Origin of the sequence: Klebsiella planticola (genome assembly GCF_000783935.2) — a bacterium.
Taxonomy (GTDB): Bacteria; Pseudomonadota; Gammaproteobacteria; order Enterobacterales; family Enterobacteriaceae; genus Klebsiella; species Klebsiella planticola.
Genome location: NZ_CP026047.1, coordinates 57,672 through 288,357 on the forward strand (window position 1 = coordinate 57,672; position 230,686 = coordinate 288,357).

The 230,686-nt window shown below is 56.0% G+C and carries 199 protein-coding genes and 2 tRNA genes (2 of these 201 only partly in view); 73 read left to right on the forward strand and 128 right to left on the reverse strand.

The genetic code is table 11. The annotated features are described in order from the left end of the window. Positions 1-496, forward strand: the 3' portion of a protein-coding gene (locus tag MC50_RS00255) for a helix-turn-helix transcriptional regulator (protein WP_052135767.1). 365 nt of this gene lie to the left of the window's left edge; 496 of the gene's 861 nt are visible here — the last part of the coding sequence; its start codon lies off the left edge, out of view; it ends in the stop codon at positions 494-496. Positions 497-538: 42 nt separating this feature from the next. Here MC50_RS00255 and MC50_RS00260 read toward each other — a convergent pair whose 3' ends face one another. Next, complete coding sequence (locus MC50_RS00260; RefSeq protein ID WP_032686711.1) at positions 539-1,903, reverse strand: carbohydrate porin; 1,365 nt, start codon at positions 1,901-1,903, stop codon at positions 539-541. 353 nt (positions 1,904-2,256) lie between these two features. Then, entirely contained in the window at positions 2,257-3,189 is a 933-nt protein-coding gene (gene dusC, locus MC50_RS00265; RefSeq protein ID WP_047663319.1) for a tRNA dihydrouridine(16) synthase DusC, read from the reverse strand. A 369-nt stretch (positions 3,190-3,558) separates the two neighbouring features. On the opposite strand from dusC, the gene MC50_RS00270 reads away from it, so the two are divergent. The 4 genes from MC50_RS00270 (at position 3,559) to sanA (ending at position 6,503) form a co-directional block, all read left to right on the forward strand. Continuing rightward, positions 3,559-3,966 carry a CidA/LrgA family protein gene (locus MC50_RS00270; RefSeq protein ID WP_004864758.1) on the forward strand — a complete coding sequence of 136 codons (408 nt, stop codon included), beginning with the start codon at positions 3,559-3,561 and terminating at the stop codon, positions 3,964-3,966. After that, the gene (locus MC50_RS00275; RefSeq protein ID WP_047663320.1) at positions 3,956-4,651 is read left to right on the forward strand and encodes a CidB/LrgB family autolysis modulator; all 696 of its coding nucleotides are present in this window, start codon (positions 3,956-3,958) and stop codon (positions 4,649-4,651) included. Before MC50_RS00270 ends, MC50_RS00275 begins: the two co-directional genes overlap by 11 nt. A 127-nt stretch (positions 4,652-4,778) precedes the next feature. After that, positions 4,779-5,663 (forward strand): cytidine deaminase, encoded by an 885-nt coding sequence (gene cdd, locus MC50_RS00280; protein WP_032686709.1) that lies wholly within the window; start codon positions 4,779-4,781, stop codon positions 5,661-5,663. A 126-nt stretch (positions 5,664-5,789) separates the two neighbouring features. Beyond that, positions 5,790-6,503: an outer membrane permeability protein SanA gene (gene sanA, locus MC50_RS00285; RefSeq protein ID WP_004864763.1), complete on the forward strand. Its 714-nt coding sequence runs from the start codon at positions 5,790-5,792 to the stop codon at positions 6,501-6,503. Positions 6,504-6,754: 251 nt separating this feature from the next. Here sanA and mglC read toward each other — a convergent pair whose 3' ends face one another. The 6 genes from mglC to folE form a co-directional block, all read right to left on the reverse strand. Then, entirely contained in the window at positions 6,755-7,765 is a 1,011-nt protein-coding gene (mglC, locus tag MC50_RS00290) for a galactose/methyl galactoside ABC transporter permease MglC (protein WP_004864765.1), read from the reverse strand. Positions 7,766-7,780: 15 nt separating this feature from the next. Continuing rightward, positions 7,781-9,301, reverse strand: a complete 1,521-nt coding sequence (gene mglA / locus MC50_RS00295) for a galactose/methyl galactoside ABC transporter ATP-binding protein MglA (RefSeq protein ID WP_004864767.1) — start codon at positions 9,299-9,301, stop codon at positions 7,781-7,783. 177 nt (positions 9,302-9,478) lie between these two features. Then, positions 9,479-10,477, reverse strand: a complete 999-nt coding sequence (mglB, locus tag MC50_RS00300) for a galactose/glucose ABC transporter substrate-binding protein MglB (RefSeq protein WP_004864769.1) — start codon at positions 10,475-10,477, stop codon at positions 9,479-9,481. 293 nt (positions 10,478-10,770) lie between these two features. After that, on the reverse strand, positions 10,771-11,793 hold the full coding sequence (galS, locus tag MC50_RS00305) for an HTH-type transcriptional regulator GalS (RefSeq protein ID WP_032686708.1): 1,023 nt from the start codon (positions 11,791-11,793) through the stop codon (positions 10,771-10,773). A 155-nt stretch (positions 11,794-11,948) separates the two neighbouring features. Then, positions 11,949-13,106, reverse strand: coding sequence for a DUF418 domain-containing protein YeiB (gene yeiB / locus MC50_RS00310; RefSeq protein ID WP_032686707.1), 1,158 nt, complete (start codon positions 13,104-13,106; stop codon positions 11,949-11,951). An 18-nt stretch (positions 13,107-13,124) separates the two neighbouring features. Then, positions 13,125-13,793 carry a GTP cyclohydrolase I FolE gene (gene folE, locus MC50_RS00315; RefSeq protein WP_004864775.1) on the reverse strand — a complete coding sequence of 223 codons (669 nt, stop codon included), beginning with the start codon at positions 13,791-13,793 and terminating at the stop codon, positions 13,125-13,127. Positions 13,794-14,153: 360 nt separating this feature from the next. Here folE and fghA point away from each other — a divergent pair, with 360 nt between their 5' ends. Continuing rightward, entirely contained in the window at positions 14,154-14,990 is an 837-nt protein-coding gene (gene fghA / locus MC50_RS00320; RefSeq protein ID WP_032686706.1) for an S-formylglutathione hydrolase, read from the forward strand. A gap of 76 nt (positions 14,991-15,066) precedes the next feature. On the opposite strand, the gene MC50_RS00325 is transcribed toward fghA, so the two are convergent. The 4 genes from MC50_RS00325 to yieE form a co-directional block, all read right to left on the reverse strand. Continuing rightward, positions 15,067-16,590 carry an EAL domain-containing protein gene (locus tag MC50_RS00325; RefSeq protein WP_032686705.1) on the reverse strand — a complete coding sequence of 508 codons (1,524 nt, stop codon included), beginning with the start codon at positions 16,588-16,590 and terminating at the stop codon, positions 15,067-15,069. A gap of 425 nt (positions 16,591-17,015) precedes the next feature. Beyond that, the gene (cirA, locus tag MC50_RS00330; RefSeq protein WP_032686703.1) at positions 17,016-18,989 is read right to left on the reverse strand and encodes a catecholate siderophore receptor CirA; all 1,974 of its coding nucleotides are present in this window, start codon (positions 18,987-18,989) and stop codon (positions 17,016-17,018) included. A gap of 305 nt (positions 18,990-19,294) precedes the next feature. Further along, positions 19,295-20,764 carry an amino acid permease gene (locus MC50_RS00335; protein ID WP_047663321.1) on the reverse strand — a complete coding sequence of 490 codons (1,470 nt, stop codon included), beginning with the start codon at positions 20,762-20,764 and terminating at the stop codon, positions 19,295-19,297. Between the two features lie 191 nt (positions 20,765-20,955). After that, positions 20,956-21,822, reverse strand: a complete 867-nt coding sequence (gene yieE / locus MC50_RS00340; protein ID WP_032686701.1) for a DNA-binding transcriptional regulator YeiE — start codon at positions 21,820-21,822, stop codon at positions 20,956-20,958. A gap of 342 nt (positions 21,823-22,164) precedes the next feature. Here yieE and MC50_RS00345 point away from each other — a divergent pair, with 342 nt between their 5' ends. Both MC50_RS00345 and nfo read left to right on the forward strand, forming a co-directional pair. Next, positions 22,165-23,214: a YeiH family protein gene (locus MC50_RS00345; RefSeq protein WP_032695440.1), complete on the forward strand. Its 1,050-nt coding sequence runs from the start codon at positions 22,165-22,167 to the stop codon at positions 23,212-23,214. Positions 23,215-23,307: 93 nt separating this feature from the next. Beyond that, positions 23,308-24,165: a deoxyribonuclease IV gene (gene nfo, locus MC50_RS00350; RefSeq protein ID WP_004864792.1), complete on the forward strand. Its 858-nt coding sequence runs from the start codon at positions 23,308-23,310 to the stop codon at positions 24,163-24,165. Between the two features lie 107 nt (positions 24,166-24,272). On the opposite strand, the gene fruA is transcribed toward nfo, so the two are convergent. Genes fruA through fruB form a run of 3 tightly spaced genes read right to left on the reverse strand, consistent with a single transcriptional unit; the run spans position 24,273 to position 28,050 of the window. Next, the gene (gene fruA / locus MC50_RS00355) at positions 24,273-25,964 is read right to left on the reverse strand and encodes a PTS fructose transporter subunit IIBC (protein WP_032695442.1); all 1,692 of its coding nucleotides are present in this window, start codon (positions 25,962-25,964) and stop codon (positions 24,273-24,275) included. A gap of 16 nt (positions 25,965-25,980) precedes the next feature. Beyond that, entirely contained in the window at positions 25,981-26,919 is a 939-nt protein-coding gene (fruK, locus tag MC50_RS00360) for a 1-phosphofructokinase (RefSeq protein WP_004864796.1), read from the reverse strand. After that, complete coding sequence (fruB, locus tag MC50_RS00365) at positions 26,920-28,050, reverse strand: fused PTS fructose transporter subunit IIA/HPr protein (RefSeq protein WP_015583837.1); 1,131 nt, start codon at positions 28,048-28,050, stop codon at positions 26,920-26,922. It abuts the gene before it with no gap. Positions 28,051-28,381: 331 nt separating this feature from the next. Here fruB and setB point away from each other — a divergent pair, with 331 nt between their 5' ends. Beyond that, positions 28,382-29,563: a sugar efflux transporter SetB gene (setB, locus tag MC50_RS00370; RefSeq protein WP_032686698.1), complete on the forward strand. Its 1,182-nt coding sequence runs from the start codon at positions 28,382-28,384 to the stop codon at positions 29,561-29,563. Here the strand turns inward: setB and MC50_RS00375 are convergent. After that, positions 29,560-29,814, reverse strand: coding sequence for a YkgJ family cysteine cluster protein (locus tag MC50_RS00375; protein ID WP_032699108.1), 255 nt, complete (start codon positions 29,812-29,814; stop codon positions 29,560-29,562). The genes setB and MC50_RS00375 overlap by 4 nt on opposite strands. A gap of 149 nt (positions 29,815-29,963) precedes the next feature. Between MC50_RS00375 and yeiP the strand changes: the two genes are divergently transcribed. Then, a complete protein-coding gene (gene yeiP / locus MC50_RS00380) occupies positions 29,964-30,536 on the forward strand; it encodes an elongation factor P-like protein YeiP (RefSeq protein WP_004864815.1) in 573 nt (190 codons plus the stop codon). A gap of 120 nt (positions 30,537-30,656) precedes the next feature. Here the strand turns inward: yeiP and uxuA are convergent, their stop codons facing one another. Then, positions 30,657-31,847, reverse strand: coding sequence for a mannonate dehydratase (uxuA, locus tag MC50_RS00385; RefSeq protein WP_032686695.1), 1,191 nt, complete (start codon positions 31,845-31,847; stop codon positions 30,657-30,659). A 206-nt stretch (positions 31,848-32,053) separates the two neighbouring features. On the opposite strand from uxuA, the gene MC50_RS00390 reads away from it, so the two are divergent. From MC50_RS00390 to yejF, 9 genes are all read left to right on the forward strand, one after another. Further along, entirely contained in the window at positions 32,054-33,520 is a 1,467-nt protein-coding gene (locus MC50_RS00390; protein WP_032695445.1) for a mannitol dehydrogenase family protein, read from the forward strand. Between the two features lie 121 nt (positions 33,521-33,641). Then, on the forward strand, positions 33,642-34,619 hold the full coding sequence (locus tag MC50_RS00395) for a CobW family GTP-binding protein (protein ID WP_047663322.1): 978 nt from the start codon (positions 33,642-33,644) through the stop codon (positions 34,617-34,619). 42 nt (positions 34,620-34,661) lie between these two features. Further along, entirely contained in the window at positions 34,662-35,369 is a 708-nt protein-coding gene (locus tag MC50_RS00400; protein ID WP_032686692.1) for a phosphatase PAP2 family protein, read from the forward strand. A 425-nt stretch (positions 35,370-35,794) separates the two neighbouring features. Further along, positions 35,795-36,367 (forward strand): bifunctional murein DD-endopeptidase/murein LD-carboxypeptidase, encoded by a 573-nt coding sequence (mepS, locus tag MC50_RS00405; RefSeq protein WP_032686691.1) that lies wholly within the window; start codon positions 35,795-35,797, stop codon positions 36,365-36,367. Between the two features lie 181 nt (positions 36,368-36,548). Then, positions 36,549-38,123 (forward strand): cyclic di-GMP phosphodiesterase, encoded by a 1,575-nt coding sequence (locus MC50_RS00410; protein ID WP_046852031.1) that lies wholly within the window; start codon positions 36,549-36,551, stop codon positions 38,121-38,123. A 30-nt stretch (positions 38,124-38,153) separates the two neighbouring features. Then, complete coding sequence (locus tag MC50_RS00415; protein WP_102990875.1) at positions 38,154-39,965, forward strand: extracellular solute-binding protein; 1,812 nt, start codon at positions 38,154-38,156, stop codon at positions 39,963-39,965. 9 nt (positions 39,966-39,974) lie between these two features. Then, on the forward strand, positions 39,975-41,069 hold the full coding sequence (locus MC50_RS00420; RefSeq protein ID WP_032686688.1) for a microcin C ABC transporter permease YejB: 1,095 nt from the start codon (positions 39,975-39,977) through the stop codon (positions 41,067-41,069). Then, positions 41,069-42,094, forward strand: coding sequence for an ABC transporter permease (locus MC50_RS00425; RefSeq protein ID WP_047663323.1), 1,026 nt, complete (start codon positions 41,069-41,071; stop codon positions 42,092-42,094). Before MC50_RS00420 ends, MC50_RS00425 begins: the two co-directional genes overlap by 1 nt. A 1-nt stretch (position 42,095) precedes the next feature. Then, positions 42,096-43,685, forward strand: coding sequence for a microcin C ABC transporter ATP-binding protein YejF (gene yejF / locus MC50_RS00430; protein WP_047663324.1), 1,590 nt, complete (start codon positions 42,096-42,098; stop codon positions 43,683-43,685). Between the two features lie 3 nt (positions 43,686-43,688). Here the strand turns inward: yejF and MC50_RS00435 are convergent, their stop codons facing one another. The 3 genes from MC50_RS00435 to rsuA all read right to left on the reverse strand — a co-directional run bounded on the left by MC50_RS00435 (position 43,689) and on the right by rsuA (position 46,279). Further along, a complete protein-coding gene (locus tag MC50_RS00435; RefSeq protein ID WP_004864837.1) occupies positions 43,689-44,033 on the reverse strand; it encodes a YejG family protein in 345 nt (114 codons plus the stop codon). Positions 44,034-44,366: 333 nt separating this feature from the next. Continuing rightward, on the reverse strand, positions 44,367-45,563 hold the full coding sequence (locus MC50_RS00445) for a Bcr/CflA family multidrug efflux MFS transporter (RefSeq protein WP_032686684.1): 1,197 nt from the start codon (positions 45,561-45,563) through the stop codon (positions 44,367-44,369). Further along, entirely contained in the window at positions 45,560-46,279 is a 720-nt protein-coding gene (gene rsuA, locus MC50_RS00450) for a 16S rRNA pseudouridine(516) synthase RsuA (RefSeq protein ID WP_004864842.1), read from the reverse strand. Before rsuA ends, MC50_RS00445 begins: the two co-directional genes overlap by 4 nt. A gap of 147 nt (positions 46,280-46,426) precedes the next feature. Between rsuA and MC50_RS00455 the strand changes: the two genes are divergently transcribed. Both MC50_RS00455 and rplY read left to right on the forward strand, forming a co-directional pair. Next, a complete protein-coding gene (locus MC50_RS00455; protein ID WP_032686683.1) occupies positions 46,427-48,184 on the forward strand; it encodes a DEAD/DEAH box helicase in 1,758 nt (585 codons plus the stop codon). 137 nt (positions 48,185-48,321) lie between these two features. Then, positions 48,322-48,606, forward strand: coding sequence for a 50S ribosomal protein L25 (rplY, locus tag MC50_RS00460; RefSeq protein ID WP_004864846.1), 285 nt, complete (start codon positions 48,322-48,324; stop codon positions 48,604-48,606). 56 nt (positions 48,607-48,662) lie between these two features. Here rplY and MC50_RS00465 read toward each other — a convergent pair whose 3' ends face one another. Continuing rightward, complete coding sequence (locus tag MC50_RS00465; RefSeq protein ID WP_032699099.1) at positions 48,663-49,553, reverse strand: LysR family transcriptional regulator; 891 nt, start codon at positions 49,551-49,553, stop codon at positions 48,663-48,665. Positions 49,554-49,658: 105 nt separating this feature from the next. Between MC50_RS00465 and MC50_RS00470 the strand changes: the two genes are divergently transcribed. After that, positions 49,659-50,972, forward strand: coding sequence for a serine hydrolase domain-containing protein (locus tag MC50_RS00470; RefSeq protein WP_032695451.1), 1,314 nt, complete (start codon positions 49,659-49,661; stop codon positions 50,970-50,972). Here MC50_RS00470 and MC50_RS00475 read toward each other — a convergent pair. After that, on the reverse strand, positions 50,969-51,589 hold the full coding sequence (locus MC50_RS00475; protein ID WP_047663325.1) for an NUDIX domain-containing protein: 621 nt from the start codon (positions 51,587-51,589) through the stop codon (positions 50,969-50,971). The two genes, MC50_RS00470 and MC50_RS00475, sit on opposite strands and share 4 nt — an antisense overlap. Before the next feature lie 80 nt (positions 51,590-51,669). Between MC50_RS00475 and MC50_RS00480 the strand changes: the two genes are divergently transcribed. Next, on the forward strand, positions 51,670-52,434 hold the full coding sequence (locus MC50_RS00480; protein ID WP_032686679.1) for a DeoR/GlpR family DNA-binding transcription regulator: 765 nt from the start codon (positions 51,670-51,672) through the stop codon (positions 52,432-52,434). Between the two features lie 63 nt (positions 52,435-52,497). Here the strand turns inward: MC50_RS00480 and yejK are convergent, their stop codons facing one another. Continuing rightward, positions 52,498-53,505, reverse strand: coding sequence for a nucleoid-associated protein YejK (yejK, locus tag MC50_RS00485; RefSeq protein ID WP_032686678.1), 1,008 nt, complete (start codon positions 53,503-53,505; stop codon positions 52,498-52,500). A gap of 189 nt (positions 53,506-53,694) precedes the next feature. On the opposite strand from yejK, the gene MC50_RS00490 reads away from it, so the two are divergent. The 5 genes from MC50_RS00490 (at position 53,695) to eco (ending at position 58,048) form a co-directional block, all read left to right on the forward strand. After that, entirely contained in the window at positions 53,695-53,922 is a 228-nt protein-coding gene (locus tag MC50_RS00490; protein ID WP_032686767.1) for a YejL family protein, read from the forward strand. A 19-nt stretch (positions 53,923-53,941) separates the two neighbouring features. Then, positions 53,942-55,702, forward strand: a complete 1,761-nt coding sequence (gene yejM, locus MC50_RS00495; RefSeq protein ID WP_032686677.1) for an LPS biosynthesis-modulating metalloenzyme YejM — start codon at positions 53,942-53,944, stop codon at positions 55,700-55,702. 77 nt (positions 55,703-55,779) lie between these two features. Beyond that, positions 55,780-55,856 (forward strand) — tRNA-Pro (locus MC50_RS00500). A gap of 233 nt (positions 55,857-56,089) precedes the next feature. Next, positions 56,090-57,199 carry an AI-2E family transporter gene (locus MC50_RS00505; protein ID WP_032686676.1) on the forward strand — a complete coding sequence of 370 codons (1,110 nt, stop codon included), beginning with the start codon at positions 56,090-56,092 and terminating at the stop codon, positions 57,197-57,199. A 357-nt stretch (positions 57,200-57,556) separates the two neighbouring features. After that, positions 57,557-58,048 (forward strand): serine protease inhibitor ecotin, encoded by a 492-nt coding sequence (gene eco, locus MC50_RS00510; RefSeq protein WP_032686675.1) that lies wholly within the window; start codon positions 57,557-57,559, stop codon positions 58,046-58,048. Positions 58,049-58,100: 52 nt separating this feature from the next. Here eco and mqo read toward each other — a convergent pair whose 3' ends face one another. Then, positions 58,101-59,732: a malate dehydrogenase (quinone) gene (gene mqo / locus MC50_RS00515; RefSeq protein WP_015583824.1), complete on the reverse strand. Its 1,632-nt coding sequence runs from the start codon at positions 59,730-59,732 to the stop codon at positions 58,101-58,103. Between the two features lie 272 nt (positions 59,733-60,004). On the opposite strand from mqo, the gene MC50_RS00520 reads away from it, so the two are divergent. Continuing rightward, entirely contained in the window at positions 60,005-61,252 is a 1,248-nt protein-coding gene (locus MC50_RS00520; protein WP_032686674.1) for a SulP family inorganic anion transporter, read from the forward strand. Here MC50_RS00520 and mgtE read toward each other — a convergent pair. From mgtE to MC50_RS00550, 6 genes are all read right to left on the reverse strand, one after another. Then, positions 61,215-62,651, reverse strand: coding sequence for a magnesium transporter (gene mgtE / locus MC50_RS00525; protein ID WP_032686673.1), 1,437 nt, complete (start codon positions 62,649-62,651; stop codon positions 61,215-61,217). The two genes, MC50_RS00520 and mgtE, sit on opposite strands and share 38 nt — an antisense overlap. 143 nt (positions 62,652-62,794) lie before the next feature. Continuing rightward, positions 62,795-64,438, reverse strand: a complete 1,644-nt coding sequence (locus tag MC50_RS00530) for a multidrug ABC transporter permease/ATP-binding protein (RefSeq protein ID WP_047663326.1) — start codon at positions 64,436-64,438, stop codon at positions 62,795-62,797. Positions 64,439-64,507: 69 nt separating this feature from the next. Further along, a complete protein-coding gene (gene alkB / locus MC50_RS00535; protein WP_032686671.1) occupies positions 64,508-65,164 on the reverse strand; it encodes a DNA oxidative demethylase AlkB in 657 nt (218 codons plus the stop codon). Beyond that, positions 65,164-66,228, reverse strand: coding sequence for a bifunctional DNA-binding transcriptional regulator/O6-methylguanine-DNA methyltransferase Ada (ada, locus tag MC50_RS00540; protein ID WP_047663327.1), 1,065 nt, complete (start codon positions 66,226-66,228; stop codon positions 65,164-65,166). The genes alkB and ada overlap by 1 nt, the downstream gene beginning before the upstream one ends. A gap of 72 nt (positions 66,229-66,300) precedes the next feature. After that, entirely contained in the window at positions 66,301-67,353 is a 1,053-nt protein-coding gene (gene apbE / locus MC50_RS00545) for an FAD:protein FMN transferase ApbE (protein ID WP_032699095.1), read from the reverse strand. 103 nt (positions 67,354-67,456) lie between these two features. Then, the gene (locus MC50_RS00550; protein WP_047663328.1) at positions 67,457-68,569 is read right to left on the reverse strand and encodes an OmpK36 porin; all 1,113 of its coding nucleotides are present in this window, start codon (positions 68,567-68,569) and stop codon (positions 67,457-67,459) included. 774 nt (positions 68,570-69,343) lie between these two features. On the opposite strand from MC50_RS00550, the gene rcsD reads away from it, so the two are divergent. Continuing rightward, positions 69,344-72,001 carry a phosphotransferase RcsD gene (rcsD, locus tag MC50_RS00560; RefSeq protein ID WP_047663329.1) on the forward strand — a complete coding sequence of 886 codons (2,658 nt, stop codon included), beginning with the start codon at positions 69,344-69,346 and terminating at the stop codon, positions 71,999-72,001. Positions 72,002-72,017: 16 nt separating this feature from the next. Continuing rightward, on the forward strand, positions 72,018-72,668 hold the full coding sequence (gene rcsB, locus MC50_RS00565; protein ID WP_002913007.1) for a response regulator transcription factor RcsB: 651 nt from the start codon (positions 72,018-72,020) through the stop codon (positions 72,666-72,668). A 63-nt stretch (positions 72,669-72,731) separates the two neighbouring features. Here the strand turns inward: rcsB and rcsC are convergent, their stop codons facing one another. Beyond that, on the reverse strand, positions 72,732-75,587 hold the full coding sequence (gene rcsC, locus MC50_RS00570; RefSeq protein ID WP_047663330.1) for a two-component system sensor histidine kinase RcsC: 2,856 nt from the start codon (positions 75,585-75,587) through the stop codon (positions 72,732-72,734). Positions 75,588-75,753: 166 nt separating this feature from the next. Beyond that, a complete protein-coding gene (gyrA, locus tag MC50_RS00575) occupies positions 75,754-78,393 on the reverse strand; it encodes a DNA topoisomerase (ATP-hydrolyzing) subunit A (RefSeq protein ID WP_032686665.1) in 2,640 nt (879 codons plus the stop codon). Between the two features lie 234 nt (positions 78,394-78,627). Between gyrA and ubiG the strand changes: the two genes are divergently transcribed. The 4 genes from ubiG to yfaE all read left to right on the forward strand — a co-directional run bounded on the left by ubiG (position 78,628) and on the right by yfaE (position 83,486). Next, a complete protein-coding gene (ubiG, locus tag MC50_RS00580; protein WP_032686664.1) occupies positions 78,628-79,356 on the forward strand; it encodes a bifunctional 2-polyprenyl-6-hydroxyphenol methylase/3-demethylubiquinol 3-O-methyltransferase UbiG in 729 nt (242 codons plus the stop codon). A 356-nt stretch (positions 79,357-79,712) separates the two neighbouring features. Beyond that, a complete protein-coding gene (gene nrdA, locus MC50_RS00590) occupies positions 79,713-81,998 on the forward strand; it encodes a class 1a ribonucleoside-diphosphate reductase subunit alpha (RefSeq protein ID WP_032699089.1) in 2,286 nt (761 codons plus the stop codon). Positions 81,999-82,101: 103 nt separating this feature from the next. Further along, on the forward strand, positions 82,102-83,232 hold the full coding sequence (nrdB, locus tag MC50_RS00595) for a class Ia ribonucleoside-diphosphate reductase subunit beta (protein ID WP_032686662.1): 1,131 nt from the start codon (positions 82,102-82,104) through the stop codon (positions 83,230-83,232). Further along, entirely contained in the window at positions 83,232-83,486 is a 255-nt protein-coding gene (yfaE, locus tag MC50_RS00600) for a class I ribonucleotide reductase maintenance protein YfaE (RefSeq protein ID WP_004201692.1), read from the forward strand. The genes nrdB and yfaE overlap by 1 nt, the downstream gene beginning before the upstream one ends. A gap of 83 nt (positions 83,487-83,569) precedes the next feature. Here the strand turns inward: yfaE and glpQ are convergent, their stop codons facing one another. After that, on the reverse strand, positions 83,570-84,640 hold the full coding sequence (gene glpQ, locus MC50_RS00605) for a glycerophosphodiester phosphodiesterase (RefSeq protein ID WP_046852020.1): 1,071 nt from the start codon (positions 84,638-84,640) through the stop codon (positions 83,570-83,572). Between the two features lie 9 nt (positions 84,641-84,649). Further along, positions 84,650-85,996 carry a glycerol-3-phosphate transporter gene (glpT, locus tag MC50_RS00610; protein WP_032686660.1) on the reverse strand — a complete coding sequence of 449 codons (1,347 nt, stop codon included), beginning with the start codon at positions 85,994-85,996 and terminating at the stop codon, positions 84,650-84,652. 270 nt (positions 85,997-86,266) lie between these two features. Between glpT and glpA the strand changes: the two genes are divergently transcribed. From glpA to glpC, 3 genes are read left to right on the forward strand one after another with little or no spacing between them, the layout of a single operon-like run. Next, complete coding sequence (glpA, locus tag MC50_RS00615) at positions 86,267-87,889, forward strand: anaerobic glycerol-3-phosphate dehydrogenase subunit A (RefSeq protein ID WP_047663331.1); 1,623 nt, start codon at positions 86,267-86,269, stop codon at positions 87,887-87,889. Continuing rightward, complete coding sequence (gene glpB / locus MC50_RS00620; protein ID WP_047663332.1) at positions 87,879-89,138, forward strand: glycerol-3-phosphate dehydrogenase subunit GlpB; 1,260 nt, start codon at positions 87,879-87,881, stop codon at positions 89,136-89,138. The genes glpA and glpB overlap by 11 nt, the downstream gene beginning before the upstream one ends. Beyond that, on the forward strand, positions 89,135-90,313 hold the full coding sequence (gene glpC, locus MC50_RS00625; RefSeq protein WP_004864907.1) for an anaerobic glycerol-3-phosphate dehydrogenase subunit GlpC: 1,179 nt from the start codon (positions 89,135-89,137) through the stop codon (positions 90,311-90,313). The genes glpB and glpC overlap by 4 nt, the downstream gene beginning before the upstream one ends. Positions 90,314-90,737: 424 nt before the next feature. Here the strand turns inward: glpC and MC50_RS00630 are convergent, their stop codons facing one another. After that, entirely contained in the window at positions 90,738-91,934 is a 1,197-nt protein-coding gene (locus tag MC50_RS00630; RefSeq protein ID WP_004864909.1) for a nicotinamide mononucleotide deamidase-related protein YfaY, read from the reverse strand. A 102-nt stretch (positions 91,935-92,036) separates the two neighbouring features. Continuing rightward, entirely contained in the window at positions 92,037-92,579 is a 543-nt protein-coding gene (locus MC50_RS00635; RefSeq protein WP_004864911.1) for a YfaZ family outer membrane protein, read from the reverse strand. Between the two features lie 229 nt (positions 92,580-92,808). On the opposite strand from MC50_RS00635, the gene nudI reads away from it, so the two are divergent. Further along, complete coding sequence (nudI, locus tag MC50_RS00640) at positions 92,809-93,234, forward strand: nucleoside triphosphatase NudI (RefSeq protein WP_004864913.1); 426 nt, start codon at positions 92,809-92,811, stop codon at positions 93,232-93,234. Here nudI and MC50_RS00645 read toward each other — a convergent pair. Both MC50_RS00645 and tctD read right to left on the reverse strand, forming a co-directional pair. Beyond that, positions 93,211-94,650 carry a sensor histidine kinase gene (locus MC50_RS00645; protein ID WP_004864915.1) on the reverse strand — a complete coding sequence of 480 codons (1,440 nt, stop codon included), beginning with the start codon at positions 94,648-94,650 and terminating at the stop codon, positions 93,211-93,213. The two genes, nudI and MC50_RS00645, sit on opposite strands and share 24 nt — an antisense overlap. Beyond that, positions 94,637-95,311 carry a transcriptional regulator TctD gene (gene tctD, locus MC50_RS00650; protein WP_004864917.1) on the reverse strand — a complete coding sequence of 225 codons (675 nt, stop codon included), beginning with the start codon at positions 95,309-95,311 and terminating at the stop codon, positions 94,637-94,639. Before tctD ends, MC50_RS00645 begins: the two co-directional genes overlap by 14 nt. Before the next feature lie 15 nt (positions 95,312-95,326). Here tctD and MC50_RS28635 point away from each other — a divergent pair, with 15 nt between their 5' ends. From MC50_RS28635 to MC50_RS00670, 5 genes are all read left to right on the forward strand, one after another. After that, positions 95,327-95,473 (forward strand): hypothetical protein, encoded by a 147-nt coding sequence (locus MC50_RS28635; RefSeq protein WP_190306316.1) that lies wholly within the window; start codon positions 95,327-95,329, stop codon positions 95,471-95,473. Between the two features lie 355 nt (positions 95,474-95,828). Next, complete coding sequence (locus MC50_RS28425; protein WP_139155981.1) at positions 95,829-95,951, forward strand: small membrane protein; 123 nt, start codon at positions 95,829-95,831, stop codon at positions 95,949-95,951. A 331-nt stretch (positions 95,952-96,282) separates the two neighbouring features. Next, the gene (locus MC50_RS00660; protein WP_004865070.1) at positions 96,283-97,263 is read left to right on the forward strand and encodes a Bug family tripartite tricarboxylate transporter substrate binding protein; all 981 of its coding nucleotides are present in this window, start codon (positions 96,283-96,285) and stop codon (positions 97,261-97,263) included. A 15-nt stretch (positions 97,264-97,278) separates the two neighbouring features. Further along, on the forward strand, positions 97,279-97,710 hold the full coding sequence (locus MC50_RS00665) for a tripartite tricarboxylate transporter TctB family protein (RefSeq protein ID WP_032695468.1): 432 nt from the start codon (positions 97,279-97,281) through the stop codon (positions 97,708-97,710). Between the two features lie 11 nt (positions 97,711-97,721). Next, positions 97,722-99,239 (forward strand): tripartite tricarboxylate transporter permease, encoded by a 1,518-nt coding sequence (locus MC50_RS00670; RefSeq protein ID WP_102990874.1) that lies wholly within the window; start codon positions 97,722-97,724, stop codon positions 99,237-99,239. Here MC50_RS00670 and menE read toward each other — a convergent pair. The 7 genes from menE to MC50_RS00705 all read right to left on the reverse strand — a co-directional run bounded on the left by menE (position 99,236) and on the right by MC50_RS00705 (position 106,866). After that, complete coding sequence (gene menE, locus MC50_RS00675; RefSeq protein WP_047663333.1) at positions 99,236-100,612, reverse strand: o-succinylbenzoate--CoA ligase; 1,377 nt, start codon at positions 100,610-100,612, stop codon at positions 99,236-99,238. The genes MC50_RS00670 and menE overlap by 4 nt on opposite strands. After that, positions 100,609-101,574, reverse strand: a complete 966-nt coding sequence (gene menC / locus MC50_RS00680; RefSeq protein WP_047663334.1) for an o-succinylbenzoate synthase — start codon at positions 101,572-101,574, stop codon at positions 100,609-100,611. Before menC ends, menE begins: the two co-directional genes overlap by 4 nt. Beyond that, positions 101,574-102,431 (reverse strand): 1,4-dihydroxy-2-naphthoyl-CoA synthase, encoded by an 858-nt coding sequence (menB, locus tag MC50_RS00685; protein WP_032686654.1) that lies wholly within the window; start codon positions 102,429-102,431, stop codon positions 101,574-101,576. The genes menC and menB overlap by 1 nt, the downstream gene beginning before the upstream one ends. A gap of 14 nt (positions 102,432-102,445) precedes the next feature. Then, positions 102,446-103,204 (reverse strand): 2-succinyl-6-hydroxy-2,4-cyclohexadiene-1-carboxylate synthase, encoded by a 759-nt coding sequence (gene menH / locus MC50_RS00690; protein WP_004865078.1) that lies wholly within the window; start codon positions 103,202-103,204, stop codon positions 102,446-102,448. Beyond that, on the reverse strand, positions 103,201-104,871 hold the full coding sequence (gene menD / locus MC50_RS00695; RefSeq protein ID WP_047663335.1) for a 2-succinyl-5-enolpyruvyl-6-hydroxy-3-cyclohexene-1-carboxylic-acid synthase: 1,671 nt from the start codon (positions 104,869-104,871) through the stop codon (positions 103,201-103,203). The genes menH and menD overlap by 4 nt, the downstream gene beginning before the upstream one ends. Before the next feature lie 76 nt (positions 104,872-104,947). Beyond that, positions 104,948-106,243, reverse strand: coding sequence for an isochorismate synthase MenF (gene menF / locus MC50_RS00700; protein ID WP_102990873.1), 1,296 nt, complete (start codon positions 106,241-106,243; stop codon positions 104,948-104,950). A gap of 161 nt (positions 106,244-106,404) precedes the next feature. Further along, the gene (locus tag MC50_RS00705; RefSeq protein ID WP_004865081.1) at positions 106,405-106,866 is read right to left on the reverse strand and encodes a GNAT family N-acetyltransferase; all 462 of its coding nucleotides are present in this window, start codon (positions 106,864-106,866) and stop codon (positions 106,405-106,407) included. 54 nt (positions 106,867-106,920) lie between these two features. Between MC50_RS00705 and rnz the strand changes: the two genes are divergently transcribed. Next, entirely contained in the window at positions 106,921-107,841 is a 921-nt protein-coding gene (rnz, locus tag MC50_RS00710; protein ID WP_047663336.1) for a ribonuclease Z, read from the forward strand. 109 nt (positions 107,842-107,950) lie between these two features. Here the strand turns inward: rnz and nuoN are convergent, their stop codons facing one another. The 14 genes from nuoN to MC50_RS00790 form a co-directional block, all read right to left on the reverse strand. Then, on the reverse strand, positions 107,951-109,408 hold the full coding sequence (gene nuoN, locus MC50_RS00715) for an NADH-quinone oxidoreductase subunit NuoN (RefSeq protein ID WP_004865083.1): 1,458 nt from the start codon (positions 109,406-109,408) through the stop codon (positions 107,951-107,953). Positions 109,409-109,414: 6 nt separating this feature from the next. Continuing rightward, on the reverse strand, positions 109,415-110,944 hold the full coding sequence (nuoM, locus tag MC50_RS00720) for an NADH-quinone oxidoreductase subunit M (protein WP_004865084.1): 1,530 nt from the start codon (positions 110,942-110,944) through the stop codon (positions 109,415-109,417). Positions 110,945-111,095: 151 nt separating this feature from the next. Continuing rightward, on the reverse strand, positions 111,096-112,937 hold the full coding sequence (gene nuoL, locus MC50_RS00725) for an NADH-quinone oxidoreductase subunit L (RefSeq protein WP_004865085.1): 1,842 nt from the start codon (positions 112,935-112,937) through the stop codon (positions 111,096-111,098). Next, positions 112,934-113,236, reverse strand: coding sequence for an NADH-quinone oxidoreductase subunit NuoK (nuoK, locus tag MC50_RS00730; RefSeq protein ID WP_004865088.1), 303 nt, complete (start codon positions 113,234-113,236; stop codon positions 112,934-112,936). Before nuoK ends, nuoL begins: the two co-directional genes overlap by 4 nt. Further along, entirely contained in the window at positions 113,233-113,787 is a 555-nt protein-coding gene (nuoJ, locus tag MC50_RS00735) for an NADH-quinone oxidoreductase subunit J (protein WP_004865089.1), read from the reverse strand. Before nuoJ ends, nuoK begins: the two co-directional genes overlap by 4 nt. A 10-nt stretch (positions 113,788-113,797) precedes the next feature. Next, positions 113,798-114,340: an NADH-quinone oxidoreductase subunit NuoI gene (nuoI, locus tag MC50_RS00740; RefSeq protein ID WP_004865092.1), complete on the reverse strand. Its 543-nt coding sequence runs from the start codon at positions 114,338-114,340 to the stop codon at positions 113,798-113,800. Between the two features lie 14 nt (positions 114,341-114,354). Next, a complete protein-coding gene (gene nuoH / locus MC50_RS00745) occupies positions 114,355-115,332 on the reverse strand; it encodes an NADH-quinone oxidoreductase subunit NuoH (protein ID WP_004865093.1) in 978 nt (325 codons plus the stop codon). Then, the gene (gene nuoG / locus MC50_RS00750) at positions 115,329-118,055 is read right to left on the reverse strand and encodes an NADH-quinone oxidoreductase subunit NuoG (protein ID WP_047663337.1); all 2,727 of its coding nucleotides are present in this window, start codon (positions 118,053-118,055) and stop codon (positions 115,329-115,331) included. Before nuoG ends, nuoH begins: the two co-directional genes overlap by 4 nt. Positions 118,056-118,140: 85 nt before the next feature. Then, a complete protein-coding gene (gene nuoF, locus MC50_RS00755) occupies positions 118,141-119,478 on the reverse strand; it encodes an NADH-quinone oxidoreductase subunit NuoF (RefSeq protein ID WP_004865097.1) in 1,338 nt (445 codons plus the stop codon). Next, positions 119,475-119,975, reverse strand: coding sequence for an NADH-quinone oxidoreductase subunit NuoE (nuoE, locus tag MC50_RS00760; protein WP_004865099.1), 501 nt, complete (start codon positions 119,973-119,975; stop codon positions 119,475-119,477). The genes nuoF and nuoE overlap by 4 nt, the downstream gene beginning before the upstream one ends. A gap of 2 nt (positions 119,976-119,977) precedes the next feature. Then, complete coding sequence (nuoC, locus tag MC50_RS00765; protein WP_004865102.1) at positions 119,978-121,786, reverse strand: NADH-quinone oxidoreductase subunit C/D; 1,809 nt, start codon at positions 121,784-121,786, stop codon at positions 119,978-119,980. Between the two features lie 89 nt (positions 121,787-121,875). Next, positions 121,876-122,550 (reverse strand): NADH-quinone oxidoreductase subunit NuoB, encoded by a 675-nt coding sequence (gene nuoB / locus MC50_RS00770; RefSeq protein ID WP_002913178.1) that lies wholly within the window; start codon positions 122,548-122,550, stop codon positions 121,876-121,878. Positions 122,551-122,565: 15 nt separating this feature from the next. Continuing rightward, on the reverse strand, positions 122,566-123,012 hold the full coding sequence (gene nuoA, locus MC50_RS00775; protein WP_004865103.1) for an NADH-quinone oxidoreductase subunit NuoA: 447 nt from the start codon (positions 123,010-123,012) through the stop codon (positions 122,566-122,568). 650 nt (positions 123,013-123,662) lie between these two features. Continuing rightward, positions 123,663-124,589, reverse strand: coding sequence for a LysR family transcriptional regulator (locus MC50_RS00790; protein ID WP_032695476.1), 927 nt, complete (start codon positions 124,587-124,589; stop codon positions 123,663-123,665). Between the two features lie 892 nt (positions 124,590-125,481). Between MC50_RS00790 and alaA the strand changes: the two genes are divergently transcribed. Then, complete coding sequence (gene alaA, locus MC50_RS00795) at positions 125,482-126,702, forward strand: alanine transaminase AlaA (protein WP_004865108.1); 1,221 nt, start codon at positions 125,482-125,484, stop codon at positions 126,700-126,702. Positions 126,703-126,786: 84 nt separating this feature from the next. Further along, the gene (yfbR, locus tag MC50_RS00800) at positions 126,787-127,386 is read left to right on the forward strand and encodes a 5'-deoxynucleotidase (RefSeq protein WP_004865109.1); all 600 of its coding nucleotides are present in this window, start codon (positions 126,787-126,789) and stop codon (positions 127,384-127,386) included. Positions 127,387-127,442: 56 nt separating this feature from the next. On the opposite strand, the gene MC50_RS00805 is transcribed toward yfbR, so the two are convergent. The 4 genes from MC50_RS00805 to yfbV all read right to left on the reverse strand — a co-directional run bounded on the left by MC50_RS00805 (position 127,443) and on the right by yfbV (position 131,059). After that, complete coding sequence (locus MC50_RS00805; protein ID WP_004865111.1) at positions 127,443-129,275, reverse strand: SLC13 family permease; 1,833 nt, start codon at positions 129,273-129,275, stop codon at positions 127,443-127,445. A 76-nt stretch (positions 129,276-129,351) separates the two neighbouring features. Then, a complete protein-coding gene (locus tag MC50_RS00810; RefSeq protein ID WP_032695611.1) occupies positions 129,352-130,011 on the reverse strand; it encodes a sugar phosphatase in 660 nt (219 codons plus the stop codon). An 11-nt stretch (positions 130,012-130,022) separates the two neighbouring features. Continuing rightward, the gene (locus tag MC50_RS00815; RefSeq protein WP_004865120.1) at positions 130,023-130,517 is read right to left on the reverse strand and encodes a YfbU family protein; all 495 of its coding nucleotides are present in this window, start codon (positions 130,515-130,517) and stop codon (positions 130,023-130,025) included. A gap of 86 nt (positions 130,518-130,603) precedes the next feature. Beyond that, entirely contained in the window at positions 130,604-131,059 is a 456-nt protein-coding gene (yfbV, locus tag MC50_RS00820; RefSeq protein WP_004865125.1) for a terminus macrodomain insulation protein YfbV, read from the reverse strand. A gap of 337 nt (positions 131,060-131,396) precedes the next feature. Here yfbV and ackA point away from each other — a divergent pair, with 337 nt between their 5' ends. Beyond that, a complete protein-coding gene (ackA, locus tag MC50_RS00825) occupies positions 131,397-132,599 on the forward strand; it encodes an acetate kinase (protein WP_004865128.1) in 1,203 nt (400 codons plus the stop codon). A 200-nt stretch (positions 132,600-132,799) separates the two neighbouring features. After that, the gene (gene pta / locus MC50_RS00830; protein WP_032686765.1) at positions 132,800-134,941 is read left to right on the forward strand and encodes a phosphate acetyltransferase; all 2,142 of its coding nucleotides are present in this window, start codon (positions 132,800-132,802) and stop codon (positions 134,939-134,941) included. Positions 134,942-135,013: 72 nt separating this feature from the next. Here the strand turns inward: pta and MC50_RS00835 are convergent, their stop codons facing one another. The 5 genes from MC50_RS00835 to MC50_RS00855 all read right to left on the reverse strand — a co-directional run bounded on the left by MC50_RS00835 (position 135,014) and on the right by MC50_RS00855 (position 138,997). Next, on the reverse strand, positions 135,014-135,967 hold the full coding sequence (locus MC50_RS00835; protein ID WP_047663338.1) for a transketolase family protein: 954 nt from the start codon (positions 135,965-135,967) through the stop codon (positions 135,014-135,016). Further along, positions 135,960-136,790, reverse strand: coding sequence for a transketolase (locus tag MC50_RS00840; RefSeq protein ID WP_004865137.1), 831 nt, complete (start codon positions 136,788-136,790; stop codon positions 135,960-135,962). Before MC50_RS00840 ends, MC50_RS00835 begins: the two co-directional genes overlap by 8 nt. Then, positions 136,787-138,178, reverse strand: a complete 1,392-nt coding sequence (locus MC50_RS00845) for a PTS ascorbate transporter subunit IIC (protein ID WP_032686648.1) — start codon at positions 138,176-138,178, stop codon at positions 136,787-136,789. The genes MC50_RS00840 and MC50_RS00845 overlap by 4 nt, the downstream gene beginning before the upstream one ends. A 22-nt stretch (positions 138,179-138,200) precedes the next feature. Next, entirely contained in the window at positions 138,201-138,473 is a 273-nt protein-coding gene (locus MC50_RS00850) for a PTS sugar transporter subunit IIB (protein WP_004865143.1), read from the reverse strand. An 80-nt stretch (positions 138,474-138,553) separates the two neighbouring features. Beyond that, positions 138,554-138,997, reverse strand: a complete 444-nt coding sequence (locus MC50_RS00855) for a PTS sugar transporter subunit IIA (protein ID WP_004865146.1) — start codon at positions 138,995-138,997, stop codon at positions 138,554-138,556. A gap of 235 nt (positions 138,998-139,232) precedes the next feature. Between MC50_RS00855 and MC50_RS00860 the strand changes: the two genes are divergently transcribed. Further along, positions 139,233-140,252, forward strand: a complete 1,020-nt coding sequence (locus MC50_RS00860; RefSeq protein WP_004865150.1) for a LacI family DNA-binding transcriptional regulator — start codon at positions 139,233-139,235, stop codon at positions 140,250-140,252. A gap of 3 nt (positions 140,253-140,255) precedes the next feature. Here the strand turns inward: MC50_RS00860 and yfcD are convergent, their stop codons facing one another. The 4 genes from yfcD to MC50_RS00880 all read right to left on the reverse strand — a co-directional run bounded on the left by yfcD (position 140,256) and on the right by MC50_RS00880 (position 143,645). Continuing rightward, on the reverse strand, positions 140,256-140,819 hold the full coding sequence (yfcD, locus tag MC50_RS00865; RefSeq protein WP_046852011.1) for an NUDIX hydrolase YfcD: 564 nt from the start codon (positions 140,817-140,819) through the stop codon (positions 140,256-140,258). 58 nt (positions 140,820-140,877) lie between these two features. Beyond that, positions 140,878-141,429, reverse strand: coding sequence for a phosphodiesterase (yfcE, locus tag MC50_RS00870; protein WP_004865155.1), 552 nt, complete (start codon positions 141,427-141,429; stop codon positions 140,878-140,880). A 56-nt stretch (positions 141,430-141,485) separates the two neighbouring features. Beyond that, a complete protein-coding gene (gene yfcF / locus MC50_RS00875) occupies positions 141,486-142,130 on the reverse strand; it encodes a glutathione transferase (protein ID WP_004865158.1) in 645 nt (214 codons plus the stop codon). 96 nt (positions 142,131-142,226) lie between these two features. After that, positions 142,227-143,645: an aldehyde dehydrogenase family protein gene (locus MC50_RS00880; protein WP_047663339.1), complete on the reverse strand. Its 1,419-nt coding sequence runs from the start codon at positions 143,643-143,645 to the stop codon at positions 142,227-142,229. 103 nt (positions 143,646-143,748) lie between these two features. On the opposite strand from MC50_RS00880, the gene MC50_RS00885 reads away from it, so the two are divergent. The 5 genes from MC50_RS00885 to MC50_RS00905 all read left to right on the forward strand — a co-directional run bounded on the left by MC50_RS00885 (position 143,749) and on the right by MC50_RS00905 (position 147,539). Continuing rightward, positions 143,749-144,663 (forward strand): LysR family transcriptional regulator, encoded by a 915-nt coding sequence (locus tag MC50_RS00885; protein ID WP_047663340.1) that lies wholly within the window; start codon positions 143,749-143,751, stop codon positions 144,661-144,663. A gap of 71 nt (positions 144,664-144,734) precedes the next feature. Continuing rightward, on the forward strand, positions 144,735-145,364 hold the full coding sequence (gene yfcG, locus MC50_RS00890; RefSeq protein ID WP_015583782.1) for a GSH-dependent disulfide bond oxidoreductase: 630 nt from the start codon (positions 144,735-144,737) through the stop codon (positions 145,362-145,364). 66 nt (positions 145,365-145,430) lie between these two features. Next, positions 145,431-145,793, forward strand: coding sequence for a dihydroneopterin triphosphate 2'-epimerase (gene folX / locus MC50_RS00895; protein ID WP_004865171.1), 363 nt, complete (start codon positions 145,431-145,433; stop codon positions 145,791-145,793). Between the two features lie 18 nt (positions 145,794-145,811). After that, positions 145,812-146,705, forward strand: coding sequence for a TIGR01777 family oxidoreductase (locus MC50_RS00900; RefSeq protein ID WP_032686641.1), 894 nt, complete (start codon positions 145,812-145,814; stop codon positions 146,703-146,705). A gap of 336 nt (positions 146,706-147,041) precedes the next feature. Beyond that, positions 147,042-147,539, forward strand: a complete 498-nt coding sequence (locus tag MC50_RS00905) for a GNAT family N-acetyltransferase (protein ID WP_047663341.1) — start codon at positions 147,042-147,044, stop codon at positions 147,537-147,539. Positions 147,540-147,580: 41 nt separating this feature from the next. Here the strand turns inward: MC50_RS00905 and hisP are convergent, their stop codons facing one another. From hisP to pdxB, 15 genes are all read right to left on the reverse strand, one after another. Continuing rightward, positions 147,581-148,354: a histidine ABC transporter ATP-binding protein HisP gene (hisP, locus tag MC50_RS00910; protein ID WP_102990872.1), complete on the reverse strand. Its 774-nt coding sequence runs from the start codon at positions 148,352-148,354 to the stop codon at positions 147,581-147,583. Positions 148,355-148,361: 7 nt separating this feature from the next. Next, a complete protein-coding gene (gene hisM / locus MC50_RS00915) occupies positions 148,362-149,078 on the reverse strand; it encodes a histidine ABC transporter permease HisM (RefSeq protein ID WP_004865184.1) in 717 nt (238 codons plus the stop codon). Beyond that, on the reverse strand, positions 149,075-149,761 hold the full coding sequence (locus tag MC50_RS00920; protein ID WP_004865186.1) for a histidine ABC transporter permease HisQ: 687 nt from the start codon (positions 149,759-149,761) through the stop codon (positions 149,075-149,077). The genes hisM and MC50_RS00920 overlap by 4 nt, the downstream gene beginning before the upstream one ends. 66 nt (positions 149,762-149,827) lie before the next feature. Beyond that, positions 149,828-150,610 (reverse strand): histidine ABC transporter substrate-binding protein HisJ, encoded by a 783-nt coding sequence (gene hisJ / locus MC50_RS00925; protein ID WP_004865189.1) that lies wholly within the window; start codon positions 150,608-150,610, stop codon positions 149,828-149,830. 267 nt (positions 150,611-150,877) lie between these two features. Continuing rightward, positions 150,878-151,660, reverse strand: coding sequence for a lysine/arginine/ornithine ABC transporter substrate-binding protein ArgT (gene argT, locus MC50_RS00930; protein WP_004865192.1), 783 nt, complete (start codon positions 151,658-151,660; stop codon positions 150,878-150,880). 273 nt (positions 151,661-151,933) lie between these two features. Next, complete coding sequence (locus tag MC50_RS00935) at positions 151,934-152,518, reverse strand: UbiX family flavin prenyltransferase (protein ID WP_047665377.1); 585 nt, start codon at positions 152,516-152,518, stop codon at positions 151,934-151,936. A 134-nt stretch (positions 152,519-152,652) separates the two neighbouring features. Further along, a complete protein-coding gene (gene purF / locus MC50_RS00940) occupies positions 152,653-154,170 on the reverse strand; it encodes an amidophosphoribosyltransferase (RefSeq protein WP_032686639.1) in 1,518 nt (505 codons plus the stop codon). 33 nt (positions 154,171-154,203) lie between these two features. After that, entirely contained in the window at positions 154,204-154,692 is a 489-nt protein-coding gene (gene cvpA / locus MC50_RS00945) for a colicin V production protein (RefSeq protein ID WP_004865201.1), read from the reverse strand. A 198-nt stretch (positions 154,693-154,890) separates the two neighbouring features. Then, a complete protein-coding gene (gene dedD / locus MC50_RS00950) occupies positions 154,891-155,589 on the reverse strand; it encodes a cell division protein DedD (RefSeq protein WP_004865204.1) in 699 nt (232 codons plus the stop codon). Beyond that, positions 155,579-156,847 carry a bifunctional tetrahydrofolate synthase/dihydrofolate synthase gene (folC, locus tag MC50_RS00955; RefSeq protein WP_047663342.1) on the reverse strand — a complete coding sequence of 423 codons (1,269 nt, stop codon included), beginning with the start codon at positions 156,845-156,847 and terminating at the stop codon, positions 155,579-155,581. Before folC ends, dedD begins: the two co-directional genes overlap by 11 nt. 189 nt (positions 156,848-157,036) lie before the next feature. Beyond that, positions 157,037-157,951, reverse strand: coding sequence for an acetyl-CoA carboxylase, carboxyltransferase subunit beta (accD, locus tag MC50_RS00960; protein ID WP_015583770.1), 915 nt, complete (start codon positions 157,949-157,951; stop codon positions 157,037-157,039). Positions 157,952-158,151: 200 nt separating this feature from the next. After that, on the reverse strand, positions 158,152-158,811 hold the full coding sequence (locus tag MC50_RS00965) for a DedA family protein (RefSeq protein WP_004865212.1): 660 nt from the start codon (positions 158,809-158,811) through the stop codon (positions 158,152-158,154). 149 nt (positions 158,812-158,960) lie between these two features. Further along, positions 158,961-159,773 (reverse strand): tRNA pseudouridine(38-40) synthase TruA, encoded by an 813-nt coding sequence (truA, locus tag MC50_RS00970; protein WP_004865214.1) that lies wholly within the window; start codon positions 159,771-159,773, stop codon positions 158,961-158,963. Continuing rightward, on the reverse strand, positions 159,773-160,786 hold the full coding sequence (locus tag MC50_RS00975) for an aspartate-semialdehyde dehydrogenase (RefSeq protein ID WP_004865217.1): 1,014 nt from the start codon (positions 160,784-160,786) through the stop codon (positions 159,773-159,775). Before MC50_RS00975 ends, truA begins: the two co-directional genes overlap by 1 nt. A gap of 62 nt (positions 160,787-160,848) precedes the next feature. Continuing rightward, positions 160,849-161,985: a 4-phosphoerythronate dehydrogenase PdxB gene (pdxB, locus tag MC50_RS00980; RefSeq protein ID WP_047663343.1), complete on the reverse strand. Its 1,137-nt coding sequence runs from the start codon at positions 161,983-161,985 to the stop codon at positions 160,849-160,851. A gap of 108 nt (positions 161,986-162,093) precedes the next feature. On the opposite strand from pdxB, the gene flk reads away from it, so the two are divergent. Then, positions 162,094-163,068, forward strand: a complete 975-nt coding sequence (flk, locus tag MC50_RS00985; protein WP_064384691.1) for a flagella biosynthesis regulator Flk — start codon at positions 162,094-162,096, stop codon at positions 163,066-163,068. Between the two features lie 95 nt (positions 163,069-163,163). Here the strand turns inward: flk and MC50_RS00990 are convergent, their stop codons facing one another. The 4 genes from MC50_RS00990 to MC50_RS01005 form a co-directional block, all read right to left on the reverse strand. Beyond that, on the reverse strand, positions 163,164-164,837 hold the full coding sequence (locus tag MC50_RS00990; RefSeq protein ID WP_047663345.1) for a carbohydrate porin: 1,674 nt from the start codon (positions 164,835-164,837) through the stop codon (positions 163,164-163,166). 59 nt (positions 164,838-164,896) lie between these two features. After that, positions 164,897-165,208, reverse strand: a complete 312-nt coding sequence (locus MC50_RS00995; RefSeq protein WP_032686634.1) for a PTS lactose/cellobiose transporter subunit IIA — start codon at positions 165,206-165,208, stop codon at positions 164,897-164,899. Positions 165,209-165,232: 24 nt separating this feature from the next. Beyond that, positions 165,233-166,555: a PTS sugar transporter subunit IIC gene (locus MC50_RS01000; protein ID WP_032695487.1), complete on the reverse strand. Its 1,323-nt coding sequence runs from the start codon at positions 166,553-166,555 to the stop codon at positions 165,233-165,235. 112 nt (positions 166,556-166,667) lie between these two features. Then, the gene (locus MC50_RS01005) at positions 166,668-166,982 is read right to left on the reverse strand and encodes a PTS sugar transporter subunit IIB (RefSeq protein WP_032686631.1); all 315 of its coding nucleotides are present in this window, start codon (positions 166,980-166,982) and stop codon (positions 166,668-166,670) included. 196 nt (positions 166,983-167,178) lie between these two features. Here MC50_RS01005 and MC50_RS01010 point away from each other — a divergent pair, with 196 nt between their 5' ends. Beyond that, positions 167,179-167,898: a GntR family transcriptional regulator gene (locus MC50_RS01010; protein WP_047663346.1), complete on the forward strand. Its 720-nt coding sequence runs from the start codon at positions 167,179-167,181 to the stop codon at positions 167,896-167,898. 15 nt (positions 167,899-167,913) lie between these two features. Here MC50_RS01010 and MC50_RS01015 read toward each other — a convergent pair whose 3' ends face one another. Continuing rightward, positions 167,914-169,089: an MFS transporter gene (locus MC50_RS01015; protein ID WP_032699069.1), complete on the reverse strand. Its 1,176-nt coding sequence runs from the start codon at positions 169,087-169,089 to the stop codon at positions 167,914-167,916. 216 nt (positions 169,090-169,305) lie between these two features. Further along, positions 169,306-170,523, reverse strand: a complete 1,218-nt coding sequence (fabB, locus tag MC50_RS01020) for a beta-ketoacyl-ACP synthase I (RefSeq protein ID WP_032686628.1) — start codon at positions 170,521-170,523, stop codon at positions 169,306-169,308. Positions 170,524-170,681: 158 nt separating this feature from the next. Here fabB and mnmC point away from each other — a divergent pair, with 158 nt between their 5' ends. Further along, a complete protein-coding gene (mnmC, locus tag MC50_RS01025) occupies positions 170,682-172,670 on the forward strand; it encodes a bifunctional tRNA (5-methylaminomethyl-2-thiouridine)(34)-methyltransferase MnmD/FAD-dependent 5-carboxymethylaminomethyl-2-thiouridine(34) oxidoreductase MnmC (RefSeq protein WP_047663347.1) in 1,989 nt (662 codons plus the stop codon). 109 nt (positions 172,671-172,779) lie between these two features. Here the strand turns inward: mnmC and MC50_RS01030 are convergent, their stop codons facing one another. From MC50_RS01030 to prmB, 6 genes are read right to left on the reverse strand one after another with little or no spacing between them, the layout of a single operon-like run. Continuing rightward, the gene (locus tag MC50_RS01030) at positions 172,780-173,055 is read right to left on the reverse strand and encodes a YfcL family protein (protein ID WP_032686625.1); all 276 of its coding nucleotides are present in this window, start codon (positions 173,053-173,055) and stop codon (positions 172,780-172,782) included. Positions 173,056-173,086: 31 nt separating this feature from the next. Continuing rightward, on the reverse strand, positions 173,087-173,635 hold the full coding sequence (locus MC50_RS01035) for an elongation factor P hydroxylase (RefSeq protein WP_004865249.1): 549 nt from the start codon (positions 173,633-173,635) through the stop codon (positions 173,087-173,089). After that, the gene (locus tag MC50_RS01040) at positions 173,635-174,444 is read right to left on the reverse strand and encodes a sulfite exporter TauE/SafE family protein (protein WP_032686624.1); all 810 of its coding nucleotides are present in this window, start codon (positions 174,442-174,444) and stop codon (positions 173,635-173,637) included. The genes MC50_RS01035 and MC50_RS01040 overlap by 1 nt, the downstream gene beginning before the upstream one ends. Further along, entirely contained in the window at positions 174,444-175,268 is an 825-nt protein-coding gene (mepA, locus tag MC50_RS01045) for a penicillin-insensitive murein endopeptidase (protein WP_004865256.1), read from the reverse strand. Before mepA ends, MC50_RS01040 begins: the two co-directional genes overlap by 1 nt. A gap of 3 nt (positions 175,269-175,271) precedes the next feature. Next, positions 175,272-176,357 carry a chorismate synthase gene (gene aroC, locus MC50_RS01050; RefSeq protein WP_032686621.1) on the reverse strand — a complete coding sequence of 362 codons (1,086 nt, stop codon included), beginning with the start codon at positions 176,355-176,357 and terminating at the stop codon, positions 175,272-175,274. A 29-nt stretch (positions 176,358-176,386) separates the two neighbouring features. Then, the gene (gene prmB, locus MC50_RS01055) at positions 176,387-177,319 is read right to left on the reverse strand and encodes a 50S ribosomal protein L3 N(5)-glutamine methyltransferase (protein WP_015583759.1); all 933 of its coding nucleotides are present in this window, start codon (positions 177,317-177,319) and stop codon (positions 176,387-176,389) included. A 166-nt stretch (positions 177,320-177,485) separates the two neighbouring features. Here prmB and smrB point away from each other — a divergent pair, with 166 nt between their 5' ends. Beyond that, positions 177,486-178,037 (forward strand): endonuclease SmrB, encoded by a 552-nt coding sequence (gene smrB / locus MC50_RS01060; RefSeq protein WP_015583758.1) that lies wholly within the window; start codon positions 177,486-177,488, stop codon positions 178,035-178,037. A 19-nt stretch (positions 178,038-178,056) separates the two neighbouring features. Here the strand turns inward: smrB and sixA are convergent, their stop codons facing one another. From sixA to MC50_RS01080, 4 genes are all read right to left on the reverse strand, one after another. After that, the gene (gene sixA, locus MC50_RS01065; RefSeq protein WP_032686620.1) at positions 178,057-178,542 is read right to left on the reverse strand and encodes a phosphohistidine phosphatase SixA; all 486 of its coding nucleotides are present in this window, start codon (positions 178,540-178,542) and stop codon (positions 178,057-178,059) included. Between the two features lie 209 nt (positions 178,543-178,751). Continuing rightward, the gene (gene fadJ / locus MC50_RS01070) at positions 178,752-180,896 is read right to left on the reverse strand and encodes a fatty acid oxidation complex subunit alpha FadJ (RefSeq protein WP_032699065.1); all 2,145 of its coding nucleotides are present in this window, start codon (positions 180,894-180,896) and stop codon (positions 178,752-178,754) included. After that, positions 180,896-182,206: an acetyl-CoA C-acyltransferase FadI gene (gene fadI / locus MC50_RS01075; protein ID WP_032686615.1), complete on the reverse strand. Its 1,311-nt coding sequence runs from the start codon at positions 182,204-182,206 to the stop codon at positions 180,896-180,898. Before fadI ends, fadJ begins: the two co-directional genes overlap by 1 nt. 158 nt (positions 182,207-182,364) lie before the next feature. Beyond that, positions 182,365-182,649: a YfcZ/YiiS family protein gene (locus MC50_RS01080; protein WP_032686614.1), complete on the reverse strand. Its 285-nt coding sequence runs from the start codon at positions 182,647-182,649 to the stop codon at positions 182,365-182,367. Positions 182,650-183,020: 371 nt separating this feature from the next. On the opposite strand from MC50_RS01080, the gene fadL reads away from it, so the two are divergent. Continuing rightward, positions 183,021-184,343 (forward strand): long-chain fatty acid transporter FadL, encoded by a 1,323-nt coding sequence (gene fadL, locus MC50_RS01085; RefSeq protein WP_032686613.1) that lies wholly within the window; start codon positions 183,021-183,023, stop codon positions 184,341-184,343. A 68-nt stretch (positions 184,344-184,411) separates the two neighbouring features. On the opposite strand, the gene mlaA is transcribed toward fadL, so the two are convergent. After that, entirely contained in the window at positions 184,412-185,173 is a 762-nt protein-coding gene (mlaA, locus tag MC50_RS01090; protein ID WP_015583753.1) for a phospholipid-binding lipoprotein MlaA, read from the reverse strand. Between the two features lie 268 nt (positions 185,174-185,441). Here mlaA and MC50_RS01095 point away from each other — a divergent pair, with 268 nt between their 5' ends. Beyond that, complete coding sequence (locus MC50_RS01095) at positions 185,442-186,347, forward strand: formate/nitrite transporter family protein (protein ID WP_032695493.1); 906 nt, start codon at positions 185,442-185,444, stop codon at positions 186,345-186,347. A 74-nt stretch (positions 186,348-186,421) separates the two neighbouring features. Continuing rightward, positions 186,422-186,493: transfer RNA gene (locus MC50_RS01100), tRNA-Arg, on the forward strand. 279 nt (positions 186,494-186,772) lie between these two features. Here MC50_RS01100 and MC50_RS01105 read toward each other — a convergent pair. From MC50_RS01105 to tssB, 19 genes are all read right to left on the reverse strand, one after another. After that, positions 186,773-188,167 (reverse strand): VasL domain-containing protein, encoded by a 1,395-nt coding sequence (locus tag MC50_RS01105; protein ID WP_047663348.1) that lies wholly within the window; start codon positions 188,165-188,167, stop codon positions 186,773-186,775. Between the two features lie 82 nt (positions 188,168-188,249). Beyond that, entirely contained in the window at positions 188,250-188,705 is a 456-nt protein-coding gene (tssE, locus tag MC50_RS01110; RefSeq protein ID WP_032686611.1) for a type VI secretion system baseplate subunit TssE, read from the reverse strand. Continuing rightward, entirely contained in the window at positions 188,705-189,250 is a 546-nt protein-coding gene (gene tssJ / locus MC50_RS01115; protein WP_047663349.1) for a type VI secretion system lipoprotein TssJ, read from the reverse strand. Before tssJ ends, tssE begins: the two co-directional genes overlap by 1 nt. Beyond that, complete coding sequence (gene tssG, locus MC50_RS01120) at positions 189,228-190,313, reverse strand: type VI secretion system baseplate subunit TssG (RefSeq protein ID WP_102990871.1); 1,086 nt, start codon at positions 190,311-190,313, stop codon at positions 189,228-189,230. The genes tssJ and tssG overlap by 23 nt, the downstream gene beginning before the upstream one ends. Then, positions 190,277-192,031 (reverse strand): type VI secretion system baseplate subunit TssF, encoded by a 1,755-nt coding sequence (gene tssF / locus MC50_RS01125; RefSeq protein WP_047663350.1) that lies wholly within the window; start codon positions 192,029-192,031, stop codon positions 190,277-190,279. The genes tssG and tssF overlap by 37 nt, the downstream gene beginning before the upstream one ends. Before the next feature lie 42 nt (positions 192,032-192,073). Further along, positions 192,074-193,675: a type VI secretion system protein TssA gene (tssA, locus tag MC50_RS01130; RefSeq protein WP_047663351.1), complete on the reverse strand. Its 1,602-nt coding sequence runs from the start codon at positions 193,673-193,675 to the stop codon at positions 192,074-192,076. Then, complete coding sequence (locus MC50_RS01135) at positions 193,675-197,094, reverse strand: ImcF-related family protein (protein WP_047663352.1); 3,420 nt, start codon at positions 197,092-197,094, stop codon at positions 193,675-193,677. The genes tssA and MC50_RS01135 overlap by 1 nt, the downstream gene beginning before the upstream one ends. Positions 197,095-197,099: 5 nt before the next feature. Further along, positions 197,100-198,530, reverse strand: coding sequence for a hypothetical protein (locus MC50_RS01140; protein ID WP_047663353.1), 1,431 nt, complete (start codon positions 198,528-198,530; stop codon positions 197,100-197,102). Further along, complete coding sequence (locus tag MC50_RS01145; protein ID WP_047663354.1) at positions 198,530-198,793, reverse strand: PAAR domain-containing protein; 264 nt, start codon at positions 198,791-198,793, stop codon at positions 198,530-198,532. Before MC50_RS01145 ends, MC50_RS01140 begins: the two co-directional genes overlap by 1 nt. A 46-nt stretch (positions 198,794-198,839) precedes the next feature. Further along, complete coding sequence (locus MC50_RS01150; RefSeq protein ID WP_047663355.1) at positions 198,840-200,780, reverse strand: T6SS effector phospholipase Tle3 domain-containing protein; 1,941 nt, start codon at positions 200,778-200,780, stop codon at positions 198,840-198,842. A 13-nt stretch (positions 200,781-200,793) separates the two neighbouring features. Beyond that, positions 200,794-201,540 (reverse strand): T6SS immunity protein Tli3 family protein, encoded by a 747-nt coding sequence (locus MC50_RS01155; RefSeq protein WP_047663356.1) that lies wholly within the window; start codon positions 201,538-201,540, stop codon positions 200,794-200,796. 16 nt (positions 201,541-201,556) lie between these two features. Beyond that, positions 201,557-204,046: a type VI secretion system Vgr family protein gene (gene vgrG, locus MC50_RS01160; protein ID WP_047663357.1), complete on the reverse strand. Its 2,490-nt coding sequence runs from the start codon at positions 204,044-204,046 to the stop codon at positions 201,557-201,559. Beyond that, a complete protein-coding gene (gene tssH, locus MC50_RS01165; protein ID WP_047663358.1) occupies positions 204,043-206,697 on the reverse strand; it encodes a type VI secretion system ATPase TssH in 2,655 nt (884 codons plus the stop codon). The genes vgrG and tssH overlap by 4 nt, the downstream gene beginning before the upstream one ends. A gap of 302 nt (positions 206,698-206,999) precedes the next feature. Continuing rightward, on the reverse strand, positions 207,000-207,491 hold the full coding sequence (hcp, locus tag MC50_RS01170) for a type VI secretion system effector Hcp (RefSeq protein WP_032686595.1): 492 nt from the start codon (positions 207,489-207,491) through the stop codon (positions 207,000-207,002). 4 nt (positions 207,492-207,495) lie between these two features. Next, complete coding sequence (locus MC50_RS01175; RefSeq protein WP_102990870.1) at positions 207,496-209,208, reverse strand: OmpA family protein; 1,713 nt, start codon at positions 209,206-209,208, stop codon at positions 207,496-207,498. Further along, positions 209,205-209,894 carry a type VI secretion system protein TssL, short form gene (tssL, locus tag MC50_RS01180; protein ID WP_047663359.1) on the reverse strand — a complete coding sequence of 230 codons (690 nt, stop codon included), beginning with the start codon at positions 209,892-209,894 and terminating at the stop codon, positions 209,205-209,207. Before tssL ends, MC50_RS01175 begins: the two co-directional genes overlap by 4 nt. Further along, complete coding sequence (gene tssK, locus MC50_RS01185) at positions 209,891-211,231, reverse strand: type VI secretion system baseplate subunit TssK (RefSeq protein ID WP_047663360.1); 1,341 nt, start codon at positions 211,229-211,231, stop codon at positions 209,891-209,893. The genes tssL and tssK overlap by 4 nt, the downstream gene beginning before the upstream one ends. A gap of 17 nt (positions 211,232-211,248) precedes the next feature. Beyond that, positions 211,249-212,799: a type VI secretion system contractile sheath large subunit gene (gene tssC, locus MC50_RS01190; protein WP_032699050.1), complete on the reverse strand. Its 1,551-nt coding sequence runs from the start codon at positions 212,797-212,799 to the stop codon at positions 211,249-211,251. Positions 212,800-212,834: 35 nt separating this feature from the next. After that, positions 212,835-213,332, reverse strand: a complete 498-nt coding sequence (gene tssB / locus MC50_RS01195; RefSeq protein WP_032699049.1) for a type VI secretion system contractile sheath small subunit — start codon at positions 213,330-213,332, stop codon at positions 212,835-212,837. Positions 213,333-213,960: 628 nt separating this feature from the next. Between tssB and MC50_RS01205 the strand changes: the two genes are divergently transcribed. Further along, a complete protein-coding gene (locus tag MC50_RS01205; protein WP_032686587.1) occupies positions 213,961-214,443 on the forward strand; it encodes a WbuC family cupin fold metalloprotein in 483 nt (160 codons plus the stop codon). 210 nt (positions 214,444-214,653) lie between these two features. Further along, positions 214,654-215,451, forward strand: a complete 798-nt coding sequence (locus tag MC50_RS01210; RefSeq protein ID WP_047663361.1) for a MipA/OmpV family protein — start codon at positions 214,654-214,656, stop codon at positions 215,449-215,451. A 10-nt stretch (positions 215,452-215,461) separates the two neighbouring features. On the opposite strand, the gene cynR is transcribed toward MC50_RS01210, so the two are convergent. After that, the gene (gene cynR, locus MC50_RS01215) at positions 215,462-216,361 is read right to left on the reverse strand and encodes a transcriptional regulator CynR (RefSeq protein WP_064794203.1); all 900 of its coding nucleotides are present in this window, start codon (positions 216,359-216,361) and stop codon (positions 215,462-215,464) included. Positions 216,362-216,503: 142 nt separating this feature from the next. Between cynR and MC50_RS01220 the strand changes: the two genes are divergently transcribed. From MC50_RS01220 to ypdK, 3 genes are all read left to right on the forward strand, one after another. Then, a complete protein-coding gene (locus MC50_RS01220; RefSeq protein WP_032686584.1) occupies positions 216,504-216,962 on the forward strand; it encodes a nucleoside deaminase in 459 nt (152 codons plus the stop codon). Further along, positions 216,959-218,155, forward strand: coding sequence for a cyanate transporter (locus tag MC50_RS01225; RefSeq protein WP_047663362.1), 1,197 nt, complete (start codon positions 216,959-216,961; stop codon positions 218,153-218,155). The genes MC50_RS01220 and MC50_RS01225 overlap by 4 nt, the downstream gene beginning before the upstream one ends. Before the next feature lie 377 nt (positions 218,156-218,532). Beyond that, positions 218,533-218,604 (forward strand): membrane protein YpdK, encoded by a 72-nt coding sequence (ypdK, locus tag MC50_RS01230; RefSeq protein WP_099130696.1) that lies wholly within the window; start codon positions 218,533-218,535, stop codon positions 218,602-218,604. A 74-nt stretch (positions 218,605-218,678) separates the two neighbouring features. Here the strand turns inward: ypdK and alaC are convergent, their stop codons facing one another. Then, positions 218,679-219,917 carry an alanine transaminase gene (alaC, locus tag MC50_RS01235; RefSeq protein WP_032686582.1) on the reverse strand — a complete coding sequence of 413 codons (1,239 nt, stop codon included), beginning with the start codon at positions 219,915-219,917 and terminating at the stop codon, positions 218,679-218,681. A gap of 399 nt (positions 219,918-220,316) precedes the next feature. Here alaC and MC50_RS01240 point away from each other — a divergent pair, with 399 nt between their 5' ends. Together MC50_RS01240 and MC50_RS01245 are read left to right on the forward strand one after the other, a co-directional pair. Next, a complete protein-coding gene (locus MC50_RS01240; protein WP_162180075.1) occupies positions 220,317-221,996 on the forward strand; it encodes a sensor histidine kinase in 1,680 nt (559 codons plus the stop codon). An 11-nt stretch (positions 221,997-222,007) separates the two neighbouring features. Then, positions 222,008-222,751, forward strand: a complete 744-nt coding sequence (locus MC50_RS01245) for a LytR/AlgR family response regulator transcription factor (RefSeq protein ID WP_032686764.1) — start codon at positions 222,008-222,010, stop codon at positions 222,749-222,751. A 64-nt stretch (positions 222,752-222,815) separates the two neighbouring features. On the opposite strand, the gene glk is transcribed toward MC50_RS01245, so the two are convergent. Next, entirely contained in the window at positions 222,816-223,781 is a 966-nt protein-coding gene (gene glk / locus MC50_RS01250; RefSeq protein ID WP_032686580.1) for a glucokinase, read from the reverse strand. Positions 223,782-224,045: 264 nt separating this feature from the next. Between glk and MC50_RS01255 the strand changes: the two genes are divergently transcribed. Continuing rightward, complete coding sequence (locus tag MC50_RS01255; protein WP_032686579.1) at positions 224,046-225,281, forward strand: ion channel protein; 1,236 nt, start codon at positions 224,046-224,048, stop codon at positions 225,279-225,281. Here MC50_RS01255 and MC50_RS01260 read toward each other — a convergent pair. Next, entirely contained in the window at positions 225,278-226,939 is a 1,662-nt protein-coding gene (locus tag MC50_RS01260; RefSeq protein ID WP_046851984.1) for an alpha-keto acid decarboxylase family protein, read from the reverse strand. The two genes, MC50_RS01255 and MC50_RS01260, sit on opposite strands and share 4 nt — an antisense overlap. 177 nt (positions 226,940-227,116) lie before the next feature. Here MC50_RS01260 and mgrA point away from each other — a divergent pair, with 177 nt between their 5' ends. Together mgrA and MC50_RS01270 are read left to right on the forward strand one after the other, a co-directional pair. Further along, positions 227,117-228,109, forward strand: coding sequence for an L-glyceraldehyde 3-phosphate reductase (mgrA, locus tag MC50_RS01265; RefSeq protein ID WP_032686577.1), 993 nt, complete (start codon positions 227,117-227,119; stop codon positions 228,107-228,109). Positions 228,110-228,262: 153 nt separating this feature from the next. After that, positions 228,263-228,613 (forward strand): DUF2502 domain-containing protein, encoded by a 351-nt coding sequence (locus MC50_RS01270; RefSeq protein ID WP_032686576.1) that lies wholly within the window; start codon positions 228,263-228,265, stop codon positions 228,611-228,613. Positions 228,614-228,662: 49 nt separating this feature from the next. On the opposite strand, the gene MC50_RS01275 is transcribed toward MC50_RS01270, so the two are convergent. Then, a complete protein-coding gene (locus tag MC50_RS01275) occupies positions 228,663-229,901 on the reverse strand; it encodes an Nramp family divalent metal transporter (RefSeq protein ID WP_032686574.1) in 1,239 nt (412 codons plus the stop codon). Positions 229,902-230,247: 346 nt separating this feature from the next. Here MC50_RS01275 and MC50_RS01280 point away from each other — a divergent pair, with 346 nt between their 5' ends. Beyond that, a protein-coding gene (locus MC50_RS01280; protein WP_032686573.1) for a NupC/NupG family nucleoside CNT transporter crosses the window boundary here: on the forward strand, positions 230,248-230,686 show its 5' end (the start). Its footprint extends 764 nt past the window's final position; 439 of the gene's 1,203 nt are visible here — the first part of the coding sequence; it begins with the start codon at positions 230,248-230,250; its stop codon lies beyond the right edge, outside the window.

The following is a 230,686-nucleotide window of genomic DNA, read 5'->3' on the forward strand; positions in this document are numbered from 1 at the left end:
GACCGGCGGGCAGTTGACGGCACTGTTTGACTGGGCCGTGAGTCTGGGAAAGAAAGCGGATAACCAGGCGGTATTTTTGAAAAGCATCGCTCTGCTGATGGAGTTCGTGTTCTCCCTGGACCACGATGATGAGACGTTCCCCCATGCTCCCGGCAGTGACTTTGTGAGCAGAGTGCGGCAATTAGTGTATGAGATTGAAGAGCATAAAGCCTGGGAGACCACCACGCTGGAGGCGGCGCAGCGGTGCCAGGTATCGAAGTCCTACTTTTCGCGCATGTTTAAGCAGCTGTTTAACATGACGTTCAAAGAGTATATTTTTCTGCGTAAGCTCAAGGTGGCGGTACAACTGCTGACCTCCAGCCAGCTAAAAATCGTTGATGTAGCCCAAACCGCGGGCTTTACCGATAGCGCCTATTTCTGTTTACGCTTCCGCCAGCACCTCGGCTGCACGCCGCTGGAATTTCGCGACCGTCTGGATAACCGACGCGTCGGATAACACCCGCCCGCACGGCGGGCAGATGTCCGTCGGCCTGTCGATTCAGAAAGTCACCACGGTTTTCCACTCGATTACCCAGGCATCCTGAGTCTGAGCGACGCCGCCCGGGCGATGCCAGTACTGCAGGCCTGGCTGCAGCTCAAGCCACGAAACCGGACGCAGGCGGTAGTACAGTTCAGCATTCACCGAATGCCCGGCCACCGGCTGATAGTTCGCCGCGTAGTAGTCCGTAGCTCCGCTGACCTCATTCATATACTGCTGGTTGCGCGCATAATGGTTGCTCATATCCATCCAGGTCAGGCCAAAGCCCAGCCAGTCTTGCGGGCGGGCGTCAAAGAGGCCGCGATAGCGCATTGATGCGGCCACGGAGGTATGGATGTAGTTGCTGCGCTGATCGCTATAGCTGCCGCTCAGCGAGACGCTCATCCCGCGGTCAGGGTCGTCGACATGGCGGGTTATCTGCTGGTTCATCCCGGCATACAGAAACCAGGTGCTATCGTGTTGCGCATATCCTTGTGGGTCAGTGGCTCCGGGGCCGCCGGATTTTCCGGTATACAGATCGCTCTGCGGCGCGTTGGTGTAGAGCACACCGAGGTTATACGCGCCGGAGAGGCCGTTGATTACCGGCCGCGCTTCAATCTCTACCGGCAGCAGAATGCCTTTACTGCCTTTTGTCGACCAGCTCCACGCGTGGCTGCGAGAGGAGGCCTCCGGGTTTTGCTCCATGACACCGCCCTTCAGCGTCAGCGTCGGGGTCAGCTTATATTCCACGGTCGTTCCCCAGGTATGGACGTTCCAGTTGTTCCAGGTCATCGAGTTGGCGGACTTACCGCCGCACTGTGAAAGCAGCTGGAAATCGCAGGGGATAATCTGATCGAAGGTCTGCACCTTATTCATCATGCCGATACGCCACGTCAGACGGCGGTCATCGAAGCTACGGGCAAAGGTCAGCCAGCCAAGACGAGTAATCGACTGACCTCCCCAGCTCTCCTGCGCCAGATCGTTAAAATTAACCCGCGGATCCTGTAACCGCTGGGTGGTCAGGTTGTCATCGTGGTTACGGTTAACGATATTTCCCTCGATGCGTGCATCCGGGATCCCGGTCCAGCGCTCCAGGTCCTGCGTAAAGGTCAGAGCGACCTGATCGATATAAGCCAGCTGTTTGTCATGATTATATCCGCCACCGGCGTTGTAACCCATTTCATTGAGGTAACCGAGATTATAATTAAATCCGTTATCTTCAAGGATTGGACGAATCCCTGACATCTCTCCGAGCAGACCTTTTTGCGGGTTCTCAAAACCTAATACCGTACCGTTCCATTTTTCCGTTTCCGCGGCAAAAGCGCCGGGAGTTAACAGAGAAAATGTCACTATCAACAGGAGGTGATTTATTTTTTTGTTGTGCATAATGATATCCGTTGTGACTGAATAAGGGTAATAGCTGGCCCCAGGCAATAAACCCACCCGTTTTTGGTCTTTATATTTATTTTTTCAATACCTGGCCCGCCAGCCATTCAACTGCTTTGTTGAAGCAACCGGACAGGTCATAACTTATTGTTTTAAATAACCATTTTATTCCTCAAAAATAAAAGGCAAAAAAAAACCTAAGCACTCCAGCCACGAATGGCGGAAGTGCTTAGGTTTTGCCTGTATCAGTAGCAACCCTGAATATATGACTAGCACGATATCACTCAGCGACAGAAATTCCCATCAGCAGATGGTCCCGAAGTAATAAAGTGTGAGCGATTTAACAATCTTTCCTAATAACGGGCAATGGCTACCGCAATGTCCGCCGAGGTTTTCAGCGTGCGTATTTCATTAAACACGACCAGCGCCTCATAATATTCTTTGCGCAAATAACTGAGCCACTGTTTAATTCGCGCAACATGATACAGCCCGGTATCGCCCTGTTTTTCCAGACGCGTATATTTTTTCAGTAGCTCCACGACCTGCGGCCACGGCATGCGCGGTTCATTATATTTGATGACCCGGCTTAAATTTGGCACGTTCAGCGCGCCGCGACCAATCATCAGCGAGTCGCAGCCGGTGACCGCCAGACACTCCTGTGCGCTTTGCCAGTCCCAGATTTCGCCGTTAGCGACAACCGGAATTGACAGCCGCTGGCGGATTTCGCCAATCGCCGCCCAGTTGATCCGCTCCGCTTTATAAGCGTCTTCTTTCGTGCGTCCGTGAACCACGAGCTCCGTCGCGCCGGCCTGCTCTACCGCATCGGCAATTTCGAACTGGCGTGCGCCGCTGTCCCAGCCCAGGCGAATTTTGACCGTCACCGGCAGATGATCCGGTACCGCTTCACGCATCGCTTTTGCGCCACGATAAATAAGCTCCGGATCTTTAAGCAGCGTCGCCCCGCCGCCGCTGCCGTTCACCAGCTTTGACGGACAGCCGCAGTTCAAGTCGACGCCCCAGGAGCCCAGCTCCACCGCCCGCGCGGCATTTTCCGCCAGCCATTGCGGATATTGCCCCAGCAGCTGCACCCGGACGCGGGTGCCGGAAGGCGTGCGGCTTTGATGATGGAGTTCCGGGCACAGTTTATAGAACGATTTTACCGGCAGCAGCTGATCCACCACCCGCAGAAACTCGGTGATGCAGAGATCGTAATCGTTAACCTCGGTCAGCAGCTCGCGCACCAGCGAATCGAGCACGCCTTCCATCGGCGCCAGTAATACACGCATATTGTTACCCGGAAAAAAAAGAGGCGCTATGGTAGCGCCTCTGTGCGTCGGTTGAAAGATCTCAATGTGGCTCGGCTGCGCTTACCGGTCGAAACGTGTGATAAGGCAGGGATAGCGCCATGCGTATCAGGCTTAATTTGCCGCGCAACGAACAGCAGGGTTGTGCCGGAGCGGCGGGGCTAAAGCGCGATCCCCCGCTCTCCCTGAGCCGTTTTCACTATTATTTATCGCAGGATTCATCAACATGCATTCCGCATGCCCGAAGGTTCCATTACTCTATTCAATCTATGCCTGGAATTCATGATGTGATCGGTAGCACATTTCAAGGTTTAATTGTATGATGAATACGGTTCATCAAGGGTTATTACCATGAGTAAATCGCTGAATATTATCTGGCAGTACCTGCGGGCTTTTGTCCTGATCTATGCTTGTTTATACGCCGGGATTTTTATTGCTTCCCTGCTGCCCATTACCATTCCCGGCAGCATCATCGGCATGCTGATTTTGTTCGTTCTTCTGGCGCTACAGATTATGCCACCGAAATGGGTCAACCCCGGCTGCAACATCTTGATTCGCTATATGGCGCTGCTGTTTGTGCCCATCGGCGTTGGCGTCATGCAATACTGGGATCTGCTGCGTGCGCAGCTTGGCCCGGTGGCAATCTCCTGCACGATCAGTACATTAGTGGTCTTCCTGGTGGTGAGCTGGAGCTCACATCTGGTTCACGGCGAGCGTAAAGTGGTCGGTCAAACAGAGGACGTCAAAGATGATGCATGAAATCTGGTGGTCCTTGCCGCTGACGCTGATCGTTTTTTTCCTCGCCCGCAAGCTGGCCGCGCGGTTTAAATTTCCGCTGCTAAATCCTCTGCTGGTGGCGATGGTCGTGATCATCCCCTTTTTGTTACTCAACGGTATCTCCTACGATCGCTATTTTCAGGGCAGTAAAATTCTCAACGATTTACTTCAGCCTGCGGTTGTGGCGCTGGCCTTCCCGTTGTATGAGCAGTTGCACCAGATCCGCGCCCGCTGGAAATCGATCATTACGATCTGCTTTATCGGTAGCGTCGTCGCGATGGTGACCGGCACCACCGTTGCGCTGCTGCTCGGGGCAACACCGCAAATCGCCGCGTCCATTATGCCGAAATCGGTCACCACGCCGATTGCTATGGCGGTCAGCGGGAGCATTGGCGGTATTCCGGCCATCAGCGCGGTGTGCGTTATTTTCGTGGGGATTCTCGGCGCGGTTTTTGGCCACAGCCTGCTTAACCTGATGCGCATTCGCACCAAAGCCTCGCGCGGCCTGTCAATGGGGACCGCATCGCATGCCCTGGGAACCGCCCGCTGCGCGGAGCTGGATTATCAGGAAGGGGCGTTCAGCTCCCTGGCACTGGTGCTGTGCGGGATTATCACGTCGCTGGTGGCCCCCTTTTTGTTCCCGCTGATTCTGGCTATCGTGGGATAAATGTGATTTACATAACATTTATTGGTGCAACATAAACATGTTGCATAAACAATGAGATATTAATCACATATACGGGCTACCCCCGCCCGTACACTAGATTCCCATTACATTGTTATGAGGCAACGCCATGCACCCACGTTTTCAAGCTGCTCTTCCCCTTCTGGCGGCAGACCTGCAAGCGGCCATCGCACCGATGCTGATCGACCCGCACTTCCCGGCTTTGCTGGATGCCGGCCAGGTCGCGACGCTGCGGAACGCAACGGGCCTTGATGAAGACGCGCTGGCCTTTGCGCTGCTGCCGCTCGCGGCGGCCTGTGCGCGCGCCGACCTCTCCCATTTTAACGTTGGCGCCATCGCTCGCGGCATTAGCGGTAGCTGGTATTTTGGCGGCAACATGGAGTTCCTCGGCGCCACGATGCAGCAAACCGTGCACGCCGAGCAAAGCGCCATTAGCCACGCGTGGCTGCGCGGCGAACAGTCGCTGAATGCCATTACCGTCAACTACACCCCCTGCGGTCACTGTCGTCAGTTTATGAATGAGCTGAACAGCAGCCAGGTCCTGCGTATTCATCTGCCGGGTCGCGAAGCGCATTCGCTGCAGCACTATCTGCCGGATGCCTTCGGTCCGAAGGACCTCGAGATTAAAACGCTGCTGATGGATGAACAGGATCATGGTTTCCCGCTGACCGGCGACACTCTGGCGCAGGCGGCTATTCAGGCAGCCAACCGCTGCCATATGCCCTACAGCCACTCACCTTCCGGCGTGGCGCTGGAGTTGAAAGACGGCACCATTTTCGCCGGTAGCTATGCGGAAAACGCGGCGTTTAACCCGACGCTGCCGCCGCTGCAGGGAGCGCTCAACCTGCTGAGCCTCAACGGATATGACTATCCGGATATTCAGCGCGCCATTCTGGCTGAGAAAGCCGATGCGGCGCTGATTCAGTGGGATGCAACCGTCGCAACGCTGAAAGCGTTGGGTTGTCACAATATTGATCGCGTCCTGCTCGGCTAAATGACCCGCCATGCGGGCCCCATCGGCCCGCATTGTTGAAAATCCCCGCAATTAAACGATGGTTTCTTGCTCTTGCCCGGCGGGTAAAGTAGCCTGATAGCTCCATTGTCCACATGAGTCAGGTGAATGTTAAAGCGTGTGTTATACAGCCTGTTAGTCCTGTTCGGCCTGCTGCTGTTGACCGTGCTGGGTCTTGACCGTTGGATGAGCTGGAAAACCGCTCCCTATATCTATGATGAACTCCAGGATCTGCCCTACCGCCAGGTGGGGGTGGTGCTCGGTACCGCCAAGTACTATCGCACCGGAGTGATTAATCAGTATTATCGCTATCGTATTCAGGGGGCGCTGAACGCTTACAATAGCGGCAAGGTGAACTACCTGCTGCTCAGCGGCGATAATGCGCTGCAAAGTTACAACGAACCGATGACCATGCGCCGCGATTTAATCAAAGGCGGCGTCGACCCCGCCGATATCGTGCTCGATTACGCCGGGTTCCGTACCCTCGACTCTATCGTGCGCACCCGCAAGGTTTTCGATACTAACGACTTTATTATCATTACCCAGCGCTTCCACTGCGAACGAGCGCTGTTTATCGCCCTGCATATGGGGATCCAGGCGCAGTGTTACGCCGTACCTTCGCCGAAAGATATGTGGAACGTGCGTTTACGCGAGTTTGGCGCCCGGTTTGGCGCGCTGGCAGATTTATACGTGTTCAAACGCGAACCCCGCTTTTTAGGGCCGCTGATACCGATACCAACTTTGCAGGAAGTGCCTGAGGGAGCGCAGTCCTATCCTGCCGTCACGCCAGAACAGCTGCTGGAACTGCAAAAGAGTAAGTGACGGTCGTTGATGACGGCATGCTTTCCCCCGGCCCGTTCGCCATCCCCTTCTGCAGAATGCCGCCTTGCGCGGTAAGCCGTTTATCGTAGCCTGGTTCAGGTAAACGGTAGTTTGGGCTAAGCGCACTCTACGACATGTCCCCCAACAACCGGACTGAGGCCGCGGCAACAATCTCCCACTTTCGCCCAGGCCGTGATCAAAAGACGAAAAAAAGCCCGCGCCAATGGCGCGGGCAGGATAACAACGGACGATTATTTTTTGCGCGCGTATTTCAACGAATCCAGCGCCACGGCGAAGATAATGATCGCCCCTTTGATGATGTACTGCCAGTAGGGGTTTACGCCGATATAGGTCAGGCCGTAGTTGATAACGGTGAAGATGATCACCCCGGTCACCACACCAAGCACCGTACCCACACCGCCGCTGAACGACACGCCGCCGACGACGCAGGCCGCAATCGCATCCAGTTCATACATAAAGCCGAGGTTGTTGGTGGCCGAACCGATACGCCCGGCCTCCAGCAGACCGCCAAAAGCATAGAACACACCGGACAGGGCATAAATCATCAGCAGGTTCAGCGCCACGTTCACGCCAGAAACCTTCGCTGCTTCCGGGTTACCGCCGATGGCAAAAATATTTTTACCAAAACGGGTTTTATTCCACAGGATCCACACGAAGAACACCGCAATCGCCGCGTAGAACGTAATGTACGACAGGCGGAACGATCCCAGCGCGATAAACCCTTGCGCGAAGTGCGAGAAGTGGCTGTCAAAGCCGGAAATAGGCGATGCGCCGACAAAATCGTAGTACAGGGAGTTGATGCCGTAGACAATGATCATCGTACCGAGGGTGGTGATAAACGGCGTCACGTTCAGATACGCGATAATGATCCCGTTAATCAGCCCGATAACCGCACCGATCGCGCAGACCAGCAGGATCACCAGCGGAATCGGCATGGTCGCCATCTCCGGGAACACCTTGTTGGCATTATCGACCGCCTGGAGCATGGTTGCGGCGATAACCGCCGCCAGCCCGACCTGGCGACCGGCAGAGAGGTCGGTACCCTGGGTCACAATCAGCCCGGCAACGCCGAGCGCGATAATAATACGCACCGAAGACTGAGTCAGGATGTTACTCAAGTTCAGCAAACTTAAGAACGTCGGGTCCTGGAAAATAATAATCGCCAGCAAAACCAAAAGAACAACGTAAATCCCACCGTCTTTCAGGTACGTGAGAAAACTTTTTTTATTTAACGCACTCATGAGAAGCCCCTGCTCTTAAAGATGCAACGACGCAAGACGTAAAATTTCGTTCTGCGTAGTAGTTTTTGTCTCAACAATTCCGGCAACAAGACCGTTGCTCATAACCAGAATACGGTCGGTAATACCCAGCAGCTCCGGCATCTCGGAGGAAATAATGATGATCCCTTTATTTTTCTTCGCCAGCTCAGCAATCAGCTGATAAATTTCGAACTTCGCGCCAACATCAATCCCGCGCGTAGGTTCATCAAGCATCAGAATTTCTGGCTGGGTTAAAAGCCAGCGACCAATAATAACCTTTTGCTGGTTACCACCGGACAACGAACCAATTTGCGTATGCTGGCCGGGGGTTTTCACGCGCATCGAATCAATCACCCACTGGGTATCGCTTTTCATGCGGGAATTGTCCAGCAGACCCACCTTGTTTTTATATTTCTTAATATTAGAGATCAGCGAGTTAAAGCCGATATCCAGATAAGCATATATACCGGTGGAACGGCGTTCTTCGGTGACTAACGCAAAACCATGGTTAATTGCTTCATTCGCGCTATGGTTATTGATCTTCTTGCCGTGCAGCGTAATCGTGCCGCCTGATTTTTCGCGGATCCCGAAAAGTGTTTCGACAATATCGGTACGCTTCGCTCCCACCAGCCCGGCGATACCGAGGATCTCTCCTTTTCGCAGATCGAAGGAGACATCGCGAATCGATGGCTGACGCAGCGAGGTCAGGTTGCGGACTTCCAGAATGGTTTCACCCGGCGTATTGTGCTTCTCCGGGAAGCGCTGGGTTAACGAGCGCCCCACCATCATGGCGATGATCTTATCCATATCCAGGCCTTCCAGCGGCTGGGTGGCAATCCACTGACCATCACGCAAAATCGTTATTTCATCGCACAGCTGGAAGATCTCTTCCATCTTGTGAGAAATATAGACAATACCGCAGCCGCGTTCTTTCAGCTTACGGATAATCTTAAACAGGTGATTAACTTCTTTCTCCGTCAGTGATGACGTAGGCTCATCCATAATGACAATTTTCGCGTCATAAGAAAATGCCTTGGCGATTTCAATCATCTGCATCTGCGATACTGATAACGTGCCGACGCGGGCGCGCGGATCGATATCAATATCCAGTTCATCAAATATCCCCTTGGTATCGCGATACATTTTTTCCTGATCGACAAACACGCCTTTAGTGGGATAACGCCCCAGCCACATGTTGTCCATCACCGAACGTTGCAATACCAGGTTTAACTCCTGGTGAACCATAGAAATACCGTTTTCCAACGCTTCTTTCGCTGAATGGAAATCGATCTCTTTTCCCTGAAAAAGAATACTACCGGAATCTTTTTGATAGATTCCAAAAAGGCATTTTAATAATGTCGACTTACCTGCACCGTTCTCTCCCATTAATGCATGAATAGAATGAGGACGGACTTTCAGATTGACATTATCGAGTGCCTTGACGCCAGGAAACGATTTGTTGATATTGCTCATTTCCAACAAGAATTCGCCTGACCGTTCGCTATTATTGCTGACCATAGTTATACCTGGCTGCGTTCATGCACACCCCTACCGACGCATACGCGTCGCCATCAGGGTCGGGTTCTGTATCAGGAATAATCGGGCGTGAATATCCGGGGTATTTCAGGTTGCCGCCGCCTTCGCTTTTCGGCAACCCGACCTGTTCCGGGAGAGCTCACGCCCGTAACTCAATAATTATTTACCGATAAACTGGCTCAGATTGTCTTTATCTACGCCAACATAAGGTACGCGGACGATCTTATTCTCAATCTTCCAGTTAGTACCCGCTGCCGCTTCTTTACCATCGGCCAGATTTTTCGCCAGATCGAAGGTCGCCTTCGCCTGGTTGTTAGCATCGTTCAGCACCGTACCGGCCATCGCGCCAGATTTTACCAGCGCCAGCGCTTCAGGCAGGGCATCGACGCCGAATACCGGAATGCTGCTCTTATTGTGGGCCTTCAGCGCTTCAACCGCGCCCATTGCCATCGCATCGTTGTTGGCGATAACCACTTCAATTTTGTTAGCGTTCGGACCAGACAGCCAGGCATCCATCTTATCTTTCGCCTGAGCGGTATCCCACATCGCGGTGTCCATCTGCAGCTGCTGAGTCTTCAGACCTTTGTCATTCAGCTCTTTCACCACGTAGGTGGTACGCGCTTCAGCATCCGGGTGGCCCGGCTCGCCTTTCAGCAGGACATACTGAATCTGACCGTCTTTGTTCAGATCCCAGTTCGGATTGGCTTTCCAGTGCTTGGCAATCAGGTCGCCCTGAATAATCCCGGACTCTTTGGAGTCAGTACCGACGTAGAAGGCTTTGTCATAGCTGTCCAGCGCTTTGCGAGACGGCTCTTTGTTAAAGAACACCACCGGTACGTTCTGGCCGCGCGCTTTTTCGATAACGGTGCCAGCCGCTGCCGGGTCCACCAGGTTAATCGCCAGCGCCTTCACCCCTTTTGCCAGCAGGACGTCAATCTGATCGTTTTGTTTGGACTGGTCATTCTGCGAGTCATTCATCAGCAGCTGAACGTCCGGCGCTGATTTGCCGTCTTTCTCAATCGCCTTGCGCACGACCGACATAAAGTTGTCGTCATATTTATAAATGGTTACGCCGATGCGGGTATCCGCTGCGTGTGCCGCGGCGCCAAATAACATGCTAGCCATAACAGCAGACAGGGTTAACACCTTCTTATTCATGGAATCTCCGGTTTTATTATGCAGGGTCGTTGGTGTGAAAATAGCTGGCGGGGACTTGTTACATTAGTGTTACCGCACAACAACATTCACGACTGTAAATTCTGTCTTCCGTGTAGGGTAACGCTCCAGAAATACGACTTAATTAAGCGTTTAGCGCCTTATTCCTACGGTAAAAGTGATTAATCACCGTGACATAGTGGTTCAGACTGGTAAACGAGGCCATCATAATCAGTTGAATGTTAATATACTGTGAATTTACTCACAGATTGAAAGCGGTTACATAAGGCACATCATCAGTTAGTGATCGGCCCCGCAATTTGCCGCGGCATCACCGAATGACGGCGCACCAGCGTTGGCATAAAGCAATGACGCGCTTCATGATCCAGTTTGCCTGCCGCCCCCAGCAGCGCCAGCTCCGTTGCCAGCTTCGCCATTGACATAACAGGATAGCGCACGGTCGTCAGCTGTGGGTCGGTGTAACGAGAAATCGGGATGTCGTCAAAACCGATCAGCGACAAATGCTGCGGTACCGCAATGCCGTTATCTTTGAGCGTCGTCAGCGCCCCGGCCGCCATGCTGTCATTGTAGGCAAAGACCGCGGTCAGGCCTAAATTGCGCCCCAGCAGCTCAACCATAGCCGCTTCTCCGCCCTGCATATCCGGCGTGCCCGAGCCGATCCAGCTGTCTGGCGCGATAATGTTTTGTTCCTGTAACGCCTTAATCCACCCTTCCCGGCGCATATCGTCATCTTCAATGCCATGGTTTGAGGAGAGGTAGCCTATTCGCTGGTGGCCGTGGTTCAGCAGCATCCGTGTGGCCATCAGCGCCCCGCTGACGTTATCCAGCCCCACGCAGCGGTGCGCGTAGCCGGGCACAATGCGGTTAATCAGCACCATCCCCGGGATATGCTCCATAAAGTCGCCAAGCTCTTCATCGCTGAGGGCTTTGGAATGTACGATAAGCGCGGAACAGCGCTGGCGAATCAGTACCTCGATGGCATGACGCTCTTTTTCCGCCTCATGGTAGCTATTGCCGATCAACACATATTTCTGGTGCTGCTGAGCGACCGTATCCACCGCTTTGACCAGCGCGCCGAAAAAGGCATCCGACACATCCATCACCACCACGCCAATGGTGTCGCTGACCTGTGTCGCCAGCGCCTGCGCGTTGGCGTTCGGCCGGTAGCCCAGCTGCGTTACCGCTTTCATTACATTTTCCCGCGTATCCGGGCTCACCAGCGCGCTGTTGTTCAGCACGCGCGAGACGGTCGCCACGGAAACGCCCGCCTGACGGGCGACATCACGAATGGTGATCATGCTTACCGCCCTTAAGAGAATTGCAATACGTCACACCCACCTCCTGTGTTCAGCAAGGTGGCTATTCTGGCAGCGACGTGCTGCACGCTACGTGAGTGATGTCACAAGCCTGGAAACGGTTACATCCGTTTTGTTAATGATTGTGATCGAGATCGTTATCTGGATGTGTTTTTTAGTGATGTCCCCGACGCACGCAGGGTCAACTGACGCCACAGCCATTCCACCGGCCCCTGACGGAAATGGCGTAGCCAAAAGAGAGAGAAGGTCATATTTACCGCCCAGACCGGGACAACGAAAGCCAGCAGCTGCAGGCGGTCAAACTTCATAAACAGGCCAAAACGGTAAAAAATAGTGGTGCAGATCAGCGTTTGCAGCAGATAGTTGGTAAGCGCCATCCGCCCGACGCAGGCGATAGCCCCCACCAGCCGCAGCCTGCACAGCTGCGGCCAGAAGCCCCATGCCAGCGAGGCATAGCCTATTGTCTGCAGCGGCGCCCCCAGCTCGCGAGGAGCCTGTAACAGGAACGCACACCAGCGAGGATTCCACCCCAGATGCCACTGGGCAAAAATAGCCGGCAGATTGACGACCATGCCGGCGACAATCAGCAGTGCGCCGGTGCGGCGGTAGTGGCTGAGGCTAAACTGCCCTTTTAACCAGCCGCTGCGCATCAGCGCCGCGCCCATCAGCATCATCCCCGCCAGCTGCCAGCCGTACTGCGCCCCCAGCGCCAGCAGGTTATCAGAGAGCATATCGGCACGGTTGCTGACCGCCTCCAGCCCACCGTTCAGCTTCCAGTATTGTTCATACTGTAAATTCGCCGCATCGGGCACCCATGAACGGTTTGGCGCATCGCCAGAAATCACACCGAGCAGCACGAGTACCGCAACACCGATGACGTAGAGCACGACGCCGGTGTTAAACAGCGATTTGATGTGATGCGCATCGCGCACCATGCGCCACGCCACCAGCCCCACTAGCGCATAGGCCAGCAGGATATCGCCATCCCAGAAAAACAGACCGTGGATAAAACCCAGCAGCGCCAGGAGCGTGAGGCGCGACTGGATCCAGCGCTTGCCGCGAGGCAGCAGCATCTGTAATCCGGCGCCAAACAGCAAGGCAAACAGCGTCAGGAATTTGACCTGCGCAAACAGATCGAGAATCGCCCAGGTCCAGGCGTCACTGAGGGAAAGGCTCCCGGACCACGCCGGGTTAAGGTAGGCGGCCTTCGGCAAGCCGAAGGCGCTGATATTGAGAAGCAGGATCCCGAGGATGGCGACGCCGCGCACAAAGTCCAGCGTGACATTTCGCTCCATCTGCCCTGCTCCGTATTTTTAGTTGTGGTGACGTACGGCGCGCAGGAACTCCTGGCGAGTATTCTGACTGGATTTAAACAGGCCGCCCAGTGAGGTCGTCGTCGTGGCGCTGGTGGCATCACGGATACCGCGCGCTTTGACGCAGTAATGCACCGCATCAATGGATACCGCAACGTTGCTGGTGCCCAGCAGCGTCTGCAGCGCCGTTAAAATCTGCTGAGTCAGTCGCTCCTGCACCTGCGGGCGCTGAGAGAAGAACTGCACGATACGGTTGATTTTCGACAGGCCGATGACCGAATCTTTCGGGATATAGGCTACCGTCGCTTTCCCATCAATAGTGACAAAGTGGTGTTCACAGGTGCTGGTCAAGGTAATATCGCGCACGGTTACCATTTCATCGACCTGCATCTTGTTTTCGATAACGGTGATTTTTGGGAACCTGGCATAATCCAGCCCGGAAAAAATCTCATCGACGTACATTTTCGCGATGCGTCGTGGCGTTTCCATCAGGCTGTCATCAGTTAGATCAAGATTCAGCAGTTGCATAATCTCGGTCATGTGTCCGGCAATCAAGCTCTTGCGAGTTTCATTATCAATTTCTTGTACTGGCGGACGCAGCGGCGTCTCCAGTCCACGAGCGACCAGCGCTTCATGAACGAGTATGGCTTCTTTACTCAGTGCTGACATTTAGGTTCTCCTGCAGGTGTGGCGCTCTTTGCTCTTCTGCGGGCAAAGTTTGCATTCATTGTGCGTGAGGTGGCGCACATAATCTAGTAGCCGAAACGATAATTATTGAAATTTGCGTGAGCTATTGATCCCTCGCGACGGGCCCCGCCTGCCGCTGATTAAACTCGCCCTGTCCGCCTTTCACTCAGCCGCTTACCGCTACGCGGTATTGCGCCATTTCCGGCGGGCGGGCATGTTGGCTAAAAGTTGCATTAATGATGCAATATGTTCCTCAAGGGAGGAAGTGAAAGTTGCTCACAGGTAGATGAAATATCTGTATTATGGCCTGACACCCGCATTTACCTTCCTGAGGAGCCCTGCATGGAATTGCTTGAAGAGCATCGCTGTTATGAAGGTCGGCAGCAACGCTGGCGGCACGACTCCAGTACCCTGAACTGTGCAATGACGTTCAGTATTTTTTTACCTCCCCTGCGCGATGAGACGCCGCCGCCGGTGCTCTACTGGCTGTCAGGCCTGACCTGCAATGATGAAAACTTCACCACCAAAGCGGGCGCCCAGCGTGTCGCCGCCGAACTCGGCCTTGTGCTGGTGATGCCGGATACCAGCCCTCGCGGCGATGATGTCGCCGACGATACCGGCTGGGATCTGGGCAAAGGCGCAGGTTTTTACCTGAATGCCAGCGAAGCACCGTGGTCTGCGCATTTCCATATGTACGACTACCTGCGTGACGAACTGCCGCAGCTCATCCGTTCGCAGTTTAACGTCAGCGAGCGCTGCGCAATCAGCGGTCACTCGATGGGCGGACACGGCGCTCTGATCATGGCGCTGAAAAACCCGGGCCGTTTTACCAGCGTTTCCGCTTTCGCGCCTATCGTTAACCCTGCGCAGGTTCCCTGGGGGCAAAAAGCCTTCACCGCCTATCTGGGTGCCGATGAGTCGACCTGGCAGGCGTGGGACAGCTGCGCATTAATGCAGGCCAGCCAGCCCGATGACGCCATTCCGACGCTGATAGACCAGGGCGATAGCGACACATTCCTCGCGCTGCAGCTGCAGCCGGCGGTGTTGGCGGAGTGCGCGCGGCAGAAAGCGTGGCCGTTAACCCTGCGAATTCAGCCCGGCTACGATCACAGCTACTATTTCATTGCTTCATTTATCGAAGATCATCTGCGTTTTCATGCCCGCTATCTGCAGGCCTGATTTCCTGCCGGTATGCCGCCGCCTCGGTCGCGGCACACCGTTTCCCGCTCGCCCGGCCGCCGTTGCAAGGCATGAGTTATTCAACAATCACCGTTTCTTTATTTTTCGACAGCAGTATTTTTATCAGCTCAATATAGGGAACCGGTTTAAAAAAATAATAGCCCTGTAACAGGGTGATATTTTTCCGGTTGAGATAATTCAGCTGTTCTACCGTTTCAACGCCTTCAGCCACAATACGTAATGAGAGCTTGCGCGCCATTTCAAGCACGCAGTCCAGCAGCTTCGTCGATTCATCGAGGCCGTTCACCCGACCGACAAAGCTTTTATCGATCTTTATGTAGTCAATTTTCAAATCATGAAGATAAGACAGCCCTGAATACCCGGTACCAAAATCGTCCAGCGCAATCGTAAACCCGCGGGCGTGCAGGGTGTTCAAATTGGCGATCAGCTGCTCATCAACGTGTAGCGGTTCACGTTCGGTGACTTCCAGCACCAGCGTTAAATTTGGCTTGTGGAAACCATCGCGGTATTTCAGACAGTCATCCATAAACTGAGGCGAGCTGATATGTGAAGCGCTGAAGTTGATACCAATATGAAAACCATCGGGCAGTTTGCTGGCGATGTTGTTCATCTGCGCCACCACCTGCGCCATAAGGCTTTGGGTTAAGGGAATAATCAGTCCCGTTCGTTCCGCGAGGGGGATAAATGTTACCGGTGAAATAAGGCCAAGTTGCGGGTGCTTCCATCTGGCCAACACCTCGACGCCATAGATGGCCCCACTGCGACCATTTACCACCGGCTGGTAAAAAGGCACGATCTCCCCGTTCGCAATGGCTTTACGTAAGTTATCCTCGGGGGTCGTGTATTTGTTCGCATACTTCAGCAGGATCCAGGCCAGGATGCATGCCACGAACAGAATAAAGATCAACAAACCAGCCCCTTGATTAATCATTCGTTTAACACTAAAAACCGCCGGCAGATTGTATTCAATATCAAACATAAATTCGGCCGATCGGAAACGGGCGCTGGAACTGCTGGTTAAGTCGGTGTTTCTGACATCACCTGAAGTTCCGATAGTCCGCTCACCCACCACTAAGGCAAATTGCGTATTCTGTATGTTACTGCTTAACGCATCACGAATATGCACATCGCTAATGCTGATGACGGTTTTTCCGAGCGGAAAACGCGTTTGCCAGGCAAGGATCGGCCGATTGTTCACGGTGTTTCTTGCCGGAACCAGCATTAACCGGGAGTCCGACATATCGTTGAAATTCAACAGCAGGACCCGATTTCCCGGCAGTGAAGAACACCAGATTTTATTGTCTTTAATAATCAAAATTGTTCTGAGGTGCGGTTTGAGCGCCGCCTCCGTCCCAAGCTGAAACTGACCTTCCGGCGTGCAGCCCTTGCTCGCCACATCCAGCGCGGTCGTTGTCGCCTGGCGCGCCTCCTCAAGAATGGCGTCGATTCTTTTCGCGGCATGACGTGCGGCATTGGCACTATTGATTCTTGCGGAGTACCACAGCTGCATATTCAAAATAGACACGCCGACGAGGATAAAAAACAGAGCAACGAAAACAGGGAGGATGACATTGCGCATTATTGTTCTCTGCCAATGGAGATGCGATTAATGAATAACCTCGACGTGCTCCCCATCGAGCGCCATGACGCCAGTCATGTTCTCAATCTTTACCCTGCCCTCTGAATGTGTCCCGGACACCCGCGGAAATAAGCGGTGAATTTTACCACTCACCGTCGAATTTCAGTTCTGAACAAACCTGAGGAAGTCATCCATCCTGATAGAGAATGGGAGCGTCTCTCCCTATAGTGTATACGCCATTTCGCGCCGCGCCTGTTTGGGCGATAGCGGCGCCAGTGTATTGAAAAACATCCGCAAAAACAGATAACCGTCGGCATTCAGGTAACACCGACGGCGGCATAAGGTCTGGCCATCATGATGCAAAGTCGGCCAGACGTTTATCCAGGGGCAGACAGGCGTTGCCATCTGCCCTCTTTCTGCGTCGATCAGAAGCGGTAGTCCACGGCCATAAAGTAGCGACGGCCTTCTTCGGTATAGCTATAGTCGTCGCGGCTCAGATCTTTATCCCCCACGTTCAGCACGCCTGAACGCAGCTTCACGCTCTTCGTCACCTGCCAGGCCGCACCGATATCAAACATGGTGTAGCCGCCCGGGGTTTTCGAGGTTGCGCTGACAGCGCGCTGCTCGCCGGTATAATTCGCGGTGACGTAGAAGGACCAGTCATCCAGCGGCTTCCAGTCCAGCGTCCCGTTGGCGGTGTGGAACGGCAGCGATTGCAGCGGTTTATCGCCACCGTTGCTGAGATCGCGGCCATCGTTATAGGTGTAGTTCACCGTCAGCTTCCACTCATCGCCGAACGGCACTTTGACTTCGGTTTCCACCCCTTTGATGCGCGCTTTATTGACGTTGAAGTAGCGGAAGACCGGTACGCGTTTACCGTTTACCGTTTTCCAGCCAACAAAGTTCGGGTAGCCCGGCGCTTCGCTGGCGCTGGAGGTTCGCAGGATATCGATCATATCGTCGACGTTATTCTGGAAGGTGGTCACGCTACCTTCTACGCCATCCAGCAGCCCCTCTTCACCGCGGTAGTAGAGGCCAAGTTCGAAGCTTTCGCTGGTTTCCGGCTTCAGGTCCGGGTTACCAATGATGCTGCACGAGCCACGGCAGGAGTTGGTGGTCCAGTCTGGGTTCAGCTGCAACAACGACGGCGCTTTAAAGGCCGTCGCCCAGCCGCCTTTTACGGTGACCGTATCGGTTGCGTTATAGACGAGGTAAGCACGCGGACTCCAGTGATCGCCGTAGGTTTGATGGTCGTCCATACGAATACCGGTGGTCAGGGCCAGCGGTTCGAAAATCCGCCACTCATCCTCAACAAACAGCGCGTACTGGCTGGCTGAGGTGGATTTCCCGCCGCTACTCAGATTGACCGGATCTTTCAGTTTATCGTGGCGCCATTCCCCACCGAAGGTCAGCAGCTGATTAATCATCCCCAGCGGCAGCACGTACTTGCCGTCAACGGCATTGCTTTCAGAGGTGATCGTGCCGTCCTGGCCCGGGTTTTTGTTATCGACTTTTTCGCCATAAAACTTCAGTTCGCTATTACCCACGTCCCAACGGCCGTTATGACTCAGGGAGTAGTTCTGGCGTTCCAGACGGTTGCGGTCGAGGGAGTCGGAATCGCGATCCTGACGATCGAAGCCATAGCCGGCGGTGATGTCCTGGTTATCGGTCGGCGTCCAGGCAAACTCAACGTTGCCATCGCGGCTGGTAAAGCCTTCAATTCGCGGCGTTTCGCCGGCGGCATTGCTGGAGGACTGCGGGTCGTCTTTCGCGCGTTTTGCGAGGTTGCCGTAGGCTTTCATCCCCAGCACGCCGTCAATCAGCGGGCCGCTGGTAAAGAACTGACCGTTGTAAGTATCACCGCGATCGCGATGTTCCTGAATCGTGGTATCGGCGCTCAGGGTCCCGGTCCACTTCTGGCCGACTTTTTTGGTGATGATGTTCACCACGCCGCCGAGGGCGTCGGAACCATAGAGGGAGGACATCGGGCCGCGGACTACTTCAATGCGTTCAATGGCATCGACCGGGATCCAGTTTAAATCGAAATCGTTATGGCGGAAGACCGCGTTGCGCGAGTTGACGCGTTTGCCGTCGACCAGAATCAGCGTATAGCTGCTGTCGAGGCCGCGAATGCTGACGCCCTTGCGGTTATCGCCTTCGTTGGTGAGCTGCACGCCAGGCACGTCGCGCAGGACATCTTTCAGGTTCTGAACCGGGCGGCGCTGCAGATCTTGCTGAGTAATCACGCTGATACTGGCAGGAGCGTCTTTTACGCTCTGTTCAGTCGCCGCGGCGGTGACAACCAGCGTTTCTTCATTCACTTCGGCTACGGCCGGAAACGCCAGCGATACGACGGATGCGCACAATCCCGCCCGGACAAAAGGGTTTAACCTGAACATTCCATATCTCCATGAGGTCTATAACGAATCAAACAAAAGGTGCAATTAACACGTACTGTCGGCGCACCGCTCATTGGCGGTACGCGCGGTCTTTTTTTACAGTTGACGTGGCTGGTCGCCCCTTGCTGGTTGTTCACGACCGGCAAGACAGGGAGATTGGCTTCATCCTGATTTTGATGAGGATGATAAAGATAATGATTTTGATTATCAATAAAATTATGAAGAACTGTATCAATTTGTAAGAGATACAGATATAAAAAAACCCTCTTTAAAAGAGGGTTTTACGGGAACGATTAAAACAAGCGTCAGCCTTTAAATCGCTGCGGGAACTTCATTTCGCTATAGCGGACGAAACGGGTACCTTTTGCCAGCTTATAACCAAACCAGATCACCAGGAACAGCGGGATACCGATATAGGTTGCGGCCACGCCACCCCAGTCGATGGTGTCTTTCAGGAACGCTTCATAGTTCTGGCCGAGCGTGATAATCAGGCACAGTACGAAGGCAAAAATTGGCCCCAGCGGGAAGAACCCTGAACGGTACGGCAGATTGTTCAGATCGTTGCCCTGCAGCACGTAGCCGCGACGGAAACGATAGTGGCTGATGCCGATCCCCAGCCAGGCGATGAAACCGGTCATCCCGGAGGTGTTCAGTAACCACAGGTAAACGGTCTGGTTACCAAACATTGAGCTCAGGAAGCACAGCGCGGCAATCACCGTCGTGGCATACAGCGCATTACGCGGCACGCCGCCACGGGACAGCTTCGAGAAGATGCGCGGGGCTTTGCCATCGCAGGCCAGGGTATAGAGCATACGCGTTGACGCATACATTCCCGAGTTACCCGCCGACAGCACCGCCGTCAGGATAACCGCGTTCATGATTGCCGCCGCAGACAGCAGACCCGCATGCTGGAACACCAGGGTGAACGGGCTGACGGAAATGTCTTTGACGTCATTACGCAGCAGGCTGGGGTCGGTATACGGAATGATCAGACTGATAATCAAAATCGCGAACACATAGAACAGCAGGATACGCCAGAACACCTGCCGTACCGCGCGCGGAATATTCTTTTCCGGATTTTCGGATTCGCCCGCGGCAATCCCAATAAGCTCGGTGCCCTGGAATGAGAAACCAACGATCATTGCGACGCCTATCATCGCGGAGAAACCACCGGCAAACGGCGCGTCATCGATGGCCCAGTTGCTCCAGCCCGCAGGCTGCGCGCCTTTAAAGATACCGACGATCATCATCACGCCGACAACAATAAAGATGATAACGGTGGCCACTTTGATCAGCGAGAACCAGTATTCCGCTTCGCCAAAGCCTTTAACCGAGATCCAGTTCAGCAGGAACATAATACCGAGGAACAGGGCGCTCCAGATCCAACCCGGCGTATCCGGGAACCAGTAGCTCATTACCAGCTGAGACGCCACGAGGTCAACGGCGATGGTCACCGCCCAGTTATACCAGTAGTTCCAGCCCAGCGCGAAGCCAAAGCCCTCTTCGACATAATTCTGACCATAGGTCGCAAAGGAACCAGATACCGGCATATACGCCGCCAGTTCGCCCAGGCTGGTCATCAGGAAATAGACCATCAGACCGATCAGAATATAGGAAAGCAGTGCGCCGCCGGGGCCTGCCTGAGAAATAGTTGCACCAGATGCAACGAAAAGACCTGTACCGATGGAACCGCCAATAGCGATCATGGTCAAGTGGCGCGCCTTCAGTTCACGGCGTAGGCCGGGCGCTTCTGTGGTTTTAGTATCCGAAACCATGTGAAAATGCTATCCATCCAAAAAACGAGGCGCGATTGTAGCAGACGATCCGGGTTCTATCCGGTACAAATGCGAAGTTATAAGAGAGCTTCATGATCGACAATGGATTATTAGTAAAGCACTAATCCCCGGAAATGCCAGTCATAATATGCTGATCTCTCACGATAATACCCTTGCTAACCGCCAATAATTTACACCTGACAGTAGTGCAGAAAACGTTGTAATGCCTTGGAAATATGCTTTTGCCGATGGTGAATCCGCCACAGGGTGCGGGTCAGATTAGGCAGCGGGACCGGCAGTTCAACCAGCGATCCCACCTCCAGCTGTTCGGCGATAACCCGCCGGGAGAGACAGCTGATGCCCAGACCGTGACGCACGGCGTGTTTGATGGCTTCCGAATTGCCGAGCTCCATGCCCAGATGAAACGCCGGCAGGTGCGACAGCAGCAGGTAGTCAACGATTTCGCGGGTGCCGGAGCCATGTTCACGCAGGATCCATGGCGCTTCCGCCAGCCGTTGCAGCGTCACCTCCCCTTCGAGCAGCGGCGAATCCGGCGCGGCGAACACCACGAGTTCATCTTCCAGCCATGGTTCGGCGATAATGTCTGCCGCATGACACGGCCCTTCGATAAGCCCGATATCCACCCGCAGATCGGCTACCGCATTAATCACGTCCTGGCTATTGCCCACGCTCAGCTCCAGCGGCAGGTCGGGAAAATCACGGCGATAGTGGGCGATAATTTCCGGCAGGATATAGTTGCCGATAGTGCTGCTGGCATACACCCGGATCGCGCCATTATCGCCGCGAAACAGCTGTTCAATCTCCAGCGCGCGCTCCAGTAATGCCAGCGCCCGCGGGTAGAGAAGCCGGCCATGTTCGTTCACTACCAGCCGCTTGCCGACGCGGTCAAACAGCTGCACGCCCAGCTGCCCTTCCAGATCGGTCAGCGCCGCGCTGACCGCTGATTGTGAAAGCGCCAGCATCTGTGACGCCTGGGTCGTTGACCCGCTCTTAAGCACCTCAGCAAACACTTCCAGCTGCCGTAGCGTGATATGCATAACTCATCCTGCCTTCATTTGTATGCCGCGTGATTCTCCGACAACCCGCCGATCGTCGGAATGCCACCCAAAACGCGAAAATTTTCGCATATCCCCTGAATAATTCGAGTTGCAGGACAAAACGGTTAACCGTTTTGCCCAGCGCTGGCGCTGGCCCCAAACAGCGTCATACGGCCAGAGAGCGAGTCCCAGGCGCTTACTGGGGCAAGTGCGCGTAGCCAAGGCTGCATGCAGCTTGAAGTATGCCGGGTATACCACTTATTTCGATTGGTTATAAATATATAATCAATTTTATATTTAAACCAGCACGTCGTAATCTTTACACAGACAAAGGAGAAGGTTATGACAGCACTCACTTTACCGACTAAACATCGCACCCTATGGCATTTTATCCCGGGACTTGCGCTGACCGCCGTTCTGACCGGCGCTGCGCTTTGGGCTGGTAGCTTTTCCGCTATCGCCGGCGCCGGCTTCAGCGCACTGACGCTGGCCATCTTATTCGGTATGGTCATCGGTAACACGCTTTACCCTAAGCTCTGGCAATCCTGTGATGGCGGCGTGATCTTTGCCAAACAGCATCTGTTACGACTCGGCATTATTTTATACGGGTTTCGCCTGACGTTCGCCCAAATCGCCGATGTCGGCGTCAGCGGTATCGCTATTGACGTGCTGACGCTGACCAGCACCTTTTTTATCGCCTGTTACCTCGGGCAGAAGGTCTTTGGCCTCGACAAACATACCAGCTGGCTGATTGGCGCCGGTAGCAGCATCTGCGGCGCCGCCGCGATTCTGGCTACCGAACCGGTCGTCAAGGCGGAAGCCAGTAAAGTGACCGTCGCGGTGGCCACGGTGGTGATTTTTGGTACCCTGGCTATCTTCCTCTATCCGGCGATGTACCCGATGCTCGCGCACTGGTTCACCCCGGAAGCCTATGGCATCTATATGGGCTCCACGATGCATGAGGTGGCGCAGGTGGTGGCCGCAGGACATGCTATCAGCCCGGATGCAGAAAACGCCGCGGTGATTGCGAAAATGCTGCGCGTGATGATGCTGGCTCCGTTCCTGCTGTTTATGGCCGCTCGCGTCAAACAGCTGGCGCCAGAAGGCCAGGGAGAAAAAAGCAAAATCACCATTCCGTGGTTTGCCATCCTGTTCATTCTGGTGGCGGTGTTTAACTCTTTCCACCTGCTGCCAAAACCGGTCGTCGACATGCTGGTGACGCTCGATACCGTCCTGCTGGCGATGGCGATGGCCGCGCTGGGGCTGACCACTCACGTCAGCGCGCTGAAAAAAGCCGGTGCTAAACCGCTGCTGATGGCCCTGGTCCTGTTCGTCTGGCTGATCGTCGGCGGCGGCGCCATCAACCTGGTGATTCACAGCCTGATGGCCTAATCCGCTCGTGTGAACGCCCGCATTCGTTGATGTAACTCTGCAGTTAAGCCGCTATCATTACTCTCCACCCAGCGGCTTAACTGGAGCTTTTTTATGAAATACATTGGAGCGCACGTCAGCGCCTCCGGCGGACTGGCCAATGCAGCCATTCGCGCCGCGGAAATCGACGCCACCGCCTTCGCGCTGTTTACCAAGAACCAGAGGCAATGGCGAGCTGCCCCACTCAGCGACGAAACGATTGCTGAATTCAAAGCCGCCTGCGAAAAATACCGCTTTGGTCCTGGACAAATCCTGCCGCACGACAGCTACCTGATTAACCTCGGCCACCCGGTTGAGGAGGCGCTGGAAAAATCGCGCGATGCCTTTATTGATGAACTGAGCCGCTGCCAGCAGCTCGGACTGACGCTGCTCAATTTCCATCCCGGCAGCCACCTGCAGCAAATACCGGAAGACGAGTGCCTGGCGCGTATTGCCGAGTCCATTAATATTGCGCTGGCTAAAACCGAAGGCGTGACCGCAGTCATTGAAAATACCGCCGGCCAGGGCAGCAACCTCGGCTTTCAGTTTGAACACCTGGCCGCCATTATTGACGGCGTGGAGGACAAATCCCGCGTCGGCGTCTGTATTGATACCTGCCACGCCTTTGCCGCCGGTTATGACCTGCGTAGCGCAGAAGCGTGTGAGAAAACCTTCGCCGACTTCGAACGCATTGTCGGTTTCCGCTATCTGCGCGGCATGCACCTCAACGATGCCAAAAGCGCCTTCGGCAGCCGCGTTGACCGCCACCACAGCCTGGGCGAAGGCAATATCGGCCACGACGCTTTCCGCTGGATCATGCAGGACAGCCGCTTCGATGGTATCCCGCTGATTCTGGAAACCATTAACCCGGATATCTGGGCCGAAGAGATTGCCTGGCTGCGGGCGCAGCAAACGGAAGAGGCCTCAGCCTGACGCCGGCCAGCCGGGTGAAACGTACCGCTATGTAGATACGTAGAATAGAAAAGGGCCGAATATTCGGCCCTTTTGTTGCGTTAAGACGCTCTATTGCGGAGGATAATTCAGGCCGCTTTTTCTGCGATCTGTCCTTCCGGACGTTTCAGCACCGCGTAGGAGAGACCGGCCACCAGGGTACCGGCAACAATCGCCAGCAGATAACCCACCACCGGTGTAATCGCGCCAGGAATCAGCAGCACAAACAGACCGCCGTGCGGCGCCATCAGTTTCGCTCCGATAGCCATAGAGATAGCACCGGTCACCGCGCCGCCTACGATACAGCATGGCAGGACGCGCATCGGGTCACGGGCAGCAAACGGAATCGCCCCTTCGGAGATAAAGCACAGACCCAGAACCAGCGCCGCTTTCCCCCCTTCCCGTTGGCCTTTATCAAACTTATGGCGAGCAACCAGCGTGGCGATACCCATTGCCAGCGGTGGCACCATACCGGCCGCCATAATCGCCGCCATCGGTGCGTAGGTTTGGGTACTCAGCAGACCGACGCCGAAGGCATAGGCTGCTTTGTTCACCGGGCCCCCCATGTCGGTACACATCATCGCGCCGAGAATTGCGCCCAACAGTACGGCGTTCGCCGTTCCCATCGTTTGCAGCCAGTGGGTCAGCCCCGCCAGAATACCGGCAACAGGTTTACCAATCAGATAGATCATGGCCAGGCCGACGATCAGGCTGGAGACCAGTGGAATGATCAGAATCGGTTTCAGCGCTTCCATGCTCGGCGGCAGCTTCAATTTGGTGCTGATCAGTTTAGCAACGTAACCGGCAAGGAAACCAGCGATAATCCCGCCGATAAAGCCGGAACCGCCGCTGACGGCCAGCATCCCGCCGATAAGACCCGGCGTCAGGCCCGGACGGTCGGCAATGGAGAAGGCGATAAAGCCTGCCAGTACCGGAACCATCAACGCAAAGGCTGAACCACCGCCAATCTGCATCAGCGCGGCGGCCAGGGTATCTTTCACTTCAAAGGCTTTGATACCAAAGGCAAAGGAGAGCGCGATACACAGACCGCCGGCAACGACCATCGGCAGCATATAAGAGACGCCGGTCAACAGGTGACGATAGGCACCGCCGCCCTCTTTCTTCGCCGCATCAGCCTGCTGGCCGCTCTGACCGGATGGCTGGTACGGTTTCGCTTCAACCACGGCTTTATCCAGCTCCTGGGCGGTTTTCTTCAGCGCCAGACCGGTGGTAGTGCGATACATCGGTTTACCGGCAAATTTTGCCAGGTCGACTTCAATATCGGCAGCCACAATCACCAAATCCGCCTGCGCGACCTCTTCCGGCGTGATGGCGTTACCTGCGCCGACCGAGCCGCGAGTTTCCACCTTCACCCACCAGCCGCGTTTTTTGGCTTCGGTTTCAATGGCTTCTGCCGCCATAAAGGTATGAGCAACGCCGGTAGGGCAAGCGGTGATCGCCACGATGCGTTTTGCACCACCGGTCGAGGCCGGCAGTGCCGCAGCGGCCGGAGCAGCGTACGGCGCGGCATGGCTTTTCGCTTCGCTCAGGAACAGCTCCGGATGCGCCACGGCGCGATTAATATCGCCGAGGAACACCTGTTTACCGCTCAGCGCGCTATCCGCCGGCAGAGCGGCGCCAAGAACGATCGCCAGTTCAGCGTCGTTCGGATTATCTGTCAGTTCAAGATGCGCTTTATGCGCTGCGGTACCCAGCAGGGTTTTCGCCATATAGGCGCGCGCCTGTCCAAGTCCGGCATCAATAATCAGCAGCGTTTTCATTATGCCTCTCCTGCTGTCAATTAAAGGGTTTTAAGTCGACACGCGCCATCATGGCGGCCAACTGGGTACGATCGGTAATACCTACATTGCTCTGGCTAACCGCCAGCGCGGCGACGGCAGTGGCCAGACGCAGCGTATGCTCGCTGGATTCACGCATCAGCAGGCCGTAGATCAGGCCGCCAACCATCGAATCCCCGGCACCGACGGTGCTGACCACTTCTACTGAAGGCGGTTTCGCAATCCATTCGCCCGAGGCGTTAACCCACAGCGCACCTTCTTCGCCCAGCGAGATAACCACGTGGGCAATTCCCTGCTCGCGCAGCGCATGCGCCGCATCAATCACGTCTTTCATTTCCGGCAGTTTACGGCCCGCCCAAATCTCCAGCTCGCGCCGGTTTGGCTTCACCAGCCACGGTGCGGCTTTCAGACCGGCGACCAGCGCTTCACGGCTGCTATCAAAGATAATGCACGGACACTGGCTACGCAGGCGAACCATCCAGTCAGTGAAGGCTTCCGGGCTAACGCCGGACGGCAGGCTGCCGCTGACGCACACCATGTCGAACTGGCCCAGCCAGCTCAGGGAGTCATTCACAAAGCGTTCCCAGTCGGCCGGGGTCACTTCAAAACCGGAGAAGTTAAAATCGGTCACTTCACCATCTTTTTCCGTCAGCTTGACGTTGATACGCGTCCGCCCCTGCACCACCTGGAAGCGGTTGGCAATCCCCAGCTCGCTGAACAGCTGCTGAAAACCATCCTGGTTATCTTTCCCCAGGAAACCGCCAACGGTGACGTCAATGCCGAGATCTTTCAGCACCTTCGCCACGTTGATACCTTTCCCGGCGGCGTGCAGACCGGTGGTCCGCACAAGGTTGACCTCCCCGCGTTCAATTTCCGGTGTGAAACCCACCAGGTCATACGCCGGGTTTAATGTAATCGTTGCTACACGTCTGCTCATTTATGCGCCCTCCCCAAGGCCTGCGGCGATCGCTTCGCCAATCGCATCCAGCGCTTGTTGCGCATCTTCACCCTGCGCGGTAAAGCGCAGACGGTGACCTTTCTTCACGCCCAGCGCCACGACTTTCATCAGGCTGCGGCCATTTGCCGGCTTGCCGGATCCGTCCAGGTTGGTGACGGTAATGTCGCTGGAAAATTGTTTAATGGTGTTCACCAGCATTGTGCCCGGACGGGCATGCAGCCCGTGCTCATTACGCACCACATACTCGGCGCTCAGCACGTCGTCGGCGATAGCCTCGTCGCTGGTCAGCAGCGCCAGCAACGTCGCGCCATCAGACTTCAGCAGACGGTCAGCTTTTTTATCAATGAGCAGATTGCTCAGGCGATTCAGTACCGCGGTAGGCTGTTCATCTGCCATCGCGACGGTAATCAGCAGCGAGACCGGCTGCTCATCGGCGGTAAATGTACTGGCGGCACGGCTGACCGCAATCGCGCTGCGCAGGTTGCCTTCCGCGCTGTCGTTCAGCCAGATGCCCTGCCCAAGGTTCAGCGGCTTATCATTGATGGTGCGGCTGACGAAGGAGGCGTCAACGGCGCCAGCCTCTTTCAGACGTGCGGCGTTCAGCGCCTGTAAGGTCATCAGGTCGCTGGCAGCGATATCCAGGCTCAGCGTGTCATTATCCAGTTTCAGCGCTTCGCTCTGCTTTTCACCCATCAACAGGGCCCGCAGCTCTTCCGCCGTGGTTGCTGATTTAAGTTGTTCAGCGACTGAATCATCGCTCAGGACGTGGGTCAGCTGACGCAGAAGCCCCAGATGTTCATCCGAGCTGGCGGCGATGCCGATTGCCACGTACGCGGTCTGCCCTTCTCCCCAGGTCACGCCCTGCGGAAACTGATAGACCTGAACGCCGGTTTTCAGCACCTGGTCACGCGTGTCGGTAGTCCCGTGCGGGATGGCAATGCCGTTGCCAAGGAATGTGGAGGTTTGCTGCTCGCGAGCCAGCATCCCGTTAACGTAGCCTTCCGCCACGTTGCCCGCGCTAACCAGCGCGGCGGCAACCTGACGAATCGCCTCTTCTTTATTACCGGCCTGCTGGCCGGGATGAATATCCTGCACAGATAACTGGAACATGGTTCTCCTCTCCTGCTGTATTGAATCGTTTCAGCTATTTTGCGAAAAAAGGCGTCATCTTCCTGATGGAGAAACTCCCGATGACGCTGAAACGTTTCAATGAGTCTGTACCTTTCTTATCCACTGCGCAAGATCTGTTATCAACCTGATAACGGAAATTAGAGGTGCAGCACATTTTTGCTGAAGTCCGACGTTCGCATTCAGCCCGGCTTCAGCTTTTTGCTGAAACCACTAATTTGAAACTGCTTTTTAATTTTCCATACCATACTACTGTTCATTTTCTGAGTGACGGCGTAAACTCCGCTGCTCAGACAATTACAGATAGCCACCCATGCAAAACAGTAGCGCCGCCCTCCCCCGACGCGGGTTCGATTTAACCTCTTCTGCTTTCCTGATCGTTGCCTTCCTGACGGGCATTGCCGGCGCGTTGCAAACGCCGACCCTGAGCCTGTTTTTAACCAATGAAGTGCATGTGCGCCCGGCGATGGTCGGCTTCTTTTTTACCGGTAGCGCGGTGATCGGTATTCTGGTCAGTCAGTTTCTCGCCGGGCGCTCGGACCGCCAGGGCGATCGCAAGCAGCTGATTGTCTTTTGCTGCCTGCTTGGGGTTCTGGCCTGCCTGCTGTTCGCCTGGAACCGCAACTACTTTATTCTGCTCTTCGTCGGGGTCTTCCTCAGCAGCTTCGGCTCCACCGCCAACCCGCAGATGTTCGCCCTGGCGCGCGAGCATGCCGATAAAACCGGCCGCGAAGCGGTGATGTTCAGTTCCATTCTGCGTGCCCAGGTCTCGCTGGCGTGGGTGATCGGCCCGCCGCTGGCCTACGCGCTGGCAATGGGGTTCGGCTTTACCGTGATGTATCTCTGCGCCGCGGTCGCCTTTGTGGTCTGCGGGGCGATGGTGTGGTTCTTTCTGCCCAGTATGCGCAAAGAGAAGCTGGCGGCGGCAGGTCATCTGGAAGCGCCGCGCACTAACCGCCGCGATGCGCTGCTGCTGTTCAGCGTCTGTACATTAATGTGGGGCATCAACAGTCTGTACATCATTAACATGCCGCTCTATATCATTAATGAGCTGCATTTATCAGAGAAGCTGGCCGGGCTGATGATGGGGACCGCCGCCGGGCTGGAAATCCCGACGATGCTGATTGCCGGCTATTATGCCCGACGCTTTGGTAAGCGCTTTTTGATGCGCCTCGCTGCGGCGGCAGGAATACTGTTTTACGTGGGGATGCTGCTGGTGCATACGCCCGCTTTACTGCTGGCTCTGCAGGCGCTGAACGCGATATTCATCGGTATTCTGGCAGGTATTGGCATGCTCTATTTCCAGGATCTGATGCCCGGCCAGGCCGGCGCTGCCACCACGCTGTATACCAATACCACCCGCGTCGGCTGGATTATCGCCGGCTCGCTGGCGGGCGTGGTGGCAGAAATCTGGAGCTATCACGCTGTTTTCTGGATTGCCCTCGGCATGGGCGCGGTGTCATTGCTTTGCCTGTGGCGCATTAAAGACGTTTAAGGCGCGGTGCTCGCTTCCAGCTGGATAAGATAGGTCATGGCCGCTTCGCGATTTGTCGAACACATCTCCAGGACGGGCTGCAGGCTGGCGCAGACTTTTGGTCTGAGCGGCGACGTGAAGATGTTGCACAGATTCTGTTCCGAAAGCTGGACGCAGCGCGTGTTAGCAGGCTTGCCGTCAGGCATTCCGGGGATTGGGCTTGAGATAGAAGGAGCGATACAGCAGGCACCGCAATCGATACGACATTCCATAAATGACTCTCTTGATGTTGCGGTTCACGGCCCAGCCTAAACGTTTTGTCCGGAGATAGCAAAACTCGCGAATTCCGCTTGCCTGAAAGCCCCGGCACGAGTAGTTTTACGCGATATTTTTTGAACCGTTAAGTGACAGGATTACTGCAATGCCAAGAGCGAATGAAATTAAAAAAGGTATGGTGCTGAATTACAACGGCAAGCTGCTGATTGTAAAAAATATTGATATTCAGTCGCCGAGCGCCCGTGGCGCAGCAACGCTGTACAAAATGCGTTTCTCTGATGTACGTACCGGCCTGAAAGTGGAAGAGCGCTTTAAAGGCGACGATATCGTTGATACCGTTACCCTGACCCGCCGTTTCGTTGACTTCTCCTATGTTGACGGCAACGAGTATGTGTTTATGGATAAAGAAGATTACACGCCATACACCTTCACCAAAGAGCAGATTGAAGAAGAGCTGCTGTTCATTCCGGAAGGCGGCATGCCTGACATGCAGGTTCTGACCTGGGATGGCCAGCTGCTGGCGCTGGAGCTGCCGCAGACCGTGGATCTGGAAATCGTGGAAACCGCACCGGGCATTAAAGGCGCCTCGGCAAGCTCGCGCACCAAACCGGCGACCCTGAGCACCGGCCTGGTGATTCAGGTTCCGGAATACCTGACCACCGGCGAGAAAATTCGTATCCATATCGAAGAAAGCCGCTATATGGGTCGCGCGGACTAAGATCGCGTCATGTCGGATAAGGGTGGAAACGCCCTGTCCAGCCCCCCCGTCGCATCGGCCGGGCAGTAAGACCAAAAAGGACAGCCAGAGGCTGTCCTTTGTATTTTTCCGCGGCCAGAATTACAGCAGTTCCGGATACTTCGTCATCTTCAGCGCCAGCTCAACGCCGCGTACTTCCGCCATCCCCTTCAGGCGACCAATCGCCGAATAGCCCGGGTTGGTTTTCTTACGCAGATCGTCCAGCATCTGATGGCCATGGTCCGGACGGAACGGAATCGGACGCAGATCGCCCGCATGCTTGCGGCGCAGCTCTTCGCTCAGAATCGCATCCACCACCGCCACCATATTAACGTCACCGGTTAAATGCGCCGCTTCGTGGAACGTTTTTGGGTTCTCTTCACGGCAGGTCGAACGCAGATGGGTAAAGTGGATCCTGTCGCCGAAGGTTTCGACCATTTTCACCAGATCGTTATCGGCACGCACGCCGTAAGAACCGGTGCACATCGTAAAGCCGTTGTTGATGCTGTCCACGGTCTCTTTCAGCCACTGCATATCTTCGATGGTCGAAACGATACGCGGCAGGCCAAGGATCGGGCGCGGCGGATCGTCCGGGTGAACGGCCAGCCGCACGCCCACCTCTTCACAAACCGGCACGATAGCGCGCAGGAAGACGGCCATATTTTCACGCAGCTGCGCTTTATCAATATGATCGTATTCCGCCAGGCGTGCGCGGAACTGTTCGAGGGTATAGCCCTCTTCCGCTCCCGGCAGGCCGGCAATAATATTGCGGGTCAGCTTTTCAATATCCGCTGCGCTCATCGCCGCAAAACGAGCCTGCGCCTGGCGCTGCTCCTCTTCACTGTAATCTGCCTCGGCGCCAGGGCGCTTCAGGATATGTAACTCAAAAGCGGCAAACGCGATTTGGTCAAAACGCAATGCTTTCGAACCGTCCGGCAGTTGGTACTCAAGGTCAGTGCGCGTCCAGTCGAGAATTGGCATGAAGTTATAGCACACGGTATCAATCCCGCAGGCCGCCAGGTTGCGAATGCTCTGCTGGTAGTTGGCTATCCAGGTCGCACACTGCCCGCTTTGGGTTTTGATCTCTTCGTGTACCGGGATACTTTCCACGACCGACCACGTCAGCCCTTTTTCCGCCAGCAGCGCCTGACGCTGTTTAATTTCGTCAACCGGCCAGACTTGACCATTAGGAATATGGTGCAGCGCAGTGACCACACCCGTCGCGCCAGCCTGCCGTACATCATCAAGCGACACCGGATCGTTCGGTCCATACCAACGCCAGGTTTGTTCCATCGCTATGCCCTCTCAAAGTTGTTATACCAATAACACAAACATCAATGATGACTACCATACAGGCTTCTCGACAGGGATCAATTTATCCCGCTAAATTGATTGATCCAGCTCACACTAAGCGTATAAATACGGCTCACCAATTTAATTTGTTGTCATATAACTTTACACTGGCATTGTTAATCATTGGTTAATCAGGTGTGTAAAGAATGACAACTATTGCTACCGCTACGCTGCCAGAAGGCGTGCAGCTTCCTCAGTACGATCGCAGCCAGCTGCGCTCGCGCATTGTGCACTTCGGCTTCGGGGCGTTTCATCGCGCTCATCAGGCCCTGCTTACCGATCGGGTGCTGAACGCCAGCGGCGGAGACTGGGGGATCTGCGAAATTAGCCTGTTCAGCGGCGACCGACTGATGAGCCAGCTCCGTCAGCAGGACCACCTGTTCACCGTGCTGGAAAAAGGCGCGCACGGCAACCAGCCGATTGTCGTGGGCGCCGTTCATGAATGTCTGAATGCAAAGCTGGACTCTCTGCCCGCGATCATTGAAAAATTCTGCGAACCGCAGGTGGCCATTGTCTCACTCACCATTACGGAGAAAGGCTACTGCATCGATCCCGCCAGCGGCACGCTGGACCTGACGCAGCCGCGCATTATTCACGATCTGGAGCATCCCGCGCTGCCGCAGTCGGTGCCGGGAATACTGGTTGAAGCCCTGTCTCGCCGCCGCGAACGCGGCCTGCCGCCGTTTACGGTACTCTCCTGCGATAATATTCCTGATAACGGTCACGTGGTGAAAAATGCGGTTCTGGGCATGGCGGAAAAGCGCGCCCCCGAACTGGCGCAGTGGATTGCTGAACACGTCAGTTTTCCCGGCACCATGGTTGACCGTATCGTGCCTGCCGCTACCGATGAATCGCTGGCTGAAATCAGCGCCACGCTCGGCGTAGAAGACCCTTGCGCCATCAGCTGTGAGCCATTTATTCAATGGGTCATTGAGGATAACTTCGTGGCGGGCCGCCCGGCGTGGGAAATCGCCGGCGCCCAGATGACCGATAATGTGCTGCCGTGGGAACAGATGAAGCTGCGGATGCTCAACGGCAGCCACTCCTTCCTTGCCTGGCTCGGCTACCTTGCCGGCAATGCGCATATCAGTGACTGCATGCAGGACGAGGTGCTGCGCAGCGCCGCTCGCCGGCTGATGCTTGACGAACAAGCCCCGACTCTTGCTATCGAAGGCGTCAATCTGACGCACTATGCCGACAGCCTGATCGCACGCTTTAGTAATCCAGCGCTTAAACATCGCACCTGGCAGATAGCGATGGACGGTAGTCAGAAGCTTCCGCAACGTATGCTTGACGGTATTCGCGTTCACCTGCAGCGCGGTAGCCGCTGGCCGTTGCTGGCGCTCGGGGTGGCAGGCTGGATGCGCTACGTCAGCGGTATAGATGATGCCGGTCAGGCTATTGATGTTCGCGACCCGCTGAGCGAGAAGATTCAGGCTCTGGTTGCCGGCAGCCGCGACGAGGAACGCGTCAGCGCCCTGCTCTCACTGGAAGAAATCTTTGGTCGCGATCTGCCGCGCAATACGCTGTTTGTGGATCACATCACCGCCGCCTGGCGTCAGCTTTCTGCCGTCGGTGCCCGCCAGGCCATCGCCAACGTGCCCGGGATTTAACAATTGCTGCTCTTTAGCGGACAGAATTCTTTTCTGTCCGCCGTAGCCCTTCTCTTTTCCCCTTTTTTTCGTCAGGATAGTCCCAACTGTTACAACATTACATTTGTATCCTGGAGAAAATGTGACCAAAACCAACTTGATCACGGGGTTTCTCGGCAGCGGTAAAACGACCTCGATTCTTCATCTGCTAGCCCACAAGCCTGCAGATGAAAAATGGGCCGTGCTGGTTAATGAGTTTGGCGAAGTGGGTATCGATGGCGCTTTGCTCGCCGATAGCGGCGCGCTACTCAAAGAAATTCCCGGCGGCTGTATGTGCTGCGTCAACGGCCTGCCGATGCAGGTTGGGTTGAATACCCTGCTGCGCCAGGGGAAACCGGATCGTCTGCTGATTGAGCCTACCGGGCTCGGCCATCCCAAACAAATTCTCGATATTCTGACCGCCGCCGTCTACGAGCCGTGGATCGATCTTCGCGCCACCCTGTGCGTGCTCGATCCCCGCCAGCTGCTGGACAGTAAAGTGATGGCGAACGCCAACTTCCGCGATCAGCTGGCGGCGGCCGATGTCATTATCAGCAATAAAACGGACCGGATGACGGCAGAAAGCGAACGGGCCTTTGACGCCTGGTGGCAGGAGCACGCGGGCGAGCGTCTGCATATTGGCGCCACCCACGGCAATATCGACCCGCAGTTGCTGGATTTACCGCGCCTGAATCTCACACCGCTGCCGGAAAGTGCCGAACATGCGCACAGCCACGGGCAGAAAAAAGGTCTGGCCGCGCTCAGCCTGCCGGCCCACCAGCGCTGGCGCCGGAGCCTCAACAGCGGTCAGGGTTACCAGGCCTGCGGCTGGATTTTTGATGCCGATACAACCTTTGATACGATTGGCCTGCTTGAGTGGGCTCGTCTGGCGCCGGTTGCCCGCGTCAAGGGCGTGATGCGTATTGCGGAAGGTCTGGTACGCATCAACCGTCAGGGACTTGATCTGCATATCGAAACCCAAAACGTTGCGCCGCCGGACAGCCGTATTGAACTGATTACCGAATCCGAGGCCGACTGGAATGCGTTACAAGCCTCTTTGTTGAAACTTCGTTTAAGTTAAGGCGGGTATGTTTCCCGCCGTCTTACACAACTCGCAACTGTTATGATTAAAAACCGAATTCCCCTGATCCTGCTGCTTAACGCCGCGGGCTTTGCCCTCTTTTTTTCGTGGTATTTGCCCGCTAATCATGGTTTCTGGTTACCGCTGGATTCCGCCATTTTCCACTTCTTTAACCAGGGTGTGGGAAAGAGTCAGGCCTATGCCTGGCTGCTGGCTATCATCAATAACCGGGCTTTTGACGCCTGCTCTTTGCTGGCGATGGGCGGCCTGATGCTGAGCTTCTGGTTGAAGGAGCAAAGCGCCGGTCGCCGGCGGATCGTCATTATCGGTCTGGTCATGCTGCTGTTCGCGGTAGTCATTAACCAGCTGGCGCAGCATCTGATGCCGGTTAAACGCGCCAGCCCCTCGCTCACGTTCAGCGAGATTGTAAAAGTAAGCGATGTGGTCGCCTTCCCGACCAAAGATGCGTCGAAAGACAGTTTTCCCGGCGATCACGGCATGATGCTGCTGATTTTCGCCACCTTCATGTGGCGCTATTTTGGCCGTCGGGCCTTGGCTATTGCTTTGACTATTTTTGTCGTTTTCGCTTTTCCGCGGGTCATGATCGGCGCCCACTGGTTTACCGATATTGCCGTTGGTTCATTGACCGCCGTCCTCATTGGCATCCCCTGGGTGCTGATGACACCATTAAGCGACACATTGATCGCCTGGTTTAACCGTTCGCTTCCGGGCGGAGTGGGTAAAAATTAATCTCTTCCTTACATATTATTAACTATATCCATAAGGGATCGTTCTCGGTCCCTTTTTTATTTGTCCATCTTTTTATCGCCCGCGTCATCTTCCTGTCACATTAATCATCTTACAAATGAAGTAATTGCATATTTTTTACCCACGACTGCCGCTATTTTGTGCTTTCCCGATGATTCACTTTTAGATGCACAAATTCTTATAAGAAATCGCGCGAAACCGCTCGCCATCCCACGTTTGATAGGGTAATCTCAATCTCGTTTTGCCTTTCCAGTAACGTCAATCCGGCTCAAAAATAAATTTGTGCGGTATCCCACAAATTTAGGTTTAAGGAATTGTCTCATTGCTGGCAGGTATTTAGGCTCTAACACGTTTGGCATTTTTTATAACGACATTGTCGTTAAGGACAACAAGGGAAAACAAACAGCATGGTCAAATCTCAGCCGATTTTGAGATATATGTTGCGGGTAGTGCCCGCGATAGCAGTGGCAGTTTTGCTCTCTGCCTGTAGTTCGACAAGTAGTACCGCAAAGAATATGCATTCTGAGACGCATGCTGTGGGTAGTGGCGATTTATCATCACTGCAAGCTTCTCAGGATGAATTTGAAAAGATGGTCAGCAATCTGGACGTTAAGTCCCGTTTGATGGACCAGTATGCCAGCTGGAAAGGCGTGCGTTACCGCCTCGGCGGCAGCACCCGGAAAGGCATTGATTGCTCTGCCTTCGTGCAGCGTACTTTCCGTGAACAATTTGGTCTGGAACTGCCCCGCTCCACTTCTGAGCAGCAGGATTCCGGCAAGTCCATTTCACGCTCTCAACTGCGTACCGGCGATTTAGTTCTGTTCCGGGCGGGCTCCACCGGTCGCCACGTCGGTATCTATATCGGCAACGATCAGTTCGTCCATGCTTCCACCAGCAGTGGTGTGACCATCTCCAGCATGAACGAGCCGTACTGGAAGAAGCGCTATAATGAAGCGCGACGAGTTCTGAGCCGCTCGTAATCCTTTCTGTCGTGAGTTATCCCTTGGCTGACCTCAGAACAAAAAACACTGCTGCGGCGGTGTTTTTTTTTGCCTGTTTACCTGTGAATGCCGCAATATAAGCTATCCCTTTAAGTGGCGATAGAGAAAACGTTTTCTACCCATTGGCGCAACTCATTAACATGGACCGACTATAGAGCCTATGCTTACCCGTTACCTGTCACCCCGGCGTAATATCTGGCTGACCAGCATACTCATCGGAGTGATCGTCGCCCTGCTGGCCGGTAGCATTCAGGTTATGGTGATTTACCATAGCCGGTCTGAACGTTTTGACAGTATCATCGACAACGTCAACGTCTACCTGACTGAATACTTTAGCCAGCTCGAGAAGACGATGGTCGGCCTGCAGCCGCTGGTCAATCAAAAATGTGAAAATATTGTGTCAGACCTGACCGCACGGGCAGCCTTTAGCCCAAACGTGCGCGCGTTTTTGCTGGTAAAAGAGGGCGTCGCCTTTTGCTCCTCCGCCACTGGCCCCATGAATACTCCGCTGGTGCAGCTCATCCCCCATCTCGATACCCGTAAAGCGGTCGATATGCGGCTCCTGCCGGGAACACCGATGATGCCTGATAATGCCGCCCTGGCGATGTGGGTACGCAATCCACACGACGATAACGATGGCATTTTCGTCTCAATCAATACCAACCTGACACCCTATATTCTTTATTCGGCCCGCCAGAACGATTTCAGCAGCATCGCGCTGGTTGTCAACGATACCGCCCTCTCCACCCTGACCAACCGCCTTATTGACCCGCAGAATCTGCGCGCTGAGCCGATTCGTCAGGTACAAATCAAAGGGCTGCCGCTGAAAGTCTATCTCTATGCCAACAGCTGGCTATCGGAAAATACGCTATTCTCGCTGCTGCTCGGCGTCGTGTGCGGTCTGCTGGCTGGCCTGGTGAGTTACTACGTGCTGACGTTGAAATCCGATCCGCGTAAAGCCATTCTGCTGGGGATAAAAAATAATCAGTTCTATGTTGTCTATCAGCCGGTAGTCAAAGCCGATACCCTGCGCATCAGCGGTATTGAAGTACTGATGCGCTGGCGCCATCCGGTAGCCGGGGAGATTCCGCCTGATGTGTTTATTAACCTGGCGGAAACGCAGCAAGTGATTGTGCCGCTCACTCATCATTTATTAGCACTGATCGCCCGCGACGCCCCGGCCCTGCAAAAAATTCTGCCCGCCGGTAGCAAGCTGGGGCTGAATATCTCACCGGCCCATCTGCACGCCGACGAATTTCAGGATGACCTGCAGCAGTTCGCTGCATCCATGCCAGCCAACCACTTCAATGTGGTTCTCGAAATTACTGAACGCGCGATGATCGATAAAAACAGGTCGTTGGCCATCTTTGACTGGCTGCATGAGCAGGGGTTTGAGATTGCGATTGACGATTTTGGTACCGGACATAGTGCGCTTATCTACCTTGAGCGTTATAAATTTGACTATCTGAAAATCGATCGCGGCTTCGTGCAGGCGATCGGAACCGAGACCGTCACCTCCCCGGTGCTGGATGCGGTACTGACGCTAAGCCGCCGCCTGCAGCTCATGACCGTTGCAGAAGGGGTCGAAACACCGGAGCAAGCGGAGTGGTTACGCAAACATGGCGTAAACTTCCTGCAGGGCTATTGGCTGAGCCGCCCGCTGCCGCTGGAAGCGCTGATCGCGGCACATGATGAACCGGCTAACTATTTTGCCGCCGGTAATGGCTCTTTATGATGTCTGCTCACAGAGGATATTAATCTGGCTATGTTTGCGCGTGTCTGCCTGATATTACTGACCCTGTTCAGCCTGAATAGTCAGGCGCAAACCATAACCATAAAAGAGGGCAGCACTTTTGCCATCATTGGCGAACCGAAATACGCCGTCGGCTTTGACCATTTTGATTATGCCAATCCCAGTGCCCCGAAAGGGGGAACAATAGTCAACGCCAGCATTGGCACCTTCGATAACTTCAACCGCTATGCGCTGCGCGGCAACCCGGGGGTACGTACCGACGCTCTGTACGACACGCTGTTCACCACCTCCGATGATGAACCGGGCAGCTATTATTCGCTCATTGCCGCACACACGCGCTACGCCGATGATTTCTCGTGGATGGAGATAACCCTCAATCCGCACGCTCGTTTTCATGATGGCAGCCCGATTACCGCCGGAGATGTCGCCTTCACGTTCCACAAATTTATGACCGAAGGGGTGCCGCAGTTCCGCTTGTTCTACAAGGGGACCCGCGTCGAGGCCATTGCGCCGGGCACCGTGCGCATTACGCTGGCGCAGCCCGGCAAGGAGAACATGCTGAGTCTGCTCTCCCTGCCGGTGATGCCTGAGGCATTCTGGCGCAACCATAAGCTCAGCGACCCGCTTTCCACCCCGCCGCTGGCCAGCGGCCCCTATCGAATTACCGACTGGCGGATGGGTCAGTACATCATCTACTCGCGGGTGAAGGACTACTGGGCGGCCGATCTGCCGGTGAACCGCGGGCGCTGGAATTTCGACACGCTGCGCTACGACTACTACCTTGACGATAATGTCGCCTTTGAAGCCTTTAAGGCCGGCGCCGTCGACCGACGCGCAGAGACGATGGCCAAAAACTGGTCGACCCGCTATGTCGGACGCAATTTTACCCACGGCTATATTGTCAAAGATGAGTACCCGAACACCTCGGCGCAGGATACCCAATGGCTGGCGTTTAATATCCAGCGCCCGGTGTTTAACGACCGCCAGGTCCGGGAAGCCATCACCCTCGCCTTTGATTTCGAGTGGATGAACAAGGCGCTGTTTTATGGCGCCTACAGCCGGGCCAGCAGCTACTTTCAGAATACCGAATATGCGGCGCGTCACGCGCCCGATTCCGAAGAGCTCGCCCTGCTGACGCCAATGAAGGCCGATCTGCCGCCGGAGGTTTTCACCTCCGTCTATCAGCCGCCGCGATCCCGCGGCGATGGGTTCGATCGCACAAATTTGCTGCAGGCGGATGCGTTGCTTAAGCAGGCGGGCTGGGTGCTGAAAAACCAACGTCGAATCAACGCCGTCACCGGCAAACCGCTGCGCTTTGAACTGCTGCTGCCTTCCGGGGGCAACGATCGCTGGGTGCTGCCGTTCCAGCATAATCTCCAGCGCCTCGGTATTACGATGGATATTCGCCAGGTCGATAATTCACAGTACAGTAACCGCCGACGCAGTCGTGACTACGATATGATGCCCATCGTCTGGCGCGCGACGCCCTGGCCCGGAACCGACCTGCAAATCTCCTGGGATTCGTCATATATTCACTCCAGCTACAATGCGCCCGGGGTTCAGAGTCCGGTGGTGGACAAACTGATTGCGCAGATCATCCGCTGGCAGGGGAATAAGCAAAAGCTCCTGCCCCTGGGGCGCGCGCTGGACCGGGTGCTGACCTGGAACTATTACATGCTGCCGATGTGGTATATGGCGCAGGACAGGACGGCGTACTGGGATAAATTCTCCTTCCCGCAGACCCGTCCCGTCTACTCATCCGGGTTTGATACCTGGTGGTATGACGTGAACAAAGCGGCAAAACTACCCGCGGACAAACGGTAAGGAATAACGATGGGCGCATACCTGATCCGCCGGCTATTGCTGATAATCCCCACGCTGTGGGCGATCATTACGATCAACTTTTTCATTGTCCAGATAGCCCCGGGCGGCCCGGTCGATCAGGCCATCGCCGCCATTGAGTTCGGCAACCGTGGCGGCTTACCGGGCGCCGGAGAGAGCGGTATGGCTGCCAGCCATGCCCGGACCGGCGTCGGCAACATCAGCGAAGGCCATTATCGCGGCGGGCGCGGTCTCGATCCGGAAGTGATTGCCGAAATCACCCACCGCTACGGCTTTGATAAACCGCTCCACGAACGCTACCTGAAAATGCTCGGCGACTATCTGCGCTTCGATTTTGGCGACAGCCTGTTTCGCAGCGCGTCAGTCTTGCAGCTGATCAAAAACAGCATGCCGGTCTCCATCACCCTGGGGCTGTGGAGCACGCTGATTATCTATCTGGTCTCGATTCCGCTCGGCATCCGCAAAGCCGTCCATAACGGCAGCCAGTTTGATATCTGGAGCAGTACGCTGATCATTATTGGCTACGCCATCCCGGCCTTTCTGTTCGCCATTATTCTGATCGTGCTCTTCGCGGGGGGCAGCTATCTGGACCTGTTTCCGCTGCGCGGGCTGGTGTCAGCTAATTTCGATAGCCTGACGTGGTATCAGAAGGTTCTCGACTATCTCTGGCACATTACGCTGCCGGTGCTGGCGACGGTCATCGGCGGCTTTGCGGCGCTCACCATGCTGACCAAGAACAGCTTTCTTGACGAGATCCGCAAGCAGTATGTCGTGACCGCACGCGCCAAAGGGGTGGGCGAAAAGCATATTTTATGGGGCCATGTTTTTCGCAATGCCATGCTGCTGGTGATCGCCGGTTTCCCGGCGATGTTTATCAGTATGTTTTTCACCGGTTCCTTGCTGATTGAAGTGATGTTTTCCCTCAACGGCCTGGGACTGCTGGGCTATGAGGCGACCGTTTCCCGTGATTACCCGGTGATGTTCGGCACGCTGTATATTTTTACCCTGATCGGCCTGCTGCTGAATATTGTCAGCGATATCTGCTACACGCTGGTCGATCCGCGTATTGATTTTGAGGGCCGCTGATGTCTTTTCTGAGTCCCGTTAATCAGGCCCGCTGGGCGCGTTTTCGTCACAACCGCCGCGGCTATCTGTCGCTGTGGCTGTTCATGATTCTTTTCGTGTTCAGCCTGTGCGCCGAACTGATTGCCAACGACCGCCCGCTGCTGGTGCAGTATCGCGGCAGCCTGTACGTTCCGGCATTGAAAAATTATAGCGAGACGACCTTTGGCGGCCCGTTTGCTACCGCCGCCGACTACCAGGATCCGTGGCTGCAAAAGCAGCTGGATGATAACGGCTGGATACTGTGGGCGCCGATCCGATTTGGCGCCACCACCATCGACTTCGCCACCCAAACGCCCTTCCCTTCTCCCCCCTCGACGAGAAACTGGCTGGGTACCGATGCCAACGGCGGCGACGTGCTGGCCCGTATTTTATACGGCACGCGAATATCGATTCTGTTCGGCCTGCTGCTGACCTTTTTCTCCAGCGTACTGGGGGTACTGGCGGGTGCCATTCAGGGGTACTACGGCGGCAAGATTGACCTGTGGGGTCAGCGATTTATTGAGGTGTGGTCAGGCATGCCAACCCTGTTCCTGATTATTTTACTCTCCAGTGTCGTCCAGCCGGGCTTCTGGTGGCTGCTGGCCATTACGGTACTGTTCGGCTGGATGGCGCTGGTCGGCGTCGTGCGGGCGGAATTCCTGCGCACCCGTAACTATGACTATATTCGCGCGGCGCAGGCGCTGGGGGTCAGCGATCGGCATATTATCCTGCGCCATATGCTGCCCAACGCCATGGTTGCCACTCTGACCTTCCTGCCGTTTATTCTGTGCAGCTCCATCACTACCCTGACTTCCCTCGATTTTCTCGGCTTCGGCCTGCCGCTCGGTTCGCCATCGCTTGGCGAACTGCTGCTGCAGGGGAAAAACAATCTGCAGGCGCCGTGGCTGGGCATCGCCGCCTTTCTGTCGGTCGCGATGCTGTTATCGTTGTTAATTTTCATTGGTGAAGCCGTCCGCGACGCCTTCGACCCCGGTAAGGCGGTATAACATGACGCAGCCTTTGTTAGAGATAGACAACCTCTCCATCGCCTTCCGCCAGCAGGGGAAAACGCATACCGTCGTCAGCGAGCTCTCCCTGAATATTGGCGCCGGGGAAACCCTGGCGCTGGTGGGGGAATCCGGCTCCGGTAAAAGCGTCTCCGCGCTCTCGGTGCTGCGGCTGCTCCCCTCTCCGCCGGTCTGCTACCCCGGCGGAGACATTCGCTTTCACGGTCAGTCGCTGCTTCACGCCGATGAGCGCACGCTGAGTCAGGTGCGCGGTAATCGGATCGCGATGATTTTTCAGGAGCCGATGGTGTCGCTCAATCCCCTGCATACGCTGGAAAAGCAGCTGTATGAAGTGCTGTCTTTGCATCGCGGTATGCGCAAAGAGGCCGCGCGAGGTGAGATCCTTAACTGCCTGGAGCGGGTCGGTATCCGTCATGCCGTACGCCGGCTGGCGGACTACCCGCATCAGTTTTCCGGCGGCGAACGCCAGCGGATCATGATTGCCATGGCGCTGCTCACCCGTCCAGAGCTGCTGATTGCCGACGAACCCACTACCGCCCTGGATGTGACCGTACAGGCACAAATCCTGCAGCTGTTACGCGAGCTGAAAAATGAACTGAATATGGGGCTGCTGTTTATTACCCATAACTTAAGCATTGTCCGCCAGCTCGCTGACCGCGTGGCGGTGATGCAAAACGGTCGCTGCGTCGAACAAAACGCCTGTCGGGCGCTTTTTGCCGCCCCCGAACACCCTTATACCCGTCGTCTGCTGGACAGCGAACCCGCCGGCAGGCCGGTGCCGCTGGCCACCGATGCGCCGCTGCTGCTGAAGGCCGTCGATCTGAGCGTCGCCTTCCCGGTGCGCAAAGGGTTCCTCCGCCGGGTAGTGGATCATAACCGGGTGGTCAACGCGCTCAATTTCCAGCTGCGCGCGGGGGAAACCCTGGGCCTGGTGGGCGAGTCGGGATCGGGCAAAAGCACCACCGGGCTGGCCCTGCTGCGCCTGATTGCCTCGCAAGGGACGATCGCCTTTGAGGGGCAGGCGCTGCAGGGACGTAGCCGTCGGCAAATGCTGCCGCTGCGCCGCCAGATGCAGATAGTCTTCCAGGATCCCAACTCGTCGCTGAATCCCCGGTTGAACGTGCTACAGATTATTGAAGAGGGTCTGCGCGTCCACCAGCCAACGCTAACGTCGGCCGCGCGTGAACAAGCGGTGATACAGGCGATGCAGGAGGTGGGGCTCGATCCGCCAACGCGGCATCGCTATCCGGCTGAGTTTTCCGGTGGCCAGCGTCAGCGTATTGCGATTGCCCGGGCGCTGATCGTGAAACCTCAGCTCATCGTGCTGGATGAGCCCACGTCGTCGCTGGACAAGACAGTGCAGGCGCAAATACTGGCTTTGCTGAAAGCGTTACAGCAAAAATATCAGCTGGCCTATATTTTTATCAGCCATGATTTACGCGTAGTGCGGACGTTGTGTCATCAGGTGATGGTGTTACGACAGGGAGAAGTCGTCGAGCAGGGGGAGTGCGAACGCGTTTTTACCGCTCCACAGCAGGAATATACCCGCCAGCTTCTGGCGCTGGGCTGACGGTCAGAATGGGTTGTGGCCAGAGAACGGTTCGGCAATCGCCACGCCGAAATTTTTCAGTCGACAGGTTGCCGCAAACTCGTCCTGTAAATTCACAAACAGGCACGGCTCCCCTTCACACTCAACGATGGAGCAATCGACTTCGATGTCGCTGAGGGCCTGGCTGAGCTTATGCATCACCGGCCACGCTTTCTCTCCGTCCGGGCTGAGTAGCTTCAGCGCAACGAGGCTGTTTTCACTCTCGGCGCCGTTTTGCGGAATCGGTTCAACTCTTGAACCCGCAAAACCGGCCAGCCAGCGATAGCTCTGCGGCAGACGGTGTACGATAGAGAGTTGCTGTGTATTCACTTAGTTTCCCCGGAAGCAAAATGCTTCACAATAAATTTACATCAATATTAACACATCGTTGACAAATAGTCCTGCATCAGCATAGAAAACGTTTACACCCGCGTCACGCCAGGGTTAACGACTTATAATCCAGAACCTTATAGTTTCGCTGCGGAAACAGATCGGGGCTATATGTACCCGTTTCTGTGATCCAAAACAACTTTTTTATCGCAACAATGCGACTTTTTACACTAATTGATTTTACATAAAAGAAACAAATTACAGAACCGGGAAGCCCATCGCGGTTGATGTGCATCAAAAAAGGGGCGGAAATCGCCCCTTGTGGCAGGTATTTTAGTGCGCGGTTTTACGTCGCCGACTGGCGTAGAGGTAAAAAAGGATGGAACTGCTGGCGCAAAATGCGATCGAAATCAGCATCGGCCAGGCGGTAGTAAAGGTGGCCATGGACAGCAGCGCGCCAATAATCGCCCCGATGCCAAAGCGGAAGGTCCCCGCCAGCGATGAGGCGGTGCCCGCCATATGCGGAAACTCGTCCAGAATGACCGCCATCGCGTTGGAGGAGACCATCGAAACGCAGCCGACAAACGCGGCAACGCCGACCACCAGCGCCCAGAATCCGACATCCAGCAGCGCGCAGACCACCATCCATACCGCCATCACAAACTGAATCCACAGCCCGGCGCGGAACATATTCAGCGCCCCGACCCGTCGGACAAAGCGGCTGTTAATGATGGTCATGATGAACAAGAAGACAATGTTCAGCGCAAAATAGTAACCAAAGTGCTGCGGCGAAACGTGGTTGATATTGATGTAGACAAACGGCCCGGCGCTCAGGAAGGAGAACATCCCGGCAAAGCTGAAGCCACTCGCCAGCATATAGCTCAGCACCCGCTTATGCCGGAACAAGGTCGCAAAGTTACCCAGCGTGGTGCGCAGACTAAATTTTTGTCGCCGTTCAACCGGCAGCGTTTCGCTGATGAAAAAAGCAATCATCGCCGAGGCCAGCAGCGCCGCCAGCGCGAGAATCCAGAAGATCGCATGCCAGCTGAACCACACCAGAACGGCGCCCCCTACCATCGGCGCAACCAGCGGCGCGATAGTGGTGACCAGCATGACGAACGACATCATCCGCGAAAACTCTTCTTTCGGATAGATATCGCGCATCAGGGCATTGATGACCACGCTCGCCGCCGCGGCCGCCAGACCGTGGAAGAAGCGCATGGTAATCAGCATGTCGATAGTCTGCGACAGCGCGCAGGCCACCGCAGCCGCGGCGAAAATCAGCGTTCCTCCGAGGATCACCGGCTTACGGCCGATGCTGTCGGCCATCGGGCCATACAGCAGCTGACCGAAAGCAAAGCCCAGAATATAGGTACTGAGCGTCATCTGCGCACTGCCGTCCGGCACATTAAACTGCGCCGAAATCACCGGCAGCGCCGGGAGATACATATCAATCGACAGTGGCATCAACATGGCCAGCAGGCCAAGAATAAACACAATCCCCAGTGAAGAATTCTGCTTTGCCGTCACGTTTTACTCCGTGCATGCTGGAGGCCAACGCTGGCGATCTCGTCTTCCGTCAGCGGGCGGTACTCGCCAGGCTCCAGAGATTCATCCAGCATGATGTCGCCAATACGTTCACGATGCAGGCCGACGACGTGATTACCCACCGCCGCGAACATGCGTTTCACCTGATGGTAGCGCCCTTCGCTTATCGTTAAGCGCACTTCCGTTGGCGTCAGCACTTCCAGACGCGCAGGTTTCGTCAGATCCTTTTCATTGTGCAGCTGAACGCCTTTCGCAAACTGTTCAGCCGTTTGCTCATCCACCGGGTTTTCCAGCGTCACCAGATAGGTTTTCTCACAGTGATGGCGCGGAGAAGTGATGCGGTGCGACCACTGCCCGTCATCGGTCATCAGCACCAGTCCGGTGGTGTCGATATCCAGTCGACCTGCGGCATGCAGCTTATGCGCGACCGGGACATCCAGGAAATAGAGAATCGTTGGATGATCCGGATCGTCCGTGGAGCAGACGTACCCCTGCGGCTTGTTGAGCATAAAGTAGCGCGGGCCGTTCTGCTGAGTCAGCGTATTGCCGTCATACTCCACGTCGTGCTCTGGCTGGAGCTTAAACGACGCATCTTTGACGATTTCGCCGTCTACGAGAACGCGGCTGCTGCGGATTTCACGCCCGGCAATAGCCCGACTGACGCCAAGTTGCTGAGCGATAAACTTATCAAGTCGCATGAGATTTTTTTAGCCTGTAATAATGCTGGAGCGGGCAAACGCCCGAAAAAGAAGAAGTTCGCTGGCTAGTATAACGGGCTCTTAACGCCACTCAAGGGAAAAGATTCGTGGCATACTATTTGCGAGTTAATTAACGCCAGTATAGCCATGACTTTTACATTACGTCCCTACCAAAAAGAGGCCGTCGACGCCACGCTCGCCTGGTTTCGTCGCCATCATGAACCGGCCGCCATCGTCCTGCCAACCGGCGCAGGTAAAAGCCTGGTCATCGCCGAACTGGCGCGTCTGGCGCGCGGCCGCGTTCTGGTGCTGGCGCACGTCAAGGAGCTGGTCGCGCAAAACCACGCCAAGTATTGTGCGCTTGGGCTGGAGGCGGATATTTTTGCTGCCGGCCTGAAACGCAAAGAGAGCCACGGCAAGGTGGTTTTCGGCAGCGTGCAATCGGTAGCCCGTAACCTTGAACAGTTTCAGGCCGAGTTTTCACTGCTGATCGTCGATGAATGCCACCGCATCAGCGACGATGATGACAGCCAGTACCAGCAAATTATCAGCCATTTGCAACAGGTCAATCCGCAGCTGCGTCTGCTCGGGTTGACCGCCACGCCGTTCCGCCTCGGCAAGGGCTGGATCTACCAGTTTCATTATCATGGTATGGTTCGCGGTGATGAGAAGGCGTTGTTCCGCGACTGTATTTACGAGCTGCCGCTGCGCTATATGATCAAGCACGGGTATCTGACGCCTCCGGAGCGGCTGGATATGCCGGTCGTACAGTACGATTTCAGCCGCCTTCAGCCGCAGAGCAACGGGCTGTTTAGCGAAGCGGACCTGAACCTTGAGCTAAAAAAGCAGCAGCGCATTACGCCGCATATCGTCAGCCAGATCGTCGAATTTGCCCAGACGCGCAAGGGAGTGATGATTTTCGCCTCCACGGTAGAACACGCGCGGGAAATTACCGGCCTGCTGCCCGCCGGCGAGGCGGAGCTGATTACCGGTGACACGCCCGGTCCGCAGCGCGATCGCATCATCGAAGCATTTAAGGCGCAGCAGTATCGTTATCTGGTGAACGTGGCGGTGCTCACCACCGGGTTTGATGCCCCGCATGTCGATCTGATCGCCATCCTGCGCCCCACGGAGTCGGTCAGCCTGTATCAGCAAATTGTCGGCCGCGGCCTGCGTCTGGCGCCGGGGAAAACCGACTGCCTGATTCTCGACTATGCCGGAAATCCTCACGATCTCTATGCGCCAGAGGTGGGCTCGCCGAAGGGCAAGAGCGATAACGTCCCCGTACAGGTATTCTGTCCGGCCTGTGGCTTTGCCAATACCTTCTGGGGAAAGACCACCGCCGACGGTACGCTGATTGAACACTTTGGCCGCCGCTGCCAGGGCTGGTTTGAAGATGACGACGGTCATCGTGAACAGTGCGATTTTCGTTTTCGTTTTAAAAACTGTCCGCAGTGCAATGCGGAAAATGATATTGCCGCCCGCCGCTGCCGCGAGTGCGACACGATTCTGGTCGACCCCGACGATATGCTGAAGGCCGCGCTGAAGCTCAAAGACGCGCTGGTGCTGCGCTGCAGCGGTATGGACCTGCAGCACGGTGGCGACGATAAAGGCCCGTGGCTGAAAATCACCTATTACGATGAGGACGGCGCCGATGTCAGCGAGCGCTTCCGCCTGCAGACGCCGGCCCAGCGGACCGCGTTTGAGCAGCTGTTTATCCGCCCGCATACCCGCACGCCGGGCGTGCCGCTGCGCTGGATAACCCCTGCCGACATTGTTGCCCAACAGCCGCTGTTGCGTCATCCGGACTTTGTCGTCGCGCGCATGAAAGGCCAGTACTGGCAGGTCAGGGAAAAAGTCTTCGACTATCAAGGCCGCTTCCGTCGGGCAAACGAACTGCGTTAATCAGCGCCGCGCCTGAGGTTTTCATTGCCGTCAACGCCATAGGTGGATATAATGCCGCCCGCTTTTGCATTCGCAAAGCAGATCATCTGCCTGCTGCTGGGTCGCCTGTAGCAGGATTTAAATATAGAGAGACATCAATGTTTACTATCAACGCAGAAGTACGTAAAGAGCAGGGTAAGGGTGCGAGCCGCCGCCTGCGTGCAGCTAACAAATTCCCGGCCATCATTTATGGCGGTGAAGCTACTCCGGTAGCAATCGAGCTGGACCAGGACAAACTGTGGAACATTCAGAGCAAAGCTGAGTTCTACGGTGAAGTTCTGACCATCGTTATCGATGGCAAAGAAGAAAAAGTAAAAGTTCAGGCTGTTCAGCGTCACGCGTTCAAGCCAAAACTGACTCACATCGACTTCGTTCGCGCTTAATCGCGATAGCAAGTTGAGTGGCAAACGCCCCGGCCCGCAAGGTCCGGGGCGTTTTGTTATGCGTCTTGTTTCCATAGCAAAGGCGCAAAATCAACCACCTCTCCCAGCGTCGGATGCTTGTTCATTCCCGGCTGCCACAGCATTACCATCGTGACATTCAGCCCCTGGGTACCGACTTCGGTGTCGATCTCCTCCACCCCTTGCCAGTCGACCGCCTGAAAATGGTCAGGTAAGAATCCCCACCCCTGCCCCTGCTGCAGCGCATGGCGCAATAACGCTTTCTCATTCATGTACAGCGTGTGTCCCGAGATTTGCACCCGGCGGGCAATTTGCTCGTCTGCACGGCGATGCATCACCAGCTGTGGCACCAGCGACAGATTGAGCAGAGTCAGCGGACGCGCGCAGTCAGCAAACAGGCGCTCCGTCGCATAAAAGCGCAGATCGACGGTTCCCAACGCTCGCCATTCCATTTCGCTACCGAGAGTCCGGTTATTAGCCTGGCAAATAGCCAGATCGGCCTGCCCGTCGGCCAGCGCCTGCTCCGCCTCGCGACGCGATGCGCTCCAGCAGCTCATTCGCAGCTGACGTCGGGCAAGGTGGTCTGCCAGCGCGCAGAGAAAGGGGCGCGGGACAAACGGATCGTACACCACCCGCAGCTCCTGCCCCGCCGTGCGCGGCAGAGTCTGCGCAAACGACTCAAAGGCCTGCGCCTGGCGCAGGAGTAGATGCGCCTGGCGAAACAGTTGTTCCCCTTCGGCGGTTAACGCCAGGCTCCGCCCTTCGCGCAGGAACAGCGCATATCCCAGCGCATCTTCCAGATAATCCAGCAGATCGCGCAGCGTGGTACGGTCCTTTCCGAGCCGAATCGCCGCCCGGGAGAGACTCCCTGTTTCCGCGATGGTGGCAAAGGCTTCAATCTGGGCAAATGAGTAATGCAGCGTTTTCATCCCGAGGTTTCCTTCGGGGGAAAATCCCCCATCGGCTGATTTTAGCCTGCCGAAGGCGATTTATATACTGCAGGCCTGGTTGTTATGGCTAATAAGGAATCTCTGATGACAAAGATAAAAAAAACCACACCGCTGGCCCTGGCGCTGATGTTCGCGCTTTGCCCTACCGTCAGCATGGCGCAAACCCCGTCACCGCAGGCCTGCGGCGGAGTGATGCTGGATGTCTGCCCGACGCCTTTTGATCCCGTGCTGCCCGCCACAAAAGATATGCTCAACTGGGATCAATCTGCCCGGGTTATCGGCTTTCGCAACGACTACCGTAACTATGCCGGCGATGTCTTCCGTCACGGTAGCGCCACGCCGCTGTCGCCATCAGATAAGCCGCTGACCGACGTCAGCTACACGGTAAACGGCCAGACATGGAACCTGCAGGATTACCTGAAGCGCCAGAACGTTACCGGTTTTCTGGTACTCAAAGAGGGTAAAATTGCCTACAAATATCTCGGCGCAGGCAACACCGACACCACGCTGTGGACCTCCCGTTCGGTAGGTAAAGCGGTGGTCTCCACCTTAGTCGGTATGGCGATTCAGCAAGGTAAAATCCATTCGCTTAATGACCGGGTCACCGATTACGAGCCCGACCTGAAAGGCACCGCCTGGGATGATGTCACCCTTAAGCAGCTGATTCAGCACACCTCCGGCGTCGAGTGGAATGAAGATTACACCAATCCACAATCCCATTTCGCCCGCCTGACCCAGTGTGAGGCCCATCCGGGCGCCTACGCATGCGTGCGCAAGATCGTGGCTTCCCTGAAGCGTACGCATCCCGCCGGCGAGCAGTGGTCCTACTCATCAGGGGGCGCATGGCTATTGGGGGATGTGGTGGAGCGGGCCACCGGAATGCCGCTTGCCGCATGGCTGGAGCAGGCCCTGTGGCAGCCCGCCGGAATGGCGCATGACGGCGTCTGGCACGCTTATCAGCAGGGTAAACATGACGTCGGGGCGCATGGCTTTAACGCCACGCTGGAAGACTGGGGTCGTTTCGGCGAGTTTGTCGCCCGGGATGGACGCCTGGCCAACGGCCAACGACGGGTGCCTGAAGGCTGGTTTGACCAATCCTCCGCCTGGACTCAGGCGCAGAAATCGGTCTCCCCGGCACACCCGGAAGGCATTTACGGCTATCAATGGTGGAATAACGCGATTCCAGCCAACGCGCAGCACGTCGACCCTACCGCTCGCCAGGGGCTGAAAGGTTCGCTGTGGGCGCTGGGTATCTACGGCCAGGTGATTATGGTCAACCGCGCGGAACATCTGGTGATCGTGCAGTGGTCAACCTGGCCGCAGGCCGAACCTTCGTTTAACGCCCAACCGCTGGAAGCCGCGCTGATGTACAGCGCTATCGCTCGCAAGCTGCGCTAAGGGTTATCGCGCCTTGTTTCATCCTGAGCAAGGCGCGATGAAACCGTGAGGGCCAGGTGTTGCAGGAGCATAATGGTTTTGGCATCCACAATTTCCCCTTCGCGTATCGCTTGTAACGCCCGGGCCAGTGGCCACTCCAGCACTTCAATATCCTCCCCTTCCGCCGCCAGCCCGCCGCCTTCGCTGCGGCGATCGTCCGCCGAATATTCGGCAATGAAAAAGTAGAGTTTTTCGGTAACCGACCCCGGACTCATGTAGGCAGTAAAAACCGGTTCAATACCGGTGACACGAAAGCCGGTCTCTTCTTCCGCCTCGGCGATAATGCGCTCTTCCGGCGACGCATTATCCAGCAGTCCGGCAGCCGCCTCGATCAAAAAACCATCATGACCGTTAATCCACACCGGAAAACGAAACTGGCGAATAAGCACGACGGTTTGCTTTACCCGGTTATAGAGCAGAATCACCGCGCCGTTGCCGCGATCGTAGGCCTCACGGCTCTGCTCCTGCCAACGGCCGTCCCGTCGCAGCAATTCAAAAGTGTATTTTTTTAACGTATACCAGTTGTCGGACAGCAGCGTTTCACGCACGTGGCGAACGCGGGATGTATCGCAGGACATATTTTTCTCCTGATAAGATGACAGCGGCCACGATAACATGCAAAATAACGCACAAACAAGATCAAACGTGAAGGAAAAATATGTTTGCCAGCCAACGAAAACAGCAAATACTGCAAATTCTGGCCGTCGAAAAACAGGTAATGTCCGGTGAGCTTAGCCAGCGATTTAACGTCTCTGAAGACTCTATCCGCCGGGATTTACGCGAGCTTGCGGGGGAAGGCAAGCTGCAGCGGGTCCACGGCGGGGCGCTGCCGGTTTCGGCGGCCATCGCGCCGATCGAAACAAGAAAAAACGTGCAAATCGCCTCGAAACAGGCCATTGCCCGCCGGGCGGCGGCCCTGATCCAGCCGGGTCAGGTGGTGATTATCGATGGCGGGACCACCACAGAAGAAATGGTCCGCTGTCTGCCGGCTGATTTAGCCTGCACCATCGTGACCCATAGCCCCGGTATAGCCGTCGCGCTGGTGGAGCGGCCGTTGATTGAGGTCATTCTTATCGGCGGGCGGCTGTTTAAACATTCGGTGGTCACCGTCGGCGCCAGCGCGCTGGAAGGTATTGCTCGGATCAATGCCGATCTGTTTTTTATGGGCGTGACCGGGGTGCATGACCGCGCTGGTTTCACTACCGGCGATTATGAAGAGGCGGCTATCAAGCGGGCGCTCGCCGCGCGGGCAGCGGAAACCATTGTGATGGCGTCGCAGGAAAAACTGAACTCGGCATCGGCGTTTGCCATCGGCGAGTTAAGCCTTGCCAGTACCCTGATTATCGATGGTTTGCTGGATGAGGCCCTGCAGGCGAAGCTGACCCAGCACGGGATCGAGACGATCCGCGCCGATGCAGAGTAAGAACGCCGCGGGCCGACGATGGCCCGGGCAGCAGCCCCGGCCTTCACCGGGGCTGGCGGAGAATCAGCTACCGCCGGAAGTCCGACGCTGCAGCTGATCGCGCAGGTTAGGCGGCGTACCTTTGATGGTCAGCGTATCCGTTGCCGGATCCCAGAACACCCGCTCGCCCAGCAGCATGGCATCAAAGTTGATCGTTAACCCGCCGCCGCTGCCGGCAAACTTGGTCAACTGACGCAGCGTGCTGCGATCCGCCGGGAAGCTCTCTTCCAGCTCATACCCCTGTTCCGCGGTAAATTGCTGGAAGCTCTTCTCGCTGACGCCGGCCAGCTCTTTGGATAAAGATTCCAGCTCAATCTCTTCTCCCGCCTGCAGCTGCTCGTTGCAATAAGCATAGACCTGCTGACGAACGTTCTGCCGTTCGGACTTATCGAGCTGAGCATCGGAGGCGAAATCATCGACCGCCTGGAGCAGGCCACGGTTCTGCGCTTTCGCGTTCAGCCCTTCGCTGGCGCCAAGGAAGTCCATAAAGAAATCAGCCACTTTACGCCCGACACGGCCTTTGAGGAAGGTCAGGTAGCGGGTCGACTCCGGATTGGTTTCCCATTCAGTTAAGTCAATGCGCGCCACAATATCGGCATGATTGATATCCAGATAGTGGGTCGAGCTGATATCCAGATCTTCATTAACGCGCATACTGCTCAGGTTGTTCAGCACCGCCACCAGCAGGTACTCTACCGCCAGATAACGATACTGACAGAACAGCACGATACCGCCTTCTGCGAAAGGGTACTTCGCCAGTTCGTCACGCAGACGGCCGGTTGCCGCCCGGCTGAACGGGAGAAAGTCTTCCTCGCCCTGACGCTGCAGGCGAAGGGCCTGTGCCAGCTCGCTCTCCTGGTTAAACAGACCGTAGGCCTTGTTTTTAGCGCTGTAGACACGATGCAGCTCGGCCATCATTTCCACGACCGTCGCATTCGGCTCCAGTAAGGAATCGCGCAGCACCAGTTCGAGGTTTTGTTCATCACGTTTAATTAACTGATGCAGGGCAATCTGGTCGATATCCAGACTCATGTTAAACTCTCCTTTTAGACCGGCCGGTATTCAACCACCGCCGGGACGGCGACGCAACCGCCGCGTGACTCTTCGACGACCTGAGACTCGCGATCCTGCGCGCTTTTGCGCCGTGGCGAAAAAATGCGGAAAAAAAGCTGCTGCTACGGTAATATGTTGCCCTTTCACGAACAAACAGATTTTGAGTTTATGCCGCAATTATCCCGCTATAGTGATGAACACGTCGAACAGCTGCTTAGCGAGCTGAGCAACGTGCTGGAAACACACAAAGCCCCCGTTGACCTTTCACTGATGGTGCTAGGCAATATGGTGACTAACCTGATCAATAGTAGCGTCGCGCCGGCGCAGCGTCAGGCGATCGCCCGTTCTTTTGCCCAGGCTCTGCAGTCTTCAATCAACGACGACCCGGCGCACTAAGGATAACCAACAACTGTATATGGTGACTCTTCGTCAGCCCTACCGAGAAAAAATCTCCCAGATGGTCAGCTGGGGGCACTGGTTCGCCCTGTTCAACATGTTGTTGGCCATGGTGCTCGGCAGCCGCTATCTTTTTGTCGCCGACTGGCCCACGACTCTGGGCGGACGTATTTTCTCGTATGTCAGCCTCGTGGGTCACTTCAGTTTTCTGGTGTTTACCAGCTATGTCCTGATTCTCTTCCCGCTGACCTTTATCGTCATATCGCAGCGATTGATGCGCTTCCTGTCGGTCATTCTGGCGACCGCGGGCATGACGCTTCTGCTGATCGATAGCGAAGTCTTTACCCGTTTCCACCTGCATCTTAACCCGATTGTCTGGGAACTGGTCATCAACCCTGACCAGAATGAGATGGCGCGCGACTGGCAGCTGATGTTTATCAGCGTGCCGATTATCTTCCTGCTGGAAATGCTGTTTGCGACCTGGAGCTGGCAGAAGCTGCGCAGCCTGACGCGTCGCCGCCACTACGCCCGGCCTGTCGCCTGGTTTTTCTTTCTCTCTTTTATCAGCAGCCACCTGATTTATATCTGGGCGGATGCGAATTTCTATCGCCCAATCACCATGCAACGGGCGAATCTGCCGCTCTCCTATCCGATGACGGCCCGCCGTTTCCTTGAGAAACATGGCCTGCTCGATGCCCAGGATTACCAGCGTCGGCTGGTAGAACAGGGGGCGCCGGAAGCCGTCTCCGTTGAGTATCCGCTGAGCAACCTGCGCTATCGCGATCTGGGGGCTGGCTACAACGTTCTGCTCATTACCGTCGATAACCTGAACTATTCACGGTTTGAGAAAAATATGCCGGAACTGGCCCGTTTCGCACAAGAGAATGTCAACTTTACCCAGCATATGAGCTCCGGCAACACTACCGATAGCGGTATGTTTGGCCTGTTCTACGGGATTTCGCCGGGCTATATGGATGGCGTGCTGTCGGCCCGCATTCCGGCGGCGTTGATTACGGCCTTTAACCAGCAGGGATATCAGCTGGGGCTGTTCTCCTCCGATGGCTTCAGCAGCCCGCTCTATCGCCAGGCGCTGCTGTCCGATTTCTCGCTGCCAAATGAGAAAACGCAAAGCGATGAGCAAACGGCGGACCAGTGGATTGGCTGGCTCAATCGCTATGCGCAGGATGAAAACCGCTGGTTCTCATGGATTTCGTTGAACGGCACCACGCTGGACAACAGTCAGCAGCAAAACTTCGCGCGTCGCTACAGTCGTGCGGCGGGAGATGTTGATAGTCAAATCAGCCGGGTACTGAGCGCCCTGAGCGATGCCGGAAAACTGGATAACACCGTGGTGATTATCACCGCCGCTCACGGTATGCCGTTGAATCCGCAGCGCGGTAAGTTTGACTGGTCCCGGGAGCAGCTGCAGGTGCCGCTGGTTATTCACTGGCCAGGAATTCCGGCGCAGAACATCGCGACGCTGACCAGCAACAAAGATGTGATGACCACGCTGATGCAGCGCCTGCTGCACGTCTCCACGCCTGCCAACGAATATTCACAGGGTGAAGACCTGTTCAGCCCCGCGCGTCGCCGGGCCTGGGTGACGGCAGCCAACGGCGATACGCTGGCGGTCACGTCGCCAGAGGTGACCGTGGTGCTAAACCACAACGGTACCTACAGCACCTGGAACAGCGATGGCAAAAAGATTGATAACCGCAAACCTCAGCTCAGCCTGCTGCTGCAGATCCTGACTGACGAAAAACGCTTTATCGCTAACTGATTGATTAATTATGAATCAATCAGCCGTTCCCCGGCTTGCATTCGGTCGGGGAACGGGTAATATTGTCCTCCATACGTCGGCACGTAGCGCAGCCTGGTAGCGCACCGTCATGGGGTGTCGGGGGTCGGAGGTTCAAATCCTCTCGTGCCGACCAAATCATTCACCGGTAGGTTATCTTAACCACCGGTAACCCCTTAAGAACCCGCATCCTCTCTGAGCCTGCGGGTTTTTTAATGCCCGAATCCGTCCCACCGACACGGTCGCGGTCCGCGCTCGAATCCATCCCCGCTTTCGTGCTGCCGATGAACAAACTCCGACCTTACTGATTGTAAAACGAAGAATAGCTTCTATTATTCGTCGTACTTGCCTGACACCGGAACAATTAATATGAGAGTTAATGGACTTACGAAGGGATTTTTTATCCTGATTTTGCTGATGGTCAGCCTCGCCTTTTTTAATGTTCTTTCGCCTTATTATTCAGCCATACTGTGGGCCGCGATTCTGTCGGTCATCTTCAACCCGGTAAAGAACAAATTGCGGGCTCGCCTCGGTGAGCGCAATGACCTGGCATCGTTGTTGACCGTGGTGATTATCTGCCTGATTGTTTTCACGCCGCTGGCGATCATCATTTCATCGCTGGCGTTCGAGCTAAACCTGGTTTACACCCGGCTTCAGCATAATGACACCCAGTTTCCGGTGGTGGTGGCAAACCTGTTTGCCCATCTGCCCGAGTGGGCCAGAAGCTTTCTCTCCGAACATAACCTTGACAGCGCAGAGCAGATTCAGAAACAGCTCTCTGACGCCGCCCTGAAAGGTGGGCAATATCTGGCCGGTAGCGCGTTCCTGATTGGTAAAGGGACATTCGGCTTTACCGTGAGCTTCGGCATCATGCTGTATCTGCTGTTTTTCCTGCTCAAAGATGGCCCCTATCTGGTCATGCTCATCCTTGAGTCCCTGCCGCTGTCTAACTACGTTAAGCAGCATCTGTTTGCCAAATTTGCCGCCGTATCACGGGCAACCGTAAAAGGTACCGTCGCCGTCGCCCTCGCCCAGGGGATACTTGGCGGTATCGCGTTTTCTATCGCCGGCCTCGACGGCAGCATTTTGTGGGGCGCCATCATGGCGTTTCTGTCGCTGATTCCGGCGATCGGTTCCGCCATAGTCTGGGTACCGGCGGCTATCTTCCTGTTTGCCACCGATCAGCTATGGCAAGGGGCGTTTATCGTGGGCTTCTTCGTGATTGTGATAGGCCTGGTGGATAATATTCTGCGCCCGCTGCTGGTGGGCAAAGACACCAAAATGCCGGACTATCTGATTTTGATTGCCACCCTCGGCGGCATGGAGATTTACGGTATTAATGGCTTTGTCATCGGGCCGCTGATCGCCGCCCTGTTTATCGCCTGCTGGAATCTGTTATCGGGGCGTGAACACGCGGGCAACACCGACGAAATAGATGAAGAGTTCATCGAGGAAGGGAAAGTCAGTCGCGATGAGTAAGCATCGGGGGGAGCATTTCGCTTCCCCCTTCTGTTTCCATTCATGTCACTGATAACGCCTCATCATTCGCGGGTATGGGCCGGTCAGAGTGGAATCATTGCACCTGAAAGCGTCTTCGCTTGCTGATGATTATTAACGCCGGATTACCGGCCGCAGTTGGCGGCAATATCCCGTCAAGGATACCGCAAGAACCTTTCGCTCAGAGCGTGAATATGGGTAGTGAATACTTGCACACCATCAAGAAAAGTCAGTCAATAAGACCAGAATATATGAAAATAATGGTAAATTATTCTTACCATTACGCAAAAGAGTGCTAGTCTTTTGCCGTTAAAGATCGATAACAAAGGATGATGAATCGTGAATAAAATCTCTACGCTTGCTGTTTCTCTGCTGGCCGTTGCCTGTGTTTCCACCAGCGCGCTGGCCGCTGAACAGCCTCTGGAAAAGGTCGCCCCCTATCCGAAGGCGGAAAAAGGCATGAAGCGTCAGGTGATTCAGCTGCCGCAGCAGCAGGACGAATCCGCATTTAAAGTCGAACTGATGATCGGCCAGACCCTTGAGGTTGACTGCAACCGCCATCGCCTCGGCGGCCAACTGGAAAGCAAAACGCTGGAAGGCTGGGGCTACGATTACTACGTTTTTGATAAAGTAACCGGACCGGTTTCAACCATGATGGCCTGCCCGGACGGCAAAAAAGAGCGTAAATTTGTGCTGGCAGGGTTAGGTGATGATGCGATGCTGCGCTACAACAGCAAGCTGCCAATCGTGGTCTACACGCCAGATAACGTCGAAGTGAAATACCGAATCTGGAAAGCAGACGAAACCATCGGTAATGCCGTTGTACGCTAACGCGAAGCGATAAACAGTCACTCTCCGGCGGCATCAGCCGCCGGATGTCGTTCTATAGCGCAATATCCGCCATAGGTTTGTCGCCGGACAGCGGCTTCAGCTCCGCAAGCGGGACCTGATCAACCACCGCGACTGGCTCGTAATGCAGCTGCAGCACTTCACTGGTCCACGCCAGCGCCTGTTCAATCGCCGCCGGATTACCGTCCAGACGCAGACCGTAGGACGGAACGATCTCTTTCAGTTTCGCCTGCCAGGCGGCCGACTGCACCTTCTCTTTAAAGACCTTCTCCATCAGCTGTAGCATGATAGGCGCCGCCGTCGATGCTCCCGGAGAGGCTCCCAGCAGCGCTGCAACGGTACCTTCGTCATCGCTGACCACTTCCGTGCCCAGACGGAGTACACCCTTCTTGCCGTTGCGTTTGATAATCTGTACGCGCTGGCCAGCCTGCCACAAGCGCCAGTCCTCTTTATTCGCTTCCGGATAGTATTCGCGCAGCGCCTCGTGACGATCGTTATCTTTCTGCATCACCTGGCTAATCAGGTATTTCACCAGATCGAAGTTATCCAGACCAACATTGAGCATCGGCAGAATATTCGAGGTGTTGGTTGATGCCAGCAGATCCCACAGCGAGCCGTTTTTCAGGAAGCGGGTCGAGAAGGTCGCGAACGGTCCGAACAGCACCACGCGCTTACCATCGATAATCCGCGTATCGATATGCGGAACCGACATCGGCGGCGCGCCCACTTCGGCCTGGCCATACACTTTCGCCAGATGATGGTTCACCACCTCCGGGTTTTCGCACACCAGGAACTGACCGCCCACCGGGAAGCCCGCGTACTCTTTCGCCTGAGGAATGCCGGTTTCCTGAAGCAGCGTCAGCGCGGCGCCGCCGGCGCCAATAAAGATAAATTTGGCTTTAATAACGCGCTTCTGGCGACGATTATCGGCATCGGCCAGGGTCACCGTCCAGCTCTTGTCCGCGTTGCGCTTAAAGCGACGCACAACGGTGCCAAGCTGCAAAGAGAAGTTATCATGGGTCTGCAGTCCGGCAATCAGCTGGCGGGTGATTTCCCCGTAGTTGACGTCGGTTCCGACTTCGGTGCGGGTCGCGGCCACTTTTTGCTGCGGATCGCGCCCTTCCATCACCAGCGGCGCCCACTCTTTGATCTGCTGATGATCTTCAGAATAGCGAATCCCGCGGAACAACTCACTCTGCTGCAGCGCCGCGTAACGTGCGCGCAGGAAATTCACATTGTCTTCGCCCCACACAAAGCTCATGTGCGGCACGCTGTTAATAAACGATTTCGGCTTACTGAGTATGCCGCGTGTCACCTGGTGAGCCCAAAATTGCCGGGAGATATGGAAGGATTCATTGATATCGACCGCTTTGTCGATATTAATCCCGCTGGCGGTTTGTGGCGTGTAGTTCAGCTCCATCAAAGCCGCATGGCCGGTACCCGCATTGTTCCAGCCGTTCGAGCTCTCTTCAGCCACGCTGGACATCTGCTCGACCATGGTAATAGACCAGTCCGGCTCAAGTTCCTGAAGCCAGGTTCCCAACGTGGCGCTCATGATGCCGCCGCCAATCAACAATACATCCGTCTCTTGCTCATGGCGGGTGTTGGTCCGAGGTGTATTTGAACCAACAGCCGGTGAGCTGGGTACGGCCATCTTTTTCTTCATCGGATTTGAGCCTTACTTTACTCGCTTTTGGATTTAGCGCAGGTGAAACGATTATCGGGAATCAAGGTAACACCGAAGATCAAAAAATTAAATATTGTTTAAAATTTAAGTTGAGTTTTGAGATCTGTTATAAAAATGTTTAATAAATGTGTACGCTAAATCATATTTTGTACTGGTATATGTCACGTCCACGCGCTATCATCCCCTGTTTTGTGACAGACCGCACACAAGCTCAGGCTCGTGGCTCCGGTTTATCTACCAGCGAAACGCTTATGCATCAGGCCACCAACCACGTACCACCCTCTTCGAACGGCGCTCTTCGCCATGTATTACGCTCGCCCTCGCTGCTGACCCGCGAAGCGCTGGCTGGCGTACTCACCGCGCTGGCCCTGATTCCAGAGGTTATCTCCTTCTCCGTGATTGCCGGGGTTGACCCGAAAGTCAGCCTGATTGCGTCCGTTGTGCTCTGCCTGGCGATGTCGGTTCTTGGCGGCAGACCGGCTATGGTCACCGCTGCGGCGGGGTCGGTGGCGCTGGTGATTGGCCCTATGGTGCATCAGCACGGCGTCGGCTATATCCTGCCTGCTGTCATTTTGGCTGGTATTATTCAAATTTTGTTTGGGTTGTGCGGCATGGCCCGGCTGATGCGGTTTATTCCGCAATCGGTGATGACCGGTTTTGTGAATGCGCTGGGAATACTGATCTTCTTTGCCCAGCTGCCGCATTTCTGGAGCACACGGCCGCTGATCATCGGCCTGTTCGTGCTGACGCTGCTGATTGTGCTGTGGGCGCCGCGCTATATCAAAGCCATCCCTTCGCCGCTAATCGCTATCATCCTGCTGACCTTGTTTACCGTCACCACCGGCCAGCTGCTGCCCACCGTCGGTGATGAAGGCAGCATGAGCGGCGGACTGCCCGGATTTACCGCTCTGCGGGTACCGCTCGATCTGCACACGCTGAACATTATCTGGCCCTGCGCATTGAGTATCGCCTTCGTTGGGCTGCTGGAGTCGCTGCTGACGGCTAAACTCGTGGATGATCTGACCCACACGCCATCCAGCAAAGCGCGCGAGAGTACCGGGCTGGGCATCGCCAATATTCTCGCCGGACTCTACGGCGGTATCGCCGGCTGCGCCATGATCGGGCAGACCATCGTTAACGTCGAAATGGGCAAGGGCCGAAGCCGCGTCTCAACCGTTGCGGCAGGCCTTGTACTGCTGCTGCTGGTGACCGCGCTGAGTGAAGTGATGGCTAAAATTCCGATGGTGGTGTTGGCCGGAGTGATGGTGATTGTGGCGGCAAAAACCTTCAGCTGGCATAGCATTCGTCCGGCGGAAGTGGCGCGTCATCCGTGGCCGGAGACGCTGGTCATGCTGGCGACCGTCGGCGCGACGGTCGGAACCAGCAATCTGGCCATTGGCGTTCTGGCCGGACTGGCAGTGATGGCGCTGATTCCCCGTCGCCTGCGCAGCAGGCCGGCGCTTACATCAGAAATATCGTCGCCAGACCGAGAAAAATAAAGAAGCCGCCGGTATCGGTAATCGCGGTGATCATCACGCTGGAGCCGACCGCCGGATCGCGCCCCAGCTTGACCATCACCATCGGGATAATCACCCCCATCATCGCGGCCATCAGCAGATTCAGCATCATCGCCAGCGTCATCACGCCGCCCAGCTGCGGGTCCTGATACAGCCACCAGGTGATCGCTCCCATGATCCCGCCCCACACCAGGCCGTTAATCAGCGCGACGCCCATCTCGCGCATGATCAGAAACGAAAAGCTGCCGGGCTGGATGTGCTGTAACGCCATAGCGCGCACGATCATGGTGATCGTCTGATTACCGGTATTGCCGCCGATCCCGGCGACAATCGGCATCAGCGAGGCAAGCGCCACCAGCTGTGAAATAGTGTGTTCAAACCCGTCAATCACCCGCGAGGCGATAAAGGCGGTGCACAGATTAACCGCCAGCCACGCCCAGCGGGTCTTCACCGCTTTACTGACCGGCGCAAAGACATCCTCTTCGCTGCTCAGGCCGCCCATGCCGCGCAGATCGCTGTCCGTCTCTTCATAGACGACGTCAACGATCTCATCGATGGTCAGACGCCCCATCAGCTTCCCTTCCGCATCAATCACCGCGGCGCTGATCAAGTCGTCACGTTCAAAAGTACGCGCCACCTTTTCAGCCTCTTCATGCGGCTGGAAGGTAACCGGGTCCCCTTCCATGACGTCGCCGACCCGTTTTTGCGCATCATTGAGCAGAATCGTTTGCAGCTGAAGCTCACCCAGCAGAAGCTTATTGCGGGTGGTCACAAACAGCTTATCGGTGTTCTCCGGCATTTTGCCCAGCCGCCGCAGGTAGCGCTGTACCGCCGCCAGCGTCATTTCCGGACGCACGACAATCACTTCGAACTCCATGATTGCCCCGACGGTATTGTCGGCGTAGCGCATAATCTGGCGGACGCGCGCGCGCTTTTCCGGCGGCATCGTCGCCAGTAAGCGGCCGGTCAGGTTACGCGGCAGGTGCTGAACCAGATAGACCTGTTCGTCGATATCCAGGGTTTGCAGCGCGTCGAGCAGCTCGTGGTCGCTCATCTTATCGATGAGATCGCCCCAGACGTTTTCCGATGCCTCGAGCAGCACCTCGCCGCGTTTGTCATTGCTGACCAGCTGCCAGAGCGCATTACGCCCGTCGTACGGCAGCGCTTCGAGGGCATCGGCAAGGTCCGGCGGCGGCAGGTGAGAAACCAGCACCTCGACCTCCGCCAGATCGTCTGCCAGCGTACCGTCGTCATAGCGTTCAGCGAGAGTGAGTTTTCCCAGCAGCGCCGAGGTCACGGCTTTATCGGTGGTCAGCAGCCAGATAAGACGGGCACGCTCTTCATCACGTAATCTGGCACTTTTTTTATGCGAAACGGACATCGGTCAGGCAATCCTTTTGAGAACATGTGGCAGGCCAGGAGCCATAAGCATAGCGCGGGGAGGGAGAAAAAATAACCGTCGCCCCGTTCAGGCGGCGGAAAAATCAACAACCGCGCCGCCGGCGAGCCGGGCGACGCGGTCAGTCAGGCGGTGCGAGCCACCGCATCCCGGGTAGCCAGCTCGCGCTCTTCTCCCGTCAGCTCTGTCAGCTGGCCGCCTCGCATCTCCAGCAGGCGGTCGGCATGCTGGAAGTAGTGATCGTCGTGGCTAATGGCGAAAACGGTTTTCCCCATCTGCTGCATCAACGGCAGCAGCAGCTGGTAAAACTCGCGACGGAAATGCGGGTCCTGATCCGCCGCCCATTCATCAAGCAGGATGATATCCCGCTCCTCCGCCAGCGCCAGCAACAGCGCCACGCGTTTTTTCTGCCCTTTCGACAGCTTCAAATCGATAATCCTGCCGTTATCCAGCTGCAGTTTGTGCGTCATTTTCAGGTACTCCATCCACTGGCCGACCAGCGCAGGGTTCGCCGCTTTCCCGCCAGGCCCCAGCAGCCGATCGAACAGCCAGACATCGGTAAAGACCGCCGAAAAAAGCTTGCGGTAATCTTCGGGCTTGTCCGCCGCAAGGGGCTGGCCATCCAGCAGAATCTGCCCGGAAGCCGGTTGATACAACCCGGTCAGCAGCATCGCCAGCGTGGATTTCCCGCTACCGTTGCCGCCAATTAAAAACACCAGCTCGCCGCGCTGTAGGGTGAGGTTAATCGGCCCGACGGCAAAGCTGTTATCCGGATAGTGGAAGCAGACGTCGCGCAGCTCCAGAGTCTGCCAGTGCGGGTGCGGTTCCGGCTGCGGGAAGTCGGCGCGATACGGTGTCAGCGAGAAGGTATTCAGCTTGTTGAACGCGACCTGGGCGCTGAGCAACGTCGGCAGCGCTCCGACCGCCGAGAGCAGCGGCGTGCGCAGGAACAGCAGCGTCAGCGAGTAGGTCGCCGCCACCGCGGTATTCGCCCAGCCGAGGCTGTTTGCCATCCAGAACACCAGTCCGATGGCCCCCAGCATCATAATATTCGACCAGTTCACCGCGCTGAGATGGAACGTATCGGCGCGGATAATATGGTGACGATATTCGCGGGCATCCGGCAGATACAGTTGATTAAACACGTATTCCGCGCGTTCCCGGTTGAGGGTTAGCTCTTTACGCCCTTCCAGCACCGTCTGGTAGTCGTGGTACAGCTTGTCTTCGGTTTCCCGCAGCGTCGCCATATGCCGGTAGACGCGAGCCACCAGCACAAACCCGCCCCAGATGGTCAGCGCCATCCACAGCGCGGTGACCATCATCATTTTGCCCGACAGCCACGCCAGGTAGGCGGCGGAACCAACGGTCAGGATAATCCCCTGCACCAGCTCCGGCAGGCGAACAAAAGCGATGGTGATATTACGAATGTCGCTGGTTAAACCGGCGAGCAGCGAAGCGCTACCGATCTTCTCGACCTTTTCGATTTGGCTATCAAGGATGCGCTTGATAAATTCGCCGCGCAGGCGGAAGACAAAATGGTGTCCCAGGGTGGTCAGAGCCAGCTGGGAACCCAGCGTCACGACCATCAGCAACAGCAATAAACCGAGAAATTCCGGCAGCACCGCCAGCGAGGTATCGACCACGGTCATCAGGCGCAGATTAATAAAGGCAATAAGCCCGAGTCCCAGCGCCGCGCTGAGCAGACTCAGGGCAATGACGGAGATAAACGGCCAGCGATACTGGCGCCAGACAAGCAGCAGAAGTTCCATAACTCACAATCCGGGCAAGCAAAACAGCCAGCAGTTTAAACTGCTCGCCAATGACATCAAGAATAATTCTTATTTTTGTTCTTTCGCGCCGGCCAGACGGAAGGTGAGATTATAACGGCAGGCGCCGGTCTGCGGATGGTCGCCCTCTTTCAGCGGCTGGATACCGTGGTAAAACAGGCGCGATTCTCCGCCCCAGACCACCACATCGCCATGCTCCAGCAGCACACGCTGCAGCGGATCGCTGCGCCGCAGACCGCCAAACTGAAACACGGCGGGCAACCCCAGTGACACCGACACAATAGGCGCCCGCAGATCGCGTTCATCTTTATCCTGATGCAGAGACAGCTTTGCCCCGGGCTGATAGCGGTTAATCAGACAGGCATCAGGAGCAAAACGGGGATAGCCGCAGGCAAGCGCCGCCTCCGCAGCCAGTTCGCGAAAGATCGTCGGCATCGACGGCCAGCGCTGACCGGTTAACGGATCGTCGGGGGCATAGAGGTAGCCGTGCATATCGGTGGTCCAGCCAACTCTGCCGCAGTTAGTCATCGCCACCGACATGGTATAGCCTCCCGGCGTCACCATTTGACGAAACGGCGACCGGCTGGCAACCTGCATTATCGCCTGGAGCAACGCCGCCGCACGCGGGTGGGCGAAGCGCCGCAGAATGGCGGCCCCCGGCGCCAGCGGCTCCTGCCAGGGAGGCGTATCGGCGAATAAATCGAGCATCACTTCTCCTCGGTTTGCGCTTCCCGGGCCAACAATTGCGCTTTGCGGGCCGTTCCCCAGCGGTAGCCTGAGAGCGCCCCGCCCTCACGGACCACCCGATGACACGGGATAACAATGGCCAGTTTATTGGCCGCGCAGGCGCCTGCTACGGCTCTCACCGCACGGGGTTGGCCAATGCTGTGCGCGACCTGACGATAGCTGCGGGTCTCTCCTGCCGGGATCTGGCGCAGAGCCTGCCAGACGCGCTGCTGAAACGCGGTGCCGCGCAGATCCAGCGGTAGATTAACCGCCTGGCGAGGATCGTCCAGATGGGCGAAAACCTGGGCTACCCGCTGGCAAAAATGCGCATCCCCCGGCAGAAGCCGGGCGTGAGGAAAGAGGCGGGATAACGCATCAAGCAGCGCCGCGTCCTCTTCCCCCGGTAAAACGGCGCACACGCCCCGGTCACTTTCTGCGACCAGGCAGCGACCGACCGCACAGTCGCCGACAGTATAGACAATGTCGGTATCCTCGCCGCCGCGGCGAAACTGGCGGGCGGTCATACCAAGCGCGGCATCCGCCTGACGATAATAGCTGCTGCCTCCGGGAAAGCCTGCCGCTAACACGGCGGGCGTCACTTTTTCACCCTGCCCCAGCGCTTCGCGCAAACGTCGTGCACGCCATGCCTGCTGCCAGGCTTTCGGCGTCATTCCGGTGACGGATTTGAATAAACGATGAAAATGAAAGGGGCTGACCGCCAGCTCCTGTGCCAGTGCCTCAAGGGTCACCGGCGCTTCCTGTTCCAGCAGGCGACAGGCCAGGGTAACTTTGTCCACCTTCTGTTGCTGCGGATCGCTTCTATCCGGCTGGCAGCGCTTACAGGGACGAAAGCCATCGGCGATAGCCGCCTCAACACCGGGGTAAAAGCGCACATTCTCCCGCAGCGCTCGCCGCGAACGGCAGGACGGGCGGCAACAGATACCGGTGGTCAGTACGGCAAAGACAAACTGACCATCGGCTCGCACATCACGATCGCACACCGCCTGCCAGCGGCGATCGTCGGTATCAGCAATTATCGGTTTCATAACGGGCTCCTGCTTTAAGTGTATCGTCAGTCTGAATCAGCGCCCGATGAAAAAAACCCGAAATCTTGCTGTTTAATTCTTTTCGCCGACCAGGAAAGTGCGGAACTGCGGCGACATCCAGGTTTTAAACCCGTCGCCCTCTTTGATGATCATGTAGACCGCTAGCCCCTGCTGGCGCACCACTTCCTGCGCCCTTTCCGGCCCCAGCACCATCAGGCCGGTATCCCAGCCGTCCGCTTCCAGCGCCGTCGGAGCGATAACCGTGACCGAGACCAGTTTATGATCGATCGGCCGGCCGGTTTGCGGATCGATAACGTGGGAAATACGTTTACCGTCCAGCTCATAGTAGTTGCGGTAGCTGCCGGAGGTACTGATCCCATGTCCGTTGATATCAACAATCGCCTGTACGGCATTCTCGCGATCGGTGGGTTTCTGGATGGCCACCCGCCACGGCTGCCCGTCGCCGTTCATCCCCCGGCTGACCAACGCCCCGCCGACCGAAACCAGGTATCGGGAAATGCCCTCCTGCTCCATCAGGCGAGCCAGATGATCGGCGGCATAGCCTTCGCCAACGGTGGAGAGATCGACAAACAGATCCGGGATGTCTTTTTGCAGATATTGCCGATCCGCGTGGTTAATGACCGTCAGATGCTGGAGCCCCGTGCGCGCTTTCGCGGCGGCGATCTGCTGAGGATCCGGCGTTTTAACCGGTTGCTTGTCGGGGCCAAACCCCCAGAGGTTCACCAGCGGCCCCACCGTAATATCCATGGCGCCCGCGGTTTTTGCGCCGATGCGCAGCGAGAGGGTAACAATATCAGCCATCGCTTCGCTGACCGGCCACGGATCGGTCGTGGTGGCATGGTTAAAGCGCATCAGCGCAGAATCGTTTTTCCAGGTGGAGAGCAGGCGATCGTCGGCATCGAGCTGCGCCTGGACCTTCTGTCGCAGCGCCTCGGCTTTGGCTTCATCAACGCCAATGACGCTGACCCGCCAGAATGTGCCCATCGTCTTACCATCCAGTACGGTCGCGGCACTTTTTGGCGCAGTGGGGGTGGTGGCTGAATCGCAGCCGGAAAGCAGTACGCAGACGCTGAACAGCGCGCTACGGAAAAAAGTGATATCCATAAAATCAGGTTCCTCTTGCTAAGGCAGCAAGATTACACCAGCGAGGTTAAACCGGGCATAAAAAAAGGCGCCAGAGGCGCCTTTTTTCGTCACTTCAGCGTGCTTAGAACTGGTAAACCAGGCCCAGAGCAACCACGTCGTCGGTAGAGATACCGGCACGACGGGTGAAGTTGTTGTCGTCCAGCAGGTTGATTTTGTAGTCAACGTAGGTGGACATGTTTTTGTTGAAGTAGTAGGTCGCACCCAGGTCAACGTATTTCAGGATATCCTGATCGCCGAAACCTTCGATGTCCTTACCTTTAGACTGCAGGTAAGCAACGGACGGACGCAGACCGAAGTCGAACTGGTACTGAGCAACCACTTCGAAGTTCTGTGCTTTGTTTGCATAACCACTAATGGAGTCTGCATTGCCATTACCACTGAAACGGGTTGCGTTGTAGGTCTGGGTGTACTGGGTTGCCAGGTAGATATTGTTCGCGTCGTATTTCAGACCACCGGTGTAGGTTTCAGCATTATCACCACGACCTTTGGACAGACTGTTCTGATCATCAGTACGTTTGGAATGGCTATATGCGAAACCAGCGCTGATGCCGTCCCAGATGTCATAAGTTACGGAAGTACCGAAACCGTCGCCGTTCTGTTTCAGAGCGCCACGACCGTTGTTGGTTGCGCCTTCGCCGCTAACGCTGCCGTTTTTACCCTGGTACTGCAGAGCAAAGTTCAGGCCGTCAACCAGACCGAAGAAGTCAGAGTTACGGTAGGTTGCAACGCCGTTAGCACGGGACTGCAGGAAGTTGTCAGAACCGTAGGTGTCGCCGCCGAATTCCGGCAGAACGTCGGTCCAGGAAGTTACGTCGTAAACAACGCCGTAGTTACGACCGTAGTCGAAAGAGCCCGCGTCGCCAAATTTCAGACCAGCAAACGCCAGACGAGTCCATGCCTGATCGCTGGAGCTTTCAGTGTTGTTCGCCTGAACGTTGTATTCCCACTGGCCGTAACCGGTCAGCTGGTCATTGATCTGAGTTTCGCCTTTAACGCCTACACGCATGTAGGTCTGGTCGCCGTCAACGCTCTTGTCGTCAGAGAAATAGTGCAGACCGTCGATTTTACCGTACAGGTCTAATTTGTTGCCGTCTTTGTTATAAATTTCAGCCGCATTCGCTGCGCCTGCTACCAGCAGAGCCGGTACCAGGAGGGACAGTACTTTAACTTTCATGTTATTAACCCTCTGTTTGTTATATGCCTTTTATTATTGCCACTGCTTACTGATTACCCTTCTAATCAGTCGGCTATATTCATTGTGCTGTAAAATGCAGAATAATCCAACAAGAATATGATACGAAAACTTCTAAGGTGTTTCAAAATGCGCACAAGATGTTTCAAATTGTAAACACAGGGGAACTTTTCTTCATCGCTAAAAAGCACTAAAATAAGCACCAATAATCAAGAAAATAAATTTTCTCAATGAAGTTCATGCAGTTACACGTTGTTTCATGTATAGCACTGAATGACAAAACAAAATCCCCCCCGGCGACTAGAATAACTCTCGCTATCATCATTAACTTTATTTATTACCGTCATTCAGTTCTGAATGTCTGTTTACCCCTATTTCAACCGGATGCCTCGCATTCGGTTTTTTTTTACCCTTCTTTACATAACTTTAATTACCCTGCGATATCCATGAAAAAAAATAACGGTTATTAATCAATCACCTCGCAAGTGAGTAAAGTCTTATCGAGATAATTTCTTGTTATTTAGTGCTATTTATTGCGTAAAACAGGTAAATAATTGTACAAGGTTCGCCTTGTTGTACATCTCATTGCGCCCGCTCTTTTTAAGATAATTCTCAGGATTAAAAAAATTGCAGAACCGCAATCTGTAGTATGGATTTGATAAATTAGCCTTTATACTGCTTAGCGTATTCACTCTGCTAGCAGCTACCTGGGGCGATGCCCTGCTTACAAACCTTGATGAGTCGCTCCGTCACACGATGACCCAGAAAAAATTCTCCCTGATGCCAGGCAGCATCACCCGCTTCTTCGTTTTAATGGTCATCGTCCTGCTGGCGACGATGGGTGTTATGATCCAAAGCGCGGTCAATACCTGGCTGAAAGATAAAAGTTATCAGGTCATTGATGTCAGCCACGCGCTGCATAAACGCATCGATACCTGGCGCTACGCAACCTGGCAGATTTACGACAATATCGCCGCCACTCCGTCCAGCACCGTCAGCGATGGCCTGCAAGAAACGCGGTTGAAGCAGGATGTTTACTACCTGGAAAAACCGCGGCGCAAAACCGAAGCGCTGATCTTCGGATCCCACGACAGCTCCACCCTGGAGATGACGCAGAAAATGTCCAGCTACCTCGACATCCTGTGGGGAGCGGAAACCATCCCCTGGTCGATGTACTATCTGAATGGTCTGGATAACAGTCTGATCCTCGTATCGACGCTGCCGCTGAAAGACCTGTCATCCAGCTTTAAAGAGTCAACGATTACCAGCGTGGTTGAATCCCGTCGCGCAGAAATGTTGCTGCAGGCGAACACCCTGGACGAGAGGGAGACCTTTTCCTCCCTGCGCCGCCTCTCCTGGCAAAATGGCCACTATTTCACCCTGCGCACCACCTTTAACCAGCCGGGCCACCTGGCGACGGTTGTCGCCTTTGACCTGCCGATTAACGACCTGATTCCGCCCGGCATGTCGCTGGATAATTTCCGTATTGAACCCGACCCGGCGCAAAGCGCGGTCAGCAACCCGGAAAAAGAGACCGCCGATAGCGTCAATATCGACTTTAACGGTGCGCGGATTGAGATCATCACCAGCATTAGCACCACCGGTATGCGCCTGATCTGGGTGGTTCCCTTCGGTTCACTGCTGCTGGAGTCCCTGCAGAATATTCTCCTGCCGCTGCTGCTGATTATCGGCCTGCTGGCGCTAACGCTGTTCGGTTTCACGACGTTTCGTCATTTCAACGGCCGCGGCCGTCAGACCGGTACCGCCGTCTCTTCCGCGGCCAATAGCGAATTGCGCACCCTGCGCGCCATTAACGAAGAGATCGTCTCGCTGCTGCCGCTGGGGCTGCTGGTCCACGATCAGGAAGCCAACCGCACAATTATCAGTAACCCGATAGCCGATCATCTCCTGCCGCACCTCAATCTGCAAAACATCACCAACATGGCCGATCAGCATCAGGGGGTTATTCAGGCGACGATCAATAACGAGCTGTATGAAATACGCCAGTATCGCAGCCAGGTTGCGCCGCGGACGCAGATCTTCATTATTCGCGATCAGGACCGGGAGGTTCTGGTCAATAAGAAACTGAAACAGGCCCAGCGTCTGTATGAGAAAAATCAGCAGGGGCGCGTTGCATTTATGCAGCATATCGGCAGCGCCTTAAAACAGCCGGCGCAAAGCCTGGCCGAAGAAGCGGCAGCCATTGGCATTGCCCAAAGCCTGCAGCTTGCGCAGCATGCGGATCAGCTGGTACAGCTGGTTGATGAAATTCAGCTGGCAAATCTTCTGGAGAGCGACAGCTGGAAAAGTAATCCTGGACTGTTCTCCATTCAGGAGCTGATCGATGAAGTGGTGCCTGAGGTGCTGCCGGCCATTAAACGTAAAGGTCTGCAGCTGTTGATTAACAATGCGCTGCCGGCCAACGAACAACGCTATGGCGATCGCGATGCGCTACGCCGCACGCTGCTGTTGCTCATTCAATACTCGGTGACCACGACGCAAATTGGCAAAATCACGCTCGAAGTGAGTAAAGATGAATCCGCAGACGACCGGCTGACCTTCCGTATTCTGGATACCGGCAACGGCGTTTCCGGCAACGAAATCGACAATATGCACTTCCCGTTCCTGAACGAGACCCAGTCCGACCTGTATGGTAAAGCCAACGCCCTCACCTTCTGGCTCTGCGATCGTCTGACGCGCAGGCTTGGCGGTCAGATGAATATCAAGGCGCGTGAGTCGCTGGGAACGCGTTATTCTCTCCATCTCAAAATGCCGGCCAGCGAAGAAGAGAGCGACTCCGGCGAGCATCTGCTGGATGATGTCGTGGTGATGCTGGATATTACCGCCAATGAGGTCCGCCGGATTGTAGTGCGCCAGCTCGAAAGCTGGGGAGCCACCTGCATCACGCCGGATGAAAGGCTGACAAGTCAAGAATACGATCTCTTTTTAACGGATAATCCGTCTAATCTTACTGCTTCGGGCTTGCTTTTAAGCGATGATGAGGTCGGGATACGCAAAATTGGTCCAGGCCAGCTGCGTGTCAATTTTAATATCAGCACGGCAATGCAGGAAGCGATTCTGCAACTGATTGAACAGCAGCTGGCGCAGGAAGAGGGACAATCCACCTCTGCGGGAAGCGAGAGTAACGCCGAACTCCATGCCAGCGGCTATTACGCACTGTTTGCCGACACAGTTCCGGATGATGTTAAGAGGCTGTATACTGAACTGGCAACGAGCGACTTAGCTGCGCTGGCGCAGACAGCGCACCGCCTCAAAGGGGCGTTTGCTATGCTTAATCTGATACCCGGCAAACAGTTATGTGAAACGCTTGAGCATCTGATTCGCGAGAAAGATGCGCAAGGCATAGAAAAATATATCAGCGACATTGACGTTTACGTCAAGAGCTTGCTGTAGCAAGGTAGCCTAATACATGAACACTATGAACGTAATTATTGCCGATGACCACCCGATCGTACTGTTCGGTATTCGTAAATCCCTTGAGCAAATCGAATGGGTCAACGTAGTCGGCGAATTTGAAGATTCAACGGCACTTATCAATAATCTTCCTAAGTTAGACGCACACGTTTTGATTACCGACCTGTCGATGCCTGGCGATAAATACGGCGACGGGATCACGTTGATCAAATACATCAAACGCCATTTCCCGGATCTGTCTATCATCGTTCTGACGATGAATAACAACCCGGCGATCCTTAGCGCTGTGCTGGATCTGGATATCGAAGGGATCGTGCTGAAACAAGGCGCCCCGACCGATCTGCCTAAAGCGCTGGCGGCGCTGCAGAAAGGCAAAAAATTCACTCCGGAAAGCGTTTCGCGCCTGCTGGAAAAAATCAGCGCCAGCGGTTACGGCGACAAGCGCCTGTCGCCGAAAGAGAGCGAAGTGCTGCGCCTGTTCGCCGAAGGGTTTCTCGTGACCGAGATTGCCAAAAAGCTGAACCGCAGCATTAAAACCATCAGCAGCCAGAAGAAATCGGCGATGATGAAGCTGGGCGTGGAAAACGATATCGCGCTGCTGAACTATCTGTCTTCCGTTTCTCTGAGCGCCACCGACAAAGAGTAACGCTGCCTGCCCGGATAACGGCGTCGCGCTTTATCCGGGCAAGTACACAATCGGTTCCCTGCCCTACTCCCTTTCCTGACGTTCTTTACGCACCCGCGCGGCGTAGACTGCCAGCGTCTGCTTGATAATATCGAGCGTCACCGGTTTAGACAGACAGTTATCCATACCAGACTCCAGACAGCGCTGTTTCTCCTCAGCCAGCGCGTTGGCGGTCACCCCGATTACCGGCAGGGTCATTCCCAGCTCGCGGATACGTTGCGTCAGGCGATAGCCATCCATATTCGGCATGTTGACATCGCTCAGCACGATATCGATATGCTGTTTGCTCAGCACGCCCAGCGCATCGACCCCATCGTTTGCCGTCACGCACTGATATCCCAGCGAGCCAAGCTGGTCGGCCAACAGCCGACGGTTAATCGGATGATCGTCCACCACCAGGATCATCATATCGTCATTGCTGGCGACCTGCGTTTCCGGAGCAGCGAGCGCCGGACCGTGTTCGGTGGTCGTCACCGCAATCCGGAAGATACGTCCCAGTAGCGGCAGCAGCTCGTGCGGTGTCGTCACGCTGTGTATCCACTCGCCGGGCGCGCGTTCCAGCGGAATACCGATATGGCGGCGACAGAAAATCACCGCCGCACTCCCCTGCCAGCGAGCATCCGGCTCATCATCCGTCAGCAAAATATCATCTGCACCGGGCTGCTGCCCGTCATAGATTTGGGCGTGAAGACCGTGATGGGTAAGCAGCGACTCGACAAACAGCGCCAGGGAGGTATTGCGGATAGCCAGCCAGCAGCATTTACCCACCAGACCATCAATCACCAGCGGCGAGCGGTTTTGCACGCCGTACAGCGGAATACGAATGGTAAAGCGGCTGCCCATTCCCGGTTCGGTTTCGACGGCAATATCGCCGTCCATCATGCTGATGAGCTTTTCACATATCGCCAGCCCCAGACCGGTCCCCTGGAAGTTGCGCTGCACGCCGGTCCCCACCTGGAAGAACGGGTCAAACAGGCGCACCACCTCTTTTGCCGGGATCCCTTCGCCCGTATCGCGCACGCTAATTTGCAGGTAATCCCCGGCACACTGCACGTGCAGGACGATGCAGCCGGTGTCGGTAAACTTAATGGCGTTGCTCAGCAGGTTAGAAATGACCTGCTGCAAACGCATCGGATCGCCGGACATCATCTGCGGAACGTCAGGCTCGATAAAGCAGTAGAGCCCCAGCTGTTTACGTACCACCAGCGGTAAATAGTTGGCCGAGATATGGTTCATCACCTCACGCGGCGAAAATTCGCCGGGTTCGATTTTCAGCTGCTCGGATTCAATTTTCGAGAAATCGAGGATATCGCTGATGATTTTCAGCAGCAGGCTCGAGGAGTTATTCATCGCCGTGACCAGCCTGTCGACGCCCTTCGGCAGCTCTTTGGTTTGCAACAGGTCAAGGTTACCGATAATTCCATATAGCGGCGTACGCAGCTCATGGCTGACGGTGGCGAGGAACATCGATTTCGACTGGCTGGCCTGCTCCGCGGCCTGCGCCATCTCCTGCAACGACTCTTCCATCTTGACGCGGGCGCTGACGTCCACCAGCACGCAAATCGCGACGTTTTCATTGCGATAGCGCGAATGCACGAAGCTAATCTGCAGGTTGGTGTTGTTACTGGTCAACACATCCACGAAGTTGACCTGCTGGCCGCAAATAATCTGCGTTAACCGCTGCCGATCCTCATGGGTTAACATATTGAGGTAGTTGTGCGCCAGTTCGTTGCTCAGAATATTGGTGCCATCGAGGGTGCGCAGGATACAAATTCCCACCGGCGCCGACGCGACAATTTTACGGTTGAACTGCTCATGCTCTTCCAGCCGCTGGGCATCATTCTCCGCCGGGATAAAGATCCGCCGCTCATACATCCGCGCCAGGGCAAACAGAATCACCCCGGTCAGAATATTCAGGACAATCGCGTTGATAATCAGCATCCGGATACGTTCGAGCACCTGATCGACCGACACGGAATAGACAATGCTTAACGACGATGGCGGCAGGCTCTTCTTCAGCGCCAGCTCGCGGAAACCCGCGGTGTAGCCAAACCAGATCCGCTCCTGCATCCAGCGGGCTTCGCTCTTGATTTTGTTATCCTGCCCGGCAAGAGAAATAAGCGGCTGCCCGTTGTCGTCGAGAATCGTGACGCTCATTGGCAGACTGCCCGGCGTAAAGAAGCTCTCCATACGAATGGTCTGCTCAATACCCAGCAACGCCTGCAGGCGGTTTGCCATATAAACCGGCGTCAGGGCGTAAAAATAGCCCACGCCCGGACGCACGCCCTGGCTTATCCAGAACAGGTTGTTGCCGCGCTCGTTTTGCGGCGCATCGCGGTACTGCTCAATACGCTGGTGCAGCACTTTCAGCGCCTGATCGCGCTCCAGCGGCATTTCCCGCAGGCCAAAGTTGGCCATACACAAATTATCGCTGCCAATGAGAAAGATGCGGTTGAGGTCATAGGCCGCGGAAAAGTTATCGCGCCAGTAGCGCATAAACCACGCCAGCGACTGCAGAGAGTTGCGCCAGGTGGCGCCCATGGTCCCGCAATCAGAATCAGGGTACAGCGGCTCGAAATCAGGGACGGCGATGTTGCCGCCCGGAGCGGGAGTCGCCCCCCCCTCGCCGCCGCTGGTCGGACGGTTTCCCGCCACGTATTTCAGCTCTTTAATCACATCCGCGGTTCGCTGGATATAGCGCTGTGCCTGATCGGCATTGAGGTTAAATTCCTGGCGGATTTCCGACTCTCTGTCATGCAGGGCATTGACGATATAGAACACGGAAACGAAAGCGATCAGCATCCAGAGCAGTACCGCCAGCGCTCTGAACAGGTAGCGTGAAACCTTTAGCGTGGTATGAAAAGAGGCAAGATATTTCAATGGGGCGATACTCGGCCGTCAGGGACTCAACAGAATGGGGTTAAGGTAGCGGTAAACACGTTTCGTCGCAACGTTATACTCTCTGGATTTCGCGTCGGATAAAGGGCGGCGTACAAATAAAAAGGGCCGGAGTCTCTCCCGGCCCTTTTCGCACCACTAGCGCAGATTATTCTTCATCTTCGACAGTGTCATCATCGGCGTCAGCGTCAGTTTCCGGCGCGATCTCGTCGTCACCTTCAGCCACGCTGCCGTCGATGGCATCCAGCTCTTCGTCATCAACCGGCTCGGCTACGCGCTGCAGACCCACAACGTTTTCATCTTCCGCGGTACGGATCAGAATAACGCCCTGCGTGTTACGACCGACGATGCTGACTTCCGACACGCGGGTACGCACCAGCGTGCCCGCATCGGTGATCATCATGATCTGATCGCAATCATCGACCTGCACGGCACCGACCACGGAACCGTTACGCTCGGTGACCTTAATGGAGATCACGCCCTGCGTTGCACGGGACTTAGTCGGATACTCTGCCGCCGCCGTACGTTTACCGTAACCATTCTGCGTGACGGTCAGGATAGCGCCTTCGCCGCGTGGAATGATCAGCGAGACCACTTTATCGTCACCCGCCAGCTTGATGCCGCGAACGCCGGTTGCGGTACGGCCCATGGCACGGACCGCGCTCTCTTTAAAGCGCACCACTTTACCGGCGGCTGAGAACAGCATCGCTTCATCGTTACCGTTCGTCAGGTCAACGCCAATCAGCTCGTCGCCTTCGTTCAGGTTCACCGCGATGATCCCGGCAGAACGCGGACGGCTGAACTCGGTCAGCGCGGTTTTCTTCACGGTACCGCTGGCGGTCGCCATAAAGACGTTCACGCCTTCTTCGTATTCGCGTACCGGCAGAATAGCGGTAATGCGTTCGTTAGCTTCCAGCGGCAGCAGGTTGACGATTGGACGCCCGCGCGCACCACGGCTGGCTTCCGGCAGCTGATAAACCTTCATCCAGTACAGGCGACCACGGCTGGAGAAGCAGAGGATCGTGTCATGGGTATTGGCCACCAGCAGGCGGTCGATAAAGTCTTCTTCTTTAATACGTGCGGCCGATTTACCTTTGCCACCGCGACGCTGCGCCTCATAGTCGGTTAGCGGCTGATACTTCACATAGCCCTGGTGAGACAGGGTGACCACCACATCTTCCTGGTTGATCAGATCTTCGATGTTGATATCCGCGGTGTTGGCGGTGATTTCGGTACGACGCGCGTCGCCGAACTGTTCGCGCATGGCTTCCAGCTCTTCCCGAATCACTTCCATCAGACGATCGGCGCTGCCGAGGATATGCAGCAGTTCAGCGATCTGTTCCAGCAGCTCTTTATATTCATCGAGCAGTTTTTCATGCTCAAGGCCGGTCAGTTTCTGCAGACGCAGATCCAGGATCGCCTGGGCCTGCTGTTCGGTCAGATAGTATTGACCGTCGCGCACGCCGAACTCTGGCTCGAGCCACTCCGGACGCGCGGCATCATCACCGGCACGTTCCAGCATCGCCGCCACGTTGCCCAGATCCCATGGACGCGCGATCAGGCCAGCTTTAGCTTCCGCAGGCGTTGGCGCACGGCGGATAAGCTCGATGATCGGGTCGATGTTGGCCAGCGCAATCGCCAGCGCTTCAAGGATATGCGCACGATCGCGGGCTTTACGCAGTTCGAAAATGGTACGACGCGTCACCACTTCACGGCGGTGGCGCACGAACGCAGAAAGAATATCTTTCAGGTTCATGATCTTCGGCTGGCCATGGTGCAGCGCAACCATGTTAATACCGAAGGAGACCTGCAGCTGCGTCTGGGAGTAGAGGTTGTTGAGAACCACTTCGCCCACCGCATCGCGTTTCACTTCAATCACGATGCGCATCCCGTCTTTATCAGACTCGTCACGCAGCGCGCTGATGCCTTCAACGCGTTTGTCTTTCACCAGCTCGGCAATTTTCTCGATCAGGCGCGCTTTGTTCACCTGATACGGAATTTCGTGCACGATGATGGTTTCACGACCCGTCTTCGCATCGGTTTCCACCTCAGCGCGGGCGCGAATATAAATTTTGCCACGACCGGTGCGGTAAGCTTCCTCAATCCCACGACGACCATTAATAATGGCGGCAGTCGGGAAGTCCGGACCCGGGATGTGCTCCATCAGCCCTTCGACGGAGATATTTTCATCGTCGATATAGGCCAGGCAGCCGTTGATCACTTCCGTCAGGTTGTGCGGCGGAATGTTGGTTGCCATCCCGACGGCGATACCGGACGAACCGTTCACCAGCAGGTTAGGGATTTTCGTCGGCATGACGTCAGGAATACGTTCCGTACCGTCATAGTTATCAACGAAATCAACCGTCTCTTTTTCCAGGTCGGCCATCAGCTCGTGGGCGATTTTCGACATACGGATTTCCGTATAACGCATCGCTGCGGCGGAGTCGCCATCGACAGAACCGAAGTTACCCTGGCCATCGACCAGCATATAACGCAAGGAGAATGGCTGTGCCATACGTACAATGGTGTCATAAACGGCGGTATCACCATGAGGGTGGTATTTACCGATTACGTCACCAACGACACGGGCGGATTTTTTATAGGCTTTGTTCCAGTCATTGCCCAATACGTTCATGGCGTAAAGTACGCGACGGTGTACCGGTTTCAGGCCATCTCGGACATCCGGCAGCGCACGGCCAACAATGACCGACATCGCATAATCCAGATACGAGCTCTTAAGCTCTTCCTCAATGTTGACCGGTGTAATTTCTCTCGCAAGGTCGCTCATCTAACCGCTATCCCTCTACTGTATCCCGGATTCAAAGGTCGCAAATTATAACACAGCCACGGTGATACGGGTAAACCTATACCCAATGAATTTCGCGCCGCATCGTGGCGGCAAATGCAGGCGCTCCGATTCGCGCTATCGGGTACCGGCAAAAGGCGATGGGGATAGACGGTTTATTCATGTCGGTCACCTGATATACTCGCCGGTCTGAACAGAAAAGGAGTCGAAGCGCCCATGAATGCCGAAAAACAGCCGGTGGCCCACAACGTTGATCATCATGAAATTGCTAAATTTGAAGCCGTCGCCTCGCGCTGGTGGGACTTAGAGGGCGAGTTCAAGCCCTTACATCGTATCAACCCGCTGCGTCTTGGCTATATTGCGGAGCGTTCTGGCGGCCTGTTTGGCAAAAAGGTACTCGATGTTGGCTGCGGCGGCGGCATCCTTGCCGAGAGCATGGCGCGTGAAGGCGCAACGGTAACCGGGCTCGACATGGGCTTTGAACCGCTGCAGGTGGCGAAGCTGCACGCGCTGGAAAGCGGCGTTCAGGTCGAGTATGTCCAGGAGACGGTAGAAGAGCACGCGGCGAAGCACGCCGGTCAGTACGATGTGGTGACCTGCATGGAAATGCTGGAGCACGTTCCGGACCCGCAATCGGTGGTGCACGCCTGCGCACGGCTGGTGAAGCCCGGCGGTCAGGTCTTCTTCTCGACCATTAACCGCAATGGTAAAGCGTGGCTGATGGCGGTAGTCGGCGCTGAGTACGTGATGAAAATGGTGCCCAAAGGGACGCACGACGTGAAGAAATTCATTAAGCCGGCGGAGCTGATTGGCTGGGTTGATCAGACTACTCTGAAAGAGCAGCATATCATCGGCCTGCATTACAATCCGCTGACCAACACCTTCAAGCTGGCGCCGGGCGTAGATGTTAACTATATGTTGCATACAACCGCGAAAAGCGCATAACGTCAGCAGTTTTTCATATGATGATTATTTGATGATTGCGCGGCATCAAGCCGCGTAATTTTTACATCCGTCGAAGAAATCAGCATTCGATCAAATTTTCATATTTATTTTCCAGTTTATTGACATCTCCGCCAGGCCTTATGCGGCGTGGACTTAGCGATCATTACGCTTCCGCAACCTCAAATTAACGTCAAAATCAACCCTTGTACTCAAAAGAATCCTTACTAAAATACTCACCATATAGCGTTTCTTTTATCTACAACCCCCTACATATAGTATTTATCCACAGAGTTAGTCACAACGGCGTTCTGTGGATAAGCGGGGGATATTTTCTCTCACGGACAGGTATAATCCACATGAATCAGAGTCTGCTGGTGACAAAGCGTGACGGTAGCACCGAGCGCATTAATCTCGATAAAATCCACCGTGTACTGGATTGGGCGGCAGAAGGACTGAATAACGTTTCGATTTCTCAGGTAGAACTGCGCTCTCACATTCAGTTTTACGACGGCATCAAAACCGCCGATATCCACGAAACCATCATTAAGGCAGCCGCGGACCTGATCTCCCGCGAAGCGCCGGATTACCAGTATCTCGCCGCGCGCCTGGCCATCTTCCATCTGCGTAAAAAAGCCTACGGCCAGTTTGAACCGCCTGCGCTGTACGACCACGTCACCAGGATGGTGAAAAAAGGTAAATACGATACTCATCTGCTGGAAGACTACACGGAAGAAGAGTTCAAGCAGATGGATTCGTTCATTGTTCACGATCGCGATATGAGTTTCTCCTACGCTGCCGTTAAGCAGCTGGAAGGCAAATATCTGGTCCAGAACCGCGTCACCGGCGAAATTTACGAGAGCGCCCAGTTCCTCTATATTCTGGTTGCCGCCTGCCTGTTCTCCAACTACCCGCGCGAGACGCGTCTGGACTACATCAAGCGTTTCTATGATGCCGTCTCCACCTTTAAAATCTCGCTGCCGACGCCGATTATGTCCGGCGTGCGTACCCCAACGCGTCAGTTCAGCTCCTGCGTGCTGATCGAGTGCGGCGATAGCCTCGACTCCATCAACGCCACCTCCAGCGCCATCGTGAAATATGTTTCTCAGCGCGCCGGTATCGGCATTAACGCCGGCCGCATCCGTGCGCTCGGCAGCCCGATCCGCGGCGGCGAAGCGTTCCACACCGGCTGTATTCCGTTCTATAAGCACTTCCAGACCGCGGTGAAGTCCTGCTCGCAGGGCGGCGTACGCGGCGGTGCGGCGACGCTGTTCTACCCGATGTGGCATCTGGAAGTCGAAAGTCTGCTGGTGCTGAAAAACAACCGTGGTACCGACGCCAACCGCGTTCGTCACATGGACTACGGCGTACAGATCAACAAACTGATGTACACCCGCCTGTTGAAAGGTGAAGACATTACCCTGTTCAGCCCGTCCGACGTCCCGGGTCTGTATGACGCCTTCTTCGCCGATCAGGACGAATTCGAACGTCTGTACACCCTGTACGAAAAAGACGACAGCATTCGTAAGCAGCGCATCAAAGCGGTTGAGCTGTTCTCCCTGATGATGCAGGAACGCGCCTCCACCGGCCGTATCTACATTCAGAACGTTGACCACTGCAACACCCACAGCCCGTTTGACCCGGTGGTGGCGCCGGTTCGCCAGTCCAACCTGTGCCTGGAAATCGCGCTGCCGACCAAACCGCTGGATGACGTCAACGACGAAAACGGTGAAATCGCGCTGTGTACGCTGTCTGCCTTTAACCTTGGCGCCATTGAAAGCCTCGACGAGCTGGAAGAGCTGGCGGTACTGGCGGTGCGTGCGCTGGATGCCCTGCTGGATTACCAGGACTACCCGATTCTGGCGGCTAAACGCGGCGCGATGGGCCGTCGTACGCTGGGCATTGGCGTAATCAACTTCGCCTACTACCTGGCGAAGCACGGTAAACGCTACTCTGACGGCAGCGCCAACAACCTGACGCATAAAACCTTTGAAGCGATTCAGTACTACCTGCTGAAAGCGTCAAACGAGCTGGCCATTGAACAGGGCGCGTGCCCGTGGTTCAACGAGACCACCTATGCTCAGGGCGTGCTGCCGATCGATACCTATAAAAAAGATCTCGATGCCATCGTCAACGAGCCGCTGCACTACAACTGGGAAGCGCTGCGCGAGTCCATTAAAGAGCACGGCCTGCGTAACTCCACGCTCTCCGCGCTGATGCCGTCAGAGACCTCTTCGCAGATTTCCAACGCTACCAACGGTATTGAGCCGCCGCGCGGACATGTCAGCATTAAAGCCTCGAAAGACGGCATTCTGCGTCAGGTGGTACCGGACTACGAAAAACTGCAGGGCAACTACGAGCTGCTGTGGGAAATGCCGAACAATGACGGCTACCTGCAGCTGGTGGGTATCATGCAGAAGTTTATCGACCAGTCGATTTCGGCCAACACCAACTATGACCCGACGCGTTTCCAGTCGGGTAAAGTGCCGATGCAGCAGTTGCTGAAAGACTTGCTCAATGCCTATAAATTCGGCGTAAAAACTCTGTACTATCACAACACCCGTGATGGCGCGGAAGATGCCCAGGACGATCTGGCGCCGTCCATCCAGGACGACGGCTGCGAAAGCGGCGCATGTAAGATTTGATAATATTGCCCGGCGGCGCGTTGCTTGCCGGGCCTACGGTCTATTGTAGGCCGGGTTAGCGAAGCGCCACCCGGCGTATAATTCCAGGACAGGATCCCCACTCATGGCATACACCACTTTTTCACAGACGAAAAACGATCAGCTGCTTGAGCCGATGTTTTTTGGCCAACCGGTTAACGTCGCCCGTTACGATCAGCAAAAATATGACATCTTCGAAAAGCTGATCGAAAAACAGCTCTCCTTCTTCTGGCGTCCGGAAGAAGTTGACGTCTCCCGCGACCGTATCGACTATCAGGCGCTGCCGGAACACGAAAAACATATCTTCATCAGCAATCTGAAGTATCAGACGCTGCTGGACTCTATCCAGGGCCGTAGCCCGAACGTCGCCCTGCTGCCGCTGATTTCGATTCCGGAACTGGAAACCTGGGTAGAAACCTGGGCATTCTCAGAGACGATTCACTCGCGCTCCTACACCCATATCATCCGTAATATCGTCAACGACCCGGCGATGGTCTTCGACGATATCGTCACCAACGAGCAAATCCAGAAACGCGCGGAAGGTATCTCCCACTACTACGATACGCTGATCGAGCTGACCAGCTACTGGCATCTGCTGGGTGAAGGCACGCACACCGTCAACGGGAAAACCATCACCGTTAACCTGCGCGAGCTGAAAAAGAAACTCTACCTGTGCCTGATGAGCGTCAACGCGCTGGAAGCGATTCGCTTCTACGTCAGCTTCGCCTGCTCCTTTGCATTCGCCGAGCGTAAGCTGATGGAAGGCAACGCCAAAATCATCCGGCTGATCGCCCGTGACGAAGCGCTGCACCTGACCGGCACCCAGCACATGCTGAATCTGCTGCGCTCCGGAGTCGACGACCCGGAAATGGCGGAAATTGCCGAAGAGTGTAAGCAGGAGTGCTACGATCTGTTCGTGCTGGCGGCACAGCAGGAGAAAGAGTGGGCGGATTATCTGTTCCGTGACGGTTCAATGATCGGTCTGAACAAAGATATTCTCTGCCAGTACGTGGAATACATCACCAATATCCGCATGCAGGCGGTGGGTCTCGATCTGCCCTTCCAGACCCGCTCCAACCCGATCCCGTGGATCAACACCTGGCTGGTGTCCGATAACGTGCAGGTTGCGCCGCAGGAAGTGGAAGTCAGCTCCTACCTGGTTGGCCAGATCGATTCCGAAGTCGATGCCGACGATCTGAGCAACTTCCAGCTCTGATGAAACGCATTTTTCTGAAAATCTCTGACACTCGCCTTGAGTGTCAGGATGAACACCCTTCCCTGTTGGCCGCCCTGGAATCACATAATATCGACGTGGAGTATCAGTGTCGCGCCGGCTATTGCGGATCCTGTCGCACGCGGCTGGTTTCCGGTCAGGTTGACTGGCTGACCGAGCCGCTGGCGTTTATCCAACCGGGAGAGATTTTGCCCTGCTGCTGCCGGGCGAAGGGTGATATAGAAATCGAGATGTGATTGTGTCGGGCGGCGCTTCGCTAACCCGACCTGTAAAACCGCAGTTCACAGGCCGGGTAAGGCGCAGCCGCCACCCGGCAATTTCAGCGTTTATCCTTCAAAAAGCTCACCGCCTTATCCGGGAAATCCGTAAACAGCCCGTCCACGCCCGCCTGGTTATACAGCAGGTCATAAAGCTGATTCACGTCCGTGGTATATTCCGGCAGTTGGTCTGCCCGGACGGTGTACGGATGCACCTGCATTTTGCTCTCATGCGCCTCTTTCACCATCTCGTTTAGCACAACCTGACCCGGTCTGGAATTCGCCGCCACCAGCATATGGTAGTCCGGGCCAATTCCGTCGGCATATTGCGCAATCTGCTGCATCGCGCCGGGCTTAAACATCCAGTCATAGCTGTAGTTAACCCATTTGCCGTCCGCCCGGCGTTGCCGGGTTTCGTTCCAGTCGGTGTAAGCGATCAGCTGCACCAGCTTCAGGTCCATCCCCATCTTCGGCTCCAGCTCATGCTTAATACGCTTGAGCTCGTTAGCATCAAAGCACTGCAGATAGATCTTATCCTGCTTGCGAGTATACCCGTATGTCTTCAGCACCTGCAGGACGCTGGCGGCGATATCCTTGCCTTCCTGATGGTGGAACCACGGCGCCTTAATTTCCGGGTAGATACCGATATTTTTCCCCGTTGAATGGTTCAGCCCCTGAACAAACTCGATCTCCTCTTCAAAAGTATGAATGCGGAAGTCCGATTTCCCCATCGGGAAGCGGCCAGGGAAGGTCTGTACATGCTTGCCGTCCTTCGGCTCAAACCCTTCGCTGAACCGCAGCGATTTTATCTCCGCCAGGGTAAAGTCGATGGCGTAGAAGCGGCCATCCTGCCGCGCGCGCTGCGGGAAACGCTCCGCGACGTCGGTCACCCGATCGAGATAGTGGTCATGGAGCACCACCAGCCGATCGTCTTTGGTCATCACCAGGTCCTGCTCAAGATAATCGGCGCCCTGAGCGTAGGCCATCGCTTTTGCCGGCAGCGTATGCTCCGGCAGATAGCCGCTGGCGCCCCGGTGGGCGATGACAAGCTTATCCGCCGCAGCGGCGGAAAAGCTCAGAGTCGAACCGGCCAGTAAAATCCCCGTCATTAACGTTGTGGCTAGCGTTTTCATGCGCATTCCTTAAGCCTGTTTCAGTTGTTGGTGATGGCGTTTTTCGCCAATCATCACCACCACCAGCAGCAGAACCGCCAGTACGCTGCCGCCAATCATCACCATGAAACCGCCGTCCCAGCCGAAGAAGTCAACGGTATAGCCAACGATCGCGCTGGCGGCAACGGAACCGCCCAGGTAGCCAAATAAACCGGTAAAACCTGCGGCAGTGCCAGCCGCTTTTTTCGGCGCCAGCTCAAGGGCATGCAGGCCAATCAGCATCACCGGGCCATAGATCAGGAAGCCAATCACAATCATACAGGTCATATCGATACCCGGGTTACCCGGCGGGTTGAGCCAGTAGACAACGGTCGCAATCGTCACCAGCGTCATAAAGAAGACGCCGGTGGCTCCGCGATTGCCCTTAAACACCTTGTCGGACATCCAGCCGCAAATCAGCGTGCCTGGAATCCCCGCATACTCATATAAAAAGTAGGCCCAGGAGGATTTATCCAGCGCAAAGTGCTTCACTTCTTTCAGGTAGGTCGGCGACCAGTCGAGGATGCCGTAGCGCAGCAGATAGACAAAGACGTTCGCCACGGCGATATACCACAGCAGCTTGTTCGGCAGGATATACTGCTTAAAGATCTGGCTGGCGGTCAGCTCCTGTTCATGCTTTTCGCTGTAATCATCAGGATAGTCATTTTTATACTCTTCAATCGGCGGCAGGCCGCAGGACTGCGGCGTATCGCGCATCATCGCGAAGGCAAACACCGCCAGCAGAATCGCGCCGAATGCCGGCATATACAGCGCCGCGTGCCAGTCGTTAAACCAGGCCATCCCCAGCAGGAACAACAGCGGTGGGATCCCGCCCCCCACGTTATGCGCGCAGTTCCACACCGAGACAATGCCGCCGCGTTCTTTCTGCGACCACCAGTGCACCATCGTCCGCCCGCACGGCGGCCAGCCCATCCCCTGGAACCAGCCGCAGAGGAACAGCAGCACGAACATCACCATAATGCTGGAGGTCGCCCAGGGTACAAACCCCATCACCAGCATCACCAGCGCGGCCAGGATCAGCCCCGCGGGCAGAAAAATGCGCGGATTCGAGCGATCCGATACCGACCCCATGATGAATTTCGAAAATCCATAGGCGATCGAAATACCGGAGAGAGCGAAACCGAGATCGCCGCGGGAAAAACCTTGCTCCACCAGATAGGGCATAGCCAGAGCAAAGTTCTTACGCACCAGATAGTAAGCAGCGTATCCAAAGAAAATACCGATGAAAATTTGCCAGCGCAGTCGGCGGTACAGCGGATCGATTTCCGCCGCTGGCAAACGCGCTTTGTGCGGCGCAGGTTTAAAAATAGTTAACATAGCAGCCTCCGTGGCCATCTCTTCTCTACTGACAGCGATAAGAAAAATCTAATCTAATCACCCACTTCTGATGAACCGGGATGGTAGGCAAAGCTGGCCCTGGATACTGTGAAACATCGCACGCTTTGTTACAAAAATATGACAAAACATTCCATTATGAGCATGAAATCACATAACCCGCTCGAATAACGCGCGAATATGCTCGAAATCAAACAATACCCACTATTTGTATGGCTAAATGGCGTAAAACGAACATAGAGGGACTTGAAGATGGCCGATAGCGGTGAATGTGATGTCATCATCATTGGCGGCGGCGCCACCGGCGCAGGGATCGCGCGCGACTGTGCGCTTCGTGGGCTGCGCGTGACGTTAGTGGAACGCCACGATATCGCCACCGGGGCGACCGGGCGCAATCATGGGCTGTTGCACAGCGGCGCGCGCTATGCCGTAACCGATGGCGAATCGGCCCGGGAATGTATCAGTGAAAACCGCATCCTGCGCCGCATCGCCCGCCACTGTATTGAGCCCACTAACGGACTGTTTATCACCCTTCCCGAGGACGACCTGGCCTGGCAGCAGACCTTTATCAGCGCCTGTCAGCAGGCCGGTATCGAGACCCGCCAGCTGTCGCCAGCGGAAGCGCTGCGTATTGAGCCGACCGTGAATCCGACTCTGCTCGGCGCCGTTCAGGTCCCCGATGGCACCATCGACCCGTTTCGCCTTACGGCAGCCAACATGCTCGACGCCCGGGAACATGGCGCGACCATTCTGACCGGTTGTGAAATTACCGGGCTCATCCGCCGCGGAGAACGCGTTTGCGGGGTCGAGTTTTATGATCATCAACAGCGTGAGAGACGCACGCTGTACGCCGGTGTCGTGGTCAATGCCGCCGGGATCTGGGGACAGCGGATCGCGGAATATGCCGATCTGCGCATCGCCATGTTCCCGGCCAAAGGATCGCTGCTGATCCTCGACCACCGTATCAACCGGCAGGTCATCAACCGCTGCCGCAAACCCGCCGATGCCGATATTCTGGTGCCCGGAGATACCATTTCGCTGATTGGCACGACGTCGGAACATATCCCTTACGACGAAATTGATGACAACCGGGTCACGACGGCCGAAGTCGACACCCTGCTGCGGGAAGGGGAAAAACTGGCTCCGATACTTGGGCGTACTCGCGTGCTGCGCGCCTATTCCGGCGTGCGTCCACTGGTGGCCAGCGATGATGACCCCAGCGGACGCAGCGTCAGCCGCGGTATCGTTCTGCTCGACCACGCCGGACGCGACGGCATGGAGGGCTTTATCACTATTACCGGCGGCAAGCTGATGACCTACCGTCTGATGGCGGAGTGGGCCACGGATACCGTGTGTCGTAAGCTGGGCAACAGCGTCCCCTGCTCTACCGCCGACACTCCGCTTCCGGGCTCAACGGAGCCCCCCGAAGTCACGGTAAAAAAAATCATCTCGCTACCCGCGCCGCTACGCGGTTCCGCCCTCTACCGCCACGGCGACCGCACGCCTGCCTGGCTGGGCGATACCCGCCAGCATCGCAGCTTAATCTGTGAATGCGAGATGGTGACCGCCGGAGAAGTACAGTACGCGGTGGAAAACTTAGCGGTTAACAGCCTGCTCGATCTACGTCGCCGTACGCGCATCGGCATGGGCACCTGCCAGGGAGAGCTGTGCGCCTGCCGGGCGGCCGGGCTTCTGCAACGGTTTAACATCACCACTCCCGCCCAGTCGCTGACCCAGCTTTCGGATTTTTTAAACGAGCGCTGGAAAGGTGTGCAGCCCATTGCCTGGGGCGATGCGCTCAGGGAAAGTGAATTCACCCGCTGGGTCTATCTCGGACTGTGCGGGCTGCCAAAGGAGTCTCAGGATGAAATTTGATAGCGTGATTATCGGCGGTGGCCTCGCGGGCCTGCTCTGCGGGCTCACGCTTAATCAGTTCGGCCTGCGCTGCGTCATCGTCAGTCGGGGTCAAAGCGCGCTGCACTTTTCCTCCGCTTCGCTGGATCTGCTCTGCGCCCTTCCCGATGGGGAACGCGTCAGCGATGTGGCTCACGGGATCGCCCGCCTGGCAGAACAGCTTCCCGAACATCCCTATGCCATGCTGGGCGCCGATCGGGTGATGGCATACGCCGCGCAAACCGAGGCGCTGCTGGCCGCCAGCGGGATCGCGATGCGCGGCGAGGCCAGCCAACCGCATGAGCGCGTGACGCCGCTGGGCACCCTGCGCCCGACGTGGCTTTCGCCGCAGGAAGTTCCCGTGGCGCCACTCTCCGCACGAAGCGTTGGCGTCGTGGGTATCGGCGGGTTCGCCGACTTCCAGCCGCATCTGGCCGCCGCCTCGCTCACCCGGCAGGGGGTAAAAGCGACGGCGACCGAGATAGACTTACCGGTACTGGATGTTCTGCGGGATAACCCGAGCGAATTTCGCGCGGTGAATATCGCCAGAATGCTCGATGAACCGTGTCATTGGCCCGCGCTCCTCGCCGCGTTACGTCCGCTGGCGCAGGCGCACGACCTGCTGATCATGCCCGCCTGTTTCGGTCTGAACGACGCCGGGCTGTATAGCTGGCTACAGGAACAGCTGCCCTGCCCGCTGCGCCTGCTGCCGACGCTGCCGCCTTCGGTTCCCGGCATGCGCCTGCATAACCAGCTTCAGCGTCGTTTTATTCGGACCGGAGGCACCTGGCTGGCTGGCGATGAAGTCACGCGGATCGGCCATCAGGAGGGGAACGTCAGCGAAGTCTGGACCCGGCAGCACGGCGATGTTCCGCTGCGTCCCCGTTTTGCAGTTCTGGCCAGCGGCAGTTTCTTCAGCAATGGCTTGATCGCCGATAAAGAGCGCGTTCGGGAGCCGATTCTCGGCCTCGACCTTCAGCAGACTACCCCGCGCGAGAGCTGGTATCAGCGCGATTTCTTTGCTTCGCAACCCTGGCAACGCTTCGGCCTGAAAACGGATACGATGCTGCGCCCGCTGCTCGACGGCCAGCCGCTGGGCAACCTGTTCGCCATCGGTTCGCTACTGGGCGGTTTTGACGCCATCCAGCTGGGATGCGGCGGCGGCGTTTGCGCGGTCACCGCGCTCCACGTCGCGAAACAGATTCATGACCTTGCCGGAGGCACGCGATGAACGATACCCGCTTTGAGAGCTGCATTAAATGTACCGTTTGTACGACCAGCTGTCCGGTCAGCCGGGTTAATCCCCGCTATCCGGGCCCGAAACAGGCGGGTCCGGACGGTGAGCGCCTGCGGCTGAAGGACGGGGCACTGTACGACGAAGCCTTAAAATATTGTATTAACTGCAAGCGCTGTGAAGTCGCCTGTCCCTCTGATGTAAAAATTGGCGATATTATCCAGCGGGCACGGGCGCAGTACAGCCAGCAAAAACCGACGCTGCGCGATGCTATCCTCAGCCATACCGACCTGATGGGCACTCTCTCCACGCCGTTTGCCCCGCTGGTCAACGCCGCAACGGGCCTCAAACCGGTGCGCCGGCTGCTCGATGCGACGTTAAAGATTGACCACCGGCGAACGCTGCCGAAATACGGTTTCGGCACCTTTCGCCGGGCTTACCGTCAGCAGGCGGACCGCCAGGCGCAGTTCAGTGAGCAAGTGGCGTTTTTTCACGGCTGTTACGTCAACTACAACCATCCGCAGCTTGGCCACGATCTCATCCGCGTGCTGAACGCGATGGGCACCGGCGTACAGCTGTTAAGCAAAGAAAAATGCTGCGGCGTGCCGCTTATCGCCAACGGCTTTTTTGCCAAAGCCCGCCGCCAGGCGCAGAGCAACGTCGCCGCCATGCGAGAGACTGCGCTGCCGGTCATTGCCACCTCATCAACCTGCGCTTTTACCCTGCGCGACGAATACCCGCATCTGCTGGATGTCGATAATCAGGATCTTCGCGACCGGGTTGAACTGGCCACCCGCTGGATCTGGCGCCAGCTTGATGCCGGGCGTACCCTGCCGCTTCGGCCGCTGCCGCTGAAGGTGGTTTATCACACGCCGTGTCATATGGAGAAGATGGGCTGGTCGCTGTATACCCTCGAACTGCTGCGGCTGATCCCGGGTTTACAGCTGGAAGTGCTGGATTCGCAGTGCTGCGGTATCGCCGGCACCTACGGGTTTAAATCGGAAAACTACCCCTCTTCTCAGGCCATCGGCGCACCGCTGTTCCGGCAAATTGAGGAGAGCGGTGCCGACCTGGTGATCACCGATTGCGAAACCTGCAAATGGCAAATCGAGATGTCCACCAGCAAACGCTGTGAACATCCCATCACTTTGCTGGCGCAGGCGCTGACCTGACATCGGCGCCAGAACCGAGTGAAATCAATGGGCGATGACAAATCCGCTGTGAATACTGTCGCCGTGTTTTTACCGGGTGGCGGCTAACGCCTGACCCGGCCTACGGGTGCTTGCGAATTGGGTATTAGCATCGCCCTGACTGACGACCTGCCTGGCGCCATATGCGGATCTCGTAGGCCCGGTAAGGTGCAGCCGCCGGGACTTTACTTGATTCCAGCATCCTGGACTCCAATCCTGAGTACTGGAATCAGTGTTGCGGTTGTCCGGGGGGTAAATTGTCAGCGACCTCAAATGGCGACGCTATTCCAGCAGAGTGGACGTTCGGCGGGAGGAAAAGGCGAGATGGCGCACGGAATATTTAAAAGCAAGTACAACCGGCTGGACCGATCGCGCGTCGGGAGGAGTTCCCGACGCAGAGGTTTGTTTAAACCGAGAGAGATTCGACGACGTTAATCCAACCGTGTTCGCCGGCGACCGGCTGACCGTTCAACCAACGGCGCAGCATATTCAGCGCCATCATGGCACAGACTTCCTGACGAACCGCCAGGCTGTAGCGCGTGGCGCTGAATTTGACCCGTAGCGCATGGGTGCCTTCCGGCGTCGAGAGGACGAAATTCAGGTGATCGGCTTCCTGACCGCTCACCGCCAGTGCCAGACCGGCGAAATGATTGACCCGCCGTTCTGCGGCCCAGCGAGCAGACTGCGCCAGCGACTCCTCCTGGCAAGGGACGACTTCGCTTGCCAGCAGCGGCGCATTTGCCCGCGAAAGCTGAAGCGCCAGCAAGCCGCCGGTAAACTGTTCACTCAGCGTCAGACTCAGCTGGCGCTCCTGTAAACAACGCGCGATCTGCGCGGGCAGCCCTTCGGTGCCCTCGAAAATCATGCTCTCTCCCGCCACTTTTTTCACTTCCGGCCATATCGCCAGCATCGCTTCGCGCTGCTCCGCCGGCCCGGTGAGCTTCAGCTCAATAATCGGCATTGAAGAGCGGTAGCCCATGACGACGCCCGGCGGCAGCTCCAGCGGATCGAGGCTTTGCGCCAGATCGCTTTCCGAACGGCCAAAAGTCGTCAGACGCAGACACAGCGGCGGTGCAGAGAGCGGGAAACGCTCACGCAGGCGGGGTAAAATTTCCTGCTCGACCATGACTTTGAATTCCGACGGGACGCCGGGGGTGAAAAACATCAGACAGCGGTTAAGCTGAACGGCAAAACCGCAGGCCGTCCCCACCGGATTATTGATCATCTCCGCGCTGGCGGGGATCTCCGCCTGCTTGCGGTTGCTTGCGGCCATCGGGCGACCGCGCTCGGCAAAGAAACGGGTCATCGTTTCCAGCCACGCTTCGTGCAGAATCAGTCCTTCGCCCTTGGCGGTCGCTGCGGCCAGCGCGCTCAGATCGTCACTGGTTGGCCCCAGGCCGCCGTTGACGATCAGCACATCCGCCTGTTCACTGCGTTCACGTAACACCGTGACCAGGGAATCAAGGTCATCGCCCACGGTGTTGCGGCGCGTTAACGGTAATCCCTGATTGAAAAAGAAATCGGCCAGCCACGCGGCATTGGTATCGACGATTTGCCCGTGCAACACTTCATCGCCGGTGGACAGCATTTCCACATTTATCATTATTCACTTCACTCCTTGCCTGCCAGGTGGCAATACTATAGCGCAAGGCGCAGGCGGAGTAGACAGGAATACGGCGCGGGAAAGGTTCGCGCCGTTGCGGGATTAGAAGCTGGCGCTGACGCCGAGGTACGGGCCGTCTGCAATCGTGCTGTCTTTGTTGCCGTCTTTCCCTTCGAGGTTCAGATAACGATAACCGGCTTCGATGCTCAGAGGACGCATAATCGTCCAGCTCGCACCGGCGTTGGCTTCCTGATAGCTCTGAATACCGCTGGAGAGTGAATCCGGGGAATAATAGTATTCGCCGAACAGACGGAAGCTGTCGCCAATTTTCCACTGCAGGCCGCCGCCGACGGCCGCCGCATACCCTTCATCGCCGCTCTTCGGGTTGGTGTAAACGCCCTTGCCGCCAACCGTCGCGAGGAATGGCCCCAGCGGAATATTCAGACCAAGACCTAAACCCGCCGCGTCGCCGTCATTGTCGCTGTGCATCCAGTTGCCGGTCACTGCCAGACCAGATGACTCAGTCCCGAAACCGACGCCAAGGTTGGTGTAGTGCTCACCAGCCTGCCCGGTTACGCTGATGGCATTTGCCGCCGTAGAGACGAACATCATGCCGGCAAGACCTAATAAAATGCTCTTTTTCATTTTTACTCTATCCAGAAAACAAGAATCAAAAAAGTCCCAAAAACCGCAGAATTGTACTGCCGAACGCTGAGGAATCAATGCACTAAAATGACCTTTACTCTCGTGATTGTAACCAGTTGCTACGGATAGCGGCGGCTAAATACGGACAATGCAGCTTGCGGTTTAGCGAGACGGCTCGCAAACTGGTGCTCCAACACCTTTTTCCTACCGTTTAGTCAAGGAGATCACCATGCGCCAAAGGACCATCGTCTGCCCGCTGATTCAGAATGAGGGCCACTATCTGCTCTGCAAAATGGCTGACGATCGCGGCGTTTTTCCCGGGCAGTGGGCACTTTCCGGCGGCGGCGTTGAACCGGGCGAACGTATTGAAGAGGCGCTACGTCGGGAAGTTAGTGAGGAGCTTGGCGAGGCGTTGCAGCTGACGCAGATTACGCCGTGGACCTTCAGCGATGATATTCGGGTCAAAACCTATGCCGACGGCCGTCAGGAAGAGATATATATGATTTACCTGATTTTTGACTGCCTCAGCGCCAATCGCGAAATCACCCTCAACGACGAGTTTCAGGCGTATGCCTGGGTGAAACCGCAAGATTTGCACCGCTACGATCTGAACGTCGCGACCCGCAAAACATTAACCCTGAAAGGCCTGCTCTGAGCGACCCGGCGCCGCGGCCAGAAAACGCAGTCTGACTTTCAGGCCGCCCAGCGTTTCGCTGCGCAGCAGCTGCGGGTGACTGCGATGCAGTCGGGCAATATCCGTCACCAGCGCCAGCCCGAGACCCGCCCCGGGGTTATCCCCGACATTTTCCAGGCGCTGAAATGGCAGCAGCGCCTGCTGAATCTGGTCATCCTCAATACCCGGGCCACTGTCTTCGACCTCCATGACGACGCCTTCTCCATCGCGACGCAGGCTCAGCGTCACCGTTCCGTTTGCCGGCGTGTAGCGAATTGCGTTATCCAACAGATTGGCGCACAGCTCAGCCAGCAGGACGCCGTCGCCGGCGATCATGACCGCGGACCGTTCGCCCTCATAACCGAGGTCGATATTTTTACTGCGCGCCTGGGTAATCCGCGAAAAGCAGCTGTTTTGCACAATGTCCTGAAGATCGACGGCCAGGAAGGCCCGATCCCCCTGCTCTTTACCTTTAACGCTCGCCAGCTGCAGCAGACGTTCGGTCAACATAATCGTCCCATCGAGCGTGGTACGCATGGCCTGCAGACTTTCACGCCACAGCTGCGGGTCATCGCTGGCCAGCGCGACGGAGGCCTGGGTCTTTAAAACCGCCAGCGGCGTCTTGAGCTGATGGGAGGCGTCGGCGCTAAAGCGCTCCTGCCGTGAAATCATCACTCGCAGCCGGTCAATATAGCGGTTAAATGCCACAATCAGCAGCCGGGTTTCTGACCACGGCAGCAGTTCCGGCAGCGGCGTCAGCAGGCCGGGTTCGCGCCGGACCATCAGCGCCGAGAGCTGGCGCATCGGGCGCAGCACGCGCCGCAGCAGCCAGCCGGTCAGCACCAGCGTCAGCAGCACCAGCAGCCCCTGTGATACCCAGGAAGAGAACAGCAGCTGCCCGGCAAGCCAGCGCCGCGACTGCAGGGTCTCAGCGATATAGATTTCCGCCATCCCGAGAATGCCCCCTTCGTTGATCGGCTGCAGCAGGCGCGCCACGCGAATGGCCTGGCCACGATATTCGGTGTGGTAAAACCATGCCAGCGCCGGATAGAGCGTCGTGCGCGAGGTTGCCGGCGGCATGGCGGGCAAATCATCAAAACCTGAAATCACCTTCCCGTCCGGGTCCACCACCTTGTAATACAGGCGGTCGTTCATGTTGAGCTCAAAACTATCCAGCACGACCCAGGGCACGTTGACCTCCAGCCGCCCCTCGCGCACCACCAGCCGTTCCGCCACGGTGCGGGCCGAGGAGAGCAGCGTCCGGTCATAGGCCTGTGTCGCCGCCTGGAGCGCGCTCACATAGCTGTTGAATGCCGACAGTCCCCACAGCAGCACCAGCGGCAGCCCGAGAAACAGCATCAGTTGGGCAAACAGCGACTGCGGCTTACCCCACTTCATGACCGCCCTCCAGCACATAGCCGAGCCCACGCAGCGTGGTAATCCGCACGTCGCTGTCCTGTAGCTTTTTCCGCAGCCGATGGACATAGAGTTCGATACTCTCCGGACTCACTTCGTCATTCAGACTGAAGACCTGCTCAAACAGCTGCTGACGTGAGACGGGTCGGGAACGACGAAACATCAGCACCGTCAATAGCGCCTGCTCGCGCGGGGTTAGCGACAACCGCTGTCCTCGCAACAAAAAATAGCCCTCATCGCGATACTCCAGCTCGCCCAGCTGCTGTACTTCATGCACCTGACCTTCGCTGCGCCGTAGCAATGCCCGCAGCCGCGCGTCCAGTTCCTCAAGCTCAAAGGGCTTCGGCAGATAATCATCGGCGCCGACGTTCAACCCTTTAACCCGATCCGCCACCGCGCTGCGTGCCGTCAGCAGCAGTACCGGTAGCGTCTGCCCGCGTTTGCGCAGCCGCTGAACCACTTCCAGTCCGTCGAAACCGGGCATCCCGATATCCAGCACCGCCAGCGCGTATTTTTCACTTTGCAGCAGATGGTCAGCCGCCCGACCATCGAAGACGCAGTCGACGGCAAACCCGCCCTGTACCAGCGCTTTTTCCAGCCAGTGGGCCAGTTCACGATTATCTTCAGCTAATAAAAGGCGCATTGTGGTGATATCTCCATGTTTATCGGCACGGCAATCGGCAGGACTGACTTTGGTTCCGTGGTCACCCATTGGCGCAAGCATCCATCACAGCGCGACGAGCAACAAAAAGATGAGAATGACAAAATGAAACAAATATGCAACATCAACGCAGCTGATTTGTAAGCGGTTTAACACTCTGAACAAAGAGGGCGATCGCTCTCCCCACCGTCTGCCGCTATTCAGCCCGCAGATAGCCGTCAACGCTCTTGCGGGAAACCCAATTCGCCATCTGTTTATTCTCATGCATATTCTGACGAAATTAACTTTAAATCATCATTAAATACGCTGACTTTATTATTCATTCAGCGCAAAATAATATTATAAGAACGCCCAATATTATAGAGATCATAAGAATGTACTAATTACGTTCATTACTGTATGAATGGGAATAACATTTGATGAAGATCATACTTTCACCGGATAAATATCCCGATACTGAAAATGAAAAAAAACACCACACTATCAATGGACTAATAGCATGGTTAATATTTTATTTTTAATTCTCGCCGTCGTACTGCTGGCCGTATCCGTATTTTCCCTGTACTCATATCTGAAAGATATCCGCAGAACAAAACGTGTATTTATAAAAAATCGCAGATAAGTGCTCAGCCTCATTCATAATACATTCGGCTGAATCTGGTACTTTCCTGCGCCTGCTCAGTTGATCCCACCGGCGATTTATGCTGCTCAATCCCTGGGCCAGTTCTGGCCCTTTTTATCGTGCTTCACATTTCCCATCGCCGGAAATAACCCCGCCGCTGATGCCTCCCTGTCGCTGAGGGAAATAAGAGAGATCTATCACATCCTGTAAAGTTATCCCGCGACTGAAAGGGAAATGAAAGGTTGTTGATTTAACAATTGCGCAACCAAACAGTCCGACATTGTTCCACATAACCAGAATAAACCAACCCTGTACCCGACTGAGGAAGCCCATGAACACACCATTCCTTCGCCATCTTAGCGCACTCGCGCTATGCCTCTGCAGCGTCTCAGCGTATGCCGCCGAAGCCCCTTCCCGTACCGAATGTATTGCGCCGGCTAAGCCCGGCGGCGGCTTCGATCTGACCTGCAAACTGATTCAGGTCAGCCTGATGGAAACAGGGGCGATCGCTAAACCGATGCGGGTCACCTACATGCCCGGCGGTGTCGGCGCGGTCGCCTACAACGCCATCGTCGCACAGCGTCCGGGCGAGCCGGGCACCGTTGTCGCCTTCTCCGGCGGTTCGTTACTCAATTTATCGCAAGGTAAATTTGGCCGCTACGGCGTCGATGATGTCCGCTGGCTCGCCAGCGTAGGTACCGATTACGGGATGATTGCCGTGCGAGCCGACTCTCCGTGGCAGGACCTCCCTTCGTTTATGGCCGCAATGGAAAAAGATCCCGCCAACATCGTCATCGGCGCCGGCGCCTCCATCGGCAGCCAGGACTGGATGAAGGCCGCGCTGATGGCGCAAAAAGCCCATGTTGACCCGCATAAAATGCGCTACGTCGCTTTTGAGGGCGGCGGCGAACCGGTGACCGCGCTATTGGGAAACCATGTTCAGGCGGTCTCTGGCGATCTGAGCGAAATGGTGCCCTATCTGCAAGGCAACAAAATTCGCGTGCTGGCGGTCTTCTCCAGTGAACGGCTGCCCGGTGCGCTGGCCAATGTCCCGACCGCTAAAGAGCAGGGTTACGATCTGGTCTGGCCGATTATTCGCGGCTTTTACGTCGGTCCGAAGGTCAGCGATGCTGACTACCAGTGGTGGGTCGAGGAGTTCAACAAGCTTCAACAGACCGAGGAGTTCAAAAAACAGCGCGAGCTGCGCGGCCTGTTTGAGTTCAACCTGAGCGGCGAAGCGCTCGATGCCTACGTGAAGAAACAGGTCAACGACTATCGCGAACAGGCCAAAGCCTTTGGTCTGGCGAAATAATCTGCGGAGGTTGCCATGAGCGATCGTATTTTTGCCAGTATCTGGCTGCTGCTCTGCACGGGGGGGATGTTCGTTGCCTGGCAGATTCACAGCGAGTACGCCTATGAACCCGTTGGTCCTCGCCCGTTCCCGCTGGGGATTATCGGCCTGATGCTGCTGTGCTCGGTCCTGCTGTTATTACGCCGCCCCGACGCGGTGACGTGGCCCGGGAAGCGAGTTTTACAACGCTTGTTAACCATGGTGGTGGTTCTGGTGGTCTATGCATGGGGATTTGAATGGCTTGGTTTCCCGCTGGCCACCGCCTTGCTGACCGCCGTCATTGGCCTGCTGTTTGGCGCCACGCTGCCTGCCACCGCCGCGGCCGGGGTGGTGATGGGCGCGGCCCTGTGGTACGCCTTTGACACCCTGCTCGATGTCACGTTGCCGCTCGGCATCTGGTTAAGTTAACGGAGAAGTCTATGGATACCTGGATTTATCTTTCGCAGGGCTTCGCCGTGGCGATGACGCCGACGAACCTGATGATTGCGCTGATTGGCTGCTTCGTCGGCACCATCGTCGGCCTGTTGCCCGGCCTCGGGCCAATTAACGGCGTGGCGATTCTGCTGCCTCTGGCGTTCGCACTGCATCTGCCTGCTGAATCTGCCCTGATTCTGCTGGCGACGGTCTATATCGGCTGCGAGTACGGCGGGCGCATCTCGTCCATTTTACTGAATGTGCCCGGCGATGCCGCCGCCATTATGACCGCTCTCGACGGTTATCCGATGGCCCAGCAGGGACGCGGCGGGGTGGCCTTATCGATTTCGGCGGTCAGCTCTTTTGTCGGATCGCTTATCGCGATTGGCGGCATTATTTTGTTCGCACCGGTGCTGGCACAGTGGTCGCTGGCATTCGGTCCCGCAGAGTATTTCGCCCTGATGGTGTTTGCCATTGCCTGCCTGGGCAGCATGATGGCGCAGAACCCGCTGAAGTCGTTTCTCTCCGCCTTAATTGGTTTAGGTCTGGCGACGGTGGGTGTCGATGCCAATACCGGAGTCTACCGCTTTACCTTCGACAGCATCCACCTCTCGGATGGCGTGCAGTTTATCGTCGTCGTCATAGGGCTGTTTAGCGTCTCTGAAATTCTGCTGATGCTGGAAAGCACCAGCAGCGGGCAAACGCTGGTGCGGAAAACCGGGCGTATGTTGTTTAACGCCAAAGAGGCCGGTCAGTGCGTGGGCGCCACGCTGCGCTCGTCGGTGGTAGGTTTCTTCGTCGGTATTCTGCCCGGCGCCGGGGCTACCATTGCCAGCGCCATCACCTATATGACCGAGAAAAAGCTCAGCGGCAGCAGCGACAGCTTCGGCAAAGGGGATATCCGCGGCGTCGCCGCCCCGGAAGCGGCCAATAACGCCTCCGCCTGCGGCTCGTTCATCCCGATGCTGACCCTCGTGGTGCCCGGTTCCGGCACCACGGCGGTGATGATGGGAGCCCTGACGCTGTACAACATCACGCCAGGTCCCGCCATGTTTACCGAACAACCGGACATCGTCTGGGGATTGATCGCCGCCCTGCTGATCGCCAACGTGATGCTCCTGATTATGAACATCCCGCTGATCGGCCTGTTTACCCGGATGCTGACGATCCCACTGTGGTTCCTGGTGCCGGCGATTGCCGCCGTTTCTGCCGTCGGCGTCTACGCGGTCCACAGTACGACCTTCGATTTGCTGCTAATGGTCGGACTCGGAGTGCTCGGGTACATTCTGCGTAAAATGCACTTCCCGATGTCGCCGCTGATCTTAGGTTTCGTGCTCGGGGAGATGCTGGAGCAAAACCTGCGCCGGGCGCTGTCTATCAGCAACGGCAATCTGTCGATTTTGTGGGGAAGCGGCGTGACCAAAACATTATTGTTCCTCGCCATCGCCGCGATCGTTATTCCCCCGCTGCTACGCTATCTGCGTAAGCAACGCCGGCGCCGTGCCGAGGCCAACCCCGGTTAACGGGTCTGGCTGCCTGGCAACGCATTAACCCAGTCACGTAATGCCCGGCGGGAAATTTTAATCCCGCCGGTTTGCAACGAATCAGGTAACGTCAACCAGCGTACCGGCTGCTGAAAACGTGCCAGCTTATCCTGTGCCCAGACCGCCAGCGCGGCGACATCGCACTGCGCAGCGCACTCCACCACCGCCACCGGACGCTGACCAAACTCCGCATCGTCTAACGGCACGATAAACGCCTGCTGAATCTGCGGATGAGCCAGGAGTACTCTCTCCACCTCTTCAGGCTGAATACCTTCCCCTCCGCTGAAAAAGAGGTTATCCATCCGCCCAAGCAGAGTCAGTTTGCCCTCCCTGATCTCGCCGCGATCGCGAGTGGCAAACCAGCCCTGTGCGTTGACCAGCGGCTGCACCCCGCCATCGCGCCAGTAGCCAGCCGCCATGCTGTCGGCACGCAGCCAGACTTCGCCTTCAACGATTTTCAGCGCGCGCCCCGGCAGCGGCTGGCCAACGTCCGGTGCGCCATCCGCCTCTTTGCCGCATACCGTCGAGGCGAACTCCGTCAGACCATAGCCGCACCAGCAGCGAATCCCCCGGCCGCGCGCCTGTTCGGTCAACGCGACGGGAATCGCCGCGCCGCCCAACAGCACCGCCTTCAACGGCACATCAGCCTCACTATTGAGCAACCGCCAGAGCTGAGTGGGCACCAGCGAGGCATGCGTACAGCCTCGCAGCGCCTGTTCCAGCGGTTGTCTTTCTCTTACCGTCAGGCGGGCGCCCGCCAGCAGCCAGCGCCAGAGAATACCCTGGCCGGAAACATGAAACAGCGGCAACGACAGCAGCCAGTCATCATCCGACGCCAGCGGAATCATCGCCAGCACGCCTTCAGCGCTGGCAAGATGCGCCCGACAGCTGTGCACGGCAGCCTTCGGCAGCCCCGTAGAGCCGGAGGTGAGCGTCATTGACGCCAGGCGTTCTTCGCACCAGGGTAGCGTCAAGCCACCCGCCGCGCGTTGCAGCGCCAGCGGCGCAAAGTCGAGGGCGAGCGGATCGCCGTTCAGCGCCAGCGCATAACGCAAATCGAGTGAGGGTAACACTGCCGCCAGCAGCGAAGGCGGGAGCTGAGGATTCAGAGGAAGCACCCGGGCGCCGCACTGAAGCAGCGCCAGCCATGCCAGCAATGCCGACGGCTGGTTATAGGCCCGCAGCAGCACGCCCTCCCCTTCATTGACCCCTTGAGCGCGGAAGCCCGCGGCCAGCGCGTCAACTTCAGCGCACAGCTGTCGCCAGTTCAGGACAACGTCGTTCAGACGCACCGCCGGCGCATCGCCGCGCAGCCGGCGCCAGTGCCGCCATGGCCAGTCGCTAAAGGTCACAGCAGCGGCTCCAGCTCATCACTGTTCAGGCAGGGTAACGGGCTGTCAGGCCAGGGGCGAATCAGCTGCGCGCGCATCAATGCCAGGGTATCCAGACCGGGAAGGGTCTGCGGCGTCAGCCAGGCGGCAATCCGCGCCAGCTGCGTCAGTCCAAGGCTTGATTCGATCGATGAGCTGATCACCGCCGTCAGCCCCAGCGCGTGTGCCGCGGCGACCTGTTCCCGTACTTTGTCCAGGCTACCGGTGAGCGTCGGCTTGATCACCAGCGCACGCAAACCCGGCTCCGCCTGAAAACGAAAATCCGCCTCACGCAGACTTTCATCCCAGGCAATCGCAATGCCGGTTTCCCGGGCAAAAGCCCGGGAGTCGTCGCGGGTTTTACACGGTTCCTCAAGGAAGGCGATACGGTCGCGGTACTGCGGATGGACATATTTCGCAAACTGCTGCGCTTTGAGCGGGGTCCAGGCGCGGTTGGCGTCCAGACGCAGCTGCAGATCGGGAATCGCTTCCAGCAGCAGGTTAACCACCATGCCGTCACGCACCGCTTCATACAGCCCGATCTTGACCTTCGCTACCTTTTCACCGGGCAGCGCCGCCAGCCTGGCAAACAGTTCGTCCGGGTCGCCGGTGCACAGCGGCACCGCGCGATACTCCGCCTCCAGCGGCAGTTCATCGTTCAGCTCCGCCAGCGCGCAGCTGATGCCGAAGGCCACGGAAGGGTGAGACGGCCCGGACAGATTCTCGCGCTGCCGCCAGGCTTTCGCCCATGCCACCAGCGCGCACTGCGCCTCCTCCAGCGTTTCCGCGCTAAAGCCCGGCAGAGGCGCAATTTCGCCCCATCCCTGACGTTCACCGTCCTGCAGGTGGATGAACAGCCCATCGCGAGTTTTTAACCGCCGTTCGCGCAGTACCACGCCCGCGTCCATCGGTACCTGCCAGCGGTAAACCTGCGCCTGACGCATTATGGATTCCGTTTAAATTTGCTGAAGTCCGGCTGACGTTTCTGGTTGAAAGCGTTACGCCCTTCCTGCCCCTCTTCGGTCATGTAGAACAGCATGGTGGCATTCCCCGCCAGCTCCTGCAGCCCCGCCTGGCCATCACAATCGGCATTCAGCGCCGCCTTCAGGCAGCGCAGCGCCATCGGGCTGTTTTGCAGCATTTCTCGACACCAGCGCACGGTCTCTTTTTCCAGATCTGCCAGCGGGACGACGGTGTTGACCAGCCCCATATCCAGCGCCTGCTGCGCATCGTACTGACGGCACAGGAACCAGATTTCGCGCGCTTTTTTCTGTCCGACGATCCGCGCCATGTAGGATGCGCCCCAGCCACCGTCAAATGAGCCGACTTTCGGGCCGGTCTGGCCGAAGATGGCATTTTCTGCGGCAATCGTCAGATCGCACATCATATGCAGAACGTGACCGCCGCCGATGGAATACCCCGCCACCATCGCCACGATCGGTTTTGGGCAGGTGCGGATTTGGCGCTGAAAATCGAGCACGTTCAGGTGGTGAACGCCGGAATCATCCTGGTAGCCGCCGTAATCGCCGCGTACCTTCTGGTCGCCGCCGGCGCAGAATGCTTTATCGCCTTCGCCGGTGAGGATAATGACGCCGATATTGTCGTCATATCGGGCATCGGACAGCGCCTGAATCATCTCTTTCACGGTCAGCGGGCGGAACGCATTGCGCACCTGCGGCCGGTTAATGGTGATTTTAGCAATCCCGTCCGTCGACTTCTGGTAACGAATGTCGGTATAGCCTTCGGAGCAATCGTGCCATTCCACGGGGGCGTAGAGCATTGCTTCATCAAGAGAGATCATAGAATGTCCTTTGGTTAACTCGCTAAAAACTGGGCCAGACATGACACCACCGCCGCGGGATTTTCCCGATGCGCGTTATGCCCGGCATGATGAATAATATGTGTCGTTGCGGCGACGTCGCGCGCAAGGGCGCGAAACTTCGCATCGCGCTCGCCGCAAAGATAGTGAAAAGGGTAGCGCCGGGCGCGGAGTTGCGCACGCAGGTCGGGCTGTACGGCGAGGGAAGTCGCCTCCAGCATCGCGGCCAGACTGGCACCGCTGTTGTGGCTGCGCAGCGCAACAAGCGCTTCCCGCTGCTGCGTACTTAAACCGGCGAAAACCGGCTGCTGGTACCAGTCGGCAAAAACCTGAACCAGCGGCTCGCGGCGAAAGCGCTCAGCCCAGGCAGCATCGCTACAAGCGCGCTGCCGGCGTTGATGCGCATCCTGGAGACCGGGATGGCCGCCCTCTACGACCAGTCCGCACAGCCCGCACCGCGGCTGGCTGGCAAAAAACATCGCAATACGCCCGCCCAGCGAATAGCCGATCAGCCAGTAGTCCCGAACATGATAGTGCGCCAGCGTTTTCTCCAGCCGCAGGCTAACCTCGGCAAAACCGCTGACCCTGACATCGCGCGAACCACCGTGGCCCGGCAGATCAATATACAGCTGCGGATAAGCGCTGAACGCGGCGCCCACCGTTTGCCACTCCCGGCTGTCGCCGGAAAAACCGTGTAAAAAGACCAGCCAGGGATAGCCCGACTGCCCCTTTTCGCACCGGGCGTGCAGACTCATAGCCGGCTGACCTGCGCCAGCAGCTGTTGCAGAGTATGAGTGCCTTCCGTCTCATTCACCACCAGCTCAATCAGCGTGGCGCCAGGAAGACGCCAGGCGCCGGCCAGCGCCGCTTCCAGTGCCTCCCAGTTGCCCGGGCGATGATAATGAAGGCCAAACATCGCCGCCGCATGGCCGAAATTGACATCCTGCGGCATCAGATAAAACTGGCGCCGTTGATCCTGCGGCGTCGGCAGCAAAGAGAAGATCTGCCCGCCGTTGTTGTTTACCACGATCAGCACCAGCGGCGCAGAGGCCTGGCGCAGCAACGCCAGCGAGTTCAGATCGTAGAGCGCGGAAAGATCGCCGACGATCGCCAGCGTCGGGCGGGCGCTGGCTCGCTGAACCCCTGCCGCCGTCGCCAGCAGGCCATCAATACCGCTGGCGCCGCGGTTGCTATAAACCGGATATCCTGCCGGAAGCTGCGCCAGGGCATCAATTAACCGAACCACCAGGCTGTTACCGACAAACAGCTGCCCCTGTTCCGGAAGATAGCGGTGAATCCGGTGAGCCAGCTGGGCTTCGCCAAATGCCTCACTGCGGTCGGCCGCCGCCTGCCAGGCCTGCCGCGACAGCTCCGGGATCGTCGTCGCCCACGGCTGGCGGCTTTCCGCCGGATGCAGATCCAGCCACTGTTCCACCGGGCAGACCAGCCGACGACCGCGGTGATGAGCCGGGTCGAGGCGACCGGGGAGATTATCCACGACCCAGTATTCTTCCGGTTCACAGGTGGCCTGCCACTGCAGCACGCGTTTACCGGTGAGGCTGCTGCCCAGTTGTACAACGATTTGCGCCTGCTGCAGTTCGCTCACCGCTTTGCCGTTCGCCAGCCACAGGTCGGCGCACGGCAGCGGCTGCCCGGTCTGGGAAAGGATGTCGCCAATCAGCGGCCAGCCGAGCGTTTTTGCCCACCCGGCGACTTTTTTACCTTCAGCAGCGCTCATGCGACCCGCGACGACAACGCCCCGCTTCTGTCGCCAGAAAAACCAGTCGCGCTGCTTTTCGCTTTCCAGATGCAGGGACTGCCGCAGCCAGGGTTTATCGCTTTGCCACCACGCGCCGAGCTGCTGCTGCCACTCCACGCCGGTGTCATCCATCTCGCCGTACAGCGGCTCGGCGAACGGACAGTTGATATGGATACCGCCGGAATGCAGAGCGCCCAGCGCCTGGTCAATCGTCGATACCAGCCAGCGCGCGGGCACATCCTGCGACGGACGCGGCAACGACAGCGTCTGCGAGGGATGAGAAGCAAACATGCCCGGCTGGCGGATAGCCTGGTTCGCACCACAGTCAATCAGCTCCGGGGGACGATCGGCAGTGAGAAGTATCAGCTTTTCACCGGTCAGCCCCGCCTCAATTAAGGCCGGATAGAGGTTAGCCGTCGCCGTTCCGGACGTGACAATCACCGCCACCGGCTGCCGGCTGGCTTTTGCCAGCCCCAGCGCCAGATGGCCGAGACCGCGCTCATCAAAATGGGTATGAGGAATAAACGCGCGGTTTTCCGCCGCTGCCAGGGTAAGAGGTGTCGAGCGCGAGCCCGGCGCAATGCAAATATGCTGCACGCCGTGGCGAGTTAATGCTTCGAGGATCACCGCCGCCCAGCGTCGGTTAAATGCGCTTACTGACATGAAATTGTCCGGTATCAAATATTGAGGCTAAGTATAGGTAATACAAAGCAATGGAGTATTGATATGCGTCGTTTATCTACGTTTTTGTCAATAACAAGGAACGCAGTCCCGCCGCCTTATTTTCTATCTCCTGCCACTCCTGCTCAGGATCGGAACCGCTGACAATCCCGGCACCGGCATACAGCCTCAGCGTGGCGTTTTCGACTTGCGCCGAACGCAGGGCCACGCAGAATTCGCTTTGCGCCAGCGACAGGTAGCCAGCGGAACCGGCGTACCATTCCCGGGTAAAAGGTTCATGGTGGGTAATAAATGCCAGCGCCGCCCGACGCGGTAATCCTGCGACCGCGGCGGTCGGCTGCAGCTGATGCAGGCAGCGGGTATCGTCAGGCTGAGAGAGTTCAGCCCAGATGCAGCGGCGCAGATGCTGAACTTTACGCAACCGCACCACCTGCGGCGGCAGGACGTCCAGCGAACGGACCTCATCCTGCATACGCTGGCAGATATCCTCCACCACCAGCATATTCTCGCGCTGATTTTTATCATCTTTCATCAGCCAGTCGGCCAACAATTGCGCCTGGCGATCGTCAGGATGGCTGGCAACGGTCCCGGCCAGCGCTTCGGTGCGCAGCAGCGTCCCGCGCCGGCGCCAAAGCCGCTCCGGCGTTGAACCAAAGAATGTCCGCTGTGCGTTAAAGGCCATCATAAAATGAAAACAGCGGTGGTTACTGCGCCGGCTGGCAGCCACGATCGCCAGCGGATCCGGCGGCGCGGCAAACTGGACATCGGTGGCCCGCGCCAGCACCACTTTATCCATCTCCCCTGCGGCAATCGCCTGAGTTGCCTGTTCAATCAACGCATGCCATTGCGGATAGTCCGGGGAATGGTGTTCGCTGAGCACCGGCGGCAGAGCGGCGGGCTGCGCCTGGTCAGGCGTTAGCGTCTGGAGAAATTCCCGGGCCGCGATGGCATCTTCGCGCAGTGAGGTCTCGCTACTCAACAACAGGCGCAGGGTGGCTCTCCCCCCGACCCGACGCCACTCCAGCCGCGGCAGAAAGAGCCTCCCTTCCTGCGGATTAAATGCATTCAGGCCGCAAATACGTAAATCCGCCAGCCCCTGGCGCTGCAGGAAGCCGTGAGCCCCGGCCAAAGACGGGAAGGTTTTGACCGCGCCGAGCGCGGCAAGCTCTTCATCGCCATTGCGCTGCTGCCAGTAAAACTGCGGCCACTGCGCTTGATGACCGCACCACAGAAGCGGGTCAAAAGCGTCATGAAGAGGGAAAGGAATATCGAAAATTCGCGTACCGGACGACGGCGGAAAATCGTCAGACAGGCAGTCACGTAAGCGTTCCAGCGCAGTGGAAACAGACAGCACGCAAACCTCCAGAGAATAAAAACCACAGATTATACGGGGTACTGGGGTGAAATTGCAGTACCCATAATGAGGGAGAGGACTTTCCGCATGCGGCGGCGGCCAGCCAGAGCAGACTGAAGGAAAAAAAGTATAGATTCTTTGCGTAGTTACGCTAACGGCGTTTAACCGGTGACCGCCTCGCGGGCCATACCAATATGCGCAATACCGTCCTCATCGTAAACGTCGGTCACCGGTTGAAAACCGAAGCTGGCGTAAAAACGTTGCAGATGCGCCTGGGCGCCGAGATAGATAGCCTTGTGCGGCCAGTGACGACGACAGCTGGCCAGCGCCTGCTCCATCAGCTGATAACCCAGCTTTTCACCGCGCACCGCCGGGCTGACAATGACGCGTCCAATCACCACCGGCTCAATATCATCGTCGCTTTTCAAAATGCGCGCATAGGCCACCAGTTCATCCCCTCGCCAGCCGAGCAGATGGCGGTTTTCACCGATCAGGTCATCACCGTCAACATCCTGATAGGGGCAGGTTTGTTCGACGACAAATACCGCGCAGCGCAGCTGTAGCAAAGCGTACAGCTGCGGGACGGTCAGCTCTGCGTGGTGAAGATCCTGCCATGTAATCATTGACTGCTCCTGTATACTTGAGTTTTTTCACCCACGCCCTGAGGACACTGGACGATGGAATTGACATTTTTGGGGACATCCGCAGGCGTGCCGACCCGTACACGTAATATGACGTCTATCGTGCTGAATTTGCAACAGCCGACGGCAGCGGAGATGTGGTTGTTCGACTGCGGAGAAGGTACCCAGCATCAGTTTTTACATACCCCGTACCACCCAGGAAAACTGAATAAGATTTTTATTACCCACCTCCACGGCGATCATCTGTTCGGCCTCCCCGGCCTGCTGTGCAGCCGCTCCATGCAGGGCAACTCGCTGCCGCTGACGCTGTACGGCCCGACGGGGCTCAGGGAGTTTGTGGAAACCGCGCTGCGCTTAAGCGGTTCATGGACCGATTATCCGCTCACCATTGTCGAAGTGGGCCCCGGTCTGGTCTTTGATGAAGGAGGCTATCGGGTCAGCGCGTATCCGCTGAATCATCCGGTGGAATGCTACGGCTATCGTATCGAAGAGCACGCCCGCCCTGGCGCCCTTGATGCCGCGCGTCTGATTGCCGACGGCGTCCGCCCGGGCCCGCTGTTTCAGCGCCTGAAACAGGGAGAGACGGTGGAGCTGGAAGATGGCCGGACGATCGATGGGAAGCGCTATCTTGACCCGGCGACGCCCGGCAAAACGCTGGCAATTTTTGGCGATACGGCCCCCTGCGAGGCGGCGCTTGAGCTGGCGCGCGGCGTTGACCTGATGGTTCATGAAACGACGCTGGAGCAGGCCATGGCGGAAAAAGCCAATAGCCGCGGTCATTCGTCGAGCCAGCAGGCAGCGGCGCTGGCCCGCGATGCCGGCGTCAGTATGTTTATCGCTACCCATTTTAGTTCGCGCTATGACGCGGAAGGCTGTCTGCGCCTGCTGGCGGAGTGTCGGGACGTGTTTCCCCGGACGCTGCTGGCCGAAGACTTTATGGTGTACAGCCTGAGTTAGCCGGGCTGGAAGGGATAAAACAGCGGAACGAGGCAAAAAAAATGCCAGCCCGTCTCACAACGGGCTGGCAGGGTTACAGGGCCAGCGGTATCCACCCCGGCCCCGGCGATTACATCAGCGGTGTTGCCAGCTGCACAATGCTAATCAGCGGCTGCGGCCACACGCCAAGCACGAGGACCAGCAGCGCGGAGATCAGCACCACGATACCGCCCGCGCTGTACTGCCAGTTCGACGGCGCATCGCGATTCAGTTTATCCGGCGCGCTCAGGTACAGACTCACCGCCACGCGCAGGTAGTAGTACAGACCAATCGCCGAACCGATCACCACGGCGGCAACCAGCCACCACAGGTGTGCATGCACACCGACGGCCAGCACGTAGAATTTACCGATAAAGCCCAGCGTCATCGGGATACCTGCCAGCGACAGCATCATCACCGTCATGACCGCCGACAGAATCGGACGGTGCCAGAACAGGCCGCGATAGGAGTACAGCGAGTCGGCATCCGGACCACGGTATGGGCTGGACATCAGGCTCACCACGCCGAACGCGCCGAGGCTGCTGAACAGATAGCCGGCCAGATAGACACCCACGGCTTCCATCGACATTTCACCGCTCTGCAGGGCAATCAGCGCCACCAGCAGATAGCCAAGATGCGAGATGGAGGAGTAGCCGAGCAGACGTTTGATATTGGTCTGGCTCAGCGCCATCAGGTTACCGAAGATGATGGAGGCAAAGGCAATCAGGCCCAGCACCACGCGTACCGCTTCGCTGTTTCCCACCGGCATGTACAGGAACAGACGCATCACCACGCCGAAGATAGCAATCTTGCTGGCGGTTGCCAGGAAGGTAGATACCGGTGCCGGCGCGCCCTGGTAAACGTCTGGCGTCCACAGGTGAAACGGCACCAGCGACAGCTTAAAGCCGAGGCCGACGATCATCAGGCCCAGACCCGCCAGCAGCAGCGGTTCGTGCAGAGCGTTGTCTGCCAGGCTTTTACCCAGCGCCAGGAAGGACAGGTTGCCCGAATTGGCATACACCAGCGCCATACCGAACAGCAGGAATGAAGAGGCTGCGGCGGACAGAATGGTGTATTTGATACTCGCTTCCAGCGAACGCTTCTGGCGGAAGGCATAACCGATAAGGCCGAACAGCGGCAGCGAAATCAATTCAATACCGAGGAACAGCGCGGCCAGATGGTTGGCGCCCGCCAGCAGAATGCCACCCAGCGCGGCGATAAGCACCAGCAGGTAGAACTCTTCTTTGTTGTCCTTGTATCCCTCAAGCCACGGGTACGCGAAGGTACAGGTGGCCAGGCTTGCCAGCAGCACCAGCCCGGTATAGAGCATGGCGTAGCCGTCAACGCGAATCAGCGGCGTGACGTCCATCGCACCGTTCTGACCCACGAACCAGAGTGAGATCAGCGCAGCGTTCAGACCAAGAACCGACAGCGTGGCATTAAGGAAATGATTGCGTCGCCACGCAATGGAGAGCATCACAACCACCACCGTCAAGCCGACGATCAGCAGCGGTAGCAGTGCGATCAGTTGTTGTGGAGTTATTGTCATGGCGAATTACGGCCTTGTAGTAGAAACGGAATTAACAAACCACTGCTGAATGTTGCTCATCGCAGCATGTGAGGTGTCCAGAATCGGCTGCGGGAAGAAGCCCAGCAGCACCAGCAGAACCACCAACAGCAGAACAATCGACAGTTCACGCAGCGACATTCCCCGCATCTCCTGCGCCGCGATGTCGCTCTTCGCTTTACCGAAGTACGCGCGATGCAGCATTGAGAGCGAGTAGACGGAAGCGAAGACCAGTCCAAAGGTGGAGATCACGGTAATCACCGGCACCACTTTGTAGCTGCCGAACAGAATCATGAATTCGCCGACGAAGTTACCGGTACCCGGCATCCCCAGCGTTGCCACGGCGAAGAACATCGACAGCGCCGGCAGCCATTTAATTTTGCTCCACAGACCGCCCATCTGACGCATATCGCGGGTATGCAGGCGTTCATACAGCTGGCCGCAGAGAATGAACAGACCAGCCGCGGACAGACCGTGGGCAATCATCTGAATGACCGCCCCCTGGTACGCCAGCTGGCTGCCGGTGTAGATAGCAATCAGCACGAAGCCCATGTGGGAAACGGAGGTGTAAGCAATCAGGCGTTTGATGTCGTACTGGCAGAAGGCCATCCACGCGCCGTAGAAGATACCGATAACGCCCAGCCACATGGCGATGGGAGCAAACTCGGCGGAAGCATTCGGGAACAGCGGCAGAGCAAAACGCAGCAGACCGTAGGCCGCCGTTTTCAGCAAAATACCGGCGAGGTCAACGGAACCGGCGGTCGGTGCCTGAGAGTGGGCATCCGGCAGCCAGCCGTGCAGCGGAACCACCGGCATTTTCACCGCGAAGGCGATGAAGAAGCCGAGCATCAGCATGTATTCGACGCCATGGGACATCGGGGTTTTCAGCAGATCTTCATAGTTGAAGGTCCAGACGCCGGTCGCGTTAAAGTGCACGAAGGCCAGCGCCAGGATGGCAATCAACATCACCAGGCCGCTCGCCTGGGTATAGATGAAGAACTTGGTTGCCGCCGTGATACGCGTTTTACCGTCGGAAGCCTTATGGCCCCACAGCGCGATCAGGAAGTACATCGGCACCAGCATCATTTCCCAGAAGAAGAAGAACAGGAACAGGTCGATGGCAAGGAACACGCCGATAACGCCGCCCAGGATCCACATCAGGTTGAGGTGGAAGAAGCCCTGGTATTTTTCGATTTCGCGCCACGAACAGAGCACGGCCAGCACGCCGAGCAGACCGGTCAGCACCACCATCAGCAGCGACAGACCGTCGATAGCCAGATGAATGCTAATACCGAAGCGAGGGATCCACGGCATCACGAATTCTGACTGCCACTGCGGAATACCCGCGGATTGCGTCAGCGAATAACCGCCCTGTAGCCACAGCTGCAGGGAGAGCACCAGCGTCAGTCCCATGGTAATCAGCGCAATCCAGCGCGGCATCTTCACGCCAAAGCGTTCAGTCTGCCAGCACAGAAACCCGCCGATAAAGGGGATTAGTATTAACCAGGGTAATAGCATAGCTAAGTATGTCCCTTATATTCTCACTCCCGAACAGGCTATCGCACTCGCCGATGACGCCTGGACTTCAGAAGCAGTTACCTAAAATTCATTCTTGGTTCACAAACCCGGCAGCGGACCGCCGCCGGGGATATTCACTCAACCCACAAACTCAGCGCAGTACCATCAGCAACGCCAGTACGACAACCGCCCCGACGCTCATTGACGCCACATACCAGCGTAGATAACCATTCTCGCTAAGCAGCAGGCCTTTACCTGCAAAGCGGGAGAGGATGGCCGGAATGTTCATCATGGCATTCAGCGGATCGCTCTTCAGCAGCCACGCGATGCCGAGGAATGGTTTCACGAACACTTTGTCGTACAACCAGTCGAAGCCCCATGCGTTGTACCACCAGGTACCCAGCAGACGGCCCGGCGCGCTGTTGGCGATGGAGGTCACCAGCGTACGTTTACCCAGCCACAGCCAGGCGGCAATCAGGATGCCGGCAATCGCGATGATCCCCGAGGCGATTTCCAGCGTCATCACGCGACCGTGCTCAAGTTCGGTGGTCTGCGGCAGTACGCCCTGCAGCGGCGGAACGATCAGTGCGCCAACGAAGGTCGACAGAATCAGCAGCACAATCAGCGGCAGATGGTGGGTAATCCCCTTCCCGGCGTGCGCGTGGATCTGTTCTTTACCGTGGAAGACGATGAAGATCATCCGGAAGGTATACAGCGAGGTCATAAACGCCCCGACCAGGCCGGCTACCATCAGGTTGATATGACCGTTAGCCATCGCGCCAGCGAGGATTTCGTCCTTACTGAAGAAGCCTGCGGTAATCAGCGGCAGTGCGGACAGCGCCGCGCCCCCCACCAGGAAGCAGACGTACACCAGCGGAATCGACTTACGCAGGCCGCCCATTTTGAAGATGTTCTGCTCGTGGTGGCAGGCCAGAATGACCGAGCCGGACGAGAGGAACAGCAGCGCTTTAAAGAACGCGTGGGTCATCAGGTGGAAAATCGCCGCATCCCATGCCTGTACGCCCAGCGCCAGGAACATGTAGCCAATCTGGCTCATAGTGGAGTAAGCGAGTACGCGTTTGATGTCGGTCTGAACCAGCGCGGCAAAGCCTGCGAGCACCAGCGTCACCGCCCCGACGATACCGACCAGATGGAGAATTTCCGGGGTCATCAGGAACAGGCCATGGGTACGGGCAATCAGGTAGACGCCCGCGGTCACCATGGTGGCGGCGTGGATCAACGCGGAGACCGGCGTCGGACCGGCCATCGCGTCCGCAAGCCAGGTCTGCAGCGGCAGCTGCGCCGATTTACCGACCGCACCGCCCAACAGCATCAAGGTGGCCCACCACAGCATATTGTTGCCGGCTTCAAAGTGCGCAGGCGCCAGTTCGACCATTTCGCGGAAGTTCAGGGTGCCCAGCTCGTTGTAGAGAATGAACAGCGCAAACGCGAGGAACACGTCACCGACACGGGTCACCACGAAGGCTTTCATTGCGGCGGCGCCATTCTTCGGATCGGTATAGTAGAAACCGATCAGCAGATAGGAGCACAGGCCCACGCCTTCCCAGCCGAGATACATCAGCAGCAGGTTATCGGCCAGCACCAGCACCACCATGCTCGCGATAAACAGGTTGGTGTAGGCGAAGAAGCGGGAGTAGCCCTCTTCACCGCGCATATACCAGGAGGCGAACATGTGGATCAGGAAGCCAACGCCGGTGACCACGGAGAGCATGGTCAGCGAAAGACCATCCAGCACCAGGTTAAAACCGATGTTGAAATCACCCACCGACATCCAGGTCCACAGCGGTACGCTGACCGCCTGTTTGCCGTTCGCAAAGAAGTCGACGCCGACAAACGCGGTCACCAGCGCCGCCAGGCCGACTGACCCCATTCCCACGGTGGCGGAGAGGTTTTCCGACCAGCGGCCACGGGAGAATGACAGCAGAACAAAGCCAATCAATGGCAGAAGAATGGTTAAGGCAAGCATGTTCATCCACGCAACTCACTTACTGAATCGATGTTCAGGTTCTGGCGGCGACGATGGAGCTGCAGCAACAGCGCCAGGCCGATACTCGCTTCCGCAGCCGCGAGGCTGATGGCGAGGATATACATTATCTGACCGTCGGTCTGACCCCAGTAGCTGCCTGCCACCACGAAAGCCAGCGCCGCGGCGTTGATCATGATTTCCAGGCTAATCAGCATAAACAGCAGATTGCGGCGGATAACCAGACCCGTCAGGCCGAGCACAAACAGGATCGCGGCGAGGATCAGCCCATGTGTTAAGGGAATCATGCGTGTTCCTCCGTTTTTCTTTTGTCGCTATCGCCCTGACGGTTGCTCAGCACTTCACCGGCGCGCTCTTCGCGGCCAATGTGGAAGGCAACAACCAGACCGGCCAGCAGCAGCATGGAGGCCAGCTCCACCGCCAGTACGTACGGCCCAAACAGCGTAATACCGACTTCTTTCGCGCTTATCGCCGCGCCATCAATCCCCTGATCGTTAAGACCGAGGATGGCATACACGATAACCACCAGCAGCACCGCAGACAGGATAGCCGGGCCAATCCAGATCCCCGGCTGCAGCCATTTGCGTTCCTGTTCGATTTCGCTACCGCCCAGGTTGAGCATCATCACCACGAAGACGAACAGCACCATGATGGCCCCGGCGTAAACGATGATTTCCAGCGCCCCGGCGAAGTACGCGCCCAGAGAAAAGAACACGCCGGCAATCGCCAACAGCGAAATAATCAGGTACAGCAGCGCATGCACCGGATTGGTGTGGGTGATCACCCGCAGGGTTGCGAGGATGGCGATGAGGCCACAGATATAAAAAGCGAATTCCATTGCCCTCTCCTTACGGTAACAGGCTCTTGACGTCGATAGGCTTAGCTTCGTTCTCTGCTTCGCCTTTATCTTTGCCGTCGATTGCCATACCCGCCATCCGGTAGAAGTTATATTCCGGGTATTTGCCCGGACCGGAAATCAGCAGATCCTCTTTTTCGTACACCAGATCCTGACGCTTGTATTCACCCAGTTCGAAGTCCGGGGTCAACTGAATCGCCGTGGTCGGGCACGCTTCTTCACACAGACCGCAGAAAATGCAGCGTGAGAAGTTGATACGGAAAAACTCCGGGTACCAGCGGCCATCTTTGGTCTCTGCTTTTTGCAAAGAGATACAGCCTACCGGACACGCTACCGCACACAGGTTACAGGCTACGCAGCGCTCTTCACCGTCCGGGTCGCGCGTCAGCACGATACGGCCACGGTAGCGCGGCGGCAGATATACCGGTTCTTCCGGGTACATCTGGGTCTCACGTTTGGCGAAGGCATGCATCCCGATCATCCAGATACTGCGGACCTGGGTGCCAAACCCCACCAATAATTCTTTTAAGGTCATGGTCAATTCACCCCTTATTGCGCCTGCCAGAGAATGACAGCCGCCGTTACCAACAAGTTGATCAGCGTTAACGGCAGGCATACCTTCCAGCCAAAGGACATTACCTGGTCATAGCGCGGACGCGGTAATGATGCGCGGATCAAAATGAACATCATCATGAAGAACGCGGTTTTCAGCGCGAACCAGATGAACGGAGGTAACCATGGGCCATTCCAGCCGCCGAAGAACAGCGTCACTATCAGCGCTGATACGGTGACAATCCCGATGTACTCACCGACGAAGAACAGACCGAACTTCATGCCGGAATATTCGATGTGGTAACCATCGGCCAGTTCCTGCTCGGCTTCCGGCTGGTCAAACGGGTGACGGTGACAGACCGCTACGCCGGCGATAGCAAAGGTGACAAAGCCGAAGAACTGCGGAATCACGTTCCACAGATGCGCCTGGTTGTTGACGATATCGCTCATGTTGAACGACCCCGCCTGTGCCACCACGCCCATCAGCGACAGACCGAGGAACACTTCGTAGCTCAGGGTCTGCGCGGATGCACGCATCGCCCCCAGCAGCGAGTATTTGTTGTTACTCGACCAGCCGGCGAACAGCACGGCGTAAACCGCCAGACCGGCCATCATCAGGAAGAACAGGATGCCGATGTTCAGGTCAGCGACCACCCACGTCGGGCTGACCGGCACGATAGCAAAGGCCAGCAGCAGCGACGTAAAGGCGATAACCGGCGCCAGAGTAAAGATTACGCGGTCCGTAAAGCGCGGAACCCAGTCCTCTTTAAAGAACATCTTGATCATGTCGGCGACGAGCTGCAGCGAGCCGCCCCAGCCGACACGGTTAGGTCCGTAGCGGTTCTGGAACAGACCCAGCAGACGACGTTCGCCAAAGCTCATGAACGCGCCGCAGGTCACCACCACCAGCAGAATCACCACTGCCTTGAGGATGCTTAACAGAATGTCGATGAGATCCGGTGTTAACCAACTCATGCTTTCGCCTCCTGCAGAGTGTCAATACGTGCTCCGGTCAGTACCGGCGCAATACCCGGCATGCCCATCGGTAAACCCACCTGCCCTGCCGTCAGTCCCGCAGAAATCACCAGCGGGAGACTAAGCGTCTGGCCTTCAACGCGGAACGAAATCATCGCGCCCTCATTGACGCCAAGCTTCGCGGCATCGGCCGGGTTCAGCTTGATGTACGGCTGCGGCATGCGGCTCTGGAAGACCGGAGAACGCTGCGACAGTTCATCACTGCCGAACAGATGGTAGTACGGCGCGATACGCCATTGACCTTCTTCAGCCTGGAAGCCTGCCGGCACCGCGGTAAAGTACTCCAGACCGCTGGCGGAAGCTTCGATCAGACGCACGCCCGGATCGCCATGGCGCAGTTTACCGCCCACTTCGTCCTGGAATTTGTTCCACGCCTGCGGGGAGTTCCAGCCCGGCGCCCAGGCAAACGGAATTTGCGAACGCGGTGCAGACGGCTGGTTGTTCCCTTCCATCGAGAAGGCAAACATGGTGTCTTTATCCTGCGGCTGACGCGGTTCATGCACGCTGATATTGGCGCGCATCGCCGTACGACCGCTATAACGATGCGGTTCACGAGCCAGTTTCTGCCCGCGAATGCGGAAGGTCGCGTCCGGCGCGGCATCTTTAATCCCCGCCAACTGCGGCAGCTTAGCAATGGCGGCATCAATCACATGATCCAGCTGCGTCCAGTCAACCTGACGGTTGTCGACGGTGCTGTGTAGTGAGTGCAGCCAGCGCCAGCTTTCCAGCATCACGGTATTCGCATCGTAGTAGGACGGGTCGTAGACCTGGAAGAAACGCTGTGCGCGCCCTTCGTTATTGACCACGGTTCCGTCGCTTTCGGCGAAGCTCGCCGCAGAAAGCACCAGGTGCGCTTTGTCCATAATTGCGGTGCGCTGATGGTCAACGACCATCACCAGCGGCGCTTTGGCCAGCGCGGCGTCAACGCGCGCGGCAGAAGCGTGACGATGCAGATCGTTTTCCAGCACCACCACCGCATCGGCAGCGCCGGTTTCCAGCTCGCTCAGCGCCTCTTCCAGAGAACCGCCGCCAATCATGCCAAGGCCAACGCTGTTCACTGCCCGGGCCACCATGGTGACGCCGACGTCAATACCGCGGCCTTTCAGCGCTTTGGCTACGTTGGCCGCCGCCTGAATGATTTCAATGCTGCCGGCGTTAGTCCCGGAGACAATCAGCGGTTTCTTCGCTCCGGCCAGCGCCTGAACGATCACGTCAATTTTGCCTTTCAGATCGCTGCTCAAACCGTCCACCGCCGGTGCGGTTTCATCCAGCGCATGGGCAATCGCAAAGCCCAGACGCGCTTGATCTTCAACCGGTGCGCAATAGGTCCACGCGGCGACATCGTCAAGACGGGTGTCGTCAATGTTGGTAACGAACAGCGGATGCTTCGCGCGTTGACCGATGTTGAGGATTGCGGCTATCTGCCAGTCGGCGACTTTCTGCGCCGCCGCCATTTCACGCGCTTTCCCTTTCACCGCCTGGCGCACGGCCAGGGCAACGCGGGCGCCGGTCTGGGTAATATCTTCCCCGAGTACCAGAACCGCATCGTAGGATTCAATGTCGCGCAGCGTCGGGGTATGAATACCGCCGTCACGCAGCACGGTCAGCATCATCTGCAGACGTTCCTGCTCAGCCTTCGCAATGCCGGTATAGAAGTTCTCTGCCCCGACCAGCTCGCGCAACGCAAAGTTGCTTTCAATGCTGGCGCGCGGCGAGCCGATACCAATCACCTTTTTCGACTGACGCAGAATATCCGCCGCACCCTGCATTGCCTGCTCGGCGTTAAGGGTAATCAGATCGTCGCCACGGCGCTGAACCGGCTGACGCGGACGGTCTTTCAGGTTCACATAGCCATAGCCAAAACGGCCGCGGTCGCAGAGGAAGTAGCGGTTAACGGTACCGTTGTAACGGTTTTCGATACGGCGCAGTTCGCCATAGCGCTCGCCCGGGCTGATGTTACAGCCGATGGAACACTGCTGGCAGATGCTCGGCGCAAACTGCATATCCCATTTACGGTTATAGCGCTCGGAGTGCGTCTTATCGGTGAATACGCCGGTCGGGCAGACCTCAACCAGGTTGCCGGAAAATTCGCTTTCCAGCACGCCATCTTCCGGACGACCGAAGTAGACGTTGTCATGCGCACCGTAAACGCCCAGGTCGGTACCGTCAGCGTAATCTTTGTAGTAACGCACGCAGCGATAGCAGGCGATGCAGCGGTTCATTTCATGAGAGATGAACGGCCCCAGGTCCTGGTTGCGGTGGGTACGCTTGGTGAAACGGTAGCGGCGGAAGCTGTGACCGGTCATGACGGTCATATCCTGCAGGTGGCAGTTACCCCCTTCTTCACAGACCGGGCAGTCGTGCGGGTGGTTGGTCATCAGCCACTCAACCACGCTCTCGCGGAACTGCTTCGCTTCACCGTCGTCGATAGAGATAAAGGTGCCGTCGGATGCCGGTGTCATACAGGACATCACCAGGCGACCACGCGTGTCTTCCGCGTTTTGATATTGCTTCACCGCACACTGGCGGCAAGCACCGACGCTGCCAAGCGCCGGGTGCCAGCAAAAGTATGGAATATCAAGACCAAGAGAGAGACAAGCCTCTAACAGGTTGTCCGCTCCGTTGACCTCGTATTCTTTGCCGTCTACATGAATCGTAGCCATTAGCATGCTTCCAAATTAAAAAATCGTTACCACTTCCTCTTCCCGGTTGCCGCCTTCGCGTCGCCTGGAAGAGCCTGTGGAGACATTACCAGCGCGTCTTAAGCAGGTTCGGCTGAATCCCGTTGATAGCATGGGTATTACTGAACTGCTGCTTAATGCCTGCTTCGAATTCGTCGCGGAAATATTTAATGGCGCTCTGCAGCGGTTCTACCGCACCTGGCGCATGCGCACAGAAGGTTTTACCCGGGCCAAGGAACCGACACAGTTGCTCAAGTGTCTCGATATCTCCCGGCTGACCTTCACCGCGTTCCAGAGCGCGCAGAATTTTCACGCTCCACGGCAGACCGTCACGGCACGGCGTACACCAGCCGCAGGATTCGCGGGCAAAGAACTCCTCCAGATTACGCACCAGCGACACCATGCCAATCTCATGGTCAACGGCCATCGCCAGCGCGGTACCCAGACGGCTCCCCGCTTTGCCAATACTTTCGAATTCCATCGGCAGATCAAGATGCGCTTCGGTCAGGAAGTCAGTCCCCGCGCCGCCCGGCTGCCAGGCCTTGAACTTCAGGCCGTCGCGCATGCCGCCGGCATAATCCTCGAGGATTTCGCGCGCGGTGGTACCGAACGGCAGTTCCCAGACGCCCGGGTTTTTCACCCGGCCAGAGAAGCCCATCAGCTTGGTACCAGCATCTTTGCTGGTTGAAATGTTCTGATACCACTCGACGCCGTTGGCCAGAATCGCCGGGACGTTACACAGGGTTTCAACGTTGTTCACGCAGGTCGGTTTACCCCACACGCCGGAGCTCGCCGGGAACGGCGGCTTGGAACGCGGGTTGGCGCGACGGCCTTCAAGGGAGTTAATCAGCGCGGTTTCTTCACCGCAGATGTAACGCCCTGCTCCGGTGTGCACGAACAGTTCGAAATCGAAACCGGTGCCGAGAATGTTTTTGCCCAGCAGACCGGCTTCGGTCGCCTCGGCAATGGCGCGGCGTAAATGCACCGCCGCTTCAATATATTCGCCGCGCAGGAAGATGTAGCCGCGGTACGCTTTCAGCGCAAACGCGGAGATCAGCATGCCTTCCACCAGCAGGTGCGGCAGCTGCTCCATCAACAGACGGTCTTTATAGGTGCCCGGCTCCATCTCATCGGCGTTACACAGCAGGTAACGGATGTTCATGGATTCGTCTTTCGGCATCAGGCTCCACTTCAGACCGGTGGAAAAGCCCGCGCCGCCGCGCCCTTTCAGACCGGCGTCTTTCACCTGATTGACGATCTCATCCGGCGCCAGGCCCAGCAGCGCCTTACGCGCACCGGCATAGCCGTTTTTGCTCTGATACTCTTCCAGCCATACCGGCTGTTTATCATCGCGCAGTCGCCAGGTCAGCGGATGCGTTTCGGGAGTGCGGATCACTGTCTTCATTTATACTGCTCCAACAGGTCAGGAATCGCCTCCGGCGTCAGATAACTATGAGTATCCTCATCAATCATCATCGTCGGTCCCTTGTCGCAGTTGCCCAGGCAGCAGGTCGGCAGCAGAGTAAAGCGGCCATCAAAGGTGGTTTGACCCGGTTTGATGTCGAGCTTTTTCTCGATAGCTGACTGAATGCCCTGGAAGCCAGTGATGTGGCAAACCACGCTATCGCAATAGCGGATCACGTGACGGCCAACCGGCTGGCGGAAGATCTGGCTGTAGAAAGTGGCTACCCCTTCCACGTCACTTGCCGGGATCCCCAGTACGTCGGCGATCGCATAGATCGCGCCATCCGGCACCCAGCCGCGCTGTTTCTGAACGATCTTCAGCGCTTCGATGGACGCCGCACGCGGGTCTTCGTAGTGGTGCTTCTCGTGCTCAATGGCCTCACGCTCTGCCGCACTCAGCTCAAAAGCCTCGGTTTGTGGTTGTTGATTCTCGTGCATAATTAGCGGTCCACGTCTGACATAACAAAATCGATACTACCCAGATAAACGATCAGGTCGGATACCAGGCTGCCGCGAATCGCCGACGGGATCTGCTGCAGGTGCGCATAGCTCGGCGTGCGGATACGGGTACGATAGCTCATGGTGCTGCCGTCGCTGGTCAGGTAGTAACTGTTAATACCCTTCGTCGCTTCTATCATCTGGAAGGATTCGTTGGCCGGCATGACCGGGCCCCAGGAAACCTGCAGGAAGTGCGTAATCAGGGTTTCGATATGCTGCAGCGTGCGCTCTTTCGGCGGCGGCGTCGTCAGCGGGTGATCCGCCTTGAACGGGCCTTCCGGCATATTATCGAGACACTGCTGGAGAATGCGCAGGCTCTGGCGCAGCTCTTCGACTTTCAGCATCACGCGGGTATAGCAGTCGGATACACCGCCGCCAACCGGCACTTCGAAGTCAAAGTTCTCATAGCCAGAGTATGGACGCGCTTTACGCACGTCGAAGTCGATCCCGGTGGCGCGCAGACCGGCGCCGGTGGTGCCCCACGCCAGCGCTTCTTTCGCGCCATAAGCGGCGACGCCTTTTGAACGGCCGATCAGAATGCTGTTGCGCAGCGCGGCTTTCTCGTAAGAATCCAGACGCTTGGGCATCCACTCAAGGAATTCACGCAGCAGACGATCCCAGCCGCGCGGCAGATCGTGCGCCACGCCGCCGATGCGGAACCACGCCGGGTGCATACGGAAACCGGTAATCGCTTCCACCAGATCGTAGATCTTCTGACGGTCGGTAAAGGCAAAGAACACCGGCGTCATTGCGCCGACGTCCTGAATAAAGGTCGAGATATACAGCAGGTGACTGTTAATGCGGAACAGCTCGGAGAGCATAACGCGAATCACATTGACGCGATCCGGTACGGTGATCCCCGCCAGCTTTTCGACCGCCAGAACGTACGGCATCTCATTGACGCAGCCGCCGAGGTATTCGATACGGTCGGTATACGGAATATAGCTGTGCCAGGACTGACGTTCGCCCATCTTCTCAGCGCCACGGTGGTGGTAGCCGATATCCGGTACGCAGTCGACGATCTCTTCGCCATCAAGCTGCAGAACGATACGGAAAGCACCGTGGGCAGACGGGTGGTTCGGGCCGAGGTTGAGGAACATAAAGTCCTCGTTTTCGGTTCCGCGCTTCATGCCCCACGCTTCCGGTTTGAAAGTCAGCGCTTCCATCTCCAGATCCTGCTTGGCTTTCGTCAGCTCAAACGGATCGAATTCGGTGGCACGCGCCGGGTAGTCTTTACGCAGCGGATGGCCTTCCCAGGTCGGCGGCATCATGATGCGCGTCAGGTGCGGGTGGCCTTCGATATCAATCCCGAACATTTCCCACGTTTCACGCTCATACCAGTTGGCATTCGGGAACAGTTTGGTCAGTGTCGGCACGCGCAGATCGTTTTCAGACAATGCTACCTTGAGCATGACGTCACGATTGCGTTCAATAGAAATCAGGTGATAGAAAACGGAAAAATCCGCGGCGGGCAGCCCGTCACGGTGGGTACGCAGACGTTCGTCCATGCCGTGCAGATCGAACAGCATGACGTAAGGTTTTGGCAATTTCTTCAGGAAATCAACCACCTCCAGCAGCTGCTCGCGCTTGACCCAGACCACCGGAACGCCGGTGCGGGTAGGCTGAACGGTAAAGGCATCCGGCCCAAAACGATTGCGCAGTTCGCCGATCACCGGGTCATCGAGGTGATCGCGGGTTTGCCAGGCTGGTGCGGCGTCATGCGCATGTAAATCGGTCATATTGTTCACCATTGCAAAAGGTCCGTGGTGACTGCCGGGCGAGGCTTCGCGCTGTTGTAGATTGATTTGCGAAGTGTTATTCCGCCGCCCGCAGGCGCAAGTTAAATCTCGTCCGGTGTCCGCAGATTGGTCACTGCAATGCGTTCACCACGTTTACGCTCGCGTTCCGACTGCATGTTGGCGCGGTACACGCCCTGATCGCCAACCACCCATGAGAGCGGGCGACGTTCTTTACCAATGGACTCCTGCAGCAGCATCAGCGCCTGCATATAAGCTTCCGGACGCGGCGGACAGCCCGGGATGTAAACATCAACCGGAATAAACTTGTCCACGCCCTGGACGACAGAATAAATATCGTACATCCCGCCGGAGTTGGCGCAGGCGCCCATGGAGATAACCCACTTAGGCTCCAGCATCTGGTCATACAGACGCTGAATGACCGGCGCCATTTTGGTGAAGCAGGTGCCGGCGACCACCATCAGGTCCGCCTGACGAGGAGAAGCACGCAGTACCTCGGCGCCAAAACGCGCAACGTCATGCACCGCAGTGAATGACGTCACCATTTCAACGTAGCAGCATGACAGGCCGAAGTTGTAGGGCCAGATTGAGTTCTTGCGGCCCCAGTTCACCATGTCATGCAGCGCATGTTCGAGTTTCCCCATATACACGCTTTTATTGACTTCTTGCTCCAGGGGGTCGGTTACGATCTCCTGTTTCTGCAGGGGGTAACGGTCGTTCTCACCGTTAGGATCTATGCGGGTGAGCGTATAATCCATCTTATTGCCTCGCTTTTACTGCATATGACGGTTAGTGGGACTGTCTGTTTCTGAATTAACCAGCGTGCGACGGGAACGCGCAGGCGTCCAGTCCAGTGCGCCGATACGAACGAGGTAAACCAGACCTGCCAGTAGCACTAAAATGAAAATTGCGGCTTCCACAAAGCCGACCCAGCCGCTTTCGCGGATAGAAGTCGACCATGCGTAGAGATACAGAGCTTCCACGTCGAAGATAACGAAGAACATGGCAACCAGATAAAACTTCGCAGAAAGACGTAAGCGAGCCGAACCAACGGAGTCGATCCCCGATTCAAACGGCGTGTTCTTGCTACGCGCGCGCGCGCGACCGCCGAGGTACCAGCCCCCGACAAGCATCAGGCAGCACAGGCCGATGGCAATGATGAGAAATATAGCGAATGCCCAATGATGAGCGATGACTTCAGTGGATGTTGACATACGCATTGCTTAACCAAAAAAGTGTAGCGCTAAACCCTCTGCTCTTGCTGGCAGATGAACGCCACAGCGTTTCACGGGGAGGAATAAAAAAATAACCTTGCAAAAAAGCGTCCCTACTTAACGTAGAAGGCTGTATGCGGTGGCTTTTTACCCCTTTCTTTAACCTTTTGTCAACTTCAACAAAAGTTTTAACAACATTAATTTACATTAGATTTTTTTCATTAACATTAAATGCCCTTTTATGCGGAATAACCTTGCATACAAACCGGATTTAGTGTTGTTGAATCGTGTCCGTTTCTGGTGTAAATCAAAATTACCCGTCTATTTTGACAGGATTTAGCCTCGATTCCTCCCCCTAAGGAGGGGTATTTTTTTGATCTGTGACACGGTTTTGTTAATTAAACCTATAAAACAGCAACAATCCAGCCGGTTTTTTAACATTAGCATGAAGTATTGAAAGTGCAGGGAAAAGTCGGGGAGTGAGCGCCGCATTGAATGTAACTAACTGATAAACATACAAATAAAACAATAAAATATTAAAAACCCCTGTAAAATAAGAAAAAAAAGAACCGCAAGGCATAATTCAGACCTTAGCGGCTCATTTTTACACTTACAATTTGTTACCAGCTTTTTGTGATCTGTGTAACTAATTCCACTCAGGAAATGAGGGAATTATCTCCCCCTTCCGGGGTAAGCGCAGGCTCAGATGACCAGGGGGTATAATCCTGGGTCAGCGACTGGAAAATAGCCTGCGCCGACTCGCTTATCCTGTGCGCGTTACAGCTCAGCACATATTGCGTATCCGGCAGAACAGGAAGCCCCTCATTCTTGCCGACAACCCGTAGCTCGGGACTCATCATTTCTACCGGACGGGCGGTCACACCCAGCCCTGCTTTTACCGCCGCTTTGACGCCCGCAAGCGTCGAGGCGGAATGGGCCAGATGCCACGGCGCACTGGCGGCATTCAGCGCGGCAATGATGTCCTCACGGAACGGGCCTGGCTCTTCCAGCAGGATCAGCGGGATCGACTCCTCACGCGGCAACACATAATCAGCAGCGCAGTACCATAGCGTTGGCGAAGTGCGTAGGATCAGCGTATCGAAATCCGCGGCCTGGTGAGTCGTCAGCGCGAGATCAATCGCCCCGCTTGCCAGCCTGTCCACCGCTTCAGCATGATTAAGAACCTTAATTTCCAGCGTCAGTTTCGGGTAGAAACTGCCGATCCGGTTCAACAAAAACGGCAAAATAGTCTCGGCCGTTTCATCAGATGCGCCAATGGTTAAGATCCCTTGCAGGCCGCTGAACATCAGCGACATACAGGCTTCATCATTAAAACGCAGGATTTTGCGTGCGTAGCCCAGCAGTTGAATACCCTGCTCAGTCAGCAATTTATTGCGCCCATGGCGGGCAAAGAGCTCTTTTCCGACCAGCTGTTCCAGACGTTGCATCTGTTGACTTACCGCAGACTGAGTTCGGCATACCGCTGCTGCGGCAGCGGCAAACGTATTCAGATCGGCGACGGCAACGAATGTTCTCAGCAGATCGAGGTCGAGATTCAGTATCGGACGATTTGCATTTATCATATTTCTTCACTTACAGGTGGCGAATGCGGACCTGCCTTATTGACGCTGTGCTCCAGGTTTCCGGCTAATCCTTGAGCCTTGTGCCATTCACAAACGGAATGTGCAGCTGGATGAACGTTATTGCATGTGAAAGTACTCGCCCGCGACAAGTGCGCGAAACGTCTGAGTCATATATTGTTCGTAGTTCTACGCTTTCTATTACACCGTTTTGATTTCTGTGACGGCCTTCAAAAAAAGGCGTCTACGGCAAGTGATGTTGCCATCAGCATCCCGGCACATCCATTGTAAAAAGCGAAAAAATCAAACAAAAAAAAGCCTGCAATAACAATATATTAATAACTTAACCTGCCAAAAAACAGGTTCTTAATCGATATTAACGCCGGTATCCTAACCGAAAACGGAATTCTTTATAAGGTCTAATCATTATTATTAAAGCCAATTTTAAATTTTTTTTCATGACTTTAATTTAATTAACAAAAAGAAAATTCCAGATTGCGAAAAAATAAAAGCTTTTTAATTAATTAAATATTCTTATTAAGCATATTTAACATTACCGTTACAGCCACCACGTTCTACCCGTTATACGCCTTTTCATACCCACCTGCGTGCCATGCGCAAAAAATAACCTCCGGCACTACGCTCAGGACATCAAACCATATAAATGTTCACAAAACAGCGAATACAACACAATTATTGACCATTAAAATACCACTTAAAGGCATATTCTATAAAAGACACAGGCAATCAACAGACAAATCAATTAAACCAAAAAAATCACATAAGCAAAATCTTCTCCTGCTAACCCTTCAAAACCTCGGGGATGAAGAGTACATTGTTCCGTGCTGACTTCCACGGCAGGGAGTGGCGATAACAGCTAAAAGGTCAAAGATTCATGTCCCCTATCGAAAAATCCAGCAAGTTAGATAACGTCTGTTACGACATCCGTGGCCCGGTTCTGAAAGAGGCAAAACGCCTTGAAGAAGAAGGCAATAAAGTCCTGAAACTGAACATCGGCAACCCGGCGCCGTTTGGCTTTGACGCCCCCGACGAGATCCTTGTTGATGTTATTCGCAATCTGCCTACTGCCCAGGGTTATTGTGACTCTAAAGGCCTTTACTCGGCGCGTAAGGCTATCATGCAACACTATCAGGCGCGCGGTATGCGCGATGTGACGGTCGAAGATATTTATATCGGTAACGGCGTCTCAGAACTGATTGTTCAGGCCATGCAGGCGCTGCTGAACAGCGGCGATGAAATGCTGGTTCCGGCACCGGATTATCCGCTGTGGACAGCCGCCGTCTCGCTCTCCAGCGGCAAAGCGGTGCACTATCTGTGCGATGAATCTGCCGACTGGTTCCCGGACCTCGACGACATCCGCGCCAAAATCACCCCGCGCACCCGCGGCATCGTGATTATTAACCCGAACAACCCAACCGGGGCGGTGTACTCGAAAGAGCTGCTGATGGAGATCGTTGAGATTGCCCGTCAGCACAACCTGATCATCTTCGCCGATGAGATCTACGACAAGATCCTCTACGACGAAGCCCAACACCATTCGATCGCCGCACTGGCTCCCGACCTGCTGACGGTGACCTTTAACGGCCTGTCCAAAACCTACCGCGTTGCCGGTTTTCGCCAGGGCTGGATGGTACTGAACGGACCGAAGAAACACGCAAAAGGTTATATCGAAGGTCTGGAGATGCTGGCCTCTATGCGACTGTGCGCTAACGTACCGGCGCAGCACGCGATTCAAACCGCATTAGGCGGCTATCAAAGCATCAGCGAGTTTATCGTTCCCGGCGGCAGACTGTACGAACAGCGCAACCGCGCCTGGGAGTTGATCAACGAGATCCCCGGCGTTTCCTGCGTGAAGCCGAAAGGCGCGCTGTACATGTTCCCGAAGATCGACGCGAAGCGCTTTAATATTCACGATGACCAGAAAATGGTGCTCGACTTCCTGCTGCAGGAGAAAGTCCTGCTGGTTCAGGGAAGCGCCTTTAACTGGCCGTGGCCGGATCATGTGCGTATTGTCACCCTCCCGCGTGAGGACGATCTGGAAATGGCGATTTCTCGCTTTGGTCGCTTCCTCTCCGGCTATCACCAGCTCGGATAAACATTGCCCGGCCGCCGGTATTTGCATCCGGCGGCAATCCCTGCGCACAATAGGACCCGATGTTGTCACTGATTAAGGGTTGCTATGAGTCAGAGTCATTTCTTTGCCCACCTCTCTCGCCTGAAGTTAATTAACCGCTGGCCGCTGATGCGTAATGTACGCACCGAAAACGTCTCCGAACACAGTCTGCAGGTGGCGATGGTTGCCCACGCGCTGGCGGCGATCAAAAACCGGATGTTTGGTGGCAAGGTTAACGCCGAACGAATCGCCCTGTTGGCGATGTACCACGATGCATCGGAAGTGTTAACCGGCGATCTGCCGACTCCAGTCAAATATTTCAACTCGCAGATTGCGCAAGAATATAAAGCCATCGAGAAGATTGCCCAGCAGAAGCTTATCGACATGGTTCCTGACGAACTGCGCGATATCTTTGAACCGCTGATCGACGAGCATCGCTATAGCGAAGATGAGCAATCTATCGTCAAGCAGGCCGACGCGCTCTGCGCCTACCTGAAATGCCTGGAAGAGCTGTCTGCCGGCAACAACGAGTTTCTGCTGGCCAAGGGCCGGCTTGAGAAAACGCTGGAATCCCGGCGCAGCGAGGAGATGGACTACTTTATGCAGGTCTTCGTCCCGAGCTTCCAGCTGTCGCTGGATGAAATCAGCCAGGATTCCCCGCTGTAAATGTACTGTGCCCCGGCCTGCGCGATGCGTATCAGACCGGGGCTGCGCCGTGGCGGTTAAAACGGAAACAGTATCGGCACGAGCAGCACGCAAACCACCATCACCAACACGGTGAACGGCACGCCAATCTTCACAAAATCGCTGAAGGTATATTTTCCCGGTCCCAGCACCAGCGTATTTACCGGTGAAGAGACCGGCGTCATAAAGGCCGCCGAAGCCGCCATCGCCACCACCATGGCAAAAGGATAAGGCGAGACGTCCATTGATTTCGCCGCCGCCAGGGCTATCGGCGCCATCAGTACCGCCGTGGCGGTGTTGGAAATAAACAGACCGATAGTGGCGCACATCACGAACAAACAGCCCAGCATCACGTAAGGGCCTTTGCTGCCGGCGACATCCATCAATCCTTCCACCACCAAATCGACGCCGCCGGTTTTTTGCAACGCCAGTGCAAAGGGCATCATCCCGACGATTAATATAATGCTTGGCCAGTGAATCGCTTTATAAGCACTCTCAGCATTAATACAGCGGAACTTACCCATCAGCAGGCAGGCGATAATCGCCGCTATCGGGTTGGGGATCTCGTCGGTGAGCATCAGGGCGACCATCAGTACCAGGCAAAAGATGGCGTGCGGCGCCTGGCTGTGCGCGGGAGAAGCGTCATTTACTTCAACCGGCATGTTGAGGACCACAAAATCGCGACCGCGTTTCGCCAGTTGGCCGATGTGCCGCCAGTCCCCCACCACCAGCATAATATCGCCCAGTTGAAGCGACTCATCGACCACTGACCCATCAAGGGCTTTACCATCGCGCTTCAGGCCAACGATATTGAGGCCAAAGCGGGTACGAAAACCGATTTCGCGCACCGTTTTGCCGATCAGCTCTGAGTCGGGAATCAAAGATACCTCCGCCATGCCGACATCCAGCGCCTGGTCAGCGAAATATTCGCCGCGCAGCACCATTGGTTCGAGCATTTGCTCGCCGCAGAACTGGCGTAAATCAACGTCTGACGCCGACATGTCGATCAGCAGCACGTCGCGGGCGCGAAACTCGGACACACCGTTCACGTTGACGATAACCCGGCGAAAACGGCGCCAGCGCTCTACGCCGATCACGTTGGCGCAGTAACGTTCACGCAGCTTGAGGTCATCAAGCCGCTGGCCGATCATGGGAGAACCCGGACGAATGGCCAGACGGCGGGCCCGGCCGGTCAAGTGGTACTCTTTGATTAAATCGCGAAAGGTGCTCCTTTTGCGCCCGTCCCGCGCATGGTCGCTCTCCCCGCCTCTGAGCATAAAGCGCACCGCCAGCATATAGACGACGCCCAGCAGCAGCACCACCAGGCCAATCGGCGTGACGCTAAAGAAGCTGAATCCATGTAGCCCTTCACGTAACAGTTCACTGTTCACCACCAGGTTCGGCGGCGTAGCGACCAGCGTCATCATCCCGCTGATGAGCCCGGCAAAGCTAAGCGGCATCATCAGGCGCGATGGCGACGTATTCATCCGCATGGAGACGCTGAGCACAACCGGAATAAAGATAGCGACCACGCCGGTCGAGCTCATAAAGGCGCCCAGTCCGGCGACGGTCAGCATCAGAAAGACCAGCATTTTTGTTTCGCTGTTGCCGGCCACGCTCACCAGCCAGCTGCCGACATTGGTAGCCACCCCGGTACGGACCAGACCATCGCCGATAATAAACAGCGCCGCAATCAGGATCACGTTCGGATCGCTAAAACCCGAGAACGCTTCGCTGAGCGTCAGCGTATCGCTGAGGACAAAGGCGACTATCACCAGCAGCGCAATCGCGTCCATGCGCACTTTCCCGCTGGCAAAGAGCACGACCGCGACGGCAAGAAGAGACAACACCCAAATCAGTTCACCGTTCACAACTTATCCTTGTCTGAAGATGGAGCCGGAATTTTTGCATAAAAAAGCCCCGGCCATGCGGGGCTACATCATGAGATCACGCTTTAAGAGCGACATTCACCCTACCGTCCGCCAGCTTCTCAACCGCCAGGCTTTCAAGGCTGGTCAGCACAAAATCAGCTTCATTGAGACGGGGCGCATCCGCCGGCATATTCACGGCGATGGTATGACACCCGGCGGCCAGACCGGAAAGTAGCCCGGCAGGCGCATCCTCCACCACGACGCACTCCTGCGGCGCCAGTCCCAGCAGTTCCGCTCCAAGAAGGTAGGCATCCGGCGCCGGTTTACCATGCTTCACGCGCTCCGCGGTGACGAAGACTTTGGCCTCAGGCAGCCCCGCGGCGCGATGGCGGGCGTGAGCAACGGGCACCGAACCAGAGGTGACGATGGCCCACGGGATCCCCGCCTCATCCAGAGTGGTCAGCAGCGCCACCGCCCCCGGCAGCGCCGTGATACCATCGGTATCCGCCGCTTCCACCGCTTCAAGACAGGTGAACTCCGCCTGAATTTCCTCTTCACTGCGCCCCGCTAAAAAATGGCGTAAAGAGGTTATCGCCTGCTTGCCATGAATGAAGTTCAGCACCTCATCGTGCGGGATGTCGAAACGATCCGCCCATTTGCACCACGAGCGCTCCACTACGGGTAATGAATCGACTAACGTCCCGTCAAGATCAAACAGGAAACCTTTACACTGCACGGAAACCTCCATCAGGCATTAATAATTTGATTAATTTCGTTGCTGCTTAAATGGTACTGACGCGGGCAAGCGTGCCAGGCGTTGAGCATCCGCTGATATTTATCCCACATCGGTGTCTGTGAGTTAAAGCCATGGGTGCCGGCGTCAAAGTGGCTGTAGCGCCCCTCAACGTTGACGATAAAGCGAACGTAGCCGAGGAAGCGCGCTTCGGTTGCGACATCAAATCCGAGGAAAGTGACCCGGCGTTCGTCGATTTCACTTGCGTCCTTCAGGTTCGTCCAGGAGACATGCAGCGCATGATACATTTCCATAATATCAATGATGGTACGGCAGGTTTCTTCCGTTAGCTGGCCAAACTCGCGATCCAGTTCGCGCATTTGCAATCCGTATCCACGCTCAATGATGGTCTGTAGACGGCGGTAACGTTCAGCGTTGTCCGGGTCGAGCATCGTCATCATCTTGTACTGATTAGATAAAATCAGACGCTGCGCATTGGTCATTTCCATTTTTTGACTCCTGTAGCACTTTACGGCGTGAAAAAAGAAGGCGCATTAATCATGCGCCTTCTTTTATATGCGTTTTCCTTAGTGAATTACAAATCATCAAGGAAAGTTTTATCCAGTTGTTTGAAGGCGCGCTTAAGCGTGTCAGCTAATGCCTGATAATCCGGCTTACCGTCGACAGGCGCCAGCGCCTGTCCTGCCTCCTGCAATTTGCCACGCACTTCATAAAACCAGTTCAGTACCGATGGCGGCAGCGGCGTCACCGAACGCTTTCCCAGCCACCATAATCCCTGCATCGGCAAACTCAAGGCAAATAGCGCAGTCGCCACCGCCGGACCAAGCTGCCCACCCAGCGCGATTTGCCAGCACAGCGTAAAGACCGCGATCGGCGGCATGATGCGGATAGCGTAACGGGTGGCGCGAATAATGCGGTTTTCAATAAATACCGGGGCGAGGCGTTTGTCCAAAGGCCAGGTCTTTGCGTAGTGCTGCCCGCGGCGGAACAAGCTAAAGAAGCTGACGGGACGATTATCGGGGGTCGACATGGCTTTACCTCAACTTTACATATAAAACTTAAAAAATTCGTGCAAAACACCAACTGTGCATGACAACGTTCAAAACATTTTGGCAATGGCTGCGGCAATCAGGTATCCTGTGCCCGCCTGAAAGGGCGATAGACCCTTTGACCAGGTTAGTCAAATTATCGCACATTCTGCCATTGGCTGAAAATTATCCAAAATGGCATAAAATCAAATGTACTTCTCCCATCGTGCCCGAAAACAGAACAAGGCATGATGTTAATCATAAATGTCGTTGTCATCCTGCGCTACGCTTTGTGACACACTGACGTTTTTTTAGCCACGTATCATAAAAGGTACTTCCATGTCGAGTAAGTTAGTACTGGTTCTGAACTGCGGTAGCTCCTCACTGAAATTTGCTATCCTTGATGCCGTAAACGGTGACGAATATCTGTCTGGTTTGGCCGAATGTTTCCATCTTCCTGAAGCACGTATTAAGTGGAAAATGGACGGCAGCAAACACGAAGCAGATTTAGGCGCTGGCGCCGCTCACAGTGAAGCGCTTAACTTTATCGTTAACACTATTCTGGCACAAAAACCAGAACTGTCTGCTCAGCTGACCGCAATCGGCCACCGTATTGTTCACGGTGGTGAAAAATACACCAGTTCCGTGGTCATTGATGATTCTGTTATCCAGGGCATCAAAGATTCCGCCTCTTTCGCTCCGCTGCACAACCCGGCTCACCTGATCGGTATTGCTGAAGCGCTGAAATCATTCCCGCATCTGAAAGAGAAGAACGTTGCCGTGTTCGACACCGCGTTCCATCAGACAATGCCGGAAGAATCCTATCTGTATGCCCTGCCGTACAGCCTGTACAAAGAGCATGGCGTACGTCGCTATGGCGCACACGGCACCAGCCACTTCTACGTAACTCAGGAAGCGGCTAAGGTCCTGAACAAGCCGGTTGAAGAGCTGAACATCATCACCTGCCATCTGGGCAACGGTGGTTCTGTTTCCGCTATCCGCAACGGTAAATGCGTTGACACCTCTATGGGTCTGACCCCGCTGGAAGGTCTGGTCATGGGTACCCGCTCTGGCGACATCGACCCGGCTATCATCTTCCACCTGCATGACTCCCTGGGCATGAGCGTTGATGCTATCAACAAAATGCTGACCAAAGAGTCTGGCCTGCTGGGTCTGACCGAAGTCACCAGCGACTGCCGTTATGTTGAAGACAACTACACCGATAAAGCCGATGCTAAACGTGCAATGGACGTTTACTGCCATCGTCTGGCCAAGTACATCGGTTCCTACACCGCGCTGATGGACGGTCGTCTGGATGCCGTTATCTTCACCGGTGGTATCGGTGAAAACGCAGCGATGGTTCGTGAACTGTCTCTGGGCAAACTGGGCGTTCTGGGCTTCGAAGTTGATCACGAGCGTAACCTGGCTGCCCGTTTCGGCAAGTCTGGCTTCATCAACAAAGAAGGCACCCGCCCGGCTCTGGTTATCCCGACCAACGAAGAGCTGGTTATCGCGCAAGACGCCAATCGTCTGACTGCCTGATTCCACACCGCCAGCGATAGCCCTGAACCACTCGAGTTGCAGGAAGGCGGCGATGCCGAAAATCCCCAGGAGCGTACAAGTAGTACGTGACTGGGGTAAACCGGGAAAGCCAACGCACATGCTGCTTGAAATATAACGGGAAGCTGGTGGTGCAGTTTTGTATCCCGCCTGATACCGGCGGTAACGAAAGAGGATATATCGTGTCCCGTATAATCATGCTGATCCCGACCGGAACCAGCGTTGGCCTGACCAGCGTCAGCCTCGGTGTTATCCGCGCAATGGAACGCAAAGGCGTTCGTCTGAGCGTCTTTAAACCTATCGCCCAACCGCGCGCTGGCGGCGATGCACCAGATCAGACGACCACCATCGTTCGCGCTAATTCAAGCCTTCCGGCCGCTGAGCCGCTGAAGATGAGCCACGTCGAGTCGCTGCTGTCCGGCAACCAGAAAGACGTGCTGATGGAAGAGATCATCGCCAACTACCACGCCGCGACTCAGGATGCAGAAGTGGTGCTGGTAGAAGGTCTGGTCCCGACCCGTAAACACCAGTTTGCTCAGTCTCTGAACTTCGAAATCGCCAAAACGCTGAACGCGGAAATCGTCTTCGTGATGTCTCAGGGTACCGACACCCAGGAACAGCTGAACGAACGTATCGAGCTGACCCGCAATAGCTTCGGCGGCGCGAAAAACACCAACATTACCGGTGTTATCGTCAACAAGCTGAACGCACCGGTTGACGAACAGGGTCGTACCCGTCCCGATCTGTCGGAAATCTTCGATGACTCTTCCAAAGCGAAAGTCGTGAAGATCGATCCGGCTCAGCTGCAGACTGGCAGCGCTCTGCCGGTTCTGGGCGCGGTGCCGTGGAGCTTCGATCTGATCGCAACGCGGGCGATCGATATGGCCCGCCACCTGAATGCCACCATCGTCAACGAAGGCGACATCAACACCCGCCGCGTGAAGTCTGTCACCTTCTGCGCACGCAGCATCCCGCACATGCTGGAACATTTCCGCGCGGGTTCTCTGCTGGTGACTTCCGCAGACCGTCCTGACGTACTGGTCGCCGCCTGCCTCGCCGCCATGAACGGCGTTGAAATCGGCGCGCTGCTGCTGACCGGTGCTTACGAAATGGACGCGCGCGTCAGCAAGCTGTGCGAACGTGCATTCGCGACCGGCCTGCCGGTCTTTATGGTGAACACCAACACCTGGCAAACCTCCCTGAGCCTGCAGAGCTTCAACCTCGAAGTTCCGGTTGACGATCACGAGCGTATCGAGAAAGTTCAGGAATACGTGGCCAGCTATATCAACGCCGACTGGATCGAGTCTCTGACCGCCACCTCCGAGCGTAGCCGTCGCCTGTCTCCTCCGGCCTTCCGTTACCAGCTGACCGAGCTGGCGCGCAAAGCGGGCAAACGTGTGGTTCTGCCGGAAGGCGATGAGCCGCGTACCGTTAAAGCCGCCGCTATCTGTGCAGAGCGCGGTATCGCGACCTGCGTGCTGCTGGGTAACCCGGATGAGATCAACCGCGTTGCCGCCGCTCAGGGCGTAGAACTGGGCGCAGGCATCGAAATCGTCGATCCGGAAGTGGTTCGCGAAAGCTACGTGGCTCGCCTGGTCGAACTGCGTAAGAGCAAAGGCATGACCGAAGCGGTTGCCCGCGAGCAGCTGGAAGACAACGTGGTTCTCGGCACCCTGATGCTGGAACAAGACGAAGTCGACGGCCTGGTGTCCGGCGCGGTACACACCACCGCCAACACCATCCGTCCGCCGCTGCAGCTGATCAAAACGGCGCCGGGCAGCTCCCTCGTCTCTTCCGTGTTCTTCATGCTGCTGCCTGAACAGGTTTACGTTTACGGCGACTGCGCGATCAACCCGGATCCGACCGCAGAACAGCTGGCCGAAATCGCGATTCAGTCCGCGGACTCCGCGATTGCGTTCGGCATTGAGCCGCGCGTGGCGATGCTCTCCTACTCCACCGGGACTTCCGGTGCCGGTAGCGATGTGGAAAAAGTGCGTGAAGCGACCCGTCTGGCCCAGGAAAAACGTCCTGACCTGATGATCGACGGCCCGCTGCAGTACGATGCTGCGGTGATGGCTGACGTGGCGAAGTCCAAAGCGCCGAACTCGCCGGTTGCCGGCCGTGCGACCGTGTTCATCTTCCCGGATCTGAACACCGGTAACACCACTTACAAAGCCGTACAGCGTTCTGCCGACCTGATCTCCATCGGGCCAATGCTGCAGGGTATGCGTAAGCCGGTCAACGACCTATCTCGTGGCGCGCTGGTAGACGATATCGTCTACACCATCGCTCTGACCGCGATTCAGTCTTCCCAGCAGCAGTAATCTGCTGGATTATCCGCCTGGCGTCTAACGCCGACGGAAAGTAAAAAGGCGACCATCTGGTCGCCTTTTTTATTACAGCAGCTCGCGGGCCGCAGACACAATGTCGTGCGCCGTCAGGCCGTACTCCTTCTGCAGGTAGTCCTGAGTCCCCACCTGGCCATAGCGCTCCTTCACGCCAACCCGGCGCATCGGTACCGGGCAGGTCTCTACCAGCACTTCCGCCACCGCCGATCCCAGTCCGTTGTGGATACTGTGGTTTTCACAGGTCACGATGCGTCCGGTTTTCTCGGAGTAATTTTTTACCAGCATGCGGTCAATGGGCTTCAGGGTAAACATATCGATAACCGCCGCGCTGACCCCCTCCTGCTCAAGCTGACGTGCCGCCTCCAGCGCCTCGGACACCATGATACCGTTCGCAATCAGCGTAATATCATCGCCTTCGCGCAGCACATTTCCCTTGCCGATGGTGAAGGTCGAACCCGGCGCATAGACGCTCGGCGCCTGCTTACGGATGGTTCGTACCCAGTAGAACCCCTCGAGATCGATCAGCTGACGCAGAATATCCTCAAACATCGTCGCATCGGTGACTTCCAGCACCACCGAATGCGCTAATCCGCGGACAATGCCCATATCTTCAAACGACATATGGGTACCGCCGTTATGGCAAGCGGTCACCCCGGCATCCGAGGCGATGACCTTGACGTTATTGCGCTGATAATCCAGGGACATAAACAGCTGATCGAAACAACGACGGCTGGCGAAGGCGGTAAAGGTATGCACAAACGGCTTGCGTCCGGTCAGCGACAGGCCCGCGGCAGTGCCAATCACATTGGCCTCCATGATGCCGCAGTTGATGACATGCTGCGGGTATTTCCGCGCAACGCTGTCCATCGCCATAGAACTCATCAGGTCCGCTTCAAGGGCAATAATCGACGTCCCCTTTTCCACCTGCTGTGAGACGAAACCGGCGTAGATCTTACGCATTTCTACGGCATCTTTTTGTCCTGCGGGTGCAACCTTAATCATGCTCGGCCTCCAGTTGGCGAATCGTCTCGTTGAGCGCTTCTGTCATTTCATCGGTCAGGCGCAGGTGGTGGGAGTTGCTGAGCTGCTCCAGATACGGCACGCCCTGCCCTTTAATACTGTCGAGGATCACCACTCGCGGACGGGCATCTGCCGCCGGTCGCGGAGAGACCGTTTCAAGCAGCCGCGGTATGTCGTCCCCTTTTACCGTGACCACATCAAAACCAAAGGCGCGGAACTTACCCTCCAGATCAAAGGCACAGATAATCTCGTCCAGTTCGCCGTCAAGCTGCTGTTTATTCCAGTCGACAAATATCGTCAGGTTAGTTAAACGATGATGGGCAATAAACTGGAACGCCTCCCAGCACTGGCCTTCATTGAGTTCGCCATCGCCGACGATGCAGAACACCCGGTTAGCGCGCCCCGCCAGCTTATGCGATAACGCCATTCCGCCGGCAATGGAGATCCCCTGTCCCAGCGAACCGGTGGTGGCATCCACGCCGCGGGTCTTCAGCCGATCGGGATGGCTGGGCAAGCGGGTGCCGTTATGATTCAAGGTGCTGAGCTCCTCGATCGGAAAGTAGCCCTTGATAGCTAAAGTGCTGTACAGCGCCGGGCCGGCGTGGCCTTTCGACAGCACAAAGTAATCACGTTCCGGCCAGTCGGGATCCGCCGGGTCAATGTTCATCACCGCGCCATACAGTACGGCGAGCGTCTCCACCACAGACATGCTGCCGCCGTAGTGGCCGAAGCCGAGCTGCGTCAACGTTTTAAGCGTGGCAACGCGGATATCGCGTGCCAGCTGAGTCACTTCATTCACATTCATGGTTTCGCTCCGGTGTTTTCCTGCGTGTTACCACGCGCAGATTTGTTTTTAGCCAGTACGTTGTACGCCACCAGCAGCGCGAACAGCGCCACGACGAGCCCGGTAATGGCAAATGGCGATAAATAGCGCGCGAGATTGCCCAGCACGATGCCGATAGCGCCAAAGTCAGCATCGGAGAAGGTGGTGTTGGCAAAACCGATAGCGCCTAATACCGGCAACAGCAGCACCGGCAGGAAAGTAATCAGCAGGCCATTGGCGAACGCGCCAATCATCGCCCCGCGGCGCCCGCCGGTAGCATTGCCAAACACCCCAGAGGTCGCGCCGGTAAAGAAGTGCGGCACCACGCCGGGGAGGATCAACACCAGCTTCATTTGTCCGAGCAGGAACAACCCCACCAGTCCCCCAAGGAAGCTGAACAGGAAGCCAATCAGTACCGCGTTAGGCGCATAGGGATAGACGACCGGGCAATCCAGCGCCGGACGGGCATTCGGCACCAGTTTTTCCGAGAAGCCGGTAAACGCCGGAACGATCTCCGCCAGAATAAGACGCACGCCCTGCAGAATGATGAACACGCCGGCTGCAAAGGTGATGGCCATAATAATGGCGTACACCAGGTAGTTCTGACCGCCGCTGAAGGTGCTTTCGACATACTCTCGCCCGGCGCTCACCGCCATTATCAGATAGATAATCATCATGGTCAGGGAGATAGAGATTGAGCTGTCGCGCAGGAAGCTTAAATTCTTCGGCAGGTTCATCTCTTCGGTAGAACGCGAGCCTTTGCCGCACAGGCTGCCAATCCAGCCGGCGAGGACATATCCCAGGGTGCCGAAGTGGCCAAACGCAATATCGTCGGTACCGGTAATCCGCTTCATATAGCGCTGCGCCAGCGCCGGGAAGAAGGCCATCACCAGGCCTAAAATCAGCGAGCCGGTGAACACCAGGCCGATGCCATCAAAGCCGGCCACGGTGAGGATCACGCCGATCATGCAGGCCATATAGAAGGTGTGATGCCCGGTCAGGAAGATATATTTCAGGCGCGTAAAACGGGCGACAATAATATTGGCTACCATGCCAAAAGCCATGATTAGCGCCGTCGATGCGCCATATTTCTCCAGCGCAATGGAGACGATGGCTTCATTATTTGGAATAATCCCCTGGATATTAAATGCATGTTCAAACATGCCGCCCAACGGATTTAACGACCCCACCAGCACCGTTGCCCCGCCGCCTAACACAATAAACCCGAGAATGGTTTTAACCGTCCCTTTCACGACGTCTGAAAAAGATTTTTTCTGCGCCACGAGACCAATCAGGGCAATTAATCCCACCAGTACCGACGGGACTTTGAGAATATCAACAACAAAATTCAGCGTCTCAAGGATAAACATATCCGCCTCGCTTAAAATAAGGTTATTGTTTATCGAACCATGCGCGCAGCTGCGCTTCGAGTTCATTAATATCGATGATGTTTTTAATCACCACCAGCTGGCTTTCCGGTACGCTGGCGCTGGCGGCGATATCTTTCGCCATCACGAACAGATCCGCGGCACCGGGGGTCGCCGATGACAAATCGGAATGTTCAACTTCGGCCTCGATAGCGAGTTTTTTCAACACTTTCTTAATATTCATTTCGACCATAAAACTGCTGCCGAGGCCGGAGCCACAAATTGCCATGATTTTCATCATTATCACCTTTTTTAAGTAGAGGACGTCCGCATTACGCTCGCGCGTAATGTGCGGTGAAATCAGGTTATAAAATTAAATCAGAAACGTGCGATTATTTTTTTAATATCCTCCAGGGTTGTCGCCTGATGTAATTTTCCCATTTCCTCCTCGCTGGAAAATAATTCTGCGAGGGCGGAAATCATCTCAATATGACTATGCTTATCGGGAGCGGCGAGCATCACGATAACATCCACCGGGTCAAACTCTTCAGCGCCAAATGCGACGCCCTCTTCCAGCTTGAGCAGAGACAGCCCTAACCCTTTGGCCCCCTCCTCCGGACGGGCATGCGGCATCGCCAGACCGGGCGCCAGAACATAATACGGCCCCAGCTTTTGATGCTGGTCGACAATGGCGGTGATATATTCAGGGCCGATAACCCCCGTAGCCAGCAGCGGTCTGGCGCAAAGTTCCAGGGCCTGCCGCCAGTCCGCTACGCTTTTCTGCTGCGTAATAGTTGCATCAGAGATCCATTTTTCCAGCATGTTGTCCCCCATCAGTAAGCCCGCGATGAGCAAACTCTATTCAAGCTGACAACAGTTAACTGCGATTACGGTCACAAAGATAGCGCTACCATCGGCTAACATTCAAAATTGTGATAGCGCTATCAATTCGCGTTTTACCGAGGAAAACACAGCAAAAAAAAGGATTTAAGGCGTATACTCCGTGAAAGGTGAAATAAAGGATGATGGTAAAAGCATCTGCTCTGCAGGAATTCGTATGTCTCTAACCCGAAAACGGCGTAGTACCGGTAAAGTGACTCTCGCCGACGTTGCCCAGCTTGCCGGCGTGGGAACCATGACCGTTTCACGCGCATTGCGCACCCCTGAACAGGTTTCCGATAAACTGCGCGAAAAAATCGAAGCCGCGGTGCAGGAACTGGGATATATGCCCAATCTTGCCGCCAGCGCACTGGCGTCCGCTTCATCGTGGACCATCGCGATGGTGGTACCTAATCTTGCCGAGGCGGGATGTTCGGCCATGTTTGCCGGTCTGCAGCAGGTATTACAGCCCGCGGGATACCAGATCATGCTTGCGGAATCACAGCACCGCCTGGAACAGGAAGAAAAGCTGCTGGAAACCCTGTTAGCTTCCAATATTGCCGCGGCGATTCTGCTGAGCGTCGAGCACAGCGATACCGTGCGCCACTGGTTAAAAAACGCCTCTATTCCGGTCATGGAAATGGGGGCGATGCGCGCCGACCCGATTGATATGAATATCGGTATCGATAATGTTGCCGCCATGTATGAACTGACGGAAATGGTCATTAAGCGCGGCTATCAGAATATCGGCCTGCTGTGCGCTAACCAGGAGCAGTGGATTTTTCAGCAGCACCTGCAGGGGTGGTATAAGGCGCTGCTGCGCCATCATCTGTCGCCCAACAGGGTGATTAACGCCGCCCTGCCACCAAATTTCTCCACCGGTGCCTCCCAGTTGCCGGAATTTTTACTGGCGTGGCCGGAACTGGATGCCCTGGTCTGCGTTTCAGATGAGCTAGCCTGCGGGGTGCTGTATGAATGCCAGCGGCGACGCATCAAAGTGCCTGACGATCTGGCCGTTGTCGGGTTTGGCAACAGCGATGTGAGCCGGGTGTGCCAGCCGCCGTTAACAACCATGACGGTACCGCACCATAAGATTGGCATTGAGGCCGGGCGGGCGCTGCTGGAACGGCTTAACGATGGGGACTGGAGCGACCGGAAGGCGATCGTCTCCAGTTTATGTCTGCGGGATAGCTGCTAAAGGCTATTCGGCTGCTTCTGGTTTTTCCGGTTTTTCCGCTTTTACCTGGTCATTATTGGCGTTGCGGGTCATCCACAGCGCCAGCGCTTTCAACGAATCCGGGGTGAATTCATCGCAGCGAGCGGTAATCTCTTCCGGCGTCAGCCAGCACACTTCGCTTACTTCCTCTTCCTGCAAGGCAAAGGGGCCGTGCGACACGCAGCTAAACAGGCTCCCCCAGACGCGACAATGCTTATCTTCGTAATAGAACTGGCCATGATCGGCGAACGGCACGCCGGCAATCCCCAGCTCTTCTTCCGCTTCCCGGCGAGCCGAATCCAGCAGCTGCTCATCGGCCTGCACCACGCCACCGGCGGTAGCGTCCAGCATGCCCGGCTGGAAATCTTTGGTCTCGGTACGACGTTGCACCAGGATTTTGCCCATCCCATCGTGAACAACAATATAGGTTGCCCGATGACGCAGGCACTGCGCGCGCATTTGCTCGCGGCTGGACTGCGCTATCACCTCATTGTTTTCATTAACAATGTCTACCCATTCTGTGCTTGCCAAATCGTTCTGTTCCGCCATCAGGAAACCTTACTTTTGAAAGCGCTCTCGCGGCGCGTCTTTACGGTTGGGGGGTAAATTACGGGTTAATTGCAACCTCTGCAATAACCTGATGATCATCAAGTGCTAAAACCTGTAGTCGGTCCCCTTCCATGAGGCCATAGCTGGCGGAAAATCCCCCTTTGGGAATACTGACCGAGCCGGGATTGAAGAGAAAAATAGTGCCGCGCTTCTCGGCTACCGGAATATGAGTATGACCATAAACCAGGACATCGCCAGCGGCGAGAGGAGGCATATTTTCGGGGCTGTACAGATGCCCGTGGGTCAGAAACAGGCGAGTGCGTTCGCTCAGCACCTGCTGCCAGGGCGCAGTGACAGGGAAATCCAGCAGCATCTGATCGACTTCGCTGTCGCAGTTGCCGCGAACGGCGATCACGCGTTGCGCGACGCCGTTGAGCTTCACAGCGACATCCGCCGGCGCATAGCCTTCGGGTAACGCGTTACGCGGCCCATGATTGAGCACATCACCGAGAATAATCAGCCACTGCGCCCCACTTTGCGCGAACCGTTCCAGAACGCGTTCAGTAGCGGGCAGGGAACCATGAATATCCGATGCAAACATCAGCTTCATTTCTTCCGTCTCCACGCATTTCGATGCGCCTATGATAGCGGAACCGCTGCCGCGAATCAGCCCGCGCGTTTAGCTGACAGTGCGACAAAACGTTGAACCGACGCCCGCTGCCACTGGAATGTCGCATAGTCCGCCAGCGGCTCCGGAACCGCATCGCCGTTAAGCACCAGCCGGTTGATCATCAGGGCGAGATCGGTATCGGCAATCGACCACTCACCGAACAGATTATTGCCGCCGTGGGCCAGCAGTTCAGCAGCAGTTTCGAATAATTTTTCCGCGCTTTTGCGGCCCGCGGCGCTAAGCTCCGGTTTCTTTTGCCCACCGAACACCACGTCGGTAGAGCGCTCCTCGCGGATGGGCAGCAGATCGCTGCGTAGCCAGGCTTGCACCTGCCGCGCCCGGGCCCGCTTTTGCAGATCGTGGGGATAGAGCCGCTCCCACTCCGGCGGGGCGAAACGTTCATCCAGATACTCGCTAATCGCGGACGATTCGCTAAGCGCGAACGCCTCCACCTCTAACAACGGCACGCGGCGGGTCACGGTGTAACCTTTCCAGCCAGGCTGCTGATTTTCACCGCTATCGAGATCGATGGTTTTGAGAGCAAATGGCAGGCTTTTTTCCTGCAGGGCAACGTAAACAGACATTACGTACGGCGAGAAAAAGCTCGAATCGGACCACAGGGTAATGGCGGGCTGGCTCATGGCATCCTCAATAAATTATGGGGCGATAAGTCAACATATCCTGTCTTTTAAGGGATGTCACTTACCGCACCATGAGGATTTTGCATCCCCTGACGGCTAGCCGATGATCATCGTTTTCGGCTCCAGATAAGCCTGCATCCCCCATTTGCCCATTTCACGCCCCAGACCGGATTGCTTGAAGCCACCGAACGGCGCCTGCGGTTCATGTTCAAGGGTATTGACCAGTACGCGCCCGGACTCTATCGCCAGCGCAACCTCCTGACCACGCTGCCGATCGCCGCTTAATACCAGGGCGCTCAGGCCATAGGTCGTATCATTGGCAATTGCGATGGCTTGCGCCTGATCCTGATAGGGAATCAGTACCAGCACCGGGCCAAAGATCTCTTCTCGCGCAATGCGCATCTGGTTGTGGACATCGCTGAATACGGTCGGTTTCACACACCAGCCTTTTTCCATGCCCTGCGGTCGCCCTTCACCGCCGATGAGCAATCTTGCCCCCTCCTGCTGCCCCAGGCGAATATAATCCTGCACCCGTTGCCACTGCTTCCGACTGACCATCGGACCAATCGTCGTTCGCGCGTCGCGCGGGTCGCCGGAGATATACTCCGCCATTCCCTGCACGATGGCCTGTTCAAACTCCGCCAGACGCCCGGCGGGCACCAGAATTCGCGTCCCGGCGATGCAGGCCTGTCCGCTATTCATAAACCCGGCCGCCAGCGCCAGGGGCACCGCCTGCTGCACATCGGCATCATCAAGAATCAGAGTTGGCGATTTGCCACCGAGCTCCAGCGTGACGCGTTTCAGGGTTTGCGCCCCGCTTTCGATAATATGTTTCCCTACCGCGGTAGAACCGGTGAAAGAAATTTTAGCAATATCGGGGTGATGGTTAATAATATCCCCCACCACTTCGCCCCGTCCGGTCACGATGTTAACAACCCCGGCGGGGATCTGCGCCGCGTGCAGCGCTTCGGTGACGATCTGCGTCTGCCAGGCGCTCATCTCGCTGGGTTTAATCACCGCCGTACAGCCTGCCGCCATCGCCGTCGCCAGCTTGCTACAGATAAAACCGGCATCGCTGTTCCACGGCGTAATCAACCCCGCCACGCCGACCGACGTCATCACCACCTGCGCACGCCCCGCCGGTTCAACAAATTCGAAGCTCGCCAGCGTCTCCATCGCCTGCTTAATGGTTTGCGCCGGCCATGTCGCCATCCATTGCGAGCGCGAAGCCGGGGCGCCATATTCGGTGACAATCGCCTCGAGTAAATCCGCCTCTCTCGCCCGGACGGCCTGATACATCCGCTCAAGGACATCCAGACGCTGCTGTTTCGTCGTCCGTGACCAGCAAGGAAAGGCCGCTTTTGCGGCGGCAATCGCTCGCCGGGCATCCTCTTCGTCCGCCAGCCGCGCCTGGCCAATCATCTCTTCCGTCGCCGGGTTGAACAGCGCAAAGGTTTCGCTGCCGTGCGGGGTGACAAATTCACCGTTGATATAAATTTTATCGATGTGCAGCATCTTCGTCTTCCTCATTGGTTTGATGAAGGGAAGTATAGAGTCGACGTATTGCCCCGATAAGAGGGTATAATCAACACAGCCTGTCACGAAAATCGGGATAATCATGCACCGTAGCGGTCTTACTGAACTGGAAGTCCTCCTTGCCGTTGCCCACCGCCAGAGCTTCCGAGCGGCTGCCCGGGAGCTGGGCATGTCGGCCACCGCCATCAGCAACGCCGTCGCCGGACTGGAGGAGCGGCTCAACGTACGCCTGTTTAACCGCACCACCCGCAGCGTCGCGCTGACGGAGGCCGGGCGACGCTACGTCGAGCGCGTGGCACCTGCGCTGGCAGAAATTCAGCGCGCATCGGAAGAGATTGCCACTCAACCGGAAATGCCGACCGGCACGCTGCGCATCAATGCGCCACGCGAGAGCGTTGCCCTGCTGTTTGGACTGTTCGATACCTTCCTCAAGCGCTACCCGGACATGCGTCTCGACATCACCACCGAATCGCGGCTGATCGATATTGTCGCCGAAGGTTACGACGCCGGCATCCGCCTGGCGGAGTCGCTGCCGCAGGATATGATTGCCGTCACGCTGACGCCCGATGTGCGGATGCGTATCGTCGGTGCGCCAGAATATTTTGCCCGCCGCGGCATTCCGCACAGCCCGGAAGATCTGCTGCATCATCAGAGCATCGGGATGCGTATGTCACACGGCGGACTCTATCACTGGGAGCTGGAGCGCCAGCAACACAAGCTGACGGTGAACGTCCCGCCGCGTATTACCCTCAGCGAAATGGGCGCCATCCATTGTGCGGTACTCGCCGGCCTTGGACTGGCCTATATCTCGGACTGGTTTATCAAGGAAGATCTGGCCTGCGGCAAGCTCGTCAGCGTGATGGATGAGTGGTGCCCGTCGTTTGCCGGTCTACGCCTCTATTATCCCGGCCGCCGCCACGTTCCGCCCGGGCTGAAGGCTTTTATCAGCCTGGTGCACGAGTTGCGCGACCATCCCGACCCTGCGGGCAAAATTTAGCCCCCCGCCTCCCGGATGACGGCAGGTCGCCTATACTCGAACACGTGCGACCTACCACGGCGGGAGTCACCATGATCGACCTTTACTACGCACCCACCCCTAACGGCCAGAAAATTATTCTCTTTCTCGAAGAGGCGCAGCTGGCCTACCGCCTGATTCGGGTCGATATCAATAAAGGGGAACAGTTTCGCCCGCAGTTTCTCGCTCTCTCGCCGAATAATAAAATTCCCGCCATCGTCGACCACCTCCCCGTTGACGGTGGCGCGCCGCTCGGCCTGTTTGAGTCCGGGGAAATCCTGCTCTATCTGGCAGAAAAATCAGGAAAACTGCTCAGCGGCGAGCTGCGGGAACGCCATACCACGCTCCAGTGGCTGTTCTGGCAGGTCAGCGGATTAGGCCCTATGCTGGGGCAGAACCACCATTTCAACCACAGCGCGCCGCAGGCGGTGCCCTATGCCATAGAGCGTTATCAGGTCGAGACCCAGCGGTTGTACAACGTACTGAACCGTCGTCTGGAGGTCAGCCCATGGCTCGGCGGCGAACATTACAGTATTGCCGATATTGCCTGCTGGCCGTGGATTCGCGCCCACCCTCGCCAGCGTATTGATCTCGCACATTTTCCGGCGATTCATAACTGGTTTGAACGCATTCGTCAGCGTCCGGCCACCGGGCAGGCGCTGATAAAAATACAACACCAATAACCCCCCTGCTCGCATGGCTTGCTTTCATGTATGATTGCGGAAATGACAACACGGAGGAAGCCTGCAATGTCTCAGCCAGACGCCATTATTCGTATAAAGAACCTACGCTTACGTACTTTTATTGGAATCAAAGAAGAAGAAATCGCTAACCGCCAGGATGTGGTGATCAATGTGGCGATTCACTACCCGGCGGAGCGGTCCCGCAACAGTGAAGATATCAACGATGCGCTGAATTACCGCACGATTACCAAGCGTATCATCAGCCATATTGAGAATAACCGCTTCTCGCTGCTGGAAAAATTAACTCAGGATGTGCTCGACATCGCATGCGAACATCACTGGGTCACTTATGCTGAAGTTGAGATCGATAAACTTTATGCACTGCGCTACGCCGACTCCGTCTCAATGACCATGAGCTGGCGACGCTAAGCTTCTTAGGGAGGCGCTATGAGGATTCTGCTTACTGGCGGTACCGGCCTGATTGGCCGGCATCTGATCCCCCGGCTGCTGGAGCTTGGGCATCACGTAACGGTATCAACGCGCAGCCCGGAAAAAGCGCAAACCCGGCTGGATGCCCGCGTCACCTTGTGGCGCGGTTTCGAAGGCCATCATCACCTCAATGATATTGATGCCGTCATCAATCTGGCGGGCGAACCTATCGCCGACAAACGCTGGACGACAGAGCAAAAGCAGCGCCTGTGTCACAGCCGCTGGGATATCACTCAAAAGCTGGTGAATCTGTTCAACGCCAGCGATACGCCACCCTCGGTGCTGATCAGCGGTTCTGCCGTAGGCTTTTACGGCGATCTCGGGGAAGTGGTGGTGACCGAAGATGAGCCGCCGCACAATGAGTTCACCCATAAACTCTGCGTCCGCTGGGAGCAGTTGGCCTGCGAGGCGCAAAGCGACCGCACCCGCGTCTGCCTGCTGCGCACCGGCGTGGTGCTGGCGTCGACCGGCGGGATTCTGGCCAAAATGATGCCGCTTTTCAGGCTTGGTCTCGGTGGCCCTATTGGTAACGGCAGGCAGTATCTGGCCTGGATTCATATCGATGATATGGTCAACGGTATTCTGTGGCTGCTGGATAACGATCTCAGCGGGCCTTTCAATATGGTTTCCCCTTATCCGGTCCGCAATGAACAGTTTGCTCATTCTCTCGGGCATGTGCTGAATCGTCCGGCAATTTTCCGCGTACCGGCAACGGCGATTCGCCTGCTGATGGGAGAGTCGTCGGTACTGGTACTCGGCGGGCAGCGGGCGTTGCCCCGGCGCCTGGAGGATGCCGGTTTTGGCTTCCGCTGGTACGATCTGGAAGAAGCGCTAAGAAATATCGTCGGGTAAACGCGGTCCATTTTCCTCCCGGGAGAGTTACCGCTCTGCCGGGAGGGTCCCCGATGGTCCATCGCCAGTGGTACCCGCCTTCATTATCGCGGTGAAGATTATGCCTGCGTCTGCCTGAACCGGCGATCCTATTGGCGATCGATAACCTGAATCTGGCTGTGCGGCTGCGCGCCTCACCGCCTGGCGAAACCTTACCGGGCTAGTTTCACGGGCTCGACGCGCCTTGCCCGACTTCACCTGCTGTCAGGTAATCCACCGCCACGAGCGGTATAAGATCATATTATCCGGTACTTTCTGGTGTTAAGGTGAGCTAACGATCCACCGAACAACCTGCAAATGATGACCTTAACAACCCCCCGACTGCTGCTTTCTCCGTTTACGGAAGCCGACTGGCCGTTTTTCCTCCGCCTGCGTCGCGATCGCGAAGTGATGCGCTTTATGGGCGAAATGCTCGATGAACCCGCGCTGCGCCCCCTGTTTGCTACGCGCTGCACGGATCCCGGCGTGTTTGTGCTACGCGATAGAAAGGGTGAGGCCATCGGTGATATCGGCCTGCGCATCAGCAGTAAAAACCCGCATGAAGCCGATGTCGGATATGCCCTCATCCCGGAGGCACAGGGTCAGGGATATGCCAGTGAAGCGCTGCGGGCGATATGTGATTACGGCTTTAGCCAACTCGGCGTCAATGCCATTAACGCCTGGGTACTGGGTGACAATATCGGGTCGGCGCGTCTGCTGGAAAAGCACGGTTTTGTGCGGATTCAGGTGCTGGAAAAAGCCTATCACCTGAACGGCGTCGATTACGATGACTGGGTATATCGGCTGGAGCGGTAATCTGCTCCCGGCGAGCTGTTTCGCCGGGAGAGACCGCAGGCTTACTTCAAGGAGCCTTTCAGGAACTGCTGCAGGCGGGGGCTTTTCGGATTGCCGAACAGCTCATCCGGATGGCCTTCTTCTTCAATCTTACCCTGGTGCAGGAAAATGACGTGCGACGAGACATGGCGCGCAAAGCCCATTTCATGGGTCACTACCACCATGGTTTTCCCCTCCTCCGCCAGCTTCTGCATGATACGCAGCACTTCCCCTACCAGTTCAGGGTCAAGCGCGGAAGTCGGTTCGTCAAACAGCAGCACATCGGGCTCCATCGCCAGCGCACGCGCAATGGAGACGCGCTGCTGCTGACCGCCGGAGAGATGCACCGGGTATTTGATCAGCTGGCGCTCATCAATGCCCACTTTCGCCAGATATTTCACCGCCCGCTCGCGCGCTTGCTGCTTACTCAGCCCGAGAACCTGAATCGGCGCTTCCATGACGTTTTCCAGCACCGTCATATGGCTCCACAGGTTGAAATGCTGGAACACCATCGTCAGGCGCGTACGCAGCAGACGCAGCTGGTTTTTATCTGCGACCTTCAGCTGACCGTCTTTGTCGCGGACCAGACCAATATTCTGCCCGTTAACCACTATCGTGCCTTCGCTGGGCTTTTCCAGGAAGTTAATGCAGCGCAAAAAGGTACTTTTACCGGAACCCGATGAACCGATAATGCTGATAACGTCCCCGGCTTGCGCCCGTAACGAGACGCCTTTCAGCACCTCATGCTCGCCGTAACGTTTATGGAGATCGATAACATTTAATTTATTGTCGGACATGGCGGTCTCAATGCGTCGAAGAAGGTTTTATATGCTGCAACCAACGCTTTTCCGCCTTGCGGAACAGGCTAATCAGCACATACGAAATAATTAAATAGAGCACCGCGGCAATCCCGAAGGCGGTAAACGGCTGATAGGTCGCCGAGTTAATATCCCTGGCGATTTTCAGCAGATCCGGCACGGTGGCAGTAAAAGCCAGCGCGGTGGAGTGCAGCATCAGAATCACTTCGTTGCTGTACGCTGGCAGCGCGATACGCAGCGCAGACGGCAAAATAATGCAGCGATACATTTTGACCGATGAGAAACCATAGGCCCGCGCCGCTTCAATTTCCCCGGGAGGAACAGAACGGATCGCCCCGGCAAAAATCTCCGTGGTATAGGCGCAGGTATTGAGCGTTAAGGCCAGCACCGTACAGTTGAGGCCGCTGCGGAAAAAGGCGTTCAGCAGCTCGGTGCCTTTGACAATTTCCAGCGTATACATCCCGGAGTAAAACACCAGCAGCTGCACATACAGCGGCGTACCGCGGAACACATAGGTAAACAGCCAGATCGGAAACTGAATGTATTTGTTGCTTGAGACGCGCCCGATAGCAAGAAACACCGCCAGAATGCCGCCCATCACCACCGAGGAAATTAACAACCACAGCGTGATAGCCACCCCGGTAAAACGGTAGCCGTCGGTCCACAGCAGCGATTTCCAGTACTCCTGAATAATCTCAATCACAGGTCAGCCCTCTTCACGCCCACGGAGTAACGGCGTTCAAGCAGCAGCAGTACACCATTGGAGACGGTTGTAAACACGAGATAAACCAGGCCGCAGACAATCGCAAAGTAGAACGGCTGCCAGGTGCTTTTCCCTGCCAGCTGGGTGGCTTTGACCACATCCTCCAGCCCCAGCAGAGAGACCAACGCCGTTGCCTTGAGGATAACCTGCCAGTTGTTGCCAATTCCCGGTAATGCATAGCGCATCATTGCCGGAAAGAGGATCCGCCGGAAGGTCTGGCCGTTGCTGAAGCCAAAGGCCGTCGCCGCTTCGATGTGACCTTTCGGAACCGCCATAAAAGCGCCGCGGAAGGTTTCAGTAAAATAGGCGCCGTAGATAAAGCCCAGCGTAATAATCCCCGCGATCATCGGGTCAATATCAAACTGCGATAGTCCCAGTGCGTCGGTGAGCGTATTCAGCGCAATCTGCAGACCGTAGAAAATCAGTAGCATCAGCACCAGATCGGGCACGCCGCGAATTAACGTGGTGTAGCCTTCAAATACCAGCGCCAGCGGTCGATTGCTCGATAGCTTAGCTCCGGCACCCGCCAGACCAATGAGGACCGCCAGCACAACCGAACTAAGAGCCAGCTCCAGCGTGACCAGAGCGCCCTGTAAAATAACCTGTGAAAACCCGTACAGCATGCTGTCTGCCCTGTCTGTCATCGACCATCGCGCGCCAACATGCGCGCGATGGGGTACGTATGATGCTTAGTCACCGTACACGTTAAAATCGAAATATTTTTTTGCCAGCTTGTCGTAGGTGCCATCTTTGCGCATATCCGCGAAGGCTTTATTTAACGCCTCACGCAGCTCGTTGTCCTCTTTACGCAGGCCCATGCCGGTACCGACGCCAAACAGTTTTTCATCCTTAATCGACGGGCCGCCAAACTGGTAATCTTTGCCAACAGGCTGTTTGAGGAAGCCTTCGCTCGCGGCGACTTCATCCTGGAACGCCGCGTCGATACGCCCGGCGGTCAGGTCGGAATAGATATTGTCCTGGCCCTGGTAGGAGACAATTTCAATGCCTTTCGGTGCCCAGTGCTCATTACCGTAGGTCTCCTGGGTGGTCCCCTGAAGCACACCGATCCGCTTGCCTTTCAGTCTGGCGAGATCCGGCGTGATATCACTGCCTTTTTTCACGACCAGACGGGAATCCGCAGCGTAAAGTTTGTCGGTGAAAGCAATTTCCTGCTGACGTTTTTCGGTAATGGACAACGAAGACATAATCGCATCGATTTTCTTCGCTTTTAAAGAAGGGATCAGCGCATCCAGCGGGTTTTCAACGAAGGTACATTGCGTATTGATACGCTTACACAGCTCTTTTGCCAAATCGATGTCAAAACCAATCAACTGACCCTGCGCATTTTTCGATTCGAACGGGGCATAAGTTGGATCGGTACCGATACGTAGTTTTTGCGGAATGGCTGCGAATACCGTGCTAACGCTGGAAAGGGCCAGCGCTAAAGAAAGAGACAACGCCAGTTTTTTCATAACTATCCTCAACAGACTGTCATTCTAACGAGTTTATTAGAAGTACTTACGCCAGTTATCGTGCCATTATTCGCCCCGGTAAGGCAAAGCATTCTGCGCCCGGAAGCCAATTATTTCGCATCATAAACGCTTAACTATGCACTAAGCACGCGACAAAACCGCCTTTTATGCACCAAATCGGAACACCGCAGGTAAATTTGCACCAAATTAGTGCAATCGTGGACATGCGAAATCCCTCAGGCCCGGTTTCCCGGGCCAGCGGCGTGTTTAGTCACCGTAGACGTTGAAGTTGAAGTATTTCTTCGCCATTTTGTCGTAGGTTCCGTCTTTACGCATTTCAGCCAACGCACTGTCGAAAGCGGCTTTCAGCTCGCCATCGGTTTTACGCAGGCCAATGCCGGTACCATCACCGAAGAATTTTTTATCTTTGACAGAGGGACCGGCAAAGGCGAAATCTTTACCGGCAGGTTGTTTGAGGAAGCCTTCGCTGGCGGCGACTTCATCCTGCAGCGCAGCGTCAAGTCGGCCGGCAGCAAGGTCGGAATAGATCAGATCCTGGTTCTGGTAGGCAACGACATCCACGCCCTGGCTACGCCAGCGCTCATTGCCGTACGCTTCCTGAGTGGAACCCTGTAGTACCCCGACGTGTTTGCCCTTCAGGGATTCCAGCGTCGGCTGGATTGATGAGCCTTTTGGCGCAATCAGACGGGAGTCAGCGGCATACAGTTTGTCAGAGAAGGCAATCTCCTGCTGCCGTTTTTCAGTAATCGATAAGGAAGAGATAATGGCGTCAATTTTCTTCGCCTTCAGCGAGGGAATCAATGAATCAAAGTCGCTCCCCACCCAGGTACATTTTACTTTGATACGCGAACACAGCTCATTGCCCAAATCGATATCAAAACCCACGAAATCCCCTTTCGCATCTTTCGAGGAGAAAGGCGCGTAGGTGGCATCGGTACCGATACGAATGCTTTGCGGAAGCGCGGCAAAAACGCTGGAAGCGCTGCTGATTCCCATGATTAAAGAGAGGGCCAGGATCGTCTTCTTCATACAATACCCTTAAGTGTCGTGATGTTGTTATATGGTGCGTTGTTTCGTTATGTGTAGCCGACTCATCCTGCAGGTTTTATGCCATCTTCTCAGTGCGTGCTGGAAACAGCGTTAAATTTGTTAATATAAAGTTGCAGGATTGTCTTAAGAGGGAAGATAACAGCATTGACGGACAAACCGCAGTGGCCGAACGCAAAAAAACAAATTAAATGTTGAGGATTTGATCGAGGCGACAAAATTGCACTGCGGAGGCGCAAAAGTTCACGGTACGCACTACTTTAGTGCGTCCGAAGGTCCCTGCCAACGGGTAAACAGATCCTGCGGGAGGGTAATATCGAACTGATCGATAACCCGGTTGACGGTCTGATTAATCACATCATCGAGGGTTTGCGGGCGATGGTAGAAGGCCGGAACCGGCGGCATAATCACCGCTCCCATCTCTGCCGCCTGCACCATCAGGCGCAGATGCCCGAGATGGAACGGCGTTTCCCGCACGCACAGTACCAGCGGACGACGCTCTTTGAGGACCACGTCCGCCGCGCGGGTCAGCAGACCATCGGTATAGCTGTGAACAATGCCAGAAAGCGTTTTCACCGAGCAAGGCAGAATCACCATTCCGGCCGTCTTGAACGACCCCGACGAGATACTGGCGGCGATATCGCGCGCATCATGGACCACATCCGCCAGCGCCTGCACTTCCCGCAGAGAGTACTCGGTCTCCAGCGCCAGCGTCTGCCGCGCTGCCTGGCTCATGATCAGATGCGTTTCGACATCAGGCACATCGCGTAAAATCTGAAGCAGTCGCACACCGTAAATGGCGCCGCTGGCGCCAGAGATACCAATAATAAGTCGTTTCACGATGATGCCCTCTTCCACATAATGGGGCAGACTTTGCCGGATTATAGCAGCGGACGCAAGCCTTGCGGCCACGCGTTAAGAACACAAAAGCCCGCGGTCATATGACGGCGGGCTTTTCACAACGCCAGGGTCAATTAGCCTTCGTTATGCATCTCTAAATTTTCCACTTCGTTCAGACGCTGCACCGCTTTCGCATCGTCATTACGTAAGGAATCGAGATAATCGAGGTACTGCTGGTCCACATCCTTAGTGACGTACACGCCGTTAAATACCGAACATTCAAACTGTTGAATATCCGGATTTTCCACACGTACGGCATCAATCAGATCGTTCAGATCCTGGAAGATAAGACCATCAGCGCCAATGATCTGGCGGATTTCGTCCACTTCGCGACCGTGGGCGATAAGCTCGGTAGCCGTCGGCATATCAATGCCGTAAACGTTCGGGAAACGAATCTCTGGCGCCGCGGAAGCCAGATAGACTTTTTTCGCGCCGGCTTCGCGCGCCATCTCGATAATCTGCTCCGAGGTGGTGCCACGCACGATGGAGTCATCCACCAGCAGGACGTTTTTATCCCGGAATTCTGCGCGGTTAGCATTGAGCTTACGGCGTACGGATTTCCGGCGCAGCTGCTGACCTGGCATGATAAAGGTGCGGCCAACGTAGCGGTTTTTCACGAAGCCCTGGCGATAGGGTTTATCGAGGATTCGGGCGATTTCCAGCGCAATATCGCAGGAGGTTTCCGGAATCGGAATGACCACGTCGATGTCCAGATCTTCCCACTCGCGAGCGATCTTCTCACCCAGTTTGGTGCCCATATTGACGCGCGCGCTGTAGACGGAAATTTTGTCGATAAACGAGTCCGGGCGAGCAAAATAGACGTACTCAAAGAGGCACGGGTTGCTGACCGGATTCTCGGCGCACTGACGGGTAAACAGCTGGCCCTTCTCGGTAATATAGACCGCTTCACCCGGCGCCACATCGCGCAGGAATTCGAAGCCCAGGGTATCCAGCGCCACGCTTTCGGAGGCCACCATATACTCGGTACGACCATCGCCAACATCACGTTTCCCCAACACCAGAGGGCGGATGCCGTTCGGATCGCGGAACGCGACCATACCGTGACCGATAATCATCGCCACGCAGGCGTAGGCGCCGCGGATCTGACGGTTGGTGGCGGCAATCGCGGCAAAAATGTTATCCGCTTCCAGTGGGTAATGACGGAAGTTATCCAGCTCGCTGGCGAAGATGTTGAGCAGGATTTCAGAATCGGAGGTGGTGTTGATATGGCGGCGTTTTTCTTCAAACAGCTTCTTGCGCAGCTCGTGCGCGTTGGTCAGATTGCCGTTATGCGCCAACGTAATACCATACGGTGAGTTGACATAGAAAGGCTGCGCTTCGGAGGCACTTGAGCTGCCCGCCGTAGGATAGCGAACATGGCCAATCCCCATATTGCCCTGCATACGCTGCATGTGGCGAGCTTCAAAAACGTCGCTCACCAGTCCGTTCGCCTTACGCAAACGGAAACAGTTATTTGCATCAATAGTGATGATGCCTGCGGCATCCTGGCCACGATGCTGAAGCACCGTTAACGCGTCATAAATCGACTGGTTTACCGGCATAACACCGGCGATACCGACAATACCGCACATACGTCTTTTCCTCGTTCAGCCACATCCCAACGCTTATGCTTTGGGCAAGAAACTTGACGAGCTTTGCAGATAGTCAAAAAACCATCTGATAACGAAACTGAACTGCGGGATAAGCTCTGACTTTTGCCAGTCTTCGCTTTTCGCCATACCGGTAAAGCTATCGAGAAAGAACAGAATCGCAGAGACAATCAGCACGCCACGCAGGGCGCCAAAACAGATCCCTAACACCCTGTCGGTACCCGACAGGCCCGTTTTCTCAACCAGTGCGCCAATCACATAGTTAACGATGGCGCCAACGATAAGCGTTGCGATAAACAGTATCGCGATAGCAATCCCATTGCGGACCATTTCGTCTTCAAAGCCCGTGAACCAGACAGCCAGGTAAGTGTAGTAATGACTGGCGACAAAGAAAGCACATCCCCAGGTTACCAGCGATAACGCTTCACGAACAAAGCCGCGGATCAGGCTTACCAGACAGGAAAAACCAATCACCGCTATAATGACGTAATCAATCCAGACCATAAACATCCCACGATTTACGCCCTGTCGTCCGGTTCGGGGCGCATTCTAACAGAAAAAGAAAACGTTTGCGTAGGGATTTCCGTGCCCTACAGAAATAAAAATGGCGCTGAAAAAACATTCAACGCCATGCTGCCTTGCGCCTCCTGAAAGCGCGTCAGACAGGAGCTTCGCCCCTCATCAGCGCGGCAAGGGGCAAGATTAGTTGGGGCTATATCCCATGACCACACCGCTCAGGCCGGAGATCTGTTTCAGGTCGCCAAGCTGCCCTTTCAGTTTATCTTTTGAGGTATCGGGACCGACCAGAATACGGGTAATTTTACCCTGAACCGGCGTCGAAGGCGACGTGTAGACCTTAAACCCGGAGGAACGCAGCTTACCGACGATTTCGTTGACCTTATCCGCATTCTTCAACGCACCGAGCTGTACCACATAGGCTTTGCCGGTCGGAGCAGGTATCTCTGCCGGTTTCGCCGGCGGCGTCTGGGCAACGGTTTGTTGCTGCGGCTGCGGCTTCTCAACCGGCTTCGGCGGCTGAGGCTGCGGTTTAGGCTGAGGCTGCGGTTTGGGCTGCGGCTTCGGCGCGACCACCGGCTCCTGCACATCATCGAAACTGTTGCTGTTAACCGGAATACGCGACGGATCCAATGACGGCGCAGCGGCGTCACCCGCTCTGACCTCTTCCGCCGCCCCTTCCGGCGGTTGGGCCGGAAGGGCCTGAGTCGCCGCCGGAAGCATATCCGGCTCATCGCGATCGCCCGGTTTTGGCACCAGTGGAATTGCCGCGAACTCGTCCTGATAATGCTTTTTCTGACCGTCAAGCAGTCCCGGGAGGATAATCACCCCCAGCGCTACCAGTACAATCGTCCCGACTAAACGGTTCTGAAACTTACTCGCCACCGATTCTCCCCGCCTCTATTTCTTCCATTACATGCGCCACCGTATGGAATGAACCACACACCAGCACCGTATCTTCCGGTCTGGCATCGGCCATCGCCGCATGCCAGGCCTGAGCCACGTTGGCGTAAGCTTTTCCTGCGTGCAAATGCTCCTGCAGCTGTTGCGCCGTTGCACCGCGCGGCCCCTCCAGAGGCGCACAGTACCAGCTATCCACTTCCGCCGTCAGGTTTGCCAGCGTGCCGGCAATATCCTTATCATGCAGCATACCAACAACCGCCAGCACGCGCCCCGTTTTCGACAGGCTTTTGAGACGTCCGGCGAGCCAGGCTGCCGCATGGGGGTTATGCGCCACATCGAGAATAACGCGCGGCGTTTCGCTGATTATCTGAAAACGCCCCGGCAGCATGGCCTGTTTAATACCGTCGCGAATCGCCCGATCGCTCACCTGAAGTCGGCTGGCTCGCAGCGCCGCCAGCGCCGTTGCGGCATTCGGCAGCGGAATCTGAGGCAACGGTAAATCTGCCAGCGTCCCCTCCCCGTCACTGAATGACCACGTCTGCGCACCGGCGGCATAGCGCCAGTCGACATCGCGACGCAGAAGCGTTGCGCCTTTCCCGGCGGCTACCTCTGCGATGGTATGGGGCATCTCCGGTTCGCCAACGACGGCCGGTTTACCGGCACGGAAAATACCGGCCTTCTCGCGGCCAATGCTTTCCCGATCCGGCCCCAGCCAGTCAGTATGATCCAGGGCGATGCTGGTTACCACCGCCACATCCGCATCAACGATATTGGTGGCATCAAGACGCCCGCCGAGACCAACCTCAAGGATCACCACGTCGAGCTGCGCCTGCTTAAACAACCACAGTGCAGAGAGCGTACCAAACTCGAAATAGCTCAGGGAAATCTCACCGCGCGCGGCTTCAATTTCAGCAAAAGAGGCGGTATGCGCCGCTTCCGGCAGCTCCGCGCCCTGTACTCGCACGCGCTCGGTATAGCGCACCAGATGCGGTGAACTGTAAACCCCCACCTTGTAGCCCGCCGCCATCAGCACAGACTCCAGCGTGCGGCAGGTGGTTCCTTTACCGTTGGTTCCCGCCACCGTAAAGACGAACGGCGCCGGCTTTAACACCGCCATTCGTTCGGCGACTTCGCTCACGCGGGTCAGCCCCAGATCGATGGTTTTACTGTGCAGATGCTCCAGATAGGAAAGCCACGTAGCCAGGGGCGACGTGGCCTGAGGAATAGGTTCTTTTTCCATGATGTCCGCGAGTGTTAACGGTAAATACGCTTCATCCTTCAAACTGCCTCTTGCCGGCAGCGCTCGTCACCCACGCTGTCCACTGGACCGGGCCCTGACGGGGCTTTAGCCTTTCCGCCGCGCCGCAGTTTGAATGATGGCGCATAGAATTAAAAAAGGGCAGCGCCGTCAGGCCTGCCCTCCGAATTATCAGGCCTCTGGTTCCTGATCCGGTGCCGGTGGCACCACCTCACCTTCGTGAGAGACGTCCTGGCTGGGCGCCGGAAGATTCATCAGCTTCGCCAGAATGCTGGCCAGCTTCAGACGCATTTCCGGGCGACGAACGATCATATCGATCGCCCCTTTTTCAATCAGGAACTCACTGCGCTGGAAGCCCGGCGGCAGTTTCTCACGTACGGTCTGCTCGATAACGCGAGGACCCGCGAAGCCGATCAGCGCTTTCGGTTCCGCAATGTTAAGATCGCCCAGCATGGCGAAGCTCGCCGATACGCCGCCCATGGTCGGGTCGGTCAGTACGGAGATATACGGTAAACCACGCTCCTGCATTTTCGCCAGCGCGGCTGACGTTTTCGCCATCTGCATCAGCGACATCAGCGCTTCCTGCATACGCGCGCCGCCGGAAGCGGAGAAGCAAATCAGCGGGCAATTATCTTCCAGCGCCTGTTCTACCGCGCGCACGAAGCGAGCGCCAACAACCGAGCCCATCGAGCCGCCCATAAAGGAGAATTCGAATGCTGCTGCGACAACCGGCATCTCGTGCAGAGTGCCCTTCATGACCACCAGCGCATCTTTTTCACCGGTCTCTTTTTGCGCGGACGCCAGACGGTCTTTGTATTTTTTCGAATCGCGGAACTTCAGCACATCTTTCGGCTCGAGCTCGCTTCCCAGCTCCACCAGGGAACCTTCGTCCAACAGGCTATGCAGGCGATTACGCGCCGACATACGCATGTGGTGATCGCACTTAGGGCAAACCTCCAGGTTGCGCTCCAGCTCCGCGCGGTACAGAACCTGCCCGCAGCTGTCACACTTGGTCCATACACCCTCAGGAATGCTTGCCTTGCGGGTGGGAGTGATATTGCTTTTAATTCGTTCAATCCAGCTCATTGATAACCTTTCTGCCTGAACCTGGTCGATGCCAGTTTTGTCGTAAGGGGCGCATAATGCCATTTTTGACCCTTACAGACCATGAATGTTGCACATTAAATCATAACATCCCGTAACATGGGATAAAAAAGTGGTCGTACCGCTCACACTTCCCTCTTCGGGCAGCACGCTGCTGCCCGAAGCAGATAAAAGCAGGAGGGTTATTTGGTCTGCTTCGCCGCCGCGCGCTTGTGGCGAATAATTTCAATGACCCCAGGCAGCACCGACAGCACAATAATGGCGACAATCAGCAGCTTCAGGTTTTCCTGAACGATCGGCAAATCGCCAAACAGGTAGCCTGCGTAGGTAAACAGCAGAACCCACAGCAGCGCACCAACCACGTTATACGCTGCAAAATGACGATAGGACATATGGCCCATTCCCGCCACAAACGGCGCGAAGGTTCTGACGATCGGCACAAAACGCGCAAGAATAATCGTTTTACCGCCGTGACGCTCATAGAACGAATGGGTTTTATCCAGGTAGCTACGACGGAAAATCTTCGAATCAGGGTTACTGAAGAGCTTTTCGCCAAACAGCCGTCCGATAGTGTAGTTCAGCGCATCGCCGACAATGGCCGCAATGACCATCAATGCCACCATCAGATGCACGTTCAGATCGTTCGTCGGCAGCGCCGACAGCGCGCCGGCCACGAACAGCAGCGAATCGCCGGGCAGGAATGGCGTCACCACCAGACCCGTTTCGCAGAACAGAATCAAAAACAGAATGGCGTATACCCAGACGCCATAGTTGGCCACCAGCTCAGCCAGATGAACATCAATATGCAGGATGAAATCAATTAAAAAGCGAATCAGGTCCATATTGTATGAGTCCTTAATGACACGACACAAAATCGGCCAGGATACCGTGCGACAACAAACCGGTCGTTTCCGGTCGCAGAAAGAATTCCCCGACCGGAACGCTCAGATGCAGCCAGCAAGCAGGCAGCCTGAAGGATAAAGCGTTAATGTTAGTCCGCCAGAAACAGCGGGCCCATCGGCATCACCGGCAGATCGTAGCGGGCCGGATAATCCACCGACACCAGATACAACCCTTCTGCTTTTGCCGTCGCGGCGGCCAGCTTCCTGTCTTTCGCCGCCAGAAGTTCTGCTATCCAGCTCTCTGGCTGGTTCCCGGCCCCCACTTCCATCAGGCTGCCGACAATGTTCCTTACCATATGATGTACAAAGGCATTCGCTTTGATATCTACCACCACATACGCGCCATACCGCGTGACGCTAATATGGTTAATATTCCGCCACGGCGTGCGCGACTGGCACTGCACCGCGCGAAATGAGGTGAAATCATTTTCACCCAGCAAACACTGGGCGGCGCGCTGCATCCGCTCCGCATCCAGAGGCTGATGATAATGGGTGACCCCCTGGCTTAACACCGCCGGACGCAGGCGGTGATTATAGATGACGTAACGGTAGCGACGCGCGGTAGCGCTGAAGCGAGCGTGGAAATCATCCGGTACATGCTTCACCCAACGGACGGCGATGTCTCCAGGCAAATTCGCATTAACCCCCAGCGTCCAGGCCGCGTCTTTGCGCAGCGCATGGGTCTCAAAATGCACAACCTGGCCGGTGCCATGAACACCGGCGTCGGTGCGACCAGCGCAGAACACGGTAATCGGTTCATTCGCCACCTGCGAGAGCGCCTTTTCCAGCTTCTCCTGCACGCTGCGAACTTCGTTTTGCCGCTGCCAGCCGTAATATTTGCTGCCGTCGTACTCGATGCCCAGCGCGATTTTATAGACCGGCTGCTGCTCCATCTCAGACATCAGTACAGATACTCCTGCACCAGTTTCTCGGCGATTTTCACCGCCATCAGCGCGCCGCCGAAGCGCACGTTATCGGCAACGGACCAGAACTGAATCTGTTCCGGCATCCCGTAATCATTGCGTACGCAGCCGACGGAGAGTTGCGCGGTACCTGAAGCATCGCCGACCTGAGTCGGAAATTCGCGCTCGGCGGAGAGCTCAATATCTTCGCCGCGAGCGAAGGCATCACGCGCCTCTTCTGCCGCCAGCGGACGCATTGCTTCGAAGTTCACCATCTGCGCATGACCGTAGAACACCGGCGACTGCACGACGCTGGCGGAAACCATCAATCCTTCATCCTGGAGGATCTTGCGAACTTCATCGACAATACGGCGCTCTTCGCGCACGCTGCCCTCACGATCCGGCAGCAGCGGCAGCATGTTAAACGCCAGCTGACGGCCAAAGAAATCTTCATCATCGATGGGCATACCGTTGAGCAGCTTCGCGCTCTGACCTGCCAGCGCATCAACGGCTTTTTTACCGTATGCGGAAGCGGAGATCAGGCTGGTCACGCTGATACGCGACAGGCCGCCTTCATCGATCAGCGGTTTCAGCGCCGTCAGCAGCTGGCTGGTCAGGCTGTTGGCGACGGCGATGACGTTGCGATTGCGGTAATCGGCCAGTACAAACGGGTTCACTTCCGGCACAACCAGCGGTACGTCCGGCTCCAGCGCAAACAGACCGCTGAGATCGATAACCAGACAACCGGCATTGGTCGCCTCATCAACATAGGCCGCACTCGCTTCAACGCCGGCGGCAAAAAAGGCCAGCTGTACCTGGGTCCAGTCAAATACGGCAGCATCCTGCACGATCACTGACTTACCGCTAAAACGCAGATGCTCTCCCGCGCTCTCATTGCGCGCCAGCGCATAGATATCACCCACCGGGAACTGACGTTCAGCAAGGGTGTCGAGCAGGGCTTCGCCGACGGCGCCCGTTGCGCCCAGTACGGCAATATTCCAGCCTTCAGACATGGTGGTTTACTCCAGAGAAAAGCGACCCTGCCGGAGTATCCAACAGGGTCATTAAGAAGACATTAACGAATGGGGTGATGTACGGCATTAAAACCGAGCTGACGCAGCAGCGTCGCCGCCTGCACATCGCTGCACTGCACGTACAGTGATGACCATTCACGGCGTTCCTGATAATTCTTGCGCAGCTTATCAAATTCACCCGGCACGCCGGCCACTTTTCGCAGCGGCGCATCATCGCGGCGCACATCATACACCAAATGCACCAATCGTTTCAGCGTTGGCTGATCGAGCGCGCCGTGCAGGGTAATGCGACCAAACTCCGGGGCTGGCAGCAACGTGTCCAGCGCTACCTGTTGCGGATGGCCGATAAAGGCGCTGTAGGCTTCAAAAACCTGCGTCGTCCCGCGCGCTTTCCCTTCGAGGGTGTAGCCTGCAATGTGCGCAGTGCCAATATCGACGCGATCCAGCAGCGCAAGGTTCAAATCCGGCTCAGGTTCCCAGACATCAAGCACGACGCTCAACGCCTGCCCGCTTTGCAGGCAGGCCAGCAGCGCAGCGTTATCCACCACCGGTCCGCGGCAGGCATTGATCAGCACGCTTCCCGGTTTCAGACGGCGAATCAGCGCCTCATCGGCCAGATGCAGGGTTGAGTAACGACCTTCTTTATATAAAGGGGTGTGGAACGTCAGAACGTCCGCTTCCTCTACCAGCTCATCCAGGGTGCGGAAGTCGCCTTCATCTCCCCGATCGGCACGCGGCGGATCGCACAACAGCGTTTTGATCCCCAGCGCTTCCAGACGCTTTTGCAGGCGCCCACCGACGTTGCCGACGCCGACGATCCCGACGGTACGATCGGTCAGCGCGAAACCGTCGCGCTCAGCCAGCATCAGCAGCGCCGAGAAAACATATTCTACGACCGCGATCGCGTTGCAACCCGGCGCGGCAGAAAAGCCAATTCCGGCCTGCTGCAGCCACGTCCGATCGACATGATCGGTACCGGCTGTCGCGGTGCCCACGAATTTAATTGCTTTTCCGGCGAGCAGCGCTTCATTGACTTTGGTGACCGAGCGAACCATCAACGCATCGGCGCCGGTCAACGCATCGACGGGGACCGGACGGCCGGGGACCGCCTCGACTTCGCCCAGGCGACTAAAAAGCTCGCGGGCATAGGGCATATTTTCATCAACGAGGATTTTCACGGTTCAGTACCTGTCTGAGAACGAGAGTAAACCGGGGAAGTGTGCCATAATCTCGCCGCCAGGAACATCATCACCGGGCCTCTGTACAGCAATACGGAAAGGATTAATATGACACAACCCGTTTCAGGTATGTCCGATCGTCCCCCGGGGACCGGCGCTTCCGTCGCCGGAGAGCCCGCGCTAACCATGCAACAACGTACCGTTCTCGAGCGACTGATTACGCGCCTGGTGGCGTTAACCTCGCAGCAGAACGCGGAAGTGTGGGCGGGAATCAAGCACGATCTGGGGCTCAAAGGCGATGCGCCGCTGCTGGCTTGCCACTTTAGCGCTGCCGAAAACAACCTGAATCAACGCTTAACCGTGGCGCAGCAAAACCACCATCAGCGCCAGATTCTGGCGCAGTTGAGCGAGTTGCTGAGTCAGGGGAACAACCGTCAGGCAGTGAGCGACTATATCCGCCAGCATTATGGGCAAACGACGCTGCACGCGCTGACGCAGGAGCAGCTGCAAAATGTGCTGCAGCTCCTGCAAAACGGCCAGCTGTCGATCCCTCAGCCGCAGCAGCGCCAGCCGACTCTGCGTCCGCTATTGCCCGCGGAGCACAATACGCTGAATCAGCAGGTGAGCAGGCTTGCCGCGGCGACCGGCGAACCCGGCAAACTTATCTGGCAGTCAATGCTGGAGCTGTGCGGTGTGAAAACCGGTGAACTGATTCCGGCCACCCATTTCACCCCCCTCTCCTACTGGCTGCATGCGCGGCAGACGCTGAGCGCGCAGGCCGCTCCGACGCTCACCTCGCTACAGGCGGCGCTGAAGCAGCCGCTGGAAGCTCAGGAGTGGCAAAAGATCGTCGATTTTGCCCAGCACAGCTGGCACGTCACGCCGCAAACGGCGTTGAGCGCAACGCAGATTCTGACGCTACTGAATAAGGTCTTTGTGCTTCGTGTCGCCCGGGCGCAAGAAACGCTGGCTATTCCCGCGCTGCCACCGGAACCCGCTTCGCTCGCCGGGAGGCTCAAAAAGCCGGGAGTGATTATTGTGGTGTTGATACTGCTTATCGCTCTGCTCTGGCTGGTGATGTAATTCCGCGTAGCTCGCGGTCAGACAAGGTATCGTTGGCGATTATCTTTTTACTCAAACGCCCGCATGATGCGGGCGTTGATGTCTTGATGAGGCAATTACCACCACACCTCGGCCTGCACGCCCAGCATCAATTCATCCTTACTGTCGTCGTTGAACCGATACTGTGACAGGTCGTTATCCAGAATATTGATATAGGTTCCGTAGAAACGAATTTCCGGTCGCGAACCTAACAGACTCGGCCCGACTTTCAGCGCATGATAGAGCGTCGTTTTATATGCCGATTCTTTCAAATCTCTGCCTTGCTCCGTTTTGTTTTTCTGCGCAAACCAGCCTAACTCCACCCCGGTCTGATTCCAGGTATCCCAAATCCATGCCGGACGAATCACCGCGCGGAAGCTGTCAAAATCACTATGCGCGCCGCTTTCGTAACTGTAGATATCGTTCCCGTGCGACCAGACCAGCGCATTAGCCATAATCACGCGATCGGCCAGGTACATTTCGCCCTGTGAAATCAAACGTAAAGCGACACCGTTAGTATGATCGCCATAGTAGTAGCGCCCGTGGGCCATGGAGTTACTGGCACCGGAGAAGTTCGAGAAGCTGCTGGCATAAGAGTTATTCGCCACCTGGAGCGTAAATTCATTAAAGCCCTTACGCTCTAGCTCCTGACGGATGATCCCGGTGGCCATCCAGCTATCCTTGAGCCTAAAGAAGCTATTGTTATCCTCGTTTTTCTCCTGTTCATCATTCTTGTTTGCAAAAGCATATTTGCCCATCAACGACAGCGAGCCGTTGTTCCACAGCGGAATATTGCGGTAGCGCAGATCCAGCGAATTGGTGTTCATTTGTGTGGTCTGCGTGAAATCACGCGAATAAACATCCACATCATTGCGACTGAGAGAAGCGTCAAGCTGCCCGACGCCCAGCGCCCAGTTCTGGATCCCGACACCGGCTGCAACATCGGTGGTCAACGATTTCCAGTCAAGCATCTGGATCTCATATTCCGGCAGTTTGTGTTTACCTACCCAGAAATCAGCCTCCGGCGCAAACGGCAGGAATCCTTTGGTGGTGAGATAGATATCGCTGAACTGAAGAATATTCTCGTTATTGGTGTCGCCAAACCAGGCATCGTTATACTGCTCACCAACATTACCATCGTAGGTCACGACGGCATTGGCGGTTTTCCCATCCTGGTTATAAACCCGCTGATTTAAGGTCAGATCAAACCAGCCGCTCATTTCATTACCAAAGCGGCCCAGCGAACCCGCTGCATAGGTCTGCGACGACCCGTGATTTGAGGTGCCCCAGCCGGAACGTAGATATCCCTGATAGCTGAAACCAATATCCTCTTTGACGAATTTGCTGAGATCTTTCATGGTCACGCTCTCAACTTTCGCCTTCTTACCGTCGGTATTAATGACCGCCACCTGCTGTGTCGCTTTGACTTCTGCCGGCGCCGCCCGTTGGCTGATTTCATTATTTTCATTGGCGATATTTTCTGCCGCCGGAGAGGTCGCCGTCGGGTAACCCGCGGTGACATTTCTTTTCTCATTTTCTTTTATACTTTTTTGTAACACGGCCACTTTATCTTTATACGTCGATAATTGTGATTGCGTTTTTTGCAATTCTTTTTTATTGGCTGATAATTCTGATTCCAGCAATTCAAGACGTTGTTCAATAGTTAATTTCGCCGCTAAAACAGAGGGTGACGAAATAGCCAGAAGTACCGATAAAGACAATAAGCTAACCTTCAATTGACTTGAATACATAGAGTACCTTTCATATTTTTATAATACGCCTTCAGCCGGATGGCTGAAGGCAGAGAAAGTCAGGCAGTGAGTTCTTGTCGCAACGCAATAATTTCTTTAGCTAAATCCTGGCACAGCATCGCGGTCATTAAATGGTCCTGCGCGTGAACCAGAATAAGATTGACGGTAATTTTCCCGCAGCCTTCATCCAGACCAATCAGCGCCGTTTGTATCTTGTGCGCCTCCCGGCAGGCCATTTCTGAACTGGCCATTAGCTTCTCAGCGGTCCCCCATTCCCGGCGGCGTGAGGCGGCGATGGCCTCCATGGCATCCGAGCGGGCCTGTCCGGCATGGATAAGCAGTTCCATCACCGTGCTTTCATCAGCAAACATATTTATTTCCCCACGTCTTTTTCATTACTCAGCGGTCGCTGCGGTATTCACCTTATTCGCCGCAATAACAAACGGTAAATAGATCAGCGTTGAAACAGCAAGGCACAGAATGCCGACAAAGAGCGCTAACCAGTTACCGCCGGTACCAAAGAAGGCAATCAGCGGACCTGGCGTGGTCCACGGAACCGCGTAGGCAATCGGCGGGATAAATTCCATGCTAATAAAGAAGTAACCGATCAACGAGTTAATAAAAGGAACCAGAATAAACGGAATCACCAGAATCGGGTTCAGGACTATCGGTAAACCAAACATCACCGGTTCGTTGATATTGAACAAGCCCGGTACGAAGGCCATTTTCGCCAGATCGCGATAATCTTTACGCCGCGAAGCGATGAAGATTGCCAGCAGCAGACCCAGCGTCATCCCCGAGCCGCCGCAGTTGGCAAACGCATCGTTGATGCCGGTCCAGGTTATCGGATAAGGCGCCCCCCATGTGGTGCCGTGTGAGGCCGCATAGGAGAGGTTTTCCAGATTCGCTTCCGAGAAGATAGTTTCACGAATCGCCGCAACGGTATTGGGACCGTGGATCCCCAGCACCCACAGGAAGTTTGCCACCAGTCCCAGAATCAGAACGGTGATAATGTTGGTGCCCATATCCTTTAGCGGGGCCTGAATCAGCGTATAGATCAGATCGTTAAGGCCGTTCGGCGAGATGCGGGTCAGCAGGTAGTTAATGATGGAAAAGGAAATCATCACAAAGAAGATCGGCAACAGCACCTTGAACGAGCGCGCCACCGCCGGCGGTACCGCTGCCGGCATCGTAATCGTCACTTTCGGGTTACGCGCTAGCCGGCAAAAGACCTCGCTGGAAATCAGCGCAACGATAATGGCCACAAACAGCCCCTGCGGCCCGAGATATTTTGTCGTCAGATAAGCCTGACCATCGATGATGGTATAAGGTGTATAGACCACAAAAAAGGCGCCAATGGCCGTTAGTCCGCACAGCAGATCGTCCTGCTGGAAGCTAATCGCGATATTGCGTGCAACGAGAAAGGTAATCAATATTGCCATAATATTGACTGAGCCATTCATCACCGGAGTAAAAATTTGCTGCGCGTCAGCAAGATTCGGGAATATTGTTCCCAAATGTAAAATGCTTGCAATAAAACCATCAGGAGACAATATTGCAAAGTTAATTAAAATAATCAGCGAACTGGCCATCACGATTGGGAAGGATAAGATAAATGCATCCCGAATCGCCGATACGTGAATCTGAGAATTTAGTTTTATAGCCACAGGGACAAGGATTTTCTCCATGCCGCGTTCAAAGGCATTCATAAAACTCATGATGAATCCTTATTTTTATCGATAATCTGCGATAGCGCCCCAGCAGTGGAGCAGAGGTATCCGGCGGCACGACGCTGATATTCAGGCGTTAACCGGGGTAATAGATAAAAAATTATTTATTGGCCAGTAAGGTGAGCGCGCTGTCTAACACGGCCGGACCATCCATTTGCCCGTAATATTTCATATCAATAACCGCAACCGGCATTTTACCGTGAGCGACCTCTTCTATTTCACTTTTCTGGAAACGAACCTGCGGCCCTAATAAAACCACATCCACTTCGTTTTTTTTGATTTTTTCTTTGGCTTCAGAAATGGCCAGCGCATTGATATTTACCGCTATCCCCACCGCTGCAGCATGCTCCTGCATGCGTTTCACTAACATACTGGTGGACATCCCGGCAGCACAAACTAACAATATATTTTTCACTTTCCTTCCTTTTCCTGTTCATCAGTCTCAATTGACGAGCACTGTAATAATTGTTAATTTTCTTATCCGCAGTTGCGATCACAGTTAGCAAGAGAAAAGTTGTTCAAAAACCAGGAAAAAAATGAACGTGTTAGCGTAAATTTAACGACACACAACGACAACCCAATGTTTTAAAAGGGATTATTGAGGTTCAAAAGTGGTTTATAAAAATGTAGTTAATTTACTGAAAAACAAAATTAATAGCCCGCTCTATAGCATTGACGATCTTCTGCCATCAGAAAAAGAATTAGCAGAACTTTATGATGTTTCGCGAAATACACTGCGTAAGGCGCTAAAGACTCTGGAGGAGGAGGGTTTAATCGAACGGAGACACGGTTCGGGAACCTGGATTAGAAATAAACATTTCCAGGCGTCGGTGACGCATTTAGACAGTTTTACCGAAATTGCCCGCAATGAAGGTAAAACGCCCTCTAGCCAAATTCTCAAATTTGAATTGCAAACCGCATCAGAAGAAATCGCAAAAGCTTTGCAGTTACAGCACGGTGAACCTGTATATTATGCTAAAAGATTGCGTTTTATCGATAGCATTGCGATGCAATTAGAAGAAACCTGGCTCTCGGCAACGCGCTTTCCTGACCTGACCATCGCCCATATGAAAAAGTCGAAGTTCTCGTATATCGAAAACGAATGCGGGATACGCATTGACGGTTGCTACGAATCCATAGTGCCGATACTTCCCTCTCCGGAACTGGCCACGCTGCTGCATATCAGCCCCAAAGATCCGATCATCAAAATGCAAACCCAGGCGATTGATGAACAGCATCAGCCGATAGACTATTCCATTCTCTATACCAACATGTTTGAGTTTCAGGTGAAGTATTACCTTCCACGCAAAGCCCCCGGTCTCCCTCGCTGAAGACCGGGAATCGCGTTATCGACGTAGGGAGAACAGCGTCATGAGCATGCCCAGCACCGCGCATATTGCGCCCGCCAGAAAGACAGAAGAGTAGCCCAGCGATGTGGCAAGCAGCCCGGCAAGCGGGCCGGTGACACCGTATGAAATATCCTGAAAGGCCGCAAAGCCGCCGAGCGCGGTACCGCGAACCTGAGCCGGTACGCGTTTGACAACTTCAACGCCGAGGGACGGGAAGATGAGCGAGCAGCCGCAACCGGTCAGCGCCGCCCCGGCCAGGGCAACCCAGGCGCTCGGCGCCAGCCACAGCAGCGTCAGGCCAATGGCCTCGATCAGCAGCGACACCATCGCTACCTTTACGCCGCCAAAACGGTCCGGCATCCAGCCAAACAGAATACGCATCAGCACAAAGGCGCCGCCGAACGCGGTCAGCGTGAAGCCCGCCATCGCCCAGCCGCGGCTGGCGAAATAGAGTGAGACAAAGGTGCCAATCACGGCAAATCCCACCCCTTGCAGCCCCAGGCCGATACCCGGGCGCCAGATCATACCGACGACGCTCCATAACGATGGCCGTTCGCCCCCGTGCGCCGGAACTTTACTGACCGTACCATTGATGGCCAGCGCCAGCAGCGGTAGTCCCATCGTGACGCAGGCGAGAACCACAACGCCAAAGTGTGAGTAGATCATCAGTCCCAGCGGCGCGCCCACGGCCAATGAGCCGTACATCGCCATCCCGTTCCAGGACATGACCTTGCCTGAACGCGCAGGGCCAACCAACCCCAGTCCCCAGCTCAGGTTTCCGGTCAACAGCTGGCTTTCACCAAATCCGAGGATCAAACGCCCCAGCACCAGCAGCGCAAATTTTACCAGCACGGAAACCGGCAGTAACGCGGCCAGCAGCCACGCCGCCCCGGCTAATGCGCAGGCTAACATGCCCTGCAGCACCGAGCGCTTGGCACCATACTGATCGGCCAGACGACCGGCATAGCCGCGGGTCAGCACCGTCGCCAGAAACTGAATGCCCACCGCTACGCCCACCATCGTGTTGCCGAAGCCCAGCTCATGGTGGACAAAGAGCGGGATCACGGGTAGCGGCAGGCCAACGGTCATATAGGTCAGAAAAACGGCAAAGGTAATACGAAATAATGGAATATTCGCTGAAGAGGTATTTGTTGTTTCAGTTGCTGCGGACATGCTTTACTCCAGTTCGCAGAGTAAGGCGAGGTAGTAGCCACGCCCCCTCCACCTGATTATCAGGGTTAAGGCGCGTTGGTTGACGTTAAACGCTTACGCATTACCGGGGTGATAATGTTTCGCAGCAGTTTGCCTGTAGAGGTCCGGCTCTGTCAAGACGACAAAAAAGGGAGCCCGCAGGCTCCCTTTTTACATATCGGTTGAATAACCAGCCGATTATGCCTTGTGTTTACGCATGACCAGCGTGGCGTTGGTGCCGCCGAAACCGAAGCTGTTGGACATCACGGTCGTCAGCGCTTGTTCGGTCGGTTTGGTGACGATGTTCAGACCCGCCGCCTGCTCATCCATCTCTTCGATGTTAATGCTTGGCGCAATAAAGCCATGTTCCAGCATCAGCAGAGAGTAGATCGCTTCCTGCACGCCCGCGGCGCCCAGGGAGTGGCCGGTCATCGCTTTGGTCGCGGAGATAGCCGGGCTGTGGTCGCCGAAGACTTCGCGAATGGCGCCCAGTTCTTTCACGTCGCCGACCGGAGTCGAGGTGCCGTGGGAGTTCAGGTAGTCAATCGGTGTGTCAACACCGGCCATCGCCTGTTTCATACAACGCACTGCGCCTTCACCAGACGGAGCAACCATGTCCGCGCCATCAGAAGTTGCGCCGTAGCCGACCACTTCCGCATAAATGTGCGCGCCGCGCGCCAGAGCATGCTCCAGCTCCTCAACCACAACCATACCGCCGCCGCCGGCGATAACAAAACCGTCGCGGTGCGTATCATAAGTGCGGGATGCTTTATCCGGCGTTTCGTTGTATTTGGTGGACAGTGCGCCCATGGCGTCGAATTCACAGGCCATTTCCCAGCACAGCTCTTCGCCGCCGCCAGCAAAAACGATATCCTGTTTGCCAAGCTGAATTTGTTCAACCGCGCTGCCGATACAGTGAGCTGATGTCGCGCAAGCGGAGCTGATAGAATAGTTCACACCGTGGATTTTGAACGGCGTGGCGAGGCAAGCGGATACCGCAGAAGCCATCGCTTTGGTCACAACATAAGGACCCACTGCTTTCAGGCCGCGCGGGCTACGCATCGCATCTGCGCCAAACACCTGAGATTTAGAAGAACCGCCGGAACCGGCAATCAGACCCACGCGAGGGTTGTTTTGATAAACTTCTTCTTTCAGTCCAGCATCGGCTACAGCCTGCTGCATAGAGAGATAAGCATAGATAGAGGCATCGTTCATGAAACGGACCACTTTGCGGTCGATAAGACCTGTGGTGTCCAGTTTAACGTTACCCCACACGTGGCTGCGCATACCAGAATCTTTGAATTCTTGAGAGAAAGTGATCCCCGAGCGCCCTTCACGCAGAGATTCCAGGACTTCCTGCTGGTTGTTACCGATGCTGGAAACGATGCCCAGGCCAGTAATCACTGCACGTTTCATTCAATACCTCTGTAAGTCACACTATTTTAAGTTTCGAGTCGCACAATAGCGTACACTTGTACGCCGAACAAGTCCGATCAGCCATTTTGTGTATAAATTTGCGCCCCCCGGCACACATCGTTAAGATCGTTCTACGCCTTGAGATTCGAGTAACTTACGTGAAACAAAACGCCATACAACCTGCCAACCTGGAATTCAACGCTGAGGGTACACCTGTTTCCCGAGATTTCGATGACGTGTACTTTTCCAATGACAATGGTCTGGAAGAGACGCGCTACGTTTTCCTCGGCGGCAACCGCCTCGATGCACGCTTCCCGGTCCATCCACACCCGCTGTTTGTGGTCGCCGAGAGCGGATTCGGCACCGGTCTCAACTTCCTGACGCTTTGGCAGGCGTTTGATGTTTTTCGCCGTGATAATCCTGAAGCTACCCTGCAAAGATTACATTTCATCAGTTTCGAAAAATTTCCGCTGACCTCCGCCGATCTACGGCGGGCTCATCAGCACTGGCCGGAACTGGCGCCGTGGGCGGAACAATTGCAGGCGCAGTGGCCGCAGGCGATCGCTGGCTGCCATCGCCTGCTGCTGGATGACGGGCGCATCACGCTGGATTTGTGGTTCGGGGATATCAATACGCTGACCCACGAGCTCGATGATTCGCTGAATCAGCAGGTCGACGCCTGGTTTCTTGATGGTTTCGCCCCGGCGAAAAATCCGGATATGTGGACACCGGAGCTGTTCGGGGCAATGGCCCGCCTGGCCAGACCGGGCGGCACGCTGGCCACCTTTACCTCCGCCGGTTTTGTCCGTCGCGGCCTGCAGGAAGCGGGCTTTACCATGCAGAAACGCAAAGGGTTCGGCCGCAAACGTGAAATGCTGATCGGTGAAATGGCCCGGACGCTGAATATCCCCGCCCGCACGCCCTGGTTTGCGCGAACCGGCAGCCAGCAACGCGATGCGGCGATTATCGGCGGCGGTATCGCCAGCGCCCTGCTTGCGCTCGCGCTGCTCCGCCGCGGCTGGCAAGTCACCTTATACTGCGCCGATAACGCACCGGCTGAAGGCGCATCCGGTAACCGTCAGGGCGCGCTCTATCCTCTGCTTAGCCAGCACGATCCGGCGCTGGCCCGCTTCTTTCCGGCGGCATTTACCTTCGCCCGCCGCCTGTATGACGCCCTTCCGATCATGTTCGACCATCAGTGGTGCGGCGTCACCCAGCTTGCCTGGGACGAGAAGAGCGAACAGAAAATCGCGCAGATGCTGGCACTCGAGCTGCCGGCAGAGATTGCTGCGGCCGTCAGCGCGCAAACTGTCGCGCAGATCGCCGGCGTGGAAACCGGCTGCGGTGGCATCACCTATCCCTCCGGGGGCTGGCTCTATCCGCAGCAGCTGACGGCAGAACTTTTTGCGCTGGCGGCAACACGGGGCCTGCGCACCCGATATAACGTTAAGGTCACAACGCTTGCTGCTGACCATGACGGCTGGCAGCTCAATGCGCAGCTGCGTCATGAGGTGGTCGTACTGGCAAACGGCCATCATCTGACCGACTTCCCTCAGACTGCGCGATTGCCGGCATATCCGGTGGGAGGACAGGTGAGCCATATTCCGACCACGCCTGCGCTGTCAGCTTTGCGCCAGGTATTGTGCTACGACGGCTACCTGACGCCACAAAATCCACGTTATCAGCAGCACTGCATCGGCGCCAGCTACCACCGCGGACAGACGGAGGCGACCTTTAGCGCCGATGATCAACAGCAAAACCGTCAACGACTGATCGACTGCTTCCCGCAGGCAGCATGGGCGCAGGACGTGGATACCCGTGGAAATGACGCCCGCTGCGGCGTGCGTTGCGCCACCCGGGATCACTTACCGATGGTGGGAAATGTACCGGATTATGACGCCACGTTAGCGCAGTACGCGACGCTGGCCGAACACAAAGCGCAGGCGCCGACGGCACCGGTTTACCGCAATCTGTTCGTGCTGGGGGCGCTGGGTTCGCGCGGACTATGCTCCGCCCCATTGACGGCGGAAGTACTGGCGGCGCAGATGAGTCACGAACCGCTGCCGCTGGACCGAGATACGCTGGCGGCGTTGAATCCGAATCGATTATGGGTGCGGAAACTGCTGAAGGGAAAAGCGGTGAAATAAGCCGGGCGGCGGCGATCGCCGTCGGTTGGAGGCAAAAAGCAGCGCGACATCAGGATGATACCCGGTGTCGCGCCGCCTGGCCGCTTTTTCAGGCCAGGCGGTCAGGGGATTATTGCTTTGCCCGCTGATATAAGTTATTCCACATTCCCTGCACCAGAATCTGGTCCGGCGGCGACAGTTCGCCTGCGCCGATCGCTTTCTCCAGGCTACGAACCACCCGATCGTTGATTGCTTTCGCAGAGTGATCGTCCCCTCCTTCCAGCTCGGCTACCGCCAGCGTCAGGTGGCCGCGCAGATAGCCGCTGGCAAACAGTTCATCATCACTGGCGTGGTCTACCATTTCATCAATCAACGCCAGAATGCGTGATTCAAACTCCGCGAGCATTGTCTTTCCTCTTCTAGTGTCAAACGTGGCTTTATTGCAGGTCTTCCGGCCACGGGAATTGTTCTGCCGTCAGTGGCGGCGTCTGATAATATTCTTGTAACGCGCGGATAAACCGCGCCGGACGTTCAGGGATCCCTTGCTCCAGCAAGGTCATAACCTGGGCATGAACTCGCCGCTGAAAGGCAATGCGGTCAGGTTCGAAGTCGCCTTCCAGATTGTCACAGCTCACGTTAAACGGAAAACCTGCCGCCACGCAAAACAGCCAGTCCAGCGCCTGCGGTTTCACCTCAACATCTTCAAACTGACACTGGGTCATGGCATCACGGCCATCCGGGCAGTACCAGTAGCCGAAATCAACCTGCTCGCGACGCGCTTTGCCCGCGATGCACCAGTGAGAAATCTCATGCAGGCCGCTGGCGTAAAAACCATGGGCAAACACAATGCGGTTATACGGCACGTCGCTATCTGCCGGAAGATAGATCGGTTCGTCATCGCCTTTAATCAGACGGGTATTAAAATCATCGGCAAAGCAGCCGTCAAAAATAGCGATCAGCTGCTGATAATGGTGTTGCTGTTGCATTAATGAATTCCCAACCACTGAAGAATTTCAGCACCGTGGCTGTCATAAAGAAGTTTCGCGCTCATCACGGCGGAGACAACCACAATCATCGGACGAATCAACGATTGTCCTTTACTCAGAACCAGACGTGAACCGGCGCGAGCGCCAATAAACTGCCCCGCCATCATCACAAAACCGGTCGCCCAAATGACTTTGCCGCCAATGATAAACAGCAATAGCCCACCGACGTTAGAGGTCGCGTTCAGCACTTTGGCGTGAGCGGTTGATTTGGCGAGGTTAAACCCGGCAAGAGTGACGAAAGCCAGCGCGTAGAAAGAACCCGCGCCAGGGCCGAAGAAACCATCATAAAAACCCACGCAGCCGCCGGCGATCAGGGCAAACGGCAGGCCGTACAGCCGACGCTGACGGTCTGCTTCGCCTAATTTTGGCATCAGCAGGAAGTACAGGCCAATGCCGATCACCAGCACCGGCAGGATCTGGCGCAGAATATCGGACTGGACGTGCTGCACCAGCAGCGCACCGGCGGTTGAGCCGATAAACGTCATCAGGATATTGAGCTTCTGATCCGCCAGGTTCACCACCTTGCGGCGGATAAAATAGAGCGAAGCAGAAAGCGATCCCCCGCAGGCCTGCAGCTTGTTTGTCGCCAGCGCCTGCGCCGGAGGCAGCCCTGCCGCCATCAGCGCCGGAACCGTCAGTAACCCGCCGCCGCCCGCCAGGGAGTCAATAAATCCCGCCAGAATAGCCACGAAAAAAAGCGCCACCAGTACCGTCGGCGACACCATAAACAGCTCAATAAAGCTTTCCATTACAGCACATGCTCATCCAGTAGCGCCTGGCAGGAAGGCGGCAGCGGAGGCGGCGTCTTCTTCACAGGAGAGGTTGTTCCGGGTTTTGGGGGTTCAAACCAGCTTTGTAGCTCGGCTCCGCAGCCATCGCCTGGCGGCGGTGGCGCCTGTTCTTCGCACTCCAGGCTGCCCGCCGGGCAGCGCAGACGAACATGCATATGTGCGCGATGCTGGAACCATGGCCGGACTTTGCGTAGCCACCCGCGATCGTTGCCAGCATCGAGGCAGAGCTGCTGTTTGATTGCCGGGTTAACAAAGATACGCGTGACGTCGTTATCTTCTGCCGCCAGTTTAATCAGATGACTGATTTGCGGGCTCCACAGCGACGGCACCACGCGCTTGCCGTCGCGAGCCACCAGATCCAGCGCCTGCGGTTTCAGGAGCTGCGCTGAACTCCAGCGCGTCTGCGGGAGCTGAAGGAAAATATCAACATCCAGCCCGCTCTGGTGACTGGCATGACCGCCGTTAAAGCGTCCGCCCGCTGGCATCCCCATATCGCCAATCAGCAACGTCCCCATGCCCTGACTCTGCACCTGATTGCCCAGGCGCTGAATAAACTGGATCAGGTCCGGATGGCCGAAGTAGCGGCGCTGGTCGGTGCGCATGACCTGGTAACTGGTCGCGCTCAGCGGCAGCGCCTGCGCGCCGACAATACAGCCGTTGGCAAATGCGCCAATTGACTGCGCGCTGCCGCTAATCGGCTGGGTGATTTTTTGCCACGGCGTCGCCGCAAGGCAGGCAGAGCTGGCGACCAGCGCCAGCAGAGCGATAACGGTTTTTTTCATCGATTACCAGCGTGGAATTGATGTCGTCACGTCGCCATTTTGCGCGCGTTGACGCATAAAGTGATCCATTAGCACGATCGCCAGCATGGCTTCCGCGATCGGCACCGCACGGATGCCCACGCAAGGATCGTGGCGACCTTTGGTGATCATCTCGACTTCTTCACCGTGACGGTTAATCGTATGACCCGGTACGGTGATGCTGGAGGTCGGCTTCAGCGCGATATTCGCGACGATCTGCTGACCGCTGCTGATACCGCCAAGAATGCCGCCCGCATGGTTGCTCTGGAAACCGTTTTTGGTGATTTCATCGCGATTTTGGCTGCCGCGCAGTTTCACTACCTCAAAACCATCGCCAATTTCCACGCCCTTCACCGCATTGATGCTCATCAGCGCATGGGCAATGTCGGCATCCAGACGGTCGAATACCGGCTCACCGAGCCCCGGAGGCACGCCGTCCGCGACCACGGTCACTTTAGCTCCGATGGAGTCGCCCTCTTTTTTCAGGCCGCGCATCAGTTCATCAAGCGCTTCAATTTTATCCGGATCCGGACAGAAGAACGGGTTTTGTTCAACCTGTTCCCAGTCTTTGATCGCCAGAGGAATATCGCCCATCTGGGTCAAACAGCCGCGGATAACAATGCCGAATTTTTGCGCGAGGTATTTCTTGGCAATCGCGCCAGCCGCCACCCGCATCGCGGTTTCACGCGCTGAGGAACGTCCGCCGCCGCGATAATCGCGCAGGCCGTATTTCTGCTCGTAGGTATAGTCAGCGTGCCCAGGACGGAAAACGTCTTTAATCGCGCCGTAATCCTGAGAACGCTGATCGGTATTCTCAATCAGCAGACCAATGCTGGTCCCGGTCGTCACGCCTTCGAAGACGCCGGAAAGGATCTTCACCTGATCCGGTTCACGGCGCTGCGTGGTGTAGCGCGAGGTACCCGGACGACGACGATCCAGATCGTGCTGCAGATCGGCTTCCGTCAGCGGAATGCCCGGCGGCACTCCGTCAACAATGCAGCCCAGCGCCAGACCGTGCGACTCGCCGAAGGTAGTGACGCGAAAGAGTTGTCCAATTGTGTTTCCTGCCATCACGGCTCCGTCATGTTTGCGTGTTGTTTTTAGTCTTTATAAATGCCGAAATGCGCGCGGGCGGCGATCAGCTGTGGTTTGGTCAGCATGAACACGCCGTCCCCGCCATTTTCAAACTCAAGCCAGGTAAACGGCACGTCCGGATACTGCTCAATCAGATGTACCATGCTGTTACCGACTTCACAAATCAGAATACCGTCGTCGCTGAGATAATCCGGCGCATTACCGAGGATACGGCGCGTCAGCTTCAGCCCATCGCTGCCGGAAGCCAGACCCAGTACCGGCTCATGACGATATTCGCCCGGCAGATCGGACATATCTTCTTCGTCAACGTACGGCGGGTTGGTGACGATAAGGTCGTACTGCACTTTCGGCAGATCGCGGAACAGATCGGAACGAATCGGCGTGACCTGATGGATCAGGCCGTGCGCTTCAACGTTCTGCTCGGCAACGGCCAGCGCGTCAACGGAGATATCCACCGCATCCACTTCCGCTTCCGGGAAAGAGTAAGCGCAGGCGATCGCAATACAGCCGCTGCCGGTGCACATATCCAGAATGTGCTGCGGTTGATGGTCAATCAGGCCGGCGAAGTGATTATTGATAAGCTCACCGATCGGAGAACGCGGCACCAGCACACGTTCGTCCACGAAAAATTCATGGCCGCAGAACCAGGCTTTATTGGTCAAATAGGCAACCGGAATACGTTCGTTGATCCGGCGAATCACGCGCTCAACGATGCGGTGTTTTTCGCTGGAAGTCAGACGCGCGGAGTGCATATCCTCCGGAATATCCAGCGGCAGGTAGAGCGATGGCAATACCAACTGCAGCGCCTCATCCCACGGGTTGTCCGTGCCATGGCCGTACCAGATATTCGCCGCGCTGAAACGACTGACCGCCCAACGCAGCATGTCCTGAATGGTATGCAGCTCATTGACCGCTTCATCAACAAAAATTTTATCCACGCCATCCTCCAGGACACGCTCTACTGTAAATTCGGCGGCTAGTTTGCCACGAAGACGGCGATAAATCAGCATTCTTACGTCAGGCGGACGGGGAAAAATACGTTTTGCTTGCCTGAATACAGGCCGAGTCGGGTAAACTAGCGAAAAGAAATGATGAGAGTGGGCAATGAAAAAGAAAACATCGCTAAGCGACGAGGATCAGGCGTTGTTCCGCCAGTTAATGACCGGCACGCGTCAGATTAAGCAAGACACCATCGTGCACCGCCCGCTGCGCAAGAAAATCACCGAGGTACCGCCAAAACGCTTACTTCAGGAGCAGGCCGATAACAGCCACTATTTTTCCGATGAATTTCAGCCGCTGCTGAATACCGAAGGGGCGGTCAAATATGTCCGTCCGGACGTGAGCCATTTTGAACTGAAAAAACTGCGCCGCGGGGATTATTCGCCGGAGCTGTTTCTCGATCTGCACGGGTTGACCCAGCAGCAGGCTAAGCAGGAGCTGGGGGCGCTGATCGCCGCCTGTCGTCGCGAACATGTCTTTTGCGCCTGCGTGATGCACGGGCACGGCAAACACATCCTCAAGCAGCAAACGCCGCTCTGGCTTGCGCAACATCCGCACATCATGGCTTTTCATCAGGCGCCAAAAGAGTACGGCGGAGACGCCGCACTGCTGGTGCTGATTGAAGTTGAAGAGTGGCAGCCGCCGGAGCTTCCGTAATACGGATGCTCCGGGGGAGTCAGATAGCCTTCGCCATCTTCAGATTGCAGGGGCTCATCTGCCAGTTGAACTCGCCCTTGCCATCGGCATCAAGGGTGACACAGGCAATAGCCGAAGTGGTGAACATCGGGGGAGTTTCTCCCGGGCACAGCTCTGAGACGAGGTACCCCACCAGCGGCAGGTGCGAAACCACCAGCACCGTTGAAACACCTTCATTGGTCAGCGTCTGAAGCCAGGCGCTGACCATGCCAACATCGCCACACGGCGTGAGCTCCGGCATCACGTCGACATTTTCAGGCAGGTCCATGCACTCTCTTACCACATCCAACGTCTGTTCAGCACGCAGGTAAGGACTGACAAGAACCCGTTCAATATCCACTTTTTGACCTTTCAGCCAGGTTGCCATCTGACGGGACTCGTCACAACCACAAACGGTTAAGGGACGAACCGAGTCACTGGCTGCATCGAGGGCAGCGTCGCCGTGACGCATGATAAAAACTTGCATATTGCACCGCTTTTGTTAACCAGAAGCACCGCAGTCTTACCTGCGTAGATAGCACGCAGTCGACCCGGTGGCCGGGCATTGTGCCTGATTCATCCAACGAATGAAACGCTGTTTTTTACCTCAATGGCGTAAGTATAGTCAATGATCGTTTACAAAACAGCCAACCAACAGCGTCATTCATCGCCGGATTTATCTTCTTTGACCAGAACTTAGGTCGTCCGTTCAGCAGCGGGCCAAAAGGTTGCCCCCTGCCCGGCCATGCGCAATAAATTTTCGCATGGGGTAAACCGTGGGCCGTACTGAGCGGCCAGACGTTGCAAGATGGCAACAACTTCACTCGCCCCGAGTTGATCCATATAACGGAACGGGCCGCCAAGAAACGGCGGGAAGCCAATACCGAACACCGCGCCAATGTCGCCATCGCGGGCGCCGCGGATGACCTGCTCATCGAAGCAGCGCGCGGCTTCGTTAAGCATCATCATGACGCAACGCTCAGCTATCTGCCGGGCGGATAAGCGCGCCTGCGGAGCAGAAACGCCCAGCAGCGAATAGACCGCAGCATCGGGTCGTTTTTTGCTTGTACGCCCTTTTGGCTCATAAAGATAGAAACCGCGGTTATTTTTTCTCCCTTTGCGATCGTCATTCAAGATCGCATCAATGATGTTTGCAGGCGGGCTAAAACGTTCTCCCCACGCGGCTTCCAGAACCGGCAGAATTTTGGTCCCGGTATCAATTCCGACCTCATCCAGCAGCTGAATCGGCCCCACCGGAAAGCCGAATTTCACCAATGACTTATCGATATGATCAATGGGCTCACCTTCCATGAGTAAGCGCATCGCTTCGTTGATGTAGGGCGCCAGAATACGGTTGACGTAGAAACCCGCTTTATCAGCCACGACGATCGGCGTTTTGCCCTGCATTTTGGCCAGCTTAACTACCGTCGCAATCGTCTGCGGATCGGTATGCTGATGGGGGATCACTTCAACCAACGGCATTTTCTCGACCGGGCTGAAGAAATGCAGGCCAATCACCTGCCCCGGTCGGCTGGCCTGCGCCGCAATGTCGCCGATGGGCAGCGAAGAGGTATTGGAGGCAAAGATCGTCTGCGGGCTGCAGTGTGCTTCGATCTCAGCCACCATCCGCTGTTTAAGAGCTAAATCCTCGAAGACAGCCTCGACAACCACATCGCGATGGGCGAAGCCCTGATAATCCGTGGTGCCGGAAATCAGCGCCAGCTGACGATCCCGTTCGCTGGCGCGCAGATAGCGGCGACGCACCTGCTTGTCCAGCAGTTCCCAGCTGTATTTCAGCGCATGGTTAATTCCCCGTGCCTGAATATCTTTGATACGCACCGCAAGCCCGCCTTTGCAGGCGGTAACATACGCAATCCCGCCGCCCATCAGACCGCCACCGAGAATGCCGATGCGATTCAGTGGCCCGGCCTGCGCATCGGCGCCGCGATCTTTCTTCAAATCCGTGCTGGCAAAGAATATCGATCGCAATGCCTGAGACTGCGGAGTCATCGCCAGCTCACCGAAGGCACGCGCTTCCTCGGCATAGCCGCTGCTACAGCCGTGAGCTAATCCATTTTCAATCACCTGCAGAATGCGCTCGGCGGCAGGATAGTTGCCCTGGGTTTTCTGTCGGGTCTTTTTCCCCACCAGCCGAAACAGCAGATTACGGCCCAGCGGTCCGGCAAGCACCCGTTCGCGGATCGGCATACTGCGGCTCGCCGGCCGTCCTTTCAGCGCCAGCTCCACCGCCGTCTGCAGCAGAATCGATTGCGGAACCACCTCATCCACCAGGCCCGCTTTTAACGCCTGACGCGCGCGAAGCTGCTTGCCGGTCAGAATCATCTCCAGGGCGCTGCTGACACCGATCAGGCGGGGTAATCTCTGAGTGCCGCCGGAGCCAGGCAGCAGCCCCAGCTGGACCTCAGGCAGACCCAGACGCGTTTTCTCGTCATCGCTGCATACCCGTCCATGGCAGGCCAGCGCCAGCTCAAGGCCGCCGCCCAGGCAGGCGCCGTGGATGGCGGCAATCACCGGAATCGCCAGCCCATGGATCTCCGCCATAATTTGTTGCCCCTGGCGGGCGAGCGCTTCCGCTTCCTGAGCGCTGGCGCAGCGGGCAATCATATTGATATCCGCGCCAGCGATAAAATTGTCCGGTTTTGCGGAAATCAGCACGACGCCGCGCAGAGATTTATTATCACGAATCTGGCGAACGATCGCCCGCACCTGCTGGCCAAATTCGGCCTTCAGGGTATTCATCTTTTCACCGGGCGAATCGATAGTGATGACGCCGACGTTATCCGGGCGAATATCGAGGGTAAATGCCGATGCCATGTCCATTATTCCACCTCCAGAATCATCGCCGCGCCGAGTCCACCCGCCGCACAGGCGGTAACCAGGCCAAATCCGCCCCCCCTGCGCCGCAGCTCATGCAGCGTCTGGGTAATCATCCTCGCGCCGGTGGCAGCAAAAGGATGCCCGTAAGCAATTGAACCACCGAGGACATTGAATTTACTTTCGTCGACTTCCCCGGTCGCCTGCGAGCGTCCAAGCACCTCGCGGGCAAAGCGGTCGCTGGCCAGGCACTGAAGATTCGCCAGCGTCTGCGCGGCAAAAGCCTCATGCATATCGATAAGCGTTAAATCAGCCAGGCTCAGTCCCGCTCTTTCCAGCGCCAGCGGCGTTGACCACGCCGGCCCCAGCAGCATATCCTGGCGGACATCGATGGCGGTAAAGGCATAGCTGCGCAGGTAGCCAAGCGGGGTTAAGCCCAGCGCTTTGGCCTGAGACTCGGTCATCATGATCACCGCCGCGGCACCATCGGTTAGCGGCGTACTGTTTGCCGCAGTGACCGTGCCATGCTTGCGGTCAAAAGCCGGACGTAACTTTTGGTAATCAGCCAGGGTTGAATTTTTACGAATATTGTTGTCGTTTTCCAGCGGTTCACGGAACGGCGGCACATACGCGGTCATCACCTCAGAGGCCAGTTTCCCCTCTTCCCAGGCTTTCGCCGCCAGCTGGTGCGAACGGTGCGCCAGCGCGTCCTGCTGTTCGCGGGTGATACCCCATGTTTTTGCCATTTGCTCTGCGGTATCCCCCATCCGCAGCCCGGTCGAATACTCGGCCACCGCAGGCGGTACCGGTAAAAGATCGCGAAGGCGTAAACGGGAGAAGAGCTTCAGACGCTGCCCGAGAGTGCGCGCTTTATTGGCATCCACCAGCGTTCGGGCCAGCTTTTTACTGACGCCGATCGGCAGAACGGATGAAGAGTCGGCGCCGCCGGCAATACCTGCGCGGATCGTTCCCGCCATCAGGCTCTCCGCGACGTTGGCAACCGCCTGAAAACTGGTGGCGCAGGCGCGACTTACGCTGTAGGCATCGGTGTGTACGCTCATGCCGGTGCCAAGCACAATTTCGCGCGCAATATTTGGCGCTTCGGGCATCTGCACCACCTGGCCAAATACCAGTTGCTCAATCATTTCCGGGGGAATATCGCTACGAGCCAGCATTTCGCTGATAACCATTTTTCCCAAATCAACGGCGGGAACACCGTGAAATACCGTGGCCTGGCGGGCAAACGGCGTACGTAAACCGCTGACAATGGCAATGCGATCGCCTTGACGGGTGACAAGCGGTAATGGCTGACTCATGACTTTCCCCTGTTAACCGATAAAACCAAGTGGTCTGACCTGATAACAGTTTTAACTAATTTTTTACATTAAGCCAATCAGCGAAGAGAAAAAGTGGGAGCCAAAACACATACAAAGCAGGAGATAACGCCCCTGAAGGGAGGGGCGTTGAGGAGAAATTAACGCAGACCAAGCTGGAAAATCAGCGTTTCGGCTTCACAGCAGAAGACAAAATCGATATCCATCTGCACTCCGCCTTCAACGTCGGTAAAAGTCGGGGTAATTTTGCACGGTTCAGATTCCACACCCCGTGCTTTCTCAGTCAATGCGGCGAGAGTTTGTTCCGCTTCGGCGCGATTGGCAAAAACCCGGCTGTAAGAGGCGGTGCAATCGGTGTTGTCCATAATGGTGCCAACATCCATACAGCAGCAAACCGGGGTTTCATCAGCACTACATTTACTCATCGTAGATTTCCTCTGTATATGCACTCAAGGTGCCAGACAAATAATGAGGTTATTTTACGCGCGGCGCCTCCCGGCCTCCAGTCGTTAATGGCGACAAAAGTCCTAAGTGACCGAAATCACACTTAAAAATGATCCAAAACAAAAAATGCCCTGTTTAGATAATGCGAACGAGGCCAATTTTGCTAACTGGATCGCTTTTTTCGTATCACAACTGAAAAATCTCATAAACAAACTTGCAACATCTCATCTGGTCAGACCTATACTCAGCGCACTGGTCTGATTTCTCTGTCGTAAAGCAGACCCTACACTTCGCGCTTCTGTTACGGCATGTAACATAGTTTAAATAAAAATAACTCAATGAGGTTATGGGCATGAGCCAGAAAACCCGCTTTACCCAATCTGCCCTCGCAGTGGCTGTAGCACTTGTTTCAACACAGGCCTGGTCAGCAGGCTTTCAGTTAAATGAATTCTCTTCATCAGGTCTGGGCCGCGCCTATTCCGGTGAAGGTGCAATTGCTGACGACGCGGGCAATGCCAGCCGTAACCCAGCATTGATTATGATGTTCGATCGCCCGACGATGTCTGCGGGCGCGGTCTTTGTCGACCCTAACGTCAATATTTCCGGCCAGTCTCCAACAGGCAAAAGCCTGAACGCCGATAATATTGCGCCAACCGCATGGGTGCCTAACTTCCACTTTGTATCGCCGATTAACGATCAATTTGGTTGGGGGGCCTCTATCACCTCTAACTATGGTCTGGCGACCGAGTACGCCGATGATTATGCCGCCGGCAGCATGGGCGGAAAAACGGACCTGACCACCGCCAACTTCAACCTGAGCGGCGCCTATCGCCTGGACAGCCACTGGAGCTTTGGCTTAGGGTTTGATGCGGTGTATGCGAAAGCGAAGATTGAGCGCTATGCAGGCGATTTGGGGCAAATCGTTGCGGGCTCTGGCGCACTGCCGCCGCAGCTGGCCGGCCCGGTATCGAAAATTCCTGCCGATACACAAATTGCTCACCTCAACGGTAACGCGTGGGGCTTTGGCTGGAACGCCGGTATTCTTTATGAACTGGATAAGAATAACCGCTATGGCTTCACCTATCGTTCTGAAGTGAAAATCGACTTTGACGGTAATTACAAAAGCAGCTTACCTTCCGCGTACAACCAGATCCTCGGTAACTTCGGGCTTCCGGCGGGTACCAACGGTCAAACTACCGATGGTTCTCTGACGCTGAACCTGCCTGAAATGTGGGAACTGTCCGGCTATAACCGCGTTGCACCGCAGTGGGCGGTCCACTATAGCCTGACCTACACCAGTTGGAGTCAGTTCCAGGAGCTGAAAGCAACGGGTAGCAACGGTGAGACGCTGTTCTATAAAGATGAAAGCTTTAAAGACGCCTACCGTATTGCGCTGGGTACCACCTATTACTATGACGATAACTGGACCTTCCGTACCGGTATCGCCTTTGATGATAGCCCGGTCCCTGCAAGCACCCGTTCTATCTCCATCCCGGATCAGGATCGTCTGTGGCTGAGCGCGGGTACCACCTATGCCTTCAACAAAGATGCTTCGGTTGACGTGGGTGTTTCATACATGCACGGTCAGCACGTAGAAATTAAAGAAGGTCCTTATACCTTCCGCTCTGAAGGTACCGCCTGGCTGTACGGCGCGAACTTCAACTACCGCTTCTGATCGGTCTGGCAGCATAAAAAAAGGGTGAACGCGAGTTCACCCTTTTTTATTGTCATATTTACTCGCGTTTACTGCGAGTCGATATCTTTCAGATCGCCCTGAATCGCCTGAGCGTTAGGGTTCTCGACCGGCGTAAGTTTACCGCCGTTGGCAATAAAGTCATGACGCTGGAAGTAGGCTTCGCGAACCATGATATACGGGTCGGAAGACTGGCGCAGCAGGCCGTCGGAATCCAGCAACTGAGCACGGGTCTCAACCCCTTCAACCGCCCACTTACCGATAGACATCGGCCAGGTCAGCCAGGAAAGGACCGGATAAAGACCATCAGCCATATCACCGCCTTCATCACGCAGCGTAAAGCTGCCATAGAACGGCAGTTGTACGTAAGGGCCGTAACCCACGCCATAATGACCCAGGGTGCTACCAAAGCGATGCGGTTCAACACGCTGCAGTTTCGGGTTCGCCATCCCGGCGACATCAATCAGGCCGCCCATTCCGAGAAGGGTATTAAGGAAGAAGCGGGTAAAGTGCACCATACCTTTATAGGGATCGCCCTGCAGGAAGTAGTTCGCCATCACCGCCGGTTCTTCAAGGTTGCTGGTGAAGTTACTCAGCCCATTGCGCGCCGGCTGCGGGACATAATCACGCCAGGCAACGGCAACCGGACGCAGCACGTACGGATCCACCACGTTAAAGTTGAAGTCGAACATCGTACGGTTAAACCCTTCAAGCGGGTCTGAACGCCCCTGCGGCAGATCGCCAGAGCTGGAACTGGCACATCCCACCAGCAATGTGGCGCCAAGCGCAAGCGCCGACAGGCGAAAATTCATAGGTGTCTCCCTGTTAATTTTGGCTATTGCGGTGGGCTATCCGGGGACCACTGCCTCCATGACGATACCACCCGAAGCAAATTGCAATCTGGTGCCTGCTTTCAGCATAGCCTTCTTTGGCATAATTGTTGCGCCCTGATTCTATACATATTTTGCAATATTCGTATTGCTATTCTTGCCATCAGCAAAAATTTAGGAGGTTATCCCGGGCCAGTCGGGTGAAACATCTCTACGCTTATGAGAATGAAAAAACGCAGGAGGAAATGCCATGACGACAGATCCCAAACCTCACGAGCGCCCTCATAGCGAAGAGGTGGAGGTTGAAAGCGATGAAAAACAGGATGGCGAACCGATTGAGGTCAACGAGAAACGCCTGCCCTCGCGTGCAATGGCCACCCATGAAGAGATCCGTCAGGAGGGGGAAAAAGAGCTGGAGCGCGATGCCCTTGCACTTCTGTGGTCAGCGGTAGCCGCTGGTCTGTCGATGGGGGCCTCGATGGTGGCGAAAGGGATTTTCCATGTTCACCTGGGCGAACTTCCCGGTGGTTATTTAGTGGAGAATCTGGGTTATACCTTCGGGTTTGTTATTGTCATCATGGCTCGCCAGCAGCTGTTTACCGAGAATACCGTCACCGCGGTATTACCCATCATGCATAAGCCGACGCCCGGGAATATCGGCCTCCTGCTACGGCTCTGGGGCGTGGTGCTTATTGGTAACCTGGTCGGTACGGCAATTGCGGCCTGGGCCTTTAATATGATGCCGATTTTTGACGATGCCACCCGCGGCGCGTTTCAGGAGATCAGTTTAAAGGTCATGGAAAATACGCCGTCTGAAATGTTCGCCAATGCGATTATTTCCGGCTGGCTGGTGGCGACCATGGTGTGGATGTTTCCCGCCGCCGGCGCGGCAAAAATCGTGGTGATCATCATGATGACCTGGCTGATTGCGCTCGCCGATACCACCCATATCGTTGTCGGCAGCGTTGAGATTTTTTACCTGGTCTTCAACGGCTCGCTGCCCTGGCAAGACTTCATCTGGCCTTTCGCGCTGCCGACGCTGGCTGGCAACATTTGCGGCGGCACTTTTATTTTTGCGCTGCTCAGCCATGCGCAGATTCGCAACGACATGAGCAACGACAAAAAGGAGCGGCTCAAGGCAAAAAAACACCCTTAAGTGGCGAGAGTTTAAGCATTCAACCCATAGATGCTTAACGAACAAGGAAAAAAACGCTATACTCCCGCCGCTTCGTCCCCTTAGTTAAATGGATATAACGAGCCCCTCCTAAGGGCTAGTTGCAGGTTCGATTCCTGCAGGGGACACTTCTTAGCCGTTCGCCACAATCCGACACAGTTCGCTCAACCCCTTACGTACCAACTATTTAATAAAACGCCTGTTCGACAGCAACGGACTCTATCTCATGGTCAACATAACGGCTCAACGTGTCCGCGCATGAAATATCTCTTGCTCACGCTTACAGACTTGCAAACCGTCGGACGGTGGATGGCGGAATAGAGGGAAAGCGATTGTCAGGAAAGAGTAAAAAAGCCGACAGGCTATCTGGCACGCCAATAAAATTAACATAATGAATAATATAAGTTTTATTCTGATGCCTTCTGTTTTATTTCAGCATAACGGGCAGCCAATTGCTTCAGATGCATCTCCAGTTGAGTCCTGTCAGCAACCGGTAAAGGTTTGCCGGCAGGCGTTTGTGATAATGCCCGCAATTGCTCTTCAGCGGGTATAGCTTGATTAAAGGACTGCATGGCGGAAAAGACCACTGATTTCAGCTCACTGACCGTCATGTATTTCCCCTTCTGCTCATCAAGCCGGTTCAGCCTGCCGCTCAGTTTTTGTAGCGTCGTCATTCCCTGATACCAGCCATTGAGATTTTCTGCCGGCAATGAGGCAGCAGTAAGCTGTTGCTGCCACTGTTGTGCCAGAGATTTAGCCTGCTCCGGCCAAAGCGTCTGAGCCTGTTCCAGAAGCTGCCTGCTCCAGGCGATATTCCAGTCAGGGGGAAGCTTGTCCAGTCGGGCAAGCTGCTGCTGCGTTTGTGTGATAACCGCAGGTGATAACGAGGATCGCTGGCGCAACACATCCAGCTGTGCAGGTGTGAGCGTTGCAGGTAACGGCGCAAGCGAGGCGGCGAGCTGAGTCTGGAGTGGATCAGACCGCAGTAAGGTATGCCAACCCCACGCCGTCGCCACGCTTACCACCAGCATGGTGCACATCCCGGCGACAAAGGATTTCGTTTTGTTTACCGGCGCGGGCATTGCCACCTGTATTCCGATATTCGCCTGGTGTTCTGCTTGCGCGACATACACCCGCTTCGCTGTACTATCCGCCGCGCGACTCCCTTCCGGCGGACCACCAGCCGGAGCGCTCATTGCTCCCTCTGAACCATTCATTACCGTGGCAGGCAGCCCGATCCCCGTCTCAATGCTCGCCCCAGCACAACCGGAGGTGTCATCACCGTTTTCCAGCCGGGCGGCATTGTTGTGCATCAGCGTACGCAAGGCAGCAAACTGACTCAGGTGTTTAAGTTCCAGGCGCTGTAACACGACGCAGAGAGCGGTAAGCAACTGCTCTGCCCGATATAGCTGGCAGAGGTCGCTGTAATTCGGCAGGAGCGTGCGCATCCGTTGCTGCAGACGCTGACTCAGACCACTGAGGATTTCGATGCGGGCATGTACAGGTTGAGGCCAGAGCGCGCCCCACTGATGGCTTATCAGGGCCTCCAGGATTGCCAGCCCTTCATTTAAACCAGACAATCCGGCCAGCTGCGTCCGCGCAAGCGTATACCAGGCAGCCGTCTGCAGTTCAACACCGTTTTGTTCAAATAATGAAAGGCAGAGCTTTTCGGCATATTGCCAGTTCACATCCGGGCGCGCCGGATGGGTCAGCTTACTCAATTCATCACGTAGGGCTGCATAATCCGGCAGGGTACGCGGATCGCCGCCGGTTTTAATTTTATGTGGGGTAATGTCATTCATGACCAGATATCCATCTGACGTGTCTGAAACTATGGAGGATTTTTGAGGCCCGGAGATATGACTGATATGGCGCTATCCGGCCTTACATGCGGGTTGTCGTGTCGAGATACTGCCGTTGCTTCAGGTGTCGCAGCAGGACCCGCCCTTCGGGCATAAACTCGGTGCCGTAGCGCACCAGGCCAACACCGTTGAGTTCAGCGTCAATGGCATAGTGCAGTTCACCTGGAATTTCCTGTTTCTGCAGGACAACGGTTATTTTTTTCAGGCGCGGCTCATATTTCAGCAGAACCGCAGACAATGTCGCCATCAGCTCATGGGCGCTACCCGGCATTCCTTGCAGGATTCTGGTCATATCCGGCAGCCCGTAATCCGGCAGGTGCGCCAGCGTCCCGGCACGGCAGTTGAGAACCCGCAGCATGTTGTCCAGCACAGACAGGATGACCTGATTTTCTTCACTGACCTGATTGACAGCAAGGCCACCGGTAAAATGACCGGTGAGCATTTCATACAGCGAAGGCGTGCGATGTTCCCGGGGCATTAGTCGTCCTTGAGCGGTTGCAGCGTCAGATGATTGTTACTGGCTTCCAGAATGCGCGGCTTATCCGGATCGAGGTCTTCACGCTGAATCACCCGCTTCCAGGTATTGTTAACCATATCCGGGTGACGAAACAGTCCCGCCACTGCCACAAACTGCGCACCGGCTTCCATTGGCATGTTGAGGCTCGCATCTCCGCCCGGCTTCACCACCACATCACGGCTCGCCAACAGGTCAGCTTTCAGAATGCTATCCCCATCCTGGAGCAATTGCTGGTAAACCGTTTTGTCGAAGGTTTTGCGGTCTTTCAGTTGGTAGACACGGACCACCACTGGCTCAGACAGCGAGTTACTCTCGCGGGAGTCGGTGTTCAGCGCTTCACGGGCGGTGAAATCCAGGTGCAACACCTTAATCTTTTTGTAGAACACGGCGTTAAACGCCGATTTGGTGCCATCGGTGATGCCCTGGGTCACCCCACAGCCCGCCAGACTGAATCCCAGCAGGGGTAACAGCCAGCGCGCAGTTTTAGTTAAATTTGTACGTAACACGTCGGTTTCCTTGTTGTGGTGTCGCAGGCTCCAGCCCGGTGTAGTCACCCAGTTCTGTCGTAAAGGTCTGAGGGAGATCCTCCGGGAGGTCATCGCCTTCCATGCCCAGTACGCCGTTCATGCCCAGCCAGAAAGGACCGTCGCCGAGCGGCGGAGCGGCCAACAGACGGGTCCGGGTGGTGAGGGTGATTTTTGCCTTAAAGCGCCAGCCGAGATAAACACGCAGCATCACCAGGAAATCGTGGTACAGCAGACCATCCGGCTTCCAGCCCTGCGCCTCCTGCTCGTTATCCGTCGTGAGCGCAACCAGCAGCTGGCTGCCCGCATCCATCGCTTCGTCACCCAGGGGGGTGTTGCCGTCCAGCAGAAAATCACCATCGCCGTAAAAGCCCAGTGGCCGGCTGACTTCCACAGGCCGCAGACAATACGGGCTGACCCTGACGGTGGTCTCCGGGGCCAGCAGGGTCACCAACGCCTGCATCCCCTCCTGGGTTTTACCAGGCTGGCGCAGCACCCCCAGCAGCGCCAGAAATCGGGATACCGGCGTGGCAATGTGGTTCGCCGTGCCGGGAATACCCAGCCCCACCAGGCCCAGCAGTGACTGCGAAATGGTGTCGGTCCCCCCTGGCTCAAACGTGGCCGGGTAAGAGTATTTACGCCAGATGCGATAAAACTGCGTCAGGATGCGGTGGCTGAAAATATCCAGAAAGCCCTGCAGCGCCTCATGCCCTTCCCGGCGCTGGGTGATGTCATCAAGATAGGCGGTCGGCAAGGGGGAATCCACGCCATACATCCCCATAAATGTGGCGCGGATAACCGGCGGTTTGCTGTCATCATCCTCATCATATTCAACGGCTTTCAGCTCACTGGCCGGAAACCCCATCCCCGGATGCGGGGCAAAGCGTACCGGATCATCCACAGGGTGGCTGGTCGAGCCCATCAGCGGCCTGTGCGGATTACGTTTCTCCAGCAACTGACAAAAACGATAAAAGTTAATGCGGTGAAGATCGGCCTCCAGCCGCGGGGTCAGCCGGGAATGCGGCGGTTGTGCTTCTCGTGCCATTCCAGGCGCTCTCCGGTCGGTTGTAGAATGATAATCAGGCGGTTAAACAGATAGATGTCGGTGTAAAGCGCAAAGAAGCGGCTCAACATCTCGCCGAACAGGCAGATGTCACCACGTCCGGCAAAGCCGTGACTATCCAACGTCACCTCAATCTGCACGCCGCGCACCAGATAGCCCTGTTCGAAGCGTTGAGCTTCACCGTGCTTCACATCGATGATGGCTTCCAGACGGCGGCGGTTCATCTCACTATCAGTCCACTCATACAGCGCCAGGGTGCCACGCAGCACGTCAGCGTTATCCATCATTGAGAGAAAACCGCTGCCAAGGTGGCTCAGCACGCGCCAGTGAAAACGGTCCTGCGCCGGCGGATAACAGGGTAGCGTCGGCGCGCACAGATTGCGCACGGCGATACTGGCCGAAGTGGTTTTCATCACCGTATCGAGCACGGCGCTTTGTAGCGCCCGGCGAGGCAACTGACCATTGGTGCCGGTGAGCGTCAGCGACAGGCTTTCGTCTTCCGGCACCGTGTGGTTATCAAACGCTTCGCCACCGAGGATAAGCCAGGTATTGTGTAGCCCGGACGGGCCGCGGCGCACGCGGGTATGATAGAAATACTCCGGCGCGTCGTGTCGCAGCATTCCGCCCTTGTGGCGAAAGCTCGAGAACGGCACGTAAGAGTGCTGGCTGGAAGACATCACCGAATCCACTGCGTAAATCTCAGTATGGCCATCCTGCACGCGCATCGGGCGCAGCATGTATTCGGTTTGCAGAGAGTTGAGCGTCAGCGGGTCAGATTCCAGCGGGAACAAGTTAATCACCGGCACGCAGTTCAGACGCAGATGCTTTTCGGTAAAGCTGAAGTCATGCTCCCAGCGTTCCGCCAGCACCACGTCGATTTCAAACCAGGGGAGCTCAGCCGGGAATTCCACCCTCTCCAGCCCACGCAGGCCGGTGAACATAAATTTCTCGCGGAAGGTGAAATATTCCAGCAGCAGCTGGTAACCGCTAAAACTGCTGCCCCCTCTCGGCCACAGGTCGTCGTCATCGCCAAACCCCAACGCGGTGAAATATCCGTCCAGCGGTCTTCTGTCCACGTCGCCTGGCATTCTCAACCAGAGACGCGCAGTGTTCATGGTAAAGACTTCATGCATGGCGCAGGCCAGCGGTGCATCGGCGTTAAAGTAGAACGGGATCTGGCTGAGATCGACACGACGCCAGTCAGCAAGATGGCTGCAGTTAAAGCGCAGGCTGATGACCGAGCGCCCGTCAGGGTCTGACGACAGGCGGGCGTGCTCCAGCGACAGCGGCTGAAGCGCGATCTCTTTGGTGGTCGTATAGCGGCAGCGAGTGCCCTTCTCACCGATCGGCCGCGAGTTAACCTCGAAACCTTTGACAATGCGCATCTGCTCTTTCATTTCACGCCAGTCGGGGGTGAACTCCACCACCGACATCGACGGAATGGTGCGCAGGTAGTGTGGCCAAAGCAGGCTGACCAGCCCTTCGGTCAGTTCCGGCAGATCGTCATCGAGCTTCTCTCGCAGCCGGCCCATCAGGAAGGCAAAGCCTTCGAACAGGCGTTCCACGTACGGGTCGCGCGCCCCCGCTTTATCGAGATTGAGCATTGCCGCCTGCTCGGGATGAGCACGGGCAAACTCTTCGCCAGCTTCCAGCAGGTAGCGCATTTCGGCGTCGTAATAACGCAGGGTTAAGTCGTCCATAAAAACCTGAATATATGAATTTTAAAGGTATGCCAGGCGTTTTTACCCGCAGAGCACCGCGCTGCTTGCCGGGTCGAGCACAATGAGACCGGCCAGAAGCTGGTCCATCTCAGGCTGTAACCGTGATTTATCGGTTTCACCACGTGTGGCTTTCATGCGCAGCAGTCTGAGGCGACGCGATTTCACTTCAAACAGCAGTGCCGGCGTCCACTGCGTGAGGGTGATGGACTGCGCAGCGCTATCGAGTTCCCTCAGCAGATGCAGGGCCAGTTCATTCTTACCTTTCTGTTCGGCCACGCGGGCCATCAGCAGGCGCAGTAGCCATTTATCTTTTATGGCATCGGTACCCGGGCGTGTTTGCAGCCAGTGAAGAGTGGCATCCAGTCCGTCACTGTCAGCTTTCTCCAGTGCTTCTGGTTCAAGTGCCAGAATGTCGTTGTCAGCCCCTCTGGCGGCATTGACCGGTTCATCCCGCCAGCCGGATATGTCGTCCAGCACGTTCTGATTTATCCAGTTCAGCGTGACCTCATCGGCAAAGGGCGTACCGTCATTAAAGGCCAGCGTTTCAAGTCCGGTGAGGCGGCGCAGCAGCCCTTTCAGGTCGGCGGTGATGATGTCGGCCAGCACTGCTTGCCCGGACTTCAGCAGGGCCTGATGGATATACCACTGCAAATCCAGCCAGAGATGATTAGCGCCGCGTGAGAAGGTGCTGTCCGCCTGCTCCAGTATTTCCAGCCAGCTCTGCTGCAGGTACAACCGCTTGAGCATGGCCCGCTGGTCAGCCCGCGGCGGTTCGATACGCGTTTTCCCTTCGGCATTCGGTGCCGGAATAGCGCTCAGCGTGTCATGGCGTAGGCTTTTCATTAGCCGATGTGCCGCAAGCCAGCCATCGGGTTGTTCACGCAAATATCCGGTCAGGATTCGGGCCTGGGCCAGTAAATCCTGACCGGACGTGATGCGACTCAGGACCGGCGCGTCAGGCTCGGTCGTAGGCGCGGAGGTCTGTGACTGCCCCTTGTTACCGGCGTTTTGCGGCACCACCGCATCCACGCCACCGGCCTTCATCAGACGAGATTCCAGCGCGCTGTACAGGGCATTCATCTCCGGACGTGACGCTTCCGGCCCGGTTTCCAGACTGTTGCGGATGAGCAGCAGCGCACCGGCTGTGCGCAGGGCATCCTCGCGCACCACTTCCGGCCAGAGTGACAGGCTATCGAGAACACGGGAGCCTGCGAGCCACTCCAGCGCCGGTTTACGGCTCCGCTCCCGCTGAGGGTGAAGTTTCGTCCCATAGTGCTGCAACAGCCCCGCCAGCAGCTCAAGCCCTTCGGCAAAACCGGCTTCGCCGTCCTGGTGCAGGCGCGCCCAGCAGTAATAGGTGGCAACCCGGATATCTTTAGCGGTGCCAGTCAGCAGCTTTTCAGCAAGCGTGCAAATCAGCCCGGTATTGATGCCGGAAAGTTTGTTGACCTCTTCGCGGATACGCTGAAAATCCTCGTCATATCCCGGGTCTGCTCCCGTCGGACTGGTATCGCTGACCGGGGCAAGCCAGGGATGCCAGCTTTCCGTGCGTACCTGCGCCTGTTGCGACAGCAGGTTTTTATCCGCCTGACAGGCGGCAACCAGATCCTGCAGAGTGCTCATCATTCGCTCCCATCGATGTCACTGTTTCCGCTGTTGTCCATCAGCGCCTGAGCGGTGGCCGCGCTGTCGACACTGAATATCTGATCCGGCAGCGTGAAACCGCGCAGATCCAGCAGCGTCAGCGGACCTTTTCCGAGTTGTGAGCGCAGTACCCACTGCAGGATTCGACCGTCCGGGGCGGTAAAGCTCATCATCCACTGGCTACGATCAAGCTGCTGGCGCTTGCCCTGCTCCAGCCAGCGAATAAAGCCCCAGGTGCCGCTGTAATCCCCAAACAGGCGCGCACCGGCGCTGGTTGAGGTCCAGGTCAACATCGTGCCTGGCTTATACGTTTCTCCCGGCCAGCGGAAAGATTGCCAGTCGGCCATCTGGTTAAAGTAATGCAACTTTTGTCCATCAATTGTCAGTTGGGTTTCCACCACCTGCGGTGCAGGACGCGCCTGCAGTTCGAAGCTGATGCCCTGACTGCCATCGGTGAACAGAATGTCTGACAGCTGGCTAAGCTGGTTAATGGCCCGCAGAAAGGCCGGGTTAAAACTCAGCCCCTGGCTGTTGACCTTATCCGGTACCCACTGGCTGCCTTCCTTGTGCAGCACACCGCTGAGCTCTGTCGTCAGGAAGCGATCAATTCGTCCGCTGTCCTTGCGCACAAATTCAGCCAGCATCGGCAACGAGGCGTCACTTTTGCTGGCGGCAAACGGAAAGCGTGCGTCGAATGCGGTGTGCCAGTTCGCCGCCACCGAGCGGCTCCACTTATCATTCAGGCTCGCTGCCGACGGCTGCAGTACGGTCTCCCAGGCCTGGGTCAGCGGCTGCACAAACATCGTGTTACCGAAGCCGCTCCACTCCTCGCCAAGGCTTGCCGAAATCAGGCTGCCATATTGTTGGGTATCGGTCAGGTCAACGCTTTTACCCTGAAATACCGTCTGCGCCAGGGTCTGCATCATCTCCTGCGGGTCAGAGGCGCTGGCTACCTGCTGCAGACGGAGACGTACGCGGGTGATGCGAGTCAGGTAAGTTTGCAGGCTCAGTGAGTTATCAGCCGACATCACATTGCTGCTGGTGTTTTTGCCCAGAAGCTGAAGCAGCGGGCCAAAGGTTTCATCCAGTGGCCCCTGTGGGCCTGACGCAGACTGGTCAATCACCGGTTTGTCTTTCCCGCCCACCAGGTCTTTAGCCGATTTGATGAGGGAGTCCGAAAGCCCTTCGCTTTGCTGGCCGGTCTGCCCCTGCCACGCCAGCGTATTCATCAGGGCAATCAGCGGTGACTGACGGACATCACTCATCAACGTCAGTTGGTCGGTGACGTCAGCGATATTGTTTGCCGGGTTAAGTCGCAGACTATTCAGGAAGCTCAGCCAGCTGCCGGCAAAGTCGGTGAAGTAACGTTGCGTCAGACGCGCTTTCAGTGCTTCCGGTGACAAGTCTGAGGAGACAGCTTTTCGACTGTCGCTCAGCACCCAGTCAATTTCATCGCGGCGCGAACTGGCCGCTTTCTCGATGACCTGCTGAATCCCCCCTTCCCATGCCTGGCGGGTAAACATGCCTGGCACCACCTCCTCGGTGATGAACAGGCGGCGAGCATCGGTGCCGCTGGTCATGTCTTCCAGAGACACATCGGCAAAATTACGGCGTACCGATTTGAGCATGTTTTCATACAACGTGCTTTCGGCATTGCGGTGCCCAATTTGCTGCAACAGCACCTGGCGGCTCTGGCTGACCAGTTGCGTATTCGGCGTAATTTTCCACTGCGGCTGCTTTGGCAGTTCGGAGATGTAGAACGCCCACAAATCCGGTGACAGGCTTTGCCACAACCCGGTTGAGATGCCTATGCGCGTCGGCTGCACCACTTTCATGGTCTGCGCGTAAAACGCGCCGTCGGCTTTATCCGACCGGGCCATCATCAGCCAGGCTTTCAGCTGGTCATAGCCCGGTTTCGCCAGCTGCGCACGCTGGTCACTGTTCGGCGCTGAGTTAGCCAGCGCGCTGAGCTTTTGCGTCAGGGCGACATTCGCCGGATCGCGAATCAGTCGGTTGTTCACCACGCCGTACCAGGGCAGCATCGCGTTCAGCAGCTGCGGGTTGTGGTCGAGACCAAAGCGCTGATACCAGGGCGCTCCCTCCCGGACACGGTGCAGCAGGCGACCGGCGTCATTACGCAGAGTATGCAAGGCCGTCAGTTGGTAATCCGATACGGAAGGATGCTCTACCAGGGCATGAGCCTGCTCAGCAACAGAAACTATCTGCATGCGGTTGACAGCGAACGACAGCAGCGTCCCCACTCCCCAGACACCGATAATGGCCATCAGCGTCCAGGCAAGCGTCTGTTCCCACGCCATACCGACACGGCGGCCACGTATGCGGGCGCAGTCGTCAACGATACCCTGCCAGGACCCCGGCAGGGTCAGCGCATGGCGTTGCGATTCCGGGACATATTTCTCAGCATCGGCAGATGCAGGTGCTGCTGCTCTCTCAGATGTATCAGCGGTTTTATCGCCTGGCAGGCTGAACATCAGGCCACGCAGTGGAACGCGCTGCTGAGAGTCGAAGAGCCATGGCACCAGTTGCTGAGCCCAGCGGGCGATACCGCCGTCTTTCAGACGCTGGCCCAGGCGCAGCAGGAAGTCGTGACCGTTGTTCTCAGCGACCTGACTCACCCCCTGCGTTCGCAGGACCGGTAGCAGCAGTTCTAGCTGGCGGGTAATATCGTCAGGCTTAGCACGCAGCGGGAAACGGGCTCCGACCGCCTGCTCAGGGCGTGTAGTCTGCGACCAGGCGCTGTCGCACAGTTGCCACAGCCAGACCGGCGCAGAGTAACGCAACAGTTCGCTGATTTTTTCCAGTCCGCGTAAATCGCTGTCGCTGATTTGTGGGGTCAGATTAAGCGACTGCGGCATGACGCGAACAATGCCGTCCAGTGGGCGCCCGCGGCGCAGCTTGCGCAGCGCGGTGTATTTTTCGCGATCGGGCTCAGCAGTCAGACTGCCGCCGTAAATCAGAACGGTACGGTTACCTTCAAGCCACTGGTTGGTTTGCAGGCCTGGTACCAGCTGTTCGATTGCCGCCTCATCGCCGGTGACCAGCAGCAACTGCACCTTACGCTGCCAGAGCAATGTGTAACGTCTTTTGAGATGCTTGCTGAGTGCTGAAAAATAATATTGTTCCGGCGTTCTTTCCTGACTGTCACTAGTTCCGCCATCAGGCGTAACGGGAGAAAGATTTTGTTGCCCGGACAACATAAAAAATACCAGAGAGCATAGTGCGGCTGTTAAGGTGATAACACCTGCCAGCACGAACCAGAAATTATCGTCACCGTTTCCAGAGGGCAACTGCGTTGTCTGTGCTAGAACAAAGAGTATCATCAACAGGACTGCCACGATGAGTAGTCCTGCTCCTAAGGGCTTTGAAACCTTTTTCATGCCGGTTATTCCTTTCCGGACTGTCGCGCGACCCTGATAAATTCGGGGCGCTGAAGACGGGCTGTAATTCGTCGCAGCAAAATGACCAGCCCAGGTAATGTCACTAGCAGTGACAGCAGAAGAAGAGAGATCCCTGACCAGGATAATGCCGTTGAAGGGAAATAGTTGATCATCAGGCTGTACAGCCCGACATTCAGCAGTAACGCCATCAGAACAGAGCCCCCGGGAAACGGTGGCTGAATAACCCAATGACCATACCCGGCTGCAGGGTCGACGTTTCCGAGCGTTACTGCCCAGGCATCATCTTCACTTTCGAGAAGAAGCCACTGGCAGGCGGGGCCATAAGCGGCCATTTCAGCCGCAGCCCCGATCATTGCCCAGCCAGCAAGACCGCCATACCGGACGCATGCGCTGTCATAATCAATGACGCCGCCAGTACCGATGCCATCATACAGAGGGACCGACAGGTCATTCAGCACTCTGCTCACTGACCGCCGTGGTGCATCTGACAGTCCGCTGTGCCAGACAAGATGTTTCTTGCTGGCAGGCGTGAGGGCCATATCCCGTAATTCACTAAGTTCGGTTGCAAGCGTACGGGTGTTGAGCGGCATCGCCCGGAAAAGCCGTAACGCATTTTTTTGTTCTCCCTGATTCAGCATTGACGGTGGCATCAAAAATAACGCACTGGCAAATTCCGGCAAAACATCGTCGGGTAACCGATAGTGCATCGCCAGTACCAGTACGGGGCGCTTTGTTGACCCTACAAACTGATTCCAGTCACCAAAGGATGAATCTGCATCCTGAAAATGAACGTCGACATTCCAAGGTGTGGGACCTACTGACCAGATGCGATGGAATGACTGAGATTCACGATCTTTGTCGCTACCATTGGTCTGAACAATAATCTGGAGCGAGCCCACGGGATAATACCGCTGAATAGAAGGTGTTATCTGAGCAATGAGATGGTGAAGTAACTGCTCAAAACGTGAAATGCCGGGAGTAAGCGGTTCGTCCGGCAACACCGTTAAAGGCGGAATGTCTGCACTTCCCTCTTCCTGGGTATGTGCAAGACGAGGCAACAGCCCCATATCAGCAGCGATGAAAACATGGCTGAGAATGACGAGATGCTGATGTGCACGTAAGCGCCACTTCAGACGCATGTTCCGGCACCACTCATTCCAGTTCCAGACACGAATTGCCCGCGTTTCCCAGCAAAAACTGTAGACGGCGATGACTGCCGCAATGCCGGAAAATGTTCGGATCGTCAGTGGCAACCAGAACCCGCTGCTTAACGAAGGTAATCCTGTTGTTGGTGATTTCAGCACAGCCACAAGCAGTCCAATGAAAAGACCCAGGATAATAATCAACAGACAAACCCACGGTGACCAGGATGGTGCCAGCTCTTTTTCAGACACTTCCGGCAGAGACCATCCCATCAGCCAACCTCCATATCCTGCATGCTTGCAATGACGCTCGCACCACACTGCGTCTGGCAGCCATGTAATACTATTCCGCGCCCGTTTTCTTCATACGCAGAAACATCGCACTCAATGATTTTGTTTGTGCCATGCTCTGGGCAACTGACGGTGTCATTTAAAAGTGCAGCATTCTTCCCTGAAATATCGAAACTGGATGAGGCCGATGTGACTTTGCCACCATGCGAAGTGGCGTCTCCCAAAACGACGGCAAATTTCCCCATATTTCACTCCTTAAAATTAAAGTGCATGCATCGCCAACCGTTGATGTTATTTTTTGAGTTGCAGCCGTTCCATTTCATGGGTTCTCTTTTCTGCGGCATCGACTGCCACATCTCTTCTTATAATTGCAGGCATAGCAGGGATCGTCAGTTTACCTGTCCAGTAATAGTCGTCACTTTCCAGCCAGTCAGCCTGATAACGTAATTCAGCAAGGCTTTCCCTGTCCCAGGAGTGCCAGCAATAGCCAACTGGCAAATCATAGGCAACGACCCTGCTCATGAAGCGCTCATCCATTGGCAACGAACTGTGATCTGTAGGCCGCTGAACATAAGTACGAACATCTTCCAGCATTTCTTCTCTGGACTGTTTTTCATATCTGTTACGGTCTTCTTTTGATCCCGGCCCGGGCAATTTAATCCCTGAGAGATCTTTGAGTTTCATTTTCTGGTCAAAATAGCCGTAGAGCGATATATAATAGCGGTAGTCGACATCAATGGGGATATTCTTGCCGGGATCTATTTGTCCGTAACCATAGCCAATTTTTCCTGTCTGTTTTTCTTTACTGCGATAATCCTGGTCAAAATTCTCCAGTTCTTTCGCTGTCATCGGCTCTGGCACCAGAGGGGCATTAATTGCCAGTTTTTGTCCTCTTATAGGTTCTGGCCAAGTCATTTTTTGCATTATTGATGTCGTACTGTCCCAGAATGGATTACCATCGCCCATATCACTAAAGTTTGTTTGCGGGTTAGGTTCACCCCCACAGGGAATATTTCGCCCAAGCATACGAACATATAGTGTCTCACCTGCTGCTTTAAATAATGAATGAGGTTCAGTAAAATGACTGGCTTCCGTATTGGGTAATCCCTGCCAGCCAATACTGCGTAAAGGCACAGATCCCATCACCCGATCATGAGGGTTACAGTAGATCCATGTTGTGCCATGGTTATCACGCTCAGGCACACCTCCGTGAGTTTTACCTTCCGGCGTCCAGCTTTCGCCATCACTGCTGGCCCCGGCCAGTAATCTTTCATATCCTTGTTTCTTCAGGCGTGTTTTGTTTTCAGCCACTTTCTTTACAATATCGGCAAATGTCGCTTCTCTGGCTTCTTTACTGATGATTTCATTCATGGGATATGAAATATAAGTTGTCATTTCATTATCCAGCGCATAGGGCGAATTCATCACAAACAGTGCATCCGGGGCTTCGATTGCAGCAGCGGCCAGGGCAATCATGGTTCCCTGGCTGTGTGATAACACCGTCACTGTATCTTCAGGATGTTTGTCACGGATGGTTTTAATGAGCTTTGCCAGACGACCTGCTGCATGAGCATAATAATGACGTGGTGGAGCTGCTGTAAGAAGTCTGTCGCGTTCCCCGTTCAGTAATTGAGTGCTGAATGGAACCGGAATGCCCAGTGCTGAAGGCCAGTTATCAAACCCTTTTTCACTCCATAAACTGACCAGCTGGTTGCAGCCATTCTGGAACGGGCCGCCCCCCCAGTAAAAGGGCCCTTTATTTTTTCGCTGCTCAGGCATCAGGTCGTAATAATTATCACCCTGTTTATTTTTTAGCGGGATCGCATATTTGTCGGTTTCATTTTCAGCAGCACGATAACCCCAGTAAAAGCGGATAACAGGAGAATGACCTTCTTCAGTTATTTTTCGCGGCGGCACTACCCAGGTAGTGTGTTCATCACTCCAGTAAGCTTTTTCATATTTGTTCCCCAGTAACTGAAATTGCTCATCCAAAGATGTCAATTCCAGTCGTTTATTCAATCCGTCGCATAGTGCCTTTTCAGCATGGTCATACCATTCACCCTCAGAATTTACTCCATGAACGAATATAATCAGTCCAGGCAATTGCAAGGGAGGTTGAACCTCTGCATTAACTTTAACATTTTTATGTGATGTCACAGAATAGGAGAATGGAGCGCCATTATCTGTAGTATAGACCTCGACCTTTCGTGTAGGAGACGTTTTATTGTTCATTTGACACTCCTTCCTACTGGTTTTTCGGTTCAAGGTTACGATCACATTGCATAATTTCCTGGGGTACCTGAGAAACGTCAAAAGAAAGCTCTGGTTGATAAATTGGCCCCGTTACTCCAGGGTAAGCAGGATTAGATTTTTTGGTGGCCGGACTAAATGTCCACTTCAAGGCATACGCACTAGTCGGAGTTCGTTCCTTAAAAGCGTACTCAATCATATAAAATCCATCATTAGTTACCAGCATGTCGTAGTCTTTTGTATCACCATTGGGATCTTGTGTATTTGAACCGTACGTCACTGAGCGTACTGTTTTCCCGCCATCTGTTGTCACAGCAACAACATTCAGACACCCTTTATCAGATCCCTTACACGCTGCCTTATTATCATTTGCTGTTATTGGAAAAGCCAGATAATCATCCCGGTTTGATAACCAGAACAGACGTCCTTTAAATAAATAACCTGAAGAGAGTGTAATCTGGATATGAATTCCTTTCGCTTCATTATTATAAAATGTTTTCCCATTTTCGCAGCGGGTGTACTCTTCAAGCGTAAAGTAACGGTCTTTATCAATGCGATAAATTATCTGCGGCGGGCCATACACCTCAGGCTGCTGTTTTTTCTTTTCCGGTTCTTTCTGCGTATCCTTCATAGCAGAAAAAGGATTCACAAAGGCAACACCGCCACCATAAGGCCCCACTACACAACCACTCAGAACAGACACAACATATATAAAGCAGAAGCGCATAATCAGATTTATCATAACCCTGTTCCTTTCTTTATTTCTTCAATACGATCTTCAGTCCATCAACCGCTTTTGACATTATTAATGATGAGTTTCCTGAACTATCAGTGACACCAGACAAAACTTTTCCATCCGGCATATGAATATCATAATTCTGATTTGCCAACGGTTTACCAGATACAGGGTGAGTAATGACGAATTTCTCATCAAACGTTGAAGGCTCAAATGATTTCATCACGCCCTGCATACTGCCTGAACCGGCCTTCTTTATTCCGGCATTCTTGACCAGCAGTTTTCCGGGGCCGCCTATTTCCACGTTGCCGCCCTTGATTTTGATATAGCCGCCACCGCATATCAGCGTCAGCTCATCCTGGGCTGTAACAACCAGTTTCTTGCCACTCGAAATATGCGTGTCCTGCGTGGACCAGGTGGTGATATTCCCGCCCTGCGCCTGAATATCAATATCGTTGTTCGAGCTGAACAGTTTTGCACCCTCACGGCTGTACAGGCTGAGTTGTTTACCGGCAGCCAGCGTGAAATCCTTCTGGGCACCGATATCCAGTTGCTTACCCGCTGTCAGCGTCAGATTGTCACGGGCTGATAACTGCATATCTTCACCGCTCACCAGCGCCATCCCTTTCGGTGCACTGCCCAGGATGACCTCTTCATGCAGCTGTTCGATTTTCTGCCTGAGGAGTTTTTGCTGACGGCTGACATCGGCAGCCAGCGCCTGAGCCTGTTGTGCGCTGGCGGCAAGGGATTCCATCTCCACTAATGCTGCTGAAAGCCGTGCGAGCGCTGCGCCCATCTCCAGCACATTCCCCTGTGCCTTCGCCTGCCCGTCCGCGCTGATGAAGATGCCCTTCTGCGCCCGGATGGCGCCCCAGCTGTCGGTTCTGAGTTCAAAACCCTCACCGCGCTGTTGTTTTTCGCTGTCGACCAGGTGCCCGAGATTCAGCTGACTTTTGCCGCCGTACTCCGTGCTGACCTTGATATGCTCTTTCCCGCGTTCATCGTCGAGGCGAATTTTGTTGTTCGCCGGGGTGCGCAGGACGTTACGTTTGTAGTTGCGGATAGTGACATGGTCACCGTGCGCCGAGTCGTGTAGCACGCCGGAAATGTACGGTCTGTCCGGGTTACCGTCCTCAAAGCCAATCGCCACTTCGGTGCCCGCCAGCAGCGGCAGGTGCAGGCCGTAGGTATCTCCTGCATATTGGCGTGACTGGCGCACCCACAGGCTCTCGAACCCGGTCTCCCGGTTATCACGGTCAAACAGCATGTTGACCCGGTAGCGGCCGTCTTTATCGATATGGCCGTAGGTGTCGTTTTCGGTGGTGCTGGTGACGCGGGCCGGTAAGGTACCGGCCATCACCGGGCGCGAGCCAGGCTCAGGGCGGAAACTGAAATCAGTGCTGTCCGGGATCCCGTCGAAATCAACCGCCAGGTCCTTATCGCGGCGGGCATGCGTGCGCAGGGCTGTGATAACCACGCCATGAGCAAAAACGTCAGCCACTTCGTAACCGCCGGTGACTTTCAGTACCTGACCCGGAGAGAGGGTCGGGCAGCTGGTGATGGCACGAGTCTGCGTCTGGCCATTCAGGTAACGCTCATGACGAATGCGGGCGTAAAACGCCCCGGACTCCGGGGCCGGATTGCGGTCATGGTGACTTCCCGGTGTCAGGTAGTTATCGGCATAGTGATAGGCATCACCGTAGGTGGTGGCATCCCCGCGGGTCGCACCCACCTGGGTGTTCATGTCTTCCGTCGCCTGGCGGTAGTTGTAATCGCGGGTGCTGACCTGCTTCTGCACCACGTTATGATGGCTCTCCATTCCCCACACCGCGTCCACACCCTGCGAGTGCTGGCCTGACGGTGGCACCGATGTCAGGGTCAGGCCTTTTCCATACCCCTGCTGACCGTCGTAAAACTCCACCACGTCGATGTTCAGGCGGGTATCGGTGGTGAAGCGGAACCAGATACCGACTTCGCCCAGCAGGCGGGAGATAAAGCGCAGGTCGTCCTCGCCGTACTGCATCACCTGCTCACGTCGCGGGTACTCTTTTGCAAGCGAGAACAGAAAATCCTGACCGCGCATGCCGTGGCGCTCGCGCAGGATTTTTTCCACGATTTGCGGCACTGACATATCCTGATAAATGGCATTCTGGTGCGAACGGTCAAGCAGCGCCAGGCGCGGCTGCAGCGTCAGGGCGTAATGGGTTTCATCTTTTGAGGTGCCGAAGCGTTCAAAGCCCGTCACCACTCCCTGAATCACCCGCACCGGCTGCTGCATTTTACTGCCATAGCCCTGATCAACCGGGGCCTGCAGCGTCAGGGAGGCGGGCTTCATCAGCATCATCTCTTTACTGATGGCATGGTCGCCACTGGTAAATTCAATGCGGTAGCTGAACGGTTTACTCAGGGCTTCGTTGCCTTCAAATGCCAGCACATCAAGCTCGGCTTCACACCCCTTCACCGAAAGCCAGTGGTGGTTGTGGCTGAATCTTATCGGGGGATGGTTGCTCATGCGTTCACTCCTTCAGTACGGTTGAAATCCAGTGAGATCCCCTCATCCTCGCTCCAGCCGAGCGTCAGGAATTGCGGCTTCTGTTTTGCAGCCATATAGGTCAACAGCTGCTGGCTCAGTACAGGCAGGATTTGCTGATTGAGTAAGCTCTCCACGTTACGCGCACCGGTATCCGGAAGCAGGCAGGCGGCGGTCAGTACGTCGTACAAGCGGTCATCGATACAGGTGATCAGGCCGTAGTGGCGGTGCAAGCGTTTACTGACCTGGGCGAGCTTCATTTCCACGATAGTGCGCATGGCGGTTTCAGCCAAAGGCCGGAAAATTACGGTCTGGAAGCGGGCGAGTAGCGCGGGCTGAAAATGATCGCGCAGGATCGGGCGCAGCAGTTCGTGCAGGTCGCCCTCGCTGGCTTCCGGTTGTTCGTCCAGAAGTTGCATCAGAGGGTCGCTGCCGAGGTTGGAGGTCATCAAAATAACCGTGTTGCGGAAGTCGATTTCTCGACCTTCGCCGTCGCGCATAAAGCCGCGATCGAATACCTGATAGAACAGATTCATCACATCACGGTGGGCTTTTTCCACTTCATCGAGCAGCACCACGCTGTACGGGCGCTTGCGCACGGCTTCGGTGAGGATCCCGCCCTGCCCGTAACCGACGTAACCCGGAGGTGAACCCTTCAGTTGAGAAACGGTGTGCGGCTCCTGGTATTCCGACAGATTGATGGTAATCAGCGATTTTTCCCCGCCGTACATCACGTCCGCCAGCGCCAGCGCGGTTTCGGTTTTCCCCACGCCGCTCGGGCCAACCAGCAGGAACACGCCCTGCGGGCCATTCTCGGAGGTGAGTCCGGTTTTGGCGGCACGCAGGCGTTGCGCGATGGCAGTCAGCGCCACATCCTGTCCGACCACACGTTTGTCGATTTCATTTTCCAGGGTCAGCAGCCCGGTCTGCTCGTCTTTCATCAGCGAGGACAGCGGTACGCCCGTCCAGTCAGCAATCACCGTTGCAACGGTACGCACATCCACATCAACGCAGAGCAATGGGTGGCTGTCCTGCATGCCGTTCAGCTCCTGTTGCAGCGTGTGAGTCTCACTCTGGCGGGAGATATCCTGGCGGCTTTCCAGCAGTTGTTCGGTGAGTTTCAGCTCCTGACCGTACTGGGTTTCCAGCTCGTCGAGCGCAACGATGAGGTCGTTCTCTTCCTGCTCAATGGCGCTCAGGCGTTTACCGTGGCTCTGATTGCCAAGCGCGATATCCTCCAGCAGCGCCTGCTTCTCCATTTCCAGAGCGGTAATCTGTGAGCGGATGCGGGTCAGCGGTTCCGGGACGGTGTCGAGGCTCATGCGCACGCGGGTGCTGGCAGTGTCGAGGAGGTCAACGGCCTTGTCCGGCAACTGACGGCCTGTCAGATAACGGCGAGAAAGCGTGACGGCAGCTCGCACGGCATCATCGGTAATGTGCACGTTGTGGTGCTCAGCATAGCGGGATTTCAGACCACGCAGCATCAGACAGGCCGTGTCATCATCTGGCTCGTCCACCTTCACCATCTGGAAGCGACGCTCCAGGGCAGCATCGCGTTCGAAGTACTGCTTGTATTCGGACCAGGTGGTCGCGGCGATGGTGCGCAGTTCGCCTCGCGCCAGCGCCGGTTTCAGCAGGTTGGCGGCGTCTGCGCCCCCGGCCTGATTGCCGGCACCAATGATGGTATGCGCCTCATCGATAAACAGCAGAACCGGTGTGGATGACTGTTGCACGGCATCGATGACGTTTTTCAGGCGCTGTTCAAATTCGCCCTTCACGCCGGCGCCCGCCTGCAGCAGGCCGAGGTCAAGCGTGCGCAGAACAACAGGTTTGAGCGATTCCGGTACGTTGCCTTCGGCGATTCTGAGTGCGAGACCTTCCACCAGCGCGGTTTTCCCCACGCCTGGCTCACCGACCAGGATCGGGTTGTTTTTACGGCGACGCGAGAGAATGTCCACCATCTGGCGGATTTCCGTATCACGGCCAAACACCGGGTCGATTTTGCCTTCCTTCGCTTTGGCGGTGACGTCGAGGGTGAACTTATCCAGCGCGTTTTGTAATGCCGGGCTGAGCTCGCTCTCTTGCACTTCAGCCCCAACCGGGCGCCCGACAAACGCCACTCCCCCGCCATGGCTCTGCGCCAGTTCAGCTTCCTGCTGTACTTCGGGACGTTCATCAGACTGTGCATCAAGCAATGGACGCAGGCGCACCAACTGACTCTGACCCAGCGTCAGCAGTGGCCACAGTCCGTCACAGTGGGCCAGTTTTGGCTTACCGACCAGCGCCATCAGCAAATGGAGGCTACGGATTTGCTCTTCTCCATTAAGGGAGGCAATCAGCCAGGCTTCCTGCATCAGCGTCTGGATGTTTTCCGAGAGCTGCGGTCGGTGGCGCACTGAGCGCGGTTGTTTATCCAGCCAGCCGAGCAAATCCTGCCAGATGCTGTCCATATCCCATTCGTAGCGACGGGCCAGCACCGTGAGATCGCCTTCCCCCTGCTCCAGCAGTTTCAACAACCAGTGCTCCGGAAGAATTTCCGCATGCGCGCGGCTCTGGCAGAGCGAGGCCGCCCCTTCCATCGCACGGGCACAGTAAGGGTTCAGACGTCGCAGCAGGATGGCTGGATTTTCCATGAGTCTCTCTCTTTGTCGGTTCCTGGACACGCTACCGCCCCTCGCTGTTTCCCGTGAAGGGGACCAAAGCGCATCCGGTCGGCTGGCAGATTGTGGGTTCTTTGCTCAACGCCCGCGTGGGCAGACGTTCAGCAAAGACAAAAAAAGCGGACAGAGAGGACTGTCCGTCTGAGTGGTTACTCTAAATAGTTCGTGCAGTAACAAGGCGGCAAGTTCGCGAATCCCCGGGAGCTTACAGCGGTAAGTGACCGGGGTGAGCGAACGCAGCCAACACCGTTACCGCGCGAAATATGACGAGTAACTTAGGCGGTGGCGCGTTCGTTCCACGAATCGGAATGAATGATGTTGCCGTCTTTGTAGGTCCAGGTGATTTTTTCGTAACGCAGCTCAATCTGCTCAAGGTGGTTGTGTTTCTCGAAAGAGGGATCCTTGATGTCGTGCATCACCGGGTTCACTTTCACCACTTTTACGTTTTCGAGTCTGGTGTTGAAGTACTCCACTTCCTGGCCTGCGTCGTTGATTTTGTACCACTTGAATTCCGCAGACTTGAGGGTCTGACCGGTGGTCACCGCCTTGTACAGATACGGGCTGGACGAATCGATTTCCTTGGTGAACAGGAACGGCGTGTGGATACGGGTACCCGTCAGTTTGCCGGTGTTGTTATCGGTCGGGATGTACAGGTTATGCTGCTGCGCCACCACTTCGATGCTGCCTTCGCGATCCTGAACGTCCACAGACCCTTTAATGTCCGCGCCGCCGTCGTCTTTCAGCCAAAGATAAACAGGAATTGCCATGGAATTACTCTCCATTGTGTAGTGATGCGCCATCATCCTGCGATGACGCCGGGGTTTTGCCAGGTATCTGACAGGCACTGGCCTGCGGTACCAGACTGATTTCGACACGGCGGTTGAGCGCACGGCCCTCCGGAGTGTCGTTGGTTGCAGCAGGACGGCTTGCGCCATAGCCCTGCACCGCAAAACAGCTTTCCGGCACGTCGCCGGTATCGCGCATCCAGTCGCGCACGGCTTCGGCACGTTTCTGAGAAAGCCTCTGGTTCAGTTGCGAAGTGCCGGTGTTATCCGTATAGCCGGCGACCACAATCAGCCAGCCCGACTTTGCCTTAATGCCGACCAGCGAGTTGACCAGCAGCTTGGTCGAGCCGGGTTTCAACACGGACTGCCCGGAGTCGAACAGCGACATGCTGTCGAGGCGCGCAATTTTCGTTACCGGTTTGGATTTCGGCTGCGGTTCAGGCGGCGGGGGCGGGGGCACCCAGGAGCGGATCGCATCCAGCACAGGCATTCGCAGACGCTCACCCTGATACAGACCGAAGCTCATCCGGGCCGGTACGCCATTGCGCACCCAGCCATCCAGCTGTTCCGCATCGTCACGCAGGACGGTAACGGCGTCGGCTTTTGGTCCGAAATCATGCATCGGGATACGGTCATAGCGGGCAATATCGAAGCTCACACGCTGCAGCAGCTGGTGATTGTTCCAGCCACTGCTGAGCAGCGCAGCAATGGCCGCCAGCGTGAGGATCCCGAGCGAATAACGGAAGGCTCGCCCACGCGGCGTCAGGCCTCGCCCTTCAGGCAGCAGCGGCAGGATAAAATCCGGCAACGGGGAGATAACCGTACTGTCCGTTCCCACCGGCTGCCAGCCCGCAACCTGCTGCATCGCAGTGTGGCGGGAAAGCCACGCCGTCCAGGCCGATGTGGCCAGACTTCCGGCAAGAATCGGCCCCATTCCCCACAGCACCGCAACAGGTGCAATGACGGGAATATCGGGGTTTTCATCCATAAACACGGCTTTGACGTGCTGATGGAACCAGCTCATCAGGCTGTTCATCAGCACCTGTTGCTGCATCGCCATAGCACCACCGGTGGCAACCCAGGCTGCAATGGAGCCCGGCGCTGAAGATTCACGCCAGACCCTCCCCCCTTCCCCCGGGATAGCCGCCTGCCAGAGCATGTCATTCGTCATCGCGCTGCCAACCTGACCATTCAGAACCAGCGGCACAGAATGACCGGTTTCTTTACGCAGGCGGCTGATTTGCCAGCGCAGGGCCAACAGACGACTGGTAAGGCGCTCGCTGTCAGCGTGTTGCTGTGGGCAGACGCTGACCATCACCGACAGCTGACGCCCCCAGTCAGGGCGTAGCCACAGTACCTGGCGGGCTGCCTGCTGCAGATCCTGATGATCTGCCACGCGGATCCAGCATCCCTGGGTGACAGTGAGCACCAGTGACTGCTGCATACATGCCAGCGGCAAATCACCACAGACCAGCACCACGGGCTGACGGTAAGTGGCTTCCGGTAGGTCATCCAGACGCAGGATGACATCATGCTGCGCACGACGACTGGCGGCGTACCAGAGCGTCAGGATAAGCCCCAGCACCACCAGCAGAACGAGCGCAGAAACCAGTCGGGTGACCGGCAGAAAACCCAGGCAGACCACGGCGCTGAGCAGGGCGGCCCACAGCGCAAGCCCGCACTGTTGCGCCGGACTCATTTCACGGCTCCCGGCAACAGGGTCAGCAGCGTCTGATCCAACCAGTGATTCAGTCCCAGCCAGAGTGCAGCCACCGCCACCACACTCAGGCCAATACGCACGGGCCATGACGCCAGCCAGCCGCCCATTCCCCATCCGGTACGGCTTTCGGCCAGGACCGAATGGGTTTGTGGGTAGCTGAACGGCGTGACATGCGCACTGAGCGCGCTGACGAGTTTCTGGCGCTCCGGGTCGTTCAGAGAGCGGAAACTGCCGAGGAACCCCAGCATCATGACTCGCTGGAAGCAGGTCACGACGGCGTGGTCTGGAGCCGGTTCGCGCAACACATCACGCATCCGATCGCACAACGTATCACCAGCGTCCATGGTGCCGAGGAAGTGCCCCTGCAGGGGAGTGTCATACCACTGCACACAGGCGTCATCCTCCACACCGCGATTTTTGACCGCCTCATCGAGCAGCGCACACTGTGCAGTGAGAATATGCTGACAGCTGGCTTCATCGAGTTCGCTCGCTTTCAGCTCACGCTGGACACGTTCGACATCAGCAATGCAGCGCTCCCACAGCGAGCGCCCTTCTCCATCCTGAAATTTCGGGCCATGACGCAGGCTGATCGCCTGCAGCCAGGTGTCCTGCAGGAGGGCATCAATATCAATGGACGCGGCAGCGCCGCGTTTACGCTCACTCATGTTCGCAGTACCGCAAAGAGTTCAAGTTCAGGCTCGCCAAGCATTCCCGGAACGTAAAACATACAGGTGCCGCTCTGGAGCATTTCGATGGCCAGAGGATGAGAGACATCAAGGCTGAAATACTGGTTTTCCAGGCGCAGTGGAATAGCTGCCGGCACATGACGCAGCGGCGTCAGAGGAACGCCCACCCGCGATGAATTGACGATGCTCCTGACATGATCGGGACTGCCGACCTTGCACAATTGCGGGAACTGTTCCTGCAACTGTGCCACCGGCATCGGTGAACGCACGGAGAGATAGTAATCAGCGCCTTCGCGCAGACGTGGGTCATGCAGACGAGCCTGCGAGAAGTGAAGTCGGGCATCATGCTCAAGCTCAATCGCCACCACCCGCGACGGCAGGCTGGCTTCCAGCAGGTCGCCCAGTAAATCAAACAGCGGCGGGAAGACGTTATTCAGTTGCTCATGCTGCCAGACCGGAATAGCACTCACCTGATGCTCCAGTGAGAAGGTCAGCAGGCTGCCCGCAAGCCGTGCCAGCTCCGGATACAGACGCTCAGGCGGGATTTGCGGGTGGCGCAGAAACTGTCCGAGCACGGGCTCAGCGCTGTTCAGGGCATTGAGCAGCCAGAACAGTGACACGTCGGCCACGGCAAAATCTGCCATTCGTTCGTTACTCTCCCGGCGCATATCCATCAGGCGACTCAGACGGGCACGCAGTTGCGTCATCAGCTGCTCCAGCTGGGTCACCAGCCAGCGGCTGCCCTGCAGAGCCAGCAGTGGCGGGAGATAGGTTTCATCGAGTGCCCAGTTCCCCTGCGAATCCTGCTGCAGACGGGCGACCGGACAGGCCAGATAATCGCTGTTGTTTTGATGGGCAAACCGCAGCGTCAGCTCTGGCTGCATCACCGCAATCTGGCGGGTATCATCTCCGAAAATATTGCGGACATCCCGCCAGCGCTGGCGATAGCGAACAGGACGCTCGGCCACCTCATCAGGTTTAAGGCAGTTACCGCCATTCGCCCGCAGCAGCGGAAGGGCCAGAACCACCACCACGTCCTGTGATTCACCTTCAAGCGCCAGCACCGGCGGCAGGTCGTCAGCATTATCCGTGTCGATAAGCGTCCCGTCCGGGAACCGGAGATGCAGATGACGGGCCTGCAGTCGGCCCAGCTTCAGTGTTTCCGGTTCGAAAGCGACATTTATCACGCCCCAGGGCTGTGATAAACCCATCCGGGCGATACCTTCGGCGGACCAGGCCGCATACGCGGCCTGTTGCTGGAAGTGCTGGGGCGAAACCATAATCCCTCGACCCCATAACGGTTGTTCCGTTTTCATCGGCTTCCTGCCTTACGTTACGATTTGGCTTTCGGCATCTGGGAAACCAGTGACAGGTTGACATCCATCCCTTCCACCTGGAAATGCGGCACGGCGAACAGCTTCACGCGGAAAAAGCCCGGGTTGTCTGCAATGTCTTCCACCACCACTTTTGCATCGCGCAGCGGGTGAGAAGCCTGAAGTTCGTCACCGGGGTCGGTCATTTCAGTGACCAGACCGCGCACCCAGGTATTGAGTTCCAGCTCCAGCAGGCGGCGATCTTTGGTGGTACCGATATTTTCACGCTGGATAAGCTTCAGGTGGTGCGCGATGCGCGACAGCAGGAAGATGTATGGCAAACGCGAGTTAATGCGGCTGTTGGCCGTGGCATCGGCAGTGTCATACAGGGCGGGTTTCTGGGCGGAGTTTGCAGAGAAGAAGCAAGCGTAGTCGCGGTTTTTGTAATATGACAGCGGAATAAAGCCGAGGCTGGAGAACTCAAACTCGCGGGTTTCCGGGATCATCACTTCGGACGGAATTTTCACCTGGTTGCCGGTACCGAGGTCATACAGGTGGATCGGCAGATCTTTCACTGCACCACCGGCCTGCGGGCCGCGAATTTGCACGCACCAGCCATTATTGATGAAGCTTTTCACCATGTTGGCTGCAAAGGCGAAAGACGCATGAGTCCACAGGTATTTGTTGTGATCCGGACCTTTCACTTCTTCGACATAGTTGAAACTGCGTACCGGTACGGTGTCCGGACCATACGGCAGGCGAGCAAGCACGCGCGGCATCACCAGGCCGATATACCGCGAGTCGTCGGTGTCGCGGAAGGATTGCCACTTGATGTACTCGGCGCGCTCGAAATAGTTGCTGATATCTTTGATAGCCGCCACCTCTTCCATCGTCTCTTTGAGGAAGAATTTCGGCCCCGCAGAGCCAATAAATGGCATGTGCGCGGCGGCGGAGACTTTTGAAATATGACGCATCAGCGCTACGTCCTGCGCGGTGGCATCGAACTCATACGCTGAAATCACTGCCGCAATCGGCTCACCGCCAGGGGTATCGTATTCAGCGATGTAGGTCTGCTTGTACAGGCCGCTCTGGACAATTTCCGGCGAATCTTCGAAATCCTGACGCAACTCTTCTTTGGACAAATCGAGGATTTCCAGCTTCACGTTCTGGCGAAAGTCAGTCTTGTTCACCAGGGACTGAAGGCCACGCCACACGGACTCCACTTTCTGGAACGCGTCATTGTGCATGACTTCATCAAGCTGGCGGCTGATCTGGAAATCCAGTTCAGCGATATGGTGGTCGAGTAATGTCTTATCGAGCTTCTCGACCTTCTGACCGGACTTGTGCAGACACTGCATGAAAACCTGAACAGCGGCGGTAACACGTTCATCGGCCGAGGTTTCCGCCATTACGGTATTATCTTCAAATCCATTCAGGCCGCCGATTTCAGCAACCGGCGTTAAATTAATTTTGTCGAACAGTGAGGCATATACACCGTTCTGCGGCAGCATTTTTTCAACTGTGGCTGCCCTTCCCTCATTCTGGATTTCGTTATTTACTGACATCAGCATTTTTCTCGTTAATATTCCGTTAAAGTTTCCAGAAATTAATCCTGGCCCAGGGCAAGCGCATTCAATTCACTGCGTAGCTCGTCGGAAAGAGCAGGGTCTTTTAAAATGATTTCCAGTTCTTTCCGGAAAGTAACGTTGTCCAGCAGATTGGATTTCAAATCACGTAATAAATTACGCATAGCAAGCATCACACGAAGCTGTGGAATTTGCCGCGCTACCGCCTCTGGTTCAAAATCCTTCATATCCTGAAAGGCCAGTTTCACACTCTCTTCGGAACCATCGTTGGCGAGGGTATTTTTAACGGTGAGATAAACTTCGGGATTGAGATCCGCGAGAACGCTGTTGAAATTGCGCATAGTGATATTGATTTTTTCGCGCTCTGAAAGCGTCCCTTGAGCCTTGCCGTTGCTGAAATCACCAACACTCAGGAGCTTCAACGGCAGTTCAACTTTCTTCTGAGCGCCACCCGTCACCAGATCCAGTTTTATATTTACACGCGCACGAGGTATCTCATTCTGAAATGATTCAGACATATATATTTATCTCCTGAATAAATTAGTCCTTTTGCCGGACAGAGTATCGCTATATAAAAATATGTTTTTATTTTAACCAGTAATTTGCTTTAAGGTAAAGCAGGCAAAAAAGGTGATAATTACAGCCAGCAGCTGAAATATTTAATACTGGTGTAAACACCGCATCATCACTGGATTTTCAGGTTAAATCGCTCAACTATTTAAAAAATTCAAAACAACAATCTCACTCAAACAATAAATATTGCGTAGGCATTAAGAGAAAAAACTCTCCTTTAAAACGAAGTTATATAAAACTTGCCATGTCTTTGTAAGAAGATATTCATAAAATGAATGGGTTGTATTTTTGCGCCGCAGACATAAGAGAATAATCATCCGAATTTATGGAAGGTGTCATATATATAAAAAGGAGCGTGCTATGGTCTGCCATGTTCCAGGAAGTCACCAAAAGGTCAATGGTGTGAGCGTGTTGAATTTGCCAGGCGATACGGCACTTGATGCACTGAAAAACAGTGCGCGCCGGCCAAGGGAAATGGATACAATGCGGCGACTGGCTTTCGACAAAGCAGTGCAAAGCTCATCCACCGTAGCGAAACCATTCGCAATCTCAGATCTCACGTCAGGCGGCTAAATGAAATACATCACTTTCAGCGACATGCAACAGCAGAGCGACGCGGCAGCGCGTTCACCTCGTTTACGTGCACATCGTAATTTTCACCCGGAATTAACCGATCCCGTACAACGTCTGGCGATCGCGATGGAACCGGGAACCTATATTCGCCCTCACCGTCATCCGCACACCTTTGAGCTGCTGTTAGCTCTGAGCGGGCGCTTTGTGGTACTGACTTTTGATGATCTCGGTTACGTCACTCGCCGCATCGTATTAGGCGAAGAGTGTACGGCGCTAGAGATGGATGCCGGGACCTGGCATGCGGTTCTGTCGCTGGACGCCGGCGGCGTTATTTTTGAGGTCAAACACGGCGGTTATCAGCCGGTTGCTGCCGGGGATTATGTCTCGTGGGCTCCGGCGGAAGGTGAAGCGGGGACGTTTGAACTGATGGAGTGGTATCGTCAGGCTCAGGTTGGCGACGGCGGGCACATTCGCTCACTCTGACCGGGCCGATTAAAAAAACAGTCCGCTGCCGGGAAGCGGCGGATTAGAACCTTTCTATCCCTTCAAACCGGCCAGCATAAATTTAGAAAAAACAAAAACTCGCCCACTGACTGACCTGCGCTGGTATATATTCACATTAGCAATGCTTTATCTGCAAAACAGCATCTACGCGTATTAGCTCTATAATCCCTCATCATATTTGGAATCCGGATGAAACCATTTCGCTACCCCGCTGCTCTCTGCTCCCTGCTGCTGTGTTGTTCGCCCGCCAGCGCCGAGGTTGACCTGGGTTCCATCGATATCTTCTCCGCATCGAATCCAAATAGTCCGGTACCAAAAGGAGTGGTGCTGGGAGCCGCAACCATCAGCGGAACGGCGCGCTACGAGAAGCAGAATAATGAAACTTACGTTATTCCCGGCGGGCTCTACTTCGGCGATCGGTTTATCTATCTCGGCGATCGCGCCCGCTACTATTTTCATATCGACGACAACGTTGCTTTTTACGGCTATGGCCGCTGGCGATTTGGCAACTTAGATCCCAGCGATAATAGCGCGTTCAAGGGCATGGAGCAGCGAAAAGGCGAGTTTGAAGCCGGTATCGGCGCCACGCTGATTACGCCGTATGCGCTGCTGAGCGCCCGTATCAGTTCCGACGTTACGGGTCGCAGCAATGGGCAAGAGTTGCTTTTGTGGGCAGACTTTCCCGTCATCAAAGATAATCTGCTGATCATGCCGGGGATGGGACTGATGATCCGCAGTAGCAATATGGCCAACTACTATTTTGGCGGCGTCTCGGCCAGCGAAGCCACCAGCCAGCGCCCACAGTGGGATACCGGCACCACCGTCTCACCAATGGCGGCGATTATTACCAGCTACCGTTTCAGCCCCCACTGGGTCGGCATGTTCGCCGCGAACTACGAGCTGTATGATAAAGATATCGCCGACAGCCCCCTTGTTCAGCACAACGGCGAGCTGTATGGCATTCTGGCCGTCGGCTATAGCTGGTAAGTGGACGCTATCACGAGGTTTCCCCACCGCTAAGTTCCCCGGCTATCTGGAATGCCATCGCACGAAACGCGCGCGTCGCGGCGCTCTGCCAGGCCTCTTTGTGCTGCAGCAGGCAGGCCGTGCGCTCCAGCAGCACCGGCGTGAGCGCCACCGCGACCAGATCGTCGCGGCCCCGTACGATGGCGGCCGGTAACAGCGTCCCAAGCTGGGTATGTTGAATTACCGCCAGCATCGCGCTGATAGAATTGGCCTCCATGCGCACCGTTGGCTGAATACCGTGCTGCCGGCAACAGGAGTCGATTTGCCCGCGCGTCGCAAACTCCTCGCTCAATAAAATCAACGATTGCTGATTGAGCGCCTCCAGCGTCATACGGCGCTGACCCGCCAGCGGATGATGCCGCCCCACCACCAGCGCCAGCGTTTCGCTGAATAAAGGTGCGGCCACGATATCCCGTGAGCCGCTATCGGCAAAAGCAATCCCGGCATCCAGCTCATCGTTAAGCAATAACGCTTCCATCTGTTCCTGGGCCATTTCACGCATCGTCAGCGTGATGTTCGGATAACGCTGATAAAAAGCCGCTACCAGCGGCCCCATAAAGTAGGTCGTAAACGTCGGCGTCATCGCCACCCGCAGCGTTCCCCGCTGCAGGTCTTCTACCTCCAGCAGGGCTCGTTTGCCCTCTTCCAGCTCCTGTAGCACCCGGCGGGCATAAGTGAGCCAGACCTCGCCGGAATCGGTCAAACGGATCTGCCGCCCGCTGCGGTCAAATAACAGCACGCCCAGCATCTCTTCAAGCTGGCGGATCTGTTGTGAAAGTGCCGGCTGCGAAACATGCAGCGCCGACGCGGCTCGGGTAAAACTGCGATGTTCCGCAACCGCCAGAAAACAGGTGAGATGGCGTAGCAGCATGGGCCCCCCTATAAGCAAAACCAATAGAGTCAATCATAAATAAGTCTTTTAACTTATAAAACAAAATGCGTACTCTGACCCTGTGCACAACCGTAAAGTTCCTCTTCCCGCAACATCTCAGCCTTTCCTCTCCGGAGCCGCTATGTCAGTTCACGATAACTATCTTCAGCATGCCATCGCCCTCGCCACAGCCAATGTTGAAAACGGCGGGCGTCCGTTTGGCGCGCTCATCGTCCGCAGGGGTGATATTGTCGCCCGGGCCGTCAATACCCTGCATCAAAACGGCGATCCGACCGCGCATGCCGAACTCAACGCCATTCGCGACGTCTCGCAGCGTCTGGGTAGCCAGGTGCTCAGCGAGTGCATCATTTATGCCAGCGGTCAGCCCTGCCCGATGTGCCTGAGCGCTATCTATCTGACCGGCATACGCGAGGTTTATTTCGCCAACAGTAACCGGGATGGCGAGCCCTTCCGGCTCTCCACCGCCGCTATCTACCACCAGCTAAGTCAACCGCTGGAAACGCAATCACTCCCGATTCACCATAGCCCTCAGCCCGAGGGCCTCGCGCTTTATCAGCGGTGGGCGGATAAGCACAAATGAACCCGACGTCGCGCAACGGCCTGATGCTTCTGGTGCTGATGCTGATCGGCATCAATATGCGCCCGCTTTTAACCTCCATCGGCCCGCTTCTTCCACAACTACAACAGGCCAGCGGAATGGGGTTTAGCCTCGTTTCGCTACTCACCGCGATCCCGGTCATCGCGATGGGACTGCTGGCGCTGGCAAGTCCGTGGACTCAGCGCCATATCAGCGAAAGTCGCGGGATTGTACTGAGTCTGATGATGATCGCCTCAGGCGCTGCGCTTCGGGAATTCACGCCGCACAGCGGGCTGCTGCTGAGTAGCGCCCTGCTCGGCGGGATCGGAATTGGTATTATTCAGGCGACGATTCCGGCGGTGATAAAGCGTCAGTTCCCCCACCGAACGCCGCAGGTCATGGGCCTGTGGTCAGCGGCGCTGATGGGTGGCGGCGGCCTGGGAGCCGCGTTGACGCCGTGGCTGGCGCAGCACAGCGCCCTTTGGCATTACGCGCTCGCCTGGTGGGCCCTGCCCGCCATCGCAGCGCTGCTTAGCTGGTGGTCAGTCAGCCGCATGCAGCCTACCGGGCAACATCAGGTCGCGCCCCGGGCAAACGGGTCTGTTTTCCGCCGCCGCCGCGCCTGGACGCTCGGGCTGTACTTCGGCCTGATTAACGGCGGTTACGCCAGTCTGATCGCCTGGCTGCCCCCCTATTACATGCAGTTGGGCTATAGCGCCCAGTTTAGCGGAACCCTGCTGGCCATGATGACCGTCGGCCAGACCGCAGGCGCGCTGCTGATACCAATGCTGGCACGTCACGACGATCGCCGCAGACTATTACTCTTGACGCTGATGCTGCAGCTTATTGGTTTCTGTGGGTTCATCTGGCTGCCGCTACAGCTCCCGTTGCTATGGGCCGTGTGCGGCGGCATAGGGTTAGGCGGCGCATTCCCGTTGTGCCTGGTACTGGCGCTCGATCACGCCCGCCATCCGGCGATTGCAGGCCGACTGGTGGCCTTTATGCAGGGCATCGGTTTTATGGTGGCCGGCGCCTCCCCGTGGTTATCGGGCCTGCTGCGAAGCCTGAGCGGTAATTATGTGCTGGACTGGGCGTTTCATGCCGTCTGCGTCGCCGCTCTGATGGGCGTCACCCTGCGTTTTGCACCGGCACGCTTTCCGCAAGCGTGGCGCCAACCTGAACATGCCGCCGATTAAGCCCGAATGTTGCGCTGCGGGAGCGCGTTTCCCGCAGCGCATCCTCGGCATCGCCAATAGAATAAATCCCAAAATCAAACAGCTATCGCGTAAAGGCGGCTACGGCAAAATGCCGTCGCCAGAATGGAATTTATTACCGAATGAAATTAATGTGTCGCCGAATCACGACACTCGTAAGTAACTAAAAATTAATAAAAAAATGCCTCTTGTTTCCCTCATTTTTTAGGCGTACATTAGCGCCATCTGGAGCAGTTACAGCACAGAATTTCGACCTGCCGCGGCCGCCAGAATCCTCTGGTTTTGCCGCGACGGATCAGAATCAACAATGAAGATTAAATTCATTTAGGCGTTTCGCCGAGAACGCGGAGTGATGAGTCGTGAAATACTTTATTATGGGCGTATCTTTTATGGTCATCGTTTGGGCCGGTACTTTTGCCCTGATGATTTAAGCGCAGCCAGAGTCAAAAAAAACGGGAGCCAGCGGCTCCCGTTTTTTGTTGGCACTTTTCTTTCTTTCGCGCCGTTATTCGAGGCCTTCGCCGGCTGACTTGCCCGCTGCTGGCAGCAGCCCGTCGGCACGAAACATCGATTTGATCCCGCGAATCGCCTGGCGGATACGATCGCGGTTTTCGATAAGCGCAAAGCGCACATGGGTATCCCCGTAATCACCGAAGCCGATACCCGGCGAAACGCATACTTTCGCATCCTGCAGCAGCTTTTTCGCAAACTCCAGCGAGCCCAGCGCCGCATACTGCTCGGGGATCTTCGCCCAAACGTACATGGATGCCTTCGGACACTCGACCATCCAGCCTGCTTCGTGCAGCCCTTTAACCAGCACATCGCGACGGCGCTTGTACTGCTCGGCGATATCACGAACGCACTGCTGGTCGCCTTCCAGCGCCGCAATTGCCGCGACCTGCAATGGAGTGAAGGTGCCGTAATCGTGATAGCTTTTAATACGCGCTAATGCATTGACCAGCGTTTTATTACCGACCATGAAGCCGATACGCCAGCCGGCCATGTTGTAGCTTTTGGAGAGGGTAAAGAACTCCACGGCCACATCGCGCGCGCCGGGAACTTCCATAATCGAAGGGGCCTTCCAGCCATCATAAACGATGTCGGCATAGGCCAGATCGTGTACCACCAGCACATCGTAACGCTTGGCCAGCGCGACCACTTTTTCAAAGAATTCCAGTTCGACGCACTGCGCGGTCGGGTTGGACGGGAAACCGAGGATCATCATTTTCGGTTTCGGGTAACTTTCACGAATCGCCCGCTCCAGCTCATTGAAGAAATCAACGCCCTCCACCAGCGGCACGGAACGTACCTGCGCACCGGCAATCACCGCGCCATAGATATGGATCGGGTAGCTTGGATTGGGCACCAGCACCGTGTCGCCATGATCCAGCGTCGCCAGCATCAGATGCGCCAGCCCCTCTTTTGAGCCAATTGTGACAATTGCTTCCGATTCCGGGTCGATTTCAACGTTATAGCGATCCTGATACCAGCGCGAAATGGCGCGGCGCAGGCGAGGAATACCGCGGGAGGTAGAGTAGCCGTGCGTATCGGGCCGCTGGGCAACGGTGCACAGTTTTTCAACGATATGCGGCGGCGTCGCGCCGTCCGGGTTGCCCATGCTGAAATCGATAATATCTTCACCGCGCCGACGCGCAGCCATTTTCAGTTCAGCAGTAATATTAAAAACGTAAGGGGGCAGACGATCGATACGCGTAAAACGGCGTTCAGGACTGGATGCAGTCATAGATTCCTCAGAGTAACGTTAGCGCCCGGACCGTCCGAGCGACGCTGTCGCGTTTGCGACGAGCTTAGAAAATAACCCGAAAAAAATGATGCTGTCGAGGGGGTGAGAAAAAAATAATCGCTGGCGAAAAAAACGGGCATCAGCATCATGACATGCAGCGGCGGAAGTCCTCGATTTAGCCGGTACGAAAATTAGATGCAACATATTAATATCTATTAATTTACCTGTTTATATCATTCACCCTCCGCTCATCACGTTGACACCGGCCCGGCGATCAATCCCCTTTTTTTAGTGTGACTTTTCCCTATTCAACGCTTCGGCTGGCCTTCTGGCGCGAGGTTTTTTATCATGTCGCTTTCCCGCGATAGACACGGCGCACCCATGCACGAAATATTCACAATGCTGCTGGCGGTTTTTGACCGCGCGGCACTCATGTTGATTTGCCTTTTTTTCCTTATCCGTCTGCGCCTGTTTCGCGAGCTACTGCATAAATCGGCACATACACCGAAAGAGCTGCTGGCGGTTATCGCCATTTTTTCCCTGTTTGCTCTGTTCAGTACCTGGTCTGGCGTGCCGGTAGAGGGTTCTCTGGTTAACGTGCGGATTATCGCGGTGATGTCGGGGGGGATTTTATTTGGCCCCTGGGTCGGAGCTATCGTGGGGGTGATTGCCGGCGTTCATCGTTATCTCATTGATATTGATGGTGTAACTGCTATCCCCTGCTTTATCACCAGTATTGTCGCCGGGTTGTTGTCAGGGCTGATTAATCGCAAAGTGCCAAAAGCTCAGCGCTGGAAGATCGGGATTCTCGCCGGGATGCTCTGCGAAACCTTAACCATGATCCTCGTGGTCTTTTGGGCGCCGTCGTTTTCGCTGGGCGTAGATATCGTCTCCAAAATCGGGATCCCGATGATCCTTGGCAGCGTCTGTATCGGTTTTATCGTGCTACTGGTCCAGAGCGTCGAGGGTGAAAAGGAGGCCAGCGCCGCGCGCCAGGCAAAACTGGCGCTGGATATCGCCAACAAAACGCTGCCGCTCTTCCGTCATGTGAACAGCGAATCCCTGCGTCAGGTGTGCGATATCATTCGCCGCGATATCAATGCCGACGCGGTGGCCATCACCACCACCGATCGGGTTCTGGCCTACGTCGGGTTTGGCGAAAGCAACTATCGCGATAGTGATAATGACATCAGCCCCACCACCCGCCAGGCTATCGAGAGCGGAAAAATCATTATTAAAAACAATGATGAGGCCTACAGAACGCCGGAGATTCACTCCATGCTGGTCATTCCGCTACGGGAGAAAGGCGTGGTGACCGGTACGCTGAAAATTTATTACTGCCACGCCCATCGCATCACCTCGTCCCTGCAGGAGATGGCCGTCGGTCTGTCGCAAATCATCTCTACTCAGCTGGAGGTCTCGCGGGCGGAACAGCTGCGTGAAATGGCCAATAAGGCCGAGCTGCGCGCCCTGCAGAGCAAAATCAACCCGCACTTTCTCTTTAACGCCCTCAATGCGATTTCATCCTCGATTCGCATGAATCCGGATACCGCCCGTCAGCTCATTTTTAATTTGTCGCGCTATTTACGCTATAACATTGAATTAAAAGACGACGAACAGATTGATATCAAAAGAGAGCTGTACCAAATCAAGGATTATATTGCCATCGAACAGGCGCGCTTCGGCGATAAGCTGACCGTCATCTACGACATCGACGATGAGGTCAGCTGCGTGATACCGAGCCTGCTGATTCAGCCGCTGGTGGAAAATGCCATTGTCCACGGGATCCAGCCGTGCAAAGGCAAAGGCGTCGTCACCCTCGGCATCAACGAGTGCGGTAATCGGGTCCGGATTAGCGTTCGCGATACCGGGAATGGTATCGATCCTGCCGTGGTCGCGCGGGTGGAAGCGGATGAAATGCCGGGTAATAAAATCGGTCTGCTCAACGTCCACCATCGGGTAAAATTGCTGTATGGCGAAGGGCTCCATATCCGCCGCATGAATCCGGGAACCGAGATTGCGTTCTACGTGCCTAACAAGCTTGTCTCCCAGACCACTCCGGTGTCTCTGTTGCCATGAACGGAGAAAAAATGAAAGTCATCATCGTTGAAGACGAGTTCCCGGCACAGCAGGAGCTCACGTGGTTAATTAACACCCACAGCCAGATGGAGATTGTCGGGACCTTCGACGACGGGCTGGACGTGCTGAAGTTTCTGCAGCACAACAAGGTTGATGCCATTTTTCTCGACATCAACATACCTTCGCTGGACGGCGTTCTGCTGGCGCAGAATATCAGCCAGTTCGCGCATAAACCGTTTATTGTGTTTATCACCGCCTGGAAAGAGCACGCGGTAGAGGCATTTGAACTGGAAGCGTTTGACTACATCCTGAAGCCATATCAGGAATCACGCATCATTAACATGCTGCAAAAGCTGACCAGCGCCTGGCAGCTACAGCAGCAGTCAGGCAGCCAGACCGGGACGACTGCCAATCCGCAGCGGGAAAATGACACGATCAATCTCATTAAAGATGAGCGAATTATCGTGACCAGTATTCACGATATTTACTATGCGGAAGCCCACGAAAAAATGACCTTTGTCTACACCCGACGGGAATCATTCGTGATGCCAATGAACATCACGGAGTTTTGCGGCAAGCTGCCGCCAGCGCACTTCTTCCGTTGCCACCGCTCATACTGCGTTAACCTGAATAAAATTCGCGAGATTGAGCCCTGGTTCAACAACACCTATATTCTGCGCTTACGCGATCTGGAGTTTCAGGTGCCGGTCAGTCGCAGCAAGGTCAAAGAATTTCGCCAGCTCATGCATCTGTAGCAAGGGCTGATGAGAGTAGCCCGCCCGCGCACGGCGGCGCCGGAACGGGCTGGCTACGACAAGATTAGAGAATCTGTCCGAGCGTCTGGCGCAGATGCGCCCCGGAGCCCAGCAGGCCCGGATTATCGTGAACGATCAGGTAGACCGGAATATCCTGGACGAAGGCTTTAAAACGCCCCTTGTCTTCAAATCCTCCGCGGAAACCGGAAGCTTTAAAGAACTCCAGGAAGCGCGGGACAATGCCGCCAGCAATATACACGCCGCCGAAGGTGGCCAGCGTCAGCGCCAGGTTGCCGCCAAAGCGTCCCATAATCACGCAGAACAGCGACAGCGCACGACGGCAATCGATACAGGTGTCGGCCAGCGCGCGTTCGGTCACATCTTTCGGCTGGAGGTTTTCCGGCAGGCGACCGTCTGATTTCACTATCGCCCGATACAGATTAACCAGCCCCGGGCCGGATAATACACGCTCGGCCGAGACATGCCCCAGCTCCGCGCGCAGCTCTTCGAGGATAATCCCCTCTTCTTCGCTGTTCGGCGCGAAATCAACGTGCCCCCCTTCACCCGGCAGACTCACCCAGCGTTTGTCGACATGCACCAGATGCGCCACGCCCAGACCGGTGCCTGCGCCGTAGACGGCGATAGGTTTCCCCTCTACCGGCGTCGTGCCGCCAAACTGAATCAGATGCTCAGCCTTCAGCATCGGGATCGCCATCGAAACTGCCGTAAAATCGTTGATGATCTCCAGATGTGAGAACCCGAGGTTCTTTTTCATCTCGGCGATGGAAAAGGCCCACGTATGGTTGGTCATCGCCACCCAGTCACCGGTGATCGGGCAGGCGATGGCGATGCAACCGTCTTCAACCTCAACGCCCCGCTCGTCAAGATAGACGCGGACAACGGCTTCAAGACTGGGGTAATCGAGCCCGGAATAGGTTTTTGCCTGGGAAATCTCCCCGCTTGCCATATCGCATAATGCCAGTCGGGCATTGGTTCCGCCGACGTCTCCTACTAAAGCAAATTTTGTCATTCCGTTACGGCTCCACTAAAGTCAAAATGATTCTTTTGGCACACTGTAAATTCATGATGCCTTAACAACAACGACCAACGTATAAGTGCCCACAGTTTAGCGACCTATGTCACATTTAGGTTGTAATCTGTGCAAAATGATTCTCAACGCACTGCAAGATCGTCAGGCATAGCCATCAGTTTATCGTTTCAGCACCATTTGCATCGACGCCCCTCAGAGGCACGGGCAAAATCGTGCTTCACAACCTTTAAAAGGAAATTTTTCATGCTGCATCCGCGCGCCAGAACGATGCTGTTGTTATCGATACCCGCCGTGATTATCGGTATCGCTTCCAGCCTGGTATTGATTGTGACGATGAAGATTGCAGCCATATTGCAGCATGTTATCTGGTCCAGCGTGCCGTTGAGTTTAGGCATCGAAGCCAGTGGCCAGCTGTGGACTATCGCCGTACTCACGCTAACCGGTATTGCCGTGGGACTGGTGGTACGTTTTAGCCCCGGGCATGCCGGGCCAGACCCGGCCACCGAATCGTTAATTGGCGCTCCCATCAGCACCGGTGCGCTGCCGGGTCTGGTCGCCGCGCTGGTATTAGGTCTCGCGGGCGGGGTCAGCCTCGGGCCTGAGCATCCGGTCATGGTGATGAATATCGCCCTTGCCGTCGCGATCGGCTCTCGCCTGTTCCCCCGCGTCAGTTCGCTGGACTGGACCATTCTTGCCGCCTCCGGCACGATCGGCGCGCTGTTTGGCACCCCGGTAGCCGCCGCGTTGATTTTTTCGCAAACCCTCAACAGCAGCAACGATGTGCCGCTGTGGGACCGGTTGTTCGCGCCCCTGCTGGCGGCAGCGGCGGGTGCCCTGACTACGGATCTGTTCGTCCATCCTAATTTCTCGTTGCCCATCCCCGTTTATCCGCAAATGCATTTCGTGGATATCTTAAGCGGCGCTATCGTGACGCTTATCGCTATTGCCGTAGGAATGGTGGCCGTCTGGTGCTTGCCGCGGCTGCATGCGTTGATGAACCGTCTGAAAAATCCGGTGCTGACGCTGGGTCTCGGCGGCCTGCTGCTGGGGATTCTCGGCGCTGCCGGCGGACATATTACGTTGTTTAAAGGCCTGGAGGAGATGCAGCAAATCGCCTTAAGCCAGACCCTGACGGCCGGCGACTTTTTGCTGATTGCGCTGGTGAAGCTGGCGGCGCTGGTGATCGCCTCCGCCAGTGGTTTTCGCGGCGGGAGAATATTCCCCGCGGTCTTCGTCGGCGTGGCGCTCGGCTTTATGCTGCACGCCCATGTCGAGGCCGTTCCGGCCGCGATCACGGTCTCCTGCGCCATCCTGGGCATGACTCTGGTGGTAACCCGCGATGGCTGGCTCAGCCTGTTTATGGCGGCGGTCGTCGTGCCGGATACGACGCTGCTACCGCTGCTGTGTATCGTGATGCTCCCGGCCTGGCTGCTTTTGGCCGGGAAGCCGATGATGATAGCCAGGCGACGAAACGACTAGACGCGGCTGTTTCTCTCTTCCAGAGCCTGGGTTACCGCGCGCAGGAAGTCAGGAATATCCATTTTGGGCAGCATGACCTCCACCAGCGTCAGCTTATCGGAGCCAATACTGTCGGCCATCGCCTCTTCAAGCTCTTCCGTGCGCGTCACGCGCCAGCATCGGGAAGGAACATTGGGGGCGAAGGCTCCCGGCAAGCGGTTCCAGTCCCACAGCGCAATATCGTTATAACGCTGCTCCGGACCGTGAATCGCTCGTTCAACCGTATAACCCTCGTTATTAAGCAGCAGGATCAGCGGGTTCTGTTTATCGCGTAGCATCGACCCCAGCTCCTGGATCGTCAGCTGAGCTGCCCCGTCGCCCACTATCAGCACCACCCGTCTGCCCGGCGCTGCGGTTTGGGCGCCGTAGGCGGCCGGTAAAGTAAATCCTATCGATCCCCATAGCGGCTGGACCAGCAGGGTGGCGTCGGAGGGCAGCTTGAGCGCCGCAACGCCGAAAGCCGCGGTTCCCTGATCGGCAAGAATAATATCCCCGGGACGCAGCTGCTCTTGTACGGTACTCCAGAAACTGCTCTGCGTCAGGCTGCCGCCCGTCATGCTTTCCACCTCCGGCGCAGAGCAGTCTGGCAACCTCCACTCTGCTGACAGGCTGGCAGACAGAATCATTAACTCCTTAAGGGCTTGATCCATCGGAATACGGCTGAACCAGTGGTCGCCCACTCTGACGGCAAAAGGCTGAATTTCAATCGTGCGTTCAAGGGGTAAATGCTGGGTAAATCCGGCAGTGATGGTGTCGGTGAAGCGGGTTCCAACGCAGATGATCGTATCGGCGTTTTCGATTGCCTCACGCGTTTGCGGCGCGCTGGCGATACCGCTATAGGTGCCGACAAAGCCAGGCTGCTGCTCATCAAACAACCCTTTTCCCATCAGCATCGTGGCGCAGGCAATCGGCGTTTTCGCCACCCACATCCGTAGCGTATCTTGCAGACCATAGCGCTGGGCGAGGAAATCCGCCAGCAATGATACCTGCCGACTGCTGCGCAGCATCTGCCCGGCATGCTCACGGAATCCGGCCAGCTGATTCTCATCCGCAGGCGGCCCTTCGATCGCCAGACGACGAGCGGGCGGCGTCGCTTTTGCTTTCGCCACATCGGCAGGTAACATCAGATAACCGGGGCGATGGTGGGTGAGCATCTCGCTCAGCACGCGATCGATTTCGTGGCAGGCATTCCCCGCCGTCAACGTAGCCTGCGTGCAGGTGATCTGCTCGCTCATCCGCGCAAAGTGCGTGAAGTCGCCATCCCCCAGCGTATGGTGCAGCAGTTCTCCGCGCTGCTGGGCCCCGGTGCCAGGCGCGCCGACGATATGTAGCACCGGAATATGTTCCGCATAGCTACCGGCCACGCCGTTAAGCGCGCTCAGCTCACCGACGCCGTAGGTCGTCAACAGCGCCCCGGCGCCTTTGATGCGCGCATACCCGTCGGCGGCGTAAGCTGCATTCAGCTCATTCGCACAGCCAACCCATCCCAGCGCTTCGTGCGCGATGACGCGGTCGAGGAATTGTAAATTGTAATCTCCAGGTACGCCAAACAAGCGGTCTATGCCGCAATCTACGAGACGATCCAGCAGATAATCGCCAATGGTGTAAGTCGGTTGCATCTCCATACTCCTCTTCCCGTTGCAGGTGATCTGAGTATTGAATAAGCGATCCAACTGTCCAGATAGCGGTCAATAATCGGGGTGGAAAGCAAAATTTACGCCTTTGAAGTGTGTACTCCGCGCTGAACATTCTTTAGTGTAAACGTATACACAACCTGTTCTATCTGCGGAGGAAGTATGGTTTACCAGGCAAATGCGGCACGATATCAAACGATGGAATACCGCCGTTGTGGCCGGAGCGGATTAAAACTCCCGGCCATTTCACTCGGCCTCTGGCACAATTTTGGCGACGAAACGCGGGTGGAAACCAGCCGTCAGCTGCTGCGACATGCCTTTGATCTTGGCATGACCCATTTTGATTTAGCCAACAATTACGGGCCGCCCCCGGGCTCGGCGGAAAGCAATTTCGGCCGCATCCTGCGCGAGGACTTTTTACCCTGGCGCGATGAACTGATTATCTCCAGTAAAGCCGGCTACACCATGTGGGACGGCCCTTATGGCGACTGGGGATCGCGTAAATACCTGGTCGCCAGTCTCGATCAAAGCCTGAAGCGGATGGGGCTGGAGTACGTTGATATCTTCTATCATCACCGCCCGGATCCCGAAACACCGTTACAGGAAACCATGCGTGCGCTGGACCATCTCGTGCGCCAGGGCAAGGCGCTGTATGTCGGGCTTTCCAACTATCCGCTTGAGCAGGCTGCCGAAGCGGTGCGCATCCTCAATGACCTCGGAACACCGTGTCTGATTCATCAGCCTAAATATTCCATGCTCGAGCGCTGGGTTGAGGACGGACTGCTCGATTTTCTGCAGGCTGAAGGGGTGGGAAGCATCGCGTTTTCACCGCTGGCGGGCGGTCAACTCACCGACCGCTATTTACAGGGTATTCCGGCAGACTCCCGCGCCGCCAGCGGCAGTCGCTTCCTGCAAGCGGAGCAGTTAACCGAGGCGAAGCTCGAGAAGGTTCGTCAACTGGACGCGCTGGCCGGGGCCCGCGGGCAAAAGCTCTCACAGATGGCGCTGGCCTGGGTTTTACGGGAAGAGAAAGTGACTTCAGTCCTGATTGGCGCCAGTAAAACCACCCAGCTTGATGATGCCGTGGGTATGCTGGCGAATCGCCATTTCAGCGCCGAAGAGTGTGCGGCAATTGACGCCATCCTTGCGGCGTAAACTCAATTTTACTTTAGCAAAAAGTGCTCTTATCCGCGATTTAGGAGTTCATCCAATGCTGCGGGGCTTTACCGCCCCGTAATATCACGTTAACAGGCCCAATGAGCGCCAATATCATCCGGTGCTCAGGCCCCGATCGTGAAGGAGAAGAGTATGTTCAGGTCACTGATTCTGGCTGCGGTGCTTTTGGCCTCAGCGCCACTGGTTGCAAATGCCGGAGAGATCACCCTGCTGCCATCTGTAAAATTACAAATAGGCGATCGTGATAATTACGGTAACTACTGGGACGGTGGCGGCTGGCGCGACCGTGATTACTGGCGTCGTCACTATGAATGGCGCGATAACCGCTGGCGTCATCACGATAACGGCTGGCATCGCGGCTGGGATAAACGTAAAGCCTACGAACGTGGCTATCGCGAAGGCTGGAATGACCGCGATGACCGACGCGGCGGCTGGGGTCGCGGACCAGGCGGCGGTCGCGGCCACGGTCATGGCCATCATTAATCAAAAAGGGGAGCCAGATGGCTCCCCTTTTTGATGGCTATCGACATGATTACAGCCCGAAGATCGTGCCGACCAGCAGCCAACCATTGAGCAATACCACAACGCCAACAATCGCCCACCCCGTCCGTTTCACCCACAGGGTATTGACCAAATCCCCCATCAGCTGCGAATTACTGGTGAAAATCAGCAGCGGGACCAGCGCCAGGGCGATCCCAAAACTCAGCAGTACCTGGCTCATCACCAGAATTCTCGTCGGGTCCAGTCCCATCATAATGACAATAAACGAAGGCAGCATCGTTACCGCACGACGAAACCACAGCGGAATATGGAAGCGAATAAAGCCCTGCATGACGACCTGTCCTGCCAGCGTTCCCACCACCGTCGATGACAACCCTGCGGCTACCAGACTCAGGCCAAAGATGGTGGCTGCCGCGTGGCTTAACAGCGGTTCCAGCGTCAAATATGCCTGATCCAGGTCGGCAATCCCCGTGTGGCCATTAAAGTGAAATGCGGCGGCGGCGGTGGCCATCATCGCCAGGTTAACAAACCCGGCAATGGTCATCGCTATCGCAACGTCCCAGCGGGTGGCGTGATAACGCTCTTTTCGCGTACCGTCGTGCAGATTCTGCGTTAACGACGAGTGTAAATAGATGACGTGTGGCATGATCGTCGCGCCGAGCACGCCGGCGGCAAGGAACACGGCTTCACCGTTTGGCAAACTCGGGACGATCATCCCTTTCGCCAGCGGCGCCAGCGCCGGTTGGGAGAAAATCAGCTCCACAATGTAGGCGGCTGCAACAAACAGCAGTAAACCACCGATCGCTTTTTCCAGCGGCTTTTGCCCGCGACGCTGCAGCATCAGGATTAAGAAGGTGGCAATCCCGGTTAATATTGCTCCCTGCAGTAACGACACGCCAAGAATCAGCTTAAAGCCAATGGCCGCCCCAATAAATTCGGCGAGGTCGGTAGCCATGGCGATAATTTCCGCCTGCACCCAGTAAAACCACACCACCGGGCGCGGATAGTGATCGCGAATCTGTTCCGCCAGGTTTTTACCCGTAGCAATACCGAGCTTTGCCGATAGCACCTGAATCAGCATCGCCATCAGATTTGCCCATACCACTACCCACAGCAGCTGGTAGCCAAAGCTGGCGCCAGCCTGAATATTGGTGGCGAAGTTGCCGGGATCGATATATCCAATGGCAGCAATGAACGCAGGCCCCATCAATGCGAGCTTCATCTTGCGCGCTGCGCGACCGCTGCTATTCTCAACGCGACTGCTAGTCATTTTCTGCCTCTGAAATATAGCCTTTGCTATGTTTTATGTTATCAAAATGCGAATGATTATCAAGTTCATTTAGGAAGATGATCATTATTGCTTTGATAGGGGGAAACGATAGCGGCTAACAACGAAAAAAGTGGCATTGATGAATTCGCATCTCGCCAGTTCACAGATTAGTACAATCTAAGCAACTTTTAAAACCTTTACGCTACATAACAAAAATGTATGTTTGATCACTAATTTGGTGATTGGTCACAGTTCATTGCAATAGTGTGGATTTGATCTCGTTTTCTTTAGTCTTGTTACATAGAATGTGCACAGAAATTTAACCTGCCTCATATTTGGAGCAAATATGGACCGCGTCTTGCATTTTATCCTCGCGATCGTAGTGGTGGCTATACTGGCCCTTCTGGTCAGCCATAACCGTAACCAAATTCGTATTCGTTATGTTATTCAATTACTTGTCATTGAAGTTTTGCTGGCATGGTTCTTCCTGAACTCTGATATCGGTCTGGGTTTTGTGAAAGGCTTCTCCGAGATGTTCGAAAAACTTCTCGGCTTTGCAAACGAAGGGACAAACTTCGTTTTCGGCAATATGAATGACAAAGGCCTGGCTTTCTTCTTCCTGAAAGTTCTCTGCCCTATCGTCTTTATCTCTGCGCTGATCGGTATTTTGCAGCATATTCGTATCCTGCCTGTGGTCATTCGCGCCATTGGTACCGTGCTGTCCAAGATTAACGGCATGGGCAAACTGGAATCATTCAACGCCGTCAGTTCCCTGATTCTGGGCC

Coding starts and splice junctions, on each gene's coding strand:
- MC50_RS00260 (WP_032686711.1), bottom strand. CDS start 1,903: ATGCACAACAAAAAAATAAATCACCTCCTGTTGATAGTGACATTTTCT.
- dusC (WP_047663319.1), bottom strand. CDS start 3,189: ATGCGTGTATTACTGGCGCCGATGGAAGGCGTGCTCGATTCGCTGGTG.
- MC50_RS00270 (WP_004864758.1), top strand. CDS start 3,559: ATGAGTAAATCGCTGAATATTATCTGGCAGTACCTGCGGGCTTTTGTC.
- MC50_RS00275 (WP_047663320.1), top strand. CDS start 3,956: ATGATGCATGAAATCTGGTGGTCCTTGCCGCTGACGCTGATCGTTTTT.
- cdd (WP_032686709.1), top strand. CDS start 4,779: ATGCACCCACGTTTTCAAGCTGCTCTTCCCCTTCTGGCGGCAGACCTG.
- sanA (WP_004864763.1), top strand. CDS start 5,790: ATGTTAAAGCGTGTGTTATACAGCCTGTTAGTCCTGTTCGGCCTGCTG.
- mglC (WP_004864765.1), bottom strand. CDS start 7,765: ATGAGTGCGTTAAATAAAAAAAGTTTTCTCACGTACCTGAAAGACGGT.
- mglA (WP_004864767.1), bottom strand. CDS start 9,301: ATGGTCAGCAATAATAGCGAACGGTCAGGCGAATTCTTGTTGGAAATG.
- mglB (WP_004864769.1), bottom strand. CDS start 10,477: ATGAATAAGAAGGTGTTAACCCTGTCTGCTGTTATGGCTAGCATGTTA.
- galS (WP_032686708.1), bottom strand. CDS start 11,793: ATGATCACCATTCGTGATGTCGCCCGTCAGGCGGGCGTTTCCGTGGCG.
- yeiB (WP_032686707.1), bottom strand. CDS start 13,106: ATGGAGCGAAATGTCACGCTGGACTTTGTGCGCGGCGTCGCCATCCTC.
- folE (WP_004864775.1), bottom strand. CDS start 13,793: ATGTCAGCACTGAGTAAAGAAGCCATACTCGTTCATGAAGCGCTGGTC.
- fghA (WP_032686706.1), top strand. CDS start 14,154: ATGGAATTGCTTGAAGAGCATCGCTGTTATGAAGGTCGGCAGCAACGC.
- MC50_RS00325 (WP_032686705.1), bottom strand. CDS start 16,590: ATGCGCAATGTCATCCTCCCTGTTTTCGTTGCTCTGTTTTTTATCCTC.
- cirA (WP_032686703.1), bottom strand. CDS start 18,989: ATGTTCAGGTTAAACCCTTTTGTCCGGGCGGGATTGTGCGCATCCGTC.
- MC50_RS00335 (WP_047663321.1), bottom strand. CDS start 20,764: ATGGTTTCGGATACTAAAACCACAGAAGCGCCCGGCCTACGCCGTGAA.
- yieE (WP_032686701.1), bottom strand. CDS start 21,822: ATGCATATCACGCTACGGCAGCTGGAAGTGTTTGCTGAGGTGCTTAAG.
- MC50_RS00345 (WP_032695440.1), top strand. CDS start 22,165: ATGACAGCACTCACTTTACCGACTAAACATCGCACCCTATGGCATTTT.
- nfo (WP_004864792.1), top strand. CDS start 23,308: ATGAAATACATTGGAGCGCACGTCAGCGCCTCCGGCGGACTGGCCAAT.
- fruA (WP_032695442.1), bottom strand. CDS start 25,964: ATGAAAACGCTGCTGATTATTGATGCCGGACTTGGACAGGCGCGCGCC.
- fruK (WP_004864796.1), bottom strand. CDS start 26,919: ATGAGCAGACGTGTAGCAACGATTACATTAAACCCGGCGTATGACCTG.
- fruB (WP_015583837.1), bottom strand. CDS start 28,050: ATGTTCCAGTTATCTGTGCAGGATATTCATCCCGGCCAGCAGGCCGGT.
- setB (WP_032686698.1), top strand. CDS start 28,382: ATGCAAAACAGTAGCGCCGCCCTCCCCCGACGCGGGTTCGATTTAACC.
- MC50_RS00375 (WP_032699108.1), bottom strand. CDS start 29,814: ATGGAATGTCGTATCGATTGCGGTGCCTGCTGTATCGCTCCTTCTATC.
- yeiP (WP_004864815.1), top strand. CDS start 29,964: ATGCCAAGAGCGAATGAAATTAAAAAAGGTATGGTGCTGAATTACAAC.
- uxuA (WP_032686695.1), bottom strand. CDS start 31,847: ATGGAACAAACCTGGCGTTGGTATGGACCGAACGATCCGGTGTCGCTT.
- MC50_RS00390 (WP_032695445.1), top strand. CDS start 32,054: ATGACAACTATTGCTACCGCTACGCTGCCAGAAGGCGTGCAGCTTCCT.
- MC50_RS00400 (WP_032686692.1), top strand. CDS start 34,662: ATGATTAAAAACCGAATTCCCCTGATCCTGCTGCTTAACGCCGCGGGC.
- mepS (WP_032686691.1), top strand. CDS start 35,795: ATGGTCAAATCTCAGCCGATTTTGAGATATATGTTGCGGGTAGTGCCC.
- MC50_RS00410 (WP_046852031.1), top strand. CDS start 36,549: ATGCTTACCCGTTACCTGTCACCCCGGCGTAATATCTGGCTGACCAGC.
- MC50_RS00415 (WP_102990875.1), top strand. CDS start 38,154: ATGTTTGCGCGTGTCTGCCTGATATTACTGACCCTGTTCAGCCTGAAT.
- MC50_RS00420 (WP_032686688.1), top strand. CDS start 39,975: ATGGGCGCATACCTGATCCGCCGGCTATTGCTGATAATCCCCACGCTG.
- MC50_RS00425 (WP_047663323.1), top strand. CDS start 41,069: ATGTCTTTTCTGAGTCCCGTTAATCAGGCCCGCTGGGCGCGTTTTCGT.
- yejF (WP_047663324.1), top strand. CDS start 42,096: ATGACGCAGCCTTTGTTAGAGATAGACAACCTCTCCATCGCCTTCCGC.
- rsuA (WP_004864842.1), bottom strand. CDS start 46,279: ATGCGACTTGATAAGTTTATCGCTCAGCAACTTGGCGTCAGTCGGGCT.
- MC50_RS00455 (WP_032686683.1), top strand. CDS start 46,427: ATGACTTTTACATTACGTCCCTACCAAAAAGAGGCCGTCGACGCCACG.
- rplY (WP_004864846.1), top strand. CDS start 48,322: ATGTTTACTATCAACGCAGAAGTACGTAAAGAGCAGGGTAAGGGTGCG.
- MC50_RS00465 (WP_032699099.1), bottom strand. CDS start 49,553: ATGAAAACGCTGCATTACTCATTTGCCCAGATTGAAGCCTTTGCCACC.
- MC50_RS00470 (WP_032695451.1), top strand. CDS start 49,659: ATGACAAAGATAAAAAAAACCACACCGCTGGCCCTGGCGCTGATGTTC.
- MC50_RS00475 (WP_047663325.1), bottom strand. CDS start 51,589: ATGTCCTGCGATACATCCCGCGTTCGCCACGTGCGTGAAACGCTGCTG.
- MC50_RS00480 (WP_032686679.1), top strand. CDS start 51,670: ATGTTTGCCAGCCAACGAAAACAGCAAATACTGCAAATTCTGGCCGTC.
- yejK (WP_032686678.1), bottom strand. CDS start 53,505: ATGAGTCTGGATATCGACCAGATTGCCCTGCATCAGTTAATTAAACGT.
- MC50_RS00490 (WP_032686767.1), top strand. CDS start 53,695: ATGCCGCAATTATCCCGCTATAGTGATGAACACGTCGAACAGCTGCTT.
- yejM (WP_032686677.1), top strand. CDS start 53,942: ATGGTGACTCTTCGTCAGCCCTACCGAGAAAAAATCTCCCAGATGGTC.
- MC50_RS00505 (WP_032686676.1), top strand. CDS start 56,090: ATGAGAGTTAATGGACTTACGAAGGGATTTTTTATCCTGATTTTGCTG.
- mqo (WP_015583824.1), bottom strand. CDS start 59,732: ATGAAGAAAAAGATGGCCGTACCCAGCTCACCGGCTGTTGGTTCAAAT.
- MC50_RS00520 (WP_032686674.1), top strand. CDS start 60,005: ATGCATCAGGCCACCAACCACGTACCACCCTCTTCGAACGGCGCTCTT.
- mgtE (WP_032686673.1), bottom strand. CDS start 62,651: ATGTCCGTTTCGCATAAAAAAAGTGCCAGATTACGTGATGAAGAGCGT.
- MC50_RS00530 (WP_047663326.1), bottom strand. CDS start 64,438: ATGGAACTTCTGCTGCTTGTCTGGCGCCAGTATCGCTGGCCGTTTATC.
- alkB (WP_032686671.1), bottom strand. CDS start 65,164: ATGCTCGATTTATTCGCCGATACGCCTCCCTGGCAGGAGCCGCTGGCG.
- ada (WP_047663327.1), bottom strand. CDS start 66,228: ATGAAACCGATAATTGCTGATACCGACGATCGCCGCTGGCAGGCGGTG.
- apbE (WP_032699095.1), bottom strand. CDS start 67,353: ATGGATATCACTTTTTTCCGTAGCGCGCTGTTCAGCGTCTGCGTACTG.
- MC50_RS00550 (WP_047663328.1), bottom strand. CDS start 68,569: ATGAAAGTTAAAGTACTGTCCCTCCTGGTACCGGCTCTGCTGGTAGCA.
- rcsD (WP_047663329.1), top strand. CDS start 69,344: ATGACCCAGAAAAAATTCTCCCTGATGCCAGGCAGCATCACCCGCTTC.
- rcsB (WP_002913007.1), top strand. CDS start 72,018: ATGAACACTATGAACGTAATTATTGCCGATGACCACCCGATCGTACTG.
- gyrA (WP_032686665.1), bottom strand. CDS start 78,393: ATGAGCGACCTTGCGAGAGAAATTACACCGGTCAACATTGAGGAAGAG.
- ubiG (WP_032686664.1), top strand. CDS start 78,628: ATGAATGCCGAAAAACAGCCGGTGGCCCACAACGTTGATCATCATGAA.
- nrdA (WP_032699089.1), top strand. CDS start 79,713: ATGAATCAGAGTCTGCTGGTGACAAAGCGTGACGGTAGCACCGAGCGC.
- nrdB (WP_032686662.1), top strand. CDS start 82,102: ATGGCATACACCACTTTTTCACAGACGAAAAACGATCAGCTGCTTGAG.
- yfaE (WP_004201692.1), top strand. CDS start 83,232: ATGAAACGCATTTTTCTGAAAATCTCTGACACTCGCCTTGAGTGTCAG.
- glpQ (WP_046852020.1), bottom strand. CDS start 84,640: ATGAAAACGCTAGCCACAACGTTAATGACGGGGATTTTACTGGCCGGT.
- glpT (WP_032686660.1), bottom strand. CDS start 85,996: ATGTTAACTATTTTTAAACCTGCGCCGCACAAAGCGCGTTTGCCAGCG.
- glpA (WP_047663331.1), top strand. CDS start 86,267: ATGGCCGATAGCGGTGAATGTGATGTCATCATCATTGGCGGCGGCGCC.
- glpB (WP_047663332.1), top strand. CDS start 87,879: ATGAAATTTGATAGCGTGATTATCGGCGGTGGCCTCGCGGGCCTGCTC.
- glpC (WP_004864907.1), top strand. CDS start 89,135: ATGAACGATACCCGCTTTGAGAGCTGCATTAAATGTACCGTTTGTACG.
- MC50_RS00630 (WP_004864909.1), bottom strand. CDS start 91,934: ATGATAAATGTGGAAATGCTGTCCACCGGCGATGAAGTGTTGCACGGG.
- MC50_RS00635 (WP_004864911.1), bottom strand. CDS start 92,579: ATGAAAAAGAGCATTTTATTAGGTCTTGCCGGCATGATGTTCGTCTCT.
- nudI (WP_004864913.1), top strand. CDS start 92,809: ATGCGCCAAAGGACCATCGTCTGCCCGCTGATTCAGAATGAGGGCCAC.
- MC50_RS00645 (WP_004864915.1), bottom strand. CDS start 94,650: ATGAAGTGGGGTAAGCCGCAGTCGCTGTTTGCCCAACTGATGCTGTTT.
- tctD (WP_004864917.1), bottom strand. CDS start 95,311: ATGCGCCTTTTATTAGCTGAAGATAATCGTGAACTGGCCCACTGGCTG.
- MC50_RS28635 (WP_190306316.1), top strand. CDS start 95,327: ATGTTTATCGGCACGGCAATCGGCAGGACTGACTTTGGTTCCGTGGTC.
- MC50_RS28425 (WP_139155981.1), top strand. CDS start 95,829: ATGGTTAATATTTTATTTTTAATTCTCGCCGTCGTACTGCTGGCCGTA.
- MC50_RS00660 (WP_004865070.1), top strand. CDS start 96,283: ATGAACACACCATTCCTTCGCCATCTTAGCGCACTCGCGCTATGCCTC.
- MC50_RS00665 (WP_032695468.1), top strand. CDS start 97,279: ATGAGCGATCGTATTTTTGCCAGTATCTGGCTGCTGCTCTGCACGGGG.
- MC50_RS00670 (WP_102990874.1), top strand. CDS start 97,722: ATGGATACCTGGATTTATCTTTCGCAGGGCTTCGCCGTGGCGATGACG.
- menC (WP_047663334.1), bottom strand. CDS start 101,574: ATGCGTCAGGCGCAGGTTTACCGCTGGCAGGTACCGATGGACGCGGGC.
- menB (WP_032686654.1), bottom strand. CDS start 102,431: ATGATCTCTCTTGATGAAGCAATGCTCTACGCCCCCGTGGAATGGCAC.
- menH (WP_004865078.1), bottom strand. CDS start 103,204: ATGAGTCTGCACGCCCGGTGCGAAAAGGGGCAGTCGGGCTATCCCTGG.
- menD (WP_047663335.1), bottom strand. CDS start 104,871: ATGTCAGTAAGCGCATTTAACCGACGCTGGGCGGCGGTGATCCTCGAA.
- MC50_RS00705 (WP_004865081.1), bottom strand. CDS start 106,866: ATGATTACATGGCAGGATCTTCACCACGCAGAGCTGACCGTCCCGCAG.
- rnz (WP_047663336.1), top strand. CDS start 106,921: ATGGAATTGACATTTTTGGGGACATCCGCAGGCGTGCCGACCCGTACA.
- nuoN (WP_004865083.1), bottom strand. CDS start 109,408: ATGACAATAACTCCACAACAACTGATCGCACTGCTACCGCTGCTGATC.
- nuoM (WP_004865084.1), bottom strand. CDS start 110,944: ATGCTATTACCCTGGTTAATACTAATCCCCTTTATCGGCGGGTTTCTG.
- nuoL (WP_004865085.1), bottom strand. CDS start 112,937: ATGAACATGCTTGCCTTAACCATTCTTCTGCCATTGATTGGCTTTGTT.
- nuoK (WP_004865088.1), bottom strand. CDS start 113,236: ATGATTCCCTTAACACATGGGCTGATCCTCGCCGCGATCCTGTTTGTG.
- nuoJ (WP_004865089.1), bottom strand. CDS start 113,787: ATGGAATTCGCTTTTTATATCTGTGGCCTCATCGCCATCCTCGCAACC.
- nuoI (WP_004865092.1), bottom strand. CDS start 114,340: ATGACCTTAAAAGAATTATTGGTGGGGTTTGGCACCCAGGTCCGCAGT.
- nuoH (WP_004865093.1), bottom strand. CDS start 115,332: ATGAGTTGGTTAACACCGGATCTCATCGACATTCTGTTAAGCATCCTC.
- nuoG (WP_047663337.1), bottom strand. CDS start 118,055: ATGGCTACGATTCATGTAGACGGCAAAGAATACGAGGTCAACGGAGCG.
- nuoF (WP_004865097.1), bottom strand. CDS start 119,478: ATGAAGACAGTGATCCGCACTCCCGAAACGCATCCGCTGACCTGGCGA.
- nuoE (WP_004865099.1), bottom strand. CDS start 119,975: ATGCACGAGAATCAACAACCACAAACCGAGGCTTTTGAGCTGAGTGCG.
- nuoC (WP_004865102.1), bottom strand. CDS start 121,786: ATGGTGAACAATATGACCGATTTACATGCGCATGACGCCGCACCAGCC.
- nuoB (WP_002913178.1), bottom strand. CDS start 122,550: ATGGATTATACGCTCACCCGCATAGATCCTAACGGTGAGAACGACCGT.
- nuoA (WP_004865103.1), bottom strand. CDS start 123,012: ATGCGTATGTCAACATCCACTGAAGTCATCGCTCATCATTGGGCATTC.
- MC50_RS00790 (WP_032695476.1), bottom strand. CDS start 124,589: ATGATAAATGCAAATCGTCCGATACTGAATCTCGACCTCGATCTGCTG.
- alaA (WP_004865108.1), top strand. CDS start 125,482: ATGTCCCCTATCGAAAAATCCAGCAAGTTAGATAACGTCTGTTACGAC.
- yfbR (WP_004865109.1), top strand. CDS start 126,787: ATGAGTCAGAGTCATTTCTTTGCCCACCTCTCTCGCCTGAAGTTAATT.
- MC50_RS00815 (WP_004865120.1), bottom strand. CDS start 130,517: ATGGAAATGACCAATGCGCAGCGTCTGATTTTATCTAATCAGTACAAG.
- yfbV (WP_004865125.1), bottom strand. CDS start 131,059: ATGTCGACCCCCGATAATCGTCCCGTCAGCTTCTTTAGCTTGTTCCGC.
- ackA (WP_004865128.1), top strand. CDS start 131,397: ATGTCGAGTAAGTTAGTACTGGTTCTGAACTGCGGTAGCTCCTCACTG.
- MC50_RS00835 (WP_047663338.1), bottom strand. CDS start 135,967: ATGATTAAGGTTGCACCCGCAGGACAAAAAGATGCCGTAGAAATGCGT.
- MC50_RS00840 (WP_004865137.1), bottom strand. CDS start 136,790: ATGAATGTGAATGAAGTGACTCAGCTGGCACGCGATATCCGCGTTGCC.
- MC50_RS00845 (WP_032686648.1), bottom strand. CDS start 138,178: ATGTTTATCCTTGAGACGCTGAATTTTGTTGTTGATATTCTCAAAGTC.
- MC50_RS00850 (WP_004865143.1), bottom strand. CDS start 138,473: ATGAAAATCATGGCAATTTGTGGCTCCGGCCTCGGCAGCAGTTTTATG.
- MC50_RS00855 (WP_004865146.1), bottom strand. CDS start 138,997: ATGCTGGAAAAATGGATCTCTGATGCAACTATTACGCAGCAGAAAAGC.
- MC50_RS00860 (WP_004865150.1), top strand. CDS start 139,233: ATGTCTCTAACCCGAAAACGGCGTAGTACCGGTAAAGTGACTCTCGCC.
- yfcD (WP_046852011.1), bottom strand. CDS start 140,819: ATGGCGGAACAGAACGATTTGGCAAGCACAGAATGGGTAGACATTGTT.
- yfcE (WP_004865155.1), bottom strand. CDS start 141,429: ATGAAGCTGATGTTTGCATCGGATATTCATGGTTCCCTGCCCGCTACT.
- yfcF (WP_004865158.1), bottom strand. CDS start 142,130: ATGAGCCAGCCCGCCATTACCCTGTGGTCCGATTCGAGCTTTTTCTCG.
- MC50_RS00880 (WP_047663339.1), bottom strand. CDS start 143,645: ATGCTGCACATCGATAAAATTTATATCAACGGTGAATTTGTCACCCCG.
- MC50_RS00885 (WP_047663340.1), top strand. CDS start 143,749: ATGCACCGTAGCGGTCTTACTGAACTGGAAGTCCTCCTTGCCGTTGCC.
- yfcG (WP_015583782.1), top strand. CDS start 144,735: ATGATCGACCTTTACTACGCACCCACCCCTAACGGCCAGAAAATTATT.
- folX (WP_004865171.1), top strand. CDS start 145,431: ATGTCTCAGCCAGACGCCATTATTCGTATAAAGAACCTACGCTTACGT.
- MC50_RS00900 (WP_032686641.1), top strand. CDS start 145,812: ATGAGGATTCTGCTTACTGGCGGTACCGGCCTGATTGGCCGGCATCTG.
- MC50_RS00905 (WP_047663341.1), top strand. CDS start 147,042: ATGATGACCTTAACAACCCCCCGACTGCTGCTTTCTCCGTTTACGGAA.
- hisP (WP_102990872.1), bottom strand. CDS start 148,354: ATGTCCGACAATAAATTAAATGTTATCGATCTCCATAAACGTTACGGC.
- MC50_RS00920 (WP_004865186.1), bottom strand. CDS start 149,761: ATGCTGTACGGGTTTTCACAGGTTATTTTACAGGGCGCTCTGGTCACG.
- hisJ (WP_004865189.1), bottom strand. CDS start 150,610: ATGAAAAAACTGGCGTTGTCTCTTTCTTTAGCGCTGGCCCTTTCCAGC.
- argT (WP_004865192.1), bottom strand. CDS start 151,660: ATGAAGAAGACGATCCTGGCCCTCTCTTTAATCATGGGAATCAGCAGC.
- purF (WP_032686639.1), bottom strand. CDS start 154,170: ATGTGCGGTATTGTCGGTATCGCCGGTGTTATGCCGGTAAACCAGTCG.
- cvpA (WP_004865201.1), bottom strand. CDS start 154,692: ATGGTCTGGATTGATTACGTCATTATAGCGGTGATTGGTTTTTCCTGT.
- folC (WP_047663342.1), bottom strand. CDS start 156,847: ATGGAAAAAGAACCTATTCCTCAGGCCACGTCGCCCCTGGCTACGTGG.
- accD (WP_015583770.1), bottom strand. CDS start 157,951: ATGAGCTGGATTGAACGAATTAAAAGCAATATCACTCCCACCCGCAAG.
- MC50_RS00965 (WP_004865212.1), bottom strand. CDS start 158,811: ATGGACCTGATTCGCTTTTTAATTGATTTCATCCTGCATATTGATGTT.
- truA (WP_004865214.1), bottom strand. CDS start 159,773: ATGTCTGAGATGGAGCAGCAGCCGGTCTATAAAATCGCGCTGGGCATC.
- MC50_RS00975 (WP_004865217.1), bottom strand. CDS start 160,786: ATGTCTGAAGGCTGGAATATTGCCGTACTGGGCGCAACGGGCGCCGTC.
- flk (WP_064384691.1), top strand. CDS start 162,094: ATGACACAACCCGTTTCAGGTATGTCCGATCGTCCCCCGGGGACCGGC.
- MC50_RS00990 (WP_047663345.1), bottom strand. CDS start 164,837: ATGTATTCAAGTCAATTGAAGGTTAGCTTATTGTCTTTATCGGTACTT.
- MC50_RS00995 (WP_032686634.1), bottom strand. CDS start 165,208: ATGTTTGCTGATGAAAGCACGGTGATGGAACTGCTTATCCATGCCGGA.
- MC50_RS01000 (WP_032695487.1), bottom strand. CDS start 166,555: ATGAGTTTTATGAATGCCTTTGAACGCGGCATGGAGAAAATCCTTGTC.
- MC50_RS01015 (WP_032699069.1), bottom strand. CDS start 169,089: ATGTCCGCAGCAACTGAAACAACAAATACCTCTTCAGCGAATATTCCA.
- fabB (WP_032686628.1), bottom strand. CDS start 170,523: ATGAAACGTGCAGTGATTACTGGCCTGGGCATCGTTTCCAGCATCGGT.
- MC50_RS01030 (WP_032686625.1), bottom strand. CDS start 173,055: ATGCTCGCGGAGTTTGAATCACGCATTCTGGCGTTGATTGATGAAATG.
- MC50_RS01035 (WP_004865249.1), bottom strand. CDS start 173,635: ATGCAACAGCAACACCATTATCAGCAGCTGATCGCTATTTTTGACGGC.
- MC50_RS01040 (WP_032686624.1), bottom strand. CDS start 174,444: ATGGAAAGCTTTATTGAGCTGTTTATGGTGTCGCCGACGGTACTGGTG.
- mepA (WP_004865256.1), bottom strand. CDS start 175,268: ATGAAAAAAACCGTTATCGCTCTGCTGGCGCTGGTCGCCAGCTCTGCC.
- aroC (WP_032686621.1), bottom strand. CDS start 176,357: ATGGCAGGAAACACAATTGGACAACTCTTTCGCGTCACTACCTTCGGC.
- smrB (WP_015583758.1), top strand. CDS start 177,486: ATGAAAAAGAAAACATCGCTAAGCGACGAGGATCAGGCGTTGTTCCGC.
- sixA (WP_032686620.1), bottom strand. CDS start 178,542: ATGCAAGTTTTTATCATGCGTCACGGCGACGCTGCCCTCGATGCAGCC.
- fadJ (WP_032699065.1), bottom strand. CDS start 180,896: ATGGACATGGCATCGGCATTTACCCTCGATATTCGCCCGGATAACGTC.
- fadI (WP_032686615.1), bottom strand. CDS start 182,206: ATGAGTCAGCCATTACCGCTTGTCACCCGTCAAGGCGATCGCATTGCC.
- MC50_RS01080 (WP_032686614.1), bottom strand. CDS start 182,649: ATGAGTAAATGTAGTGCTGATGAAACCCCGGTTTGCTGCTGTATGGAT.
- fadL (WP_032686613.1), top strand. CDS start 183,021: ATGAGCCAGAAAACCCGCTTTACCCAATCTGCCCTCGCAGTGGCTGTA.
- mlaA (WP_015583753.1), bottom strand. CDS start 185,173: ATGAATTTTCGCCTGTCGGCGCTTGCGCTTGGCGCCACATTGCTGGTG.
- MC50_RS01095 (WP_032695493.1), top strand. CDS start 185,442: ATGACGACAGATCCCAAACCTCACGAGCGCCCTCATAGCGAAGAGGTG.
- MC50_RS01105 (WP_047663348.1), bottom strand. CDS start 188,167: ATGAATGACATTACCCCACATAAAATTAAAACCGGCGGCGATCCGCGT.
- tssE (WP_032686611.1), bottom strand. CDS start 188,705: ATGCCCCGGGAACATCGCACGCCTTCGCTGTATGAAATGCTCACCGGT.
- tssG (WP_102990871.1), bottom strand. CDS start 190,313: ATGGCACGAGAAGCACAACCGCCGCATTCCCGGCTGACCCCGCGGCTG.
- tssF (WP_047663350.1), bottom strand. CDS start 192,031: ATGGACGACTTAACCCTGCGTTATTACGACGCCGAAATGCGCTACCTG.
- tssA (WP_047663351.1), bottom strand. CDS start 193,675: ATGAGCACTCTGCAGGATCTGGTTGCCGCCTGTCAGGCGGATAAAAAC.
- MC50_RS01135 (WP_047663352.1), bottom strand. CDS start 197,094: ATGAAAAAGGTTTCAAAGCCCTTAGGAGCAGGACTACTCATCGTGGCA.
- MC50_RS01140 (WP_047663353.1), bottom strand. CDS start 198,530: ATGGGATGGTCTCTGCCGGAAGTGTCTGAAAAAGAGCTGGCACCATCC.
- MC50_RS01145 (WP_047663354.1), bottom strand. CDS start 198,793: ATGGGGAAATTTGCCGTCGTTTTGGGAGACGCCACTTCGCATGGTGGC.
- MC50_RS01150 (WP_047663355.1), bottom strand. CDS start 200,780: ATGAACAATAAAACGTCTCCTACACGAAAGGTCGAGGTCTATACTACA.
- MC50_RS01155 (WP_047663356.1), bottom strand. CDS start 201,540: ATGATAAATCTGATTATGCGCTTCTGCTTTATATATGTTGTGTCTGTT.
- vgrG (WP_047663357.1), bottom strand. CDS start 204,046: ATGAGCAACCATCCCCCGATAAGATTCAGCCACAACCACCACTGGCTT.
- tssH (WP_047663358.1), bottom strand. CDS start 206,697: ATGGAAAATCCAGCCATCCTGCTGCGACGTCTGAACCCTTACTGTGCC.
- hcp (WP_032686595.1), bottom strand. CDS start 207,491: ATGGCAATTCCTGTTTATCTTTGGCTGAAAGACGACGGCGGCGCGGAC.
- MC50_RS01175 (WP_102990870.1), bottom strand. CDS start 209,208: ATGAGTCCGGCGCAACAGTGCGGGCTTGCGCTGTGGGCCGCCCTGCTC.
- tssL (WP_047663359.1), bottom strand. CDS start 209,894: ATGAGTGAGCGTAAACGCGGCGCTGCCGCGTCCATTGATATTGATGCC.
- tssK (WP_047663360.1), bottom strand. CDS start 211,231: ATGAAAACGGAACAACCGTTATGGGGTCGAGGGATTATGGTTTCGCCC.
- tssC (WP_032699050.1), bottom strand. CDS start 212,799: ATGCTGATGTCAGTAAATAACGAAATCCAGAATGAGGGAAGGGCAGCC.
- tssB (WP_032699049.1), bottom strand. CDS start 213,332: ATGTCTGAATCATTTCAGAATGAGATACCTCGTGCGCGTGTAAATATA.
- MC50_RS01205 (WP_032686587.1), top strand. CDS start 213,961: ATGAAATACATCACTTTCAGCGACATGCAACAGCAGAGCGACGCGGCA.
- MC50_RS01210 (WP_047663361.1), top strand. CDS start 214,654: ATGAAACCATTTCGCTACCCCGCTGCTCTCTGCTCCCTGCTGCTGTGT.
- cynR (WP_064794203.1), bottom strand. CDS start 216,361: ATGCTGCTACGCCATCTCACCTGTTTTCTGGCGGTTGCGGAACATCGC.
- MC50_RS01220 (WP_032686584.1), top strand. CDS start 216,504: ATGTCAGTTCACGATAACTATCTTCAGCATGCCATCGCCCTCGCCACA.
- MC50_RS01225 (WP_047663362.1), top strand. CDS start 216,959: ATGAACCCGACGTCGCGCAACGGCCTGATGCTTCTGGTGCTGATGCTG.
- alaC (WP_032686582.1), bottom strand. CDS start 219,917: ATGACTGCATCCAGTCCTGAACGCCGTTTTACGCGTATCGATCGTCTG.
- MC50_RS01240 (WP_162180075.1), top strand. CDS start 220,317: ATGCTGCTGGCGGTTTTTGACCGCGCGGCACTCATGTTGATTTGCCTT.
- MC50_RS01245 (WP_032686764.1), top strand. CDS start 222,008: ATGAAAGTCATCATCGTTGAAGACGAGTTCCCGGCACAGCAGGAGCTC.
- glk (WP_032686580.1), bottom strand. CDS start 223,781: ATGACAAAATTTGCTTTAGTAGGAGACGTCGGCGGAACCAATGCCCGA.
- MC50_RS01255 (WP_032686579.1), top strand. CDS start 224,046: ATGCTGCATCCGCGCGCCAGAACGATGCTGTTGTTATCGATACCCGCC.
- MC50_RS01260 (WP_046851984.1), bottom strand. CDS start 226,939: ATGCAACCGACTTACACCATTGGCGATTATCTGCTGGATCGTCTCGTA.
- mgrA (WP_032686577.1), top strand. CDS start 227,117: ATGGTTTACCAGGCAAATGCGGCACGATATCAAACGATGGAATACCGC.
- MC50_RS01270 (WP_032686576.1), top strand. CDS start 228,263: ATGTTCAGGTCACTGATTCTGGCTGCGGTGCTTTTGGCCTCAGCGCCA.
- MC50_RS01275 (WP_032686574.1), bottom strand. CDS start 229,901: ATGACTAGCAGTCGCGTTGAGAATAGCAGCGGTCGCGCAGCGCGCAAG.